Source organism: Lachnospira pectinoschiza (genome assembly GCF_020564355.1).
GTDB lineage: Bacteria > Bacillota > Clostridia > Lachnospirales > Lachnospiraceae > Lachnospira > Lachnospira intestinalis.
Genome location: NZ_JAJCRR010000001.1, coordinates 57,672 through 288,357 on the forward strand (window position 1 = coordinate 57,672; position 230,686 = coordinate 288,357).

Annotated in this window: 215 protein-coding genes, 3 tRNA genes, 2 pseudogenes, 2 riboswitches and 1 other annotated feature (2 of these 223 only partly in view); of the genes and pseudogenes, 195 read left to right on the forward strand and 25 right to left on the reverse strand. The window is 41.5% G+C overall.

Annotated features, from left to right (window positions below):
* From purB to LI288_RS00475, 23 genes and pseudogenes are all read left to right on the forward strand, one after another.
* Positions 1–428 carry the 3' portion of an adenylosuccinate lyase gene (gene purB / locus LI288_RS00365; protein WP_022431478.1) on the forward strand. Its footprint begins 1,003 nt before the window's first position, so 428 of the gene's 1,431 nt are visible here — the last part of the coding sequence; its start codon lies beyond the left edge, outside the window; it ends in the stop codon at positions 426–428.
* A gap of 129 nt (positions 429–557) precedes the next feature.
* Positions 558–1,304 carry a CPBP family intramembrane glutamic endopeptidase gene (locus LI288_RS00370; protein ID WP_227089077.1) on the forward strand — a complete coding sequence of 249 codons (747 nt, stop codon included), beginning with the start codon at positions 558–560 and terminating at the stop codon, positions 1,302–1,304.
* A 44-nt stretch (positions 1,305–1,348) separates the two neighbouring features.
* Complete coding sequence (locus tag LI288_RS00375) at positions 1,349–1,993, forward strand: DUF1287 domain-containing protein (RefSeq protein ID WP_227089078.1); 645 nt, start codon at positions 1,349–1,351, stop codon at positions 1,991–1,993.
* A gap of 184 nt (positions 1,994–2,177) precedes the next feature.
* Positions 2,178–3,437, forward strand: a complete 1,260-nt coding sequence (locus tag LI288_RS00380; protein ID WP_227089079.1) for an ATP-binding protein — start codon at positions 2,178–2,180, stop codon at positions 3,435–3,437.
* A 132-nt stretch (positions 3,438–3,569) separates the two neighbouring features.
* Entirely contained in the window at positions 3,570–4,073 is a 504-nt protein-coding gene (locus tag LI288_RS00385) for an AAA family ATPase (RefSeq protein ID WP_227089080.1), read from the forward strand.
* Positions 4,074–4,348: 275 nt separating this feature from the next.
* The gene (locus LI288_RS00390; protein ID WP_227089081.1) at positions 4,349–5,182 is read left to right on the forward strand and encodes an alpha/beta hydrolase; all 834 of its coding nucleotides are present in this window, start codon (positions 4,349–4,351) and stop codon (positions 5,180–5,182) included.
* Positions 5,183–5,282: 100 nt separating this feature from the next.
* Positions 5,283–5,645, forward strand: coding sequence for a hypothetical protein (locus LI288_RS00395; RefSeq protein WP_227089082.1), 363 nt, complete (start codon positions 5,283–5,285; stop codon positions 5,643–5,645).
* Positions 5,646–6,150: 505 nt separating this feature from the next.
* Positions 6,151–6,318 (forward strand): annotated as a pseudogene (locus tag LI288_RS00400) (TfoX/Sxy family protein); the annotation flags it as partial.
* A gap of 62 nt (positions 6,319–6,380) precedes the next feature.
* Complete coding sequence (locus LI288_RS00405; protein ID WP_227089083.1) at positions 6,381–6,860, forward strand: hypothetical protein; 480 nt, start codon at positions 6,381–6,383, stop codon at positions 6,858–6,860.
* Positions 6,861–7,273: 413 nt separating this feature from the next.
* Complete coding sequence (locus tag LI288_RS00410) at positions 7,274–7,930, forward strand: hypothetical protein (protein ID WP_022433031.1); 657 nt, start codon at positions 7,274–7,276, stop codon at positions 7,928–7,930.
* A gap of 36 nt (positions 7,931–7,966) precedes the next feature.
* A complete protein-coding gene (locus LI288_RS00415; RefSeq protein WP_227089084.1) occupies positions 7,967–8,551 on the forward strand; it encodes a hypothetical protein in 585 nt (194 codons plus the stop codon).
* 104 nt (positions 8,552–8,655) lie between these two features.
* Positions 8,656–8,728 (forward strand) — tRNA-Val (locus LI288_RS00420).
* Positions 8,729–8,744: 16 nt separating this feature from the next.
* Positions 8,745–8,818, forward strand: a tRNA-Met gene (locus tag LI288_RS00425).
* 160 nt (positions 8,819–8,978) lie between these two features.
* Positions 8,979–9,521 carry a 2-C-methyl-D-erythritol 2,4-cyclodiphosphate synthase gene (gene ispF / locus LI288_RS00430; RefSeq protein ID WP_022433029.1) on the forward strand — a complete coding sequence of 181 codons (543 nt, stop codon included), beginning with the start codon at positions 8,979–8,981 and terminating at the stop codon, positions 9,519–9,521.
* 31 nt (positions 9,522–9,552) lie between these two features.
* On the forward strand, positions 9,553–10,215 hold the full coding sequence (epsC, locus tag LI288_RS00435; RefSeq protein WP_022433028.1) for a serine O-acetyltransferase EpsC: 663 nt from the start codon (positions 9,553–9,555) through the stop codon (positions 10,213–10,215).
* Between the two features lie 122 nt (positions 10,216–10,337).
* Positions 10,338–11,744 (forward strand): cysteine--tRNA ligase, encoded by a 1,407-nt coding sequence (gene cysS / locus LI288_RS00440; RefSeq protein ID WP_227089085.1) that lies wholly within the window; start codon positions 10,338–10,340, stop codon positions 11,742–11,744.
* Positions 11,729–12,202, forward strand: a complete 474-nt coding sequence (locus LI288_RS00445) for a Mini-ribonuclease 3 (RefSeq protein WP_022433026.1) — start codon at positions 11,729–11,731, stop codon at positions 12,200–12,202. Before cysS ends, LI288_RS00445 begins: the two co-directional genes overlap by 16 nt.
* Complete coding sequence (gene rlmB, locus LI288_RS00450; RefSeq protein WP_227089086.1) at positions 12,199–12,942, forward strand: 23S rRNA (guanosine(2251)-2'-O)-methyltransferase RlmB; 744 nt, start codon at positions 12,199–12,201, stop codon at positions 12,940–12,942. The genes LI288_RS00445 and rlmB overlap by 4 nt, the downstream gene beginning before the upstream one ends.
* 96 nt (positions 12,943–13,038) lie before the next feature.
* Complete coding sequence (sigH, locus tag LI288_RS00455) at positions 13,039–13,650, forward strand: RNA polymerase sporulation sigma factor SigH (protein ID WP_227089087.1); 612 nt, start codon at positions 13,039–13,041, stop codon at positions 13,648–13,650.
* Between the two features lie 181 nt (positions 13,651–13,831).
* Positions 13,832–15,085: an extracellular solute-binding protein gene (locus tag LI288_RS00460; RefSeq protein WP_227089088.1), complete on the forward strand. Its 1,254-nt coding sequence runs from the start codon at positions 13,832–13,834 to the stop codon at positions 15,083–15,085.
* Positions 15,086–15,133: 48 nt separating this feature from the next.
* Entirely contained in the window at positions 15,134–16,864 is a 1,731-nt protein-coding gene (locus LI288_RS00465; RefSeq protein ID WP_227089089.1) for a methyl-accepting chemotaxis protein, read from the forward strand.
* 116 nt (positions 16,865–16,980) lie between these two features.
* A tRNA-Thr gene (locus LI288_RS00470) sits at positions 16,981–17,052 on the forward strand.
* A 221-nt stretch (positions 17,053–17,273) separates the two neighbouring features.
* Positions 17,274–18,569, forward strand: a complete 1,296-nt coding sequence (locus LI288_RS00475) for an adenylosuccinate synthase (RefSeq protein WP_227089090.1) — start codon at positions 17,274–17,276, stop codon at positions 18,567–18,569.
* Between the two features lie 72 nt (positions 18,570–18,641).
* Here the strand turns inward: LI288_RS00475 and LI288_RS00480 are convergent, their stop codons facing one another.
* Entirely contained in the window at positions 18,642–18,848 is a 207-nt protein-coding gene (locus LI288_RS00480; RefSeq protein ID WP_022433020.1) for a hypothetical protein, read from the reverse strand.
* A gap of 103 nt (positions 18,849–18,951) precedes the next feature.
* On the opposite strand from LI288_RS00480, the gene LI288_RS00485 reads away from it, so the two are divergent.
* The 11 genes from LI288_RS00485 to LI288_RS00535 all read left to right on the forward strand — a co-directional run bounded on the left by LI288_RS00485 (position 18,952) and on the right by LI288_RS00535 (position 28,442).
* On the forward strand, positions 18,952–20,481 hold the full coding sequence (locus tag LI288_RS00485; RefSeq protein WP_227089091.1) for an amino acid adenylation domain-containing protein: 1,530 nt from the start codon (positions 18,952–18,954) through the stop codon (positions 20,479–20,481).
* The gene (locus LI288_RS00490; RefSeq protein WP_022433018.1) at positions 20,474–21,718 is read left to right on the forward strand and encodes an alanine racemase; all 1,245 of its coding nucleotides are present in this window, start codon (positions 20,474–20,476) and stop codon (positions 21,716–21,718) included. Before LI288_RS00485 ends, LI288_RS00490 begins: the two co-directional genes overlap by 8 nt.
* Before the next feature lie 108 nt (positions 21,719–21,826).
* The gene (locus LI288_RS00495) at positions 21,827–22,054 is read left to right on the forward strand and encodes a phosphopantetheine-binding protein (protein ID WP_022433017.1); all 228 of its coding nucleotides are present in this window, start codon (positions 21,827–21,829) and stop codon (positions 22,052–22,054) included.
* An 87-nt stretch (positions 22,055–22,141) separates the two neighbouring features.
* Positions 22,142–22,927 (forward strand): hypothetical protein, encoded by a 786-nt coding sequence (locus LI288_RS00500; RefSeq protein ID WP_022433016.1) that lies wholly within the window; start codon positions 22,142–22,144, stop codon positions 22,925–22,927.
* Between the two features lie 27 nt (positions 22,928–22,954).
* Positions 22,955–23,461: an SEC-C metal-binding domain-containing protein gene (locus tag LI288_RS00505; RefSeq protein WP_022433015.1), complete on the forward strand. Its 507-nt coding sequence runs from the start codon at positions 22,955–22,957 to the stop codon at positions 23,459–23,461.
* An 82-nt stretch (positions 23,462–23,543) separates the two neighbouring features.
* Complete coding sequence (locus tag LI288_RS00510) at positions 23,544–24,314, forward strand: class I SAM-dependent DNA methyltransferase (RefSeq protein ID WP_227089092.1); 771 nt, start codon at positions 23,544–23,546, stop codon at positions 24,312–24,314.
* Between the two features lie 205 nt (positions 24,315–24,519).
* Positions 24,520–25,398 carry an Hsp33 family molecular chaperone HslO gene (hslO, locus tag LI288_RS00515; RefSeq protein ID WP_227089093.1) on the forward strand — a complete coding sequence of 293 codons (879 nt, stop codon included), beginning with the start codon at positions 24,520–24,522 and terminating at the stop codon, positions 25,396–25,398.
* Positions 25,399–25,422: 24 nt separating this feature from the next.
* Positions 25,423–25,950: a shikimate kinase gene (locus LI288_RS00520; protein WP_227089094.1), complete on the forward strand. Its 528-nt coding sequence runs from the start codon at positions 25,423–25,425 to the stop codon at positions 25,948–25,950.
* Positions 25,951–26,144: 194 nt separating this feature from the next.
* Complete coding sequence (locus LI288_RS00525; RefSeq protein WP_022433011.1) at positions 26,145–27,086, forward strand: magnesium transporter CorA family protein; 942 nt, start codon at positions 26,145–26,147, stop codon at positions 27,084–27,086.
* Positions 27,083–27,763: an HAD family hydrolase gene (locus LI288_RS00530; protein ID WP_022433010.1), complete on the forward strand. Its 681-nt coding sequence runs from the start codon at positions 27,083–27,085 to the stop codon at positions 27,761–27,763. The genes LI288_RS00525 and LI288_RS00530 overlap by 4 nt, the downstream gene beginning before the upstream one ends.
* A 25-nt stretch (positions 27,764–27,788) precedes the next feature.
* Positions 27,789–28,442 (forward strand): potassium channel family protein, encoded by a 654-nt coding sequence (locus LI288_RS00535; protein WP_022433009.1) that lies wholly within the window; start codon positions 27,789–27,791, stop codon positions 28,440–28,442.
* Positions 28,443–28,511: 69 nt separating this feature from the next.
* Here LI288_RS00535 and LI288_RS00540 read toward each other — a convergent pair whose 3' ends face one another.
* Positions 28,512–28,673, reverse strand: a complete 162-nt coding sequence (locus LI288_RS00540; RefSeq protein WP_022433008.1) for a hypothetical protein — start codon at positions 28,671–28,673, stop codon at positions 28,512–28,514.
* Between the two features lie 161 nt (positions 28,674–28,834).
* Between LI288_RS00540 and LI288_RS00545 the strand changes: the two genes are divergently transcribed.
* The 6 genes from LI288_RS00545 to thiC all read left to right on the forward strand — a co-directional run bounded on the left by LI288_RS00545 (position 28,835) and on the right by thiC (position 39,429).
* Complete coding sequence (locus tag LI288_RS00545) at positions 28,835–29,968, forward strand: metallophosphoesterase family protein (RefSeq protein WP_227089095.1); 1,134 nt, start codon at positions 28,835–28,837, stop codon at positions 29,966–29,968.
* A 40-nt stretch (positions 29,969–30,008) separates the two neighbouring features.
* Positions 30,009–31,688 (forward strand): ATP-binding protein, encoded by a 1,680-nt coding sequence (locus tag LI288_RS00550; RefSeq protein WP_227089096.1) that lies wholly within the window; start codon positions 30,009–30,011, stop codon positions 31,686–31,688.
* A gap of 106 nt (positions 31,689–31,794) precedes the next feature.
* Positions 31,795–33,600: a sensor domain-containing diguanylate cyclase gene (locus LI288_RS00555; RefSeq protein ID WP_022433005.1), complete on the forward strand. Its 1,806-nt coding sequence runs from the start codon at positions 31,795–31,797 to the stop codon at positions 33,598–33,600.
* Between the two features lie 145 nt (positions 33,601–33,745).
* Complete coding sequence (gene nrdD / locus LI288_RS00560; RefSeq protein WP_022433004.1) at positions 33,746–35,926, forward strand: anaerobic ribonucleoside-triphosphate reductase; 2,181 nt, start codon at positions 33,746–33,748, stop codon at positions 35,924–35,926.
* Between the two features lie 112 nt (positions 35,927–36,038).
* On the forward strand, positions 36,039–37,757 hold the full coding sequence (locus LI288_RS00565; protein WP_227089097.1) for a methyl-accepting chemotaxis protein: 1,719 nt from the start codon (positions 36,039–36,041) through the stop codon (positions 37,755–37,757).
* Between the two features lie 34 nt (positions 37,758–37,791).
* A riboswitch (TPP riboswitch) is annotated at positions 37,792–37,912 on the forward strand.
* Between the two features lie 197 nt (positions 37,913–38,109).
* Complete coding sequence (gene thiC / locus LI288_RS00570) at positions 38,110–39,429, forward strand: phosphomethylpyrimidine synthase ThiC (protein WP_227089098.1); 1,320 nt, start codon at positions 38,110–38,112, stop codon at positions 39,427–39,429.
* Positions 39,430–39,621: 192 nt separating this feature from the next.
* On the opposite strand, the gene LI288_RS00575 is transcribed toward thiC, so the two are convergent.
* Positions 39,622–40,290 (reverse strand): phosphatase PAP2 family protein, encoded by a 669-nt coding sequence (locus tag LI288_RS00575; RefSeq protein WP_227089099.1) that lies wholly within the window; start codon positions 40,288–40,290, stop codon positions 39,622–39,624.
* A gap of 382 nt (positions 40,291–40,672) precedes the next feature.
* Here LI288_RS00575 and LI288_RS00580 point away from each other — a divergent pair, with 382 nt between their 5' ends.
* The 6 genes from LI288_RS00580 (at position 40,673) to LI288_RS00605 (ending at position 49,482) form a co-directional block, all read left to right on the forward strand.
* Positions 40,673–41,350: an ATP-binding cassette domain-containing protein gene (locus LI288_RS00580; protein ID WP_227089100.1), complete on the forward strand. Its 678-nt coding sequence runs from the start codon at positions 40,673–40,675 to the stop codon at positions 41,348–41,350.
* Entirely contained in the window at positions 41,337–42,155 is an 819-nt protein-coding gene (locus LI288_RS00585; protein ID WP_227089101.1) for a hypothetical protein, read from the forward strand. Before LI288_RS00580 ends, LI288_RS00585 begins: the two co-directional genes overlap by 14 nt.
* Before the next feature lie 93 nt (positions 42,156–42,248).
* Positions 42,249–43,721: a WD40/YVTN/BNR-like repeat-containing protein gene (locus LI288_RS00590; protein WP_022432998.1), complete on the forward strand. Its 1,473-nt coding sequence runs from the start codon at positions 42,249–42,251 to the stop codon at positions 43,719–43,721.
* 119 nt (positions 43,722–43,840) lie between these two features.
* Positions 43,841–44,914 (forward strand): carbamoyl phosphate synthase small subunit, encoded by a 1,074-nt coding sequence (locus LI288_RS00595; protein ID WP_022432997.1) that lies wholly within the window; start codon positions 43,841–43,843, stop codon positions 44,912–44,914.
* Between the two features lie 3 nt (positions 44,915–44,917).
* A complete protein-coding gene (gene carB / locus LI288_RS00600) occupies positions 44,918–48,130 on the forward strand; it encodes a carbamoyl-phosphate synthase large subunit (RefSeq protein ID WP_022432996.1) in 3,213 nt (1,070 codons plus the stop codon).
* Positions 48,131–48,447: 317 nt separating this feature from the next.
* Positions 48,448–49,482, forward strand: coding sequence for an SseB family protein (locus tag LI288_RS00605; RefSeq protein ID WP_227089102.1), 1,035 nt, complete (start codon positions 48,448–48,450; stop codon positions 49,480–49,482).
* A gap of 105 nt (positions 49,483–49,587) precedes the next feature.
* On the opposite strand, the gene LI288_RS00610 is transcribed toward LI288_RS00605, so the two are convergent.
* Entirely contained in the window at positions 49,588–49,911 is a 324-nt protein-coding gene (locus LI288_RS00610; protein ID WP_022432994.1) for a cupin domain-containing protein, read from the reverse strand.
* 187 nt (positions 49,912–50,098) lie between these two features.
* Here LI288_RS00610 and LI288_RS00615 point away from each other — a divergent pair, with 187 nt between their 5' ends.
* The gene (locus LI288_RS00615; protein ID WP_022432993.1) at positions 50,099–50,902 is read left to right on the forward strand and encodes a YdcF family protein; all 804 of its coding nucleotides are present in this window, start codon (positions 50,099–50,101) and stop codon (positions 50,900–50,902) included.
* On the opposite strand, the gene LI288_RS00620 is transcribed toward LI288_RS00615, so the two are convergent.
* Positions 50,864–51,715, reverse strand: coding sequence for a patatin-like phospholipase family protein (locus LI288_RS00620; protein WP_227089103.1), 852 nt, complete (start codon positions 51,713–51,715; stop codon positions 50,864–50,866). The two genes, LI288_RS00615 and LI288_RS00620, sit on opposite strands and share 39 nt — an antisense overlap.
* A 162-nt stretch (positions 51,716–51,877) precedes the next feature.
* On the opposite strand from LI288_RS00620, the gene LI288_RS00625 reads away from it, so the two are divergent.
* The 14 genes from LI288_RS00625 to LI288_RS00690 all read left to right on the forward strand — a co-directional run bounded on the left by LI288_RS00625 (position 51,878) and on the right by LI288_RS00690 (position 73,773).
* Positions 51,878–52,696 (forward strand): DNA alkylation repair protein, encoded by an 819-nt coding sequence (locus tag LI288_RS00625; protein ID WP_227089104.1) that lies wholly within the window; start codon positions 51,878–51,880, stop codon positions 52,694–52,696.
* A 12-nt stretch (positions 52,697–52,708) separates the two neighbouring features.
* Positions 52,709–53,362 carry an ECF transporter S component gene (locus LI288_RS00630; RefSeq protein WP_440311439.1) on the forward strand — a complete coding sequence of 218 codons (654 nt, stop codon included), beginning with the start codon at positions 52,709–52,711 and terminating at the stop codon, positions 53,360–53,362.
* Between the two features lie 68 nt (positions 53,363–53,430).
* Positions 53,431–54,219 (forward strand): type III pantothenate kinase, encoded by a 789-nt coding sequence (locus LI288_RS00635; RefSeq protein WP_227089428.1) that lies wholly within the window; start codon positions 53,431–53,433, stop codon positions 54,217–54,219.
* Between the two features lie 9 nt (positions 54,220–54,228).
* Positions 54,229–55,440, forward strand: a complete 1,212-nt coding sequence (coaBC, locus tag LI288_RS00640; RefSeq protein WP_227089106.1) for a bifunctional phosphopantothenoylcysteine decarboxylase/phosphopantothenate--cysteine ligase CoaBC — start codon at positions 54,229–54,231, stop codon at positions 55,438–55,440.
* A 22-nt stretch (positions 55,441–55,462) separates the two neighbouring features.
* The gene (locus LI288_RS00645; protein ID WP_227089107.1) at positions 55,463–57,151 is read left to right on the forward strand and encodes a CvpA family protein; all 1,689 of its coding nucleotides are present in this window, start codon (positions 55,463–55,465) and stop codon (positions 57,149–57,151) included.
* Positions 57,152–57,596: 445 nt separating this feature from the next.
* Positions 57,597–58,604, forward strand: coding sequence for a hypothetical protein (locus LI288_RS00650; RefSeq protein ID WP_227089108.1), 1,008 nt, complete (start codon positions 57,597–57,599; stop codon positions 58,602–58,604).
* Positions 58,605–59,105: 501 nt separating this feature from the next.
* Positions 59,106–66,089: an FMN-binding protein gene (locus LI288_RS00655; protein ID WP_227089109.1), complete on the forward strand. Its 6,984-nt coding sequence runs from the start codon at positions 59,106–59,108 to the stop codon at positions 66,087–66,089.
* Between the two features lie 89 nt (positions 66,090–66,178).
* Complete coding sequence (locus LI288_RS00660; protein WP_227089110.1) at positions 66,179–67,213, forward strand: heme-binding Shp domain-containing protein; 1,035 nt, start codon at positions 66,179–66,181, stop codon at positions 67,211–67,213.
* 12 nt (positions 67,214–67,225) lie between these two features.
* A complete protein-coding gene (isdE, locus tag LI288_RS00665) occupies positions 67,226–68,140 on the forward strand; it encodes a heme ABC transporter substrate-binding protein IsdE (protein ID WP_227089111.1) in 915 nt (304 codons plus the stop codon).
* A 103-nt stretch (positions 68,141–68,243) separates the two neighbouring features.
* Positions 68,244–69,380, forward strand: a complete 1,137-nt coding sequence (locus tag LI288_RS00670) for a glycoside hydrolase family 88/105 protein (RefSeq protein WP_022432983.1) — start codon at positions 68,244–68,246, stop codon at positions 69,378–69,380.
* Positions 69,381–69,572: 192 nt separating this feature from the next.
* Positions 69,573–69,908, forward strand: a complete 336-nt coding sequence (locus LI288_RS00675) for a cupin domain-containing protein (RefSeq protein ID WP_022432982.1) — start codon at positions 69,573–69,575, stop codon at positions 69,906–69,908.
* Positions 69,909–69,941: 33 nt separating this feature from the next.
* Positions 69,942–70,457 carry a hypothetical protein gene (locus LI288_RS00680; RefSeq protein WP_227089112.1) on the forward strand — a complete coding sequence of 172 codons (516 nt, stop codon included), beginning with the start codon at positions 69,942–69,944 and terminating at the stop codon, positions 70,455–70,457.
* Between the two features lie 166 nt (positions 70,458–70,623).
* Positions 70,624–71,838 carry an LL-diaminopimelate aminotransferase gene (locus LI288_RS00685; protein ID WP_022432980.1) on the forward strand — a complete coding sequence of 405 codons (1,215 nt, stop codon included), beginning with the start codon at positions 70,624–70,626 and terminating at the stop codon, positions 71,836–71,838.
* A 306-nt stretch (positions 71,839–72,144) separates the two neighbouring features.
* Entirely contained in the window at positions 72,145–73,773 is a 1,629-nt protein-coding gene (locus LI288_RS00690; RefSeq protein ID WP_227089113.1) for a glycoside hydrolase family 43 protein, read from the forward strand.
* Between the two features lie 95 nt (positions 73,774–73,868).
* Here LI288_RS00690 and LI288_RS00695 read toward each other — a convergent pair whose 3' ends face one another.
* A complete protein-coding gene (locus tag LI288_RS00695) occupies positions 73,869–75,008 on the reverse strand; it encodes a cell wall hydrolase (RefSeq protein ID WP_227089114.1) in 1,140 nt (379 codons plus the stop codon).
* Between the two features lie 370 nt (positions 75,009–75,378).
* Between LI288_RS00695 and LI288_RS00700 the strand changes: the two genes are divergently transcribed.
* From LI288_RS00700 to LI288_RS00715, 4 genes are all read left to right on the forward strand, one after another.
* Positions 75,379–78,033 carry an ABC transporter ATP-binding protein/permease gene (locus LI288_RS00700; RefSeq protein ID WP_227089115.1) on the forward strand — a complete coding sequence of 885 codons (2,655 nt, stop codon included), beginning with the start codon at positions 75,379–75,381 and terminating at the stop codon, positions 78,031–78,033.
* A gap of 49 nt (positions 78,034–78,082) precedes the next feature.
* The gene (locus tag LI288_RS00705; RefSeq protein WP_227089116.1) at positions 78,083–79,129 is read left to right on the forward strand and encodes a transglutaminase domain-containing protein; all 1,047 of its coding nucleotides are present in this window, start codon (positions 78,083–78,085) and stop codon (positions 79,127–79,129) included.
* 166 nt (positions 79,130–79,295) lie between these two features.
* A complete protein-coding gene (locus LI288_RS00710) occupies positions 79,296–80,000 on the forward strand; it encodes a phosphatase (RefSeq protein WP_022432975.1) in 705 nt (234 codons plus the stop codon).
* 86 nt (positions 80,001–80,086) lie between these two features.
* On the forward strand, positions 80,087–80,401 hold the full coding sequence (locus LI288_RS00715; protein WP_227089117.1) for a YerC/YecD family TrpR-related protein: 315 nt from the start codon (positions 80,087–80,089) through the stop codon (positions 80,399–80,401).
* Between the two features lie 181 nt (positions 80,402–80,582).
* Here the strand turns inward: LI288_RS00715 and LI288_RS00720 are convergent, their stop codons facing one another.
* A complete protein-coding gene (locus tag LI288_RS00720; protein WP_227089118.1) occupies positions 80,583–81,275 on the reverse strand; it encodes a DUF1836 domain-containing protein in 693 nt (230 codons plus the stop codon).
* Between the two features lie 241 nt (positions 81,276–81,516).
* On the opposite strand from LI288_RS00720, the gene LI288_RS00725 reads away from it, so the two are divergent.
* The 13 genes from LI288_RS00725 to LI288_RS00785 all read left to right on the forward strand — a co-directional run bounded on the left by LI288_RS00725 (position 81,517) and on the right by LI288_RS00785 (position 96,955).
* Positions 81,517–82,200: a PspA/IM30 family protein gene (locus LI288_RS00725; RefSeq protein WP_022432972.1), complete on the forward strand. Its 684-nt coding sequence runs from the start codon at positions 81,517–81,519 to the stop codon at positions 82,198–82,200.
* 29 nt (positions 82,201–82,229) lie between these two features.
* Positions 82,230–83,192 (forward strand): SPFH domain-containing protein, encoded by a 963-nt coding sequence (locus LI288_RS00730; protein WP_227089119.1) that lies wholly within the window; start codon positions 82,230–82,232, stop codon positions 83,190–83,192.
* Between the two features lie 242 nt (positions 83,193–83,434).
* Positions 83,435–85,957, forward strand: a complete 2,523-nt coding sequence (locus LI288_RS00735; RefSeq protein WP_227089120.1) for an ATP-dependent helicase — start codon at positions 83,435–83,437, stop codon at positions 85,955–85,957.
* A gap of 58 nt (positions 85,958–86,015) precedes the next feature.
* Complete coding sequence (locus LI288_RS00740; protein ID WP_349154825.1) at positions 86,016–86,294, forward strand: DUF4366 domain-containing protein; 279 nt, start codon at positions 86,016–86,018, stop codon at positions 86,292–86,294.
* 125 nt (positions 86,295–86,419) lie between these two features.
* On the forward strand, positions 86,420–87,802 hold the full coding sequence (gene rlmD / locus LI288_RS00745; protein ID WP_227089121.1) for a 23S rRNA (uracil(1939)-C(5))-methyltransferase RlmD: 1,383 nt from the start codon (positions 86,420–86,422) through the stop codon (positions 87,800–87,802).
* A 154-nt stretch (positions 87,803–87,956) separates the two neighbouring features.
* Positions 87,957–88,103, forward strand: a complete 147-nt coding sequence (locus tag LI288_RS00750) for a hypothetical protein (RefSeq protein ID WP_227089122.1) — start codon at positions 87,957–87,959, stop codon at positions 88,101–88,103.
* Between the two features lie 63 nt (positions 88,104–88,166).
* Positions 88,167–89,099, forward strand: coding sequence for a hypothetical protein (locus LI288_RS00755; protein ID WP_227089123.1), 933 nt, complete (start codon positions 88,167–88,169; stop codon positions 89,097–89,099).
* A gap of 431 nt (positions 89,100–89,530) precedes the next feature.
* A complete protein-coding gene (locus LI288_RS00760) occupies positions 89,531–91,642 on the forward strand; it encodes a penicillin-binding transpeptidase domain-containing protein (RefSeq protein WP_227089124.1) in 2,112 nt (703 codons plus the stop codon).
* Positions 91,590–92,831, forward strand: coding sequence for a DUF6070 family protein (locus tag LI288_RS00765; RefSeq protein WP_227089125.1), 1,242 nt, complete (start codon positions 91,590–91,592; stop codon positions 92,829–92,831). The genes LI288_RS00760 and LI288_RS00765 overlap by 53 nt, the downstream gene beginning before the upstream one ends.
* Positions 92,818–92,982 carry a hypothetical protein gene (locus tag LI288_RS00770; RefSeq protein WP_227089126.1) on the forward strand — a complete coding sequence of 55 codons (165 nt, stop codon included), beginning with the start codon at positions 92,818–92,820 and terminating at the stop codon, positions 92,980–92,982. Before LI288_RS00765 ends, LI288_RS00770 begins: the two co-directional genes overlap by 14 nt.
* Positions 92,936–94,099 (forward strand): DUF6070 family protein, encoded by a 1,164-nt coding sequence (locus tag LI288_RS00775; RefSeq protein ID WP_227089127.1) that lies wholly within the window; start codon positions 92,936–92,938, stop codon positions 94,097–94,099. Before LI288_RS00770 ends, LI288_RS00775 begins: the two co-directional genes overlap by 47 nt.
* Before the next feature lie 22 nt (positions 94,100–94,121).
* Positions 94,122–95,387: a DUF6070 family protein gene (locus LI288_RS00780; protein WP_227089128.1), complete on the forward strand. Its 1,266-nt coding sequence runs from the start codon at positions 94,122–94,124 to the stop codon at positions 95,385–95,387.
* Positions 95,388–95,443: 56 nt separating this feature from the next.
* Positions 95,444–96,955 (forward strand): WD40/YVTN/BNR-like repeat-containing protein, encoded by a 1,512-nt coding sequence (locus LI288_RS00785; RefSeq protein ID WP_117514080.1) that lies wholly within the window; start codon positions 95,444–95,446, stop codon positions 96,953–96,955.
* A gap of 43 nt (positions 96,956–96,998) precedes the next feature.
* Here the strand turns inward: LI288_RS00785 and LI288_RS00790 are convergent, their stop codons facing one another.
* The 3 genes from LI288_RS00790 to LI288_RS00800 all read right to left on the reverse strand — a co-directional run bounded on the left by LI288_RS00790 (position 96,999) and on the right by LI288_RS00800 (position 99,743).
* Positions 96,999–98,795: a BlaR1 family beta-lactam sensor/signal transducer gene (locus LI288_RS00790; protein WP_227089129.1), complete on the reverse strand. Its 1,797-nt coding sequence runs from the start codon at positions 98,793–98,795 to the stop codon at positions 96,999–97,001.
* A gap of 1 nt (position 98,796) precedes the next feature.
* Positions 98,797–99,183 carry a BlaI/MecI/CopY family transcriptional regulator gene (locus LI288_RS00795; RefSeq protein ID WP_117567708.1) on the reverse strand — a complete coding sequence of 129 codons (387 nt, stop codon included), beginning with the start codon at positions 99,181–99,183 and terminating at the stop codon, positions 98,797–98,799.
* Between the two features lie 212 nt (positions 99,184–99,395).
* On the reverse strand, positions 99,396–99,743 hold the full coding sequence (locus LI288_RS00800) for a helix-turn-helix transcriptional regulator (RefSeq protein WP_117553309.1): 348 nt from the start codon (positions 99,741–99,743) through the stop codon (positions 99,396–99,398).
* Between the two features lie 202 nt (positions 99,744–99,945).
* Between LI288_RS00800 and LI288_RS00805 the strand changes: the two genes are divergently transcribed.
* The 46 genes and pseudogenes from LI288_RS00805 (at position 99,946) to LI288_RS01035 (ending at position 139,223) form a co-directional block, all read left to right on the forward strand.
* Complete coding sequence (locus LI288_RS00805; RefSeq protein ID WP_330603330.1) at positions 99,946–100,167, forward strand: TnpV protein; 222 nt, start codon at positions 99,946–99,948, stop codon at positions 100,165–100,167.
* A 10-nt stretch (positions 100,168–100,177) separates the two neighbouring features.
* The gene (locus LI288_RS00810; protein ID WP_227089130.1) at positions 100,178–100,468 is read left to right on the forward strand and encodes a hypothetical protein; all 291 of its coding nucleotides are present in this window, start codon (positions 100,178–100,180) and stop codon (positions 100,466–100,468) included.
* 231 nt (positions 100,469–100,699) lie between these two features.
* The gene (locus LI288_RS00815; protein ID WP_227089131.1) at positions 100,700–100,894 is read left to right on the forward strand and encodes a hypothetical protein; all 195 of its coding nucleotides are present in this window, start codon (positions 100,700–100,702) and stop codon (positions 100,892–100,894) included.
* Positions 100,895–101,014: 120 nt separating this feature from the next.
* Entirely contained in the window at positions 101,015–103,888 is a 2,874-nt protein-coding gene (locus LI288_RS00820; RefSeq protein WP_227089132.1) for a hypothetical protein, read from the forward strand.
* Between the two features lie 301 nt (positions 103,889–104,189).
* Positions 104,190–104,489, forward strand: a pseudogene (locus tag LI288_RS00825) (recombinase family protein); the annotation flags it as partial.
* A complete protein-coding gene (locus LI288_RS00830; protein ID WP_227089133.1) occupies positions 104,482–104,880 on the forward strand; it encodes a hypothetical protein in 399 nt (132 codons plus the stop codon). The pseudogene LI288_RS00825 and the gene LI288_RS00830, both read left to right, overlap by 8 nt.
* Before the next feature lie 107 nt (positions 104,881–104,987).
* Positions 104,988–105,182 (forward strand): hypothetical protein, encoded by a 195-nt coding sequence (locus tag LI288_RS00835; RefSeq protein WP_227089134.1) that lies wholly within the window; start codon positions 104,988–104,990, stop codon positions 105,180–105,182.
* Positions 105,183–105,295: 113 nt separating this feature from the next.
* Complete coding sequence (locus tag LI288_RS00840) at positions 105,296–106,885, forward strand: xylulokinase (protein ID WP_022431225.1); 1,590 nt, start codon at positions 105,296–105,298, stop codon at positions 106,883–106,885.
* 100 nt (positions 106,886–106,985) lie between these two features.
* Positions 106,986–107,681: an L-ribulose-5-phosphate 4-epimerase gene (locus LI288_RS00845; RefSeq protein WP_227089135.1), complete on the forward strand. Its 696-nt coding sequence runs from the start codon at positions 106,986–106,988 to the stop codon at positions 107,679–107,681.
* Between the two features lie 231 nt (positions 107,682–107,912).
* Complete coding sequence (locus LI288_RS00855) at positions 107,913–108,419, forward strand: hypothetical protein (protein ID WP_227089136.1); 507 nt, start codon at positions 107,913–107,915, stop codon at positions 108,417–108,419.
* A 27-nt stretch (positions 108,420–108,446) separates the two neighbouring features.
* Positions 108,447–109,187: a LytR/AlgR family response regulator transcription factor gene (locus tag LI288_RS00860; protein WP_022431890.1), complete on the forward strand. Its 741-nt coding sequence runs from the start codon at positions 108,447–108,449 to the stop codon at positions 109,185–109,187.
* Between the two features lie 259 nt (positions 109,188–109,446).
* The gene (locus LI288_RS00865) at positions 109,447–109,614 is read left to right on the forward strand and encodes a hypothetical protein (protein WP_022431889.1); all 168 of its coding nucleotides are present in this window, start codon (positions 109,447–109,449) and stop codon (positions 109,612–109,614) included.
* A 10-nt stretch (positions 109,615–109,624) separates the two neighbouring features.
* Positions 109,625–109,768 carry a hypothetical protein gene (locus LI288_RS00870; protein WP_227089137.1) on the forward strand — a complete coding sequence of 48 codons (144 nt, stop codon included), beginning with the start codon at positions 109,625–109,627 and terminating at the stop codon, positions 109,766–109,768.
* Positions 109,769–109,770: 2 nt separating this feature from the next.
* Entirely contained in the window at positions 109,771–109,944 is a 174-nt protein-coding gene (locus tag LI288_RS00875) for a hypothetical protein (RefSeq protein WP_022431887.1), read from the forward strand.
* An 11-nt stretch (positions 109,945–109,955) separates the two neighbouring features.
* Positions 109,956–111,842 carry a YcaO-like family protein gene (locus tag LI288_RS00880; protein ID WP_022431886.1) on the forward strand — a complete coding sequence of 629 codons (1,887 nt, stop codon included), beginning with the start codon at positions 109,956–109,958 and terminating at the stop codon, positions 111,840–111,842.
* Complete coding sequence (locus LI288_RS00885) at positions 111,823–111,999, forward strand: hypothetical protein (RefSeq protein ID WP_022431885.1); 177 nt, start codon at positions 111,823–111,825, stop codon at positions 111,997–111,999. Before LI288_RS00880 ends, LI288_RS00885 begins: the two co-directional genes overlap by 20 nt.
* A gap of 31 nt (positions 112,000–112,030) precedes the next feature.
* A complete protein-coding gene (locus tag LI288_RS00890) occupies positions 112,031–112,213 on the forward strand; it encodes a hypothetical protein (RefSeq protein WP_022431884.1) in 183 nt (60 codons plus the stop codon).
* A 19-nt stretch (positions 112,214–112,232) separates the two neighbouring features.
* Positions 112,233–112,406, forward strand: coding sequence for a hypothetical protein (locus LI288_RS00895; protein WP_227089138.1), 174 nt, complete (start codon positions 112,233–112,235; stop codon positions 112,404–112,406).
* Between the two features lie 82 nt (positions 112,407–112,488).
* On the forward strand, positions 112,489–114,333 hold the full coding sequence (locus LI288_RS00900) for a YcaO-like family protein (RefSeq protein WP_022431882.1): 1,845 nt from the start codon (positions 112,489–112,491) through the stop codon (positions 114,331–114,333).
* Positions 114,333–115,199, forward strand: coding sequence for an ABC transporter ATP-binding protein (locus tag LI288_RS00905; RefSeq protein ID WP_022431881.1), 867 nt, complete (start codon positions 114,333–114,335; stop codon positions 115,197–115,199). The genes LI288_RS00900 and LI288_RS00905 overlap by 1 nt, the downstream gene beginning before the upstream one ends.
* A complete protein-coding gene (locus tag LI288_RS00910; RefSeq protein ID WP_022431880.1) occupies positions 115,180–115,890 on the forward strand; it encodes an ABC transporter permease in 711 nt (236 codons plus the stop codon). Before LI288_RS00905 ends, LI288_RS00910 begins: the two co-directional genes overlap by 20 nt.
* A 16-nt stretch (positions 115,891–115,906) precedes the next feature.
* Complete coding sequence (locus tag LI288_RS00915) at positions 115,907–116,611, forward strand: site-2 protease family protein (protein ID WP_022431879.1); 705 nt, start codon at positions 115,907–115,909, stop codon at positions 116,609–116,611.
* Between the two features lie 18 nt (positions 116,612–116,629).
* The gene (locus LI288_RS00920) at positions 116,630–116,956 is read left to right on the forward strand and encodes a hypothetical protein (protein ID WP_022431878.1); all 327 of its coding nucleotides are present in this window, start codon (positions 116,630–116,632) and stop codon (positions 116,954–116,956) included.
* An 87-nt stretch (positions 116,957–117,043) separates the two neighbouring features.
* Entirely contained in the window at positions 117,044–120,466 is a 3,423-nt protein-coding gene (locus LI288_RS00925) for a carboxypeptidase-like regulatory domain-containing protein (protein WP_227089139.1), read from the forward strand.
* A gap of 83 nt (positions 120,467–120,549) precedes the next feature.
* The gene (locus LI288_RS00930; protein ID WP_227089140.1) at positions 120,550–120,981 is read left to right on the forward strand and encodes a DUF3592 domain-containing protein; all 432 of its coding nucleotides are present in this window, start codon (positions 120,550–120,552) and stop codon (positions 120,979–120,981) included.
* Positions 120,974–122,227 carry a hypothetical protein gene (locus LI288_RS00935; protein WP_227089141.1) on the forward strand — a complete coding sequence of 418 codons (1,254 nt, stop codon included), beginning with the start codon at positions 120,974–120,976 and terminating at the stop codon, positions 122,225–122,227. Before LI288_RS00930 ends, LI288_RS00935 begins: the two co-directional genes overlap by 8 nt.
* Before the next feature lie 205 nt (positions 122,228–122,432).
* Complete coding sequence (locus LI288_RS00940) at positions 122,433–123,218, forward strand: DUF6033 family protein (RefSeq protein ID WP_320055212.1); 786 nt, start codon at positions 122,433–122,435, stop codon at positions 123,216–123,218.
* A 9-nt stretch (positions 123,219–123,227) separates the two neighbouring features.
* Positions 123,228–124,088, forward strand: coding sequence for a hypothetical protein (locus tag LI288_RS00945; protein ID WP_227089143.1), 861 nt, complete (start codon positions 123,228–123,230; stop codon positions 124,086–124,088).
* Between the two features lie 42 nt (positions 124,089–124,130).
* Positions 124,131–125,117 (forward strand): hypothetical protein, encoded by a 987-nt coding sequence (locus LI288_RS00950; RefSeq protein WP_227089144.1) that lies wholly within the window; start codon positions 124,131–124,133, stop codon positions 125,115–125,117.
* Between the two features lie 254 nt (positions 125,118–125,371).
* The gene (locus tag LI288_RS00955) at positions 125,372–126,304 is read left to right on the forward strand and encodes a beta-ketoacyl-ACP synthase III (protein ID WP_022431872.1); all 933 of its coding nucleotides are present in this window, start codon (positions 125,372–125,374) and stop codon (positions 126,302–126,304) included.
* Between the two features lie 53 nt (positions 126,305–126,357).
* On the forward strand, positions 126,358–126,606 hold the full coding sequence (acpP, locus tag LI288_RS00960; RefSeq protein ID WP_264473889.1) for an acyl carrier protein: 249 nt from the start codon (positions 126,358–126,360) through the stop codon (positions 126,604–126,606).
* A 58-nt stretch (positions 126,607–126,664) separates the two neighbouring features.
* Positions 126,665–127,636 carry an enoyl-[acyl-carrier-protein] reductase FabK gene (gene fabK, locus LI288_RS00965; RefSeq protein ID WP_227089145.1) on the forward strand — a complete coding sequence of 324 codons (972 nt, stop codon included), beginning with the start codon at positions 126,665–126,667 and terminating at the stop codon, positions 127,634–127,636.
* Positions 127,629–128,567: an ACP S-malonyltransferase gene (fabD, locus tag LI288_RS00970; protein ID WP_227089146.1), complete on the forward strand. Its 939-nt coding sequence runs from the start codon at positions 127,629–127,631 to the stop codon at positions 128,565–128,567. Before fabK ends, fabD begins: the two co-directional genes overlap by 8 nt.
* A 13-nt stretch (positions 128,568–128,580) precedes the next feature.
* Entirely contained in the window at positions 128,581–129,324 is a 744-nt protein-coding gene (gene fabG / locus LI288_RS00975; protein WP_227089147.1) for a 3-oxoacyl-[acyl-carrier-protein] reductase, read from the forward strand.
* A 44-nt stretch (positions 129,325–129,368) separates the two neighbouring features.
* Entirely contained in the window at positions 129,369–130,628 is a 1,260-nt protein-coding gene (gene fabF, locus LI288_RS00980) for a beta-ketoacyl-ACP synthase II (RefSeq protein WP_022431867.1), read from the forward strand.
* A 16-nt stretch (positions 130,629–130,644) separates the two neighbouring features.
* A complete protein-coding gene (gene accB, locus LI288_RS00985) occupies positions 130,645–131,202 on the forward strand; it encodes an acetyl-CoA carboxylase biotin carboxyl carrier protein (protein ID WP_227089148.1) in 558 nt (185 codons plus the stop codon).
* A gap of 189 nt (positions 131,203–131,391) precedes the next feature.
* Complete coding sequence (gene fabZ, locus LI288_RS00990; RefSeq protein WP_022431865.1) at positions 131,392–131,814, forward strand: 3-hydroxyacyl-ACP dehydratase FabZ; 423 nt, start codon at positions 131,392–131,394, stop codon at positions 131,812–131,814.
* Between the two features lie 34 nt (positions 131,815–131,848).
* Positions 131,849–133,198 (forward strand): acetyl-CoA carboxylase biotin carboxylase subunit, encoded by a 1,350-nt coding sequence (locus LI288_RS00995; RefSeq protein WP_227089149.1) that lies wholly within the window; start codon positions 131,849–131,851, stop codon positions 133,196–133,198.
* A gap of 38 nt (positions 133,199–133,236) precedes the next feature.
* Positions 133,237–134,976, forward strand: a complete 1,740-nt coding sequence (locus LI288_RS01000) for an acetyl-CoA carboxylase carboxyltransferase subunit alpha (RefSeq protein WP_227089150.1) — start codon at positions 133,237–133,239, stop codon at positions 134,974–134,976.
* A gap of 273 nt (positions 134,977–135,249) precedes the next feature.
* On the forward strand, positions 135,250–135,378 hold the full coding sequence (locus LI288_RS01005; protein ID WP_022431862.1) for an AAA family ATPase: 129 nt from the start codon (positions 135,250–135,252) through the stop codon (positions 135,376–135,378).
* 21 nt (positions 135,379–135,399) lie between these two features.
* Positions 135,400–136,281 (forward strand): AAA family ATPase, encoded by an 882-nt coding sequence (locus LI288_RS01010; protein ID WP_227089151.1) that lies wholly within the window; start codon positions 135,400–135,402, stop codon positions 136,279–136,281.
* A gap of 207 nt (positions 136,282–136,488) precedes the next feature.
* The gene (locus LI288_RS01015; protein WP_022431860.1) at positions 136,489–136,788 is read left to right on the forward strand and encodes a type II toxin-antitoxin system RelB/DinJ family antitoxin; all 300 of its coding nucleotides are present in this window, start codon (positions 136,489–136,491) and stop codon (positions 136,786–136,788) included.
* Positions 136,789–136,791: 3 nt separating this feature from the next.
* On the forward strand, positions 136,792–137,124 hold the full coding sequence (locus LI288_RS01020; RefSeq protein ID WP_022431859.1) for a type II toxin-antitoxin system RelE/ParE family toxin: 333 nt from the start codon (positions 136,792–136,794) through the stop codon (positions 137,122–137,124).
* 207 nt (positions 137,125–137,331) lie between these two features.
* Complete coding sequence (locus LI288_RS01025; RefSeq protein WP_227089152.1) at positions 137,332–137,703, forward strand: GntR family transcriptional regulator; 372 nt, start codon at positions 137,332–137,334, stop codon at positions 137,701–137,703.
* Positions 137,704–137,706: 3 nt separating this feature from the next.
* Entirely contained in the window at positions 137,707–138,561 is an 855-nt protein-coding gene (locus tag LI288_RS01030; RefSeq protein WP_227089153.1) for an ABC transporter ATP-binding protein, read from the forward strand.
* A complete protein-coding gene (locus tag LI288_RS01035) occupies positions 138,555–139,223 on the forward strand; it encodes an ABC-2 transporter permease (RefSeq protein WP_227089154.1) in 669 nt (222 codons plus the stop codon). Before LI288_RS01030 ends, LI288_RS01035 begins: the two co-directional genes overlap by 7 nt.
* Before the next feature lie 67 nt (positions 139,224–139,290).
* On the opposite strand, the gene LI288_RS01040 is transcribed toward LI288_RS01035, so the two are convergent.
* Positions 139,291–140,517, reverse strand: coding sequence for an argininosuccinate synthase (locus LI288_RS01040; RefSeq protein WP_022431855.1), 1,227 nt, complete (start codon positions 140,515–140,517; stop codon positions 139,291–139,293).
* A gap of 226 nt (positions 140,518–140,743) precedes the next feature.
* Here LI288_RS01040 and argC point away from each other — a divergent pair, with 226 nt between their 5' ends.
* The 7 genes from argC (at position 140,744) to LI288_RS01075 (ending at position 148,630) form a co-directional block, all read left to right on the forward strand.
* Positions 140,744–141,790, forward strand: coding sequence for an N-acetyl-gamma-glutamyl-phosphate reductase (gene argC, locus LI288_RS01045; protein WP_022431854.1), 1,047 nt, complete (start codon positions 140,744–140,746; stop codon positions 141,788–141,790).
* A gap of 246 nt (positions 141,791–142,036) precedes the next feature.
* Complete coding sequence (gene argJ, locus LI288_RS01050; protein WP_227089155.1) at positions 142,037–143,260, forward strand: bifunctional ornithine acetyltransferase/N-acetylglutamate synthase; 1,224 nt, start codon at positions 142,037–142,039, stop codon at positions 143,258–143,260.
* A 95-nt stretch (positions 143,261–143,355) separates the two neighbouring features.
* On the forward strand, positions 143,356–144,252 hold the full coding sequence (argB, locus tag LI288_RS01055) for an acetylglutamate kinase (RefSeq protein WP_022431852.1): 897 nt from the start codon (positions 143,356–143,358) through the stop codon (positions 144,250–144,252).
* Positions 144,253–144,272: 20 nt separating this feature from the next.
* Positions 144,273–145,466 (forward strand): aspartate aminotransferase family protein, encoded by a 1,194-nt coding sequence (locus tag LI288_RS01060; protein WP_022431851.1) that lies wholly within the window; start codon positions 144,273–144,275, stop codon positions 145,464–145,466.
* A gap of 122 nt (positions 145,467–145,588) precedes the next feature.
* Positions 145,589–146,806, forward strand: coding sequence for a sugar ABC transporter substrate-binding protein (locus LI288_RS01065; RefSeq protein WP_227089156.1), 1,218 nt, complete (start codon positions 145,589–145,591; stop codon positions 146,804–146,806).
* Positions 146,807–146,874: 68 nt separating this feature from the next.
* Positions 146,875–147,318 carry a DMT family transporter gene (locus LI288_RS01070; protein WP_022431849.1) on the forward strand — a complete coding sequence of 148 codons (444 nt, stop codon included), beginning with the start codon at positions 146,875–146,877 and terminating at the stop codon, positions 147,316–147,318.
* Positions 147,319–147,412: 94 nt separating this feature from the next.
* Positions 147,413–148,630, forward strand: a complete 1,218-nt coding sequence (locus LI288_RS01075) for a class I SAM-dependent rRNA methyltransferase (protein WP_227089157.1) — start codon at positions 147,413–147,415, stop codon at positions 148,628–148,630.
* A gap of 557 nt (positions 148,631–149,187) precedes the next feature.
* Here the strand turns inward: LI288_RS01075 and LI288_RS01080 are convergent.
* Positions 149,188–149,763 carry a helix-turn-helix domain-containing protein gene (locus LI288_RS01080; protein WP_227089158.1) on the reverse strand — a complete coding sequence of 192 codons (576 nt, stop codon included), beginning with the start codon at positions 149,761–149,763 and terminating at the stop codon, positions 149,188–149,190.
* A 110-nt stretch (positions 149,764–149,873) separates the two neighbouring features.
* On the opposite strand from LI288_RS01080, the gene LI288_RS01085 reads away from it, so the two are divergent.
* The 7 genes from LI288_RS01085 (at position 149,874) to LI288_RS01115 (ending at position 153,070) form a co-directional block, all read left to right on the forward strand.
* On the forward strand, positions 149,874–150,071 hold the full coding sequence (locus tag LI288_RS01085) for a hypothetical protein (RefSeq protein ID WP_117715261.1): 198 nt from the start codon (positions 149,874–149,876) through the stop codon (positions 150,069–150,071).
* Between the two features lie 9 nt (positions 150,072–150,080).
* Entirely contained in the window at positions 150,081–150,377 is a 297-nt protein-coding gene (locus LI288_RS01090; protein WP_227089159.1) for a hypothetical protein, read from the forward strand.
* A gap of 38 nt (positions 150,378–150,415) precedes the next feature.
* The gene (locus LI288_RS01095; protein WP_227089160.1) at positions 150,416–150,739 is read left to right on the forward strand and encodes a helix-turn-helix domain-containing protein; all 324 of its coding nucleotides are present in this window, start codon (positions 150,416–150,418) and stop codon (positions 150,737–150,739) included.
* Positions 150,740–150,948: 209 nt separating this feature from the next.
* Complete coding sequence (locus LI288_RS01100) at positions 150,949–151,398, forward strand: helix-turn-helix domain-containing protein (protein ID WP_227089161.1); 450 nt, start codon at positions 150,949–150,951, stop codon at positions 151,396–151,398.
* Positions 151,388–151,600: a hypothetical protein gene (locus LI288_RS01105; RefSeq protein ID WP_227089162.1), complete on the forward strand. Its 213-nt coding sequence runs from the start codon at positions 151,388–151,390 to the stop codon at positions 151,598–151,600. The genes LI288_RS01100 and LI288_RS01105 overlap by 11 nt, the downstream gene beginning before the upstream one ends.
* A 148-nt stretch (positions 151,601–151,748) precedes the next feature.
* Entirely contained in the window at positions 151,749–152,633 is an 885-nt protein-coding gene (locus LI288_RS01110; protein ID WP_227089163.1) for a sigma-70 family RNA polymerase sigma factor, read from the forward strand.
* The gene (locus tag LI288_RS01115; protein WP_227089164.1) at positions 152,630–153,070 is read left to right on the forward strand and encodes a hypothetical protein; all 441 of its coding nucleotides are present in this window, start codon (positions 152,630–152,632) and stop codon (positions 153,068–153,070) included. The genes LI288_RS01110 and LI288_RS01115 overlap by 4 nt, the downstream gene beginning before the upstream one ends.
* Before the next feature lie 186 nt (positions 153,071–153,256).
* Here the strand turns inward: LI288_RS01115 and LI288_RS01120 are convergent, their stop codons facing one another.
* Both LI288_RS01120 and LI288_RS01125 read right to left on the reverse strand, forming a co-directional pair.
* Positions 153,257–153,481: a hypothetical protein gene (locus tag LI288_RS01120; RefSeq protein WP_117715269.1), complete on the reverse strand. Its 225-nt coding sequence runs from the start codon at positions 153,479–153,481 to the stop codon at positions 153,257–153,259.
* A gap of 21 nt (positions 153,482–153,502) precedes the next feature.
* On the reverse strand, positions 153,503–153,751 hold the full coding sequence (locus LI288_RS01125; RefSeq protein ID WP_158554537.1) for a helix-turn-helix domain-containing protein: 249 nt from the start codon (positions 153,749–153,751) through the stop codon (positions 153,503–153,505).
* 178 nt (positions 153,752–153,929) lie between these two features.
* Between LI288_RS01125 and LI288_RS01130 the strand changes: the two genes are divergently transcribed.
* From LI288_RS01130 to LI288_RS01140, 3 genes are all read left to right on the forward strand, one after another.
* Positions 153,930–154,187, forward strand: a complete 258-nt coding sequence (locus tag LI288_RS01130; protein ID WP_227089165.1) for a hypothetical protein — start codon at positions 153,930–153,932, stop codon at positions 154,185–154,187.
* A 48-nt stretch (positions 154,188–154,235) separates the two neighbouring features.
* Positions 154,236–155,387 (forward strand): tyrosine-type recombinase/integrase, encoded by a 1,152-nt coding sequence (locus LI288_RS01135; protein ID WP_227089166.1) that lies wholly within the window; start codon positions 154,236–154,238, stop codon positions 155,385–155,387.
* 257 nt (positions 155,388–155,644) lie between these two features.
* On the forward strand, positions 155,645–156,097 hold the full coding sequence (locus LI288_RS01140) for a hypothetical protein (RefSeq protein ID WP_227089167.1): 453 nt from the start codon (positions 155,645–155,647) through the stop codon (positions 156,095–156,097).
* A gap of 137 nt (positions 156,098–156,234) precedes the next feature.
* Here the strand turns inward: LI288_RS01140 and LI288_RS01145 are convergent, their stop codons facing one another.
* Positions 156,235–157,269, reverse strand: coding sequence for a DUF5050 domain-containing protein (locus tag LI288_RS01145; protein ID WP_227089168.1), 1,035 nt, complete (start codon positions 157,267–157,269; stop codon positions 156,235–156,237).
* A gap of 227 nt (positions 157,270–157,496) precedes the next feature.
* On the opposite strand from LI288_RS01145, the gene pheA reads away from it, so the two are divergent.
* The 9 genes from pheA to LI288_RS01190 all read left to right on the forward strand — a co-directional run bounded on the left by pheA (position 157,497) and on the right by LI288_RS01190 (position 165,245).
* Positions 157,497–158,627: a prephenate dehydratase gene (gene pheA, locus LI288_RS01150; RefSeq protein WP_227089169.1), complete on the forward strand. Its 1,131-nt coding sequence runs from the start codon at positions 157,497–157,499 to the stop codon at positions 158,625–158,627.
* 52 nt (positions 158,628–158,679) lie between these two features.
* A complete protein-coding gene (locus LI288_RS01155) occupies positions 158,680–159,387 on the forward strand; it encodes a LytR/AlgR family response regulator transcription factor (RefSeq protein WP_227089170.1) in 708 nt (235 codons plus the stop codon).
* The gene (locus tag LI288_RS01160; RefSeq protein ID WP_227089171.1) at positions 159,384–160,640 is read left to right on the forward strand and encodes a sensor histidine kinase; all 1,257 of its coding nucleotides are present in this window, start codon (positions 159,384–159,386) and stop codon (positions 160,638–160,640) included. The genes LI288_RS01155 and LI288_RS01160 overlap by 4 nt, the downstream gene beginning before the upstream one ends.
* 113 nt (positions 160,641–160,753) lie before the next feature.
* Positions 160,754–161,161: a hypothetical protein gene (locus LI288_RS01165; protein ID WP_227089172.1), complete on the forward strand. Its 408-nt coding sequence runs from the start codon at positions 160,754–160,756 to the stop codon at positions 161,159–161,161.
* A 30-nt stretch (positions 161,162–161,191) separates the two neighbouring features.
* Positions 161,192–161,635 (forward strand): hypothetical protein, encoded by a 444-nt coding sequence (locus tag LI288_RS01170; RefSeq protein ID WP_227089173.1) that lies wholly within the window; start codon positions 161,192–161,194, stop codon positions 161,633–161,635.
* A 111-nt stretch (positions 161,636–161,746) separates the two neighbouring features.
* On the forward strand, positions 161,747–162,139 hold the full coding sequence (locus LI288_RS01175) for a hypothetical protein (RefSeq protein ID WP_227089174.1): 393 nt from the start codon (positions 161,747–161,749) through the stop codon (positions 162,137–162,139).
* A 65-nt stretch (positions 162,140–162,204) separates the two neighbouring features.
* Positions 162,205–162,321: riboswitch (ZMP/ZTP riboswitch) on the forward strand.
* 118 nt (positions 162,322–162,439) lie between these two features.
* Positions 162,440–163,153 carry an IMP cyclohydrolase gene (locus LI288_RS01180; protein WP_227089175.1) on the forward strand — a complete coding sequence of 238 codons (714 nt, stop codon included), beginning with the start codon at positions 162,440–162,442 and terminating at the stop codon, positions 163,151–163,153.
* A gap of 33 nt (positions 163,154–163,186) precedes the next feature.
* Entirely contained in the window at positions 163,187–164,368 is a 1,182-nt protein-coding gene (locus LI288_RS01185; RefSeq protein ID WP_227089176.1) for a phosphoribosylaminoimidazolecarboxamide formyltransferase, read from the forward strand.
* Positions 164,369–164,411: 43 nt separating this feature from the next.
* The gene (locus LI288_RS01190) at positions 164,412–165,245 is read left to right on the forward strand and encodes a Cof-type HAD-IIB family hydrolase (RefSeq protein WP_022432545.1); all 834 of its coding nucleotides are present in this window, start codon (positions 164,412–164,414) and stop codon (positions 165,243–165,245) included.
* Between the two features lie 94 nt (positions 165,246–165,339).
* On the opposite strand, the gene LI288_RS01195 is transcribed toward LI288_RS01190, so the two are convergent.
* A complete protein-coding gene (locus LI288_RS01195; RefSeq protein ID WP_227089177.1) occupies positions 165,340–166,182 on the reverse strand; it encodes a PHP domain-containing protein in 843 nt (280 codons plus the stop codon).
* Positions 166,183–166,329: 147 nt separating this feature from the next.
* Here LI288_RS01195 and LI288_RS01200 point away from each other — a divergent pair, with 147 nt between their 5' ends.
* The 22 genes from LI288_RS01200 (at position 166,330) to LI288_RS01305 (ending at position 191,414) form a co-directional block, all read left to right on the forward strand.
* On the forward strand, positions 166,330–166,926 hold the full coding sequence (locus LI288_RS01200) for a zinc dependent phospholipase C family protein (protein ID WP_227089178.1): 597 nt from the start codon (positions 166,330–166,332) through the stop codon (positions 166,924–166,926).
* A 44-nt stretch (positions 166,927–166,970) separates the two neighbouring features.
* Complete coding sequence (locus tag LI288_RS01205) at positions 166,971–167,585, forward strand: DUF1653 domain-containing protein (protein WP_227089179.1); 615 nt, start codon at positions 166,971–166,973, stop codon at positions 167,583–167,585.
* 40 nt (positions 167,586–167,625) lie between these two features.
* The gene (locus LI288_RS01210; RefSeq protein WP_440311441.1) at positions 167,626–168,996 is read left to right on the forward strand and encodes a citrate/2-methylcitrate synthase; all 1,371 of its coding nucleotides are present in this window, start codon (positions 167,626–167,628) and stop codon (positions 168,994–168,996) included.
* A 113-nt stretch (positions 168,997–169,109) separates the two neighbouring features.
* Positions 169,110–170,144: a D-alanine--D-alanine ligase family protein gene (locus LI288_RS01215; protein WP_022432540.1), complete on the forward strand. Its 1,035-nt coding sequence runs from the start codon at positions 169,110–169,112 to the stop codon at positions 170,142–170,144.
* Positions 170,145–170,158: 14 nt separating this feature from the next.
* Complete coding sequence (locus LI288_RS01220) at positions 170,159–171,598, forward strand: UDP-N-acetylmuramoyl-tripeptide--D-alanyl-D-alanine ligase (protein WP_227089181.1); 1,440 nt, start codon at positions 170,159–170,161, stop codon at positions 171,596–171,598.
* 110 nt (positions 171,599–171,708) lie between these two features.
* Complete coding sequence (locus tag LI288_RS01225; RefSeq protein WP_022432538.1) at positions 171,709–172,050, forward strand: DUF5640 domain-containing protein; 342 nt, start codon at positions 171,709–171,711, stop codon at positions 172,048–172,050.
* 368 nt (positions 172,051–172,418) lie between these two features.
* Entirely contained in the window at positions 172,419–172,601 is a 183-nt protein-coding gene (locus tag LI288_RS01230) for a hypothetical protein (RefSeq protein WP_022432537.1), read from the forward strand.
* Positions 172,602–172,604: 3 nt separating this feature from the next.
* Positions 172,605–173,639 (forward strand): ATPase, T2SS/T4P/T4SS family, encoded by a 1,035-nt coding sequence (locus LI288_RS01235; protein ID WP_227089182.1) that lies wholly within the window; start codon positions 172,605–172,607, stop codon positions 173,637–173,639.
* Between the two features lie 37 nt (positions 173,640–173,676).
* On the forward strand, positions 173,677–175,161 hold the full coding sequence (locus LI288_RS01240; protein ID WP_227089183.1) for a hypothetical protein: 1,485 nt from the start codon (positions 173,677–173,679) through the stop codon (positions 175,159–175,161).
* A gap of 146 nt (positions 175,162–175,307) precedes the next feature.
* Positions 175,308–175,448, forward strand: coding sequence for a hypothetical protein (locus tag LI288_RS01245; RefSeq protein ID WP_022432534.1), 141 nt, complete (start codon positions 175,308–175,310; stop codon positions 175,446–175,448).
* Positions 175,449–175,556: 108 nt separating this feature from the next.
* Entirely contained in the window at positions 175,557–175,934 is a 378-nt protein-coding gene (locus LI288_RS01250; protein ID WP_227089184.1) for a hypothetical protein, read from the forward strand.
* A 98-nt stretch (positions 175,935–176,032) separates the two neighbouring features.
* Positions 176,033–176,428, forward strand: a complete 396-nt coding sequence (locus LI288_RS01255) for a hypothetical protein (RefSeq protein ID WP_227089185.1) — start codon at positions 176,033–176,035, stop codon at positions 176,426–176,428.
* Positions 176,429–176,581: 153 nt separating this feature from the next.
* Positions 176,582–177,751: a hypothetical protein gene (locus LI288_RS01260; RefSeq protein WP_227089186.1), complete on the forward strand. Its 1,170-nt coding sequence runs from the start codon at positions 176,582–176,584 to the stop codon at positions 177,749–177,751.
* 172 nt (positions 177,752–177,923) lie between these two features.
* Positions 177,924–182,189, forward strand: coding sequence for an InlB B-repeat-containing protein (locus tag LI288_RS01265; RefSeq protein WP_227089187.1), 4,266 nt, complete (start codon positions 177,924–177,926; stop codon positions 182,187–182,189).
* Positions 182,190–182,323: 134 nt separating this feature from the next.
* The gene (locus LI288_RS01270) at positions 182,324–183,022 is read left to right on the forward strand and encodes an Rpn family recombination-promoting nuclease/putative transposase (protein WP_227089188.1); all 699 of its coding nucleotides are present in this window, start codon (positions 182,324–182,326) and stop codon (positions 183,020–183,022) included.
* Positions 183,023–183,162: 140 nt separating this feature from the next.
* Complete coding sequence (locus tag LI288_RS01275) at positions 183,163–184,410, forward strand: HlyC/CorC family transporter (RefSeq protein ID WP_022433503.1); 1,248 nt, start codon at positions 183,163–183,165, stop codon at positions 184,408–184,410.
* Positions 184,411–184,474: 64 nt separating this feature from the next.
* A complete protein-coding gene (locus LI288_RS01280) occupies positions 184,475–184,837 on the forward strand; it encodes a TIGR04086 family membrane protein (protein ID WP_022433502.1) in 363 nt (120 codons plus the stop codon).
* Positions 184,838–185,001: 164 nt separating this feature from the next.
* Complete coding sequence (locus LI288_RS01285; protein WP_227089189.1) at positions 185,002–186,009, forward strand: deoxyguanosinetriphosphate triphosphohydrolase; 1,008 nt, start codon at positions 185,002–185,004, stop codon at positions 186,007–186,009.
* Between the two features lie 31 nt (positions 186,010–186,040).
* Positions 186,041–187,804: a DNA primase gene (dnaG, locus tag LI288_RS01290; protein ID WP_227089190.1), complete on the forward strand. Its 1,764-nt coding sequence runs from the start codon at positions 186,041–186,043 to the stop codon at positions 187,802–187,804.
* 21 nt (positions 187,805–187,825) lie between these two features.
* On the forward strand, positions 187,826–189,031 hold the full coding sequence (gene rpoD, locus LI288_RS01295) for an RNA polymerase sigma factor RpoD (RefSeq protein ID WP_022433499.1): 1,206 nt from the start codon (positions 187,826–187,828) through the stop codon (positions 189,029–189,031).
* 19 nt (positions 189,032–189,050) lie between these two features.
* Positions 189,051–189,776 carry a class I SAM-dependent methyltransferase gene (locus tag LI288_RS01300; protein WP_022433498.1) on the forward strand — a complete coding sequence of 242 codons (726 nt, stop codon included), beginning with the start codon at positions 189,051–189,053 and terminating at the stop codon, positions 189,774–189,776.
* 24 nt (positions 189,777–189,800) lie between these two features.
* Entirely contained in the window at positions 189,801–191,414 is a 1,614-nt protein-coding gene (locus tag LI288_RS01305; protein ID WP_022433497.1) for a nucleoside kinase, read from the forward strand.
* Positions 191,415–191,433: 19 nt separating this feature from the next.
* Here the strand turns inward: LI288_RS01305 and LI288_RS01310 are convergent, their stop codons facing one another.
* Entirely contained in the window at positions 191,434–192,414 is a 981-nt protein-coding gene (locus LI288_RS01310; RefSeq protein WP_022433496.1) for a ComEC/Rec2 family competence protein, read from the reverse strand.
* Between the two features lie 48 nt (positions 192,415–192,462).
* A complete protein-coding gene (locus LI288_RS01315) occupies positions 192,463–193,338 on the reverse strand; it encodes a prephenate dehydrogenase (protein WP_227089191.1) in 876 nt (291 codons plus the stop codon).
* 322 nt (positions 193,339–193,660) lie between these two features.
* On the opposite strand from LI288_RS01315, the gene LI288_RS01320 reads away from it, so the two are divergent.
* Both LI288_RS01320 and leuS read left to right on the forward strand, forming a co-directional pair.
* Positions 193,661–195,739, forward strand: a complete 2,079-nt coding sequence (locus LI288_RS01320) for an elongation factor G (protein WP_022433494.1) — start codon at positions 193,661–193,663, stop codon at positions 195,737–195,739.
* A 73-nt stretch (positions 195,740–195,812) separates the two neighbouring features.
* Positions 195,813–196,045: a binding site (T-box leader), on the forward strand.
* Positions 196,046–196,180: 135 nt separating this feature from the next.
* A complete protein-coding gene (leuS, locus tag LI288_RS01325) occupies positions 196,181–198,595 on the forward strand; it encodes a leucine--tRNA ligase (RefSeq protein WP_022433493.1) in 2,415 nt (804 codons plus the stop codon).
* A gap of 111 nt (positions 198,596–198,706) precedes the next feature.
* On the opposite strand, the gene LI288_RS01330 is transcribed toward leuS, so the two are convergent.
* Positions 198,707–199,597 carry a LysR family transcriptional regulator gene (locus LI288_RS01330; protein WP_022433492.1) on the reverse strand — a complete coding sequence of 297 codons (891 nt, stop codon included), beginning with the start codon at positions 199,595–199,597 and terminating at the stop codon, positions 198,707–198,709.
* Positions 199,598–199,942: 345 nt separating this feature from the next.
* On the opposite strand from LI288_RS01330, the gene LI288_RS01335 reads away from it, so the two are divergent.
* The gene (locus LI288_RS01335; RefSeq protein WP_227089192.1) at positions 199,943–200,287 is read left to right on the forward strand and encodes a HEAT repeat domain-containing protein; all 345 of its coding nucleotides are present in this window, start codon (positions 199,943–199,945) and stop codon (positions 200,285–200,287) included.
* A 92-nt stretch (positions 200,288–200,379) separates the two neighbouring features.
* A complete protein-coding gene (locus tag LI288_RS01340; RefSeq protein ID WP_227089193.1) occupies positions 200,380–201,774 on the forward strand; it encodes a radical SAM protein in 1,395 nt (464 codons plus the stop codon).
* 114 nt (positions 201,775–201,888) lie between these two features.
* On the opposite strand, the gene LI288_RS01345 is transcribed toward LI288_RS01340, so the two are convergent.
* The 3 genes from LI288_RS01345 to LI288_RS01355 form a co-directional block, all read right to left on the reverse strand.
* Entirely contained in the window at positions 201,889–202,569 is a 681-nt protein-coding gene (locus tag LI288_RS01345) for a YoaK family protein (RefSeq protein WP_022433489.1), read from the reverse strand.
* A 159-nt stretch (positions 202,570–202,728) separates the two neighbouring features.
* Positions 202,729–204,090, reverse strand: a complete 1,362-nt coding sequence (locus tag LI288_RS01350) for a threonine/serine ThrE exporter family protein (protein WP_227089194.1) — start codon at positions 204,088–204,090, stop codon at positions 202,729–202,731.
* Positions 204,083–204,838, reverse strand: a complete 756-nt coding sequence (locus LI288_RS01355) for a DUF4866 domain-containing protein (protein ID WP_227089195.1) — start codon at positions 204,836–204,838, stop codon at positions 204,083–204,085. The genes LI288_RS01350 and LI288_RS01355 overlap by 8 nt, the downstream gene beginning before the upstream one ends.
* A gap of 291 nt (positions 204,839–205,129) precedes the next feature.
* Here LI288_RS01355 and LI288_RS01360 point away from each other — a divergent pair, with 291 nt between their 5' ends.
* Together LI288_RS01360 and metE are read left to right on the forward strand one after the other, a co-directional pair.
* Entirely contained in the window at positions 205,130–206,032 is a 903-nt protein-coding gene (locus LI288_RS01360; RefSeq protein ID WP_227089196.1) for a LysR family transcriptional regulator, read from the forward strand.
* A 229-nt stretch (positions 206,033–206,261) separates the two neighbouring features.
* The gene (metE, locus tag LI288_RS01365; RefSeq protein ID WP_227089197.1) at positions 206,262–208,538 is read left to right on the forward strand and encodes a 5-methyltetrahydropteroyltriglutamate--homocysteine S-methyltransferase; all 2,277 of its coding nucleotides are present in this window, start codon (positions 206,262–206,264) and stop codon (positions 208,536–208,538) included.
* Positions 208,539–208,625: 87 nt separating this feature from the next.
* Here the strand turns inward: metE and LI288_RS01370 are convergent, their stop codons facing one another.
* Together LI288_RS01370 and LI288_RS01375 are read right to left on the reverse strand one after the other, a co-directional pair.
* Positions 208,626–208,865, reverse strand: a complete 240-nt coding sequence (locus tag LI288_RS01370; protein ID WP_227089198.1) for a hypothetical protein — start codon at positions 208,863–208,865, stop codon at positions 208,626–208,628.
* 17 nt (positions 208,866–208,882) lie between these two features.
* Positions 208,883–209,575 carry a hypothetical protein gene (locus tag LI288_RS01375; protein ID WP_227089199.1) on the reverse strand — a complete coding sequence of 231 codons (693 nt, stop codon included), beginning with the start codon at positions 209,573–209,575 and terminating at the stop codon, positions 208,883–208,885.
* A gap of 59 nt (positions 209,576–209,634) precedes the next feature.
* Here LI288_RS01375 and LI288_RS01380 point away from each other — a divergent pair, with 59 nt between their 5' ends.
* Positions 209,635–209,883 carry a hypothetical protein gene (locus tag LI288_RS01380; protein WP_022433482.1) on the forward strand — a complete coding sequence of 83 codons (249 nt, stop codon included), beginning with the start codon at positions 209,635–209,637 and terminating at the stop codon, positions 209,881–209,883.
* Between the two features lie 84 nt (positions 209,884–209,967).
* Here LI288_RS01380 and LI288_RS01385 read toward each other — a convergent pair whose 3' ends face one another.
* The gene (locus LI288_RS01385; RefSeq protein ID WP_022433481.1) at positions 209,968–210,213 is read right to left on the reverse strand and encodes a hypothetical protein; all 246 of its coding nucleotides are present in this window, start codon (positions 210,211–210,213) and stop codon (positions 209,968–209,970) included.
* A gap of 150 nt (positions 210,214–210,363) precedes the next feature.
* Between LI288_RS01385 and LI288_RS01390 the strand changes: the two genes are divergently transcribed.
* The 16 genes from LI288_RS01390 to priA all read left to right on the forward strand — a co-directional run.
* Entirely contained in the window at positions 210,364–211,926 is a 1,563-nt protein-coding gene (locus LI288_RS01390) for a putative polysaccharide biosynthesis protein (protein ID WP_022433480.1), read from the forward strand.
* Positions 211,927–211,960: 34 nt separating this feature from the next.
* Positions 211,961–212,344 (forward strand): GntR family transcriptional regulator, encoded by a 384-nt coding sequence (locus tag LI288_RS01395; protein WP_022433479.1) that lies wholly within the window; start codon positions 211,961–211,963, stop codon positions 212,342–212,344.
* Positions 212,345–212,358: 14 nt separating this feature from the next.
* Positions 212,359–212,889 (forward strand): UvrB/UvrC motif-containing protein, encoded by a 531-nt coding sequence (locus LI288_RS01400; RefSeq protein ID WP_022433478.1) that lies wholly within the window; start codon positions 212,359–212,361, stop codon positions 212,887–212,889.
* Entirely contained in the window at positions 212,882–213,913 is a 1,032-nt protein-coding gene (locus tag LI288_RS01405) for a protein arginine kinase (RefSeq protein WP_022433477.1), read from the forward strand. The genes LI288_RS01400 and LI288_RS01405 overlap by 8 nt, the downstream gene beginning before the upstream one ends.
* Before the next feature lie 16 nt (positions 213,914–213,929).
* On the forward strand, positions 213,930–216,386 hold the full coding sequence (locus tag LI288_RS01410) for an ATP-dependent Clp protease ATP-binding subunit (RefSeq protein WP_227089200.1): 2,457 nt from the start codon (positions 213,930–213,932) through the stop codon (positions 216,384–216,386).
* Between the two features lie 93 nt (positions 216,387–216,479).
* A complete protein-coding gene (locus LI288_RS01415) occupies positions 216,480–216,893 on the forward strand; it encodes a hypothetical protein (RefSeq protein WP_022433475.1) in 414 nt (137 codons plus the stop codon).
* Between the two features lie 101 nt (positions 216,894–216,994).
* Entirely contained in the window at positions 216,995–218,371 is a 1,377-nt protein-coding gene (gene radA / locus LI288_RS01420; RefSeq protein ID WP_227089201.1) for a DNA repair protein RadA, read from the forward strand.
* Between the two features lie 90 nt (positions 218,372–218,461).
* Positions 218,462–219,100 carry a methyl-accepting chemotaxis protein gene (locus tag LI288_RS01425; protein ID WP_022433473.1) on the forward strand — a complete coding sequence of 213 codons (639 nt, stop codon included), beginning with the start codon at positions 218,462–218,464 and terminating at the stop codon, positions 219,098–219,100.
* A gap of 192 nt (positions 219,101–219,292) precedes the next feature.
* Complete coding sequence (locus LI288_RS01430) at positions 219,293–219,931, forward strand: bifunctional 4-hydroxy-2-oxoglutarate aldolase/2-dehydro-3-deoxy-phosphogluconate aldolase (RefSeq protein ID WP_022433471.1); 639 nt, start codon at positions 219,293–219,295, stop codon at positions 219,929–219,931.
* A gap of 216 nt (positions 219,932–220,147) precedes the next feature.
* Entirely contained in the window at positions 220,148–220,774 is a 627-nt protein-coding gene (locus LI288_RS01435) for a methylated-DNA--[protein]-cysteine S-methyltransferase (protein ID WP_227089202.1), read from the forward strand.
* A 99-nt stretch (positions 220,775–220,873) separates the two neighbouring features.
* The gene (locus LI288_RS01440; RefSeq protein WP_227089203.1) at positions 220,874–222,376 is read left to right on the forward strand and encodes an LCP family protein; all 1,503 of its coding nucleotides are present in this window, start codon (positions 220,874–220,876) and stop codon (positions 222,374–222,376) included.
* Positions 222,377–222,400: 24 nt separating this feature from the next.
* Complete coding sequence (locus LI288_RS01445; protein WP_022433468.1) at positions 222,401–224,035, forward strand: ABC-F family ATP-binding cassette domain-containing protein; 1,635 nt, start codon at positions 222,401–222,403, stop codon at positions 224,033–224,035.
* Positions 224,036–224,152: 117 nt separating this feature from the next.
* Positions 224,153–226,927 carry a DNA translocase FtsK gene (locus tag LI288_RS01450; RefSeq protein ID WP_227089204.1) on the forward strand — a complete coding sequence of 925 codons (2,775 nt, stop codon included), beginning with the start codon at positions 224,153–224,155 and terminating at the stop codon, positions 226,925–226,927.
* A 33-nt stretch (positions 226,928–226,960) separates the two neighbouring features.
* On the forward strand, positions 226,961–228,640 hold the full coding sequence (locus LI288_RS01455; RefSeq protein ID WP_022433466.1) for a formate--tetrahydrofolate ligase: 1,680 nt from the start codon (positions 226,961–226,963) through the stop codon (positions 228,638–228,640).
* Between the two features lie 287 nt (positions 228,641–228,927).
* On the forward strand, positions 228,928–230,418 hold the full coding sequence (locus LI288_RS01460; RefSeq protein ID WP_227089205.1) for a UDP-N-acetylmuramoyl-L-alanyl-D-glutamate--2,6-diaminopimelate ligase: 1,491 nt from the start codon (positions 228,928–228,930) through the stop codon (positions 230,416–230,418).
* 53 nt (positions 230,419–230,471) lie between these two features.
* Positions 230,472–230,686: the 5' portion of a replication restart helicase PriA gene (gene priA / locus LI288_RS01465; protein WP_227089206.1), read on the forward strand. 1,999 nt of this gene lie beyond the right edge of the window; only the first 215 of its 2,214 coding nucleotides appear in the window; its start codon is at positions 230,472–230,474; the stop codon falls past the right edge of the window.

The following is a 230,686-nucleotide window of genomic DNA, read 5'->3' on the forward strand; positions in this document are numbered from 1 at the left end:
AAGGATTTTTAGCAGTAGACGGTATCTTAGACCTTTACTTAAATGTTGTAGACGGACTGGTTGTATATGATAAGGTTATCAACAGAAGACTGATGTCAGAGCTTCCGTTCATGGCAACCGAAAATATCATGATGGACGCTGTAAAGGCAGGCGGCGACAGACAGGAACTGCACGAAAGAATCCGCGAGCTTTCTATGGAAGCAGGCAAGCGTGTAAAGCAGGAAGGCTTAGACAACAATCTGCTTGAATTAATCGCAGCAGATCCGATGTTTAACGTAACGCTTGAAGAATTACAGGCAAAATTAGACCCGATGAAGTATGTCGGACGTTCTAAGGAGCAGGTTGAAGAATACTTAGCAGAAGTGATTCAGCCGATTCTTGCTGCAAGCAAAGACGAGCTGGGCATGACAGCAGAGATTAACGTATAAAAAGAAAAAAGAAACAGCTGATAACGGCATTGTATATTGGTAGACAGCGATATACAGTGCCGTTATTTTTATGGTATAATGCAAGCGTGGATTTTTTAAATCGTAATTTAATTATTTAAGGGATGAATAATGAATAATAAGTCAATTATCAAAGGTTTTTTATTTCCGACATTGCTTCAGATAACTGTTGTTGCGGCACTGGTTGGGATCCTAAAAGCAAAAGGGTATGAATTGGGATACAATTCGTTTTTGGGAATGGTTTTTATTATATTTGGCGGTGTGTCATCTGCACTTTGGGGTGTATTTTATCAAATCAAATATAATGCTAAAAGACCGTTAAGTATATTAAAAGATTTTTTCGATATAAAGCAATCAATTAAAATCTATGCAGTAGTACTGGTATTTTTATTTATGGATTTTTGTTCTGTGATAGTAAGTAAAGGATTTAAAATAGAAAGTTTACTGATTCTGTTGGTTCTTTTCTTTAAGGCAATAGCATTTGGCGGAATAGAAGAAATAGGCTGGAGATATTCGTTTCAACCTTGCTTAGAGAAAAAGATTCCATATATTGCTGCAACGATTATTACTTTTTTGTGTTGGAGCATATGGCATTTCCTGTTCTTTTATATTGATGGCAGTATAGAAATTGTTAATGTTCCGTATTTCTTATTGGGATTATTAACAAACTGTTTTATTTTTTCGGCGTTGTTTGCATATTCAAATAGTTTGTGGATATGTGTAATGACACATGCCTTAATTAATACATTATCCCAAATTACTGTAAATGATAATGCACTTATAGGTAATATATTCAAAGTAGTATGTATATGTTTTGCGTGTTTTTTATTTCATGTATCAAAGAGGAAAAGAATATAAGTTATTGTATCCCCACAGATCGAAAGTTGTTTAATGGAGAATGTATGAAGAAGAGAATAACGCTTATTGTTTTTTCGGTGCTAATAATTGTTGCTTTATATGTGTTGTATTGTTTTAATTATATTCCACATAAAAAATATACAAATGCAGATTTCAATATAGAAGCTTACAAGAGCAATATTGATAAAGACAATGATGGTATAGATGACCAAACAGATATATTAAATAATGCAAATAATTACATAAAAACTAATCCAAAATATAAAAGCAAATATTACAATACAGGTTATCCAAATGATGAATATGGGGTTTGTACTGATGTAGTAGCTTTTGCTTTAAAAGATGCAGGATATGATTTGATGGAATTAGTAAATGAGGATATAAAAAACAATAAAGAATTATATGATATGGATGCCGTTGATAAAAATATAGATTTTAGAAGAGTTAAAAACTTAAAAGTATATTTCGATAATAATGCAATAAGTCTTACTACAGATATAAATGAAATAGAAGAATGGCAAGGTGGAGATATTGTTGTATTTAAAAAACATATAGGCATTATATCTGACAAGAGAAATCGAAAAGGTATATGTTTTGTTATCCATCATGCAAATCCATATCAAATATATTATGAAGAGGATATACTGGAACATCGTGATGATATCATAGGACATTATAGAATCAGTTAAACAACTTCCGGTTTGCAATGCAAAAGTTTTTAACAGCAATGATTATACAGAATGATTGTAAAACAATTATAAAGCCTTAAATATAACTAAAAACAGTTGTAAATTCAATCGTAAAAAAATACGATTGAATTTATGGCTGTTTTTGCGTATAATAAATATAACAAATTGGAAAGGAATAAATGGTATGCGTGAAACAAGGACAATAGAATTTAAAGAAACAATTACAAATACATTTTTAAAAACAGTAAGTGCCTTTTCAAATTACAATGGAGGGGAGATTTATTTTGGCATTGATGATAATGGGAATGTCAAGGGAATAGCAGATGTAAAACAATCCTGTCTTCATATAGAAAATAAAATTAACGACAGTATTTCGCCGCAACCGGATTATACACTTGAAATACAAAAAGACAGTACGATAAAGCTTACTGTAAAGAGTGGAATTCATAAGCCGTATTTATACAAGTCAAAGGCATATAAGAGAAATGATACTGCAACAATAGAGGTAGATACATTAGAATTTTCACGTCTTATATTGGAGGGCAAAAATATAAGATTTGAAGAATTACCATATAATGAACAGAAATTAACATTTGAAGTTTTGCATCAAAAATTAAAAGAAAGCATTCAGATTGAAACTTTTAATAAGGATACTTTAAAAATACTTAATTTATATGATAATAATAATGGATATAATAATGCAGCAGGACTTTTAGCGGATAGAAATCATTTTCCCGGCATTGATATTGTAAAGTTTGGTCAAAATATCAGTGTTATTCAAAAAAGGGCAACGATTGAAAATATATCCATATTAGAGGTATATGATAAAGCAATAGATATGTTCAGAGATTATTATCAATACGAAATAATAGAGGGGGCAGAGAGGAAAAATGTAGAAAAAATACCGGAAGCAGCTTTTCGTGAAGCGATTGCAAATGCTTTAATTCATAGAGCGTGGGATATAGAATCACAAATAAGAGTTCTGATGTTTGATGACAGAATTGAGGTTATTTCGCCCGGAGGTCTGCCATCAGGAATAACAGAAGATGAATACTTATCAGGTAAAATTTCTGTTTTAAGAAACAGGAATCTTGCAAATGTATTTTATAGGCTTGGGTTTGTTGAGATTTTTGGAACCGGAATTACAAGAATAAAGCAATTATATGAAAGTGCATTAAGAAAACCTGATTTTGAAGTATTAGAAAATACGATTCGGATTATGCTTCCTGTTTTTGAAGAAAATATAAATTTAACGGAAGATGAAAAGCAGGTGTATGCGCTGTTAAGCACGACAATGCTCAAGCCTATCAGTGAAATAGCACCCTATACACCATTTGGTAAATCAAAAACAACACAGTTATTGAAAGAAATGAGCAAAAAGGGAGTGGTAGAGGTTAAAGGAAAGGGCAGAGGCACAAAGTATATAATAAAACGTATGAATTAATACAAATGATTTTTATTTGCTGCAAAATTAGTATCAGAATACCTGTTTTATGTTTTCTGACGGGGACAAAATACAATGAAAATAAGTGAACATATGGATTGTGATATTTGAATTTAGGGAGGATATTGACTGATGAAAATACGTATTATTGGTTGCAGTGGTTCTGGAAAAACCTATTTAGCAAATGCACTTTCAAAGAAGTATAATATTTCTCATTTCGACTTAGACGATATTCAATGGGATAACAACGCCAAAGAATATGGAAAAAAGAGACCGCTTGATGAACGAAAAGCGTTATTACAAGAAATATTATATAATAATGATGAGTGGATAATTGAGGGGGTATATTATGCCTGGGTACAGCAAAGTTTTGATGAAGCTGATAAAATATATGTTTTAGATATGCCTGGTTATTTATATAAAAGTAGAATTATTATGCGCTTTATAAAAAGAAAATTGGGGCTACAAAAAGGGAAAAAAGAAACTTTGAAATCGGTCTATAACCTTTTGAAATGGACTGAAACTTTTCAGAATAAAAATTTGAAAGAAATAAGAAGTATTTTAGATAGATATGACAATAAAGTTGTATGGTTATCAGGAAAAAAGGATGTAGAGAAAATAATAAAGGCGGTATGATAACTCCCAAGTTGGCGCAGTTGAGGCAGAATGTTTTCCGCCTGCGGAAGCAGCAACAGAAAAGGAATTTGTTGAAAGGGTAAAATACTACGGAAAGCATTTTGGACTTATGTATGAAAATGTGGCTATGCACAATGAAAAACGGTGTGTGGCAGATGATTTTTCTGAGAAAGGTACATAAAATGAAAATAATATTGATAATTTTTGCGGTCATTGTATTATTTGTGATAGTATCTTTTGTCCGCCATAAAGTGTGCAGTGCAAAGGAGAGGAACTTGCTGACTCCTTTGGGCGAACTTGTAGAAGTCAACGGTCACAACATGAGTGTATATACGGAGGGCGACGGTGACAAAACATTTGTATTTATGTCAGGAAGCGGAACATGCTCGCCTATATTGGATTTTAAGTCACTGTATTCGCTGTTGAGCAATGAGTACAAAATTGCAGTAGTGGAAAAATTCGGCTATGGTTTCAGTGATGTGGTAGATAAAAACAGGGATATTGATACAATATTGAGCGAAACCAGAATGGCACTTGATAAGGCAGGAATAGAACCGCCGTATGTGCTTTGCCCACATTCAATGTCCGGATTAGAAGCTTTATACTGGGCTCAGAAGTATCCGGAAGAAGTTGAAGCTATTGTCGGTTTGGATATGGCTGTGCCGGACTATTATGATGAAATGAACATCAATATTCCTATAATGAGATTAGGACAGTATTGCGCCGGATTGGGAATTACAAGATGGATACCAAGCCTTGCGGAAAGTAATGCCATCAAATCGGGAACGCTCTCTCAAAAGGAAAAAGAAATTTACAGGGCTATATTTTACCAAAAAACCGCAACTGTAACGATGATTGACGAAGCAAAAGCGGTAAAAAAGAATGCGGGTGTTGTAAAGGAAAAGGGCATCCCACAAGTGCCGATGTTATTGTTTATCTCTGACGGTTCCGGTGGAACAGGTTTTACAAAAGAAAAGTGGAGAAGTATTCCTAAAGAATATATTTCAAACCACAACAACGCAAGTTGTATTGAACTGGACTGTCCTCATTATATTCACGACTACGAATATCAAAGAATAAGTGAAGAAATCAGAAGCTTCATCCGGTGAATTAATAAGGCAATGAGTAAGACCGCTTGTGGTTGATACGGAATGCTCGCAAATTCATTATTTGTCAAATTGGGAAATTAAAAATTAGGGGAAATTGATAATGACAATAGAAGAAATTTTTAGTGATTTATATGATAAATATGATGAAGATTTTAACTGGTATATGATTCCATTAACACAGGCTGACGGAGTATTTGTTACTGAATTGAAAAATGAAATCGGGGAAGACCACTTCTTATATGACAAAAGAATTTGGGCAGCAGCAAAGTGTGAATCTAATGATGATGTGTTATATGTTATTGACAACGGAAGAAATGCGGACAGCTACTATATTTTCCATTTGACTTACTCAAAGCATAATCCTGCCGGATTTCCGCGATATGAAGAATTAAAAGATGTATATGCAGTAAAGGCATTTATTGAGCAGTCCATAAAAACAAAGCAGGAGTTTGCGGATTTATAGTATGTAAAACAATTTTGACACCCGGAAAACACAGATGTCAATACACTTTGATAGCAAAAATATTACTTTGTCTTAAAGATTGAAAAGGTAAAAAAAGATAATGATGTCCAGAGCTATAAAGAAATTGTTGCATTTTCTGAGGGAAAACTTTTGGATGATATTCAAAAGCAATGTGAGATAGGAAAACGTCCATATCAGAAAAATCTTTTAGTTATAGGTAGTATGCTGATAACATTAGCTGTCTGTGTATTAATTGGCTTTCTGATGCACGTCTTTTTGAATTAATAGTGATATTGCGTTTTAAAATTCAGAAGGTCAATTCTAAAATGAGGTTATATACAGCCGCAAATTCAATTGCAAAAAAATACGATTGAATTTACGGCTGTTTTTACATATAATAATTATAATTAATTGGGAAAAATTAAAATTATGTGTGAAACGAGGGGAATAAGTAATAGAATTTGAAGAATTACGATGTGATAAGCAGAAATTAACATTTAATGGTTTAAAATCGGCAATTAGTTATATGCCGACAGCTCCGTATGAATTACCCTGTGAGGGAGCAAAAGAGATGTTGTTGGTAGATGAAGTTGATAATAAGGAATTTTTGACAGGCTTGTTTCATGCAATGTATGATGAACTGCCAGCCCCAAAACCGAAAAAGAAGAAATAGACAACTTAACAATTTGTAAAAGAGCATTTCGTTAGATTTTATAGGGGGGAATATTTATGCTAATGAATTATGATGAAAGCATCCGTGCCTGTCAGCATATTGACGGTTGGAAATTTGTAACGAGTTTTTCTGTTGGAGGTTTTGAATGGCTTGGGTTTTCTAAGAAAATTTCAAATAAAATGATTATCATTTCTTCTCAAAAAACTACTATTCTGGATTGTGACAATGGAAAAATTGAAAATTGTATGATTGATTATGATGAAGAAGAACTTATTGCAATTTGTGATAAATTACCGGACGAACAGATTTTAATAGCAGGAGAATACGGTGGAAACTTACCTGATACAACAAATAAGGGCGAAAGGGTTCTTATTCAGAAAACAAAAGAGTATATTACGACTATAACTTTTATTCCTGGTCAAAGTGATGAAATAAAAGTTTATGAAAATTATGGTGCATACATCTGTGGATTTAGCTACGATGGAAAGTATTTTGTTATTGCAAATGATGGAGGAATTATTGTTATAAAGAGATGCTGCTAACTTTTCAATTAGTATGTTAATATAATTTTGGCACTGCCATTCACGGTAGGCGGTTTAGTCGATACCTTCGAGAGGAGGTGAGACTATGGTGACTTATTCAGATATGTTTACATATACATTAGTATTATGTGCAGTTGCAACGCTTGTTGCTTCCATTTGTAATAAAAAACCAAAAAAATAACCGCCCCCAGCCACGGTAACGGTTATTTTTAATAACTTGTATCCTAAAGGCTAAACCGTCTATCGACAGTGCCTTTTTATATATTCATATTACTCTATTTCCATATTTATGTCAAATTTATATTGAAAATCCGTTTTGCAACTTTTACAGCAAAAACATTTAGACAGCGGCAACACCAAAATGCTATAATAAAAGCACATATTATAATGGTAATAATGGGGAGAAAGAAAACATGGACAGAGAAGTAGACGCAATGGGCTACGGGATTTGTATATTTTCCGCAGATACCGTACAGGACTTTTTGAAACGTGAAAAAATTCGGAAAAGAAAGCTGTTAAGTCTTTTACAAAAGGATAAGGAACTTTATTTGTCTACGCAGAAAGAGGGCATTTTAATCCCGTTAGTAGGAATTAATGCGTATAATTACGCAATCCGGCTCGAAGGACGGGACGAGCCGTTTGACGACCGGTGGACACAAAAGATTGACTATGACGGATTTAATCTGGAAATTAAAGACGGGCTGTGGATTTCCAATATCCGGCAGCTTGAGCCTTTTGAGCCGAAAATATATCATGAAAAGGAAGAAGAATTTTATACCACGCCGGGACAGTTTGAACCGGTGGAGCGGTACCGCTCGCCATGGGAACGGTGGTATAAGGCGGAAACGGGAAAGGGAGAGCTTGTTAAAATTTATACAGATATCAAATATGATGTCCCTGCCGGAAAATATCTGCTGTCTATCAAAGGTTATGTCCGAAAGGAAAAACAGAAGTACCCTGTTCCGAATTGTGGCTTTTATCTTTCGCTGACGAAAGTGGAAGCATTTGAAGGCTTTAAAAATCCACGGGAAGCAGATGAGTACAATTTTAATATAGGAAGCATGGAGTAAGGCGCACATATAATTTGCACAGAGAGAAGGGAAAATATGATATTTAAAACAGCAGGTGACAAATCAAAACCGGTAATATTATTTTTTCATGCAATGGGAGTGACGGGTGACAGCAGTATGCCGGTAGCAGAGTGTCTGGAACAGAAATATTACTGCATTATGCCGACTTCGACAGTATATTGTGCCGGACAAAAATATCGCAGTAAAACAGATGAAATACAGCAGATAATGACATTTTTAAAAGAACAGGGAATCCGTGAGATAGAACTTGTGGTGGCTTCCTCAATCGGCGCAGACCTTGCAATGGCATTTCTAACCAATACACAGATACCCGTAAAACATGTCTTTTTTGACGGCGGGCAGTTTGCACAGATTGGAAAGACATTGAGAAAGATAATGGTTCCGTTCATATATCTGGCAATAAAAAGCATTTACCGGTCAAAAGGAAAAACATTAAAAAAAATTATGTGGTGCGATGATGATACTATAAAACCGTATTTTACAGAAGCAGGCAGGAATATAACATATGGGAATTTAAAAAGACAGCTGCAAAGCCCCCTGTTTCTGCGGGTTTGCAGAAAAAATAAAAAAATCTCAAAAAAAGTTGAAAAAAGTGCTTGACATTTACGCGATTATCGTATTATAATAACCAAGTCAGTTCACGAGAGAACAAAAACAACACAGCGCAAGCGGGTGCAGCGATTGTTCATCATGAATTTGAATATGGGATCTTAGCTCAGCTGGGAGAGCATCTGCCTTACAAGCAGAGGGTCATAGGTTCGAGCCCTATAGGTCCCATACATGAAAAGAATATGGCGAGATAGCTCAGTTGGCTAGAGCACACGGTTCATACCCGTGGTGTCGGGAGTTCGAGTCTCCCTCTCGCTACTACATGGACACCTTGAACAAAGGTGTCTTTTTTGCATATACAGGGAAAAATACTGTAAAACACTGCCGAAGCGGAAATATTTTCACTTGTACAATTCATAGAATAATGGTATTCTTTTACGGGAAAATAAAATGATAGAAGTCAGAAAGGAGAATGAAAATGCGCGTTGGAATGGGGTATGATGTACACAGACTGGTGGAAGACAGAAAGCTGATTATAGGCGGAGTGGAAATTCCGTATGAAAAAGGTCTGCTGGGACATTCTGATGCGGATGTCCTGCTTCATGCGATTATGGATGCACTGCTCGGTGCGGCAGCGCTTGGAGATATTGGAAAGCATTTTCCGGACAACGATGACAGATATAAAGGCATTTCCAGTCTGGAACTGTTAAGACAGGTTGGAAAGCTTTTAGATGAAAAGAATTATGTCATTGAAAATATTGATGCAACGATTATTGCGCAGAAGCCGAAAATGCGTCCGTATATCGATGAAATGCGCAAAAATATTGCAGACACCTTAAAGCTTGACATCGACCGTGTCAATGTAAAGGCAACGACCGAGGAAGGACTTGGTTTTACCGGTACGGGAGAGGGCATTTCTTCCCAGGCGGTTTGCAGCTTAAATGACGTAACCAATTATATCTATGGCGATTCGGATATGACAAATTGTTGTGGCGGATGTGGCGGTTGTTCCGTAAAATAAAGTAACAGCAATCAGACATTGAGGAGTAGACATGGAGTTTTTTAAATATGTAAAACAGGAAATTGCAGTCATAAAGGACAGGGACCCGGCAATAAAATCAACGATGGAAGTGTTTTTATATCCGAGTTTCCATGCAATTTTAAAATATCGCAAGGCACATAAACTGTACCTGAAAAAGCACTATTACCGCGCACGCCGCATTTCGCAGAAAACGGCAAGAAAGACCGGTATCGAGATTCATCCGGGCGCCCAGATTGGTGAAGGTCTGTTTATCGACCACGGACATGGCGTGGTTATCGGTGAAACAGCCATTATCGGGGATAATGTAACACTGTATCAGGGGGTAACGCTTGGCGGAACCGGAAAAGAAAGCGGCAAGCGCCACCCGACAGTGGGGAATAACGTATTAATCGGTGCGGGAGCAAAGGTGCTTGGTTCATTTACAATCGGAGATAACTGTAAAATCGGCGCCGGTTCGGTTGTTCTTGAAAATGTGCCGCCGAATTCAACGGTTGTCGGTGTACCGGGTAAAATCGTCATTCAAAATGATGTACGTGTCAATGACGATTTAGACCAGGTGCATCTGCCGGACCCGGTACAGACGGAAATGGACGATTTAAAGAGTGAAAATGCACGCCTTCGGGTACGTCTTGATAAATTAGAGAAGGCATTGGAAAGTGTGACCAATCCATAAATTTAAGATTGTTCACACAACTATTTGTGCCGTAGACGCCACAAATAGATTTATCGCAGGGTTGAATGGAATTCAGCCCGCGTACCGCCGACACAAAGCGTCTACGGAAAAGAGGAGCAATAATGAAAATTTATAATACACTGACAAGAAAAAAAGAAGAATTTCAGCCGCTTGAAGAAGGCAAGGTAAAGATGTATGTCTGCGGACCGACCGTATACAACCTGATTCATATCGGAAATGCAAGACCGATGATCTGCTTTGATACGGTAAGAAGATATCTGGAATATAAGGGGTATGATGTCAATTACGTATCCAACTTTACGGATGTGGATGATAAGATTATTAAAAAGGCCAATGAAGAAGGTGTATCTGCCGAAGAAATTTCACAGCGTTATATCGCAGAGTGCAAAAAGGATATGGAAGGTATGAATATCAAGCCTGCCACAACACATCCGCTTGCAACACAGGAAATCGGCGGCATGATTGACATGATTCAGACATTGATTGACAAAGGCTATGCCTACAATGTCAACGGTACGGTTTATTACCGCACCAGAAAGTTTGAGGGCTACGGAAAGCTTTCAAAGAAGAATATTGATGATCTGGAAGCCGGACACAGAGATATCAAGGTTGCCGGAGAATCCGAAAAGGAAGACCCGTTAGACTTCGTATTGTGGAAGCCGAAAAAAGAAGGCGAGCCTTACTGGGAATCACCGTGGAGTGAGGGAAGACCGGGCTGGCATATTGAGTGTTCTGTCATGTCTAAGAAGTATCTGGCAGACGAGATTGATATTCATGCGGGCGGTGAGGATTTGATTTTTCCACACCATGAAAATGAAATTGCCCAGTCAGAAGCTGCAAACGGCGTACCATTTGCAAAATACTGGATGCATAACGCATTTTTAAATATTGACAATAAGAAGATGTCCAAATCCCTCGGTAACTTCTTTACCGTAAGAGATATCAGCAAAGAATATGATTTACAGGTACTGCGTTTCTTTATGTTAAGCGCACATTACAGAAATCCGATTAATTTCAGCCATGACCTGATGGAATCTGCAAAGAACGGTCTGGATAGAATCGTGACGGCAGTCGGCAATCTGACACACCTTGTGGAAAATGCACAGGCTGGTGCAATGACAGATGAAGAAAAGGCACTGCTTGAAAAGACTGCGGAAATGACGGCGAAATTTGAAGCAGCAATGGAAGATGATTTTAATACGGCAGATGCGATTGCAGCTGTATTTGAACTTGTTAAATTTGCAAATTCTAATTCATCGGCAGGTAATACCGCAGAATATCTCAATGCGTTAAAGGCAAAGATTACAGCTTTGACAGATGTACTGGGACTTATAACGGAAAAAGAAGCGGAGATGTTAGATGAAGAAATCGAAAATCTGATTGCACAGCGTCAGCAGGCAAGAAAAGACAGAGATTTTGCAAAAGCAGATGAAATCAGGGATACTCTTTTAGCAAAGGGCATTGTGTTAGAAGATACAAGAGAAGGCGTAAGATGGAAAAGAGCTTAAATTTTGAAGAAAATCTGACACGGAATATCTGGCAGAATTTAGAGCTTGCACAGGTAGAACCACGGCAGTTATCACCCCTGGTGCTTGCTTATATCGGCGACAGCATTTACGACCTTGTGATCCGCACCTATTTAATCAGCCTTGGCAACATGCCGGTCAACAAAATCAACCGGCATGCGTGCAGGCTGGTCAAGGCGGAAACGCAGTCTAAACTGATTGGCATCCTTGAAGAACAGCTGACGGAAAATGAATTGTCAGTCTATAAAAGGGGCAGAAATGCAAAGTCGTATACTTCTGCCAAAAACGCGACAATCGGTGATTACAGACGTGCAACCGGTTTTGAAGCCTTAATGGGATATCTGTATCTGGACGGGCAGTACGACCGCCTGACAAAGCTGGTACATACAGGTCTAGAGGCAATTGGGGAATGGGAACACCATAGAATGGAGAAAAAATGAGATATAAAGAATTTATTATAGAGGGCAGAAATGCCGTGCTGGAGGCATTCCGCGCAGGAAAGACCATTGACAAGCTGTTTGTGTTAGACGGCTGTCAGGACGGTCCTGTAAAAAGTATTTTGCGGGAAGCCAAAAAGACGGATACCATTATCAATTTTGTGGATAAAGAACGGCTGGACAGACTGGCAAACAGCGGACATCACCAGGGCGTTGTTGCGCAGGCGGCAGCATATGAATATGCGGAAGTCGAAGATATTTTAAATGCAGCAAAGGAAAAGGGTGAAGCCCCTTTTATTTTTATTCTGGACGAGATTGAAGACCCGCACAATCTGGGGGCAATTATCCGTACTGCAAACCTTTGCGGGGCACACGGTGTTATTATTCCGAAGCGCCGTGCCGTGGGACTTACGGCGACCGTAGCAAAAACCTCTGCCGGAGCGGTTAACTATACACCTGTGGCAAAAGTAACCAACATTGCAAAGACCATTGAAGAACTGAAAAAAGAAGGCATGTGGTTTGTGTGTGCCGATATGGACGGACAGACGATGTATGATTTAAACCTTACAGGACCGATTGGACTGGTTATCGGTAATGAAGGTGCGGGAGTGAGCCGTCTTGTAAAAGAAAAATGTGATTTTACGGCATCAATTCCGATGAAGGGCGATATTGATTCGCTGAATGCTTCCGTAGCGGCAGGTGTGCTGGCATATGAGATTGTGCGCCAGCGTTTAAAGGCATAGGAAAAACAGATACTGGCGGAAAAGGTGTAAGCGGATAAAGTCGGATGCCGCTCTGTGTGAAAACGCTTAAATAAAGCGTATTGGGGAGAATAAAACATGGATTTGAAACAGTGCAGTGATGAAGAATTGATTGTACGGTACCGCGATGGAGATACAGATGCAATGGATTTTATATTTGAACGGTATAAACATCTGGTACGTAAAAAAGCAAAAGCCATGTTTTTAGCCGGCGGTGATAATGACGATTTGATTCAGGAAGGCATGATTGGGCTATATAAGGCAATCCGGGATTATAATACAGACCGGGAGGCTTCTTTTGCGACCTTTGCAAGTATGTGCATCAATCGTCAGATGATTACGGCGGTGGCGGCATCAAACCGTAAAAAAAATATGCCGCTGAATACCTATGTTTCATATGATATGCCGGCCGGCGGTGATGAAGACAGTGATATGCGTCTTGTTGATATTCTGCAGTCGCAGACAGAGCTAAATCCTGAAAAACTGCTGATAGACAAAGAACATAACCGGGACTTAAAGAGCCGTTTAAAAGAAGTACTGAGTACCTTTGAACAGCAGGTGCTGACTTATTATCTGGAAGGAATGGACTATACAGCAATTGCAAAAAAAATGCAGAAGCCGCCGAAGTCAGTTGATAATGCCCTGCAACGGATACGCAGTAAAGCGGCCCGTCTGACTTTAGAAAATTAAGTGATTGATGTTTAGCGGAAAAAGTAATATGCTGTTTATAGATAAAAAGTATTGTATGGCGGTGACGGATTTATAGGGGAATTAAGTGCAATGTGATACGGAATGACTGCGCCGCAGGCATCGCAGCAGTTCAGTCTTAAAGGTTGTTAATCAGGGAAATGTCTGCAGAATGGAGTTTACTATGAAAAAATGTTTGAAAAGGGTTATGGCACTTTTTATGACCTCATCACTACTGTTATCAGGGTGCGGTGCAGCAGAAAGTGCAGACGACCGGAAACAGGAAACAGAAGGTACAGAAACGGTAGAGCTTACGGTATGGGGAGAAAAAGATAATACAGCAACGCTTACAAAGATGATAGACAGTTTTAAAGAACAGTATAAGGGACAGGCGGATTTTAATATCACACTTGAAACACAGGCGGATTCAGGGGTAAGAGATGTGATGCTTACAGATGTCCACGGCGGGGCAGATGTATTTTCGTTCCCGGATGACCAGCTTATATCGCTTGTTGCAGGCGGGGTGCTGGTTCCGGTTCCTAATGCAGAAGAAGTGTCGGCAGAGAATATAAAAGAGTCAGTGGATGCTGCAACTCTTAATGGAAAATTATACGGATATCCAATGACGGCAGACAATGGATATTTTATGTATTATAATAAGGACTATTTTACGGAGGAGGATGTAAAGTCGTTGGATAAAATGCTTTCCGTAGCACAGGCAGCGGGAAAGAAAGTGGCGATGGAATTTAATTCGGGCTGGTATCTGTATTCTTTTTTTGGTAATACGGGTCTGAAACTGTCATTGAATGAAGACGGAGTGACAAATGCCTGTAACTGGAATGATACATCCGGTGATATAAGAGGTGTTGATATAGAAGAGGCGTTAAAAAGGATTACATCAAATGCCGGTTTTTTAAGCTGCCCGAATGGGGAAATTGCGGACAAGATGAAATCGGGAGAAGTAATAGCCGGTATCAGCGGTGTATGGGATGTTATGAATGCAAAAGAAGCGTGGGGAGCTGACTATGGAGCATGTAAACTGCCAGCTTATACATGCGCCGGAAGAGAAGTGCAGATGGCTTCATTTACGGGATATAAAATGATGGGTGTCAATGCCTATTCTAAAAATAAAGACTGGGCATGCAAGCTTGCAGACTGGATGACAAATGAAGAAAATCAGAAAATACGTTTTACAGAGCGTAATCAGGGACCGTCAAATATTAATGCAGCTGCTTCACCGGATATTAAAAAGGTAGCAGCAATACAGGCTGTAATTGACCAGTCAAAGTATGGTACACTCCAGAGGGTTGGAAATAGCTACTGGGATGCCTGTAAATCGTTTGCAGATACGATTCTTAGCGGAAACACAGGTGGTCTTTCGGAACAGGAGCTTATGGATGTGCTTGTAGACGGGATTACGGCGTCAACGGTAAAATAATAACCGGAAAAGCTGTTTTGGGATTACGCATAAGAAAAGAGGGTTTATATGAATAAAAAAAGAACAAGCCTGAAGGCGCTGATACTGGTGCCGGTATTTATATTAGGAATATTATCTGTACTGTCAAATGTTATGGCAGTTAATAATATAAGAAAGGTAAATCGGAATGCTTCACGTATTGCAGATGATTGCATGAACAGCATTTCCGAGCTTTCTGCCATTGAGAACGAAACACAGTCTATACATAAGCTGGGTTTGTCCCATATTATAGCAACGGACCTCAATACAATGATTTCCATTGTTGAAGAAATGCAGACAGAACAGGAAACGTTAGAGCAGGAGCTTGAAGATTACAGAAAATATGTAGAGCCGGAGGATGAAAGCTCCTATGAAACGGTTGTGTCCAATTATGAGACGATGAAGTATGAGCTTGGTAATCTGATGGCATACAGCGCACTTGGGAAAAATACCGAGGCTTATGCACTGGCAAATGGAGTTGTCAGTGAAAGCAGCATGGCAATTCAAAATGAAATTAATGTCATGAAGGAGCATGCGAACACTGCGGCATCTGATGCGCGAGAAAGACTATCGGATGTTTATCTGGGGGCATTGGTAAGCAATGGCATAATTATTGCTATTAGTGTCACGCTTCTTATGGTGGCGTTATACTGTGTAATACGTTTTGTGATTAAACCGATTCTTGCCACGAATAAGGACATTAGGGACATTATCAGCGGAATTGATAAAGGTGAAGGAGATCTGACTAGGAGAGTTGCTGTTTTGTCAAATGATGAAATTGCTGATCTTGGAAATGGTATTAATCTGTTTATGGATAAACTCCAGCAGATACTAAAGATGATTATCGAGAACACGAACCATATGGAGAATGTAGTACGTGAAGTAGGAGAAAGTGTTGCAACGTCAAATGACAGTGCAACAGATTTATCGGCGATGACAGAAGAGCTGTCGGCAACTATGCAGGATGTAGGACATTCAGTCAGCGTTATTAATAATAATACTGAAAATGTACGCGGTGATGTTGAGATGATAGCACACAAGTCCGACGAAATTAACGAATTCTCAAAAGAGATGAAGGCCAATGCGGATAAGATGGAGAGCGATGCAAGAAATAATATGGATAAAACCAATGAAACCATTGGAATTATATTAGAGGGACTTGGAAAGGCGATTGAAGACAGCCATAGTGTAGGACAGGTAACCAGCCTGACGGATGAAATTTTAAATATATCAAGCCAGACCAACCTGCTTGCATTAAATGCGAGCATTGAAGCAGCAAGAGCCGGCGAGGCAGGAAAAGGTTTTGCAGTTGTAGCGGATGAAATCCGCGGTCTGGCGGATTCAAGCCGTGAAACGGCAAACAGAATCCAGCAGATAAATTCCGTTGTTGTAGCAGCTGTCAATAATCTTTCGGATAATGCCAATGAGCTTGTGGGTTATATACAAAATGCCATATTACCGGAATTCGAAGCATTTGTGGAAAGCGGTGTAAAGTATAGGGATAATGCATCCTACATTGAAAATGCAATGCAGGAATTTACGGCAAAGACAGATATGTTAAAGAAAAATATCGATGAAATTGCATTGTCTATCAGTGCCATTACAACAGCAGTGGACGAAGGCGCAGAAGGAATTAATGGAGCTGCAAAAAGCACGCAGAATCTGGTTGAAGATATCGTAAATATCAGTGACAAAATGAATGAAAATAAAGTAATTGCACAGACATTGCAGAAAAGTACACATGTCTTTGCAAACTTCTAAAAAGAGTGTTCTCTGCGGTAATAGTCTTCTACAGGAAGTTTTATCGCAGAGAAAATAAAAAGTTGACTTGACAAATAAAGCGAGGTATAATATTATAGTTCTTGCGTAGAACGCAGGCTGTTGTAGCTCAGTGGCAGAGCACTTCATTGGTAATGAAGAGGTCGGGGGTCCGACTCCCCTCAACAGCTTTATAAAAAGAAAGAAAGACATTGAGCGGATTTTACAAAGTAGTCTGTTCAATGTCTTTTTGTATATTATTTTTGTATTTTATATGAAATAACCGTTGCCTGTACTCCTATAGATGTGGTATTATAACAACGTGTGGTTTTTGGGAAAACAAAAATTTTCCTACAGGCACGATGAATACGTTTTATGCAGGCTGGTAAGAATCAGCGGAATGGAGGAAACTATGGTAAAAGCTATTGTTGGCGCGAACTGGGGTGACGAAGGTAAGGGTAAGATTACAGATATGCTTGCTGAGGAGTCAGATATTGTCGTAAGATTCCAGGGAGGAAGCAACGCAGGACATACAATTATTAACGATTATGGTAAGTTTGCACTGCATTTGCTGCCATCAGGTGTTTTCTATAATCATACAACAAGCATTATCGGTAACGGTGTTGCTTTAAATATACCTTATCTGGTAAACGAATTAAAAAGTCTTACAGACAGAAATGTTCCGATGCCTAAGATTTTAGTGTCAGACAGAGCACAGATTCTTATGCCGTACCATGTGGATTTTGATACCTATGAAGAAGCAAGACTTGCAGGAAAGTCTTTCGGTTCTACAAAATCCGGTATTGCACCATTCTATTCAGATAAATACGCGAAAATCGGTTTTCAGGTGAGCGAGCTTTTTGAAGAAAAAGACAAGCTGATGGAAAAAATTGAAAATGTCGTAACTTTAAAAAATGTGATGTTAGAGCATCTTTATCATAAGCCGTTACTTAACGCGGAAGATATTTACAATACATTAATGGAATATAAAGAAATGATTAAGCCGTATGTAACAGACACTTCCGCATATCTGCATCAGGCATTAAAGGAAGGCAAGAAGGTTTTATTGGAAGGACAGCTTGGTTCTTTAAAAGACCCTGACCACGGTATTTACCCGATGGTTACATCTTCTTCCACATTAGCACCTTACGGCGCAATCGGCGCAGGTATTCCGGCAAGCTCCATTCAGGATGTTGTAACGGTTGTTAAGGCTTATTCATCAGCAGTCGGTGCCGGTGCATTTGTCAGTGAAATCTTCGGAGAAGAAGCGGACGAATTAAGAAAGCGCGGCGGTGATGGCGGTGAATTCGGTGCGACAACAGGACGACCAAGACGTATGGGATGGTTTGATGCCGTTGCAACACGTTATGGTGTCAGAATGCAGGGAACAACAGAAGTTGCATTGACTGTTATTGATGTATTAGGTTATTTAGATGAAATCCCGATGTGTGTCGGCTATGAAATTGACGGTAAGGTGACAAAGGATTTCCCGACAACTGCACAGCTTGAAAAAGCAAAGCCGGTATTAAAGACATTCCCAGGCTGGAAGTCAGACATCAGAGGTATTACAAAGTATGAAGACCTTCCGGAAGCATGTAGAAATTATATCGAAGCCATTGAACAGGAAATTGAAGCACCGATTACAATGGTATCAAACGGACCGGGAAGACATGAAATTATTCACAGAGTAAGCAGTTATTCAAAGTAAAATAAATTGCAAAAAGGGGCTGTCACATGAAGAAATATGAAAATATTTCAACCGTGTGACAGCCGTATCCTTTTAATCGTCGGATTTGTGGGAGAGAATGCGGTATACGAGCATCATGGCATAAATCACGATTGGAAAGATAATATCCGTAAAAATCAGACCGTTAAACAGTGTACGGGCAGAATCTGTATTGATAAAAGCTGTAATCAGTGTTACAAGCAGTAAAAGTCCCCATGCAATGACAGCAGTGAGTGCGGCAATGCGTTTGATTTTTTTCATTGTATCATCCTTTCTAGGTAATTATGATTTATTTAGTGTAACATAAAGTGAAAGAGAAAAAAAGAAGTCATTCAGAATATGAAATGGTGGAATGGAGATTATTATGATAAAAAATGTTTTAGAGTATCTGGAGCAGTCTGCGGCAAAATCGCCGGATAAAACAGCGGTGGCAGATGAACATAATGCCTTTACCTATCAGGAACTGCTGGACAATGCGCAGAGAGTGGGTGCGGTACTGCAAAAGGAAACACAGGTGCGTACCGCAGTTCCGGTTTATATGGAAAAGAGCTGTAATGCATTGGCAGCATTTATGGGAGCGGCAAAGGCAGGTTGCTTTTACTGCCTGTTAGACCCGGCACAGCCTGTAGAACGTATCCAGATGATTCTTGCAACACTGGGTGCAGAAATTATGATTATAGATGAAAAGTCTGCAAAGAAGCAGGAAAAGTTAGGATTTTCCGGCAAAGTATTAAAGATTGAAGAATTACTGGAACATACACCGGACGAAAAAGAAATGAAGCAGCTTGATATCATCCGTGAAAATGCGCTGGATATTGATCCACTGTATTCGATTTTTACTTCCGGCTCAACCGGTGTGCCAAAGGGGGTTATTGTAAACCACCGTTCAGTTATTGACTTTATTGACTGCTTTACAGATACGTTCCACATTACGGAAAATGATGTCATCGGCAATCAGGCGCCGTTTGACTTTGACGTATCGGTAAAGGATATTTATTCAACCTTAAAGACTGGTGCAACGATGCAGATTATTCCAAAGAAGCTGTTTTCATTTCCGATGCCGCTGATGGATTATCTGGACGACAGAAAGGTGACAACCCTGATCTGGGCGGTATCGGCACTCTGTATTGTAACGACCTTAAAAGGCTTTGACTATAAAAGACCGGGGTGCATTAACAAAGTTATTTTCTCCGGAGAGGTTATGCCGGTGAAGCACTTAAATATCTGGCGAGAAACGTATCCGGAAGCCATGTTTGTCAATGTGTACGGTCCGACAGAAATTACCTGTAACTGCACCTATTACATCGTAGACCGTGAGTTTGCACTCGATGAAACACTGCCAATGGGAAAAGCGTTTCCGAATGAACGCGTCTTTTTATTAGATGACAATGACAATCTGATTACGCCGGATATGCCGGATACAACCGGTGAAATTTGTGTATCGGGTACGGCGGTGACACTTGGATATTATAATAACAGGGAAAAGACGGATCAGGCATTTGTACAGAATCCGTTAAATGACAAATACAACGAAATTATTTACCGTACAGGTGATTTGGGCTATTACAGCAAGGCGGGCGAGCTTTATTTTTCATCACGCAAGGATTTTCAGATTAAGCATATGGGACACCGCATTGAGCTGGGTGAAATTGATATGGCAATCAACGCGGTGGAAGGCTGCGTGCGTGCCTGCTGTATCTTTGACAAAGACAACAATAAGATTATCGGATTCTATGAAGGAACACCGGATAAGAAGACGATTACCCATGAGCTGATGAAAAAGCTTCCAAAGTTTATGATTCCGCAGGAATTTGTTCAGGTGGCATCCATGCCGGTTACAAAAAACGGTAAGATTGACAGAAATGCCTTGATGGAGGGAAGAAAAAATGCTTGAGATTGCTAAAATTGTAGAACTGGCAAAGGAACATGCCACGCCGATGTATCTTTTTGATTTGGACGAATTACAGTCCAGAGTACAGGCAATGAAAGAAATTTTAGGAGAAGACATCCGGCTTTGTTATGCGATGAAAGCCAATCCGTTTCTGGTAGACAGCATGAAGCAGGCAGTTCACAAGTTTGAAGTCTGTTCACCCGGAGAATTTGCAATCTGTGAAAGAGAGCAGGTCGCAATGGCTGATATTGTACTTTCGGGTGTCAATAAAGAAAAAGCAGATATTCTTCATGTGATGAAGGACTGCGGCGGCGTGGGTGTGTATACAATCGAATCCCGTACCCAGTTAGAACTGCTTCAGGCATGCGCAAAAGAAACGAATCTGACAATCCGCGCACTGATCCGCGTGACAAGCGGCAACCAGTTCGGTGTTGACGAATCAGAACTGGAAGATATTATTGCAAACCGCACACAGTACCCGAATATTGACTTTTACGGTATCCAGTGTTATACAGGCACGCAGAAGAAAAAGATGAAACAGATTGAAGAAGAACTGACACATTTAGACGGATTGTGCGACAGCCTGAAAGAAAAGTACGGCTGGATGGCAAAGGAATTCGAATACGGACCGGGGCTTTTAGTTTCTTACTTCGGAGAAGAAGCATTAAATGACGGATTTGACGAATTAAAGGAATTCGCGGCGCTTCTTGCACCAATCCGCGGCAAATATGAAATTACGCTTGAAATGGGACGTTTTATCGCAGCTTCCTGTGGTGTGTTTGTTTCATCGGTAGTGGATTTAAAGACGAATAAAGAGCAGAATTACTGTATTATTGACGGCGGAATCAACCATATTAATTACTATGGTCAGACCATGGCAATGAAGATTCCGGCATATACTTATGTAAAGGCAGACGGCAGCATAACGGCAGGCTTTGACATGGCAGCACGCAGGAAGCTTGCACAAGCCGGAGCAACCGAGAAATGGACAATCTGCGGCTCACTGTGTACGGTCGGTGATGTCATTGTAAAAAATCTGCCGGTAGTAAAGCCTGAAATCGGGGATCTGATACTATTCTATAATATCGGTGCATATTCTGTGACAGAGGGAATTTACCTGTTTTTAAGCAGAAGAATGCCAAAGATTGTGGCGTACTCAAAAAAGGAAAAAGCCGTTGTATACAGAGATGTCCTGGCATCGGACACAATAAATTCACGGATGAGCCTGGTACGGAAATAAAAAAGGTACTTGACGAACATAGTGATGTGTTGTATTTTAAATTCGATACAGACAGCAGGTCTGTAAAAAAAGGAATGAATTTGAAAACAGAAAGGTTAGGTTTTACAGATGGATCAGTTAATGGAAATTTTAACAGAGGTTAATGCAGATGTAGATTTTGAAACATGTGATACACTTATTGATGACGGGATTTTAGATTCTTTTGATATTGTATCTATTGTTGGTGAATTAAACGATACATTTGATATCGATATCACACCGGCAGATATTGTTCCGGAAAATTTCAATTCTGCAGAAGCAATGTGGGATATGATTCAGAGACTTCAGGATCTTTAAGATTAATTTTATTTGATATCTTGAAAATGTGTGTTATAATATTGATATAGGAGCAGTTCAAGGGTATTTTTAAGGAAGGTGGTTTGTATGTCATCTATTTCATTTTATAATTCAGAGTCCATTAATATGCTGCTTTCATCCGGTTTAACGACCAGAAAAAGCAACAGTATTTTTGGCAGTCAGGGTTACGCATTTTCAGGGATTGATTTATCCACATTATCATCAATCCGGAATGGCTCTTATCACAAGCTGTTAAAGTCTTATTATGAAAAAGAGGACAATGACGGCACAACGGCGGATAGGACCAATAAGAAAGACACAACGACGGATACGGCATCACAGAAGTTAAACGGCGCAGCAGTCCGTGATAAAGCGGCCGATGTGGTGGATTCCGTATCTGATTTAAAGAAGACGGCACTCTGGGAGAAAAAGAGTGTAACGGATAAAGAAGGCAATACCACAAAGGAATATGATACCGATGCAATTTATAAAGCTGTATCAGACTTTGTTTCCAATTATAATTCGCTGGTAGAAAAGACGGGTAAGTCTGACGATAACAGCGTATTAAGAAATGCATCTTCTATGGTAAGCTATACAAAGGCAAATCAGTCATTGTTGAAGAGTATAGGCATTACAATCGGAAGTGACAATAAGCTGTCTGTAGATGCAGAAAAGTTCAAACAGTCAGATATGGCAGTTGTAAAATCTACATTTACAGGAAGCAGTTCTTTTGGACAGACTGTATCAAGAAGTGCTTCATCGCTTTACTCATCTGCTGTTTCGCAGATTGCAAAGCTGGATTCAGCGACAACATATTCAAGCACGGGTTCATATTCTTATGTAACCAGTGCAACCTATAACAAATACTTATAATACACGAGAGGCAGGAAAAAGATAAGCATGGCATTACTTGAAACATGGCGTAAGTTAGCATATGAAACAGAGATGAATCAGAATCAGGCGACGGAATTCTGGAACAGTTATTTTGTACAGGAAAAGGCAATTTATGAGCAGATTCTTGCAACACCGGATGCACCGGTATCCGGCACAGTAAAAGAACTGGCTGATAAGTTTGGTGTAGAAGTATTAATGATGACAGGATTCCTTGATGGTATCAATGACAGTTTAAAGAATCCGAATCCGATTGAAACAATGGAAGAAGATACGGCGGTCAGTCTTGATTACGATAAGGAAAAGCTTTACTATAACATGGTTGGCTGCAAGGCAGACTGGTTATATGAGCTTCCTGCATGGGACAATCTTCTTTCAGAAGAAGAAAGAAAGGCACTTTACAAGAAGCAGAAGCTTTCAGGAACAGTTGTCAAGGCAAAGAAAATCGGAAGAAATGATCCATGTCCTTGCGGCAGCGGCAAAAAGTACAAGAAGTGCTGTGGAAAGAATGCGTAATAGCAGGTAATACAGAAAAGCGGAATGCGGGATTGTTGTGTGAAAGCATATCAGTTCCGCATTTTTAAAATGGAGGGATACAATGCAGGCATATACAGGATTTGCGTATGTTTATGATGAATATATGGATAATATTCCTTATGAGGAATGGTGTGAATATTTAGTGGAGCGGTTAAAGGAACAGGGCGTTACACCGGATATGGAAATTGCTGATTTAGGCTGCGGAACGGGTACGGTGACACAGCTTTTAGATAAGGCGGGATACAGTTGTGTCGGTATTGACAATGCGCCGGATATGCTTACGATTGCCGCAGAAAAACTCTATGAGAGCGGACAGGAAATCGTCTATAGTTTACAGGATATGCGCGATTTTGAACTGCCGTATGAAGTTGATGCCATGGTGAGCATTGCGGATTCCATGAATTATATTACCAGCAAAGAGGATATTACATCGGTTTTTGAGTGCGTAAAAAAAGGCTTAAAGCCGGGTGGTGTATTTATCTTTGATTTAAAGACGATTCATTTTTTCAGGGATGTCCTTGCGGAAAATACGTATGCGGAAAACCGTGACGATTCTGCCTTTATCTGGGATAACTACTATGATGAGGAAACACGCAATAACGAATATGACCTTGCGGTGTTTATCAAAAATGAAGATGAAAGCTTTATCCGTTACGAGGAAAATCATTTCCAGCATGGATTTTATATGGAAGAAGTACTGGAAGCGGCAGAAACGGCAGGCTTGGAAGTTGAAGCCGTCTATGATGCATTTACAACCGATGCACCGAAGGAAGACAGTGAGAGGTTATACTACATATTAAGACGCCGGTGCGCAGCACGGAGCAATTCGTAGGCGGCTTAGTTGGGGCTTTTGCCTCAACATCAAAAAGTTAATAATAAGAGGAGAATAGTGTGAAAAATAACGCTGATGCGCTTATTTTTCACACGGCTATTTGTTTCTGAGCGAAAACAAATAGCCATGATTGCAGATGAGAAATCGCCTGCGCGAATTTCTCATCGCAACTTCGCGACAAAGTCGCTCAGAAATGAGGATTATAATGAAAGATTATATTGTAAGAGCGATTGCGGCAGACGGACAGATTCGTGCTTTTGCTGCAACGACAAAAAATATGGTAGAAGAAGCGCGTACCCGTCACAATATGAGTCCGATTGCGACAACGGCACTGGGCAGACTGATGACAGGCGGTGCAATGATGGGAACAATGATGAAAAGTGATGCGGACGTGCTTACCATTCAGATTAAGGGTAACGGTCCTATCGGACAGATGACCGTGACTGCCGATGCAAAGGGCAGGGTGAAAGGATTTGTGGCAAATCCTGAGGTCATGCTTCCGTTAAAGGACGGTAAGTTAGATGTAGCAGGAGCAGTTGGAATCGGTGTGTTAAGTGTTATTAAAGACATCGGTTTAAAAGAACCGTATGTCGGTGATACAATTTTAATTACCAGTGAAATTGCAGATGATTTAACATACTATTTTGCAACGAGTGAACAGGTGCCATCTTCTGTCGGACTGGGTGTGCTGATGAATAAGGACAACACTGTGCATGAAGCAGGCGGATTTATTATCCAGCTGATGCCGGATGCAACCGAAGAACTCATTGACAAGCTCGAACAGCGTATTAAGGAAATTACTTCCGTTACGGAAATGTTAGAGCAGGGCATGACACCGGAAGAAATTTTAAATCACATTTTAGGGGATATGAACCTTGAAATTTTAGATACTGTACCGACGGAATTTTACTGCAACTGTTCAAAAGACAGAGTCAGTAAAGCAGTTATGAGTATCGGTGCAGAAGAATTACAGAAGATGATTGATGATGACAAGCCGATTGAAGTCAACTGTCATTTCTGCAACAGCCACTATACCTTTACAGTGGAAGAATTAAAGCAGATGTTAGAAGCGGTGCGCAGATAAAAAGTAATAGAAATGAGGAGAAACTTGAAGAATATTATTTTGATAGGAATGCCCGGAAGCGGTAAAAGTACCATTGGGGTTGTGCTGGCAAAAAAGATGGGATACCAATTTATCGATTCGGATATTGTAATTCAGCAAAAGTACGCAAAGACCTTGGAACAGTTGATTGATGAACACTCAGATGCAGGATTTATTCAGATTGAAAATGATGTGAATAAAGAAATTAAAGCGGAACGTACAGTCATTGCTACCGGTGGCAGCGTGGTGTACGGCAGGGAAGCCATGGAACATTTTAAAAAGACCGGTGTAGTTGTATACTTAAAAGTGCCGGAAGAAGAATTAAAAAAACGTCTTGGCAGCTTAAAAGAACGCGGTGTGGTTTCAAACGGCAAGGCAACGATTGCAGAGATTTTTGAAGATAGAAAGGCATTGTATGAGCAGTATGCGGACATTACCGTGACCTGTGCAAATGAAATGCTTCGTTATTCTGTAGAAGATGTTTATGCAAAAATCAACGCGTATTTTGCTGAAAACTACGTTACAAAAGAATAAAAATATGGTATCATAGTCAGGGACATACGTGAGTAGTGTGAAAAAGCCTTAAATCAAAGCTTTTTCACACAGCATTTGTGCCGCAGGCGTCACAAAGTCGCTTTTTATCGCAGAGCCTGATAAAATCAGGCTCGCGGTTCCTCCGGCATTAAAATGCCTGCGGAATACGTGAGTAGCAGGGAAGGAGACATCCGATGATCAATATTTTTAAGACAGAGCAGTCGGTTATCCGCACAATTGATGCATTTGAAGACGGCGCATGGGTACAGATGGTTGATCCGAGTGTACAGGAATTGAATAAAGTTTCGGAAGCATATGATATTGAAGTCAGTGACCTTGCGACTGCATTGGATGAGGAAGAAAGTTCACGTATCAGTCTGGAAGACGGCTATACCTTGATTTTAGTGGATATTCCGTCCCCGGAAGTCCGCCATGAAAAGAAAATGTATACAACAATTCCACTCGGTATCCTGATTAAGCAGAATGCGATTATTACAATCTGCAAAGAGGATACACCGGTGTTACAGTATTTTATCCGTAACAAAGTACGGGAGTTCAGTACTAAGAAAAAGATGCGTTTTATTTATCAGCTGCTGCTGCGCTCAGCAGCGCTGTATCAGGCGTATCTGCGTGGAATTGATAAGAAACGTATTGAAATAGAAGAACGCATTGACGGCGATACACAGGATGTTGATATCATTGAACTGCATGAACTGGAATCCACACTGGTATACTTTGCAACGTCCCTGCGTTCAAACAGTATCGTACTGGAACGTCTGCGCCGGTACAAAAGACTGGAACAGTACCCGGAAGATATGGAACTGCTTGAAGATGTTATGGTCGAGTACCAGCAGGCGATAGAGATGACCGCTATTTACAGGGATATTATTGATGGTACAAGGGAACTGTTATCATCAGTGGTTGATAACAGGCTGAATAATGTCATGAAATATCTGACATCGATTACGATTGTCATGGCGATACCGACAATTATTTCCGGCATTTACGGAATGAATGTATCGGGCGTTGGTATGCCGCTGGCATCGTCACCGTATGGGTTTGGCATTATTTGCGTGCTGATACTGCTTATCTGTGTAGCGGCGTTGTGGATTTTAAAAAGGAAGAAAATGTTATGAGTCAGGAATTAGAACAGGAAACGGCAAAAAAGAAGATTCAGACGGTTATTTTCGATTTGGACGGTACACTGTTAAATACGATTGAAGATTTAACGGATAGTGTCAATGCAGTCTGTACGCAGTATGGCTATCCGGTATATCCGGTTGAAACAATAAAAAGTTATGTTGGAAACGGTATCAGAAAGCTGATTGAGCGTGCAATTCCGCAGGGGGCAGAGAATCCACAGTACGAAGGAGTTTATGAATCATTCTGTGCATATTATCAGAAGCATTGCCGGGTTAAGACAAGGCCGTATGACGGAATTTTAACCATGCTTGATACGTTAAAGGCGCAGGGGATTGCAGTCGGCATTGTATCCAATAAGAATCACAACGCGGTTGTGGAATTAAGGGATACCTTTTTTAAAGATGTGATACCGGCAGCAATCGGACAGAGTGATACCACAAGAAAAAAGCCTGCACCGGATACGGTGTATGAAGCGATGAAACAGCTTGGCGCGCAAAAGGAAACAACCGTTTATATCGGGGATTCCGAAGTGGATAAGCAGACCGCAGATAATGCGGGGCTGCCGTGTATTCTGGTCAGCTGGGGTTTCAGGGAACGTACAGCATTGGAAAAGCTGGGAGCATGGGGAATTGCAGATACTCCTCAGCAGATTCTTGAAAAAATAGTATAAAGTGAAACAGGTAGTGGAGAAGAAGATGAAATCAATATTAGTGATTGGAGTAGGAAAGTTTGGACATCATCTGGTAAATAAGCTTTTGGAGCTGGATAATGAAGTTATGATTATAGATTCCAATGAAGACCATATCCGGGATATGTTTACAAAAGTAAACAGTGCCAGGGTGGGGGACTGTACCAATGTTGAAGTTTTAAAAAGCCTTGGAATCCGTAATTTCGACGTGATTATTGTCTGTATTGCAGAAGATTTCCAGAATAGTCTGGAAGTGACAAATCTTGTAAAAGAGTTGGGCGGCAGACATGTTATCAGTATGGCAAGCCGCGATATTCAGGCGAAGTTCCTGTTGAAAAACGGTGCGGACGAGGTACTGTATCCGGCACGTGACGTGGCATATAATCTTGCTGAAAAATGCAGCGCAAATCATGTATTTGATTATATCAAAATGACCGATGAGTATTCCATTTATGAAATACCGATTATTGAAAGCTGGGCAGGAAAGACAATCCGTGAAGTAAATGTCAGGGCAGAATATAATGTTAATATTATTGCGATAGTGTCCGGCGGGGAAACACTTATTATGCCGTCTGCCGAATATGAATTTCAAAAAGGAGATCACATTAAAGCGCTTGGCAAAAAAGAATGTATTGATAAAATAGTGAAAGAAATTCATTAAAAAAGCTGTCTGGGAATGCCCATCAACATTCTCAGACAGCTTTTTAGTACACCTTGCGGCACACGTCAATTATTTATAAATTTCCTGCCAGCGGGATACCATCTCTAAAGCATCAGACTCGGAAGAAACTTTTGTTACAATGACACCGTCAAGATAAATTTCATATACTGGAAATTTTTTCTGACTGTCACCATGACAGACCTCTACTTTGTTATACTTTACACGTTCCATCAGGGTAAAAACCTCCTCAAAGTAAATTAATGTAGCTGCTGTGATTCCGGACTTAACAACATCTAGAAGTTTAGCATATTAGAAAACAAAATGAAAGTCACAAAATGCAAATGGTACTAAAGGATTATTTGTGAAAAAATAGAAAGGTAAACGTAAGAAAAATGAAGCTGATTCATTGTGCAGACATTCATCTGGACTCGGCGCTCGCTACCAGTCTTACAAGGCAGGAAGCACGGCGGCGCAACGATGAGCTGTTTGAAACATTTATAAAAATGATGGACTATGCGCAGCGGGAGAAGGTGCGTGCAGTCCTTGTAGCCGGAGATTTATTTGACAGTGAAAATGGGCGGGAAGCCGTCAGAAAAAAGGTACTTGAAGCGGTGGCGGCACATCCGCAGGTGGATTTTTTAGTGCTTTCCGGCAACCATGACGGGGAACAGCTTTTTAATACAGTCCCGGACAGTGGTTTCAATATGACCCTGAATGGAAATTCACTGCCAAAGAATCTTAAATTGTTTCCGGGAGCTGGAAAGGCATACCGTTACGGAAATGTGGTGATTACAGGCTTAAACAGTTTAAAACTGCCGTCAAATCTGCATTTAAAACCGGAAGATACCAATATTGTCATGATGCACGGACAGATTGACCGGTTCGGCAGTTTTGCCGGGAGAAATATAGATTATCTGGCACTGGGGCATATCCACAAATATAAAAAGGGAAGCATTGACAGCCGCGGGGTATACTGTTACAGTGGCTGTCTGGAGGCACGTGGTTTTGATGAATGTGGGGAAAAGGGATTTGTCCTGCTGGATACCGCAGCGGCAGTAAGCGGCAGTGCCGGAAGCGGCACAGAAAACATCGCGGCAGAAAGCCCGAAATGTGGCACGGCGCGTAAGATAGCAGCTCGTTTTGTGCCTTTTGCCAAAAGAAAGGCGTGGGAAATCACAGTGGACTGTACGGATATTGTGACGACACCGCAGTTATATGAAATGGTAAAAACGCAGATTGCAAAGAGGGCATTGGAAGAACAGACAGAGCCGGCAGACAGCCAGGATATGATACGGGTGGTTCTTACCGGTGCAAAGCAGTCACAGGCGGCATATGATATGGATTATATCAAAAAATATCTGGAACAGGAGTATTACCTGGTGCGGCTTAAAGATGAAACCGGCAGTGTGCGGGAAGAGAGCGGATTTGAAGCGTATCTGGAAAAATATATCATGGACAGTGATGAAACAGAGGATATGAAGCAGGAGATACTGGCATGTGTAAAAGCAGCGCTGTCGCAGAACTGAAATAAATTCGGTTCTCGATTCCTCCGGAAAGGCGAAGAAGATGAAGATTCAGGAGTGTTATGTGGAAAATTTTGGCGGGCTGAGTGGGTATCATTTCTGCCCGGAAGAACCGTTGGAGTATCTGTGTGCGCCAAACGGCAGCGGTAAAACGACATTTGCAGCATTTGTGTGCGCCATGTTTTACGGGCTTGGTTCAGCAAGAACCCGTAAAAATTTAGAAGAAGTACCGCGTAAAAAGTATAAGCCGTGGCAGCAGGGAACATGGGGCGGATGGATTCGTTTTGCAGCAGGCACAAAGCAGTACCGGATTGAACGAACCTTTTCGGAAAAGGAGCGGGAGGATACTTTTGCGCTGATTGATTTAGATACCGGAATGGTATCACAGGATTACACGGAAAATATCGGCGAAGAACTGTTTGGCATGACAAAAGCGACGTATCAGGCAACAGCATTTATGAGCTGGAATCATATGCGGGTAGAAGTCAATGAAAATATGCGTATCGGCTTTTTTGACGGTACGCAGGATACGGGATTGTTAAAAAGCAAACAGGCAGCCGCTGCAATTGAAGCGGAGTACAGGGAATACAAAAAAACGGGAAACCGCGGGGAGCTTGCGCAGGTTACGGAAGAATTAAACCGTCTTTCCATGCAGGAGTGGGAGCTTGAAAGGCAGAGGAAGCAGTTGTCAGAGCAGAAAATGCCACTATCTTTACAGACGGAAAATACAGGGGCAGACATACAGGCGGAAATGCCTGGCAGTAGTACAACCGGACTTACGGCGGAGGAAGAAGAACGGCTGGCATTTTTAGACGACTATTTTGCAGCCGGTTTAAACCACACAGACGGATGGGAAGAAAATCTTATAAAACTCCGGGAACAAAAAAGGGAGTGCAGATCAAAAATCCGGCAGGCAAAAAGACTTTCCGTCGCGGCGGTTTTTCTGGCAGCGGCAGGGGTTATACTCGGTATTTTATCAATGGCAGTGCTGCAGAAGCAGCCGGCGGCTGTCTTTGGCGGGCTGGCTGGAATTGCCGGTGTGGCATTGTTTTTTTTGCTGCGAAGGCGCACGGCACAGTATAAAGAGCAGCTTGAAGGATTAAACGGTGCAGAAGAAAAGGAACGCACCGGCGCTGCCTATGCAAAAGAGTATCAGACCCTTTCACAAAAGGAAGAGTTTTATAAGCAGATACATCATGCTTTTCAAGAACAGCAGCGGGAAGAAAAGTGTAAAATGCTGGAGAAGCAGCAGATACAGGTTTTACAGAAAAAACGGCAGACCGGACAACAGAAAAAGCAGATAGAACAGCGTATGGAGGTGCTTGAAAAGAGCATGCAGTATCTTACAGAGGCAAAGCAGGCATATATCAGTCATATGGCAAAAGATTTATCAGAACCTTTTTATGCGTATCTGTCCGCATTTGATGAAGAACTGGGCAGGAAAGTGCAGTTAAACGACACCTATGAAATTGGAATTGTTGACCATGGAATTCTGCGGCAAATGGATTATTACAGCAGCGGAATCAAAGACGTTATCTGGTTTTGTGAGCGTATGGCATTTATACAGAGGCTTTCTGTAAAAGAAAAACCGGTGATTGTTCTTGATGATATCTTTCTGGCACTGGATAATCAAATGCAGAAAAAAGCATTTAATATGATTGGAAGAATTTCACAGGATTTCCAGATAATATATTTATCCTGCCATGAATATGCTGTACTATAAAAAGTAAATGGGAAATATGCTTGTTAAAAATGACGGCATGAAGTATAATTAATTTAGATTTTTTGTGCTTGTTGTCACATGGGGGTTATTAAAGGAGTTCGTAGGTATGCAGGAATCAAAAGATGTTTTAAATTATGAAAAAATGCATAGCATAGATAAAAGACGTGCTGCCATTGACAGCAGATACCGTGCATTTGTTACGAATAAGGCGTTTACGGATTATTTTGAATATGAGCATTTTTATACAATTACTGATTTTGTGCATCCGGATGAGGTCGGACGGTTAAAGAAGTTTATCGATGAATTTGCGGGAGATACGCAGGAACAGGTTTTCCGCTTCCGTTTTAAAGATGGCAGTTACCGTTACAATCTCTTACGGCTGCTTTGCAAAAAGACAGGAATGGACGGCTTGGATAATATTGACATTGAGATGATTGATGTACAGAGCATAGAAGCGGTCATTGAACATTTGACATCGGATGTATCAAGACTGCGCATGTTTCTTGGCATGACACAGGAGTATGCATTTTCCTATAACCGTTCAGACAATATCATCTGTATTTTCCGGTATGAGCAGTATCAGAAGGTTACCATTTATAAGATGGATATTGATGAATGGAAACAGGAGATGATTGATAAATCGTATATTGATCCGGAAGAGTATTCGCTGTTTGTGACGATGGTCAGCGATATTAAATCCTATGTGCAGTCGTTTAAGATTAAGATGAATTCGTGTCTGAGAACGCAGAGTAATATTATGGAACGGCTCTGCTTCTGCGGCAATCTTTTTAACGGTGCAGGTCATGAACGAATGATGGTCGGCAGAATTATACCGGAAGATACCATCGCCCAGCAGAAGGCAATTGAAGTCATTGATGAGTTGCACTATGATTCGCTTACCAAAGTCTATAATAAAAAGACGATTACGGATTATGCCAAAAAGACACTGGCAAAAGCAAAAGAAACCCGGGTGACACTGGTAATTCTGGATATAGACCATTTTAAATCCGTCAATGATACCTATGGACATCTCTACGGTGATAAGGTGCTTTCAAGAGTCGGGTATAAGTTAAAAGAGATTGTCGGGGACGACGGCGTCGTAGGACGTATTGGTGGCGATGAATTTTTAATTGTAATAGATAATATTAATGATGATCAGATTCTGCGGGGAATGCTGCGTGCGATCCGTACCCAGATTAAATGGGAATTTGCAGGGGATTTTGAGGATTTTGCCATTACCTGCTCTATCGGTGCATCAATTGCACCAAATAATGGAAAAGAATTTGAGGATTTGTTCAAAAAAGCGGATTACTGCTTGTATATTGCCAAAGAAAAAGGCAGGGACCGGTATGTATTTTTCCGTGATGAGCTGCACCGTAAGTCATATGAAGAATCAATTACGCGTGTACAGCATGTGGGTACAAATGGCAGAGAAATTCAGGAATTAAAGGCAATTGCGAAATTTATGTCCGATGTGACAGAAAATCAGGCATTGGCATACCGGGAGATTCTGCAGCATATGCTTGAATCGTATCAGCTGGATACCATTAATATTTATTATGGAGAAAATTTATCAAGAGTTTATACAGTGGGGTTTGAACAGAACTATTCGGACAATGCACAGTATGTAAAGACACAAGAATTTAAACAACTGTTAGAGGAAAAGGATTATATGGAAACGAGCTTTGTTGCCGGCATGTTTAACAGTGCACCACAGTTTTGTGCCGCCATGAAGCAGAAAAGAGTTTTTTCAACCATCCAGTGTATTATCGGGACACCGGATGATATCAAGGGGCTTGTCACTTTTGATAAATGCAAAGAATCCGGGACATGGGCAGACTATCAGATTGATTGTGCCCGTATATTTGCATCATTTTTAAGCATGCAGGCAATGGGAATCCGGAAGAAGTAAGGAACAGTTTAACAACTATTTCTTCACTATATGTTGTGTGCTTGCATTGACTTGATATGCTAGATATAGTATAATTCGTCTTGCCCGTGAGAGCGGGCAGGACTTTTTTAACGCAATTTTGTGAGAAAAGGAAAGGATTGGAAAAATGAAAATTATTAAGCGTAGCGGAACAGAAGTTACATTTGATATTGCAAAGATTATGGCAGCTGTTTCAAAGGCAAATAAAGAAGTTGTACACAGTGAAAGACTTTCAGATGAGCAGATCAAAAAAATTTCTGTGAATGTAGAAGAAATCTGTCAGGAGATGAACCGCTCTTTAAGCGTAGAAGAAATTCAGGATCTGGTGGAAAACCAGATTATGAATCTGAGAGCATTTGCAGTGGCAAGAAAATATATTACGTATCGTTATAAAAGAGCGCTGGTACGTAAATCCAATTCAACAGATGAACAGATTTTAAGCCTGTTAGAATGTAATAATGAAGAAGTCAAACAGGAAAATTCCAATAAAAATCCGACTGTTAACAGCGTTCAGAGAGATTATATGGCAGGTGAGGTCAGCAAAGACATAACAAAGCGTCTGCTCCTGCCGCAGGATATTGTAGATGCCCATGAACAGGGACTGATTCATTTCCATGATGCAGATTATTTTGCACAGCATATGCACAACTGTTGTCTGGTAAATCTGGAAGATATGCTGCAAAATGGTACGGTTATCAGTGAAACCATGATTGAAAAGCCACACAGCTTTTCAACGGCATGCAATATTGCAACACAGGCAATTGCACAGATTGCAAGTTCCCAGTACGGCGGACAGAGTATCAGTCTTGCCCATCTTGCACCGTTTGTACAGGTCAGCCGGGAAAAATTTATCAAGCAGGTTCGTGAAGAATTTGACAAAGTGGGTCTGGCATACACCGAAGAAAAGGTGCGTGAGGTTGCGGAATTAAGAGTGCGTGATGAGATTAAACGCGGCGTGCAGATGATTCAGTATCAGGTTATTACACTGATGACAACCAACGGACAGGCACCGTTTGTGACGGTGTTTATGTATCTGGACGAAGTGCCGGAGGGTCAGACAAGAGATGACCTTGCGATGGTTACGGAGGAAGTACTCCGCCAGAGAATCCAGGGGGTTAAAAATGAAAAGGGTGTATGGATTACACCGGCATTTCCAAAGCTTATTTATGTGCTGGAGGAAGATAATATCCATGAGGATTCAAAATACTGGAACCTGACACAGCTGGCGGCGGAATGTACTGCAAAGAGAATGGTTCCGGATTACATTTCCGAAAAGAAGATGAAGGAATTAAAGGTTGATAAAAACGGTGAAGGACACTGCTATCCGTGTATGGGCTGCCGAAGCTTTTTAACACCTTATATTGATGAAGAAACCGGTAAGCCAAAGTATTATGGCAGATTTAATCAGGGTGTTGTAACAATTAATCTGGTTGACGTGGCATGCTCATCAGGCAAAGACATGGACAAGTTCTGGAAGATTTTTGATGACAGACTGGAACTTTGTAAGCGTGCGCTGATGTGCAGACATTACAGATTAAAGGGTACGCCGTCTGATGTTGCACCGATTTTATGGCAGAATGGTGCACTTGCACGTTTAAAGAAGGGTGAAACAATTGATAAGCTGCTCTATGGCGGGTATTCTACCATTTCATTAGGATATGCCGGTCTTTGTGAGTGTACAAAATATATGGTCGGTGTTACCCATACACAGCCGGAAGGTACAGAGTTTGCCTTAAAAGTAATGCGTCATCTGAATGAAATTTGTAAGAAATGGGCAAAAGAAACGAATATTGATTTCAGTCTGTATGGTACACCGCTGGAATCGACAACATATAAATTTGCAAAGAATCTGCAGAAACGATTTGGTAAGATTCCGGGTGTAACCGATAAGAATTATATTACAAACAGCTATCATGTACATGTAACGGAAGATATTAATGCATTTGACAAGCTGAAATTTGAATCACAGTTCCAGGAGCTTTCACCGGGTGGCGCAATCAGCTATGTGGAAGTGCCGGATATGGTTGATAATATCCCGGCGGTATTGTCTGTCATGCAGTATATTTATGAGAATATTATGTATGCGGAATTAAATACCAAGAGCGATTACTGCCAGGTATGCGGCTACAATGGGGAAATCCGGATTGTAACCGATGAAGACGGCAAACTTATCTGGGAATGCCCAAACTGCGGCAACAGAAATCAGGATAAGATGAATGTTGCAAGAAGAACCTGCGGTTATATCGGCACGCAGTTCTGGAATCAGGGACGTACACAGGAAATTAAGGAACGTGTACTGCATCTGTAAGAACAAAAAATATGTTTTTTTTGAGTAAATATGCGATTTATCCGCTTGTACAAAAGAAAAAAATGGTTTATCATATGGTGAATCAAGAGGCAGAAGAAAGGAGTTATCGGATATGAAATCAATTAAAGTAAAGATATTAGGACCGGTTGCGGTGCTTGCCGTACTGGTTCTGGTTACAAGTGCGTTCAGTATTTTAGGTGCAGGCAACATTGAAAAAAAGGGGCGTGTTATTTCTGACGAGTATCTGGCGACAATACAGGATGTATCTGCAATGTCGAAAAATACACAGACACTGATGCGTTTATCGTATAATTATATTCTGGCACAGGGCGATGCAGCAGAGAAAAAGGTGGAAACTTCCATCAGCCAGACTAAGCAGACACTGGAAAATCAGATGGCAGATTTTTCAAATAATCTGACACCGGAAGAAACAGAAGCATTCCAGAAGTTCCAGAGTGATTATCAGGCATACCTTTCCAAGTATAATGCTATGGTAAAATATGTACAGACCAACCAGAATGAAAATGCTTCAATTGTTGCCAACAACGATCTGGTTGAAATGAGCAGCCAGATTGAAACAGATTTGGAAAATATGATTGAACTTGAATCATCACTGGCAGATCAGGCAGTCGCAAATATGGAGAGTGCCTATGCGTCATCAATGGGTGTTGGCATTGTATGTCTGCTGTTAGGCATTGTTGCACTTGTCGCAGCCATAATCATTTCAAACCGCATGGTTGTAAAACCAGTTGTTGCAGCCAATAAAAAGCTGGGAGAAATCGTATCGCTGATCGAAGAGCACAAGGGTGATTTAACAATGCGTGTGGAATCCGGTTATCAGGATGAAATTGGTGCGCTTGCAGATGGGATTAATCTGTTTCTGGATAAGTTACAGAGTACGATGGGTGTGATTGTAAGCGGTACACAGAATCTGACCCGGGTTGTCAATATGGTTACGGAAAATGTGTCGGCGTCAAATGACAATGCACAGGATGTTTCCTCAGCAATGGAAGAACTGTCTGCAACGATGCAGGAGATTGCCGCAACGGTACAGACAGTGACGGAAAATACAGAGTCTATCAGCGGTGAAGTAAATGATATTGCAGACAGAACCGGGCAGATGAATACATACTCTAAAGAAATGCAGGAGCGTGCAGATACGCTTGCAAAGAATGCTAATGAAAATAAAGTACAGACTGATGCAATGGTTGGAAATATCGTCGGTACATTAAAGCAGGCGATAGAAGAAAGCCGCAGTGTAGAAAAGGTCAATGAACTGACAGGTGAGATTTTAAATATTTCAAGCCAGACCAATCTGCTTGCATTAAATGCATCGATTGAAGCTGCAAGGGCAGGCGATGCCGGAAAAGGCTTTGCGGTAGTTGCGGATGAAATTCGTCAATTGGCAGATTCAAGCCGGGATACGGCAAATAATATCCAGGCAATTAATGAACATGTTACAAAGGCGGTTCATGCATTAATCGATAATTCAAATGCGATGATAGCATTTATAGAAGAAACGGTGCTGCCGGATTACGGTACATATGCGGATTCCGGAGAACAGTACAATGAAGATGCAAGCTATGTCAGTGAAGTGATGAATGAATTTACGGAAAAGACAGAAAACTTAAAGAATATTATGAATAATGTCGTAGAGTCCATTGAGGGTATTGCAAAAGCAGTAGAAGAAAGTGCCAATGCGGTTACAAGCTCCGCGATGAGTACCGGTTCACTGGTAGAAGATATGCACACCATCAATGAACAGATGGGCAGCAGTAAGGAAACCGTGGAAAGCTTAAAGGCAGAAGCGGATGTTTTTAAAAAGTTTTAAATTGACTTCTTGTCAGACAATGTTATAATAAAGTTAATATTTTCCGGGGAGCAAAAGGACCGCGGCGAAAGCCGCGGTACTGCTGAGAGGGAATCGTATCCGACCCGTTACCTGATGTGGATAATGCCACCGTAGGGAGTTCTTTTTTAATGACAGAATACCGTATCTTTTAAGATGGAGGATATGCTGTCGGAAAATAGCGCATTCTTTAGGACTATCAGGAAATTTCGGAAAAAAGTTCCCTATTTTTACATAATAGTAAAGTGAAATATTTAAATCATAATAATGATAATATGGATAAACCCGGCGATATATCTCCCACGGAAAAAATCAGCATGTACAAGGTACAGGAATGGAGGCTGTTGTGAGTTATACGACACAGATGGATGCTGCAAGACAGGGGATTGTCACCCCTGAAATGGAAATTGTTGCAGCAAAAGAAAATATGGGCGTTGAAAAATTAAGAGAACTGATTGCAAAGGGACAGGTGATTATTCCTGCCAATAAGAATCATCAGGCATTAAGCCCGAATGGTATCGGTTCTGCCTTAAAGACAAAGATTAATGTCAATCTGGGTACATCAAGGGACTGTGTAGACCTGGATATGGAAATGGAAAAGGTGAACGAAGCCGTAGCCATGGGCGCAGAGGCTATTATGGATTTAAGTTCTTTCGGCGATACACAGAAGTTCAGAAGAAAGCTGACCGCAGAGTGTCCAGCAACAATAGGAACAGTTCCTATTTATGATGCCGTGGTATATTACCACAAACCGTTAAAGGATATTACAACCGAAGAATGGCTTTCAATTGTTGAAATGCACGCAAAAGATGGTGTGGATTTCCTGACAATTCACTGCGGTATCAATAAGAGTACAGCAAAGCGTTTTAAGGATGCAAAGCGTCTTACCAACATTGTATCCAGAGGCGGTTCTATCATTTTTGCATGGATGGAAATGACAGGAAAAGAAAATCCATTTTATGAAAATTATGACTGGGTACTAGACATCTGCCGCAAGTATGATGTTACCATAAGTCTTGGTGATGCATGCAGACCGGGCTGTATCGAAGATGCTTCCGATATTTCACAGATTGAAGAGCTGGTAACACTTGGTGAACTGACAAAACGTGCATGGGAAAAGGATGTACAGGTTATGATTGAAGGACCGGGACATATGCCGCTGAACCAGATTCAGGCAAACATGGAAATCCAGAAGACCATCTGCAAGGGCGCGCCGTTTTACGTATTAGGCCCGCTTGTAACAGATATTGCACCTGGCTATGACCATATTACATCGGCTATCGGTGGTGCGGTTGCGGCAACTTACGGCGCATCCTTTTTATGCTATGTAACACCGGCAGAGCATTTGCGCTTACCGGACTTAAATGATGTAAAGGAAGGGATTATTGCTGCTAAAATCGCAGCCCATGCAGCCGATATTGCCAAAGGTATTCCGGGGGCATCCGACTGGGATAAAAAGATGAGTACGGCAAGAAAGAAGCTGGATTGGGAAGAAATGTTTGATCTGGCAATTGACCCTGAAAAAGCAAGAAGATACAGAGAATCCGCAAGACCGGAAAAGGAAGATACCTGCTCCATGTGCGGTAACTTCTGCGCCGTAAAGAACATGAATAGAATCTTAGACGGCGAAATTGTAAGCATTTTTGACGAATAAGATGAAAAAGCCAAAGTCAAGAAACTTTCCGGTCAAAGGAATTATTGTATAAAAAGAAACAGCCACAAGAAACCTACCGTCTGAGAGGTTTCAATACAGGAAAATAAGCCGAAGTTAAGTAACACGTTGAGGCGTTTTTCCTGTATTGAAACCACCTTCCGATAGTCGGGTTCAAGTGGCTGTTTTTTAAATTTACTGCATTTCAATTTCCTTGTCGCGGCTTTTTTTTAAAAGGCGGCTGTAGTCGGTGGCGTACACGAGGGTGTACATCACTGCCATTAAAATTGAAGCGCCGATAACATCTGTAATAGAGTGCTGTTTTAAAAGCACAGTTGACATGCAGATGGATGCACAAAGAATCAATGAAGCAATGTCAAATGTCTTATGCTTTTGAAACCATTCGTTCCGGTGCAGTGCGATGTGGACGGCAAGGGAGTTGTATACGTGGATACTTGGGAATACATTGGTCGGTGTATCACTGGTATAAATCGCATTCAGCAGCATGCCGAAAAAGTTGTCCGGTACGTCATCCGGGCGCAGTGTCAGACCGCTCGGATAAATCATGCAAATCAGTAAGGATACGGACATGCCGATTGTCAGACATAATGCGAAACGCAAAAATTCCGTATCGGATGCTTTAAACAGCATATAAATACAGGCACCGATGACATAGATAAACCACAGCATATACGGAATGATAAAATACACACAAAATGGAATTATGTCATCAATGGCATTGTTGATAATGTGCAGGTTCGGTGTTTCCATGGTAATCTTTTTTTCAAGGTAGAAAAACCACGGCAGGTATATAAAGATATAACAGCCGAAACACAGCCGCCAGTTTTTTTTCAAAAAATTCATAAGAATCCTCATTTCTGCGCACAAATCCTGCCATATAAAGAGGAGAGGTTTTTGTGCAGACAAAAAGCACATACCGGATCCTAAAACGGCAGAAAACGAAAACGTGTCAGGTGCGCATTGACACAGAATCGTATTTTACTCATCGTGTAGTATTATTTTAATCCATAGATTAATAAATTATACCATGTTGCAGGCAGTAAAACAATTGTAAAATACAAATCTTATCAAAACAAGCAGACAATTCTAAAAAAAATCTTAACAGAAATCTTTGCACGGGCGATTCACAGATTTGCAAATACCAATTTACAAATGCCATAAATATGTAATATAATAAAGTACATATGCCAGACTGTAAAAAAGCTGGCAGGATTGGAGAAATGATATGTTACAGATTCATCATCTGAAAAAATCCTATAATAAAAAAACAGAAGTACTTTCTGATATTGATTATACATTTGAAGAAGGAAAGGTGTATCCGGTCCTGGGTGGTATCGGTTCCGGCAGGACAACATTGTTTGACTGCCTGTCAGGGGATTTGCCGGTCGATGCGGGAGAAATTGCAACAAAGGAAAAGACAACCATTTTCCATGCAGCAAAACAGAGCATCCTGCCGATGTACATAACGGCATATGAATATATTCATTTTTTGTGTGATTTAAAAAATGTGCCCGTTCCGGCAGACGAATTTCTTGATAAAGTCGGAATGGAAGAAAATGCCAAGGATACGCTGATTTGTGAACTGAGTTTTGAAGATAAAAAACGTGTGCAGCTTGCCGCATTTTTAGTGCAGAAGCCCTATGTTATATTATTTGATGAGCCGTTTGACTATTGCAGTGAGAATTATATCCGTACCTTTTTGCAGGTATTGCAGACGGTAAAAGAAAACCATATTATATTAATATCCACGGGACTGCTTGAAATTGCCAAACAGATTTCAAATGAGATTCTGCTGCTGCATAACGGCAGATTTGAGGTTGTGCCGTCAGAAACCTTACAGGTACAGGAACTGCGCAGAGCGGTACTGGATATTATCGGGGAGGCAGATCATGGAAATCTTTAAAAAAATGTTTGCAGAAAAAATTTTGAGTTTTCACGAAGGCACGAACAGAAGTCTGGAAATTCTGACAAAAATGCCGCTGGTGGGAGAATATATCAGCAATCAGGTGATTCATAAGAGAAATTCAAAGATGCGCATGACCATTGGTGTCATGGCAGTGTTTGTGAGAATGATTGTGCAGTTTATTAAGAAATATTTATACGTGGCAGTTTTTATTTATTTGCCGTATCTGTTTATGGCACAGTTTAATCCATTAATCCGTGATCACAAAGAATCTGCGGTATTGTTTATGTTTTTTATGCTGTCTACGATTTGCGGAAGCCTTGCCAACAATACACTGCTTGCCATGGGTGACAGGGATTATCTGATGGTGCGCGTGGTGCTGGTAAGTCCATATATGAATTTCCTTGGCAGGCTGGCAGTTAAAATGGTCACAGATTTTGTGTATTTCACGATTATTTTAAATTTATTTGGTGTATCGTTTGTACACGGCCTGCTGTTAAGCCTTGTGACGATGTGTATCCGTCCGGCAGGTGAGATGATAGCGGTGCTTTGTTTTGACCAGATGCAGTCGATGTATAACAATAGAAATGCTTTTAACGGAACGGTGATTGCACTCAGTGTTTTTGTGGCATACGGTATGCCGCTGTTAAAGCGGCAGATCAGTTCAGACTGGCTGTTTTTCATTCATCCGGTTTTTGTAGTGGCAGCACTGTTTATCGGTGTGTTTTCAGTGTATTATTTATGGGATTATCCATCTTACAGAAAAATTATGCAGGAGGCGCTGCATATTAAAAGAGAAGTATAAGAAAGCCCGGACAAGCGGCAGAGATGGCGTGTATATTGTAAAAATTAAGAAATGTAACGGAGTGAATCAGTAATTAGGATAGGAGTGGACAGGATGAAAATAAAATTTAGTAAATCACCGGTAATGATGCTGGCAAAGCTTGCACTTGCGGGACTGTTGTGTCTTGTTATTGTGTTCATTGTTCATTCCAATTATAAGAGCAGGCAGGGAAGTCGGATTGAGTTAAAATCCCGTTATACATTTTCTGTTCGGATAGACAGTGACGGAAATGTACTGGATGAAGCGTATAATGAAGGTGAGAAAAGCGAATATCAGGAATTTGAAACGCCGCAGTTAAGTAAAATGGCAGACATCTGGCTGACACAGTTTACGGGACAGTTTACCCAGAAGTATCTGCCGTGGTCAAAGGCACTGCGAAAGGTTTCATGTAAGGATTCCAAAGTGCTTGACCGTGAAACCGGCACGGTGCTTATCAGCTTTTCGGCAGTTTTAAAGGATAGTACGTCGGAGTATTTCCAGTCGTGGGACGGTGTGCTTGACAACGGCAGAATGGAATTTGAATGGGTTGTGACATTTGCACTGGACAACCACTATGACGGTACGGCAACGATTTATGTGGAGAATATTGTGACACCGGAAGAATACGGTATTTCACAGTATAATGAAAGCTTAAAAGACAGCGTAACCGGCGGCTCGGAATCGGCAACGGCGGCTTCTTCCAATACGCTTACAAAGTATGAAATTAAAGAAAATACGTTACAGATTACATATGACGGTGGTGCAAAATATGTCAATGTTCCGGTAGACTGTACGAATCTGCCGCTTGTGGAAAATTCATCCACACAGCTTATGGATGGAAGCTGGCAGTTAGACACGAATAAAGCAGCGTTTCTTTACGGCGGCAAAAATGCAGAAAACGGTAGGGTACCCCTGACGTTGTTGTTTTCCAATGATAAAGGCAGTAACTGGGTTACGAGTGAAATTGATACGATTTATGATGCCAATTATTACTATGTAAAGTTTTTTGATGAAATGACAGGCGTAATCGTTATCGGTTACGGTAAGAATGGCAGTCAGCAGGCATCGCGTATTTATACAACAACAAACGGCGGTGAAAGCTGGATAATGATAGGCAGCGGACCGGCATTAAATGTATTAAAGGGCGTGGTCTTTGCAGATGCAGATACAGGATTTTTCTGCTATAACTATGTAGATGGCATGGACAGTAACCTGTATATGACAAAAGACCTCGGAAAGACGTTTTCAAAAGTGACACTGGACCCGCAGGAGTTAGACAGCACGGCGGCAAATGCGCAGACAACGGAAAGTGACAGCACGCAGCAGGAAACAAAAGCCGAGGAAGAAACAACGGCATCAAAGCTTTCGTGGAGTGACGTTTATAAAGAGGCACTGGTGCCGGTGGTAGATGATCAGGGCATGATTACCGTTTATCTGACACAGGGCAGCAACGGTGTGTATAACAGTGGTAAAACAGCGGCGAAATATCAGTCATCGGACGGCGGTGAAACATGGAAATATATCGGGCAACTGGAAATTACCTCTTGAAATAAAGGTTATAGTGTGATAAAATTTATTAAATTTGAGAAAAAAAGACATTTTTGTGTCTTTTTTTTTGCGCAAAAGTAGCAAAATTTAATAATACGAAAGGAAATTAGGTGGCATTCATGAAAGCATTTTTAATTCTTGAAGATGGAACAGTGTTTAATGGAACGAGTATTGGTTCTACCCGCGAAGTAATCAGCGAGATTGTCTTCAACACATCAATGACAGGATATCTGGAGGTACTGACAGACCCTTCTTATGCAGGACAGGCAGTAACCATGACATATCCTTTAATTGGAAACTATGGCGTATGTTATAAAGATATGGAGTCTTTAAAAGCATGGCCGGATGGATATATTGTCCGAGAACTTTCCAGAATGCCGAGTAACTTCCGATGTGAAGACCCTATCCAGAAATTCCTTGCAGACAATGATATACCGGGTATCAGTGGAATCGATACCAGAGCGCTGACAAAGATTTTGCGTGAAAAAGGTACAATGAACGGTATGATTACGACAAATGAGAATTATAATCTTGATGAAGTTCTGCCAAAGATTAAGGCATACTCTGTAAAGGGCGTCGTTGATAAAGTAACATGTAAAGAAAAGAAAGTCCTGCCGGGCAAGGGATATAAGGTTGCGCTGATGGATTTTGGTGCAAAGAACAATATCGCAAAGTCCTTAAATTCAAGAGGCTGCGAAGTTACAATTTATCCGGCACGTACAACGGCAGAGGAAATCTTAAGCACGAATCCGGATGGAATCATGCTTTCTAACGGCCCTGGCGATCCAAAGGAATGTGAATTTGAAATTGCGGAAATTAAAAAACTCTATGACAGCAATGTCCCGATTTTTGCAATCTGTCTGGGACATCAGCTGATGGCACTTGCAACAGGTGCAGATACGCATAAATTAAAATACGGACACAGAGGTGCAAATCATCCGGTAAAGGATTTACAGACAGGAAAGGTTTACATTTCTTCACAGAATCACGGTTATGTCGTAGATGAAACGACACTTAATCCGGCAGTCGCAAAACCGGCTTTTGAAAATGTCAACGATAAGACCAATGAAGGTCTTGAATATATCGGAAAGAATATTTTTACTGTACAGTTCCATCCGGAAGCATGTGCAGGACCACAGGATACAGCGTATCTTTTTGACAGATTTATTGAGATGATGAAGAAGGAGGACTAAAAAATGCCAAAGAATCCGAATATTAAAAAAGTATTGGTAATTGGTTCAGGACCGATTATTATTGGACAGGCAGCTGAATTTGACTACGCAGGTACACAGGCTTGCCGTTCTTTAAAAGAGGAAGGAATCGAGGTTGTTTTAGTAAACTCCAATCCGGCAACCATTATGACAGACAAGGATATTGCTGATGAAGTTTATATCGAACCACTGACTGTTAAAGCGTTAGAGCAGATTATTTTAAAGGAAAAGCCGGACAGCATTCTTCCGACACTGGGCGGACAGGCAGGATTAAATCTTGCCATGGAAATTGCTGAAACGGACTTTTTGGAAGAACACAATGTGAAGTTAATCGGTACAACAGCGCTGACAATTAAGAAAGCGGAAGATCGTTTAATGTTTAAGGAAACCATGGAAAAAATCGGTGAACCTTGTGCGGCTTCCTTAGTTGTTAATAATGTAGAAGACGGTGAAGCATTTGCAGCTAAAATCGGTTATCCGGTTGTACTGCGTCCGGCATATACACTGGGCGGCAGCGGCGGCGGTATCGCACACAACGTTATGGAATTAAGGGAAATCCTTGAAAACGGTTTAAGACTTTCACGTGTCGGTGAAGTTTTAGTAGAACGCTGCATCGCAGGCTGGAAGGAAATCGAATACGAAGTAATGCGCGATGGTAACGGCAACTGCATTACTGTATGTAACATGGAAAATATTGACCCTGTCGGCGTGCATACCGGTGATAGTATCGTAGTTGCACCGTCACAGACACTTTCCGACAAAGAATATCAGATGCTTCGTACATCTGCTTTAAATATTATTGACGAACTGGGTATTACAGGCGGCTGTAACGTACAGTATGCCTTAAATCCGGATAGCTTTGAATACTGTGTAATCGAAGTAAATCCGCGTGTAAGCCGTTCTTCAGCACTGGCTTCCAAGGCAACCGGTTATCCGATTGCAAAGGTAGCAGCTAAGATTGCATTAGGCTACACACTGGATGAAATTAAGAATGCCATTACAGGAAAGACTTATGCAAGCTTTGAGCCGGCACTGGATTACTGTGTTGTAAAGATGCCGCGTCTTCCGTTTGATAAATTTATCTCTGCAAAGAGAACACTGACAACTCAGATGAAGGCAACCGGTGAAGTTATGAGTATTGCCAATAACTTTGAAGGCGGTCTGATGAAGGCAATCCGTTCTCTGGAGCAGCACGTTGACAGCCTGATGTCGTATGACTTTACAAAGCTGACAGACGAAGAACTTTTAGAAGAGCTGGCTGTTGTTGATGACAGAAGAATCTGGAAGATTGCAGAAGGTTTAAGAAGACATATTCCGGCAGCCAAGATGCATGAGATTTCAAAGATTGACTTATGGTTTATTGATAAATTACAGATTATTGTCGATATGGAAAATGCTTTAAAGAGAGGTCCTTTAACAAAAGAACTGCTCACAGAAGCAAAGAGAATCGAATTCCCGGATAACGTTATCGGTGAACTGACAGGAAAGACAGAAGCAGAGGTTAAGGCACTGCGTGACGAATATGGAATTCATGCGGCATTTAAGATGGTTGATACCTGTGCGGCAGAATTTGCGGCAGAAACACCGTATTATTATTCAGTATTCGGCAGTGAAAATGAAGCGGTTGAAACAAAGGATAAGAAGAAGGTACTCGTATTAGGCTCTGGTCCAATCCGTATCGGTCAGGGTATTGAATTTGACTTCTGTTCTGTGCACTGTACATGGTCTTTCAAGAAGGAAGGCTATGAAACGATTATTGTAAACAACAACCCTGAAACAGTTTCAACGGACTTTGATATTGCCGATAAGCTGTATTTTGAACCGCTGACACCGGAAGATGTCCAAAATATTGTTGATTTTGAAAAGCCGGACGGCGCTGTTGTGCAGTTTGGCGGTCAGACAGCAATTAAGCTGACAGAAAGCCTGATGAAGATGGGTGTGCCGATTTTCGGTACAAAGGCTGAAGATGTCGATGCTGCGGAAGACAGAGAGTTATTCGACGAAATCTTAGAGCAGTGCGGTATTCCAAGAGCCAAGGGTCAGACCGTATTTACCGTAGAAGAAGCATTAAAGGCAGCCAATGAATTAGGCTATCCGGTACTTGTAAGACCTTCTTACGTGCTCGGCGGGCAGGGCATGCAGATTGCCGTATCCGATGAAGACGTTGTTGAATTTATGAATATCATCAACAGAATTAAGCAGGATCACCCGATTCTTGTTGATAAGTACCTTATGGGTAAGGAAATTGAAGTTGATGCGGTATGCGATGGTGAAAATATCCTGATTCCGGGTATTATGGAACATATCGAAAGAGCCGGTATTCACTCAGGTGACAGTATTTCCGTATATCCGGCGAAGTCACTGACACCTAGAATTACGGATATGATTGTTGATTATACAGAAAAGCTGGCACGTTCCCTGCATGTAAAGGGTATGATTAACATTCAGTTTATCGTATACAATGATCAGGTTTATGTCATTGAAGTCAATCCGCGTTCAAGCCGTACTGTACCGTATATCAGCAAGGTAACCGGTATTCCGATTGTACAGCTTGCAACAAAGGTTATTACAGGAAGTAAAATTACAGATTTAGGATATGAGCCGGGCTTACAGAAGAAGTCAGATTACTATGCAATCAAGATGCCGGTATTCTCCTTTGAAAAAATCAGAGGCGCAGATATCAGCCTCGGACCGGAAATGAAGTCTACAGGTGAGTGCCTTGGTATTTCAAAAGACTTTGATGAAGCATTGTATAAGGCATTCCAGGGTGCAGGAATCAATCTTCCGAAGCATAAGCAGATTATCATGACACTTTGCGATGCAGATAAGGAAGATGGTGTGGATATTGCACAACGTTTTGAAAAGCTGGGCTATAAGATTTACGCTTCCCGCGGTACAGCCAAAGTATTAAAGGAGCATGGTGTCAATGCAATTCAGGTCAACAAGATTGGTCAGGAAGCACCGACACTCTTAGATTTAATCTTAGAGCATAAGATTGACCTTGTGATCGATACACCGGAAAATGGTATCGAAAGAGCTGGCGACGGTTTCTTAATCAGACGTTATGCGATTGAAACAGGTGTACACTGCCTGACAAGCCTTGATACAGCGCACGCGCTGATTTCAAGCTTAGAGCATGCGTTTAACAATAAAGACCTTACAATTGTCGATATTGCAACGATTGATAACAGAAAGTAAGATACCAGGGGATAAAGGTCTTTCGCCCACATGAGCTTGCTCATAAGTGGGTGAAAAACCTTGAGACCCGCCCTCATATGAGCATAAAAGTGGGACGACAGTCCCACGATATGCGAATATGGAGGTGGATTGTGGGAGTGCGCAGCACGGAACAATCCGCAGGTATCGTAAGTTTGAGGGCAGTTGTCCCAACATCATAAAAAAAATACCCGGCAGAGGAGATTTTAAAAATTTCTTTTGCCGGGTGTTTTTATTTGCGCAGGATATACGTACAAGCAGTCATATGCGTGAAACAGCGTTGCATTTTCAAGGTGAATATGATACAATTTAAACAGTATTTTGTTCCTGTACAGATACAGGAAACGACATTTTGCAGGGAAGGAACAAGGACAATGGATGCAAGACGGGCACAGGATATATTAAGACATATTATTAATGATGAAGATTACGGCGCAGCGATGTTAGATAAGATTTCAGTTACTGAAAGCATTGAAGTGCTGACCAAGATGCTGCCGGATTGTGTGGAAACGGCACAGAATGATAACAATATCAATGATGCGGGATTTTTCAGCCAGATGATTCATAACTACTATCCGCTGATACTGGATAAAATTAAGAATGCAGAGCATTTATGGGTGGTTTACAGTGACAACACCGGCTATCCGTACATGATTGACGGTGATTTGTTCGTATTATATGATTATGCAAATCATGCAGAGTTTGAAAAGAAGCTGAATACAGCAGGGTATCAGGTGGCACTGGAAAGTGTGACACCGACAGATTTCAGAAATGAAGTGGCGCATATGTACCGCAACGGCTATGAAAAAATCCGCTTTACAGATGGAAAGGGCGAACCGTTTGTTGTTGCCAAGGAAGATTTATACAGCTTTGAGGATTTCTTCAATGAAGAATACATGACCAATCCGGGGCTGCAGCGTGCAATGATTGAATTTTTCCAGGAATTCCGTAAAAATACGGCAGCAGATGCAGGGCGTGAGGAGATTTTAAAGAAGCGTGAAGATGCGATGATCCGCACAATGGTACACGCAGAATATATGGTGCCTTGTATCAAAGAGGAAACAGAAGACATGGTTGAGATTTCACATCCGTTTATTGATTTGACAGACCGGATTCAGGATAAGGAAGAAGGCGAGCGTGTGATTGCCATTCCTGCATTCACGGACGGTTTTGAAATGGATAAGTGCTACGAAGGACATCATGAGAATATGCTTTATCAGTATGACGAACTGGTAAATCTCGTGGAAGAACTCGGCGCATCCGGTGTTATCATCAACTGTCTGGGTATCAGCTACTATATGAAGCTGGAACTGATGCACAAAATTAATATGTAAGATACCAGGGGATAAGAAAGCTGCCGCAGGCACATATTTCATTATAAATATGTGCCTGCGGCATTTTTTGTCTGACGGGGGATAAAACAGCCCTGTTTAACCGTCTTATTTTAAAAAGTCCTGACGCATCGGATTAAAGACATCGACCAGCTTGCCGTCTTCAAGGGCAGTAACACCGTGTTCAACGTTGGAAGGCATATAGACACTGTCGCCTTTTTTCACAACCTTGGTCTCACCGCCGATTGTAAATTCAAAGCTGCCTTCTGCCACGTAAGTAATCTGCAAATGTTCATGGTGGTGGAAATTTCCTTTAGAGCCTTTTTTAAATGTAATTTCACACATCATCAGTTCGTCGGAATAACATAAAATTTTTCTGGTAACACCCGGTTCGCAGTCGGTCGGTGTTACATCTGCATTAAAACGAAACATACTTATCTCCATTCTGAGAACGCAAATTTGTCAGTAATCTGCGGCGTTCACGGCACAAATTACTATTACTTCAATGTACTACAAAATAAGTGGTTTGACAAGAGGATTGCGGGGTTATTATAATAAATGGGAAACACAAAAAAGCGATGCTGGCAGGCATTAAAATGCCTGTGGAATGGAGAATAATATGTATAAATTGTATTATATATGGCTGGTGCCTGCGGTATTTTGTCTGGTTTATTATGTCTGCTGTGTGGCATATGCGGGCTTTGCATCATCTTTTATTACGATATGGCCGGTAACGGCAGTCTTTTTTGCAGGGATTTTTGCGGTGCGTTATGCACAGAATAAAGGTATACTCATACTTCCAATGTGGATAAATGTGCTGTCTGCGGCAGGTTTATTAATACTTATCAGCTCATTTTGTCTGGTTCAGGCATTAATAACCGTGCAGATGAAGCAGAAACCGGAACCAGACTGTGAATATCTGCTGATTTTAGGCTGCCGCGTGCGGGGACTCGAAATTACAAAATCACTCCGTTACAGACTTGATGCGGCACTGGCATATCTGGAACAGAATGAAAAACATAGCAAAGATAATACCCAAAACAAAACGATACGTATTATCGTATCGGGCGGTCAGGGACCGGGAGAGGATATATCCGAAGCACAGGCGATGAAAGACTATCTGTGCGCACATGGCATAGAAGCTTCACGGATTTTTATGGAAGCTCAGTCCACGGATACGGAAAAAAACATTGCCTATTCGGCACGTTTTATTCCGGATAAAAATGCGAAAATCGGGGTGGTTTCCAATGACTTTCATCTGTTCCGTGCCGGAATGCTTGTCCGTGCGAAGGGTTTTCACAATGTCAGCACGATTGCGGCGCGGTCAGATGAAGTATTGTTTTTAAATTACAGAGTACGCGAATATTTCGGTGTATTAAAAGATTTATTTGGTGTAAAATTCTTTCACTTTATCGGAGAATAACAGACCCTTTGTGTAGCCGTCATGGTATAAGGCTTTGATTTTCTCCTTGTCTTTTTCCAGACGTGAAAAGCCGTCGGTGTTATCCGGACGGATTACAATGACCTTCTTTTCCTTTTCAAGCTGTTCGAGCTTCTTTAAAGAACGGTTGTAGCAGTCAGCACGGGAAAGGAGGTCTTTTCCGAGTTCCGGATACTTCCAGAAAGCATGCGCCAGAGCCTTTGTGGTGGCGCCGGTTTTCTTTTTGTATCCCTTCTGGCGGGTTAAGACGACAACAACGCGGTCACAGCCGTCTGCGAAAGCCCGCTCATACGGAATCGAATCGCTCAATCCGCCGTCTAAGTACGGAGTATCATTTAAGTAAATATATGGGAAAAGGGCAGGGAGCGCACACGTTGCCTGAAGCAGCTTGTTGGTGCGGTCCTCGGTTGTATAGCGCATATATTCCGGTTTTCCGGTTAAAACATTGGTAACGACTGCGTAAAATTCGCCGTCCCACGCATTAAAGGTATCGTAGTCAAACGGAACCAGTTTATTCGGAATCGTGTCATAGGCAAATTCCAGTCCATAGACACTTCGGTTTGTCTTATCGGTCATATTGTGCATACTCATGTAGCGTTTATCGTCACGGTAATCTAAAAGAATCTGTAAATTTCTTCTTTTTTGTCTGGAAGCGTAGGAAACACCGTAGGCTGCACCGGCAGATACACCAATCATATAATCCGGCATAATATCCCGATCTAAAAATGCATCCATAACACCGCAGGAAAAAATTGTGCGGAATGCGCCGCCCTCAAATACAATTCCAGTTTTCATAATTGTCCTCATTTCTAAATGAATTTATTGTAATGTTTTTTGCCATCAAGCTGTAATTCCTGAAATTACAGTAACATTTTAGTACATTTGATGTGAAATTTCCATATGAAAATACAGATAAATATGATATGATGATGTAAAAGTTGAAAGAATGAGGAAACTATGACACAGGAGATAAGGACACGCCTGCTTTTGATGGCAGATGCACAGTACGGGAGTTTTTCCAAAAGTCTGATTCCCGAATGTAAGCCGCTGTTAGGTGTGCGGCTTCCGGCACTTAGAAAAATGGCGCAGGAATTTGTAAAAAATAAAGAATGGAAAGAACTCGTACAAACAGACGGCGCAGACGATGTTTATTTTGAAGAAGCCATGCTGCGCGGTATGCTGATCGGTTACGGTACGGCAAAAGAGCAGGACAATGAAGAAGCAATGCGGATGTTTGATAAATTTGTGCCGTTTGTTGATAACTGGTCGGTGTGCGACAGCTTTTGTAACAGCATGACAATTGTTTCGGCATACCGGGAAGAATGGTGGGAACATTTACAATCCTTTTTAGCTTCCCAAAAAGAATTTGAAGTGCGCCTGTCTTTGGTCTTATTGCTGTCGCAGTTTTTAAAATGGGACGATGCGGGCAGAAAAATCCCCCGCAGGCGCGTGATTACAGAGGCGGATATTATGCAGAATATTGCATGGAAATCAAAAAAACAGGCACAGAATGACAGCCCGGAGGATTCAGGCAATCCATATCTGGAAAAAATTTTTTCAGTGCTTGACAGACCGTTTACACAGGGGTATTATGCACAAATGGCGGCGGCGTGGCTGACGGCGGAATGTTTTGTCATGTTTCCGGCACAGACCATGCGGTTTCTTATAAAATCCGGCATGGATGATTTTACATATAATAAGGCACTGTCTAAAATATGTGAATCCAGAAATCCGGCGCCGGAAGTAAAGGCACGGATAAAGAGCATGAAAAGATGATGTAAAAAGGAAATGGAGAAAAAGATGAGGACATCAACGACAAAAACAAAAGATATGGTAACAACGGCAATGTTTGTGGCAATTATTCTTGCAATGTCGTTTGTGCCGTATTTAGGCTATATCCCGCTGGGATTTATGAATGCAACAATTATTCACGTTCCGGTTATTATCGGAGCGATACTGTTAGGACCAGCGCGCGGTGCATTTTTAGGCGGTATTTTCGGACTAACCAGCATGATTAACAACACATTTAACCCGAACCTGACTTCTTTCGTATTTTCACCGTTTTACAGCCTTGGAAATGTGCATGGAAATTTTAAGAGTCTGATGATCTGCTTTGTGCCGAGAATTCTGATTGGCGTTGTGGCATATTATGTATATACAGGGATTGTAAAGCTTGTAAAGAAGAAGAAAAACGACGGAAAAGGCAGTGCTGCTGCACTGGCGGCAGCCGGTGCGGCAGGAGCGCTTACGAATACACTGCTTGTTATGAACGGCATTTACTTTTTGTTTGGAAGCAGTTATGCCAATGCAAAGGGAATTGCGACAGATGCCCTGTACGGTGTGATTCTTGGTGTGATCGGAACACAGGGCGTACCGGAAGCGATTGTGGCGGCGGTGCTGACTGCGGCAATCGGAAAAGCACTGCTTCATATCAGACGGTAATAGAAATGTTGATATTTTAAGAAATAAAACAAAAGGAAAAGAAAATGAAAAGACAAAATCAAAAAGGCATGATTCTTGCGATTGATATGGGGAATACTAATATTGTAATCGGCTGTGTAGATGATGAAAAGATTTATTTTGAAGAACGGCTCTGTACGGATTATTCAAAGACGGAATTAGAATATGCAATCGGTTTTAAGACCGTTTTGGAGTTATATAATATTGAAAGTGAACAGATTCACGGTGCAATCATTTCATCGGTCGTACCGCAGCTTGTAAACGTTATCAAGTCGGCAGTTGAAAAAATCATCGGCATTACGCCGCTAATTGTAGGACCGGGTGTGAAGACGGGATTGAATCTGTTAATGGATCAGCCAAAGCAGGTCGGTACGGATATGGTTGTAGATGCAGTTGCGGCTATTCACGAATATGGTGCACCGGTGCTGATTATTGATGTGGGAACGGCAACGACCATCAGTGCGGTTGACGACAAGAAAAATTATGTGGGAGGTGCGATTCTTCCGGGTATCCGCGTATCGGTGGATTCACTGGTATCCCGGACAGCACAGCTTCCGCGAATCAGTCTGGAAGCTCCAAAATCCGTGATTGGAAAGAATACGATTGCGTGTATGCAGAGCGGTGCAGTTTACGGGAATGCAAGCTGTATCGACGGCATGGTTGACAGAATCCGTGAAGAACTGTGCAAAATGACGGGTGCAGAACAGGAACAGGTCAAAGTCATTGCAACCGGCGGACTGGCAAGGGTGATCGTGCCATACTGCCACAATGAAATTATATTAGATGATAAACTGCTTTTAAAAGGTTTAAAAATCATTTACGATAAAAATGTGGAATAGGAGAGGACTATGTTAAAAGGGAAAAACGTACTGCTTGGCGTAACCGGCAGTATTGCAGCGTATAAAATTGCGACACTTGCCAGCAGCTTAAAAAAGCTGGAATGTAATGTAGATGTCATGATGACACAGAATGCGACCAATTTTATCAATCCGATTACATTTGAATCTTTAACCGGTAATAAATGTGTTGTCGATACATTTGACAGAAATTTCCAGTTTCAGGTAGAGCATGTATCCCTTGCAAAAAAGGCGGATATTGTGATGATTGCACCGGCGAGTGCCAACGTGATTGGCAAGCTGGCATCGGGAATTGCAGATGATATGCTGACAACGACATTTATGGCGTGTACATGCAAAAAAATTGTCGTTCCGGCAATGAATACCAACATGTATTACAATCCGATTCTACAGGATAATATTGCAAAGTTAAAAAGGTTTGGCATCGAAGTGTTAGAACCGGCAAGCGGGTATCTTGCGTGCGGTGATACAGGTGCGGGAAAAATGCCGGAGCCGTCTGAACTGCTTGAATACATTTTACGCGATATTGCCCTGACAAAGGATATGAAAGGATACCGCGTGTGCATTACCGCAGGTCCGACACAGGAAGCGATTGACCCGGTGCGCTACATTTCCAACCATTCAACAGGAAAAATGGGATATGCGCTGGCGAAAAATGCGATGCTGCGCGGGGCAGAGGTGACACTGATTGCAGGTCCGACCAACCTTCCTGACGTGCCGTTTGTTAAAATGGTGCATATTACATCGGCACAGGATATGTATGAAGCGGTTACAGAGGCGGCAAAGGAATCAGACATTATTGTAAAAGCGGCAGCAGTTGCGGATTACAGGCCGGCATCAGTCAGTGATGAAAAAATCAAGAAAAGCGACGGAGAGATGAGCATTGCCTTGGAGCGGACAAAGGATATTATCGGAACGCTCGGAGCGATGGAAAACAAACCGTTTTTGTGCGGATTTTCAATGGAAACACAGAATGTACTGGAAAATTCCAGAAAGAAGCTGGAAAAGAAAAATCTGGATATGGTGATTGCCAACAATCTGAAAGTAGACGGTGCAGGATTTGGAACGGATACAAACGTGATTACGATGATTACAAAGACGGATTGTACGGAATTTCCGAAAATGAGTAAATTTGAAGTGGCAGGCTGTATTTTTGATGCGATTATAAAGAATATGAAAGCACGGAGAACAGACGAAAAATAAAATATCAGGAAAAGAGGAATTTATGAGCAAAAAAGCAAAATTACTTACAGGGATGTTATCAGTGGCGGCAGTGCTGCTGGTTGCATTTGCCTATTATTATGTGGTGCTTCCGCCAATCAATATCCATGCACCGGGCTTCTGGATATTTGTCATTGTGCTGGCGGCGGTATTTACGGGTGTTGTCGGGCTTTGCAGTATGACAATGACAGAATACTACAAGGAATGGGCAGGCAGACAGTGGAAGCAGTCAAAGCCTGAATTTAAGAGCAAAAAGGCAGAACGTTTTTTCTATTTATGTGCGGTACTTACAGCGGCACTGGTTGTTATTTTTCTAATAGGCGGACTGCTGTCATCTGAAATTGTCAATGCTTCGGCTTACCAGAAACTGTTAAATGTGGAAACCAGAAGCTTTACCGATGATATTCATGAGGTGTCCTATGACCAGATTCCGGTGCTGGATAAAGATTCGGCAACGACCATAGGCAACCGTGTTATGGGAACAATGGTGGATATGGTTTCCCAGTTTGAAGTCAGCGATATGTATACACAGATTAACTATCAGAATAAGCCGGTGCGTGTGACACCGCTTCAGTACGGCAGCCTGATTAAATGGTTTACCAATCACAGTGATGGAATTCCTGCGTATATCCGTATTGATATGACGACACAGGAAGCGGAGTGCGTGCGTCTGGAGCAGAAAATCCGTTATTCGATGAGCGACCATTTTGGCAGAAACATTTACAGACATCTGAGGTTTGCGTATCCGACCTATATGTTTGATGACATCAGCTTTGAAATTGATGAGAGCGGTACACCTTATTGGATTTGTCCGGTGAAAAAATATAATATCGGACTGTTTGGCGGTGTGACGATTGGCAGGGTGGTGCTTTGTAATGCAGTCACCGGGGAAATGACGGATTATGCCGTGGAAGATGTTCCGCAGTGGGTAGACCGTGTGTATTCGGCAGATATGCTTATTTCGCTGTATGATTACCACGGTACGTTAAAGCACGGTTATTTTAACAGTGTGTTAAGCCAGAAGGATTGTCTGGTAACGACAGACGGCTATAATTATATTGCACTGGACGATGATGTGTGGGTGTATACAGGAATTACCTCAGTCGGACAGGATAAATCCAATGTGGGCTTTGTGCTGATGAACCAGCGGACAATGGAAACGCGCTATTATGTGATTTCCGGTGCAGAGGAAAATTCGGCGATGTCTTCGGCAGAGGGAAAGGTCCAGCATTTAGGATACAAGGCGACATTTCCACTGCTTATTAATGTGGGCGGACAGCCGACATATTTTATGGCATTAAAGGACAGCTCGGGACTGGTAAAATCTTATGCCATGCTTAATATTGAAAAATATCAGACGGTGGCAATCGGCGATTCAGTCAATGAGTGTGAGAAAAATTACCGTCAGCTGATGGTAGACAGCGGCATTGTAGATGAAGCTGAATCAGAAATGAAAAAGGAAAGCAGGCAGATAACCGGTAGAATCGATAAAATGGTGCAGACGGTATTGGACGGCAATTCGCATTTTTATATACTCTTAGAGGGTCAGTCGCGTATCTTTGATGTGCCGTTATCGGATAATGCGGATATTGTACGGTACAATACAGGCGATACTGTTACATTTTCATATCATGAAAACGAGTCATTAAATGAAGTGACGAAGGTGGAAGCCGCACAGCAGACCGTGCAGTAAAGAGGAAAAATCAAAAAAATAGTGGAAAAGTGTCTTTTGTATACAGGAGAGTGTGTATAAAAGGCACTTTTTTAAAACAACTTAGAATTAAGGAGTAGTATATAAAGAATAAATAACACATATTTTAAATAATTAAACAAAATTTATAATAATAATTGCAATCTGAATAGAATTGTGATATTCTTCTAATAGAATATATTCTAAAAATAAAACCGCAAACAACGGTTGATTTCTAAAACTTGAAATTTTGATTAAGGTTTTATCTGCGTTTTAGGGATGAAATTTTGATTAGAACGGATAGTTTATCCCAAGTAGTATTTTCTATTGACATTTTTATGGGTTCATCTGTTTAATATCCCTTAAAATCCAAAAAGATTTAGAAAATTCATGAAAATCCTTGCCGGCAGTTCAAGTAGTCTATTATAATAAAAGAAAGGAAGAAAGCATGGTAAATACACCTTACGATGATGTGTTCCGTACCCTGTTAACGGATTGTACGGCACTGATTATACCGGTTGTAAATGAACTGTTTCACACAAGTTACACCGGAAAAGAAACAATACATCTGCTTCAAAACGAGCACTTTATAAAGCTGCCGGACGGCAGTGAACAGGAGCGCATTACGGATTCCAGCTTTGAAATCCTCGGTAGAGAAAGAAAGCGTTATCATGTTGAGTGCCAGAGCACGGAAGACGGAAGCATGATAGTACGTATGTTTGAGTATGATACACAGCTTGCACTGGAAAACAGAGAAGTTACAGCGGGTGCACTGGTAGTTCATTTTCCTGATTCCGCAATCGTAGCCCTGCGCCATACGAAAAATACGCCGGAGGTGATGACGGTAATGATACGCACACCGGGCGGGGAAGTATCGTATGCTGTTCCGGTATTAAAAGTCAGACAGTATACAGTAGAAGAAATCTTTGAGAAAAAGCTGTACTTTCTGATACCGTTTCATATTTTTGTTTATGAAAAGAGTTTTAAAGAACTGGAAGAAAACAGCGAAAAATTAGCGAAGCTGGAAGAGGAATATACAGCAATAGTAAACCGTCTGGAAGAAGACCGTAAGAACGGTGATTTAAACGAATACGAAAAGGTTACAATTCTTGAAATGTCAGATACAGTAATAAAACATCTGGCGGCAAAATATGAAAAGGTCAGGAAAGGAGTTGGAGAGAGTATGGGTGGAAAAGTATTAGAGTATGAAGCAAAGGATATATTAAACCGCGGTCGTGCCGAAGGATATCTGGAGGGAGAAGCCTGTGGACGCCGCGAGGGGCGTGATGAAGGACGTGCCGAAGGCGAAATCACTGGAATGAAAAAAGCCAAAATACAGTTAGCCGCAAAATTATTGCAGGCAGGGAACAGCGTTGCATATGTGGCAGACCTGACGGAACTGCCGGAAGAAACGGTGCAAAAGTTGTCGCAGGCAGTCGAGCGTGAAGATGAATAGGAAAAATAAAGCATTTTATCAAAGTAACAGGCGGCTTATCTGAAACAAAAAAGCCGCCCAACTCTTAAATCTCTATTTTCCTAGTATCAAAGTAGGGATTTTGCAAAAACAGTCTGGAAAAATCTCATTTTAAACAATAAAATTTATCAATAAGACTTTTTTGTTGCACTTGCGCAACAAATTGGGAAAGCAGGAAATCAAAGGGATTGTTAAAGAAAACAGGTAAAAAATACCGTTGTTTGTTGCAGGTTTGCAACAAAAATGTCTGCTTGCCAAAAACAAATGTCTGTGGTACACTGCCACTGCAAACGAAAGATAGGCTTTGAAGCCTATTTTTTTAAGTGCCACGGTTAGATAAGACTAATGGAAGTTACCAAAACGAAACTATGCCATAAAACAAAAAACAAGACAAAAAATAAAACAAAAACATTAGTACATTCGTAAAATCAACAGGGCACGATAGAAACAAGTAAACAGGGACAAAGCAGAAAGGAAAGAAAAATGAGAAAGACCAGCTTTAAGTTATTATCTGCTTCATTAGCAGTCGCAATGACAATGAGCAGTATGCCGTACAATGTATTGGCGGCAAGCCCGGAGCAGACATTTGCACAGGCAGTACAGCAGGCACAGACCACAGAAGCGGACGGCTTTGAAACAGCCGCACCGTCAGAGGAAAATCTCGTAACAGCAGATGCAGAAAGTACAGAAAAAGTAACCTACACAGTTACACCGGGTGTTTCATACGGAAAGGGAAGTATCAAATTAATCTCAGGTGTGACAGAAAGCACCGGTGATGACGGTGAAAAAGTATACACGGCTGAAAAAGACAGCACAATTACATTTGAAGCTGTACCGGAGGACGGCTGGGCATTAGATTCTGTTATGTACATGTCAGCAAGCTTTACAACACCGGACTTAAAGATTACAAAGGTAGACGGCAAAGATAACCAGTATACATGCACAATTCCTGACGATGCATATGCTTACGGCTCAGTAGGAACATTTATGATATATGTGCAGTTTGCACCGGTTCTGGAAGAAGGACAGTATGAGATAAAATCAACAGGTGAATATTTAAGTGTAGATAAGTATGGTGCAAAGCCGGGTGAAACCGTAAAGATTACATCAACAAGTGACAGTTCAACAAGAAATTATGTGCCGACTGTTGCAGATGAAGACGGAACCGGTATTGATACAACACTTGAAAGTACAGTGATTGATGAAGACGAAAATAAGATTGTACAGGTATACACCTTTGTAATGCCGGAGAAAAAGGTTACAATCACAGAAAAGAGTAATCGTTATTGTGCAATTACATTAGAAACCAATGACGACAGTAAATTTGCAAGCCATGTAAGTTACAGCAGCCGACAGATGATGAGTGGTAATATGAATGTTGTAGCAGACAGCATTATCGACGGCAAGTATTATAAGCATACAGTAACCGTAACCGGTACACAGGGAAATACAACAGTAAAGCCGGGAGAATTATCATCACTTGCAAGCGGAAAAGCAACATATACCGTAGCAAAGAAATTCCCGGTAGCCGTTACTTTAAGAGTAGACTTCGTTGAAACAGATGCGTATAACATTACAAACCAGTCTGCAAATATTGAAGGTGCCGATTTTACCGTATCAAACGGTGAACTTGCGGCAGAAGGCGATACCGTAACATTACTGCTTTCCACAAATACAGCAGACGGATATTACTATGACGGTACAACACTGCCAAAGGTAACAGACGCAGACGGCAACGAAGTAACCGTAACAGCAGATGCAGGAAACACAACATCTTCTGCAAAATTTACATTCACAATGCCTGAAAAGGGTGTCACAACAAGCTTTGACAGTTCTGCAATTACACAGAAAGAATTAAAGGCTGTTACCGTTGCAGATGAAGCAAAGTCTTATATTGCACTGGATAAAACAGAGGCAAGAGAAGGTGAGAATGTCACAATTACTTTGACAGACGAAGCAAAAAAGGTTTTATTTATCAAAGTGATTAAGGAAGACGGCAGTGTCGAATATATAAGAAACTCTGCAACGAGCTTTACAATGCCGGCAGGCGCAGTGACAGTATCGGTAATTGCACCGGACAACTGGTTTGAAGAAGGACGTTATGATACAGATGTATATGCGGCAACATCAAGCACACTGATTGTATCCGATGCGGCAGACCTTGCGGCTGTCGGTAAATTAATGCGTGATAATCCAAGCGCACTTACGGATAAAACCATTAATATTGTAAAAGATATTGATATGAGCGCATATACATGGGTGCCGATGACATATACAAATTACAATAATACAGTAACCTTTAACGGAAACGGACATACCATTAAGGGACTGAATGTAGAAGGCATGACAGGAACAACATCAAGTTCATGGGTATATTCAAGTGCATTTATCGCACAGATAGGCAGTTTCACAGATGTCACTATCAACGACCTGACATTTGAAGGAACACAAAAAGTCCATACCGTTGCAGGCACATTCTGCTATTTAGGCGGTATTGCTTATGGCGGCGGTTCTTACAACAAGGTCGTAAACAATATGAATGTGACCATTGACGGTGCGACAGGCGGTACGGTATTGCATTACCCTATTACAAATAGTGCAACACAAATTGTAAACAGTGCGGTAACCGGCAAGACAACACTGGAAAATGTAAATTTAACCGGATATTATTCATATTATGGACTTTCAGACAGAGCAGTCAACAGCTATGATATTTCAGAGATTACCATGGGTGAAAATGCAAATCCGGCAAATGTATCTTATTACGGTGTGGACGCTACTTTACAGGCAAAAGATAAGACTGCAAACTGCTACACAGGTACAACATTAAATAATTTCCCTGAAAATGCACAAATTTACGGAATTGCAAAGACTGTTACAGGAGAGAATCTGGATTCTCTTAATCAGAACTTTACATACATCACACCGGTAACAGCCGAGGGTTATGAAAATGACAACTTAATGTCTGTTGACAGCACAACCAACAAGGTCGGCAGGATTGCACTGGTTACATACTTAAACAGCTGGGTTGATGAGAACCAGACAGAGGATAACAAGTATTGCAAGTGGGAAACAGACAAGACAACAGGCAGACCGGTATTAAAGGCAGCCGAAGAAACGGTTGTTTCACAGAAATATGCAATCACTTCAAACGTAACAGGCAGTGAATACGGCGAAACAACAGTTGACGAAGAAGCCGCAGAAGGCAGTAAGGTAACTGTATACACAGCACCGAAGTCATTCTGCAAAGTAAAGAGCATTTCCGTAGAAACAGCAGACGGAAAGAAAGTTGACGTAACAGACAACGGTGACGGAAGCTACAGCTTTACAATGCCGAAGTCCGCAGTAACCGTAAGCACAGAGTATGCACAAGACTCTTATGCAATTACGGCAGAAACCAACGGCGAAGGTACAGTCAGCGTATTAACGGCTGAAACAAAGTCTTCCGATAAGGCAAAATCAGGCGAAACCGTAACCGTTACCGTAACACCGGACCGCTTAAAGTATTACACAATGGACAGCGTAACCGTGACAACGGCAAGCGGCAAGACGGTTGAAGCCACAACAACAGAGGCAATTAACGGAACAAATGCCCATGAGTATACATTTACCATGCCGGAAGAAGCTGTAACAGTTATGGCAAACTTCAAGGATGTCAGCAGCTATTACAACGAAGACGGTTCTTTAAAAGAGGGTACATATAAAATGCAGGCAGTATTCGGCAGTACCTATTACATTGACACCGACAAAATCGAAGGTGCAATGGGCTATGAAGAACAGTACACAGACATTACCGTAAGCGTTGATGCAGAAGGCAATGTAACCGTAGACGATTATGAAATGCCGGGTGTAAAAAGCCCGATTGGATACGCAGGCGGCGGTGAACTCTGGATTAAGTCCACACCGACACCGGATGCCAACGACAACGGAAAGATTAAGGGCGCAGATGATGCAGGCGTTGTAGAATCCAGCGATTATGCCGAAAAGTATGAAAACTATACAAAGGTATACACCATTTCACCAACCGTTACAAAGACCGGTAAGATTAATCCGTCAACCAACGTAAAGACAGAAAACACAGGCGATTTCTACTTTACAAAGGTTATGCAGGGAAGTAAGCAGGTCGGCGGCTTCTATAACAGTGAAAATGTAGAATCCGTTACATTGGATAAGCTTGCTTCATCAACAAGCAGTAAGGTAGCACCGTTTAACCTGACATTCTCCGGTATCAATTACATTAAAAACGATGCGGATTATGCAAACCAGAACGTGTTATTTACAACATACATTACAGAAATGGCTTACATTTCAGAAGTATTGTTCCGTATGGACTTCTCAACGATTGAAAAAGTCGGTGATACAGACCAGGGCGAAGAAACAACACAGGCATTAGATGTATCTGTTTATACAGCGTGCGAACCGGGTGCCACAAAGACACCGCCTGCAAACATTGATGCAATCAAGAGTGCAACACTGGTAACAAAGGCAGACGGAAGCAGACAGCTCGTATTTGACTTAGGCGAAACAATCGTATTCGGCTTACACGGACATATGGGAAGCCTTCGTGTATACAATGCAGACAGCATGGAAAATGCATTTAAGGCAATCTCAAAGAATGATACAAGCGGCTTAAAGTCAGCAATTTACAGCAACTGGTATACAGACAAGATTAATTCCGAAGCAGACAGCGTGGCATATGATAAGACACCTGTAGAAGTAACAGACAGCAGAGGATATGTATACTACACAACAGACGGAACAGAATTTAGCGCAACGTCCACAACAACAGACCTTGAAAATGCACTCGTATATCCGGGTAAGGCAGTTGTAGATGTACCGGACTATTTCGACCTGACAGACAACAATGAAATTTATCTGACAGGCTTTATCGACGGTATGTCAAAGGATACGAACTTAAAGTTAAAGCTGACAGCAAAAAATGAAGACAACACACCGGTTGTAAAGACAGGTACAGCCCATATTTCACAGTTCGGTGAATATGATGTTACTGTCAATGTAACAGTTACAGATGATGTTATCACAGACATTGAAGTAACAGGTGCAAATTTTGCGGGAACTTATGCTGAAACCAATAAGATGATGCTTGAAAAGGCAGTCAACGGCTTAAAGGGCAGCTACATCAATAAGTCCGCAACCGATGTAAAGGAAATCACAGGTGTTGATGCGGTTTCAGGCGCAACGTATTCATCCAATGCAATCCGCGATGCGATTTTAAATGCACTCGAATTAAAGCAGGAAGAAGAAGTCATTAACCTTCCGACAGAAAAGCTTGCAGAAGGCGAATACAGCGTAGACATTGCATACTACACAGACAAAGTAAAGCACAGTCTTGTGGAAAATGACAAGACAAAGGCAAAGATTGTTGTTGACAAAGATGGCAACATGACACTCGTAACAGACATTATTAACGGAACGTCAAAAGAACCGTTATATATCTATGGCTTCAACGGCTACTATGAAGGCAATGATACTTCTAAGAGCTTAAAGGAAGCTGCGGTCGAAATGAATGACATTCAGTACAGCGATGATGTATTCGGTGAAGATGAAAAGGTTGTAACAAAGGTTTCCTTCCCGTTAGAAGGTGATTTTGCGGCAATCTACAACACCAATGCAGATATCTATGTACCGGCAATGAAGAATTTAAACGGCTTCGTTTCAGGCATTGACTTCAAGCAGGGACGTTTCAGCGCAGACTGCTTCGTAAAGGTTTACTGGGACAGCTTAACAAAGACATCATCTGATAATAATAAGTCCGATGATACAACAAAGGAAACAACTTTCGGTTCAGCAAAGACCACTCTGACAGCAGGTACTTATTCAATCCCTGCAAGCTTAAAGAATGCCGGAAATGTTTCACAGGATTCTATGGCGGCAGGCTGCATTAAGAGTGCACAGATGACTGTTGCGGCAGACGGAACAGCAGCTGTAACCGTAGATTTACAGTCCGTATCCTTTGCGGGACTGACAGCTTACGCAAGCAACTGGAAGATTTATCAGGGAACGTCAGCAGATGGTAAGACTGTAGATGCACAGTACACAACAAACGAAGAAGGCAGAGTGACACAGATTACATTTACACTGCCGGACAACAGCTATGACGGTGTTTATGTCAACATGTTTGTCGATGCGATGAATTACAGCCCGGATGCTTATCTGGCACTGGATTATGCAAATGCGGTAAAGACAGCAGAACCGGACCCGGCACCAACACCGGACCCAGCCCCGACACCGGAACCGACTCCGACTCCTGACCCGACACCGGATCCGGAACCGACACCAACTCCGACACCGGACCCTTCTGACAATAAAATTGCTGACGGTAACTACTATGTACCGATTGCATTGTGGAATGCGGTATCCGATAAGGCTTCTATGGGTAATGCGGCATTTGAAAAGAACAGCAGTGCTTTAATCACCGTAAAGGATGGCAAGGTTGTAAAAGTTCAGATTGCCATGAATCCGGTAACCGTAACATCAATCTACAGCGCCGTTACGGCATTTGAGGTAGAGGGCGTAACCGTTACAATCGACAAGACAGAAAAGATTACAACTTCCGCAGGAAATGAAGTCGATGCAATCAGACTGGTAACATTTGAACTTCCTGAAGGTGCACAGCCTTCCGTTGCAGATATTACTTATGCAGATGTAAGCTTTAAAGTACCGGATACACCAATGGGCGACACCATGATGAGTGCGAGATTAAGATTCGACTGGTCAGCACTGACAGCAACAAGCGATACTTCTCTTGTACCGGCAGAAGACCAGACAGAAGAAAAGTCACCGGCAGTTGATGTGACGGATGAAAAGACAGGCGTTCATGTATCAGCCGCAGAAGGTGTCCTTCCGGTAGGCTCTGAGTTAAAGGTAACAAAGGTCAGTGCAGGAACAGAATATACAAAGGCGGCAAATGCACTTGTAGATGTCGGCAGCAGCTTTGAACTGTATGAAGTTCATTTTGAAAAGGACGGACAGGAAGTTGAGCCAGACGGCAGTGTTGTTGTGAAGTATCTCATTCCGGCAGGCATGAATGCAGACAACGTTGTTTTATACCGTATCAATGATGACGGTTCAAAGACCCTCATTAAGGGCAGTGTGGAAAACGGCTATTATGTTGTGACAACAAAGGGCTTCAGTTATTACGCACTTGTTGAAAAGGCATCAACAGATAACGGCAATAAAAATAATAACAACATTGATAACAATGGTAACAACAGTGGTAATAATAACAGCGGCAATGCAGGCACAACCGACAACGGTTCGGCAGCAGGCGGTAATTCAAATACGGCAGGCGGCTCAGCCAATACGGCAGACAACAGCAACAGCGGCGTAAAGACAGCGGATTCTTCCGCAATGGGCATGTGGGCAGCAGCATTCTTTGCTTCCTTAAGTGCCGCAGGTCTTGCAATCTTTAAAAGAAAGAAAAGACCGGAAGAAAAAGAAGACTAAGCTGTAAAAAAGACAAAACAACGGCATCCGTTCCGAAAAGGGGCGGGTGCCTGTTTGTCACATATAAAAATGAAAGCAGGAGTACAGACATGGAACAGAAATTTAAAATGCAGATTCAGCGGCTTGCAAAGCATGCAGCGGCAGTATTGACGGCAGTCACCGTGGGCATTTTATCGGCGGCGGCAGTATTTTCACAAAACAGTAATCCGGTATATGGAGCAGAAAACGGCATTTATCTTGCCGGTGCAAATCCAAGCTATCGTAATCCGTCCACCGGTGCGATTGAAGATTCCGGCGGGGAAGGTTCGGCGGTTCTGGGACAGTCCATGACAGAGAGCGCGACTTACGGCAGGGCACTTATCGAAGCAGACCCGGCGGGAAACACTTATGCCACAATCCGTATGCAGTTAATGGACAATATCGAAAATCCGCAGTTTCAGGTAGATGGAAGTCCGGTATCCGCAACGTTAATGCAGGAGGATTACTCAAGCAATACCGCGGATTACAGATTCCGCGTCAACAGTGAAAATTCGGTTGTACGTGTGAATATGTATGTAACTGCCATGGGACGTGATATTATTTACTATATTACATTTTCGGGACTGAGTGAAGGCGCAGGCGACTTTATTACCAGTGTGACCGTTGAAGAAAAGGGCGGCAGTGCCGGTCCGGACAGCGCAGAGGGTGGCAGTGAAGAAAGCAACCCGGGAGAAAGCAGTTCAGGAGAGCGCGGTGTAAGTGCGCAGGCTGAAAATACCGCATCAGGCACGGGCAGCTTATCGGGTGAAACCGGTGCGTCAGCCGGAACAGACGGCAGTCAGGAAAATGCCGGAACACAGAGCATAGAGCAGGCAGAAGGTGAAAGTGCAGAAAGTACGACAGAAGCCGGACAGACTACATCAGCAGAAGCAAATGCCGTACAGGCAAAGACCGCAGAAAACACACAGACGAAAAATGCCGGAATTCAGGAATATGATGCGGCAGGGAAACAGGTCAATGCAGAAGCGCAGGAGAGCAAAAAAAACAGCAGCACCGGCATTTTTATCGGAATGGGTGTTGTAATTGCCATTGTTGTGACAGGTGCGGCATGGTACATGCTTATGTATCGTAAAAAGAAAAACTAAAGGAGCAGACAAATGAAACGACAGGTAAAAAAGACTGTTCAAAAAGGACTTTGTATGCTGTTAGCGGGCGTTGCTGTTCTTACGGCATCGCTTCCGCTGACAGCCTGTGTAGACCAGCACCCGGATTCCACAGAGGGACAATCACAGGCAGACAGTGTGCGTCTTGTGGCAACGTCACCGGCAGCTGCACAGATTTGTGACAAACTGGAATTAGATTTAGTGGGCGTATGCCGGACCTCCGGTACACTGCCAGAGCGGTATAAGGATGTTACGCAGGTTGGAACGGCAATGTCGCCGGATATGGAGATTTTAAAATCCTTATCGCCGGATTATGTGCTGTCCCCGAACAGCCTGCAAAGCGATTTACAGCCGAAATATGCGTCAATCCAGGTGAAATCCCTGTTTTTAAATTTAAAAAGTGTATCCGGCATGTATGCTTCGATTGCAGACCTCGGTGAAAAATTTAACAGGCAGCAGCAGGCACAGGCAATGGTGGACGAATTTAACACATTTATGCAGGAATACAAAAATAAAAATGCAGGAAAAGAAGCCCCGAAGGTTCTGATTCTGATGGGACTGCCGGGGTCTTATATCGTGGCAACCGAAAACAGCTATGTCGGCAGCCTTGTGGAAATGGCAGGCGGACAGAATGTATACGCGGGTACTGATGAAGAATTTTTAAGTGCTAACACAGAGGATATCAAAACGAAAGAACCCGATGTGATTTTACGGGCATCCCATGCAATGCCCGAGCAGGTACAGCAGATGTTTGCCGATGAATTTGAAAAAAACGACATCTGGAAGCATTTTGCGGCAGTACAAAACGGCAGGGTGTACGATCTGGATTCGTCCCTGTTCGGCATGAGTGCAAATTTTTCATATCAGCAGGCACTCGAAGCATTACAGCCGATGTTGTATAACAACTAAAATTCTGTAGTTTTTCATAAAATAAAAAATAATCGGTTGCTTATCTTTTTTTTGTAGTGTACAATAATAAAGACACAGTACATATTTAATAAGGAGAAAAGCCGTGGATATTATAGTAAAGTATATTGATGAATTGTTGGAAAAAAGCACGCCGGAAGCGCCGATGTGGAATATTGAAAAGCTCAAGCAGGGCTTAAAGTCTAAGTGGAATTACATTGACGGTTGTATGATTAAAGCCGTACTTGAGATGTATGCCATTTCAAAGGACGAGAAATATTTAAAGTTTGCAGACGATTTCATTGATTATCGTGTAGCAGAAGACGGAACAATTGACGGATACAGCATTGGTGAAAAGAATATTGACAATGTCAATGCCGGCAAGACTTTATTTGAATTATATGATATCACCGGAAAAGAAAAATATAGAAAGGCAATCGACCTTGTATATTCTCAGATTGCTATTATGCCTCGCTGTGAATCCGGCAACTTCTGGCACAAGGATATTTATCCGAATCAGGTATGGCTGGACGGAATGTATATGGGACAGCCGTTTTACATGGAGTATGAAACAAGATTTAACGACCGAAAGAATTATGATGATATTTTCTCACAGTTTAAATTCGTTATTGAAAACATGAAAAATCCGCTCAACGGTCTGTACTATCATGCAATCGACACATCAAAGCAGATGTTCTGGTGTGACAAGGTCACAGGTCTTTCACAGAATATCTGGCTGAGAGCAATCGGCTGGTACTCTATGGCACTGTTAGATACACTTGATAAGGTGGACAACTCTGACCACAAGTATGACAAAGAGTGCAGGATGTTACAGGATGCATATGTAGATTTAATGAATGCGATGATCCGTTATCAGGACGAAAGCGGTATGTGGTATCAGGTTGTCAACTTCGGCGGCATGGAACGCAACTATCTTGAAACAAGCGGAAGTTCTATCATGGCATATTCCCTGTTAAAGGGTGTACGTCTTGGCTTCCTGCCTGAAAGCTACCGTGCATACGGTGAGAAAGCCATTGACGGTATTTGCAAGCGCTATTTAAAAGAAAAGAACGGAGAAATGTCACTTGGTGGTATTTGTCTGGTTGCCGGACTTGGCGGTAAAGACAATCGTCCGGGTACATATGATTATTATATGTCAGAACCGGTTGTAGAAGATGATGCAAAGGGTGTCGGACCATTTTTACTTGCCTATACAGAATTATTACGTTACAAGAAAAATTAGTAAAAAGATACGAGGGAGTCTGACAAAAGCAGGCTTCCTTGTTTTTTCATGCCGCAGAGCCAAATCTGACATTTGGCTCGCGAATGTTTGCTTTGGAGCGAAAGCAAACATCTATGATAGCGGATGAGAAATCGCCTGCGCGAATTTCTCATCGCCGCTTCGCAACAAAGTCGCTCAGAAACGAGGATTAAGATGAAACCGTATATTACGAAAAAAGAAGTAGAAGAAACACAAGGGAAGGATGCACGGACACAGCGCTTTTTGACGGCAGAAAACGGCTGCCTTGGCGGTTGTACTTCCGGGACAACGGTTTATGCCGGCTATGAGTTTAGTGCGCATCCGGGCGTGCATGAAGACCAGGAGGGCTTTTATGTGCTTGAGGGTGAGGGCTATGCCAGACTTGGTGATCTGGAGTTTCCAATTGAAGCAGGTGATTCATTTATTGCACTTCCGGGTGTGCCGCATACGATTAAGACAAAACCGGGCTGTCAGCCTGTCAAGGTATTTTGGTTTCACAGTGCAGTCTGATGCGGACTGCTGCTGATAAAGGAGTGTGTTTGTTTGAACAATGAGGAATTGGAAGAAAAAAAGAAATGGTTTTTTAAAGAAAATATCCGACTGGAAGAACTACGGAAAAATCTGGAGCAGCAGCAGGGAAAGCTAGAGAAAGAAGAGCAGGTTGTGGAGATTCAGAAGCAGATGCTGGAAAAGCAGAAACGCAGTCTGGATTTGCTAAGAAAGCAGTTAGATAATCAGAAGCATCTGTTTGACCAGCAGTGGCAGATTCTGGAACGGGAAACCAGACAGCTTGCTATTGACCGCGAAAAATTTAAGCGCGACAAGCTGATGTACCGCGATGAGGTGTACCGTGAGGCCAGAAGAAAGTTTGCCATGGTACAGAATATCAGTCATAGCGGTGTAAATCTCTTCTTTAAAGGTGTTGACAGCAGTGCAGCATTAAAAAAGCGCTATAAGGCATTGTTAAAAATTTATCACCCGGACAATGCGGGCGGTGATAAAGAAGTGTTACAGGCAATCAGCGCAGAATATGAAACATTAAGCAGGAATATTGAATAAGATAAGAAAATAAAGCAATTCATGCAAAAAAAGCCGGATATATTGATAAAAATACTCATATTTATAAGTTGTTGTCTGTACGAATATGGTGTATAATTCAGACATAACGGCTTGTCGGACGAACAGGCAGCTACGTTTAGAAGTACACGAAATGAAGGAGAATGAGATGTTTAAGATTAATGACAATTATTTAAAGCTTCCGGGAAGTTATCTGTTTTCCACGATAGCCAAAAAGGTTCAAGCCTTTCAGGCTGCTAATCCGGACAAGGAAATTATAAGACTGGGTATCGGTGATGTAACGCTGCCGCTTGCGCCGGTTGTAATTGATACATTACACGGTGCAGTTGATGAAATGAGCAAGGCAGAAACATTTCACGGTTATGCACCGGATTTAGGGTATGATTTTTTAAGAAATGCAATTGTAGATTTTGATTATAAAAGACGTGGTGCCGACATCAGTGCCGATGAAATTTTCGTCAGTGACGGTGCAAAGTCTGATTCAGGAAACATTGGCGACATTTTTTCAGTAGACAATAAAATTGCAGTATGTGACCCTGTATACCCGGTATATGTAGATACCAATGCAATGGCAGGAAGAACCGGGGATTATTTACCGGATCAGCAGAAGTGGAGCAATGTAATCTACATGCCGTGTACGGCAGAAACGAATTTTGCGCCGGAGCTGCCAAAGGAAACACCGGATATTATCTATCTTTGCTTCCCAAACAACCCAACCGGTTCTACGATTACAAAGGACGAATTACAGAAGTGGGTTGATTATGCAAATAAAGTAGGTGCGGTTATCATCTATGATGCAGCTTATGAAGCATACATTTCAGAGGAAAATGTACCGCATACGATTTTTGAATGTGAAGGTGCAAGAACCTGTGCCATCGAACTGCGCAGCTTCTCAAAGAATGCCGGATTTACGGGAACAAGACTTGGATTTACCGTTATTCCAAAAGATTTAAAGAGTGGTGATGTGACATTACACAGTCTCTGGGCAAGACGTCACGGCACAAAGTTTAACGGTGCGCCATATATTATCCAGAAGGCGGGTGCAGCTGTTTACACAGAAGAAGGACAGAAGCAGACCGGTGAGCAGATTGCATACTACATGAACAATGCAAAGACAATTCTGGAAGGCTTAAAGTCCGCAGGCTATACCGTGTCAGGCGGTGTCAATGCACCGTACATCTGGTTAAAGACACCGGATAACATGACATCTTGGGAATTCTTTGATTTCCTGCTTGAAAAGGCAAATGTTGTCGGTACACCGGGTTCAGGTTTTGGTCCAAGTGGTGAAGGCTACTTCAGACTGACCGCTTTCGGTTCTTATGAAAATACCGTAAAGGCACTTGAAAGAATTAAGGCAATCTAATTGTTATCATAATATTAAATACACACACCCGCGGGAACAGGCTGAAAAGCCGGACATTTCCGCGGGTATTTTTATAAATTTTTATAATCCTGATTTGTGGATTTTTATGTATGAAGCGGGATACAGTACGGCATAAAACATTAAAAACAAAATAGTGAAAAAACTTTTATAAAATAATTTTGTAAAATGAATAGCAATTTCCGGGGAAATAGTGTATGATAAGGACAGTGCAGAAATGCAGAACATAAAATAAAGCATGTAATAATGAAAAGCAGTAAATCAAACAGTAAAAATGGAGGTTTCAATATGTGGCAGGCAGATTTAGGAAATGGAAAGTACCGCAACCCGATTCTATACGCAGATTATTCAGACCCGGATGCAATCCGTGTCGGCGAAGATTATTTTATGATTGCATCAAGCTTTTGCAATGCACCGGGGCTGCCGATTTTACATTCAAAAGATTTAGTCAACTGGAAAGTAGTCAATTATGCATTGGACGAGTTACCGGAATTCCGTTACCGCAATCCGATTCATGGCTGCGGGGTATGGGCACCGGCAATCCGGTATCATGAAGGAACCTATTATATATGTTTTCCGATGCCGGATGAGGGCATTTACATGACAACAACAAAAGACCCGTTTGGCAAATGGAGCAAGCCGGTGAATATCCGTCCGGGAGCAGGCTGGATTGATCCGTGTCCGTTCTGGGATGATGACGGAAAGGCGTATCTGGTAGCAGGTGTTGCAAAGAGCCGTATCGGATACAAGAGTGTACTGCATATGGTAGAAATGCAGCCGGACGGTATGGGATTAATCGGCGAAGAAGTCAAGATTTTTGACGGCAATGAAAATGATCAGGTAACAATTGAAGGTCCGAAAATGTACAAGCGCAACGGCTGGTATTATATATTTGCTCCGGCAGGCGGTGTAAAGACCGGCTGGCAGACAGTGCTCCGTTCTAAAAATCCTTTTGGACCGTATGAATATAAGGTCGTAATGCGTCAGGGTGATTCACCGGTCAACGGTCCTCATCAGGGTGCATGGGTGGACACGGTGACAGGTCAGGACTGGTTCTTACATTTTCAGGATGTCTATGCAGGCGGAAGAATTGTTCATTTACAGCCAATGCACTGGGAAAATGATTGGCCAATAATCGGTATCAATAAGCCGGGCAATGATTACGGCGAACCGGTTATGGAGTACACAAAGCCGGATATCGGAAAGAGTAATTCATATCCGGTTTGCGAGCCGGATACGAGTGATGACTTTACATCGGATAAACTCGGTATGCAGTGGCAGTGGAATGCCAATCCCCAGAAGGACTGGTATGAGCTTACCGGATCAAAGTTAAAGTTAAATGCACTGGATACTGTGCCGCTCCGACCGGTTAGTGATTACCGCAATCTGCTGTTACAGAAATGGCCGGCACCGGAATTTACCTGTGTGACGAAAATGCAGCTTTCCGGCATGGAAAACGGCGATGTGGCAGGCGTTGTATCACTGGGAACGGAATACGGCGCGCTGGCGGTTGAAAAGCGGGATAACAAATATACGGTCAGACAGATTTTGGGAACACAGTATTTTGACTGTGATATGCCGTATACAACACAAAACAGCAATGATTTTGAACTGTCCGAAAGTGATTTTAAGGATACCGGGAAAACAGTGACATTCCGTTACACGGTAAAATGCACCGGTCATATTGACCACATGGAGTTAAATCTTCCTGTAAAAGCAGCACCGGTCGAGGAATTAACACTGGAATTAAGTTTTGACGGCAAAAACTATGAAAAAGCCTTTTCATTTGCTTCCAAAGCAGGCAGATGGGTCGGTGTGAAAAACGGCATTTTCTGTGCCCATGACAACACCGTAAAAAATGACAAGACAGGATATGTACTTGTAGATTCTGTGGAATATATGCCAAAAGAAGATTAGTAGAGCGATATTTTATAAAGCGGTCCTTTGCAAAAGAATGAGCCAAAGTCAGATGATAATGGAGCATTTCTTTTACAAAGGACTTTTTTATTCAATCAGTAGAAAATATGGTCGCCAATCACCGTGCCATAGGTGTCGATACCGCTGCGGTATACGTGGAAATACAGCGCATTAATCGTAACATTTCCGTTTAAAACCTCCTGCGCCGCCTGAACGCACGAAGCGGAAGCACCGCGGGAGAGCACAATCGTAAAACGACCGCTGGCAACCGGTGTAAATTGTCCGGAAGCATAGATGACACCGGAAATGGAGTTGGCAAAACGTGGGCTGTTGACACGGTTTACAACAACACTTCCGACAGCTAACTTACCCTCGTAAGACTGGTTGCCCGCTTCACATTCGATAATTGCGGCAAGCATGGCAAGGTCAGAGGTGTCATATGAAATCGGTGTTTTATTAATATTAGAAGTAATGTCACCGCTGCCGGAATTATTATTCCCTGCGGCGGCAGCCGCGCGGCTTGCGGCCTCGGCTTCTGCGCGTTCCTGTGCCAGCTTTTCTTCTTCAAGCTTTTTTTCATAGGCAAGTGCGGCAGCTTCGGCCTCGGATACGTTGTTGGAAGACGTATCAAAATCCTGCTGGGTTTTTGCAAGCAGTGTCTTTAAATTTTCCTGTTCATTTAAAGCAGCTTCCCGTAAGGACGACAGTTCGGAAACCTCGGTATCCAGCTGTTCTTTTGCTGCCTGCTGGCGTTCATAATTGGCTTCCATCTCATCTAACATATCACGGTCATACTGTGATAACTGGTAAATGTATTCGCTTTTTAACAAAAGTTCACTCATACTTTGGGAAGTTAACAGCAGTTCAATCACATCCGAGCTGCTGCGTTCATACATATACCGGATACGCAGTTTCATGGAATCGTACTGTTCGTCCATTGTCTGGGACAGCGACAGCAGTTCTTCATTTAAGGCATCAACATCTGCCTGTTTGTCATCAATCTGTTCTTCTAAGGAAGATAAACGGCTTCCGGCGCTCTGGAGCTGACTGTCAATTTCGGATAAATCCGCAGACAGACTCTGCTGTTGTGCCTTTAAGCTTTCCAGTTCCCGGTTGGCATTGTCTAAATCGTCCTGCGTGGTTGCATAGGACAGATAAGGAATGGTCAATGCGGTACTGCAAAATACACAGCACAGACAAATCATGAATTGTTTTAACTTTTTCTTATTATTCAATGCAAATCTCCTGTTACAATCTAATCGTTATTCCAATCATTTATGCTGGTATCAGTATAAAATGCAGACCACAAAAATGCAAGCGTCAAACCACTTTTATGCTTTATGGGGCGGGGTTCGATTTTTTTTTCACCGGCGGACAGGCACATGTGGGTTTGGAACTTTTAAACATGGTATTATTTATATCACGATACATAATAAAATATTACAGTAAAATATCTCCTGTTTTAAGAGGAAATTCATAAAAAATAATAAAATTAAGCATTATTCAGGCAGAGGCATAGACATTTCAGCAGAAACGTGAAATAATGAAGAAGTAAGTTGTTAGAAAATCAAAATAAACCGAAAAAACGTAAAGAGAGGAAAAAAGATGCTTGAATTAAACAACATCGTAAAGGATTATATTTCCGGAGATACCAGGGTAACGGCATTGAAGGGAATTAATCTGCGTTTCCGCGACAGCGAATTTGTATCAATTCTGGGACAGTCCGGCTGCGGAAAAACAACTATGTTAAATATCATCGGGGGGCTTGACCAGTATACAAGCGGTGATTTAAAGATTAACGGACGTTCTACGAAGAAATTCAAGGACCGTGACTGGGATGCATACCGCAATAATTCGATTGGATTTGTCTTCCAGAGTTATAACCTGATACCGCACCAGACCGTGCTTGCCAATGTCGAACTGGCACTGACTTTATCCGGTGTATCCAAGTCAGAGCGCAGAAAGCGCGCAATAGAAGCACTGGAAAAAGTAGGCTTAAAGGAACAGATTCACAAGAAACCCAATCAGATGTCCGGTGGACAGATGCAGCGTGTTGCGATTGCAAGAGCATTGGTAAATGACCCGGATATTTTACTGGCAGACGAGCCGACAGGCGCATTGGATACAGAAACCAGCGTACAGATTATGGAGATTTTAAAAGAAATTGCCAAAGACCGTCTGATTATTATGGTTACGCATAATCCTGAACTGGCAGAGCAGTATTCAACAAGAATTATCCGCCTTTTAGACGGACAGATTACAGACGATACCGATGCTTACAGTGAAGAACAGATGAAAGCGGATATACAGGAAAAGGAGCAAAAGCTTTCAGATGCACAGACAGGAAAGAAGAAAAAGAAAGCAAAGACATCGATGTCCTTTTTTACAGCGCTTTCTCTTAGTATGAATAACCTGATGACCAAAAAGACCCGTACCCTGCTTACCGCATTTGCCGGAAGTATCGGTATTATCGGCATTGCGTTGATTCTTTCCATTTCAAACGGTATTCAGGACTATATTGACAGGGTACAGCGCGATACACTGTCGAGTTATCCGGTCCAGTTACAGTCCCAGACCATGGATATCAGCAGCATGATTGAAATGATGACCGGGTCTGATAAGGATTCTGTTGACCATGACAAGGATAAAGTGTACAGTAATATGATTATGTCGGAAATGATGAATACCATGATTTCCGATGTGAAAAATAATAATTTAAAATCCTTTAAAAAGTATATAGATGATAATAAAGATGAGATTTCAACATATGCAAGTGATATCCGGTACAGCTACAATGTTGATATCAATATTTACGATACAGACACAAGCGACGGTGTGACACAGCTAAATCCAAGCACTATTATGAATACGATTTACGGTACGAACACTTCACAGGGCAGCATGAGTGCGATGTATACCAATGCAGATGTATGGAACCAGCTGCCGGGCAATCAGGATTTACTGGATTCCCAGTATGATATGGTAGCGGGAAGATGGCCGCAGCAGTACAACGAAGTGGTGTTAGTTGTTGATGAGAACAACGAAATTGATGATTATACCCTGTATTCACTGGGCTTTAAAGACCCTGACGAGGTAACGGCGATGTATAAGCGCATGATGACAGGCGAAACCTATGACACCGAGGAAACAGAGTATACTTATGATGAAATTTTAGATAAGAAATTCCAGATGATTCTGCCAACCGATTATTACCGGTACAACGCAGAAAAAGACATCTGGGAAGATATGCGTGAAGATGAAACGTATATGAAAAATGTAGTAGACAACGGCACACAGATTCAGGTGTGCGGTATTATCCGTCAGAAAGAAGATGCGGTCAACACGGCAATCCGGAGCGGTGTAGGTTATACAAAGGAACTGATGCAGTATCTGATGCAGGGTGTCAACGACAGTGAAGTGGCAAAAGCTCAGCTTGCCGATGAAACAACCGATATTTTTACGGGAATCCCGTTTGACAATGACAAGGATACACCGATTACAATGGATGATGTCAATGCATATGTTGCAACGCTTTCAGAGCAGGAACAGGCACAGATGCAGGCTTACATGAGCCAGATGACAGAAGAACAGATTTTGCAGCAGTTTTCGCAGTCTTTAAAGGCACAGACAACAGAAGCCACATTTGAGGGCAACAAAGAAAAGTTAGGCATTACAAACGAAGACAACCCGTCAGAAATTGATTTATATGCTGCGAGCTTTGAGGCCAAGGAAAAACTGGAAGATATTATCAGCGATTATAATAAGAAAGCAACTGATGAGGGCAGAGATGAAGATGTGATTAATTATACCGATTATGTTGGCATTATGATGTCTTCCGTAAGCACGATTATTACGGCGATTTCAGCGGTACTGATTGCGTTTGTTGCGATTTCACTCGTTGTTTCTTCTATTATGATAGGTATTATTACGTATATTTCCGTACTTGAAAGAACAAAGGAAATCGGTATTTTAAGAAGTATCGGTGCATCAAAGAAGGATGTTTCCCGTGTATTTAATGCCGAAACACTGATTGAAGGCTTTGTATCCGGTGCACTGGGTATTGTGATTACACTGATTTTGTGTATTCCGGCGAACCGGATTATTGAAAATGTGACAACAATTGCAGGAGTTGCAAAACTTCCTGTTGCAGGTGCCGTAATCCTTGTTATAATAAGTATGGTGCTGACACTGATTGCCGGATTTGTTCCGGCGAAGATGGCAGCGAAAAAAGATCCGGTAGTAGCACTGCGTACAGAATAATAAAGCATTTGCGATACGCACGGAATTATTAGGAATAAAGGAAGCAGTCATGAGGAACGTTTACAAATTTTTAAGAGCCTCAATACTCATTTTAATACTGGTTGGCGGGACATATTTTATTGCGCAGGAATATTCAGCCGGTATTGAAAATGCAGTCAATACATCAGCAGGCGGTCAGAGTCTTACAAAGGAAACCATAACCAATCTCGGAGATGTTTTAGCGACAGTAGAAGCAGACATCGCCGGCGGAGCCGGAAGTGAAAAAACGAATGATACGGTAAAGTCTGATTATCAGCCGGTACAGGGAACCGGACAGCTTGTGGAAGACAGCAAATCCCAGCAGACGGATACGACACCGGCGGCATCTTATGATTTTCCTGAAAATATGTATCCGTACAGAGCCATGCTTTCGGATACACAGAAGGAAGTTTATGACCAGGTGTACGGGGCAGCACTGGAATTAAAGGAAAGTGTGACACTGTGCCGTCAGCTTGATCAGAGCAGTATTAAAAATGTCATGAATGCGGTCTTTAACGATCACCCGGAGCTGTTCTGGCTGGATACCGGCTACAGCTACGGGTACACCAGCAAGGGAGCGGTCATTTCCGTGATGTTAAAATACAATGAAACGGCACAGACACTGCAGTCTGCCAGACAGAAGTTTTTAAATGCGGCGGCGAAGGTGATTAACGGCGCCAGTTCGCTTACGACCGACCTTGACAAGGAACAGTATGTTTATAAAGCCCTTCAGAATATGTGTGTCTATGATGAAAATTCAGACATGAACCAGAGTGCATACAGCGTATTCATTAACGGAAGCTCGGTGTGTGCCGGATATTCGAGGGCATTTCAGTATATTATGCAGCAGTTAAATATTCCGTGTTATTTCTGCACCGGATATGCTAACGGCGGTTATCACGCATGGAATATTGTCTATATTGACGGAAAGTATTATAATGTGGATTTGTCGTGGGACGACTCTCTTGGAGATGTATCCAATACATATTCCTTTGCGTACTTTAATCTTTCAGATAAAGCAATTTCTGTAGACCATACGCGCAGGGAACTGTCGGTGAATCTGCCGGAGTGCAAATAAAATGTCTGTGGAACGGAGATTAGTGTAAAAAATCACACTGATGTGCTGATTTTTTACACAGCACTTTGTGCCGCAGGCATCACAAAGTTGCTATTTATCGCAGAGCCAAATAAGATTTGGCTCGCGATTCCTCCGGCATTAAAATGCCTGCGGAATGGGGATTAAAATGAAATATTTAATTGATACACATACGCATACGATTGCAAGCGGACACGCTTATAACACAATAGATGAAATGACAAGAAAGGCAGCACAAATCGGGCTGCCTGCTATTGCGTTTACGGAGCATACGCCGAAAATGCCGGGCAGCTGCGGCAAACTGTATTTCAGCAACTTTAAGGTCCTGCCGCGGGAAAAATTCGGCGTGCGCCGTCTGTTTGGCTGTGAAGCCAATATTATGGACTATGACGGAACACTGGATATGCCGGACACACTGCTTGAAAAAATGGACATTGTTATTGCAAGCTTTCATATTCCATGTATCTGCCCCGGTACAAAGGAGCAGAATACGCAGGCACTGGTGCAGGTTCTTGAAAATCCGCTGGTTGACATCATAGGGCACCCGGATGACAGCCGGTATCCGGTGGACTTTGAAACGGTGGTGCGTGCGGCAAAGCAAAACAACAAGTTTCTCGAATTAAACAATACATCATTAAAACCTGACGGACCGCGCAGCGGCGCACGGGAAAATGACCTCTGTATGTTAAAGCTGTGTATGGAACACGGTGTCATGATAACACTTGGCAGTGATGCCCATGTCGAAGAGGATATCTGCAATTTTTCGTATGCGGAAGAGCTGTTAAAAGAAGTGCATTTTCCGGATCAACTGATTGCAAATTTGGATTTGGACAGATTTACTGCTTTACTATAACGTGCTAATGTGTTAAAATATCGGTATTGTTTGGAACTTTTGAAAAAATGCTGATGCGAGTTTATCAGCACAGAAAAGGGGCAGTTATGAATAGTAAATTAAAAACACCTGCGGTAGAGCAGTTATTTGATGCAATTTTAAGTCTTGAGAATAAAGAGGAGTGTGCTGCATTTTTTGAAGACCTCTGTACAATTAATGAATTGCTGTCACTTTCACAGCGTTTTGAGGTGGCAAAGATGCTGCGTGAAAAAAAGACTTATCTGGACATTGCGGAAAAGACAGGCGCTTCTACAGCAACCATCAGCCGTGTAAACCGCTCGTTAAATTACGGCAGCGACGGTTATGAAAAGGTATTTGAACGGTTACAGATTCCGGAAGGCGAAGAAAGACAGCAGGAATAAAAACATTACGGAACAGGTACATATTTTGCCCGGAGAAGGGATTGAACGTCAATCTCCGGCAAGGCTATAAAAAACGGAATGTGAAGAAGCACAAAGCTGATCACATTCCGTTTTTGGTTACTTCGTAAAAATTCTGCATGATTAAAAGCAGCTTTCTTTCCATGCTTTATATTTTTAAATTTTATTTTTCATTTTTGCGGCTTTTCTGCTCGGCTTTTTCGGCTTTGCGTTCCGCCTTTTCCGCCTTGCGCTCAGACTTTGTGTGCGGCACTTCCTGCTGGCTGCGCGAAGCAAAGTCGTCAATCAGACTTTCAATAATATTTTTCTTCATATAAACATCAAAACTCAGTAAAGATACCAAAGAAAAGAACTGTAAAAATTCGCGGCTGTCTGTATCTTCAACGGTAGAAAAGGCTTCCTCCGAAAGATGCGCTTTTTCAAGGACATCTTTTGAAATGCCGGAAATCTCTCCCTTGCACAGATTATAAATCTGCTTGTAGATGTCGTCTAAGCTGCCGGTATCATTTCCTTCAAAAAACTGTTCGGTCAGCGGATTTAACAGGGCCTGTATATCACTGATAGAGAGCAGATTTTTAAAGTAATAAATAAATGTCAGGACATATAAATGCTCCTTGGAATATTTCTTTTTTACCGGCGGCGGTAAAAGATTATTCTTCGTGTAATTGTTAATCATCGTCTTTGTCAGAATCTTATCGTCCTCACGGCGTTTGCAGTCGCTTAAATGCTCGTCCATAAAAGTTGTGACCTGATCCATATAGAGGTCGATATTCGGCACCTCGCCCGGCTTGATATAATTTAACTTCGCCAGTCGCTTTAACAGCGTAGCAACAAATTGTGTATATTCAGTATTCATAACTTGTCATCTCCATTCACATAACAGTAGCTATATGACATTATATAGTATTTAAAACTAGATAGCAAGGGGCGGATATAAAACACCTGTAATTGTTTGAAAAATTGTTATAAAATTAATGAAATTTATGCAATATTGCGTGACAAAATAGGGGAAATATAATATACTGTAATTCATGGGGCAGATAGATAAGTGCCCGGTAATAATTGTGTACCAATGGGTAGAATGGAGGATATTTACTATGGGAATTTTAACAAGATTTAAGGATATTATGTCTGCGAACATCAATGCTTTACTGGACAAATGCGAAGATCCGGAAAAGATGATTGACCAGTACATGCGCAACCTTGAAAGTGATCTGGGTAAGGTAAAGGCAGAAACAGCTTCTGTTATGGCAGAGGAAACAAGAGCCAAGAGAGAACTTGACGAATGTACAGAGCAGGTTAATAAAATGCAGTCATATGCTGAAAAGGCACTGACAGCAGGGAATGAAGCAGATGCACGTAAGTTCCTTGAAAAGAAGCAGCAGCTGGTATCTACACAGACAGCATTACAGCAGTCTTATGAAGCGGCAGCAGCCAATGCGGCAAAGATGCGCCAGATGCATGATAAGCTTGTAAAGGATATTGAATCCTTAGAATCAAGAAAGGCAGCAATCAAGGCAAAAGTTGCGACAGCTAAGGCACAGGAACGTTTAAACAGCATCGGTTCAAGTGTGACAGGTGCAAACAACAGTATGGCAGCTTTTAGCAAGATGGAAGCAAAAGCCAATAAGATGTTAGATGAAGCCAATGCAATGGCAGAGTTAAACCAGTCACAGGAAGATTCTGATATTGACAATCTTGCAGCAAAGTATGATTCAGCACCACAGGATGCAGCAGTAGATGATGAACTGGCAGCATTAAAGGCAAAGATGGGCTTATAATATAAATAACAGCAGAATGGAGAAAAGTCATGGGGTTATTTGGAAAACAGCTTGCAAATGTTGTAGAATGGGAAGAATACAGAGATGACTGTATTTTCTGGAAATGGACGAACCGTGAGATTAAAAAAGGAAGCCGCCTGATTATCCGTGCAGGACAGGATGCCATTTTTATGTACAATGGTAAGATAGAAGGTATTTTTAAGGATGAAGGAAGCTTTGATATTGAATCCGATATCATTCCGTTTCTGTCAACTTTAAAAGGCTTTAAGTTCGGATTTAACAGCGGTGTGCGTGCAGAAGTTCTTTTTGTGAATACAAAGGAATTTACCGTAAAATGGGGCACAAAAAATCCGATAGCCATTCCGGCACCGTCACTTCCGGGCGGTATGCCAATCCGTGCGTTTGGTACATTTAACATTAAGGTCGATGACTATCTTGCATTAATTGATAAAGTGGCGGGTGTGAAGCAGATGTACACGGTTGACGATGTCAGGGAACGTGTTGTTGCTGTTTTAGACCAGCTTCTGATGAAGTGGATTTCTAAAGAAGGCAAGGATATGTTTAATCTTCAAGCCAATGCGTATGATATCTCAGCAGGGATTAAAGAAGACCTTGATATGCAGATGATTAAGATTGGACTGACCATTACCGACTTTAACATTTCAAGCTTTTCGTATCCGGAAGAAGTACAGAAGATGCAGAACAAAGCCGCTTCCCAGTCTATGGTGGGCGACATGAATAAGTATGCACAGATGGCAATGGCGGACAACATGAGCAATGGTAAGTCCTCTAACATCGGTGTGGATATGATGAATATGCAGATGGGATTACAGATGGGCAGACAGATGATGGACAGCATGAGCAGCGCGCCACAGAGTACAGGTGCGGCACAAAGCAGTACGTCAGGCAGTGCACCGAAGTTCTGTCCGGAGTGTGGTTCACCGACAAACGGTGCAAAATTCTGTTCCAACTGCGGACATAAATTAGTATAAAAATCCGGCGGCGGCTGTTTTATTTTCGCGAAAGCGGACAAATGTGCAGTCAAGCGGGGAAAGCTCTTGATAAGGGTGATATAAAAAGAGCTGTTATGCATAAAAGTATTTTTGGAATACTTGCATGACAGCTCTTTTTTGTTTATAATGACACATACTTGAAACAGTGCGTATGCAGTGTGTACATCTTTGGGCAGGATAGTCATAAAGAAACTGTATACACGCAGGAATGGAGGAACGGTTTGAATTTAGATGGATTAAATGACTGCCAGAAAAGGGCGGTAAAACAGACAGAGGGGCCAGTGTTAATTATTGCCGGGGCAGGTTCGGGAAAAACACGTGTTTTGACAAACCGCATTGCATATCTGATTGATGAATGTGGAATCAGCCCATATAATATTTTAGCAATTACATTTACCAACAAAGCCGCCGCAGAAATGCGTGAACGTGTGGAAAAGGTAACGGACTGCGGCAGTCAGGTGTGGGTAAGTACCTTTCATTCGACCTGTGTGCGGATTCTTCGCCGTTACATAGACAGAATCGGGTATCAGACCAATTTTACGATTTATGATACGGACGACCAGAAAAGCGTAATCCGGGATGCCTGTAAAAAATTAAACATCGATACAAAAATGCTGAAAGAGCGCACAATTATGAGTGCGATTTCATCTGCCAAAGATGAAATGATTTCGCCGGATGAAATGGAAGTGAATGCCGGGGGCGATTACAATGCCAAAAGAATTGCCGGTGTATACAGAGAGTATCAGAAGACACTTAAAGCAAATAATGCGCTGGATTTTGACGATTTGATATTTAAGACGGTTGAACTGTTAAACCGTGATGAGGAAGTGTTGGAAGCGTATCAGGAGCGTTTCCGTTATATCATGGTCGATGAGTATCAGGATACGAATACATCACAGTTCCGTCTGATTAGCAAGCTGGCACAAAAATACGGCAATTTGTGTGTGGTCGGTGATGATGACCAGTCCATTTACAAATTCAGAGGGGCGAATATCGGCAATATTTTAAATTTTGAAAATACATTTCCAGGTGCAAAGGTGATTAAACTGGAACAGAACTACCGTTCGACACAGACCATTCTTTCTGCGGCAAATGAGGTGATTGCGCATAATATCGGAAGAAAGTCTAAAAAGCTGTGGACGGAAAACGGCAAAGGGGACAAGATTCATTTCCGCATTTATGAAGATGCTTATAAAGAAGCGGAAGGTGTGGTGGAAAATATCTGTGCCTGTGTGCGGGACGGCTGGAATTATAATGATATTGCGGTTCTTTACCGTACCAATGCGCAGTCCCGTCTGCTGGAAGAAAAACTGATAGTCAGAAATGTGCCATACCGCATTTACGGCGGTATTAATTTCTATCAGCGAAAAGAAATCAAAGATATTCTTGCGTATTTAAAGACGATAGATAACGGTATGGACGGGCAGGCGGTGAAAAGAATTATCAATGTACCGCGGCGCGGAATCGGTGCGACAACACTGGAACGTGTACAGGAGTTTGCCGATGCCAACGATATGACGTTCTGGGATGCCTTGTGCAATGCCGCAGAAATTCCGAATATCGGCAGGGGACTTTCAAAGATTGAATCCTTTGTGACACTGATTCTGGGATTTCAGGCAAAGAAGCAGTTTTTGTCTATCCGCGAACTGACAGAAACAATTCTTGAAGATACGAGGTATATGGAAGCACTTGCGGAAAACGAAACCAAGGAAGAAGTTGAAGCAAGACAGGAAAATATCGATGAATTTATGAATAAAATCATCAGCTATGAGGAACAGACGGAAGGCGATTTTTCAGAAATGCAGACAGATGGAGAAAATCCGCAGGCAGCTCCGACACTCAGTGGATTCCTTGAGGAGGTGGCACTGATTGCAGATATTGATAATCTGGATCAGGACGGCAATCAGGTCATGTTAATGACACTGCATAGCGCAAAGGGTCTGGAATTTCCGATTGTATACATGACAGGACTGGAAGACGGACTGTTCCCAAGCTACATGACGATTATGTCCGATGACCCGACAGAAGTCGAGGAAGAACGCCGTTTGTGTTATGTCGGCATTACAAGAGCACAGAAGGAACTCAATATCAGTGCGGCAAAGACGCGTATGATTCACGGCGAAACACAGATGAATAAGGTGTCGCGTTTTGTAAAGGAGATTCCTGAAAATCTTTTAGAGGTTGAAAATCACAGTTACGGCAGTAAGAAAAGTGCCCTTTCCTTTGGCGGAGAAGACAGCGGGGAATCACAGGGACGGTTTGACTTCCGTGCCAATGCCAAAGCGGCACTGTCCCGCTACGGAAGCGGAACAACCACTTACGGTCAGGGTAATAAAAAGGTTGCAATCAGCGGACAAAAAGGCATCGGCAGTACCTATGCCACAAATTACGGCAGGACACCGACTAATTACGGTACAGGAAACTTTGCACAGCCGAATAAAAAAGTCGGTTTTGGGAAAGAATTTCCGATGGACATATTTGATTTAAAAAAGCCGGCAAAAACCGCAACGTCCTATAGCATGCCATCAAAGAAAGCGGCGGGGGCAGTCAAGCCGTCAGGACAGGCAGCAGGCGGGACAGGGCTTGGCTATCAGGTCGGCGATACCGTTTCCCATGTCAAATTCGGAACCGGACAGGTGCTTGCTATCGAAGACGGTATGCGTGATTATATGGTGACAGTCCAGTTTGAAGAATTTGGCACAAAAAAAATGCTTGCAGGGTTTGCAAAATTAAAAAAACAGTAGTAAATCGGGCAGGCATATGCTATAATGACAATAGAATATACGTGAAAAGAAAGGGGCTATGATGATGATGAGCAGAGATAAGATTGAGGATAAATTAGAAGAACTTATTGCAGCAAGCAGACTCAATGAGCTTTTAAACAAAAAAGAAGCCGAGGAAGAAAAGAAAAAGAGCAACTGCGTGATTGCAGTGCTTGCAGTCATCGGTGCAGTTGCGGCAGTCGCAGCGATTGCTTATGCGGTTTACAGATATTTCACACCGGATTATCTGGAAGACTTTGACGATGATGATTTTGAAGACGACGATTTTGAGGAAGATGACTTCGAGGATGAAGACTAATCCAATCGTAAGTGAAAAAGTTTACAAGGATGCCACTGGCTGGAGTATCAGTCAGTGGTATTTTTTAAGAAAATTTATGATTATGGCAGAACAGGAAAATAAAAAAAAGCAAGAGCGAGGTATTCATGAAAAAAGGCGAAACATATACAGGACGCGTACAGCATGTGGATTTTCCCAATAAGGCGGTGGTATTTACAGAGTCGGAAAATCCTGAAGATAACGGACAAAAGGTTATTGTAAAAAATTCAATTCCGGGACAGAAGGTCCGGTTTATGGTCAATAAAAAGCGCGGCGGCAAATGTGAAGGCAGACTGCTTCAGGTGCTTGAAAATGCACCGTCAGAAACAGCAGACAGATGTAAGCATTTCGGAACATGCGGCGGCTGTGTCTACCAGAGTGTGCAGTATGAAGAACAGTTAAAGATGAAAGAAGCACAGGTTCATAAACTGCTGTCGGAAGCGGTTGACGGGGAATTAAACTTTGAAGGCATTATCGGAAGCCCGTGTCAGGAAGCGTACCGCAATAAAATGGAATTTTCATTCGGTGATGAAGTAAAGGGCGGCGAACTGGCATTAGGTCTGCATAAGCGCAACAGCATGTATGACATTGTGACGGTGGACGGCTGTAAAATCGTTGATGAAGATTATCATAAAATTTTAACGGCGGTGCTTGAATACTGCCGGAAAAAGGAACTTCCGTATTACCATAAAATGACCCATGAAGGCTATCTGCGCCACCTGCTGGTGCGCAAAGCCGTAAAGACACAGCAGATTTTAGTGGATGTTGTGACAACGACACAGATAGAGTTTGATATGGCAGAACTGGCGGGGATTTTACGGGAACTGCCGCTTTCCGGTACACTGACGGGATTTTTACATACACGCAATGACAGTGTCGCCGATGTTGTCAAAAATGAGGGTACAACGGTACTTTACGGCAGGGATTACATTGAAGAAGAACTGCTCGGACTGACTTTTAAAATTACGGCATTTTCATTTTTCCAGACCAATTCACTGGGAGCAGAGGTGCTGTATTCCAAGGCACGTGAGTATGTCGGTACGACAAAGGACAAGGTGGTCTTTGACTTATACAGCGGCACGGGAACAATTGCACAGATTCTTGCGCCGGTTGCCAAAAAGGTTATCGGTGTTGAAATTGTGGAAGAAGCTGTGGCAGCAGCCGCAGAAAATGCAGAAAGAAACGGACTGGACAACTGTGAATTTATCGCAGATGATGTGTTAAAAGCACTCGATAATATCACAGATCGCCCGGACTTTATCATGTTAGACCCGCCGCGTGACGGCATCCATCCGAAAGCACTGGAGAAGATTATTGATTACGGTGTGGACAGCATGGTCTACATTTCCTGCAAACCGACTTCACTGGCAAGAGATTTGGCGGTGTTACAGCAGAGAGGATATAAGGTTATAAAAAGCTGCTGTGTGGATATGTTTCCGAATACGGTGCATGTGGAGACGGTCTGCCTTCTGTCGAGAAAAGCTCAATAAATCAAAGGTTTCTGCGATTTGGGCAGAAAAATAGATGTGTGTTTCTGTTTCTGCAGAGTGGCTATGAGGAAACTGATTTACCCCATGGGATAGGCTTTGTGGAACGGATGATATATAATTTGGCGAAAGGATACTTTTTGGCAAAAGTAAATTTGTGATAGAAGGAATATTAGCAGGAGATGATTTAGAAACAACGGAATTTAATGATATTATGAATTTTTTGTATATGGGAAGAAAAGAAAAAATTAGAGAATTATCAAATGAAAGTAATCCATATATGATCTTGAATTTTATTCTTTAAGAGAAATATTAAAGAGCAGGCAACTATAGATAAAAAGATTCGGAATGTTGTGAGGTATGACGTATGGGAATTAAGATGAATAAGGTAAGATGCAATGGGCAAGAACTTAAAATTAATGAATATGATGTTAATAAAAAATATGGTGATTTGAAATGCTATTATTGCGATGCAAATGTAAGTTTTGTGAATTCTCATGAAAGAGATTTAGGTGAAAGAAAAATTATAGTACAAAAATATTTTCGCTTAAAAGGTGGGGAAGAACATAGACAGGGATGCAAATATACTGTTGATGGAGCAATACTAAACATACATGCAGATTGTGCAGATGATGAATTAATGTCGGTGCAAGATAACAAATATGTGGTAAGATTGATGATTGTATCACAAGGTGAAGATAAAAAGGAAAGCAAGAATTTATCAGATGAATCAGGACATGGAAAAAGAAGGCATAATTATATTCCAAGAGGAAAGAAAACAGCTTATTTATCTACAATGAATCAGATAATGAAACTAAGAGCATTGGTTGAGTGTAATTCAGATTTAGAGGATAAAATTAATTTGCAATATTATGATTGGAAAGATAACCCCTATTTAGTTCCATGGAAAAATTTCTATTTTGATTCGGAAAATGAAAATGACTTCAGTAGATTGCGGAGATATTTGACAAATAAGAAAGTATATCACCCAATTTGCGTAGTAGGATATATAAAATCAATTTCTGAGTACCAGACTGGGAGATTTTGTATCAAATATGAAACGGTTTCAGATGAAGAAAATAAACGTGTTGCAATAGCAGTTTATTTTGAAAATAATCAAATTTATGAGCAATTCAGAGATAAAAGTGATTGTAAAATTATTACATATGCAAACTTTAGATTTTATCAAGAGAAAGAATGGACTGCACCAGATGAGAGAAAATTTATTTATTATAATATAACAGGCAATGTATATGACATAAGGCAAATGTTACTTTTAGATGATGAAACTACAGTATAAGCGGTTTGATTTTAAGCGTATAAAAGAGGATAAAGCCATTACCCCACTTTGAAAACCTATTGCATACTTTCGCTATGCAGTATAAAATCAAAGTTCAGGGGAATATTGAAACCGTTTGTCTGCTTTCAAAGAAACCTTGATTTTCTGCGGTTTGTGGGAGATTAAGGAAAGAAAATGGATGTGTGTTTTCGGGTCTTTTGAATGAAACATTTGAATATTGAAGCAGTGGGGTGTTTTGAAACTCTGCTAAATAATAGGCTTTTGCTAAATGGTATCGCTTTTGCGAAAATGTATGATACTTCCCGGCAGAAGCCTTTTTATATAAAGATAACTTGACTTCTAAATCTTACTGATGTAATATTTAAGAGTGGATACGAACATTGAAAATAGAATATGACCATATCAGCAAAGCAAAATGAATGGAGGTCAATATGAAGAAAGGAAAAAACAGAGACAAGCGAAAGAAAACAAGAAGCAGACTCCTATGGATTGCGATTGCTGTTATAGGAATATCTGCAGTATGCGTGGCAGGAATGTTGGTAACAAAGAAGAATGCATGGAGGACACCGGAAGAACTTCTGGTGGAGTACATACGTCATATTCCAAAACAGGAGTATGAAGAAATGTATGCGATGCTTCACATTGAGGCATCGGGAAATATCAGTCAGGAGGCTTTCATAAAACGCAATTCAGCTATTTATGAGGGTATAGAAGCCCGGAATATGGTAGTAGAGATTATTTCATATGATGAGGAGCAAATGTCGGTAACCTACCAGACTGCTTTCGATACAGTTGCAGGAACTATCAGCTTCGAGAATGAAGCACTTTTCCTAAAGGGCGAAGACGGATACAAGTTGGTTTGGGATGATTCTATGATTTTTCCAAATCTGACTTGTACAGATAAAGTAAGGGTTTCTACTATTCAGGCAGAACGAGGAGAAATTCTGGATAGGAACGGACGTGTTCTTGCGGGAGAAGGTACAGCATCTTCCGTTGGTATTGTTCCGAGAAAGTTGGAAAACAAAGAGGAAGCTATTGCAAAGATTGCAGAACTATTGGAAATTGCACCAGAAGTGATAGAAAAGAAACTGTCCGCGAAGTGGGTAAAGGATGATTCTTTTGTACCAATTAAAACAATACCGAAGGTTGAAAAAATCGAATTAATGAAGTATAAACCGGACCCAAAGGTACTGAAAGAAAATGAAAGACATGAAACATTGCTGGAGATTCCCGGAGTGATGATATCTGATGTTGAAGTGCGTGAATATCCATTAGGGGAAACGGCTGCACATTTGGTGGGATATGTTCAAAGCGTTACAGCAGAAGATTTAGAGGAACATGCAGGAGAAGGATATACAGCCAATAGTGTAATTGGCAAAAGTGGAATGGAAGGTCTGTTTGAGAAAGAACTGAAAGGGAAAAACGGTTGCCGAGTTTGTATTGTAAATTCGGAAGGTAAAGAGAAAGAAGAACTTGCTTATATTTTAGTACAGGATGGTCATGATATTAAGCTGACGATAGATGCTAATTTGCAGAGTTCTTTATATGAGCAGTTTAAGGAAGATAAAAGTTGCTCGATTGCTATGAATCCGTATAGCGGAGAGATATTGGCTTTGGTCAGCACTCCATCCTATGATAATAACGATTTTATTATGGGACTTTCCAGTGAGCAGTGGACTGCACTTAACGAAGATGAAGATAAACCTATGTATAATCGTTTTCGTCAAGTATGGTGTCCGGGATCTACATTCAAACCAATTATAGCTGCGATTGGTTTACAATCAGGAGCAATCAATCCAACAGAAGATTACGGGAATGTAGGATTAAGCTGGCAAAAGGATGCATCGTGGGGGTCTTATTATGTAACAACACTTCATGCGTATGAGCCAGTTATTTTAGAGAATGCCCTGATTTATTCTGACAATATCTATTTTGCAAAAGCAGCATTAAAGATTGGTTCCGAGGAGATGGAGAGTTCTTTGACTGGACTTGGTTTTAATGAGGAACTGCCATTTGAGATTAAGATGGCAGAGTCGCAGTTTTCCAATACAGATGGCATTAAAACGGAAATACAGTTAGCTGACAGTGGTTACGGTCAGGGGCAGATTTTAGTGAATCCATTACACATGGCATGTATCTATTCTGCTTTTTGTAATGAGGGAAATATCATAAAGCCTTATCTGGTATATCAGAATGAAGCGGAAATTGAGTATTGGATTCCAGGAGCATTTTCTAATGAGACAGCAAGCCGGGTGTTAGAAGGAACAAAGAAAGTTGTGAATGATTCTACTGGAACCGGATATGCAGCCCATCGAGATGACATTGTATTGGCAGGAAAGACAGGAACAGCAGAAATCAAGGCATCAAAAGAGGATACGTCCGGTACGGAATTAGGATGGTTTGCTATTTACACAGCAGAGAAAGATATAGAATGTCCGATATTGATTATCAGCATGGTAGAAGATGTGAAAGGAAGAGGAGGAAGCGGATATGTTGTTAAGAAAGACAGCCTGGTTCTGGAAGAGTGGTTTAGCAGTCATTAGTTTTGTACTGATATTTAGTATTTCGGGGTGTAGCGATACACCCCCGGAAGAAGATACAGTTTCGGAAACAGTAATTGATGTTCAAGCTGTTCCAGATGAATCTCAGGAGGATGCAGAAAAAATTATAAACATCTGTATCAATATTTATGATAAGGCTGCAGAGGAAAATAAGTTGGCTGATTTGGAAACAATTCGAGGTATTGTAAATCGTCTTGGAGAAAATGGATATCCGGCTGTTGACAACAGAAATCAAGTGAATATGACGGAAGCGGAGCAGGTATTGGAATTTTGCAAAAAAGTGGATGCACAGGAAGAAGCAGAATTAACAATTCTTGAAATCAGTTATTTGGACGGATTTGTAAAATATGATTTGCATACAAAAGACGGAAATGTAGATGTGGTCAGAAGCTATTACAAGTATGAAGACGGGGGATTGCAAAGAGAAGTTACTGGAAGCTATCAGGCGGAGTATTGGAATTATACAGAAGAGGGTTACCTGATGTTTTCCGGTGTCTGGTTTTCAGAAAAATTGTACATTCTTACATTGAGTGGAGTAGAGGAGCATACCGCATTACGAGTACAGCCATTGGATGAAACATATAGGGAACTGAGCCGGAAATATCTCAACTCTATCAGCTTTGAACAGAATAATATGTTCATTGTGGATTGGAGCGAAGACGATTTTGGAGATTTGGATTTTTATGATATGTATGACATTCTTTATCAAAAAGAAAATGGAGAGTGTGTTCCCTATGCTGCAAATGACAACCTGACAGTCGGTGCAGTTTATCGGATTCCAAAAGAGGAATTTGAAGGCGTTATTATGAAATATTTCAATATTGACAGTGAAACGCTGCAATCAAAAACGGTCTATTATTCGGAGGATTCGACCTATGAATACAAGCCGAGGGGGTTTGAAGAAGTAGAGTACCCGGAATACCCATATTCAGAAGTAATCGGGTATACGGAGAACAGTGATGGAACAATTACACTTACTGCTAATGTGGTATTTCCATATTCGGGAAATTCCAAAGTATATGCTCACGAGATTGTGATTCGTCCTTTGGAGGATGGCAGAGTACAATATGTATCTAATCGGATCATACCTTCCGAGGATAATAGTGAGGAAACATGGCACACCCCCCGTTTGACAGCAGAGGAATGGGAAGAACTGTATGGAGGCGAATGATGGAAGATGTAAAATGGTTGTTGAAGAAATGGGGATTTTTGATTTTGATGTTGCTAATTGCAGGAGTGATCTGTTGGGGAAAGCTGCACACGGAAAAACGGAAGGTGGCAGAGGAAGTATGGGAGCCTCCGGCGGAAATCGGGGACAGTGAAATGATAACGGAAGAAGAAAATGATACGGAAACTTTTACAGATTCAGCATATTGGTTTATTCCACAAGCTGGTGATTGTCTTATTTCGGAAGAGGAAAAAGAGCAGCTGCAAAGTACAGTTTTGTCGGCGGCAGAATCGGTTAAAGAAATCTATAAAAATGTGATAATTAAAGATGCTGCGAATTATTCCTCCGGTGTTAGTGAATTTACAAGCGAACAACGGAAAACGGTTGTGGAGCAGTTAGGAGCGGCCGGTTTGGTAAGTGTTGAAGAAGATACTAATATGCAGAACCCTGAAAAGATAGAAATATTTTACGCAGATTATCTGAATAGGCAGGATTCAATGGTTACCGTATTCCAAGTGCAGCGGGACGGACTGATTGGAGCATTTACTTTTATCTATCGGAAAGGTGAGTTACAGACCTATTACATAGGAATCCGGTGGAAAGAAGGAGGTATGCCGGAGATACAGGGAACTTCGGTAAATAATGTGGCTGAAATTAAACTTACGGAAAAAGGGTATTTTATCTATGCGTATGAATATGTGATTGCACATGCAAGTTTGAGACAGTATTGGAGAATAGAACCACTTTCGGAAGAATGCCGGAAATTGACGCAAGAATACATATCAGGACTAAGCTATGTGAATTACAATGTGCTTGTTACCAACTGGGATAGAAGCAATGTGGAGGACATACTGATGCCTTGTATGTATGAAGATATCTATCGGATTTATACAGGCGAAAATCTCAAAACTAAAGATTGGAAGATTCCGGCAGAGGAATATGAAAGGATAATGACCACTTATTTTCCGGTATCTGTGGAACAATTGAGAGAAAAGTGTGGGTATGATGAGGGCAGCAACAGTTATGAATATGAAATGATTTATGCCAGACCATATCCGCCTTTCGGAGAAGTAGTTGATTATACGAAAAATGCGGATGGAACGCTCACACTTATTGTGGATGGTGTATGGCCGGATTATAATTCTGACCTCGCTTTTCGGAATACGGTTGTAGTTCAGCCGTTTGAAGACGGAACTTTCAGGTATCTTTCTAATTCTATAGAGCAAATAGAATTGGAATTGCCGTCAATAGCAAAAACACAGCAAAGGTGATTTCGAAGGAAAGGATAATTTTATGGTATTAAAGAAAAAAAGTTTTTTACTGATCATGGTATTTCTGATTGGGTGTTGCGTGTGTGCCTGTGGGAAGGAAGATAGTATTACAAGCGAAACTCTTGAGGAAGAAACAGAAGAGGTATCTTCCACGAAGGAAACAAAAAGTGCAGAGGAAGAGGCAGCAGAACAGTGGAAAAAGGGCTACAATCTTTCCGTGGGCGAACAGGAAGCGGTGGAAGCTGAAAATTACTGTATAGAAATGATGGAACTCATTTCTGACATTTATGGAGATGCAGATAAAGGAGCAGCTTCTAATGTTGTTTTGGAAGATGAAACAATTTTTAAAATGCAGAGGAAAATAATGGAAACAGGATGCCCGGTTGCTACATTGGTTTTGTATTCTAATATGGGAAATTATGAAAATGTAGATAATTTTCTCAATGAATGCATGGATGGGAAAAGCGGCGCTGTAGTAATTTACGAGATATATGATGATGGTGGCGTAGGAAGAATGAAATTTATTTTCGATGGAACAGATATGTACATCGTAAGTACAAGAGGCGTTTGGAATAATAATAATACACCAGGAACATCATACATTTCTTACACCAGAATCAAAGAGTGGAAATATACGGATAAAGGGTGGTTTTGTTATGAACTATGTGTACCAGAGTATCCGGAAGTAACTGAGATGGTGGATGGGAGCTGTCTGATCAGAGTAAAGCCAATGACAGAGGAACAGCGTGAAATGTCTGAAAAATGCGTGCGTGGTCTGGGGTATCAGGGAAATAACCTCTTATGTTCCAATTGGGATACAGAGCATATGGAAGAACTGGATTATAATGGGATGTATGAATATCTGTATGCAATGAAATACCAGGAAAAGTTTAATTCTGAGAATTACCCAAATGGAATACCAAAAGAGGAATTTGAAAATTTAATTATGGAGTATCTTCCGGTGACGGCAGAGCAGATACGGGAATATGCAGTATTTGATGAGGAAAACCAGACTTACGCTTGGGTGCATCTTGGATGCCTTAATTATGCACCAACGTTCTTTGGTACTTCTTTGCCAGAAGTAATTGATATAAGAGAAAATGGAGATGGAACAATTACACTAATCGTTGATGCAGTTTGTGATATGGTTATATGTGATGATGCAGTTATAACTCATGAACTTACGGTAAGGTTTGCAGAGGATGGCAGTTTTCAGTATTTGGGGAATGAAATCCTAAATGACGGAATTATGCATATACCAGATTACCAATACCGTATTAAAGAATGATTTGATAATACTGGTGTTTTATGGTATTTTTACAGATATGAAGAAAGGAGACTTACATGAAATATATTTATAAAATCACGGGAAAAGTAAGTTTAATACTATATATATTTATGTTGTATCAATTCTGGCATCTATGTCAATATGGTGGCTTGAGAAGGCATATACCGATGTTGGCGTTAGGTATAATAGGATTGGTTGGCACAGTGGTTCTCTGGCTGATTTCGAAAAGGCATAATCAAGAAGTTAATTCAGGAGATAATGGAAATAAGAAACTTTTCTATACGGAAATGATACTCCTTATAGCAGCAACTTTATTCTTTGGTGGACGTATCGTTTATTCTGCAGTTCCGTATCACGGGGCACTGTCTTGGAAACTTGATGAGTGGATGCGTAAAAAAGAAGTAGAACTGGAGCATAATAATCTTTTTGAGGATGGTGTAGAAGGGATTCTGATGGATTTGGATGAAGCATTGCAACTGCCGGAAGAACTCTATATTGCAAATAAATATCAGGTGTCATTTGATGAAAACGGAACGATTCAAAGGATTTATGCATTCATATATGGAAAAAATGAGGCTGGAGAGAAAAAAACGTATCTTATTGATTATGACGCAGACAGCAGTAATGATATGACTGTTTGGATAGATGGTAATGTGAATGGAGAATATAGTGACGATATGCGTTTGTCTCCAATGATTGAAATTTTGAACAATTCAGACTGGACGAGTCAGGTAGAGGCGTGGGCTGAAACATTTGAAGAGCAGCAGATTTATGAAATACTCTATATGGGGCGAAGATCTTTTAGTTCAGAGGAAGGCTTACAATATATTTCGGGAGATGCAGATGGTGATGGAACTGAAACAGGAACCGGCAATTTTACTCAGCTTAGAAGCGGTGGAGAAATCGTTGGGTTTGAGGTATCTTTGCATATTCCTGATTTAAATAGTGTCACACCTGTTCGATATATTATGGAGCCTGAGTACGTCAGTCAACAAGAATTGAAGCAGGAGAATACGATGCAGCAGGTGGAGGATGCTAAAGATACAGAAAGTTGGACTGTGGATCAAAGTGATGGAACTATGTATTTCTTTTTAGATGAAAATAATGGATGGCGTTTGGTGATAACGGATGCAGCTGCCGGAAGCAGATTTTATGTAATGGAAAAGACAATGGATGGTGGTTCTACTTGGGAATGCATAAATGATGATCCGTTCAGTGGACAATTGGGAGTTGCAGAAGGTTTAATATTTTATGATGAGAACTTTGGGGTTGCAGGAATTACAGGCGCATCCCAGTCCTATTCCCGCTTATATGTCACTCGCGATGGCGGAAGGACCTTTGAAGAAATGAAACTTCCAATGGATCTTGTTTCAGAATTACCACAAATCGCTATCGATTGCGGATTTACGGTGGAGGATTTTGATTACCTGAATATGCCTGAAAAAGAGGACGACACATTGACGATAACGGTTACCACAGATGCAGCGGAGAAAGATGGGATTGTATTTCAGTCAACTGATTATGGAGCGACATGGGAATACAAAGGGCTTGTTCAGATAGCGAATTAAGAAAAATCGGGTAAAAGTCAGAGATTGACCTTTACCCGATTCTTTATTTCCAGATATTCATGTCAGACAAGATAGACATGGTTATTTCAGTTGCGTTGCCTCCGGTAGCATCGCTGTCTGCACCAATGTTGGTAGCAAAAAAGTATGTATTATCTGCAGTTTCGATATAACCGATAAACCATCCGTTCACATCCTGGCCATCCACACGTCCGGTTCCGGTCTTTCCGTAGAATGTTCCGGCATCGGAAGAAGAAAGGCAGATGGAATCTTTTACTGCATTGATGTTTTCAGGAGCAAATCCAAAGTTGTTATTCTGCAGCTGGGTTAAAAGTTCGACTTGCTCTATTGGAGAAATTTTCAAGGAAGACTCCATCCAATAGGTGGAGAAATCACCGCTCATGTTCTTATTTCCATATCCGATTTCCTTGATATAATCGTAAACGGAAGTAGTACCAAGTTGTTCGTCCACTGATTGGAAGTACCAGTTCACAGATGAAGCCATAGCAGACTGCAAGGTCTGATCAGCGTTCCATGCTTCAAACGGATAGTTTTCTCCATTCCATGCAATAAAAGAATCCTGTGGTGTAATGACACCTTCTTCCAATCCAAATAAAGCATCATATATCTTGTAAGTGGAATCCGGTGCAACTCGTAGCGTAGCATGTTTTATATCATGTATGCTCCAGACATCATTTCTAAGATCGTATAAAACAAAGCTTCCTTCGTATTTTCCAAAGTATTTAGAAAAATCTACATATGAAATATTTTCTGAGGAAGATTTCCATTGGTAGCGACTTTCGTCCGCTGCATATGTAGAAATAAAAGGTGTAAGTCCCATTATTAGAACTGTGGTCAGTATAAAAGCAGTCATGCCTTTTAATTTCTTGCAAAACGTTGGTTTCTCATAAGAGGCAATGTTGATAATGCGACGCTTCATTTGTTTCATGTTTCCGCTAAGGTTGGCGGCAAAAGGAAAAGGAGAAAAGGAGACCTTTTCTATAAAGTTAATCAGCGTATTTCCGTAATCCTCATAATCGTCCTCTTCAAGCATTTTTAGAACAGAAGTGTCACAGGCAACTTCTCTGTCGTTACGCATTTCTCTTAGTGCAAACCAGACAAAGGGGTTAAACCAATAAAGCACTCCGGCAAAGTTCATAAGATAATTGGCAATGGCATCCTTATGTCTGTAGTGTTGCAGTTCATGCAATAGCATATATCTCATATCAGATTCATGATAATCTGAGATTAAATGAATTGGCAGATAAATACATGGCTTCAAAAATCCTACAATAATAGGGGATTTCAAAAAAGCGGTACTGTACACAGGAATATTCCTTATTATTTTCATCTCATTCAAACATCTGTTATACAGTCTGCGAACTTTCGGATTCTGAAGGGGAAGTGCAGATCTCTTTATAGTGCGTAAACGAAGAGAAGATTTGATTACCAATATCATCATCACAAGCATTCCCACAATCCAAATACTCAATAAAATGTACCCGGTAACGGATGATGTGTCATGGTTTACAGAAAGGGCAAAGTCATTCATCCAATTTGTAGTACCAGATAAATCGGTATTCATAACATTATTTGTACCAACATCGGCATGAGAAGTGGTGGAGTTTTGTACGCTACTGAGCCATGAGAAAATTTGCGGGAAACTAACTAGACGGAAGGGCATAAAAGGTACTGCTAAAAGTCCGAGTAACAGCAACCACAGATTATACTGCATCCGGCTGGACAAGTTGTTTCTGAATACCCATTTGGCTATCAAAAGAATTCCGATGATACCGCTGATCAATACATTGCATAATAAAAAGCGTATCATGAAATTAGCCATGTTAATCGCCTCCTTTTTTTCCTCTCTTGGATAGAAGAGAGCGAAGCGTTTCTATTTCTGGTTCTGTCAGTTTGTCATTTTCTATGTATGCAGATAACATAGCTGTAATATCCCCGTCATAATAACGATTAAGAAAGGAATTACTTTCTTGGCAAATATATTCACTTTCTTTTACTAATGGAGTATAAACGAAAACACGACTTTGTTTTTCATAAGTGAGTACACCTTTAGTAACAAGACGTTTAATAAGTGTTTGTATCGTTTTAGGACTCCAGCTTGTGGACTGCAGTAATTTTTCTGTTATTTCATTGGTGTTAATTGGAGCATGTTTCCATACGATTTTCATAACTTCATATTCAGCTTCGGAAATCTGCGGCAAGTCACTCATTTAAAATCCCTCCTAAAATCTTACGGTTGTAATAAAAATATTATAAGTTCTAATTTTTCTGCTGTCAATTCAAACAAACAGGTTGATTTAAAATCTTACTTGTGTAATAATTAAAATATTACACAAGTAAGATTTTAGAGAGGAGAAAAAATATAAGCAAAAATAATTGAAAATAAGAAAATCAATAGTGTCAAATAGATTCTATTGGTTTATCAAAGAGTAGGGTTATCTTGTTTTCGCAGTAATTCAAGCAAATAACGAACCATAGGTAACAAATCATTTGCTTCCTGTTCCGTGCAATCATTTATTAAGGTAAGGAGCTTCTGAAGATTTGGCTTCTGGTCGTTGCTATCCGGATAGAAAATCTTATCTGCTGGTATCTTAAGATATGTAATCAATGGATACAGTTTCTCAAATTTCGGATTACCACGTCCGGCTTCGATGTTCAATATAGTGCGTTGATCTAGATTAAGAATTTCTGCCAGCTTTTCCTGTGAAAGACCGAGTTCTGTACGGGCTTCACGTACTGCGTTGGCAAGATTTTGTTTTATATCCTGCATTGTAATTCACCTCGATAGTAGTTTACATTACACATCGACAGGAGTGAATTGCGTTAGAATACAGAGCGAATATGGAGTACAGTACATGTGGAGACTGTAGTTTTGATGTCAAAGGTGAACCCTAAGAAGTAAAAAATATGTAGTAAATAAAAGGCTTTTCAGAGAGCTATCGTTAAAGAGTACGATTGGCTGCTGGAAAGCCTTGTATGCCGAGCTGCTGACTACCGGCAAGCTGAACGATTACCTTGCAGACCTCAACGAGCAGGCAGAAGCAATGTTTTCTCGGCTGGTAAAGCAGCTTTCCGAAAAAGAGGGCATAACGGAAGCCCTCAAAGCGGAAAATCAAATGCTGTGGGTGCAGAGGATGAACAACATACGTAGTGCTGCTATGGAAAGCGTTGCAAACGATTTGATTTACTGTTAGGAGGACGGCTATGAAGGTCAAGCTGGACGATTATGAGGTGAGGGTGCTGATAAACGGCTTAATACAGCAGCACAGGAGCTATGACGCAGAAACCAACGGTCAGATTGACGCCCTCGCCCTTCGCCTGTGCGACATTGCAGAAGCAATGAAGCCGGGACGGAAGAAGAAAATCTCTTTTGAGCCGGTAGAAATCAGAGTAATTCGACATTGCCTTATAGAGTGGCGAAACCGAGAGATACAGGCAGAAAGACACGGTGCGGTGGATGCCTTAAACGAACTGCTGATATGGTTTACCCGCTAAAGAGAAAAGTCGTTGTCACAGACGGCGGCTTTTCCTTTTCGGGTAGTATTCAAGAAGTCATAAAGTTCCGTGAGTAATGGAAGAAGGCAATGCTTTGAGAAAAAGATGAGAGCAATATTCTGAAAACTACTTGAGATTTTGGGGAAAATCTGCTAAAATACTTTTGTATATCTATGGGGTGGGGGAATTCATATCCTTTTGCCTTAGAAATTATGGAAGGAGGACTTGACTATGGCAAACGGAAATGCGACAATTATTGTCGGCTTGGATCGGCTTGGATCGGCTTGGATCGGCAGGAGCATAGCGCCGTTTTTTCAGCGTGTCAAGTCTTATTTCATACAATTTATAACGAACCAGTTGCCGGAGACAGGGCGCATTATGCCTTGGCTTCGGCTTTTTGCGTTTGCCGGAAGGATGGTGGTTTGATATTGAAGTCCTAACCACGACCGGCAAATCGAGCTTTTCCGGTTAAACCTTCTATCTTCTTCGGCGTGTCCGCTGTCGGAGGAAGAAAATAGCGGATAGAATTATTTTGGAGGAATGAAAATGAAGAAGAAACTTCTAAGCCTTTTGCTTGCGTTGTGCCTTGTGATGGCACTTGTTCCGATGACAGCGTTTGCTGAAGGAACTTCAGTAGATAATTGGGACGGCTCGGCAGACACGAGCTGGTATACGAGTGCGCCTGACGCTTCGGAATATCATATTTCAACGGCAGAACAGCTTGCAGGTTTGGCACAGCTGGTGAATACTGACCCCGGAACTACAAATTTTGCAGGGAAAACTTTCTATTTGGAAAATGACCTTGATTTATCCGGACATGAATGGATTTCGATTGGTACTGTCCTCGGCGGGGATTACCCTGAATACAGTTTTTGCGGCGTGTTTGATGGACAGGGCCATGTAATCTCAAATCTCTACTCTCATGAATCATACATTGAGGGCGCGGATGAGTCCCATAATTTACTTAGAAATGCTCTGTTCGGCAGTGTTTACAACGGAGAAGTTAAAAACCTTGGTGTTGCAAACGCTGAAATCTGGATTGATCCTAAAGATAACAGTGCCGCAGGTAAAGGTATTTTAGTTGACTGGATGGGTAAGTCCAAAATCACGAACTGCTGGACATCCGGCAGTATTTACAGCGGCACCAAAATAGAAAAGAATATTGGCGGTATCGTTGGTGTTACCGTGCAGGGCTGCACCATTTCCGGTTGCTATTCTACTGCAACGCTTACAGGCAATTTCACGAATTCCGAGGGGTATTATACAGATCCGCAGTATTTACCACCGGATACCATTGGTGGTATTGTTGGTGCAAGATTTGATGGCAATTTAACAGTCACAGATTGCTGGTTCGGCGGCAAAATTGTTGTCAATTCTATTCTGGCTGCCGTTGGCGGAATTGTTGGATATGCCGACACTGCAACTGTCAAGAATTGCATGGTCGTTACTAAGGATATTGGCAGAGATTCCGTAACAGAAGAAGTTAACACCTGCTGGGTAGCTTATGCCCTCGGCGGCACAGTAGAAAATTGCTATTGGCCGAATGACGAGAAAGCATATGACCCGTCTCCGCTTGCGTATGTAGGAGGACAAAGTAACGAAGAACAAGGTACTGCCATCACAGACTTTACCTCCGCAGATGTTCTCACTGGCCTTCAGACTAATGCCGGTGCGGGCGTTGAATGGGTTGCCAGAATCGGTCATCCAACTTTTGTGTGGGATGACAATAACATCCCCGCTGATTACACAGCTGTCGATGCAGCCATCGCAAGGGCAACGGCTCTTGATAGCAGCCTTTATACAAATTATTCTGCGGTAGAAGATTCCATTAACTCTGTTGACCGAGCAAAAAGCAAAGCCCAGCAAACAGAGGTTGATGCAATGGCAAAGGCTATTGAAGATGCCATTGCTGCCCTGCAATACAAGGATGCTGATTACACAAAGGTTGATGCAGCCATTGCCAAAGCAAATGCGCTAAACAAGAATGACTACAAGGATTTCTCCGGTGTGGAAGCTGCTGTCAATGCTGTTGTCCGTGACAAGAACATCACTGAACAGAGCGAAGTGGATGCAATGGCGAAGGCTATTGAAGATGCCATTGCCGCCCTGCAATACAAGGATGCTGATTACACAAAGGTTGATGCAGCCATTGCCAAAGCAAATGCACTAAACAAGAATGACTACAAGGATTTCTCCGGTGTGGAAGCTGCCGTCAATGCTGTTGTCCGTGACAAGAATATCACTGAACAGAGCGAAGTTGATGCAATGGCGAAGACTATTGAAGATGCCATTGCTGCCCTGCAATACAAGGATGCTGATTACACAAAGGTTGATGCAGCCATTGCCAAGGCAAATGCACTGAACAAGGACAACTACAAGGACTTCTCTGCTGTAGAAACTGCTGTCAATGCTGTTGTCCGTGACAAGAATATCACTGAACAGAGCGAAGTTGATGCAATGGCGAAGGCTATTGAAGATGCCATTGCTGCCCTGCAATACAAGGATGCCGATTACACAAAGGTAGATGCAGCCATTGCCAAAGCAAATGCACTGAACAAGGATAACTACAAGGACTTCACCGGCGTGGAAGCCGCTGTGAATGCAGTGACCCGTGGTAAGAACCTTACGGAGCAGACCGAAGTGGATGCAATGGCGAAAGCTATTGAAGATGCCATTGCTGCCCTGCAATACAAGGATGCTGATTACACAAAGGTTGATGCAGCCATTGCCAAAGCAAATGCGCTAAACAAGAATGACTACAAGGATTTCTCCGGTGTGGAAGCTGCTGTCAATGCTGTTGTCCGTGACAAGAACATCACTGAACAGAGCGAAGTGGATGCAATGGCGAAGGCTATTGAAGATGCCATTGCTGCCCTGCAATACAAGGATGCCGATTACACAAAGGTAGATGCAGCCATTGCCAAAGCAAATGCACTGAACAAGGATAACTACAAGGACTTCACCGGCGTGCAAGCCGCTGTGAATGCAGTGACCCGTGGTAAGAACCTTACGGAGCAGACCGAAGTTGATGCAATGGCGAAGGCTATTGAAGATGCCATTGCTGCCCTGCAATACAAGGATGCTGATTACACAAAGGTTGATGCAGCCATTGCCAAAGCAAATGCACTAAACAAGAATGACTACAAGGATTTCTCCGGTGTGGAAGCTGCTGTCAAGGCTGTTGTCCGTGGTAAAAATATTACGGAGCAATCCGAAGTAGACAAGATGGCAAAGACTATCGAAGATGCGATTGCTGCTCTTGAGAAAAAAACTGCCAGTACCAAACCGGGAACATCCGATAAGAGTCCGCAGACCGGCGATACAAGCAACCTTGCACTGTGGATTGCCCTGTTGTTCATCAGCGGCGGTGCAGCCATTGGCACAACGGTTGTAAGCAGGAAGAAAAAGTACAACAGATAATTGAATAGCGTTCCCTTGCTCCAGCTTCCGAGCAAGACAAAAGCGTCGTAGAAATACGGCGCTTTTTTGTTACCCGGAAGCGACAAACAGCGACTTGTGAATGACGGACGGTAAGGATACCGCCGCTAAAACAAAGCCGCTCATATCGAAAGAAAACGCCCAAAATCGCCCCGAAACCATACAGCGGGGTCAGGTTTTGGGCGTTTCTGCGTTTCGGGAGCAAATCGGCAATTAGGCAGCGATAAGGAGGTGTCCGTTATGCCCCGTATGCCGAAATACCTCAAGAGAGAATGGGCGTTCCTTCTTGATGAGCGTGGCAGGAAGAAATACAACGAGCGTTGTGCAATCTTATGGAATAAATCTTATTTGTATTGAAGAAGGAATTGACTCGTCACAGACAAGTGGAAAACTTTTAATCTCTGTTTTGTCTGCGGTTGCAGAAATTGAAAGAGAGAATATCATCGAGCAGACAATGAATGGACGGAGGGAAAAGGCACGGCAAGGTGGTTGGAATGGCGGATTTGCACCATACGGATATTATCTGAAAGATAATCAGCTTTTGATAGAAGAAACGGAAGCTGAAGCAATCAGAATTGTCTATTATTGGTGTTCATCCACATAATGCGAATGAATTACTTAAGTGGTTACAGAAAAGTGGATTCTCTGATATTATGTTAGGAGATTTTAATGCGGGAGATTATAAGAAAAGATGCGAGGATAGTAAGTTTAAAGATAATAGAAATAATTATAGGAAACTGATATTGGAATATACGGATATATGTAACGGGCAAAAGACAAGACGAATGGTTTTTCCTAACGGCTTTGTGTATGAAACGCCAATTGACCATGTATTAATTAAGGATAGTAGTGAACTTAAAAAAAAGTATCAATGCAAAATTGTTAAGATAGAAAGAAATGAGGATAATGTGTCAGACCATTATCCGATATATTTTAAATTATCATGTTTAGATGAGGCAGATAAATTACATTAAACTTGGAGACAAATTGGTGCTAGAATATAAATAGTACAAGCCAAAATGAGAAATTCCAAATACACATAAGCATGGTACAATAGAGATATGCTGAAGGAGGATCTCATATGGCAACGCAACATGACAAACAATTTAAACTTGATGCAATCCAGTATTATCAAGATCATAAAGATCTCGGTGTACGTGGATGTGCTGAAAATCTTGGCATCGGATACAGCACACTAACAAACGAGTATATGAAAGAACACACACTGAGGCTGAGCTTCTGGCGGGTTAAAATGGGGAAAAATTTCTCATTTTAACTTGTACTAAATCTTGACATAGAACCATGGCGAGGTATTCTATAAGTAAGCGCTAAGAAAAACAAGCGACTGCGAAGCAGGCATTTGTGTCAAAATTACAAGGAGGTATTACAATGGACGCAGCACAATTAATTATTGAGGGAAAGGGTTACTTAGGTATTGAGTTTGGGTCTACCAGAATTAAAGCCGTTCTGGTGGATAAGTCAGGAAATGTATTGGCATCCGGTGGACACAGCTGGGAAAACCGTTATGAAGATGGTGTCTGGACCTATTCTCTGAACGATATTTGGGATGGCTTACAGGATTGTTACAAGGATCTTAAGGAGAATGTGAAGAAGGAGTACGGTGTTACCTTAAAGCACTTAGATGCCATCGGATTCTCTGCGATGATGCATGGTTATCTGGCGTTTGATGAGAATGATACCATTCTGGTTCCGTTCCGTACCTGGAGAAATACGATTACAGAGGAAGCAGCTTCAAAGCTTACTGCAGAATTTAACTATAACATTCCGCAGAGATGGAGCATTGCACATCTTTATCAGGCAATCCTGAACGGGGAAGAGCATGTTCCCTATGTGGATTTCTTTACAACACTGGCAGGCTATGTTCATTGGAGACTGACCGGAAGAAAGGTACTTGGAGTCGGTGATGCATCGGGAATGTTCCCGATTGACATTCACACCGGGGATTATGATCAGGCGATGATTCAGAAGTTTGATAAGCTGGTTGCGGATCAGAATTATCGTTGGAATCTCCGTGATATTCTTCCGAGGGTGTTAGCAGCAGGAGAGGAAGCAGGTGTGCTGACCGAAGAAGGAGCTTCCCTTCTTGATCCGAGTGGGGATCTGCAGGCAGGCATTCCGCTCTGTCCCCCGGAGGGTGATGCAGGAACCGGTATGGTCGCAACGAACAGCGTTGCGAAACGAACCGGTAATATCTCTGCAGGAACCTCCATATTTGCCATGGTAGTTCTGGAAAAGGAGCTTTCCAAGGTATATCCGCAGATCGACCTTGTAACTACGCCGGATGGCGCGCTGGTTGGTATGGTACACTGTAATAATTGTACTTCAGATATCAATGCGTGGGTGAATCTGTTCAGGGAATTCGGTGAAATGTATGGTTTAACCTTTGATATGAATGATCTGTTTACAAAGCTTTACAGTGTTGCATTAAAGGGTGATCCGGACTGTGGCGGAATGATTTCCTATAATTACTTTTCCGGAGAGCCGGTTACCGGTTTTGATGCCGGTGCACCGTTGTTTGTACGTGATGCCGAGAGTAAGTTTACACTGGCGAATACCATGAGAATGCATCTGTATTCTGCACTTGCAGCTTTAAAATCCGGTATGGATCTGATGCTGAAGGAAGAGGGTGTCCAGGTAGACCAGTTATTTGGACATGGCGGCTATTTCAAAACAAAAGGTGTCGGACAGAGAATTGCGGCAGCAGCTATGAATGCACCGGTATCGGTTATGGAAACAGCCGGTGAGGGCGGTGCCTGGGGTATTGCTGTTCTGGCTGCATTCCTTGCTAAGAAGAAGGACGGCCAGAGCCTTGGCGAGTTCTTGAATGAGGAGATTTTTGCCGGAAACAAGGGTGTTAAGATGGATCCTATGGCAGAGGATGTCGAGGGCTTTGAGAAGTTCATGGAGAAGTATATGAAGAATCTCCCGGCTGAGAAGGCTGCTGTTGAGGCACTGTAGACATATTTTAAAAACATGTAAATGTTGATAAAGATTTAAGAATAACTATAAGATAAACATCTTAAAGTAAGAGATAAATATTTGGAAGGAAGGTTCTGTCATGTTAGAAGAATTAAAAAAGAAGGTATACGAAGCAAATATGCTTCTTCCGAAATATGGTCTGGTAACATTTACCTGGGGTAATGTGAGTGCTATTGACCGTGAAACCGGATATTTTGTGATTAAGCCAAGTGGTGTGGATTATGAAATTATGAAGCCGGAAGATATGGTGGTTATGGATCTTGAAGGAAACCGTGTGGAAGGAAGGTATAAGCCATCCTCCGATACACCGACCCATCTGGAGCTGTATAAGGCGTTTCCGGAAATAGGTGGAATTGTACATACCCATTCTTCCTATGCAACGAGCTGGGCACAGACCGGAAGAAGTATTCCCTGTTATGGTACGACTCATGCGGATTATTTCTACGGAGAAATCCCCTGTGTGAGATGTCTGACGAAGGAAGAGATTAACTCTGCTTACGAAGAAAATACCGGACACCTGATTGTTTCGGAATTTAAACGCATGAAGAAGGATGTAATGGCAGTTCCTGCAGTGTTGTGCAAGAATCATGGTCCTTTTTCCTGGGGCAAGGATGCAAAGGAGGCCGTCCACAATGCGGTGGTTCTTGAAGAGGTTGCTAAGATGGCATATCGAACCGAGCTGATTCATCCGCAGGTAGCACCTGCCCCGCAGGAATTACAGGATAAGCATTATTTCCGTAAGCATGGTGCAAATGCATATTACGGACAGAATTAACAGGATATCGAGAGGGTATAAAACAGATGAAGATGAAAACAGCACCTATGGGGTAGAACAGCTGGGATTGTTATGGAGCGGCTGTTACAGAAGATATCGTACGACGGAACGCTGAATTTATGGCTGAGCATCTGAAGGAGTACGGTTGGGAATATATTGTGGTGGATATCCAATGGTATGTGCCTTATGCTGCAACCAATGAGTATCATCCTTGCAAAGCTGATTACAGCAATGACAAAAGAAGGAAAATTTAAGGATGCCATTCAGGATAAGATTGGAGCGACTGTTGACACAACGGACCTGAAAAAACAGTTATCTGTATTAAATGCAAGTCTTCATCAGGCAGAGACTATTAAAACCCGCCTTGAACAGCAGATGGATAATCTGGATGTTACGGACACTCATTACGATAAAAAAATATCAGATTTACAGAGACGATTGGATGCTCAATATGATAGAATAGATGAAGCGTATTCAGAATGTACGGATGCTGAAAAGAAACAGTTCATGCAGGCTTTTATTGAACGCATTGATATATTCCCGGAAAGACGGGAAGATGGAAATTGGATTCAGAATATTAAGTTTCAGTTTCCAGTACCGATTATTAAAGAAGGCAAGGAAGTAGCACAAATCAAGGGAATTTCTTTGGACAAGGAGAAATCAAATGAGCATATGGTTTCCTTGGAAAAGTTATCAACACTTGAGACAATAGTATCACTAAATAAAACTGCAATATAATTAAATATATGGGGGGGGGAAAAAAATATGTTTAAGATAGCAATATGTGATGATGAACGTCATTTCAGGGAGCTGATTCATAGAATTCTGGAGGAATATATGGGTCAGACGGGAATGGTTTATCAGATTGATGAGTTTCAATCCGGAGAGGAATTGCTTTGTCAGGGAATAGAACTTGTTAAATATCAAGTTGTTTTTCTTGATGTCAATATGACGGGGTTAAATGGCATTGAAACAGCCCGGAAAATCCGGAAAATCAGTGAGGATATATATATTGCATTTATAACGGCATTTATGACATATACGCTGGAAGGGTACAGAGTAAATGCTGTCAGATACATTCTTAAAAATACTGTCAATATGCCACAGATGATTTTTGAATGTATGGATACAATTATTTCTAAGCTGAATTACGTTGTGAAAAAGAAAATCTTCCGTTTTAATGAAGGAATGAAAAATGTATCGTTAGAGCGTCTGTTATATATTGAAAGCAGACTGCATAAACTGATGTTTTATATTATGGAAGATGAGCTTAATATGTACACACTGTATGATACGCTCAATGATATAGAGAAAGAACTGGCAGGAAACGATTTTATCCGGATTCATCAGAGTTATTTAGTTAATATGAAACATATTGTAAAGATGAGCAGAAATAAAAACGGAAGGCATGATGCAGTATTAAGCAATGGAATAAAACTGGGAATTCCCAAAGCCAGATACAAAAAAGTGGATGAAACATTTATTGCGTATAAGGGGGTGTGGTAGATGTTGAATTTTATTTTACGATAATGATTCCTGTATAAATAATAAAACGGTACATCAAAAAAGGGTGATTTGTTATATGCAAATCACCCTTTTACTGTCATTTTCTGCAATACAAGGACACTTTCTGCAACATGAATTGTTTTTTAATCCGCAGATGCTATTATAAATGCACGGAGGTGATAGAGTGTGAAGCATCAGCACAAAAGACCGGTGAATTCTAAGAAAAAGTAAATAATTTGTAAGCAGAAAGGAGTTTGTAATGACAGAAGTGGAGAATACTTATGGTTTAATTACCGCAGATGATATGGACACGATTGAGTTAAAGGAAATCAAGACAACGGATTTGACGGAAGTTCACGGATTAGGCACAGGATTAAAAGCAGCAAAGGCGGGATCATATGCAGGCTCGGCGGCAGCAAATTTTTAGGAGAATGAAAATGACAGAGAAGGATAAACAAAAAAATAAAATCAAATTGTGTATTGATTTTATCTGCATGTTTGCAGCAGCGGTTATTGCAGGCTGCTTAGTGAAAGAAGGGGTAGCCGCAGCAGCATCATATTTTTTTAATGGAGGCTGGTGAAAATGGGAGACAGGAAATATGGTCTGATTACAGAAGAAGATATACAAAATATTCATGTTATGTCTGAGTACAATTTTGATAATGCCACTGAGTCACGTTCTGCAGCAGCGGGCGCGGCAGGTGGAGCAGCGGGAGCAGCAGGGGGAGCCGCCGGAGGAGCGGCAGCATCAAAATAAATGGGGGAAAAATGAGCAGACAACAGCAAATGCATTATAAAGAAATAACACCAGCGGAAACGGTAAAAAGGTTAAAGAAGATTCTGTCGGATATTCATATTGAAACAGAGGAGCAGTGGCAGAAGGAAAGCAGCATAGGTACATGGGCGTTACGTGTTGTACTAAAAGGAACGAATATAGGAACGAATGGAAAAGGCGTATCAAAAGAATTTTCATTAGCAAGTGCTTATGCAGAACTGTTTGAACGGTATCAAAATGACTTATTAGGAAATGTCAGTGATATGGGAAATAAAACACAGTATGCATTTTTTAGTAATTATGATGAGAAATTTATGAGTGCGGCAGAACTTATAGATGAAAACAGTGAGTATATAAAACACTATTTTAAAGTGAGAAATATGCAGGATAGTACCAGAAAAGAACGTATAGCAGCATTTAAAAAGGTTCAAAAAGTAGATTACTATGCCTTTCAAAAAGAGGATTCTTATCTGTGTGTTCCATTTTACAGTGCAAAAAATAAAAAAGTTTATTATTTGCCTAAAAATATATACAGATTATCATACGGAAGCAATGGCATGAGTGCCGGGAACACGATAGAAGAAGCAGTTGTACAGGGGTTATCGGAAATTATTGAAAGATATATTCAGAGAAGACTTTTTATTGAAAAACCGGTGCTGCCGACAATACCGGATGATTACATAAAAAAATACCCATATATATATGAAATGTATTCTAAGCTAAAAGAAAATGACCGCTACGAGTACATATTAAAGGATTGTTCCTTTGGCGGTAAGTATCCTGTGGCAGCTTTGATTATTCTGGAAAAAAATACGGGAAAGTATGGAATCAAGCTGGGCTGCCATCCTGATTTTGGTGTTGCTATGGAAAGAACATTTACAGAAGCGGCACAAGGACAGGATATTTATCAATACTCCGGAAGAAGTATCATTGATTTTTATAATTGTGGTGTAGAGGAAGAAACTAATATGTACAATACGTATAAAGTTGGAAAAGGACAGTTTCCGTATCAGGTTTTTGGGACAGATTCGGATTATCCTTTTACACCTGTAAGGGATGTTTCTGAATTGGACAATGCCACACTTATGAAACAATGGTGTGCGGAAATTTTAGAGGAGGGCTACGATATATTGATTAGGGATGTATCGTATCTGGGCTTTCCATCAGTGCACATTATTATTCCGGGATTATCCGAGATGACAGAGGCAATGGATATTAATTACCGCACATACAATACCAGACATTATGTGTGCGGTCTGTTGATGAATCCGGAAAAGATAACGCATGAAAACACAAAGTACATTATTGCAACAATGGAATATTTTATGCCGAGTATTCTGGAAAATTCGATAGAAACGTACTATCCATGGTATAACAAAGGTGATCTGCCATTTGCAAAATCGGGAATGGGAAGTTTATACATGATTGCCATGTGTTATGTAATTGAGAAAAACTATTGTGAGGCTGCAAAGACGATTTCTAATCTTCTTAATATTTTAGAAGATGAAAATAACGATTGCAGAGAGGATTTAGAAACAGTTCATTTTTGCAAAGGGGTTTATTACTATCTGAGTGCTATGGATGTATTTCATGATACAGAAAAAGTGAAGTGCTATCTGGAACTTATTATGGACAAAGCATTGACAGAGAAAATTTTTGATATTTTTGAAATACCTGAAAAGGTTATTGTAAAACAATATCCGGCGTTTCAAAAGGTTATCAGTGAAATACAGAGTATGGAAGCTGACAGTGCTTATTTCCGTGCGCAGGAAAGTCTGAAAAAAGCACAGGTCGAAAATCCGATTAATCAAATGTCACTCGCCAATATTTTGGACAATGATGCAGAATGGAGGGAGAAAAATGGGAAACAAAGTGCATGAACTGGGCTTGCTTTTGGATGAAGAGGTTGAAATGTTGATGCAAGAAGCAGATTGTAAGAGCGTTTCTGGTGAAAGTAAAAGTGCAGCGGCTGGAGGTGCAGCAGCAGGTGCGGGTGCAGGAGCCGGAGGAGCAGCAGGAGCTGCGGCATCAAAGTAACCGGTAGTAAAGATATGCAGGAGGTATGCACATGGAAAATAGAAATGAATTAGATTTAGGTCTGATGACAACTGAAGATATGAAAAGCGTAGAAAAAGTGTTTGAAGAACAAAATGATACCGAAATGCGTTCAGCATCAGCAGTGGCAGCAGGAGCTGGAGGAGCGGCCGGAGGAGCTGGAGGGGCATCGGGAGCAACGGCAGCCAAAGCATAAAAACAGAAAGGGAAGAATGATGATGGAAAATGAAGGTCTGATTACGCAAGAGGATATAGACATGATTTCAAAAAATTCTGCAGCTGGAGATTTTGAAAAGAAAGAGGAAATGAAATCCTTGTCAGGAGGGGCAGCGGCCGGGGGAGCAGCCGGGGCCGCAGGAGGAGGAGCAGCAGGAGCTGCCGCAAAATAACGTCAGAAAAGATAAAAGGTATTGCAGGGAGTGTACAGCAATACCTTTTAAAAGTTGTTAAAGAATGAGGGGGATATTTAACATGAGTAAGTTATCTGACAGACATTATAAAGAAAAACAACCGGAAGAAACGGTTGGACAGATTCAGAAAATTCTTAAAAATCTGGAGATTAATGTTACTGAAAAATGGCAGAAAAAAAGCAGCATTGGAACTTATGCACTGCGGTTAAAGATAGAAAATATGGATATAGGTGTGAACGGAAAGGGAATCAATAAAATCTATGCACAGGCAAGTGCATATGCAGAACTGATAGAAAGATTGCAGAATGATTTATTGGGAGATTTAAATGTAACTGCATTACCGTCAAAGTATCCTTTTCAATTGTATTATGATGAGGTGTTTCAATCATCGAAAGAACTTGTAACAAACCACAATTCATACATTGATATGTATTTTAGTGGAAGAAAAATGAATGGGGCTGCTGCAGACAATAAAATAAAGCATTTCCAACAATTACAAAAATTAGACGAAATGTATTATGGAATTCATGACAGGTATCTTACAATTCCTTATTACAGCTGCAGGGAAAAAAGATTGGTGTATCTGCCTAGAAATGTTTACAGATTATCCTATGGCAGTAATGGAATGAGCGCAGGGAATTCTTTTGAAGAAGCAATGGTTCAAGGAATGTCTGAAATTATAGAGCGGTACGTACAGAAAAAGATTATAAAAGAAAGAATTTCGCTGCCGGATATTCCTGTGGAATATATAAAGAAATATCCGCATATATATGAAATGTTCCGGAAGTTAGAACAGAAGCAGGAATATAAATGCTGGCTGAAGGATTGCTCATTGGGAGGAATATATCCCGTTGCTGCATTCATTATTCTGGAAAAAAACACAGGAAGGTATGGAATTAAGCTCGGATGCCATCCGGACTATGGGATTGCAATGGAAAGAGCGCTGACAGAAGCAGCGCAGGGACAGGATATTTTATTATATTCACAGCGTAGTCCGTTTGACTTGTACAATAAAAATGTATTTGATGGTATGAATATATATAATACATACAAAACAGGTGCAGGAAAGTATCCGTATCATATTTTTTCACCGGAGCCTGCATATGAGTTTCATGAAACGCAGTCTGTAGAGCATATGACAAACCGTGATATCATGAATGACTGGTGTAATAAGTTTATTGAAAAGGGATATGATATATTTATCAGAGACGTTTCATATTTAGGATTTCCATCAGTACATATTATCATTCCCAAGATATCAGAAATGTTTGAAGCAGATGATATAAGATACCGTGTTTATAATACAAGATTCTATGTTTGTGAATTATTAAAACAACCTCAGAATATTAATAAAGAAAATGTAAAATATATAATTGCTGTGCTGGAATATTTTTTGCCAAGTGTGCTTGAAAATACAATTGACACATATTATGGCTGGTGTAATAAAGATGCCATTCCATGTGAAAAATATGGAATGGGTGTAATTTATCTGATTTCTATGTGCTATGTAGTGGAAGAAAATTATAAACAGGCAGCGGATTATATGAAAATGATACTTTCCCAATTAGAAAATGAGTCTGGTACGTATCAGGTGGATAAACAGGATATTGCATTTTATAAGGCAGTATACTATTATCTGAGTGGCTTAGATGCAGGTTTGGAAAAAGAAGAAATTCAGTATTATATTTCAAGCTTTTTTTATGAAGAACTCAGTACAAAGGTATGCCGTTTGTTTGTAAATACTGAAAAAATAATTGCGTGTCAATATCCGGAGAAAAAAGCTTCTGATACAGAATATGACACAGAGAAATTGTTGGGTGAAATCAGGGACAAGCTTAAGAAGGCACAGTTAAGCAGTAAAATAAACCAGCTGGATATTCAAAAAAAGTTGGAGGAGAAAAAATAGTGGAGCATTCAATTATCACAGAGTGTCTGTGCAAAAGTTTTGGTGAAAAACAAGTTTTAAACAGTATCAGCCTGAAGGTAAAAAAGGGAGAAATATTTGGATTGCTGGGACCGTCAGGCGCCGGTAAAACGACATTTTTAAATATTTTAACGGGACAGATTCAAGCGGATTCCGGAAAAGGACTGATATTTGGACAGAATATCAGGGAGTTTACGGCTCAGATGTATACACGGATAGGGATGCTATTGGATAACTGTGGTTTATATGCAAGATTATCCGGTTATCAGAACCTTAAAATCATGTCAATTATATACGGATTGTCTGACGATGAAATTATTGAGGTGCTCAAAGAAGTTGAATTACTGGCGGATAAAGATAAAGCAGTGTTTAGAATGTCAAAAGGAATGCAGCAAAGACTTGCATTTGCAAAGGCGATTCTAAATAAACCTGAGATTTTGTTTTTGGATGAACCGACAACAGGACTGGACCCAGTAACCACCGGATATATACACAACATGATAAAGAAACTGGCAGAGAAAGGGACAACCATTATATTGACAACACATAATATGGATGAAGCTGCAAAATTGTGTGATAATGTGGGAATGCTGTATGAAGGCAAAATTGTCGAATACGGTAATCCACAGGAATTATGTTACAGGTACCGGGTTGAAAATTTATTCAGAGTAATATCAAATGATGATGAAGAAATTTACATTGAAAATAATGAATCAGGCAGGAAAAAAGCCGCGGAAATGCTGGTTCATAATGAAATAAAGAGTATTCATACCGTAGAAACAACACTTCAGACAATATTTGTAAAATTAACGGGAAAGGAGCTGGAAAATGAATCGTCATCATATTAAGGCTGTTATGTATAAACAATTTTGTGATACATTAAAAAATAAATTATTACTGCTTCTGATTTTTATGTATCCTGTGCTGGCTTATATCTTTTACTTTTTGCTCAAGGATACGCAGGAAGCAGTGAATATAGTGATTCCTATTTTTATAACCATGCATATTATTATGGCACCGATTGTATGTATGTCGAGCATTATTTCTGAGGAAAAGGAAAAAAATACGATAAAAGTTCTTCTTTTTTCGGGCATAAGAAGCTATGAATATTTATTGGGAGTAGCAGGTGTATTAATGGGAATTCTGATTGTCAGTGTAATACCGTATTTATTTATCTTAAAATTTGATACAGAACAGACACTGTTGTTTTTCTATTTTATAATTTTAGGATTTGTATGTTCCATGCTGCTGGGGAGTGTGATAGGCATTATGTCAAAAAACCAGATGAGTGTGGGAACAATTTCTTCCCCATTATCAATGTTCATAGGCCTTTTGCCGATGGCATCTATATTCAATGATTCTGTAGATAAAGCGTCCAAGATATTATATTCAAAAAGAATTTATGATGTGGTGTATTCATTTATGGGTGAAATGAAAACGGACATCGGAATAGATACAGGTGTGTGTGTTGCCAATATGGCCGTGTTAATTTTAGTATTTTGTTTTGTATATACAAAAAGCGGGAAAATGAGTCAGTAGAAAGAGCAGGTGTGTGATGATATGTGTAGTGAAATCAAAGAAATTTTGGGGAATCTCTCTTTTTGAAGTAGAAAAGCTCTTTAAAAATAAAAGATTTACAAAAGTGTCTGACCGGATACTTGTACATATGACAGTACCGTTGTTTTTGGCAGGTGTTTATTGTAATGCGGATGAAATAAAAAAAATGATTGTTCATCCGCCGGGAATATCAAAGCAGTATGCCGGTTTTGTGGTTTTTTTCAGTATAGCTGTTTTTATAATGAGTTTAATGATGCATGAATTAGGGCATACAATGATTGCAATATCCAGAGGGGTATGTGTGTCTGAAATTGGAATTGGTATAAAGGAAGGAATATTTCTGGCATATACCAAAATGCTGCAGCTGGAAAAGCTGGAAAAAAAGAAAGATAAAATATGTATCTGCTTCGGCGGCATATTGATGAATGTGTTTTTGTTATCAGTGGCATTAATAATAAATGGATTATGGTGGGAGAGTATCATTTTAAAAATAGTTATTTGTGTGAATCTGTTGGTAACACTGTTTAATTTTTCAATCTATTTTCATAGTGATGGTGCTGATGTGCTTAAATGTCTTTTGGCATCAAAAGCGGACAGTAATGAGTCGTCTAATGTAAAGTATATTGTGGCTTTTTCAGCGGTGCTTTATAATCTGATACTCCCGGTGACTGTAATCGTTTGTTTTGTTTTACGCAACATGTGAATATGTAAGGAGGGGCGGATGGATATTATATTTATCATTTTATGCAGTATTATTTTTTTAAGTCCGTATGCTTTGGTGTCTAAAGTTCTGGCAGGGATGATTCTGGTGGCTTTATTTGAAATTATTTCTAAAAATACAAATACAATAAAGCTGTTTGGAAGAATTATTATTGCTGCGTGCTTTACGGCAGCACATTTTGTATATACATATGTAACAGGTGATTATGTAAGTTTGAGAAATAGTATTATGATTGCATTGTTAATAAATTCTGTTATGAGTGTATATATTCTAACGCTGCTGATGATTGTTGAACTGTTAAAAAAGCTTACTTTTCACAATGTATAAAATTTTGTACATATATTAAATTGATATTAATAATTTATTATGATATTCTAAAATAGTAATAAAATTTATAAACTATTAGGAGGAAAGATGAAAAAGGTACTAAAAGAAGCGAAAGCATTAAGGCTTTTGTTACTGTCTGTATTCCTGGTTTCTTTTTTTGCAATGCCTGTTTTTGCGGTCAGCCAGAACCAGCAGGGTGTTGTTGCGAATTTAGTGACGGATAAAACCAGCTATGAAGCAGACGAAACCATTACAACAACAGTTACAGTAACAAATAATGGAACAAATGTTTTGAAAAATGTTCATATTCAATACGATATTCCGGAAAAATATGAACTGGCAAACGGTTCAAAAAATGAAGATACATTTGAATCCGTTGCACACGGTGATACGGTGAAATTAACCGGTCAGATTAAGAAGTCAAATGTTGTAACAGTGACTCCGGCTCCGGACAATTCCCAGCCGGCCCAGAATACGGAAACAGTTGAAAATGTAGATGTGACACAGGATAATGGCACAGCAGCCAATACATTTGACAGCCATATGTATGTATTATTCATGGTGTTATTTATACTGAGCGGTTCTGTCCTGGCAGCTGGTGCTGTAAAGAATAAAAAGCTCAGAAAAGTATTATCTGTTTTCTTCTGCTTTTTCATGGTATTCTCAATGCTGGATTTATCAGCGGTAAACGCCAAAGCAGACACCGTTGCAGAATCCACGATGAATCTTAACCGGACGATTACAGTTGATGGCAATGAACTGGAATTAAATGCACAGATTCGTTTTAATGCAGTTAATGAGGACACAAATACTGTATTTGATGAAAGCAAGACCTATACAAGAGGTGAATGGGTTACACTTCTTCTGGATAAATTAAATGCTCCGCTGATGTCAGCAGATCAGATTGATTATTACTATTTAGACAGCTTAAACTCAGCAACAGGAACAGCAGTAGAAACAGCGAATGCATACGGATTTTTACCGGTTCCTGATGTTGAAGATTTAGAGCAGGATATTCCTCTGTTTTACCCGGATGAACCGTGTACAAGAGAATTTGCAGCTTACACGGCGGTTCATGCAATGGGCTTTAACGGCGAGAATACAATTGCAATGGATGACTGGTCTGATGCAAATCAGGTGAAGTATAAAGATGAAATTAAAATTGCACTTGTAAATAACTTCTTATACTTAACAGATAACACATTCTATCCGCAGAAAACCATTACCGGGGCGGATGTAAAGAGTATTTTCTATGCAATTGATGATTTGAATGATTCCATTAAGCTGAGCAAAGACCAGACTTATGACCATTCAGAAATTCTGGATTCTGTTGTAAATGTGGCAGCAGATCAGGCAGCGGATTATTCCGTTGTAAAAAATGGTGATGTTTACGAAGTAACACTGCCAAACAAGAAGACAACAGACGGCATAAAAGTCGATGATGTCATCCGTTTACCGGAGAGTACTGAATATGCAACCGGTTTAATGTTAAAAGTTGCACAAATCAGCCAGTCCGGCGATTCAGTAAAATTAGTCTGCACAGTTCCTGAACTGGCAGAGATTTATTCAAAATTAGACCTTGCAGAGCTTGGTTTGCCGTCAGTTGACAGTTTTGTAGCAGCAGAAGGCGTAACCTGCGAATATAACAGCAATGGTTCAATTACAGCAGATGATTCCGGCTTGTATCCGCTTTCTATCAATGCAGGCGGAAGTACACAGATACCGGGAACACTGGAGTTTACAATTGCAGAAAAGGAAATTACAGATAATCTGAAGGTTTCCGGTTCTGTTGAAGTTGAAATTCCGGACATAACCTGTATCGCAAAGGCAAATGTCGGCTGGAGAGGTGTTGATGTTGATGAATTTACATTATCAATATCAGAAAAGATTAAGATTGCGAGTCAGTTAGAACTGACACTTGCAGAATCTGGTTATGAATTAACCAACAGCAACGGTGCAACCCGTTTTGAATCAGGTAGAATCGAAATCGGACGTCTGCCAATCCGTATCGGTGCGACAGGACTTTCATTTGATATTGTATTCTTCTGCAATGTATCAGCAAAGGGTACAGCAAGCATTACATACACCATTAACAGCACACAGGGATACCAGTATAAGAACGGGGCTTCCCGCGCAATCTTTGATTTTTATGATTCATTAGATTTCATGGAAATTAAGGCTAGCGGAACAGCCGGTCTTGGTTTGTCAGGTGTTCTTTGTGCATTCAACCTGATTGATTTAGCAGGATATGCAGGAGAAGCCGGTATCGGTTTTAACGGTTCATTTACACCGCACATTCTTGCAACAGATACTTTATACTGTGGGGATATGACCTTATATGCATATGCAAAATCGGGAATTGATCAGGAAACAGTCGTTGGTAAATTCTTAAATGATGTATGCCATTACACATTAGAATTCCAACACTTAGATAATGATTCAAGTAATCCGTTTAAAGCAAAATTCCATGTGGAAAACGGCCGTGTTGTACCGGAATGTACATTTGGAACAGGAGAACTGAAAGGTCTTATTGCATCAGCTGATGAAAATGAACCGATAGCAGGTGCCAGAATCCGTATATACAGCGGTGAAACACTTGGTGAGAACTTAGTCAGAACAATTTATACGGATGAAACAGGTAATTATTCAGTTGATAATTTAACAGCAGGAACATACAGTATTGAAATCGCTGCAACAGGTTATAAGAAGTACGATATGCAGGTAGAAATCACTGAAAATGCAACGGCATACAATGAAACCCTGTTAATGATTGGCAGAAACGGTGAAGACGGTGTCGGAACAGTTACCGGTGAATTAAAAGATGCGCTTACCGGTTTACCGATTCAGGATATGACATACAATATCCGCGAGGACTGGAACAATACAACCGGAGCAGTTCTTGAAACAGGTACATTTGATGCTTCAACTTACGAATTGTCTTTAAACCCTGGTAACTATACATTAGAGATTATCAAGGAAAACTACATCACAAACCACATTAATATTGCGGTTGTTTTAGATGAAACAAAGACATATAATGTGACATTGTCACCGGAGAACAGTTCAATTGATACCGACAATTTAAGAATTGTATTAACATGGGGCGAATACCCATGGGATCTGGATTCACACTTATATGGAAAAGATAAGCTGACAGATTCCGATGTATTCCATACCTGTTACTGGGCAAAGAATTATTATCAAGGTTCAACAGCAATTGCAAAACTGGATGTTGATGATACAACAAGCTACGGTCCGGAAACAACAACGATTTATGAATTAAATGATAACATGAAATATAGTTATTATGTTCATGATTTTACCAACGGATATTCATCAAGCAGTACGGCAATGGCTGCATCCGGCGCAAAGGTTCAGGTGTATGCAGGAAATGTATGCTACTTTACATTTAATGTACCAAATGAAGGCGGTACATGGTGGCATGTATTTGACTATGATCCGGCAACGGATGCATTAACACCGGTTAATGCAATGAGCTATTCAAACTAGTTCGTAGTTACTTGCAGGAAAAATGGGCTGTAACGGCTCATTTTTCCTGATTGTTTTTTAAAATATAATTGGAGGGAGTATGCATGACAGTATCGGTAGATAAAAAAACACTTAAAATAATATTTTCAATCTGCGTGCTGGCGGTTGCAATCTGTATCGCAGACTGCGTATCGGAAATTCGTGCCACAGCAGATTATTCCAAGGCAGATGGAACACTGGTATCAATTGACAGGAGTATAGACTGGGGAACAGAAAGCAATACTCAGGTAAGCATAATCAGGAATAAAGTGTATCAATATCAGGTCAATCAGCAGGAATACACATGTCAATATAGAACGTACATCTTATTTCAACCTAAAATCGGAAGCCATAAAACCATCTATTATTCTTCTTCAAATCCCAACCAAGTCAGAGATGAATTTAAAATACAAACTGCAAAAGCGGGTGCTGTTTTCTTTGCTTTTTTTGGAATTATGATGCTGGTATTTATGAAAAAGGTGGGCGAAAATGAATAAGCGGTCAAAACTCATTGTATGCGGTATTGCAGTAATTGCGGTTTTATGTATGGCTTTACCGGTCTTTTTTCATGGTACATCGAATGAATGTAAAATAACCGGTGTTTTAGCAGCAGACAGCAGAAATCATTCTGTGGATACGTATACGGTTGAACAGGATAAGAAAAAATGTAGTGTTTCATTTTCAGATACGGCGGTCATAGATACAGCGTTTACCGCAGAGGTGCCTACAGATGAACCCTATATCATAGAATTGACAGTCCGTGATTCACAGCTGCCGGAATACAGGGAAATTAAAGATGAGAATGTGGCAATGAATACAGCGCAGACGGCGGCAAAATATAACGCGGACGATTCGGTAATGAAAAGGGTCGTGTATCCGCAGAACCGGCAGCTTCATTTTTCGGTGACAATGCAGTATAAAGAAAATGTCAGCGGTTTTATCGGATATTCTTCCATAAAAGTCATCCCGGTCAGTAAGTCAAAAGAATATAAGCTTGTGACAAGCCCGGATAAAACGGTTGAATTTATTATAAAATCAGATGATTTTTCCAAAGAAGAAACAGACAAACTTTCTGAGTGGTCAGAGGACTTACAGCTTTACAGGCAGCAGCTGTATCAATTAACCGGTGAACGGCAGCCGTATGACGGAAAGACAATTTTTGATTTTACAGAACAAATAGACTATTATGGTCTGGCAGGCAATCCGATTTTTATGAACAGCACCAATCTTACAAAAGATTTGTCTACAGATAAAAGTGTATGTATATGGAAATATATCCATGAAATGAGCCATACATTTGACGGGATTGAAGGTTCACACATCGGGAATACATGGAATTTTGATTCTGAGCTTTTTGCAAATTTAAAAATGCTTTATGTAATGGAGAACAACGGATTATCCTTTCAGGATAGCAGTGAAAAAGGAGCAGATGCATATTTAAAATATTCGGCCGGCAATACCTTAAAAAACGGCATTTACAGTTCAGACGGTTTCTTATACCTTTTGATATGCAGACTGCGGGAGGTACAGCCGGATTACTGGAACAGTTTACAGGCTGTTTTTTCAAATGCACACGATTCTTTCAATGAAACAGAAAGCAGTACGGCTCCAGAACGGTTTATAAATTTCTTTTCCCTTTTGCATCAGGAGCTGGGGGTGAATATACTCTCTGCATTTTCAGATGCAGAAAAAAAGGCAGTCATTAATAAATATGGTAATGAGATCACATATTTATTTGATTAAAGTTATTGCTAAGTTAAAAAGTCAGATAGGGCAGATGTAAAAATGGGATAAAGGGAAGAAGGAGCAGTCGTGACAGAAGACAGAAAAGAGAACTAAAAAATTAAATCATTTACAATTTCTTCCGATATATCTATTAAACAAAGGGAAAAACGGTCGAAACGGATTTTGACCGGTGTATTTAGCAGTAGTCAGGGAGGAAATGAATATGATATCAAGTTATACCGGCGTAGTAGAAAACGCAGCATCTACAAGTGCTGCCGCAGTGGAAGCAAAAAAGAAGACAGAGCAGACACAAAATGAAAAGAGCGGCAGTGTTTCAGGAAAAACCATAGGCAGTCCGAAGCTCAGTAAAAAAGCGGCGGATTATTATGAATCTTTAAAGAAAAAATATTCCAACATGGATTTTATTCTTGTCAGTGAAGACAAGAAGGAGCAGGCAAAGGCGCAGGCTTCCAGTTATGCCAATGCCAGCAAAATGGTTGTCTTAATTGACGAAGACAAAGTAGAGCGGATGGCAGAAGATGAGAATTACCGCAAGCAGTATGAAGCCATTATTGCAAATGCGGCAAGCGGTATTTCCCAGTTAAAGAGCAGTCTGCAATCCAGCGGTGCCAACGTCAAAGGCTTCGGTATGCAGGTTAATGACGGCGGAACGGCAACTTATTTTGCGGTATTGGAAGAATCCTCTGCGGCACAGCGGGAACGCATAGAAAAGAAAGCAGCAGAGAAAAAGGCAGAGAAAAAAGCTGCCGAAAAGAAAGCCGAGAAAAAGCACCAGAAAGAAAAGCTTGAAGAAGCAAGAAGCGAAAAGACGGAAAAAACAGATGTGTCAGATAAGACGGATACAGACAGCGGTACAGTGACGATTACGGCATCTTCTGTGGAAGAATTGCTGCAAAAGATACAGGATTATATGCAGCTGGCAAAAAGCGATACGGTTCTTACGGAATCCGAAAAGAAGGTTGGACAGAACATCGACTTCTGCGGTTAGGAGCGGCATATGGGAACAGGTACAATTCAAAGCATGGTGGCGCTGTCGGCAATGCAGAACCAGTGGCAGAAAAAGAAAAATGACATCAATGCCGGAAAGACAAGCGAGCTGACCTCTGAACAACGTGAATTGCAGATGTATCAGTCGCAGGCAGACGATATCCGTGAAGGTCAGAAACCGGCGGCAATCGACATTAAGCTGGCTTCGGGCAGCAGATTAAACGCTGAGGAAATCGAATATTTAAAAAAGCATAATCCGCAGGCTTTAAAGGATTACGAGGAAGAACAAAGAGAGCGCGAAAACTATAAAAGGCAGCTTAGAAACTGCCGCTCAAAGGAAGAAGTGGAACGTGTTAAGACAGCCAAAATGGGCGAGTTTTTGTCTTCTTGCAAAAGCATTGCCTCCAGTCCTTATATTCCAAAAGACCAGAAATGTGCAATGTTAAAAAAGCTGCTGCGGGAAGTAATGGGCATACAGGAAGAACATCAGGAATTTGTGGAATCAGCCCAGTATGCAATTCTGCCGGATGAAGATGAAGATACAAAGTCCAAAAAGACCGATAACGGCACCGATACCGTATCCTCAGAGGATAACAGCAGGACAAAGGGAGAGGTAACGACAGACGATGAAGACCCGTTAGAAACAATCCGTCAGGCAATCGCGGCAAACGGAACCGTACTTGAAGCACCAAAGCAGAACGCGGCAGACAGTACGGATACCGAAAGCACGGCAGAAGCACAGCCGGAAAAAACAAAAGCCGGAACAGTCACGGTGATTGCAGACAGCGGTAACAGCGGTCATACAGGCACGGTAAAGATGGCAGGAAAAACAGCGGCTTTTGCAGGTGTGAGTGTCGATATCAGTATTTAACATTTAAACAAAAGCTAAGGGGAAAGTAAAAGGAGTTGAAAAATGTCTATAACGATTAAGATGAATCAGGACAATACCGGAATCCAGATGAGCGGTACAACAGCGGGACGAAACAAAACGCAGGATACCAAGACGAGAAGCACTGTATTTGCTGGCGATTTAATGCTCGGACAGGGAAATCAGATTGAGCAGAAAAAGCAGACCGCAAGACGTCAGGCAATGAAACTGATTACAGATGCGTGGGGCAGGGATGAATTGGCTTCCCAGAGCATAAAAGATATGGAACAGCAGAAAGCAGACTATGTAGAGCAGATGCAGGAAGCCAAAGAGCAAGAGAAAACCTTTGAAAAGAGCAAAAAGGAGCTTCAGGAGCAATACGGTGTAGCTGATGATTCACAGGAGCAGAAGGATTTGGAATTACTCGAAAAATTCCAGAATTATAAGAACGGCTCACATGATGAAAGCTTTACAAAGGAAGACGTTGACCGGTTAAAGGAATTGCAGAATCTTCCGCGTACAGAATATCAGGAAAAGGCACTCCGGTTAAACCAGATTGCCGGTTCAATGAAAGTAACTGCTTCCAATGCGAATGATAAGCTGATTGAGCTGACAGATACAATCGCAAAGGCAAAGACCGATCAGGCAAAGTCACAGGATATGTTAAAAGCGGGCAGTGCAGCAGATGATATTTTGGAAGCTTCCAACAAAGAAATCATGGGGCTGCTCATTCAGGACGGAAAAGAGCATATCGACAAAGAGCAGGAAGAAGCGCAGAAGAAAGCCGAGGAGCAGAAAGAGAAGCGTGACGAACAGCAGGAGCGCATTGATGAGGCAAAGCAGGAGAGGAAAGAGCAGGAAGAACTCATCAAGGGTCAGGCGGAGGCAGACAGTGTCCAGCAGGATTTATCCCTCCAGCGCAAGACAACAAACAATGTCGAAGCTGCACAACAGAATATCCGCAATATTCTTAAGGATAATAATCTGCTGGCAGAAGACTTAAAGGGAATTAAAATTGATTTTAATTTCTAAAAAATAATTTGAATATCAAAATACTATTGACAAAGGAAAAGTTTTCCTGTATAGTAACAACTAGTTTGAGAGTCAAACAAAAAGCTTTTACGGATTTCGTTTGACTCTTAAATTTTTAGATTAATATTTTGATTATCAAAAAGTAAGACATTCAAAACGAAAATCTGAAGAAACGAAACAGAATTTTAAAGAAGGAAAATGTCAAAGCTGCGGGACATTTTCCGGGAAAAAGAAAACGCGGCACAGAGGCAGATATGAATACGAAAATAATAGGAACGGGAAGTGCTGTTCCGTCAAGGGTGCTTGACAATGCAGAACTTTCAACATTTTTGGATACCAGTGATGAGTGGATTCGCACCAGAACCGGAATCCGAAGCCGTCATATCGCACAGGAAGGTCAGACTGCATCAGCGCTTGCGGCACAAGCCGCGAAAAAGGCGATAGCAGATGCCGGGATAGCGGCAGAGCAGATAGAAGCCATTATCGTTGCGACTTCAACGCCTGATTACATATTTCCGAGTACGGCAAATCTTGTCCAACAGGAGATTGGGGCAGAGCGCGCGGCATGTTTTGATTTAAGCGCCGCCTGTACAGGATTTTTGTATGCAATGAGTGTGGCAGATGCCTATATTAAAGCGGGCATGTACAAAAAGGTACTCGTTATCGGTGCGGAAGTGATGTCGCAGGTGGTGGACTGGAAAGACAGAAGTGTCTGTGTGCTGTTTGGTGACGGCGCAGGTGCGGTTGTTTTAGGTGAAGACAGCAGCGGAAAAAGCATTTTCAGACTGCACAGCGACAGCGGTAGTGCACAGGCTTTGACACTGGGAAAAGAAAATGCGGTGCATATGAACGGACGGGAAATTTTCTCTTTTGCAGTTCGGAAAGTACCGGAGTCTGTTAAAGAAGTGCTAGAAGAATCGGAAACGGCAAAGGAACAGGTAAAATATTTTATTTTACATCAGGCAAATGCAAGAATGATTGAAAGTATTGCAAAGCGGCTGGATGTACCGGTTGAAAAATTTCCGATGAATCTGGAAACCCACGGAAATACTTCAGCGGCAAGCATACCGGTTCTTTTAGACGAATTAAACAGACAAAACCGCCTGATACCGGGCGATGTGTTGATCCTGTCTGGCTTTGGCGGCGGATTAAGCTGGGGCAGTGCATTGCTGGAATGGCACAAATGACAGGCAGAATATGCGTAGATTACAAGAGAATATCAAAAATATATTGTAGTAGAATGGAGATTAAAAAGATGTTAGAAAAAATGAAAGAAATTATCGCAGGACAGTTAAATGTAAACGCAGAGGATGTAAAGCCGGAATCACGCTTCAAGGAAGACTTAAATGCAGATTCACTGGATTTATTTGAACTGGTAATGGCACTGGAAGACGAATATTCCGTAGAAATTCCGTCAGAAGAACTTGAAAAGTTATTAACGGTACAGGATGTCTGTGATTATTTAAAAAATCACGGTGTAGAAGCTTAAAAAGCAGTGAGGTAAAAAGGCAGACAACGTTTATAAAGATGTTCGGAGATGAGAAAATATGCAGACAAGAATTACAAAACTGCTTGAAATTGAATACCCGGTCATTCAGGGTGGTATGGCATGGGTCGCAAATGCGGCGCTTGCGGCAAATGTTTCAAAAGCGGGCGGCATCGGATTTATCGGGGCGGCAAATGCACCGGCAGAATGGGTACGGAGTGAAATCCGCAGGGCAAAAGAGATTACAGATAAGCCAATCGGCGTGAATGTTATGCTGTTAAGTGAGCATGTAGACGAAGTGGCACAGGTTGTAGCCGAAGAAGGTGTAAAAGCCGTAACGACAGGAGCCGGTAATCCTGCAAAATACATGAAACAGTGGAAAGAAGCGCGAATTCGTGTGATTCCTGTGGTTGCTTCTGTTGCAATGGCAAGAATGATGGAACGTGCGGGCGCAGATGCGATTGTTGCAGAGGGCATGGAGTCCGGCGGTCATATCGGTGAGCAGACAACAATGTCCCTGCTCCCACAGGTTGTCGATGCGGTATCGGTTCCGGTTATCGGTGCAGGCGGCATTGGTGACGGCAGAGGCATGGCAGCGGCATTGATGCTGGGTGCGGAAGCGGTGCAGCTAGGAACGCGTTTTATCGTTGCAAAGGAATCCACCGTCAGTCAGGCGTACAAAGACCGTGTGATTGGCGCAAAGGATATTGATTCCGTTGTTACGGGAAGAAGCACGGGACATCCGGTGCGCTCCCTTAGAAATACAATGACACGCCAGTATCTTGAAATGGAAAAAAACAATGTATCCTTTGAAGAATTGGAACACCTGACACTGGGTGCACTGCGCAAAGCTGTTGTAGACGGTGATGTTGCCATGGGAACGGTCATGGCTGGTCAGATTGCAGGCATGATAAAAAAAGAACAGACCTGTGCAGAAATTATTCAGGAAATTGTGCAGGAAGCAAAAGAAACGATAAAAAAATGCAGTATCTTTGCGGAAGATTCGTGCGGAAATGAGGCAGAACATGCGTAAAACAGCATTTCTCTTTCCGGGACAGGGCGCACAGAATGTCGGAATGGGACGTTCTTTTTATGAAAAATATGATGCCGTCAGACAATATTTTAAAACGGCACAGGAAGTGACAGGCATTGATGTTGCGTCACTTTGTTTTGAAGAAAATGAAGCTTTAAATCAGACCGAATACACGCAGATTGCCATGTATACAACAGAATGTGCGATACTGAACGTTTTACAGGAAAAAGGGATTCCGTACGAAGCGGCGGCAGGACTTTCACTGGGAGAATATGCGGCACTGACGGCAGCAGGAGCTTTGTCTTTTAAGGACGGCTGTTACGTAATCCGCAGACGCGGCATTTATATGGAACAGGCAGTACCGGAAGGTCAGGGCAGTATGGCGGCAGTGTTGGCACTTAGTGCCAAACAGACGGAAGAAGTATTAAAAACATCACTGGACACTGCAAAAATCGGCATTGCCAATTATAATTGTCCGGGGCAGATTGTCATTTCCGGCGAAAAAGGCGAAGTGGAACGGGCGGCAGAAGTTTTAAAGCAGGCAGGCGCAAAAAGAGTGGTGACGTTAAGGGTCAGCGGACCGTTTCATTCCCCGTTGCTTTACGGCGCGGGAGAACAGCTTCAAAAAGAACTCGAAAAGATTTCATTTAACAAAATCAGGATACCTTATATTGCCAATCTGACGGCGGAATATGTAACGGACAGCAAAGAAATTCCGGAACTGTTAAGAAAGCAGGTTTATTCACCGGTACGCTTTGAACAGACGTTACGTAAGTTAATCACGGACGGCTTTGACACATTTATAGAAATCGGACCGGGAAGAACACTAACCGGATTTGTAAAAAAGACGGCAAAGGAAATGCAGTGTGAAGGAATCACCTGTATCAATATTGAAAAGGAAGAAGATTTATCACAGCTTATCACAGAATAGTCAGGAGGGCATCATGCAGGAAATGAACGGACAAATTGCGCTGGTAACGGGCGCAGGCAGGGGAATCGGCAGTGCGATTGCGAAAAGCCTTGCCAAAGAAGGTGCAACTGTGATTGTAAATTATGCAGGAAATGCACAGGCGGCACAGGACACGGTAGACAGTATCTTAAAGGATGGCGGCAGTGCAGAAAAATATCAGTGTGATGTATCAGACTTCGCAGCGGTCGAGGAAATGATAAAATATATCGTACAAAAATATGAAAAAATCGACATTTTAGTAAATAATGCAGGAATAACAAAGGATGGACTGCTTCTTAGAATGTCAGAACAGGATTTTGAACAGGTGCTTGCAGTCAATCTTGGAGGAACATTTCACTGTATCCGCCATGCGGCAAAATATATGATAAAGCAGAGAAGCGGCAGGATTATCAATCTGGCATCGGTTGTCGGTCTGACAGGAAATGCAGGACAGGCAAATTACGCGGCATCCAAAGCCGGTGTTATCGGGCTTACAAAATCTGCGGCAAAAGAACTGGCATCCAGACAGATTACAGTCAACGCGATTGCACCGGGTTATATTGACACAGATATGACAGCTGTGCTTTCTGACAGTGTAAAGGAAAGTGTACAGTCATCAATTCCTTTAAAACGCATGGGAACGGCGCAGGATATAGCACAGGCAGCGGTATTTCTGGCTTCGGATAAGGCATCGTATATTACCGGACAGGTGCTGTCAGTCAACGGCGGCATGGTATAGACGATATTGTTTCTAAACGAAGGTAAAGCAGTTTTGAGGGGCAGATGAGCAGATTGGAGGAAGAAATGCAGAAAAGCAGAGTAGTTGTGACGGGAATGGGTGCAATTACACCGATTGGTTTGACCGTAGAGGAATTCTGGGAAAACGTAAAAGCACAAAAAGTCGGTATCGGTGCAATTACAAAATTTGATACAACGGATTTTAAGGTAAAGCTTGCAGCAGAAGTAAAAGGCTTTGATGCACAGGCATATATGGATTTTAAACAGGCAAAACGTATGGAATTGTTTAGTCAGTATGCGGTAGCGGCGGCAGGACAGGCAATTAAAGATGCCGGACTGGATATGGAAAAAGAAGACGCATACCGCGTCGGAACGTCTATCGGTTCCGGAATCGGTAGCTTAGATGCCATGGAGCGTGAGCATAAAAAGCTGCTGGAGCGTGGACCGGGAAGGATTAATCCACTGTTAGTTCCGCTTATGATTACCAATATGGCGGCAGGAAATGTATCCATTGCATACGGATTAAAAGGAAAAAACATCAATGTGGTAACAGCCTGTGCGACAGGAACAAATTCTATCGGGGAGGCATACCGCTCTATCCAGTGCGGTGATGCAGATGTTATGGTCTGCGGTGGTACGGAAAGCAGTATTACACCGATTGGAATCGGAGGATTTACGGCACTTACGGCACTTTCTACAAGCACAGACCCGCTTAGGGCATCCCTGCCGTTTGATAAGAACAGAAACGGATTTGTTATGGGAGAAGGTGCGGGTGTTCTGGTACTGGAATCCTTAGAACATGCCAAGAAGCGCGGCGCGCATATATATGCGGAAATTGCCGGATACGGCTGTTCAAGTGATGCGTATCATATCACCTCTCCGGCGGAAGACGGAAGCGGCGCGGCACGTGCCATGACAAATGCCATGCAGGAAGCAGGCGTATTACCGCAGGAAGTGGATTATATCAATGCACACGGAACCGGTACACATCACAACGATTTGTTTGAAACGAGGGCAATTAAGCTGGCATTTGGCGAAGCGGCAGAAAATGTACCGGTCAGCTCCACCAAATCCATGGTCGGACACCTTCTGGGTGCGGCAGGTGCGGTAGAGCTGATTGCCTGTATCAAGTCGGTAACAGATGGGTATCTGCATCCGAACGTGGGGCTTACGGAAACAGAAGACGAAATGGATTTGCAGTATATTAAAGGAAAAGGCATTGAAACAGAGGTGAAGACGGTGCTGTCCAATTCCCTTGGATTTGGCGGACACAATGCAACGCTTCTTGTGAAAAAGTTTTCATAAAAGAAATGAGGCAGTTATGGAATTAGAGCAGATTTTAAAACTGATAGATGCCGTGTCGAAAAGCGCGCTGACAGGTTTTTCACTGGAAGAAGGAGAAACGAAGCTTACGCTTACCGCAGAACGCGTAAAAGAATTCAATCAGGTACAGCAGACAGGCGAGCCGGGTATACAGTCCGGCTGTATGCAGGCATCACAGGCAGGAAACCGGTCCGGTGTTTCCGAGGAAAGAACGCAGAGCATGACGACAGGGAATCCGGCAGCCATGGACGGATACAGCTTTACGGCGGCGGGCGGTGAATATCAGACCGATACGCAAAAAAATGAAAAGCAGGCAGAGGGTACAGTTGTTGCTTCGCCGCTGGTCGGCATTTTCTACAGTGCGCCGTCCCCGGAAGACCAACCATTTGTTACAGTGGGCGATACCGTAAAAAAAGGACAGACACTCGGTGTTATCGAAGCAATGAAGCTGATGAATGAAATTGAAAGCGAGTGTGACGGAATTGTCAAAGAAGTGCTGGTTGAAAACGGTGAAATGGTCGAGTTTGGACAGCCGCTGTTTATTGTAGGAGTGTGAAAATGCCATAAATCAAAGCATTTTCACACGGCACTTTGTGATGCAGACATCACAAAGATGCCCTGAGAAATCATCTGTGGAATGTGAAAATGCCATAAATTAAAGTATTTTCACATGGTTGTTTGCTTCCGGGTGAAAGCAAACAACCCGAATAGTAGATGAGAAATCATCTGTGGAATGGAGAAAAATATGCTTACAACAAAGGAAATTATGGAGATTATTCCACACAGACATCCGTTTCTGCTGGTGGATACGGTGACGGAGTGTGAGCCGGGACAGCGGGCAGTCGGATATAAGTGTGTGACATACGATGAACCGTATTTTGCGGGACATTTTCCGGGAGAACCGGTGATGCCCGGTGTCTTACAGATAGAAGCCTGCGCACAGGTCGGAGCGGTGGCAATTCTGTCACTGGAAAAGAATAAAGGAAAGACAGCATACTTTGGCGCAGTAAATAACGCACGTTTTAAAAGAAAGGTTGTGCCGGGCGACAAGCTGAAAATGGAATGTGAAATTATTAAAAGCAAAGGTCCTGTCGGAATCGGAAAAGTGACGGCAAGCGTAGATGGAGAAACTGCACTTACCGCGGAATTGACCTTTATGATTGGCTAAACATGTAAAAATGTCTGCGGAAAGGAAAGAAGAAATGTTTCAGAAGTTATTGATTGCAAACAGAGGGGAGATTGCGGTGCGCATTATCCGGGCATGCCGTGAAATGGGCATCAAAACGGTTGCCGTGTATTCACAGGCGGATGCCGACGCACTGCATACCCAGCTTGCCGATGAAAGCATTTGTATCGGAAAGGCAGAAGCAAAGGACAGTTATCTGAATATGGAACGCATTTTAAGCGCAACGATTGCATCGGGGGCTGATGCCATTCATCCGGGTTTTGGTTTTTTATCTGAAAACAGCAAATTTGCTGCACTTTGTGAAAAATGTAACATTGCATTTATCGGTCCGTCTGCAAGGACAATCGAAGAAACCGGAAATAAATCGGAAGCCAGAAATGCAATGGTGCGGGCGGGTGTTCCAGTCATTCCGGGTACGAAAGAACCCATTTTTACGGCGGAAGCAGGCAGGAAATTTGCAGATGAAATCGGTTATCCGGTCATGATAAAAGCGGCACTTGGCGGTGGTGGAAAAGGCATGCGTGTGGTGCGAAACAGCGAAGAATTTGAGAAAAATTTTCAAAATGCACAGCGTGAAGCCGAAAATGGTTTTGGCGACAATTCCATGTATATTGAAAAATATATTGAACATCCAAAACATATTGAGTTTCAGATACTGGCGGATAATGAGGGTAATACGATTCATTTGGGTGAACGCGACTGCTCAGTACAACGCAGACATCAGAAAATGATTGAAGAATCCCCGTGTACAGCGCTGGACGAGGATTTGCGGGAACAAATGGGAGCAATGGCGGTTCGGGCGGCAAAAGCGGTCGGATACCGTAATGCCGGGACGGTGGAATTTCTTTTAGACAGCCACAGACAGTTTTATTTTATGGAAATCAACACGCGGATTCAGGTGGAGCATGGGGTGACAGAGCTTGTCACAGGCATTGATCTTGTAAAAGAGCAGATTCGCATTGCTGCGGGAGAGAAACTCGGACTGCGCCAGAGTGATATTCATCTGACGGGTCATGCGATGGAAGTGCGTATTAATGCCGAAAATCCGGATAAAAATTTTGCGCCGTGTCCGGGCACGATTCAGGAACTGCATATTCCCGGCGGAAACGGTGTGCGGATTGATACGGCAGTTTATCCGGGCTATATAATACCACCATATTATGATTCGATGATTATGAAAGTAATGGTATATGACAAAGACCGTGAATCAGCATTGAAAAAGATGAGAAGTACTTTAGGGGAAGTTATTATTGAAGGTGTAACGACCAATCTGGACTTTCAGTATGAGATTTTAAAAAATAAGGAATTTGAAAGCGGTGCGGTTCATACAGATTTTATTGAGAAAAATTTTGAAGAAACCGCTTAAAACGGGATTAATTTTAAAATAAAAGGCAGGGATAGAGTGTGCATTTAAAAGGATTATTTAAAAAGGAAAATCAGCCGGTGCGGCATCAGAATCAGGCGGAAGCGCCGAATGTCCCGGACGGATTGTATACAAAATGCGAAAGCTGTCATGAAATGATTCTGACGGAAGATTTTACGCAGAATGCTTATGTCTGCCCGAAATGCGGACATTATATGAAAATAGGCGCGTATGAGCGGATAAAAATGGTGTTTGATGCACAGACATTTGAAGAATGGGACGAAGAATTTACCGGCGGCAATCCCTGTCATTTTAAAGGATATGAAGAAAAACTTGGGGATTTACAGAGAGACACCGGTTTAAATGAAGCAGTGATTACCGGAAAAGGAAAAATAGACGGCATGGAAGCGGCAGTCGGAGTGTGCGATACACGATTTCTTATGGGAAGCATGGGATATGCCGTGGGGGAGAAGCTGACAAGGGCAATTGAGCGGGCAACGGTAGAAAAGCTTCCGCTGATAATATTTACCTGTTCCGGGGGCGCGAGAATGCAGGAGGGCATTGTATCACTCATGCAAATGGAAAAGACGGCGGCTGCGCTGAAAAAATTTGATGCGGCAGGCGGACTTTATATTACCGTGCTTACCAATCCGACAACCGGCGGCGTGACGGCAAGCTTTGCCATGCTGGGTGATATTATTCTTGCAGAACCGCAGGCGCTGGTCGGATTTGCAGGACCGCGTGTTATCAGACAGACCATAGGGGAAGAACTGCCGGAAGGATTTCAGCGGGCGGAATTTTTACTGGAACATGGATTGATTGATAATATCGTGGAACGCAGATTTTTAAAGCAGACCTTATCGACACTGCTGCGGCTGCATAAAAAGCCACAGGCAGAAACAATGAGCCGCTATCAGCAGTATTTAGATGACATATATGCAAAAAAAATTGATATTAAAAAAGAAGAAGCACTGTTGGCGGCAAAAAATGAAAAGAAGCAGTTGTCGGCATGGGAAAAGGTGCAGATTGCAAGAAGCAGCAAACGTCCGTCGGCGCTTGACTATATCGGCTATCTCACCAAAGATTTTTATGAACTGCATGGTGACAGGGCGTACCGTGATGACGGCGCGGTTGTAGGTGGTATCGCGTTTTTTGGAAAACAGCCGGTGACGGTGATTGGACAGCAGAAAGGTGCAACGACAAAGGAAAATATTGTGCGTAATTTCGGAATGCCGTACCCGGAAGGATACCGTAAAGCACTGCGCCTGATGAAACAGGCAGAAAAGTTTCATCGTCCGGTATTGTGCCTTGTGGATACACCGGGGGCATACTGCGGTATCGGTGCGGAAGAACGTGGACAGGGTGAAGCGATTGCAAAGAATCTGTTTGAAATGGCAGATTTAAAAGTGCCTGTGCTTTCGATTGTCATTGGAGAAGGCGGAAGCGGCGGTGCGCTGGCACTTGCGGCGGGAAATGAAGTCTGGATGCTGGAAAATTCGGTGTATTCAATTCTCTCACCGGAGGGCTTTGCATCAATTTTGTGGAAGGACGCATCCAAAGCAGAAAAAGCGGCGCAGGTAATGAAACTGACGGCACAGGATTTAAAGGAACTGGGCATTATCGAACAGATTCTGCCGGAATTTCCGGTTGTCAGCAGTGACAATATGAATCGTGTTACTTTATATATGAAGCGTAAAATTGCAGGATTTCTGGTGAAATATCAGCAGATGGGCGGTGAAGAACTGGCAGAACAGCGGTATCAGCGCTTCCGGGGAATGTAACAGGAAAGAAATTTATAAAAGGTATTAGCTATCTTCCTTAAAGTGGATTTGAGGAGGGTAGCTTTTTTATTGCAAAAGTAGATATATGAGGTGAGAATTAATTTAAGATGCATATTGGCTATTATTATGGATATATGGTTATTTTATAATAATAATAAATATGATATAAGTACAAAAAGTACATAATAAAAGTACAAACAGTACTTGACAAAAGTATAAAAGTACGTAACTTATAATTTGAGTAAATTTATAAATGCTATTTGGAGGTTGAAAATGGAAAGAGTTATATTTTGGAATAATAAAGGCGGAACTGGCAAAACTACATTAACATTTCAGATAATTAATGAATATGCTTTTCAAAATCCTGAAAAGAAAATATTAGCTATAGATGTTTGTCCTTAAGCAAATTTATCTGAACTTTTATTGGGAGGGTTAAATCAAGGAGGTAGTGAAGTTTTATTAATGAGGCAAGGTACAATCCAAAGAGCAACAATTGGTGGATATTTTCAATTGCGTTTGCCATCTCCTTATAGTGTGCCTTTGTTTAATCCTAGAGATTATTTAACAAAACCGCATGAATATAATCAGTATATACAAGATAATATCGATTTGCTTTGTGGAGATGCTATGTTGGAATTACAATCAAATGCTATTTCCACATTAGCGAATAATCAAATACCAGGAACTAATACATGGGTTGCAATTATAAATTGGTTAAACGATTTCATACAGCCAATCGAGAAAGATTACGATATGGTATTTTTAGACGCAAATCCAAGTTTTTCAATGTATACGCAAATAGCAATTGCGACTTCAACAAAAATGGTGTTACCAGTGATGGCTGATGATTCATCACGTAGAGCCATTCAAAATGCTTTTTCGTTGGTTTATGGATTAAAATTACCTTCTGAAATATATAGTAAATATGCTTTTGCAGAAAAATTAAAAGAAGTAGATATGCCATTACCAAAAGTTTATATGATATTAAAGAATAGATTAACTCAATATATGGGAGCGGCTTCTGCATATGCGACAGTGTTACAGGAAATTGATAAAGATGTTTTATCTCTATTGAAGACGTATACAGATATGTTTGCATTTAAAACATTAGATATGGGAATTATTGATGTAAGAGACTTTCAGACAACGGGAGTTGTTTCGGCTGCAAGAGGTTGTCCTTTACGAAAATTGAAATCAGGACGTTTGGGATTAATGGGAAAGAGAGTTATGGTAAGAGAAGAATATAGACAGAATTGTATTGATAATGTTGAAACAATTGTAACAAGGATGAGTAAAGAGTTATAGCGAAGTTGAAGAAAGTTATGGAAATATTTTAAAGTGAAAAATATTCCTATACAATAAAAATTAATTGACCAATATTGAAAATGAGCTTTTATAAATTTTAGGTACTTTTCCCTTAACCTTATTAATAGCTTTTTGGAATAGAAATATATTTGTGTTGTAAAAAGCTATACATGGTGGTACACTATAAAAAACAAGGAGGTGCATACTATGGCAGTAAAAACAGCAAATGTAACAGCACGTATTCAACCGAATATAAAAGAGCAGGCAGAAGCTATTCTTGACAGACTTGGAATTCCTGTATCTGTATTTATAGATATGACTTACAGACAGGTTATTATGCGTGACGGTGTACCATTTTCATTAGATATTCCCGATAAGTTTGCTACAAGAGATTCTATAACAAAAGCTGAATTTGATACCATGATGCAGACGGGACTTTCGCAGGCAAAAAGAAATGATTCTGTATCTGTCGATGAGGCTTTCGAGCAATTAAAAGCGGAGATGTAAGGTATGGACGAGTATGAGGTAAGGGTAACAAGACAGGCGTTAGAGCAAATGAAAGAAATTGTTCATTATATTTCATATGATCTGATGTCACCGGCTGCAGCGGATAATCTGCTTGATAGGTTTAAAGCAGAGATTTTGAAACTGTCAAGTTTACCGAAGAAGTATGCGCTGATAGAGGAAGAACCTTGGAGAACTGAAGGAATACGCAAGATGGTAGTTCAGAATTTCCTGATTTATTATTGGGTAGATGATGATAACAGCAGAGTTCAGGTGACAGCGGTTATCTATGGCAGGCGTGATCAAATCCGGCAGCTTGCCAATATGGATATGGAGTAGCGACAGCGGGTCTGGTCAGAAAAAACGTTGAATATAAAAATAAATCTCCTAAAGGCAGGGCAAAATGTGTCCTGGCATTTAGGAGATTTTTTTGCGTTATAGGGAATTGTGAATTTTTTTAAAGAAAAATAGAAATAAACAGTATATAACACTTGACAACAGCTATATGCTGTTATACACTGTTTATACGGAAAGGAGGAAGTGAGATTGAATATTATTATCAATCATTCATCTATGGTGCCGATTTATGAGCAAATTGTAGATGTGGTGAAGACACAGATTCGCAAAGGAGAACTTAAAGAAGATGAGAATCTTCCTTCTGTGCGTATGCTGGCAAAAGAACTTAAAATCAGTGCGTTGACGGTAAAAAAAGCATATGATGCTCTGGAAGAAGAAGGATTTGCAATTACAATACATGGAAAAGGAACATACATCACGGCTGCAAATACAGAGCTTTTGCTTGAAGAACAGAAAAAAGAAATTGAAGCGGATTTAGAAAAAGCAGTTTTTAAAGCCAGAAGATGCGGCATCAGTGATGAAGAACTAAAGAATTTATTAGAATTAATATTGGAGGGATAGCCGATGTTAAAAATTGACCATCTAGTGAAAAATTATAATACATTTTCCCTTGATTGTTCGTTGGAAGTTCTGCCGGGACAGATTACAGGGCTTGTGGGGAAAAACGGAGCAGGCAAAAGTACAATTTTCCATGCAGTACTGGGACTGATTAGACCGGATAGCGGGAAAATTACTGTATTAGGAAAAGACAGTCAGGAAATAACAGCGAAGGATAAACAAAAACTGGGGGCTGCATTATCCGATTCCGGGTTTAGTGGAAATCTGACGATTCAGGATATTATTTCTGTACTGGAAAAACTGTATGATGATTTTAATAAGAATTTTTTTATGAAACAGGTGGAAATTTTCGGTCTGCCTTATAAAAAGAAATTGAAGGATTTTTCAACAGGCATGAAAGCGAAATTAAAGGTTTTGATTGCAATTTCACATCAGGCAAAACTGTTGCTGCTTGACGAACCGACAGCCGGGCTGGACGTGGTTGCAAGAAATGAGGTACTGGATTTAATACGGGATTATATGGCAGAAGATGAAGAACGTGCTGTTCTTATCAGTTCTCATATTTCAAGTGATTTAGAATCATTGTGTGATGATTTTTATATGTTAAAGGACGGAAAAATCATTTTTCATGAAGAAACAGATGTCCTGCTTGACCAATATGTTGTTTTAAAAGTAGATGAAGCACAGTATGAGAAGCTGGATAAAAGTTTTATTTTAAAAGTGCAGAAAGAAAATTACGGATATGCCTGTCTTACAAATGAAAATGCGTTTTATATAGAAAACTATCCGCAGATAATCATAGAAAAAGCTGCGATTGATGAGATTGTGACAATGCTTAGCGGAGGTGATGAACAATGTTAGGACTTTTTATTAAAGATTTAAAGCTGTTAAAAGCACAGAAGAAGCTGTTTATGCTTGTTGGTATAGTGACAGCAGTTGTACTGTTTAATATACAGGACGGTACAGAAATGATTGGATTTATGGCAGGATATATGGTATTTGTTGTAACAATGGCGGCAACAAGCACTATCGGTTGTGATGAAGCAGACCATGGAACGGTATTCTTATTTACACTGCCGGTCAGCAGAAAGGAATATGTTTTAGAAAAATATGGTCTGGCGGTGGCAGGAAGTGCGGCAGCAGTATGTATCGTAACGGTACTTGTCTATCTTGTAAGTGTTGTAAGAGGCAGTCAGCTTATGGCAGAGCAGCTTTTTATCATTCTCATTATGATGCCGCTGGCACTTATTTTATTTTCTTTGATGGTGCCGTTTCAGTTACGGTTTGGCGCAGAAAAGGGCAGAATGATGCTGCTGGGAGCTTATGGCGCAGTATTTGGCGGATTGTATATTCTTAAAAATTTCACAGAAAAGTGGAATGTGGATTTGTCGTGGATTGGACAGAAAATAGAGCGGTATTCGCAGGGTACATGGACGATAGTGGCAGTCGTAGCAGCGCTGGCAGTTATGCTGGTATCTTACTTTGCCAGTGTACGGATTTTAAATAAAAAGGAAATTGACTGATGGCATAAAAATGGGACAGTCCGGTTTAAATGTTTTACCGGCTGTCCCTTTTTTTATGTTATATAAATTACTTATTATTCTTCTTGCTTAATTCCTGTTCCTTCATTGCACGAACCTTTAATGAAAGACCAAACAGATTAATAAAACCGTCTGCATCATGGTGGTCATAAAGGTCACCGGTCTTAAAGGAAGCGATAGATTCGTTGTAGAGTGAATATGGAGAAGTTGTACCGGCTTTGATGATGTTGCCTTTGTACAGCTTAAACTTAACTTCGCCTGTTACATTTTCCTGTGTCTTTTCAATAAATGCCTGAACAGCTTCACGAAGCGGTGTAAACCATTTTCCTTCGTAAATAATCTGGGCAAACTTATTTGCCATATTCATTTTAACTGTTGTTGTATCACGGTCAAGAATCAGTTCCTCTAACTGCTGATGTGCTTCGTAAAGAATGGTTCCGCCAGGAGTTTCATAAACACCACGGGACTTCATGCCGACAACGCGGTTTTCAACGATATCAACGATACCGATACCATGCTTGCCGCCTAATCTGTTTAATTCGCGGATGATATCAGAAACCTTCATTTCCTTACCGTTTACAGACTTTGGTACACCATGTTCAAATGTCATAGTTACATATTCACCTTCTTCAGGAGCTTCTTCCGGAGAGTTTCCTAAAACAAGCAGATGCTTGTAGTTCGGTTCATTTGCAGGGTCTTCCAGCTCAAGGCCTTCATGGCTGATGTGCCATAAGTTACGGTCACGGCTGTAGCTGGTATCTGCAGAGAATGGAAGATGGATACCGTGCTGTTTGCAGTATTCGATTTCTGCTTCTCTTGAATCCAGTGTCCATTTTTCATTTCTCCAAGGAGCAATGATGTTGATGTCCGGAGCTAAAGCCTTGATTGCCAGTTCAAAACGAATCTGGTCATTACCTTTACCGGTAGCACCGTGGCAGATTGCTGTAGCGCCTTCTTTTCTTGCAATTTCAACCAGTCTTTTTGCGATAACAGGTCTTGCCATGGAAGTACCTAAAAGATACTTATTTTCATATACGGCGTGAGCCTGTACACAAGGTACGATGTAATCGTCACAGAATTCATCTGTTAAATCTTCAATATATAATTTAGAAGCACCGCATGAGAGCGCTCTTTCCTGTAAACCGTCTAACTCCTCGCCCTGTCCGCAGTCTGCGCATACACAGATTACTTCATAGTCAAAATTCTCCTTTAACCACGGGATAATAGCTGTGGTATCAAGTCCGCCTGAGTAGGCAAGAATTACTTTTTCTTTCATAATTGATATCCTCCGAATTGATTGAATTTGTATGGTTGCAATTGGCAACGAACTTGTGTCTTATGATAAACCACATAAGGTAAAAATGCAATAGGTAAAAATGAATAATATGCAAAAATATACAAAAATCATGTATATTTATAAAAAAATTCAAATTAACACTTTACAGGACAAAAAAAATTGCTATAATGAAACATAACGAATATTTTACAGCGAGGTAAAAGATATGATTAAGGTAGGAATTATTGGTGCAACAGGATATGCCGGAAATGAGCTGGTAAGACTGTTACTGGGACATAAGGATGCAGAAATTGTGTGGTATGGTTCAAGAAGCTATATTGACCAGAAATATGCAGATGTATACAGAAATATGTTTCAGCTTGTTGATGCGGTCTGCATGGATGATAACATGGACGAACTTGCAAAGCAGGTTGATGTCATTTTCACAGCGACACCGCAGGGCTTATGTGCTTCTTTAGTAAATGAAGAAATTTTATCCAATACAAAGATTGTTGATCTGAGTGCGGATTTCCGTTTAAAAGATGTGAGTATTTATGAACAGTGGTATAAGCTGGAGCATAAAGCACCGCAGTACATTGATGAAGCGGTTTACGGCTTATGCGAAATCAACAGAAACCAGATTACCGAAAAAACAAGAATTGTAGCAAATCCCGGCTGCTATACAACAACCTCGATTCTTACCTTATATCCAATGGTAAAAGAAGGGCTGATTGACCCGGATACCATTATTATTGATGCAAAGAGCGGTACTTCAGGCGCAGGACGCGGCGCAAAGGTTGCCAATCTTTTCTGCGAAGTCAATGAAAGCATGAAAGCATACGGTGTCGGCACACACAGACATACACCGGAGATTGAAGAACAGTTAGGTTATGCCTGCGGTAGAAATGATTTGAAACTCATTTTCACACCACACCTTGTTCCGATGAACCGCGGTATTTTAGTAACGGCATATGCAAATCTGGCAAAGGACGTTACATACGAAGAAGTAAAAGCAGTTTATGATAAATATTATAAGGAAGAAACATTTGTCAGAGTGCTGGAAAGGGACGTCTGCCCGGAAACACGCTGGGTAGAAGGCAGTAATTTTGTGGACATCGGATTTAAGATTGAGCCGAGAACCCACCGTCTGATTATGATGGGTGCACTTGATAACCTTGTAAAGGGTGCGGCAGGTCAGGCTGTACAGAACATGAACTTATTATTTGGATTACCGGAAACAGAAGGGCTTATGGCAGCACCGATGTTCCCGTAGAAGTGTGAACAAGATTCCATTACAGGGAAAATGCCTCAACGTGTTACTTAACTTGGGCTTATTTCCCTGTAACGGAATCAGGTTACAATATTTGCAGAATGAGGAGAAATGCGAAAATCCTTAAATTGAAGATTTTCGCATAGCACTTTGTGCCGCAGGCGTCACAAAGCTGCTCTTATCGCAGAACTGAATTAATTCAGTTCGCGATTCCTCCGGCATTAGAATGCCTGCGGAATGGAGTGTAATATGGAAATCATTAAAGGCGGCGTGACTGCGGCAAAGGGATTTTGTGCGGCAGGTTTAAACGCAGGAATAAAAAATAACGAAAAAAAAGATATGGCGATGGTTTACAGTGAAAAGCCATGTGTAACAGCAGGAACATTTACAACAAATAAGGTTTTTGCAGCGCCGGTAAAGTGGGATAAGGACATTGTGGCAAATTCACCATTTGCACAGGCAGTTGTTGTCAACAGCGGTGTTGCTAATGCCTGTACCGGAAAAGAGGGCGATGACGCGTGTGCGGCAGAAGCAAAGGCTGTATCCGAAGCATTACAGGTTCCGGAAAGTGCAGTATTGGTTGCCTCTACCGGTGTTATCGGCGCACAGCTTCCAATGGATAAAATCTGTGCAGGAATTAAAGAACTTCCAAAGAAGCTTGGCAGTTCATTAGAGCATGGCACATTGGCGGCAGAAGCCATTATGACGACAGATACCGTGGATAAGCAGGTTGCTGTACAGATTGAGGTTGGCGGAAAGACGGTTACAGTCGGCGGTATGTGTAAGGGAGCCGGCATGATTCATCCGAACATGGCAACCATGCTGTGTTTTGTGACAACCGATGCGTGCATTAAAAAAGATGCTTTGCAGAAAATGACAAAAGCGATTGTCAGCGATACTTTTAATATGATTTCCGTGGACGGCGATACTTCAACAAATGATACCGTTCTGGTGCTTGCAAACGGCATGGCGGAAAATGATATTATTACCGAAGACAGCAAGGATTATCAGACATTTTATGATGCACTGTTTTATGTACTGCGTGAGCTTTCTAAAAAGATTGCAGGTGACGGTGAGGGCTGTACCTGTCTGTTTGAAGTGCAGGTAAAAAATGCGTCAACAAAAGAACAGGCAAAGGTGCTTGCAAAGTCGATTGTGACTTCAAGTCTTACAAAAGCGGCAATTTTCGGTCACGATGCGAACTGGGGCAGAATCCTCTGTGCAATGGGCTATTCCGGTGCGGACTTAGAACCGGAAAAAGTAGATATTTACTTTGAAAGTGAAGCCGGAAAGTTAAAAATTGTGGAAAACGGAAAAGCAACCGATTACAGTGAAGAAAAAGCAACAGAAATCTTATCAAAGAATCCGGTTATTGCTATTGCAGATGTAAAAATGGGAAATGAAGAAGCAACCGCATGGGGCTGTGATTTGACATTTGACTATGTAAAAATTAACGCGGATTACCGCTCATAATGAAGTTTCGTATTAAAGATACGGCAACGGAAATATTTTGCGGCGGCAGGTAAAAATACTGTTAAAAGTGTATATTAAAAATGGAGAGAACAGACATGGAAATGAATGAAGAATTGAAAAAAGCGCAGGTTCTGGTGGAAGCGCTTCCATATATCCAGAAATTTAACAGAAAGATTATCGTTGTCAAATACGGCGGCAGTGCAATGGTTGACGAAGAATTAAAGAGAAAAGTCATTCAGGACGTTGTACTGTTAAAGCTGGTAGGCTTTAAGCCGATTATCGTACACGGCGGTGGCAAGGAAATCAGCAAATGGGTTGAAAAATCCGGCATGGAACCGCATTTCTTAAACGGACTGCGCGTAACCGATGAGCCGACAATGGAAATCGCCGAAATGGTTTTAAATAAGGTCAATAAAAGCCTTGTATCCATGATTGAAGAACTCGGCGTCAAGGCATGCGGTATCAGTGGTAAAGACGGTGGCATGTTAAAGGTGGATAAAAAGCTTTCCGGCGGCGAAGACATCGGCTATGTAGGTGAAGTCAAGGAAGTGGATACAACACTGCTTCATACACTGTTAAAGGACGATTTCCTTCCGGTTATCTGCCCGATTGGATATGATGATAATTTCCATGCTTACAATATTAATGCCGATGATGCGGCATGTGCCATTGCAAGAGCAGTTAACGCAGAAAAGCTGGCATTCCTTACGGATATTGAGGGCGTTTACAGAGATTACAACGACAAGTCTTCCCTGATTTCAGAGCTTTCAACAGATGAAGCCAGAGAACTGCTTGCGGGCGGTACAATCGGCGGCGGAATGCTTCCGAAGCTGAACAACTGCATTGATGCGATTGAACACGGCGTATCCCGTGTCCATATCTTAGACGGCAGAATTCCGCACTGTCTGTTACTTGAAATCTTTACAAACAAAGGTATCGGTACAGCGATTTTAAGCAACGAAGCAGAACGTTTTTATGATACAAACATTTAACGAAAATTTCGGAGGAAAAAATGGATACAAAGACAATTATTGAAACAGCCGAGGAGCATTTGATTCATACCTACAACCGTTACCAGATTGTACTGGATAAAGGGGACGGTGTGCATTTATACGACACAGACGGCAAGGAATATCTGGATTTCGGTGCCGGTATTGCCGTATTTGCATTAGGATATAACAATAAAGAATATAATGATGCCTTAAAGGCACAGATTGACAAGCTGGTACATACATCGAACTACTTTTACAACGAACCGGCGGCAAAGGCAGCAAAAATGCTGACCAAAGCGACCGGAATGGACAGAGTATTTTTTACCAACAGCGGTACGGAAGCTGTTGAAGGTGCGATTAAGCTTGCAAAGAAATATGCGTATTTAAAGGATGGCTCAACCGACCATGAAATTATTGCAATGGAACATTCTTTCCACGGCAGAAGCATGGGTGCGCTTGCCGTAACAGGCAACAAGCACTATCAGGAAGCCTTTGGACCGATGATTCCGGGAATCCGTTTTGCACAATACAACAATCTGGAAAGCGTAAAGGAACTTGTAAATGAAAAGACCTGCGCGATTATTTTTGAAACCGTTCAGGGAGAGGGCGGCGTTTATCCGGCAAAGAAGGAATTTATCGAAGGTGTCAGAAAGCTTTGTGACGAAAAGGGTATCCTTTTAATTTTAGATGAAATTCAGTGCGGCATGGGCAGAACCGGTTCGATGTTTGCTTATCAGCAGTACGGTGTGAAGCCGGATATTGTAACGGTTGCCAAGGCTTTAGGCTGTGGTGTGCCGGTCGGAGCATTTGCGGCAAAGGATGAAGTAGCAAAAGCCCTGGTTCCAGGTGATCACGGCACTACCTACGGCGGAAATCCGCTGGCTTGTGCGGCGGCAGTCAAGGTATTTGAACTGTTTGACAGCTTAAAGGTGTTAGACAATGTAAAAGAAGTCGGCGCATATTTAGCTTCCGAGCTGGATAAAATTGTGGCTGAATACGATATTGCGACAGAGCGCAGGGGAATGGGTCTGATTCAGGGCTTACAGCTTAGTGTCAATCCAAAAGACGTGATTGCAAATGCACTCGATAACGGACTGATTTTATTCTCAGCCGGAACAAATGTCATTCGTTTTGTACCACCGCTTGTTATTACAAAGGCAGATGTGGACGAGATGATTGTCAGACTGAAAAAATCTTTGGATTCTTGCAGATAAGACTTTTTAAAAGAGAAAATACATGCTATAATTAATCGTTATATTAAGACTTGTACCCGCGGTGCAGGTCTTAATATTTGCTTATAAACCCCGTGAAATCATGGAAAGGTAAATTAATTGGTATGAAGATTTTAAAAAGAGTAACAGCAGTTTTGCTCACAGCAGTTGTTGCCGTTTCGTTTACGGCATGCGGCGGACGCAGTGAACATGCAAAAAAGCTGAATATAGATACAGCCGTTTCGATTAATATCTGGTATCAGGACGATGCATATACATCGTATCTGGACTATATCGCACAGCAGTTTCATAAGGCAAATGAATTTATTACGGTCAATCCGGTGAAAGTAGAGGAAAATAACCTGCTGGATGCCGTTTATAACGGCAGCATTGCGCAGAATAATGTGGCAGATGTATATCTTATGGAAGCATCGGATATGCAACGCGCATATTTAATGGGGCTGACGGCGGAAAATGATGCGTATACACAGTACTATTCACAGAAGCATTTTCCGGTGACGGCAGTTAATGCGGCGTGCTATGAAGGAAAACTTTACGGCTATCCGGTCACATTTCATACGGCAGTCATGGTGTATAATAAAAAATATGCCACAGCGCCGGAAAATTTTGAGCAGATTGAAGCATTTTTAAATTCATATCAGGTCACAGATGAAAATAAAGATGTCAACATGATTGTGGGCTGGGATTCACAGGATTTGTGGACAAATTACGCATTTGGCGGAAGTTATGTGGATAACGGCGGCGCGCAGGGCGAGGACGCTGAAAGCGATGTCCAGACAGAAGCGTTAAAGGCGGCGATGACAGAGTATGCGGCGCTTCAGAATACTTTTGGAATTGTAGATAAAACACAGGAAGAATATAAGCAGATGTTTATGAACAATCAGCTTATTTATACAATACTGGATTCCACGCAGTTAGCGGACTTAAATGCTTCCAGTGTGGATTACGGCATCTGTGCCGTGCCGGGGGCAAAGACGGGATTTGGTACGCAGAGCCTTTCGGATACGACACTTGCCATGGTCAATCCGTATTCGGAAAACACGGACACTGCCAAGGCAGTAGCGCAGGCAATCAGTTACGATTATGCGGATTTGCTTGAAAAGGATACCGGCTACATCAGTGCGAGAACCGATGTGGCGGACAAGAATAAAAAGGTGCTGTACCAGCCGTTGTATGAAGTATATGCGAAGTCTGACAGCTATGCAAAGTATATCGGGGCAGATGAATTTTATGTCAGATATTCCATTTTACTGCACAATATCTGGAAAGGCGAAGATTTAAATGAGTCGGTAGATGCTTTTATAAAGGCAGTCAGCCGTTAAAAAGATGAATAGAAAACCTGTCATTTACTCATATTAGATAGAGAAATTTTATCAATATGGAGGAAGAAATGGCAGGTTTTTTGATTGCAATTATTTCGGGGGCGCTTATGAGTGTCCAGGGGGTATTTAATACAACGGCGACAAAGAGCAGCAGTATCTGGGTGGCGGCATCTTTTGTGCAGATTACGGCATTTGCAACATGCGTGCTGATGTGGTTTTATGACGGACGTCCGCCGGTTAGCGGGCTGTTTCAGGTACAGCCGAAATACGCACTGCTTGGCGGTGTTATCGGTGCATTTATTACGTATACGGTTGTGCGGGCAATGGGAAGCCTCGGAACGGCAAAGGCGGAGATTACGATTGTCATTTCGCAGATTGCCGTGGCATATATCATTGAATTATTCGGCATGTTTGGCAGTAAGCGGGCAGATTTTTCGTGGTTAAAGCTTTTAGGGCTGGCACTGGCAATCGGCGGTGTGGTGCTGTTTAATGTCTGTGGGAATCAGGAATAGCCCCGTAAAAAACAACAAGTGGAAATCTGTGTGCGGGAATGGTATAATAGGCGCAGGTTTTTAGAAATTAGGAGAGAAAGCACGGAGGTACTTTGTGGAAGATTTATTTAAAATACACGGAATTGTAAATTTGAAAAAAGGCGAGGGAAGAACGTTAAAAGCCGGAGGAATGTGGGTTTACGACAATGAAATTGCAAGCACCATGGGAGAAATCGTTGACGGCGGACTCGTAGAAGTACATGATTTTGACGGCTATTTTATGGGTATCGGATATATCAACCGCCGCTCTAAAATTACGGTCAGAATGATGAGCCGCAGAACGAGGGAGATTGACAGGGCATTTATTGAACAGCGCGTGCGCGCCTGTGTGGATTATAGAAAACATACGGTGGATATGTCTTCCTGCCGTCTGATATTCGGTGAAGCGGATTTCCTGCCGGGCATTGTGATTGATAAATTTTCTGATGTGCTGGTTGTCGAATCGCTGGCACTCGGAATTGACCGTTTTAAGCCGCTGATTGTAGAACTGTTAAAGCAGGTTTTAAAAGAAGAAGGCATGCCAATCCGCGGTGTTTATGAAAGAAGCGATGCCAAGGTGCGTCTGCAGGAGGGCATGGAGCGTTTCAAGGGCTTTATCGGAGAAGAATTTGACACCAAGGTATCTATCGTGGAAAACGGCGTGAAATATATGGTCGATGTAAAAGACGGTCAGAAGACAGGATTTTTCTTAGACCAGAAATACAACCGTGCCGCAATCCGTCCGATGTGTAAGGATGCAAAGGTGTTAGACTGCTTTACGCATACCGGTTCATTTGCATTAAATGCGGGCATGGCGGGCGCAAAGAGCGTGCTGGGTGTGGACGCATCGGAACTCGGCGTTGCACAGGCAACGGAAAATGCCGCATTAAACGGACTGTCAGACCGCGTATCCTTTATCTGTGAAGATGTATTTGAACTGCTTCCAAGATTGGAAAAAGAGGGCGAATTGTTTGATGTGGTCATCTTAGACCCGCCGGCATTCACGAAGTCGCGTAATTCTATTAAAAATGCAGTAAAAGGATATAGAGAAATTAATCTGCGTGCAATGAAGCTTGTTAAAAACGGCGGCTATCTTGCAACATGCTCCTGCTCGCATTTTATGAATCCGGAGCTGTTTGCAAAGACGATTGGCGAAGCTGCCGCCAATGTGCATAAGCGCCTGCGCCAGATTGAATATAAAACCCAGTCCCCGGACCATCCGATTTTATGGTCGAGAGATGAGGAGTCGCTGTATCTGAAGTTTTATATTTTCCAGGTGGTGGATGAGAAATAATCCTAAGAATGCTTATTTTATAGGGGTTCCGGAACAATTCTCTGACATGAAATAAAAGACTGACACACTTTTATAGAAAAATATCTCGAAATAAGCAAATCCTCTTAGAGTAATCTAAGGGGATTTTGTCGATTTATCGTTGTCTGATTTAATAAGTTATGATATACTTCGCACATGGGAAACTAGAGAGCCAGGCGGCTTACCCTCTTTTTCGGAGGGGCTAACCCTCCAGACGAAAGAAAGGAGGGCGTTGCCAATGTATGTTACATACTCTGACTTAATTCAGATTGGAATATTCATTTGCACCCTTGTTGGATTGTGCTACACGATTTTCAAGGGAAAACGAAAATAGCCGCCATTACTGCGAATAATGACGGCTGTTGATAAAACAGTTATTTAATTCATTCGGGTAAGCCGCTTCTCTAGCTTTCCCTCTTTCTACGCATAATATAACATATCTTATGAGCTGACGCAAGGAAAAGTGTAAAACGGTTCATAATTTATAACATGTCATGTTTTCAGATGAAATTAGGCGAAGTAAAAACAGACATCTGAAATTATCTCTCTTTAGACGTCGGAAGACCATATTTCTTGCGTAAATTATCAACAAATTCCTGCAGGTTATTAAATAAATCCATAGAATCAGCCTGGCGCACTTTTTGAGGAGTGACAAACATTGAGCGCTTCCCTTTTGGCTGAAATGGATCAGATACATCAATGAATGTGCCGACACTACCATAATTTGCTGTCGAGCATGAGTATATATTTTCGAGCAGTGAATAGTTTTCTATAAGTTCTGAAAGTACTTCTGTAATAGGATCGCTTTGTTCTTTCGCATTAACAAGCAAAGCAGCAGCTCGCTCTGAAATTCCTATCATATCAGCAATGTGAGAAAACTCCTTATTAGGCATTGACTGCTGCCCTATCAAATAATCTAAATCACATTTGAAATATTCTGAAATCGATACAAGCATGTCTATAGATGGATAATTATATCCTTGCTCCCAGTTCTTAACAGTATCGAGGGAGATATTCATTTCATCAGCAAATTTATCTTGTGTTAATCCACATTTAGTTCTGATCCTTTTTAATTTTTCTCCGAAACTACGTAATTTAACACGCTCTCTTTTCAATAATATCGCTCCTTTGTACTCGAAAAGTACGTCTTATATTACATATAATATCATGTTACGCTATGTAAAGCAACACGAAAAACAGATAAAGACAAGAAAGGGGTAGAATGATGAACGCGACAAAACAGATCGGAACATTAGAAGATAGAAAAATGGTTGATACCAACGGACTGCAGGCGATGCTTAGCTCTGGAAGAAAGACCGCCGTAGAAATTGGCACTGCTGCACAAGCAAGGGTGCAGGTAGGGCGTAGGGTTTTATGGAATGTCGGAAAAATCCAGAAATATCTTGATGCAATCAGTGAATAGGAGGACGGCATGGATGATTTAAGAAATATACTTCCTACAGGGAAGAGCAATGCAATCTCCGCACGTGAGTTAGCTGCAAAAATTGGCGTGAGTGATCGGGTATTGAGGGACATTGTTACAGAAGATAGAGTAAAGGGCATTGTAATATGTTCATCTTCTGCCGGTTATTATCTCCCGGCGAATAAAGATGAAATCAGAGAGTTTTGTAATTTTATGGAAAAAAGAGCAAAACATTCATTTATTGCAATACAGAGCGCACGCCGGGCATTGGGAGAAGTTGAGGGGCAGCAGACATTCATGCCCTAACCCCCCAAGATTAGCAAGCAAAAGGAGGCAAACACATAATGAAAGGAGGCTATGGAAAAGTGGATAGAGCCATTATAGAAGATCCGACACTTACACCGGAGTCACGGCTAATATATGCGTGTTTAGCTTGCTATGCAGATAAAAAGCGAAGCTGCTATCCAAGCATTGAAACGCTTATAAATGTGTCTGGAATGGGAAAAAACCGATTTTATAAACACATGAATGCGCTTATAGAACGTGGCATTGTGGAAAAGGTTAAATTAAAAAAAGGCAATCTCTATTGTAACAATATTTATAAATTGAAGGACTTTCGATTTCTTCAAAATAGAGAAGTCGAGAATCGAACTACCGAAAATCAGTAGGTCGAAAATGAGGACTATAACAATACCAGAATAAACAATACCAAGATAAAACAGTACCAGGATAAACACATGAATATTATTTCTACGAAATAATATGGTCATTTGGCAAAATGACCGTGTTTTTCCGTCGTGGTGAAATGCTATAGTAATTGATCGGAAACAATGTTTTATGAATGTGATACGTGCACCAACAGGAAGGAGGGGCAACGATGGCGAAGGGAAAAGCAAGCGAGTGGCTGGATGATGATAAATTGTTGCTCCTTCAAGGCTGGGCCAGGGATGGCTTATCTGATGAGCAGATAGCCGAAAACATGGGAATAAGTGTAAGAACACTTTACCGGTGGAAAAATGAATATTGGCAGATATGTCATGCCTTAAAAAAGGGTAAGGATGCAGCCGACAGAGAAATTGAGAATGCTCTGTTTAAGAGAGCAAAAGGTTATGATTATGAGGAAATACGAGAAGAAACCAAAGACGGAAAAGTTGTAAAAAGGATCGTAACAAAGAAACATATTCCAGGAGATACCACAGCACAAATATTCTGGTTAAAAAACCGAAAACCAGAATATTGGAATGGTGGTACTGGTTTTAGTGACGAAGGGACCGAAGTCAATATTTATATTCCGGACAATGAAAGAGGTGTAGGCGATGAAGAATAATAAACAGAATTATATTATTTTTGTGGATGTTCTCTCGGATGAAGTTAGATATTTATGCCGGCGAGCAGATGGCAGTTTGTACACCTGCATTGTGGCAACAGATGCAAACGGATTTTATGAGAAAGATGCAACGGATGTTTCGGAGATAGAAGCTCGGATATTTATATCTACAGCCTTTAATCGGGCAATGAACATAATTTGATATATGGCTACAGAGGGATATGAGCATATATATTATTCTATCTCTATTATCTAATCTCTAATATCTAGTAAAGAATCCTTGTAGAAACCCTAGAAGAAATTATGTAAGAAATCTTACACTGTATCAATATTGGAAGGAGGGAATATAGGTGGATTCAGTCGGAAGAAATGAACAAATTGTAAGCCAGATACAAAGCGTTGTCGGAGATCGACAAGAGCTATTAACAGAGTTATGGGTTTCAAACATGGGACTTGTTCAGAAAATTATACATCAGGCCACTGGCTTACAGCGGAATGTACATCGACAAGATTTTGAGGATCTGGAACAACAGGCATTTATAGGAATAATGGAAGCTGTGAGAAGATATGATCCTGCTGCCGGTGTAAAGTTTTTCACCTATGCCGAAAGCTATATCAGAAAATCGATATATAAATATTATGATAAAAATGGCCAGGCGTTGCGTCTTCCTGCATATATGCGAAAACGCATAAAAGAATATACGCAGGCAAAAGAAAATCTGAGAAGCAAAGGGCAATCGGCAACGATTGAAAACATTCAGAAAATATTATCGTGGTCTGATAATGCTATACGCTCTGTAGTTGAGACTATCCGGAAAATGGAAATGCAGAGTCTTGACAGTTATTTGAACGAAAGCGATAAGGATTCCGGAACTGTAATGGATATGATTGCAAGCTCGGAATGCGTATCGGATGATGCACTTGCAAATTCATATGCGGAAGAGTTGCACATAGAACTGCAGAAAGCACTTGCAGAGTTGTCAGAGCGTGAACAATTAGTTTTGAAGGCTCTATATTACCAGGGGTATAGTGAAAAAACGATTGCGGAATATATGGGATGTACAAGACAAAATATTTCACGGATTAAAACCGAAGCATTTAAGCAAATAAGAATTGGAAAATACAGAAATGCTCTCTTGTCGTTTTTATCAGTGTCTGCAGCTGAACGCGCAAGAAAGAAGATTGTGCAAGATTTCAATGAATTATCAGAGGATGAAAGGAATTTGTTGCTATGACAGCAGAAGAATTTGAACAGGTAAAAGAATGCGCCAGGTGTGCAGCAGTGGAACAAATACATGATTTTATAATTTTAATGGTTAAGGAAGGGAAAGAAGATTCACAGGACCAGGAACATGGATTTGCTGCGGAAGTAATAAGGGAAGCGTTAAACCGGTATAGGTTTGAATCAGCAGAAAGCACAATAAGAAAATATGTGGATTGGCTTGTTAGACGTCACGCGGAATTAAATCATGTGATGCAGCAGGATAATACATATAGTATTAGGCATAATGCAATGGTATTTGAATATATTGTGAAAAAGCCTATGTCTCATGTTCAGATAGAAAAGAAACTGGGGATAAGTGATGGAACATTTAAAAGATATATCGATACTTGTATTCGTGAGCTGGCAGATATTTTGTTTTTGAATTATATAAGCGATAACAGCGTGTAAAAGGTAAAAACAATAATTTCCCCATATAGTGCGAGATAAACGCTCCCTGCGGTCATATCGACGTTATATATAGATAATATAGATGGTAAGAAGTGGCGCAATTGATATTATGCATATAGAATTACCAAATGGTAAGAAAAACACTCGGACAAAACGAATCATCCGAGTGTATACCACTAAAGCAACTTATATTTTATTTGTTACGTTGGACACTTTTTCTAATACTCCAGGTTTGTCGTTTTCAATTAAATCAAGAAGAGTGGAAATATCTTCTCGAAGATGTTGAGCCATAGTAGCACAGGACGGAGTTCCTGGTGTTTGGGTAAGTTCATATATACGTCCTCGTTCAAGATCCGTCAGATGATTATTGATTTTGTTTAACTCTACACTGTAACGTTTTGATATATCCATAGCGAGCCTCCTATGTTTAGATTATTTTTCGGTATTAGTAACAGGATTTCTCAAATCTTCTATTGTTAAAATGACTTTTTGATCAGCATCAATATTAAAAGCAAGTTGGCAATTCACAAAGTCAGCAATTCTAATTAGTTCATCTGCTGAGAAACTGCCTCTAGCAAATTTATTTCGCATAGCCTGCTCGCTTATTCCAAATAACTGAGCAAGTTCTTTGTATTTTTTACCTTTTATATTCAATAGAGCCTTAATTTTGTCACTTACCACTGGTTGCACCTCCTTCTATGGATTGATGTTTATATTATAATCTTGATTAGAAATATTTGCAATTGAAAAAATATAGAATGTAATCAAAAAAGTGTAAAAATATTTGACAGCATAACAAGAATAGTGTAATATGTAATCATAAACGAAATGTTATAAATAAAAGCAAAGGAGTACGAACATGAAAGCAATCGAACAAATTTATGAGAATTATAAAGCAAGCCAAAATGAGGAAACCCCATATAGTGAAGAACAGAAAAGGGAATTTGATAAACTGTCTGTAACCCTTGATAAAGTATTTACGGGAGAAATCCAGGAAGATTATAGAAAGCAACAGCAGATTTTTGACAATAGTGTTGCTTTTGCCAGATCCTCAGAGAAAGCCGGGTTTATTTTAGGTTTCAAGCTGGCAATGGAGATTATGCAAGAATGCAAATAATTATCTGGGTGGGGCACACTGCCTCATCTGTTTGGAGGATGTGATTATATGGCGAAGCAAAAAGATAAAGGGCTGCCTACTGGCATAACATTGCGGAAAGACGGGCGGTATATGTGGCGTTTCAAGTATTCGGGTGTGACATATTCCGGATATAGCCGAAAACTTCCAGATGCAAAAAAAGCATTGAGAGATAAAAGATACGAGGTTGAGCACGGATTATACAGCAAAGAAAAGGCTATTTTGTTTGATGCATGGTTTGTGGAATGGCTGGATGTATACAAAAAAGCAGATTGCAAGGAATCAACTATAAATCTTTACAAGAATGTCTACAATCGGTATATAAAAAAGATATTCGGGAAAAAGCAGGTAAAAAATTTGAGAGCGGATATGATACAAAAATTTATTAACAAAGCAGCTACAGAACGATCAAAAACAGTTGCATCAACCATAAATTTTTTATTGTATGATTCTTTGAGGCAGGCGGCAAGAAATGGGATTATATCAAAGAACCCTATGGAAAATACCACACCGCCGAAATTCAAAGATAGTAAAAAGGGAAAAGCATTATCTGCAGATATAGAAAAGCAATTCCTGGAAGTTGCCAAAGAGAGTTATTATTATCCATTGTATCGTATGGCGAGCCTTACTGGTATGAGAATAGGGGAAGTCTTGGGGTTGCAATGGCAAGACGTGGATTTTGAGCATGGAGAAATCCATATTACACATACACTTTGCTATGTCCCTGGTAAGGGACAATACTTAGATACTCCAAAATCAAAGGCCAGCCGCCGAATCATACCAATGGAAAAAGGCAGTGAATTGTATGTACTTCTGAAAGAATGGAGAAGTAAACAACGTCTGCAGAAATTTAAAACTGGTAAGTATTGGCAACCACTGGAAGGAATGGAGAATATTGTATTTACGTCAAATCATGGAACACCACATTTTGATATGAACGTGAGAACGGATCAGAGAAAAATAGTTGCGGATATGAAGGAAGCAGGAGTTAAGATAGATACCTGCACTTTTCACACATTACGTCACTGTTTTGCTACCAGGTGCATAGAGAATGGCATGGACCCGAAAGTTTTACAAGCAATTCTCGGACACAGCACGTTTGCAATGACAATGGATCTTTATTGCGATGTGATGGAAGATACAAAGAGGAAAGAGCTTAATAAGATAATGGCGGTGTTGTGATAGAGAGAGGCAGCAGGTACATGAGGTGCTTGTGTGACCTCTCTTTTTATTTCTTGGATCATAAATATATGTTATACTATGAACGTGACACACCTTTTGACACACTTTTCAATAACATATGATGTAATGTGATGAAATATAAAATAGAGAAAAATGTGTATTTGGCACAACCAGAAATAAAGACAAAACAAGATGAAAAACAATTATTAAGTTTTATATTTTCCAGGTGTGTGATGAATTGTAGGAATAGTATTAATGTGTTTGAATATGATACGCAGATAGCATTGGAAAACAGGAAACTTTCATCGGACACGCTGACGGTTAATTTCCCTAATTCTGCGATTGTTTCTTTGCGGCATACTAAAAATACGCCGAAGGTTATGACAATAAGGGTGAATACGCCGGGAGGAGCGGTATCGTATATTGTACCGGGATTTCTTGATATGTCACGTAAAGTCATAGAAAATCTTGCCGTAAAATATGAAAATGTTGCGAAGGAAGTGTGCAGACAAATGGGTGGAAAAGTATTAAATTATGAAGCAAAAGATATTTTAAATCGTGGACGTGCAGAGGGCGAAGCAGAAGGAATTGCCCGGATGCAGCGTGCGGCGAAACTTTTGCGAATGGGAAAAAGTATTTCAGATGTAGCAGAACTAACGGAACTATCCGAAGAAACGGTTACGGAACTGGCACAGACTGTAGAAGGTTGATTATACGGCAGATAAAAATGATAGAAGACAAAAGGACCCGCCGGGTTGCGCATTCTTACAAAAGTAAGACTAGGCTTGGCGGGTTCTGTTACAAATCATATACGATTAATAAAGATATTTGTCAATCTTTTTTGAAATTAACTTTCCTTCTGAATCCGGATTTCTTCCGGGTAGCTAATCGCGCCCATGGTCGGCACGCGGTATAAAACTCCCTGATTGTCAAAATACTGGAAAAACGTATACTGTGAGGTGCAGTGGATATTGGTCAAATCGCCGTTCGCAATATATTCCACCTGCGTACCGTCGGCATTCATGCGGTATAGACCCGGATTATCATCGCCCTCCAGCTGGAAGAAAATTTTACTGCCATACAGGTTATAATTAATCACCTTGCAGTTTTCTTTTCCGTAAAGCAGTTCAACCGTCTTTGTATTCTTATTGACACGCACCAGTGAATATCCCTTGGAAATATCAATGTAGTAAACATAATTCCCCTCGGAATCCGGTAAATATGAATTCGCATCGTAATACAGGGAAATGGAATCGTCCTTCGGGTCGAGCGTGCTGATAACATTTTTCTTATCTGTATTGGAAAAATAAATTTTACCCTCACTGACACAGGAAGGATTGTAAGGCGTGTTTGAAACCAGTTTATCATTTTCGCCGTCAATGTCCATGCGGTGTAAGGTAATGCCGACATCGCTTTCGTAGTGCTGGTAATACAGATAATTGCCGCACAGACTGACAGAGCCGGTCAGATGATTGTAAAGCATTGTCGAATTCTGCCCTTCCAAATCCGTCTGATAAATGCCGAATAACTGACCGCGCAGAATCGTACCAATCATTTCTTTGGAAAAATTGTTCTTTACATAATAAATTTTATCATTGTAAATGTTTAACGATGCCACGCTGTCGGAGTTGAGCATACGGGCATTACTGCAATCGGAATCCATGACGTAGAGATAATTGTGGTCGTATGGATTGGCAAAATAAATTTTATTGTTGTACTCGCAAAATAATCCGCCGTTCATTAAATTTCCGGCAGTATTTCCGGCGGCATCGGCGCTGTTCGTCTGCTTTTTCTTTGGCATTGCGTGAACAACCACTGCCACAAGAATCAGGACAATAACAACAGCCGGAATGATAAATTTCACACTACGTTTCAGTTTCATAAAAAGCCTCATTTCCTAAAATCATAATTATAAAGAATTATATCACAAATCATAGTGCGATACAAAAGAAATTATGGTATAATGTGCGTAAGCAATGAGCCGTGCCGGACGGAAGGATAGAAAAGAACTGTGCTTGCACAGAGTTCTTTTCTGGACTTTCGGACGATAGGGCGAATGCCCGACAGTGAGTGAAAAAGTGTCAGAGCAAAGCGGAAATGAGGATTAAAATGTTAGATTTAGGTGAAATCAGGGGAAAAATAGACGGAATTGATAAACAGCTTGTATCATTATTTGAAGAACGAATGGCACTTTGTCATTCAGTAGCGGAATATAAAATTTCTACCGGCAAGAAAGTGCTGGATACGGAAAGAGAAAATGCAAAACTGGCGGCAATCACAAAAATGGTTCAGAACCCGGAAAATGTCCATGCAATCAATGATTTATTTTCACAGATTATGGCAAATTCCAGAAAAATGCAGTACCGTTTATTAGAAGAAAACGGTCAGACATTACGAGAGCCGTACGAAGCTGTGGACGAAGTGGACAAGGCCAACTGCAAGGTCGTTTATCAGGGTGTTCCGGGGGCATACAGCTATATTGCCATGAAGCGTTACTTTGGTGAAAATGTAGAAAATTTTCATGTGCCGACATGGCGCGATGCCATGGAAGCAGTTAAAATGGGCAAGGCAGATTATGCGGTGCTTCCGATTGAAAATTCAACAGCCGGTATCGTAGCAGGTGTTTATGATTTATTGCAGGAATATAATAACTATATTATTGCAGAAACTTATATCAAGGTAGAACATGCACTGCTTGGTCTTCCGGGTACGGATTTGGACAAAGTAACAACTGTTTATTCCCACCCGCAGGGCTTAATGCAGTGTGAGGGATTTTTGGAACAGCACAAGGACTGGAATCAGATTAGTCAGGCAAATACAGCGCAGAGCGCCCAGAAGGTGCTTTTGGAAAAGAATCCGTCCCATGTTGCCATTGCAAGTGAAGAAGCGGCACAGGTATACGGACTGGAAGTGTTAAAGCATAAAATTAATGATTTGGACAACAATACGACCCGTTTTGTCATTGTTACGAATACAAGAAAATTTGTAAAAAATGCGAAGAAGATGAGCATTGTATTTGAAACGGCAAACGAAGCCGGAACACTCTACAACCTGTTAAGCCACATCATTTACAACGGACTTAACATGAACAAAATTGAATCACGCCCGATTGAAGGCAGAGAGTGGGAGTTCCGCTTTTTCGTAGACTTTGAAGGCAATATTGATGACCCGCGGGTTATTAACGCACTGCGTGGCATTGAGGAGGAATCCAAAAAGATAAAGCTGCTGGGAAATTACTAATTTCCCGGCGGGATATCCGTATAGAATGTGATTTTAAAGAGGGGGAAAGTCTATGAATATAGCTATATGTGATGATGATATAGAATTTTGCACCACATTAAAGCGACAGTTGACAGACTGTCTTCAATATAACGATATTATTGATATTTATTATAGTGGGGAAATGTTTCTTGCAGGCTGTAAAAAATGTAATTATGATGCCGTTTTTCTGGATTTGTATATGGGTGGAATGACGGGATTTGAAACAGCAGAAAAGCTGGCTCATTGTGGAAAGGAAACGAATATTATTTTTCTTACCTCAAATGATTTAATGGTATATGACAGCTTTGAATATCAGCCGTTCTATTTTTTAAGGAAGGCACAGTATCAACAGGTACTTCCGAAGGTAATCAGTAAATTAAAAGGAAAATTAAAACAAAATGGAATCGTACAATTTGATATATATGGCAGTAGTGAAAGTATAGCAGTTTCCAGTATCATATATATTCAAAGCGATAATCACTATATTATAATCCACACAAACAAATATGATTATGAAATCAGAAATACGCTGTCCCAAATGGAAAAACAGCTTTTGTCATATGATTTTGTAAAAATACATAAAAAATATATTGTAAACTTAAAGTATATAAAAAGAATTCATATAGCGGAAGAAAAAATACTTTTAGATAATGGAGTAGAATTGGAAATTAGCAGAAGGAATAAGACTAATGTATTGAAAAAATATAAGGAATATAAAAGAACGATGGTGAAGGTATGATATGGGGATATGGAAGTGATAAATTTTTAGTAAATGGACTAGGAAGTATTTTTATCAGTTTGTTAATGTTAGAACAGATGCATACACTTTTAGCAGTTCCGTCACAAAAAGACAGAGAAAACAGATATATAGCAATGGGGGTTGCTGTGATAGGAATTACGGTATTTATGCAGTTTTTCTGGATAAATGAGTATTCTGTGTGGTGGAATATTCCGGCACAATGGGTTATGTTAAGTATATATGGAATTATTGGAGAAAAAGCAAAAGGGTATGTGGCAGTTAGCAAAGCGACAGTTGTAATAACGTTTTTTAGTATTGCCGTTATATTAACAAATGGAATAGTATCTACGATATTAATAAAAATATATATGGTGAATTTGTCAGTTATATATTTTTTTGTAGCATTGTTAAGTATGTGGGGAATAAAAAAAATATCCGGATTATCTAATACAGCAGAGAAGGTATTGCTTGTAGTTGTTGTCATTATATCAGTAGGAATAGTGTATTTGCTGCTGTTTACGACAGCAAGCAGAATGTATAGTGTAGTAGGCATTGTATTAATTGATAGTATACTAATTTATCTTTTTTTGCGGACAAAAGAAGAACAACAAAGAGAACAATACTATATGCAGCAGGAACGAAAACGGCAGCAGCAGGAATTATATATGCGCGGTATTCATGAAATTGATGAGCAGATAAAAAAAACAAGGCATGATTTAAAAAAGCACTTGCAGAGCCTGAATGGGTATCTTTACAGTGAAATACCGGATATTGAGGGAATGCGTCGTTATTTAGCAGAATATACGCAAAGAACACTTATATTGGGAGATATGGTTTATACAGATAGTATTGTTGTCAATACTATCCTAAATGCAAAATTGATGTTTTGCAGGGAAAAAGGAATACAGACAGAGGTATATGTATGCCGGAAGTTAAAACAGATATCCGAAGTAGATATGTGTAGTATATTGGGAAATGCACTGGACAACGCTATAGAAGCGCAGCTTAAACTTCCTGTAAATGACAGGATTATTGGAATCAGCATTCAAAGTGATGAAGATGTACTGGATATCGTGATTAAAAATGCGATTGCAGAATCAGTCCTGCAACATCAGGGATTGGAATACACAAGTAAAAAAAGCAGTAGGCACGGATATGGCATAAAAATTATAAAGGAAACGGTACAGCAGCTGGATGGAACACTAGATTTTTATGAAAAAGACAGTTTTTTTTATTGTGAGATTATATTGTAAAAAAATGACCGCTTACGTCAAAATAACGACCGTTTACGACAGAGGGGATTGTAATACATATTTAGATTATGTATGATTGACAAGAAGTATTTGATTAATAATAGGAGCAAGACATGAAGAAAAAAATTATGGTTATAGTAATTGTTGTTATTATTGTAATAATACTGTTTTATTTTAAATCTAGGAAACTGAATTCGCTGTATGCAGGAAATATTTCGGATATTGAGCAAGTGAGTATTGTATCCGGCGGAACGGGAGATATTGCGGTAGTTAGAAATGCTGAGGATATAGAAAGGCTTGTACAATATTTTGGGGAGTACAAATTACAACCGGATTATTTTTATAGTGATTCTAAAACGGGCTGGAGTTACGGGATAAAATTTGAATGGGAAAATAAACAAACATTCATTACCTGCATAGACACCAACCGGGTTAAGGTAGATAACAAAGTCTATAAAGTGAAAAACGGTGACTCAATGGAAAATTCATTAAAAGAATTATTTGATGAATTGAGTGAGTAGTTATTGAATTTCTGAATGGAGGGAAAGCATATGAAAACAATGAAACGAATCATTCCGTTCACCATACTCATTTTGGCAGCAGTCATATTGTTTGTGGTGTGGTTCCGGGCATATGTTCCGGTAAAAAGCGAAGCATTTCACACAGACGGAAGCAAAATCGAATTTGGAGAAAATACCGCATATGAAATCGGTGCAAATTCATATGGACGTCCGGTATTCAAAAATCCGTCAAAAGCCATGAAACAGTTCAAAAAGGATTATGCTTTGGGACTGGATTATATGGAAAATGTAAGGGGCTTACCTCAATTTAGCAGTAAATATAAAGTATTAACATGGTATGCATGGCACTGCTGGCAGGTAGAAGTTGTCGAAGACATTGAGAATAAAGAGGAAGTAAAAGAGCAGTTAAGAGCGATTTCGGAGTTTGCCAATTTTTATATCAACAGTAAAATGCAGCACTATAATCCGTTTTAGACAAGATGTTTGCTTCCGGGCGAAAGCAAACATCTATGATGGCAGATGAGAAATTGCCTGTGCGATTTCTCATCGCCTCTTCGCAACAAGCTGCTCAGAATAGGGAAGAATATGAAAAAAATCAGTTGCATCATCGTTACGGTAATATTGCTTCTGTGTGTAACCGCCGGGTGCAGTAAGCCGGAAGGTACGAGAAAACTTTCGGATATTGTCAGTGAAAAAGTGCAGGATATCGCAGTTGTGAATATTATCAGCGGGAACACCGGTGAAATAAAAAGTTATAAAGAAGCCGATGATATTGATAAGATTACAGCGTATATGCAGAATGTGATGTGTACGAAAAGTTCACCGGCATCTGCGAGCGGCTGGAGTTACGCATTTGAAATCACGGGAACGGACGGTACATCGGTAAAGGTTATTTTTGCAGGCACGAACAGCAGCATTGACAAAGAAAAGTATGCACTGCAATATTCGGATTTGAATGAATTTATAGCAGGTTTGTAAAAATATAAGACAAAGTATAAAATAAAAAACATTGCATTTCCGAAAAAAATAGTGTATCTTAATAGTAGCTGCTGTACGACTGGCGGAAAATGCAGGAAGATGTAAGAACCATTTTCCTGTATGTGGGATTACCCACAGGGAGTACAGATTTTGTAGATAAGCCGACCGCCTGGGCGACCATTAAAGCTTGGTTACTCAGGGGCCGGCTTATATTATTTTTACGAAGATTTATGCCATAGAGGTGCAAATCTTCAATCGAAAAACTACAGTGCTGCATAGGCAGTGGAAAGAGAGGATTGTATGGAAATGCAGATGTTGGAAAAGGAACTGTCAGGCTGTGATTATCCGGGCAGAGGAATTGTGATTGGTAAGTCAGAGGACGGAAAGAAAGCGGTAACAGCTTACTTTATCATGGGCAGAAGCGAAAACAGCCGCAACCGTGTATTTGTAGAAGACGGTGAAGGAATCCGCACACAGGCATTTGACCCGTCAAAATTAAGTGACCCAAGTCTGATTATCTATGCGCCGGTACGTGTTTTAGGAAATGATACGATTGTAACAAACGGCGACCAGACCGATACGGTATATGACTTAATGAAACAGGGAAAGACATTTGAAGAAGCATTAAGAACAAGAGAATTTGAACCGGACGGACCAAACTACACACCGAGAATTTCAGGCATTATGCACATTGAAAATGGTACATTTGACTATGCAATGTCGATTTTAAAGAGCAACAACGGTAATCCGGCAGCCTGCAACCGCTATACATTTGATTATAGAAATCCTGTAGCGGGCGAAGGACGTTTTATCCATACTTATATGAAAGATGCCAATCCGCTTCCGAGTTTTGAAGGCGAGCCGACATGGGTTCGGATTTCAGGTGATATTGACACATTTACAAATATGATCTGGAACAACTTAAATGAAGACAACAAGGTATCTTTATTCGTCCGTTTCATCGACATTGAAACCGGAAAGTACGAAACAAGAATTATCAATAAAAATAAATAAGTCAGATTCCGCAGAAGCGGCAAGGAGGAAAAAATGAACGAATTTCAGTTAAAATACGGCTGTAACCCAAATCAGAAGCCGTCTAGAATCTTTATGGCAGACGGCAGTGAACTTCCGGTAGAAATCTTAAACGGCAGACCGGGATATATCAATTTCTTAGATGCTTTCAACGGCTGGCAGCTTGTAAAGGAATTAAAAGAAGCAACAGGACTGCCTGCGGCAACCTCTTTTAAGCATGTATCTCCGGCTGGTGCGGCAGTAGGCATTGCTTTAACAGAAGTTGAAAAGAAGATTTACTGGGTAGATGAAGCAATTGGAGAACTTTCACCGCTTGCATGCGCATATGCAAGAGCAAGAGGTGCAGACAGAATGTCCTCTTTCGGCGATTTCATTTCTCTTTCAGACGTGTGTGACGTGACAACCGCGAAGCTGATTCAGCACGAAGTTTCAGACGGTATCATCGCACCGGGTTATGATGAAGAAGCACTGGCGATTTTAAAAGCAAAGAAAAAGGGCAACTATAACATTATCAAGATTAATGCGGATTACAAGCCGGAACCAATCGAGAGAAAGCAGGTATTCGGTGTTACATTTGAACAGGGCAGAAATGAATTTAAGATTAACAAGGAACTGCTTGAAAATATTGTAACAGACAATAAGGAAATTCCTGAATTCGCAAAGATTGATCTGATGATTGCACTTATCACGTTAAAGTATACACAGTCCAATTCTGTATGCTATGCAAAAGGCGGACAGGCAATCGGTATCGGTGCGGGACAGCAGTCCAGAATCCATTGTACACGTCTTGCAGGCTCTAAGGCAGACAACTGGTTCTTACGTCAGAATCCAAAGGTATTAAACCTTCCGTTTAAGGAAAATGTAGGACGTGCCGACAGAGATAATGCGATTGATTTATATATTGGCGAAGATTACATGGATATTTTGGCAGATGGCGAATGGGAAAGAGTATTTACAGAAAAGCCGGAAGTATTTACAAAGGAAGAAAAGCGCGCATGGCTTGATAAGAATACAGATGTGGCATTAGGCTCAGATGCATTCTTCCCATTTGGCGATAACATTGAAAGAGCATACAAGAGCGGTGTAAAATATATTGCACAGCCGGGCGGTTCAATCCGTGATGACAATGTAATTGAAGCCTGCAACAAGCACAACATTGCAATGTGCTTTACAGGCATGAGATTATTCCATCACTAAGAACAGCACCCGGAAAGGGCAGTGGAATGGAGATGAACGGAAAATGGATATTAAATGTATAGCATTAGACCTCGACAGGACAACGTTAAATGCACAAGGGAAGCTTTCAAAGGCAAATGAAGAAGCAATCCGTAAGGCGGTTGCAAAGGGAATTCATGTGTGTATTGCCAGCGGAAGGGCATTTGACACACTGCCGCAGGACGTTGTTTCCATTCCGGGCATTGAATATGCGATAACGAGTAACGGAGCTGCTGTATACAGAATACAGGACAAGCAGTGTCTGCGTTCCTATGTGCTGACGGAGCAGTCTGTAAAAAAGATTCTGGAACTGACAAAGGATTTTCCTGTTACGTATGAGGGATTTATCCGCGGCACTGCATATGCGGCAAAAGAATATATTGAAGACCCGGTAAAATTCGGAGCAACAGAGCATGCCGTGGCATATGTGCAGTCTACCAGACATTTGCAGGACGATATTGTTTCATTTTTAAAGCAGCATGATGATGAACTTGACAGCATGGACATTGTGGTAAAAGATGAAGCACAGAAGCAAAAGGTCATCGAAGTTTTAAAGGCAGAGGTGGAGGATATTTATATCACCAGTTCAATCAGCCAGCTTGTGGAAATTTCATATAAGGATGCAGGAAAACGTTCCGGTGTGAAATTTATTACAGAATATCTGGGATTAAATCCAAAGCAGGTTGCGGCATTCGGCGATGCAGACAATGATATTGATATGCTGGAATATGCAGGCTGCGGCATTGCTATGGAAAATGCGTCCAATGGACTGCTTGCGGTGGCAGACGTGGTGACACTGCACCATGACAGGGACGGCGTTGCCTATGCTTTGAAAAATATTTTGAAGTGTATAGATTAAAGATAAGGGATAAAAGAACAGCACCGGAGAGAAAAGCGGCAGATGCAGATATGCGCTAAGGAGTTTCCGGTGCTGTTTTTGAATTAAAAAAGTGTTATCTGCGGTGCTTTTTGATTTCATCCAATAAAGAGTATGGCACGAATAAATGTCCCCTGCCAATACCCAGTTCAATGTGCGGTTTGTTGGCACCGTGATAGTCCGAACCACCGGAAAGAATGAGTCCGCGTTCACCGGCAAGTTTTTTCATCTGGATTTCCTCACCGGCAGTATAGGTGGAATAGATGGCTTCCAGTCCGATAATGCCCGAATCGCAGAGGTAGTCCATAAGCTTATTCATCGGTTCTTTTCCGAGGTGGTATAAAACAGGGTGTGCAAGGATTGGAACACCGCCCGCATTTTTTATCAGGCGGATAGCTTCGGCGCAGGGCATTTTTTTACGCGGCACATAGCACGGACCGTTTGAACCGATATAACGGTCAAAGGCTTCGTTACGGCTTTTTATATAGCCTTTTTTAAGCAGGTAATCCGCAAAATGCGCCCGCGTAATGACGGCATCGGCATATTCCTTTTCCATATCACTGTAATCAATCGGAATGCCAAGCTGTGTGAATTTTTCACACATGGTAATGTTGCGGTTACGGCGGACATCACGCAGACTTTCCAGTTCTTTTTGGAAGGTTTTGTCCGTATAATCAATAAAAAGGCCGACAATGTGGATTTCCTTTTCGTCCCAGAACGTACTTAATTCAACACCGGGAACAAGCTCTAGGTTTTGTTCGCTGGCAGCCTGTACGGCTTCGGGAATCCCTTCAATGGTATCGTGGTCGGTCAGCGCCATGGCGGCAAGGTGAAACTGCTTTGCACGGCTGACAAGTTCAGAAGGTGTCAGCGTTCCGTCCGAAAAGGTTGAGTGTACATGTAAATCTATCGCGTCCATAAAAGTCCTCCTTTAAGTGCAATTTTGCACAATTTTATAATTTTTTCATTGTAATTATATTATTTTTAGTTTAAAATGTAAATTAATTGCAGAAAAAAATTTAATGTAATTTAAAAAGCTGTTTTATCCAGCGGAATGCGAGGCAAAATGAGAAAGAAATCCCATGTTTCATTGTCAAGATATTTATTGAACAATATTGACAGCGAGTTACTTGAAAATCACAGAAAGGCATTTATTGTCGGAAGTGTGCTTCCGGACTGCAAGCCTTCGTTTGTAACTACGAAACATAATATGGAAGAAACCTTTGATATGGTGTGTGAATTTATCAGAAAGCTCACCGTGAATTCAGATGATTATAAAAAAATATCGACAGCCTATTGCCGGAAGCTGGGGGAGGTGACCCACTATCTGGCAGATTATTTTACATTTCCACATAATTGTGTATTTACAGGTTCTATCAGGGAGCATTGTATCTATGAAAAAAAGCTGAAATTTGCATTAAGAAATTACATACGCAGTGGAGAAATTAATGTAAACAGCACGGTTGTGAAGCGTTTTACAACGCCGCAGCAGCTGTGTGACTATGTAATCCAGATTCACCAGCAGTATTTAAAGTGCAATAAAACGGTGGAATCGGATTGCAGATATATCGTGGCACTGTGCCATGTTGCAGTTGCAGGAATTTTAAATCTGCTAGAACACTACAGAAATTCGAATCCGGTGTCTGCGGTAGCAGCGGCTTAAAGTCATCAATACTGAAAACCTTTCAGAGAGGAGCGGAGATTGTTATGGAAGACAGACAGATTGTAATCGGCGGATTTTACAGGCATTTTAAGGATAAATTATATCAGGTCAGATGTATTGCGTATCACTCCGAAACCAAAGAAAAAATGGTTGTGTATCAGGCGTTGTACGGCGATTATGCGGTATATGTAAGACCTTATGAGATGTTTATGAGTGAAGTTGACCACGAAAAATATCCGGAAGTTACACAGAAATACCGGTTTGAACAGGTAAATCCGGTGGAAGAACCGGCACAGCGGGAAGTGGCAAAAGCTTTAGAGAAAGCACAGGAAGTACAGCCACAAACTGCCGGTGCGGAAAAACTGCCGGATACGCAGGAAAATTCAGAACTGGAACCTGTAGAATCAATAGAATTGGAAGAACTGTCACAGGAGGGAGGCGTAAATCCGTATCTGTTGCTGTTTCTGGACGCGGAAAGCTACACGGAAAAATTAAATGTGCTTTCGCTGTGCAAGGACAAATTAGACGATTCGGTGATTAACGCAATGGCAGCTTCTATGGAGATTGAGGTCCCGGACGGACCGATTGAAAAACGGTATGCATCACTTCGGGACTGTATCAGGACACATGTCCGTTACGAGGGAACGAGGTTAAGATAGCATTATGCCTTTATGACAATGGCGGAAAAGGAGGTTACACATATTGGAGGCAAAGGACTTTTCAGCAGTAACGCCGGAGATTGAAGCTCTGGCAGCAAAATCAAGGGAGAATAACAGAATTGATATTTCCCTGTATGACAAATACGAGGTAAAGAGGGGACTTCGCGATCTGAACGGTAAGGGCGTATTAACCGGACTGACAGAGATTTCGGAAGTCAAGGCATCGGAAGTGGACGAAAACGGTGTGTCCCACCCATGCGACGGTAAGCTTTATTACAGAGGACACGATGTAGAAAAGCTGATTGAAGGATTTACAAAGGATAAGCGTTTTGGATTTGAAGAAGTAACGTATCTGCTGCTTTTCGGTGAACTGCCGGATAAGAAGCAGCTGGCGGATTTTAATGAACTTTTAGGAAATTACAGATGTATTCCGCCGAATTTTGTACGGGATATTATTATGAAAAAGCCAAGCCGCGATATTATGAATGCGGTGGCACGAAGCGTGCTTATGCTTTATGCATATGACGACAAGGCAGACGATACCAGTGTGCCGAATGTTGTCAGACAGTCATTACAGCTGATTTCAGAACTGCCGCTTCTGGCAGTATACAGCTATCAGGCATACCGGCATTTTCATGTGGGTGGCAGTCTGATTATCCACGAACCGGACCCGAAGCTTTCAACTGCGGAAAATATTCTGCATTTATTAAGGGCGGACGGCAAATATACATCGTTAGAAGCAGAGATTCTGGATATTGCACTGGTACTGCATGCAGAACACGGCGGCGGTAATAACTCTACATTTACAAACCACGTTGTAACATCATCCGGAACAGATACGTATTCAACGGTTGTATCTTCACTGGCATCCTTAAAAGGTCCTCGTCACGGCGGTGCAAATATCAAGGTCAGCCAGATGTTTGAAGATATCAAAGCCCATGTAAAAGACTGGGATAATGAAGAAGAACTCACCGCATATTTAGATGACATTCTTCATAAAAAAGCATTTGACCATACCGGACTGGTATATGGAATGGGACATGCGGTTTATTCTTTATCCGACCCTAGAGCGAGAGTGTTCAAGGGCTTCGTAGAAGAACTTTCTGTAGCAAAGAACAGAGAGAAAGAGTTTAAACTCATGTCTGATGTTGAACGGATTGCGGCAGAATTAATTGCAAAGGAACGCAAAATCTATAAGGGCGTCAGCGCCAATGTCGATTTTTACAGCGGTTTTGTATACAGTATGCTGGGACTTCCGCAGGAACTTTTTACACCGATATTTGCAGTGGCAAGAATTTCAGGATGGAGTGCGCACAGAATTGAAGAATTAATCAATTGTGGCAAGATTATCCGTCCGGCATACCGCAATGTCTGTGACCATAAAGAATATGTACCGTTAGACCAGCGGTAGTAAAAAGCACGTTATCTCCTTTAAAATGCAGATTGCATACAGGCAGGTAACGTGCTATATTTATATAGATAAAGACTTAGAAGCTGCCTTTTTTGGCAGATAGGAGGATTGTTGTGAATATTGTAGTATTAGCTGGCGGAACCAGTACGGAAAGAGATGTTTCCATTATGACAAGTATGATGGTGTGCGGTTCGTTAAGAAGAAACGGACATCATGCCAATATGATAGATGTATTTACAGGTTCGGGGAAATATAAGCACAGCAGTGAATTTTTCCAGGAAGACAATGATTTAAAAAAGCTGGCAGACAGCATGAAAGAGCAGTCAGCCGGTATTGCAAAGCTGGTTGAAGAAAGAGAACGCATCGGCGGCGGATTTTTCGGACCGGGTGTACTCGAACTGTGTCAGGCAGCAGATATCGTTTATATCGGACTGCACGGTGCGAACGGCGAAGACGGTAAGATTCAGGCTGCGTTTGATTTGATGGGTATTAAATATACAGGAACAGGATACTTAAGCAGCGCCATTTCCATGAGCAAGGAACTGACTAAAAAGGTACTGGTATCCGAAGGTGTTCCGATGCCAAAGGGCATTTCTTTAAAGAAAGGACATAAGATAGAATATGTTCCGTATCCGTGTGTTGTAAAGCCGTGCTGCGGCGGTTCAAGTGTAGGTGTATCCATTGCAAATAACGAAGAAGAATTCCGTGCCGCAGTGGAAGAAGCTTTCCGCTATGAAGATAACATTTTGGTTGAAGAATATGTAAAGGGCAGGGAATTTTCAGTAGCGGTTCTTGACGGAGAAGCACTGCCGGTTATTGAAATTGAACCGTTAGAAGGCTTTTATGACTACAAGAATAAGTACAATGGCGCAACAAAGGAAACGTGTCCGGCAAATCTTCCGGCAGATGTAGCGCAGAAAATGCAGCGCTGGGCAGTTAAAGCGTGTCAGGCAGTCGGTATTGAAACATGCGGCAGAGTGGATATGTTGTTAAATGAAGACGAAGACATTTTCTGTCTGGAAATCAACACGCTTCCGGGCATGACAGAAACCAGTCTGATTCCGCAGGAAGCGGCAGCAGTCGGCATGTCTTATGACCAGCTGACACAAAAAATTGTAGAAATCTCTATGAATAAATATAATAAATAGTGCAGGAGAGTACCATGAAGGGAATGACTTTGGAAGCTGTTGCAAAAGCCTGTGATGGAATATATCATGGCAGTGACGGCGACAAAATAAAAGAAGTTTCAGCTATTACAACAGACAGCAGGCAGATACAGCCACAGGGAATGTTTATTGCGATTAAGGGTGCAAGAAGTGACGGGCATGCTTATATTGATTCCTGTTATGAAAAAGGAGCGCTCTGCTGTATTTCCGAGCAGGAGCTTCCGGGAGAGAAAAGACCGTACATTCAGGTAGAATCCTCACTTCAGGCATTAAAAGACATTGCGCAGTTATACCGCGCCAATCTGGATATCAAAGTGGTCGGTATTACGGGAAGTGTCGGAAAGACCAGTACAAAGGAAACGATTGCAGCAGTTCTTTCACAGAAGTACAAAGTATTAAAGACACAGGGCAACTTCAATAATGAAATCGGACTGCCGCTTACCATTTTCAGACTGACGGAGGAAGATGAAATCGCTGTTTTGGAAATGGGTATCAGTGATTTCGGTGAAATGACCCGTCTGACAAAGATTGCACAGCCGGACATTTGTGTCATTACCAATATCGGCTTGTGTCATTTGGAAAATTTAAAGAGCCGTGACGGCATTTTAAAGGCAAAAACAGAGATTTTTAAATCCATGAATCCGGATGGCACGGTTATTTTAAACGGAGATGACGATAAGCTCATTACAATCTCAGAAGTTTACGGCAAAAAGCCGGTATTTTTCGGTATTAAAAATACAGCGGGAATCTATGCGGATCATATTGAAAATTTAGGACTGGAAGGCGTCCGCTGCCGGATTCATATGGCAGCAGATAATGCTGTTCAGACGGAGAATCAGACTGAAAATGCGGCAGAAGATTTTACTGTGCAGATTCCGGTTGCGGGAGAGCATATGGTGTATAATGCCATGGCAGCAGCGGCAGTCGGTGAGGCACTCGGACTGACCGCAGAGCAGATAAAAACAGGCATTGAGGGCATGGAAACGATTGCCGGACGAAATCATATTATCCGGGAAAACGGATTTCTGATTTTAGATGACTGCTATAATGCAAATCCGGTTTCTATGAAAGCGTCTGTTGATGTGCTGGATACGGCAAAGGGGCGCAAGGTCTGCATTTTAGGTGATATGTTTGAACTGGGTGAAAATGAAAAGCAGCTCCACTACGAAGTCGGCAGTTATCTGGCACAAAAGCAGATGGATGTTTTGCTGACGGTAGGTGCGCTGTCAACGTCGATTGCGCAGGGTGCCAAAGATTACCGGAAGAATCATGCCGGTGCGTATCCATGCAGTGTGCATACATTTACAACAAAAGAGGAACTTATTGCACAATTGCCTGCACTTTTAAAGCAGGGGGACAATATTTTGGTAAAAGCATCCCATGCAATGGAGTTTCCAAAGGTGATTGAAGCAATTACAGAAATGACACAGGAATAATTGATTATTTGTGTTGCGGGCATGACAAAAAACTCTTATCGCAGAAGGAAATTAAATTCAATCTGAGATTCTTTTGATATTGTAATGCCTGCGGATTGGAGGAAGAACACATGAAAAAAATGAAAAAATTAAGCGCGCTGATGCTCGTATTGGTATTATCTTTATCCTTTGTGGCATGCGGCGGCAGCAAATCCATTACAGGTACATGGACTGTAGACGGAACGGATGCCGATATTTCAAAGCTTGAATTAAAGGACGACGGAACGGGAAGTATCAGCCTTGGTGACAGCATTTCTTTAAATATTACGTATACGACAGAAAAAGATAAGCTGACAATTACCATGTCTTATCTGGGACAGACAGAATCCGATGAGTATACATATACGTTAAAGAAGGGCAAGCTGACATTAACAGACAGCAGCCAGACACAGATTACATTTGTAAAGCAGTAAATAAAAAAGATACCGGGTATATCACACAGATGTTTACTTTCGAGTAAAAGCAAACATCTGTGATGGCAGATGAGAAATCGCATGCGCGAATTTCTCATCGCCTCTTCGCAACAAGTTGCTCAGAAATGAGAAGCAGCAGGATTTTATATACCGGGTATCTTTTTAGTTATTGGAATTTTTAAATATTTTTTATATTAGGGGTTTACAAAATCTATTTTATATGGTATTCTTAATTACGTAATAGATATCTATTATATTTATTTTATTTTATTCGGATAAATTCTAGTTTTAAGTCATTCCAAAGGGATACATTCCCAGTCGGAAAATTATCACATTTTAACAACTCAGAAGAAAGAGAGGTATTTTAGATGCACGATATTATTGAACATTACGGGAAGGTCATTGTGGCGCTTGCAGGAGTTCTTGCGGCTGTTTTGCTGACGGTTGCGGTTGTAAAGATTGTGAATACCAAGACGACAACGGCGGTAGATAACATTTCTTATGAACAGCAGATTCAGGATGCCATCAGCGGAGAGGGGAGTAAAGAATAGGGATTGGAAAAAGAACAGGGATTAAAAGGATACATCCGGCAGAATCGTGCAGAACTGTTTCGGGAAATAGAAGACCTGATACAGAATGAAGATGTTACGGATATTGAGTGGGACGGTTATTATCTGTGGGTTACAGATTTAAAGAAAGGCTGTTACTGCCATAATATCCGGTTAAATGAGGAATATGTGGATAATCTTGCAATCCGGCTTGCCAACATTATGAAAGTGCCGTTTAACAGGGCATATCCGATATTGGAGGCCAATACGGAAGATTTGCGCATATCCATCTGGCATGAATCCCGCTGTACCAAAAAGAGTATGGCAATCCGTAAAATCCCGACAAGGCTGAGATTCCGCCATCAGGATATTGTACAGGCTGGTTATGCGCCGGAGACGCTGATTAATCTGCTTGAAAATTGTGTGACTGCACACTGCAATATTGTGATTGGCGGGCAGCCGCACGCCGGAAAGACGGAATTGCTCAAATATTTGTCCACATTTATTCCGGCAAATGAAAAGGTCGGTGTGTATGAAGACAATCAGGAAATCCATTATCGTAAAATTAATCCGGGGAAAAAATGTGCGGAGTTTTTTGTGGATGAGAAGTTTTCATATTCACAGATTATCAGAGCGGGACTGCGGCATAATATTGACTGGACACTTTTGTCGGAGTCGAGAGGACCGGAGGTGCTGGATTTGTTAAACAGCCTGTCAACGGGGGCAAGCTGTATGACAACGATACATCTGGACGATGTGCGGGGGCTGCCGGACAGAATGTATAATATGCTGGGCTCGTGTGATATTACAGAACGCTTCATCAATAACATTTACAAATATATTGATGTCGGGGTGCTGGTTGAGTGCGATGCAAAGGAAAGGCGGCGGATTACACAGATGGCATTTTACGACAATGAGGGCGGCAGGAATACCTGTACGGTGTTATATGACAGAGAAGGGAAAACACCGCAGCAGATACCGGAAGCCTATCAGCGCCGTTTTCTGCGGTATGGGATTGAGAATCCGTATCAGACAGCATGAGTTTTTGTGCAAGAGGGGAATAATCAGGGGAGGAAGCATGAAAAAAATTAAATATAGAAATGTAAGGCAGTATTTTTCTTATCGGAGAATACAGCAGAAAGCAGGGGAGAGCGGAGCTACCTGTACACCACAGGGGTATGCAGGCATATTTGGGGCAGTAATGGTCATAACCGTCCTTACAGGGTGGTTTTACAGATTACAGCCGATATGGATTTTTATGGTGATGGCAGCGGGAATACTTTGTATTCCCGCGGTGACCGCCGCGTATTTTTCAGGGAAAGAAAAGAAAAAGAAATTTCACGATGTAGATGTATATATTCATCAGATGATTTATTCATTTGAACGACAGCCCAAAATTCTTACGGCACTTGAAGATACGCTGAAAGTCACGGATCATAAAATGAAAAATTGTATCATTGCGGCAATACAGGAAATGCAGTATGGGACAACAAAAGATGTGTATCGCATGGCACTTAAAAACATTGAAAAAGAATATGCGTGTTCAAGAATTACAACACTGCATACTTTTTTAACACAGGTGGAAGAAAAAGGCGGGGAGTATAAAAGTTCACTGGAAATACTGCGGTGCGATGCAGACCACTGGGTAAAACGGGTATATCAGTTTCAGGAGGAAATAAGACGCATAAAACAGATAACGGCAATCGGAGTAGTACTGAGTTTTCTGATGGCATCGGTATCTGTGCTGGTTACATATATCTGTGAAAATACATCTGAAATCAGGCTGGATATTACACATGAACCGCTATATCAGGTGGTATCCTGTACATTTTTAATTTTATGTATGATGTATTACACTTATATGCAGATCCGGCATGACTGTGACTGGCTGGTTAAACAGCGCAGTGATAAGGCGGCAGAAAGAGATTATCAAATGGCATTTCATACCGACTTAAAGAAACTTCACCGCAGTCTGATACCGATTCTTGTTATAATGGCAGGCATAAGCGGCATTCTGGCATATTACGGATGGTATCTGTGGTGTGCCGTGGCGGCGGTATGCGGTATTTATTTGTGGATTGTGCCACAAATTAACCGGCAGGCGGCATTGAAGCGTTTGAAGAAAGATTTGTATTATTCATTTGCAGACTGGCTCAGGGACGTAGCACTCAACCTTTCGGAGGAATCACTTGCAATGGCAATTGAAGATACGTATGATACAGCACCGGTGATTATGAAAGAGTCGCTGGAACAGTTTATTTATGCGATTGAAGAAAATCCTTCAGATGTAACACCGTATTATTCTTTTTTAAATCAGTTTGAGGTAACGGATATCTCATCTTCGGTACGTATTTTATACTCGCTCAGCGAAAATGATGCGCAGAGTATTGATACAACCATCAAAACGCTTCTCACAAGAAATTATGAATTGATGAATCAGTATGAAACGGCAGACAATGCAGACCATATCAGTATAATGCGTTTTTCAGAATATATTCCGACTTTTTTTGTAGCAGTGAAGGTGGCAGCAGATATGCTGCTAGTTATTACAAATTATTTGTAATCGTTGGGCGTGTACGCAGAAAGGGGAAAACAATGGATACAATAGTAGATTTATATGGAGATGCGGTTACTTCATTTATTTTTATGGGCGCAGTTATTGCGGTTTTCATAAAGATTTTACTCAAGGTGTGTGTATAGGAGGACGGTATGGGCGACTTGATTGCAATGGTAAAGGATGCCGTTGTGCCGCTGGCAGGATTTATGGCAGTAACGGCAATGCTGGGTGTGGTTATTGTAATGTATAAACAGACCATTATGGCAGTGATTAATACACTGCTGTACAGATAAGGTACGGGTATGAAAAATCCTTAAATGTAAGATTTTTATAAAGCTGTCTGTGCCGCAGATGTCACGGACAGCTGTTTGGGACAAAGCATTTGCGGAATGGAGATGAGTATGAAATCAATAATAGAAAGTTCGGCATATTGTATAATCCTTGTTATCATGTGTTATATGGCGATAGGGTTTATACAGATGAACATGGACGTAAACAAGGTAAATGAAGTTTCCAAATACGTGCAGGATTACATGGAAGTGCATGGAAAAAGCACCGGTGATGATGCGGCCGGGTATACACTGGATGCAGCTACATTAGACCACATTAATTCTCACGTAAGCAGATACGGCATGACGGCGGCGGTAACGTATGATACTGCAACTTCCGGGAACGTGTATTACAAGCTGGAGCTGAAATACGCATTAAAAATGCCGTTTCTGAACCTGAATGCAAATCATACATACGATGCGATTGCAAGAACGCCAAAGACGGCATAGGGAAGTGATTGGGGAAAACGTGATTTAGAAAAAGCTGAGCCGGAAAGTGTTCGTGTTTAGGGGAAAATAATGTAAGAAAACAGGAAGGGGAGAACTTCATGAGAACGGTCATAACCGGAGGAGGTTTTTTGGTTGTCACAGCGCTGTGTGTGCTGATCCACTGTTCCATCATCAGTACCAACATGAGGGACAATGAGGTAAGCAACAGCCTTGACAAGGCATCGGATTATGCAGTGGATGTCATGGGTGACATTTATCTGCGCCTTGATTACAGTCAGGGAAATACAGCAGCCTATATGCAGGAGCTGATACAGGGTTTCTGCAGGGCGGTGAATGAAAAAATCGGCACGGATGGGGAGCTGTCAGTGCAGGTTGTAAAGGCGGATATCGAAAACGGTAATTTTGACATTATCGTGACGGAAGATTACGACTATCCGTTAAGGGGCAAAAAGGGAAGCTGTTCGTATGAAAAGGCATTTTCCTTTGAGCCGTAATAACCAAAGAAGCAGATCACAATGAAGCGGTTAAGAAGCGGCATACCATAAATGTACCTTGAAAATTTAATACTGCACGGTAATTTACCCATGGACAGGCGGCGCCTGTTCCATTATAATAAAGTATAACGCTAAAGAAGGGGAGAAAATTTTATGACAAGATTAAAAGCATTATTAAAGAAAGCAGACAAGGCGGCAGTCATCGGAATGACAGCTGCGGCAGTAGCAATGGCGACACTGGGTGCAGGAGGGGTAAAGACTTACGCATCCGATTATTCCGTACAGAAGTATGTGGACAGCTCCGATGAAAGCCTTGTGCTTGACGGGGATACATGGCACTGCTACAAAAACGGACAGATTGACTATGATTATGACGGCATTGCCTTAAACGAATACGGCTGGTGGAAGGTTAATAACGGTGAAGTTGATTTTTCCTATTCAGGAATGGTGTTAAACCAGTACGGCTGGTGGTATGTCAATAACGGCGGACTGGACGGCAGCTACAGCGGCATGGGTGTAAATGAGTACGGCTGGTGGAAGTATGACAACGGAACGGTTGACTTTAACTACAGCGGCATTGCCTTAAATGACTATGGCTGGTGGAAGTTTGTAAACGGCAGCATTGATTTTGGTGCCAACGGACTGGACTTTGATGAAGCAACCAATACATGGTGGTATTTTAACGGCGGTGCGATTGATTTCGCATTTGACGGTATGGCATTAAATGACTACGGCTGGTGGAAAGTCAACAACGGTTCGGTAAACTTCGGCTTTAACGGCTTATGCAGCAACGAGTATGGCACATGGAAGTTTAATAACGGAACGGTTGACTTTGGCTACAACGGATTTGCCGCAGACGGCGAGAATACATGGTACGTCGTAAACGGCAGGGTAGCGACAGAATACTCCGGCACGGTAGACGGAAAGGAAGTCAGAAACGGTCAGGTCATTGATACGGTTGTGATTGAGGTCAGACATCATGGCAGAACACCGGAACTGGCAAATACAACAGGAAATATTACGGTACAGCCGGATTTGACAGGACCTGTTGAATATATTGAGTATGTTACAGTACAGGTGGACAAGGATGGAAATATTGTAGAGCCGGTGTATGCAGAAAATGAATGGTATCCGGATGATTATGGAATAAATTCAACTGAATTTCCTGATTATGTGATTAATTCGATTGTGCTTGAAGACGGTAAATTTTTCTGTACAAAAGAAGAAACAAATCTTAATGAGTTTTGCGCACAGGATTTGCGTTCATATGTTCATGATGGTGTAGTTGATGTTTATTTAAACTGGTTCAGATATGTAGGATAACAGTAAAACAATTAAATATAAAATATATGAGATACCGCTTGTGAAATTTCCGCAGGCGGTATTTTGTTTATCTGTTTTAAAGTTTTTGTCTAGTATATTTATATTGTAACTATTAATCAGGTTTATTTGTAACTCATTTACAACAGATTCTATTTAAACGGAGGAATAAAGTATGCGATTTATAAAAAAGCATAAGAAACTTATTACAGCTCTTACGGCGGTGTTACTCATTGCAGTAAGTTTAGGCACATATGTCAGACAGACATGGGCTGCCTATGACACATGGAACAGTCTTGAAGAACTGGAGTTTAGAACAGGAGTGGGTGAAGGACAGCACTCTATGACTGATGTTAAGATATATGGTGATAATTATACGAATGATGTGGGGGAAATCTACTCTGACAGAAGCCATTTTTTTGATGACATCAAGCTGAAGGCTTCATCAAGAGTTACTTATGGAAGAAAGATAAGGGTTAATTTCGGTCAGCGTTTTGCGATTGTAGCGGCAAAAGAGGATACTGCCGATGCAGGCGGTTCAACTGAAAATGCAGGATTACAGTTTTACTGGTCTGTAGGTGAGTATGATGAAAACGGAAATATTGTATTTGACGGTGGCTGGCGTAGCTCAAGCGGCACATGGACGGTCGGAGTCACGGAAAATGGTGATACAGGATATGGTAAGAGTGGATATCCAAATGGCGAAGATATAAGTACCAGACAGAATAAGATAAGATATGTTGTGCCAATTTTTAGGTGGAATAATGGAGATGAAACAGTGGGAAGCGGAAGTGATTTAACATTACGCCCAACACAAATAGCGAGTATGTTTTCTGTCTTCACCATGATAACAGACCCATTTACCTATACCTTTAACTTAAACGGCGGACAGGTCAATGGTTCAGGCAATGCAGTTACCATGCAGCGGTTAGGAATTGAAAACGTTTCAGTTCCGGCAACACCGACAAGACCGGGTTATGTGTTCACCGGCTGGAAGATTACATCCACAGGCGGCAAGCAGGCAGGAAAGGTATACGATGCCGGACAGCTGGGAGAAATGTTCACTGATGGAAAATACTGGTCATCCCTGTTTGCGGATGCCACCTTTGAAGCCCAGTGGGTACAGGCAGACTGCTTTGTAAGCTACATGGGAAACGGCGCCGACAACATGTCTGATTTTTACCGTTCCTATAATGCGGCATATGACGGAAACACTGCGGAAAACTTCTTATTTAAGAGAACAGGTTACACATCGGTATCCGGAAGCACATGGGAAATAAAAGACCAGTTCTTAAATCTTACCGGAGGCTGTGACGGCGGCGGTACGCTTCCGTCTTCCGGCACGCTTACCAGTATCCGTACAAAATGCGGCGGCAGGTATCAGTGCGTTGACATCAGCGCGGCAAGCTATGCGGACGGCGCAAATGCACAGATATGGGACTGTGTAAACGGCAATGCACAGATGTATGCCTTTGTGTTTACGGGCTTTGAAGACGGACTGCCGTACTGGGTCATACGGAACAATGCAACGGGAAAGGTACTGGATGCCGCCATTGGCACAGGCATAGATGGCGGAAATAACGGCGCAAACATCCAGCAGTGGGCATACCACGGCGGTGACAACCAAAAGTGGACGTTCCAGATGGCGGGGGACGGATACTTCTATATCCGCTCAAAGCTTGACCCAAACCTTGTGCTAGACCTTCTCTACGGAAGCACGGACAACGGCACAAACCTCCAGCTGTGTAACTACTACGGCAGCGAAAACCAGCAGTGGTATCTGTGGGACAACACCATCAACTTATCAGCAGAGTGGACAAACAGTAATTATAAGGTGGACTACAACGCAGACGGCGGTACGCTTCTTGATGAAAACGGAAATGAAACAACAGATACGGTAAGAACATACGAATACGACAAAATCTACAATTTCCTCAAAGCCCAAAGAGCCTACACCGTAAGCTATGAAACCAACGGTGGCACGGCAGCAATTAACAGTTCAAACACCGATGCGCCGGGAACATTTAATGGCTGGAATGAACAGCTTACCGAACAGACAAGCCACGGTGAGGTGCAGAGCTCATATGACTGGACGACAGGGACATTAAACTGGGCGGCATATTATAACGGCAATCCCGACATTTTAAATGCTGCGGGAAATGTCTATGATACCATCCGTGCAATCATGCATTACCGGGCATTTGGCATATCAGAAAACAGACAGTTTACCGGCGCTTCCTACTGGCTGCCGTCCGTGAGATTCAGAAACCTTACCGCAAATGGCGGCACGGTAAATGTAAAAGCAGATTATACCAACGGCACAGTTACACTTCCAAATGCAGAAAAAGCTTCCGTTGAGATTGACGGAAAGAATGTAAGCTATACTTTCGACGGCTGGTATCTGGATGCCGCTCTTACAAATCGTGTCGGCGGCGCAGGAGATACATACACACCGGCAGGAAATACAACGCTGTATGCAAAATATACAACACAGTCTGAAAACCTTATTTTTAACCAGAAGATACGTGTGCGTTACGAAAATGCAGACGGCACATGGATTTCATACACCACCGTTCTTGATCAGGATTTCAGGACCGGTGATACGGTCGATTATGATTTTGGCAGCCTTGATACAGATAAGTGGGTAAGACCGGCGGCAGTAAAGTATACAGTCAGCGGACAGTACCAGACAGAGGGCTATACAACAAGCGTTGATATTTACAGACAGACTTACAATGTAACAGTAACATACGACAATGCCGATGCTTTCAGTGCAAAAAGCGGGGAGGGTACATACCGCTGGGGAGAAAATGTAACGGCATCCGTTACGCTCAGTGAAAAGACCGCGCAGTATACCTACCGTTTTGCAGGATTTGAAACGGAGTCACGCCTTACCTTCAGAAACGGCACATCAAAGACATCAAATCCGGTAACATTTGTCATGCCGGAAGAAAATGTCACGTTAAAGGCATGCTCTGCATCACAGACCAATGAATATACCGTCACCGTGGAACACTACTACATGGATACGGCAGGAAACTATCCGGACAAACCGTCCGTTACAGAAGATTTAAAGCCGTACTACGGCGAAACACTGGTGCATAAAGACCTTGCCCGTGAAATAAAGGGACTTTCCTTCAACGAAAACAAAACACTTCAGGAAAACGGAAACCGCACGCAGACGGAAGTTAAGGGAAATACCACGGTCAGACTTTATTATGACAGGACGGTATGCACCGTTACCTATGACTACAGAACAAACGGCGGTACGTCGGCGGATAAGGAAACCGTAAAGACCTACTACGGTGCGGATGCCGACCTTTCCGTTGCAGCATACAAAAACGGCTGGGAACATGCCGGATGGAATACGAAAAGTGATTCAGAAACAGGACTTACCCGGTACACCGTCACCGGAAACGTCACACTCTATGCCGTGTACCGAAAGGACATCACTGTGACATTCGTGGACTTTGCACAGACCTATAAGAGGGAAGGCTCCATGTACAACAACGACACCTATGCCCTTATCGATGCGCCACAGTGCAGTACCTATGGCGGATGGGAAAACGTATCGGATGTTACGGCAGTGGGATTTAACAGCCGGGCAGATATCACTGCGGAAGGTGCTGAAAAGATGGAGGTAAAGTCCGGGGAGGAACATTTAAAAATCCCGGACAGCATTACCTACTATACCGTGTGCCGGGCAGACGTAACACTGACCTATGAATTAAACGGCGGAACGGAAAATGACACCACAAAGCCGGTAACGAAAACTGTGTACTGCAATGCGGCTGCCCCGCAGGAAGTAAGGGGCTTTAAATTACAGCTTGGCGAAAGTGTAAAGGAATCCGTTGACCTTGACGGCTATACCCATTCCTATGCATTTGCGACATGGGCCGAAAACAGCCCGGAGAGCGAAACACGCTTCCCATGCAATGCAGATTATGTCTTAAAGGAAAATACGACTATGTATGCCCTGTGGGATGAAACGGTGACACCGATTACCTACTATATCGAATTTGACGGCAATGCAGGCACAGCCGCAAGAAACATTCCTGATAAAATGGAGGTGCAGTATGGAGAGGAAGTCGTTCTTCCGGAGCAGAAGCCGGAAAGGACGGGATTTACCTTTATGGGATGGAATACAAGAACGGACGGACAGGGAACGGAATACCAGCCGCAGGATACGGTAAAGAACCTTACAACCGTAAACCACGCCACGGTAAAACTGTATGCCCGGTGGAAACAGCGCCGCATTATCCTTGTAAAGGCGGCATCGACCGTTTATAACGACACCATCATCAAAAGAATCCCCGGTGATGAGGAATGGTATGATTCGGTAGGGCATTTAACCATCGATGAACTGAAAAACTACCCGGATGAACTCTGCGAGCAGGTATGGCATATCGACAAGCAGGGTAATATCACACGGGTGAAATAACACCTAAACAGTGTATTTTTCTTGCAGTAAATGAAGAACAGGGTGTATGATTAAACTAAATATAAAGTTAAAGAATATCCCCTGTTATGTATATATGAATATTTGTTATTTTAAGGAAGAAAATGGAGAGGTATATGGGGATAAAAGATTTAACAGAAAAGATACTGGAAGATTATAATGACATTTTTGCTGATATTGTCAATGTACTGGTATTCAAAGGAAAACAGCGCATAAAGCCGGAGACACTTGTAAATACCGGTGTGCATTCCCAGTATAAAAATGACAAAAACGGTGTCTTACACGAGCAGGAGCGGGATGTCGCAAAATACTGGATGAACGGAAAAGTACGGATAGCCCTGTGCGGACTGGAAAATCAGACTGCCGTTGAGCCGAAAATGCCGCTGAGGGTGTTTGGCTATGAGGGTGCATCTTACCGTGGACAGTTGGAAGAAAAAAGTGCCGTGCCGGTGATAACACTGGTACTGTACTTCGGAAATGAACACTGGAGGGCAGAAAAGCATTTAAAAGACCTGCTTGACATTCCGGAGGGCATGGAAGAATATGTTAATGACTTAAAGATTAACGTATTTGAAATTGCATGGCTCACAGATGAGCAGATATCCATGTTTAAGAGTGATATGTGCGAAGTAGCTGAAAGACTTGAACAAATGGGTATTGAAAAAGGCAGACTTGAAGGTGAGCAGATGACAGTGTACAGTTTTGTGCAGGACAAAACCATAACACCGGAACAGGGCGCTCATAAGCTGAATATCAGTGTCGCAGAACTTGAAAAAAAGATGAAAGAAGCAGGATATACTTATCCGGTATTCTAAAAAAATTCTAAAAATTTCTTGTGAAGATTTTTTAACTTTTAAAATCTTGTCAAGCATTTTTGAAAATCCCCAAAATCTTTGACATCTCCTTTATTATTTGATATGATGTAGAGAAAAATATTTTTAAAGGAGTTGATTTTTTGGATACGGACAGTATCACGCAGTTGATTTTAATTATTATTCTGCTTGCGTTATCTGCTTTTTTTTCATCAGCAGAAACAGCATTTACAACTGTAAACCACATTCGCATCAGAACCCTGATTGACGAGGGGAACAAGAGGGCGGTCATTGTGTCAGACATTATTGCACATTCACAGAAGATGTTAAGTGCGATTCTGATTGGAAATAACATTGTCAATATTTCAGCATCGGCGCTGGCAACATCGCTGACAATTAAAATCTGGGGCAATTATGCCACGGGTATTACAACAGGTGTGTTAACGATTGTTGTATTAATTTTCGGTGAAATTACACCTAAAACGACAGCAACCGTTTATTCAGAAAAGTTTGCGCTGGTATATGCACCGGTTATTAAAGTACTGATGACCGTGCTGACACCGGTTATTTATGTGGTAGATGTTCTGGCAGGATTCTTTTTACGATTGTTCCATATTGATACGAAGAATCATAAAAAGACAATTACAGAAACAGAACTGAGAACATTTGTTAATGTCAGCCATGAAGAAGGTGTCATTGAATCAGATGAAAGACAGATTATTAACAATCTGTTCGATTTTGGTGATGCAGAAGCTAAAGATGTTATGATACCGAGAATTGATATGGTTGCCGCAGATATTACAACGGGATACGATGAGATTCTGGCACTGTTTAGGGAAACGATGTATTCGAGGATTCCGGTGTATGAGGAAGAACAGGATAATGTTGTCGGCATTTTAAATATAAAAGATTTAATTGTTGCGCCGCATGGCACACAGTTTGAAATCAGAAAAATCATGCGCAAGCCTTATTATGTTTATGAACATAAAAATATTTCCGAACTGTTTAAGGAAATGCAGAAACAGTCACAGGGGATTGCAATCGTATTAGACGAATATGGTTCTACGGCAGGCATGATTACAACAGAGGATTTATTGGAAGAAATCGTCGGGGAAATCCGTGATGAGTATGATAATGATGAAACAGAACCATTTGTTAAAATCGATGATTATACATATCATATTGACGGAACGTATAAATTAGATGATGTCAATGAAAAATTGTCAACAGCCCTGACATCTGAAGATAATGATTCAATCGGTGGTTATATTATTGAAAAGCTGGACAGGATTCCGGCGGCAGGAGAAAAACTGCGCGTGGATAATCTGGAATTTACAGTAGAAAAAGTAGAATCCAACAGAGTTGTATCTGTGATTTTAAAAGTTTTTTAGTATAACCGGGCTTTTCCTTTCATAGGATAGATTAAGAAAAATGAATCTTGAATCTGGAGGGGAAATGGCAGTAAAAGGATTTCAACTTGTAAAAACATTGATTATAGCATATGTAATAACGGCAGTTTTGCTTCTGTTAACGGCCTTCGGGCTGTATCGTCTGCATTTGTCAGACTGGCAGGTAATGGCAGCTGTCGTTATTATTTATGCTCTTTCATGCTTTGCCGGCGGCTATATTTTAGCAAAAGCACAGAAAAGCAGAAGAATGTTGTGGGGCATGGGCTTTGGTATTTTATATTTTACCGTGCTGACGGCTGCCGCCTTTATTCTTACAAAAGGGGCAGATATGGATATGACAGCACTTGTAAAGGCACTGATTGTCTGCCTTTTGGCAGGTGGAGCTGGAGCATTTGCAACGCCTGAATAAAATAACAGAAATGTCAGGATTAAAGCTGTACTGTAAGATGTCCGGATTGCATCAGTGCTGAAATTTTATTAAGAAAAATTAAAGGAAAATCAGATTCTTTGCAGAATATATAAAGTATAGGCGCTTTTAACAGGATGGACTGTTTACCGGATAGGAGGCTTTGAATGAATATCAGGGAAGAACAGGAAAAATACGAGCATGAGCATTTAAGCAGATTTGCCAGATTTAGTGATGAATCGCAGGGGCGGGACAGACCGGAAGAACCCTGTACGGTGCGCCCTGCATATCAGCGGGACAGGGACAGAATTTTACACTGTAAGTCGTTTCGGCGCTTAAAGCATAAGACGCAGGTTTTTCTGTCGCCGCAGGGGGATCATTACAGAACGCGGCTTACGCACACACTGGAGGTGTCCCAGATTGCAAGAACAATCAGCAGGGCGCTGCGGTTAAATGAAGATTTGACAGAGGCAGCTGCACTGGGACATGATTTAGGACATACGCCGTTTGGACATGCCGGAGAACGGACATTAAACAGAATCTGTCCGATGGGGTTTGTCCATTCAGAACAGAGTATCCGCATTGTGGAAAAACTGGAAAAAGACGGACAGGGGTTAAATCTTACAAAAGAAGTGCGTGATGGTATTTTAAACCATCAGACATCGTCCATGCCGTCCACACTGGAAGGAAAAGTCGTCCGGCTTTCCGATAAAATAGCTTATATTAACCATGATATTGACGATGCAATCCGGGCAAAAATATTCAGTGAAACGGATATTCCAAAAGCCTTTACAGAAGTGCTTGGAGATACTACAAAATCAAGGCTGAATACGATGATACAGGATATTATTCATAACAGTATCGGGAAGAATGAAATCTGTATGTCTGATGAAGTGCATCAGGCAATGATGGAGCTGCGCAAATTTATGTTTGGCAGTCTTTATCAGAATCCACTTGCAAAAAGTGAAGAAGCAAAGGCAGACAAGCTGATTACGGAATTGTATGGATATTATATGGATAATATAGAAGCGCTGCCGGACAATTACAGAAGATTTATTACAGAGTGCGGCGAAACGCCGGAACGTGTCGTGTGCGATTATATAGCAGGCATGAGCGACCAGTATTCGGTTGCCAAATTTGAAGAAATATTTGTTCCGACATCGTGGAAAGTATAAGAGGAAGGATGAATCAGGTTGGTGAAAACAGATGTACGCAAGTGAAGTAATTGATGAAGTTGTATCGCGAAGCGACATAGTGGATATTATTTCCGGATATATCAAACTGAAGAAAAACGGCAGTTCGTATGTCGGGCTGTGTCCGTTCCATAATGAAAAATCTCCGTCTTTTTCCGTATCACCGGGAAAGCAGCTGTATCACTGTTTCGGCTGCGGGGTGGGCGGCAATGTCATTACATTTGTTATGGAATACGAAAATTATACGTTTCTTGAAGCTGTAAAATACTTAGCAGACAAAGCAGGCATGCAGCTTCCCGAAACGAGTTATTCGGAAGAAGAAAAGAAAAACAGGGACTTAAAGGCAAAGCTTTTAGAGATTAATAAAATAGCGGCAACGTATTATTACCATCAGCTTAAAGCTGAAAACGGTAAAATCGGACTGTCCTATCTTCAAAAAAGAGGGTTAAGCGATACTACGATAAACCGCTTCGGATTAGGATATGCCGGACAGACCGGCAATGCGCTATATCAGTATTTAAAAAGCAAAGGTTATGATGATGCGTTGTTAAAAGAAACAGGACTGTTTACATATGAGCGGGGAATCCATGACAAGTTCTGGAACCGCGTGATGTTTCCGATTATGGATATTAACAACAAGGTTATCGGTTTCGGCGGCCGTGTCATGGGTGATGCAAAACCGAAATATCTCAATTCACCGGAAACCAAATTATTTGATAAAAGCAGGAATTTATATGGGCTGAATGCGGCGCGCATATCCAGAAAGTCCAATATGATTATCTGTGAAGGATATATGGATGTGATTTCACTGCATCAGGCTGGCTTTACGCAGGCAGTGGCGTCCCTCGGAACAGCGCTGACGCCGGGACAGGCGGCACTTATGAAGCGGTATACGGATAATGTCCTGATTACCTATGACAGTGATGCGGCGGGTGTAAAGGCAGCGCTTAGGGCAATTCCGATATTAAAAGAAGCTGGGCTTACCACGAAGGTTATTAATATGCAGCCGTATAAAGACCCCGATGAATTTATCAAGGCACTGGGGGCGGAAGCGTTTCAGGAGCGGATAGACAAGGCGGAAAACAGTTTCATGTATGAAATCGGTGTTCTTGAGAAAGAATATGACAGAACTGACCCGGCAGAGTCTACGAAGTTTGAGCGGGAAGCGGCGGCAAAGCTGGTGACGTTCCGGGAAAAGCTGGAGCGGGAAAACTATATGCGTGCGGTCTGCGACCGTTTCCACATTGAATTGCAGGGCATGCGGGAGCTGGTCGCATCTCTTGGCAGTAAGGAAGGCATTTTAAGAAGAAATGATTATCCGGCGGCACCGGGACAGCAGCGTGCTGCGGCACCCAAGAAGAAAAAAGAAGACGGTGTCCGTCAGGCAGAGAAAATTCTGCTGACATGGATGATTGAAGATGCCGGAATTTTTGAAAAGGTGAAAGAATACATTTCACCGCAGGATTTTGTAAACCCGCTGTTTAAGGATGTGGCGGACAAGCTGTATGCACAGTATGAAAGCGGCAGTTTAAATCCCGCGGCAATTATCAGTACATACGATGCCGAGGAAACGCACAGTGAAGTTGCGGCGATGTTTAGCATGGAACTGGATAACCGGCTGAATCACAATGAGCGCGAAAAAGCACTTAATGATACCGTACTTAAGGTAAAAAACAACAGCATACAGTATCAGATTGACCAGGCGGCAGACCCTGCACAAATCCAGCAGCTTTATACAATGAAAAACAAATTATCAGCAATTCATATTACATTATAAGAGAATAGAAAGGTGACAATCATGGCTAAGAAAAATGAGAATATCGCAGAAGAAACAGTAAAAAAGACAACCAAAAAGGCAAAGACCGAAGGAGAAGCAGTAGAAAAAACAGAAGAAGAAATTGCTGCTGAAATCGCTGCGAAGTTTGATGAAAAATGTAAGGGACTGCTTCAGATTGCCAAAAAGAAGAAAAATGTACTTGATTATCAGGAAATTATGAATTATTTCCTCGATACCGATTTTGAAGCCGATAAGATGGAAAAAGTCTTTGAATTCCTTGAAAATAATAATGTCGATGTTAAGATGGCGGATGATGATACAGACGATGATGAAATTATTTTAGATGATGAAGATGATATTGATATTGAAAAAATTGATTTATCCGTACCGGATGGTGTAGGACTTGAAGACCCTGTCAGAATGTATTTAAAGGAAATCGGTAAAGTGCCGCTGTTAAGCGCAGAAGAAGAAATCGAATATGCAAAGCGCATGGAACAGGGTGATGAAGAAGCAAAGAAGCGTCTTGCCGAGGCAAACCTTCGTCTGGTAGTCAGCATTGCCAAAAGATATGTAGGTCGTGGCATGCTGTTTTTGGATTTAATTCAGGAAGGTAATTTAGGTTTAATTAAAGCGGTAGAAAAATTTGATTACCGCAAAGGTTATAAATTCAGTACGTATGCGACATGGTGGATTCGTCAGGCGATTACAAGAGCCATTGCAGACCAGGCAAGAACAATCCGTATCCCGGTGCATATGGTAGAAACGATTAACAAGCTGGTGCGTGTGTCCAGACAGTTATTACAGGAATTAGGCAGAGAGCCGTCCCCGGAAGAAATTGCAGAGGCAATGGATATTCCGGTAGAAAGAGTACGTGAAATCCAGAAGATTTCACAGGAACCGGTTTCACTTGAAACACCAATCGGTGAAGAAGAAGACAGCCATTTAGGAGATTTCATTCAGGATGATAACGTACCGGTTCCGGCAGAGGCAGCGGCTTCAACACTGTTAAAGGAACAGCTGGTAGAAGTCCTTGGAACGCTGACAGAAAGAGAACAGAAGGTGTTAAGGCTGCGTTTCGGCATGGATGACGGCAGAGCAAGAACCCTTGAAGAAGTCGGTAGAGAGTTTAATGTTACCAGAGAACGTATCCGTCAGATTGAGGCAAAGGCACTTAGAAAGTTAAGACATCCAAGCAGAAGCCGCAAATTGAAAGATTACTTAGACTAATATTAATATAGGAACAATTATGGAAGAACTGAATTTATCAGATAGACTGCGTCTGATTGCCGGTTTGATAAAAAAAGGAAGTAAAGTGGCAGATATCGGTACCGATCACGGATATCTGCCAATCTTTCTTGTAAAGAGTGGAATTACAGACCGTGTGATAGCAATGGACGTCAGGAAAGGACCTCTAAAAAAAGCAGAAGACAATACACGGGCATTTTGTGTGTTCGATCAGATTGAATTAAGACTTTCGGACGGACTGGCAGCACTTGAAAAGGGTGAGGCAGATACCGTTACCATTTCCGGCATGGGTGGAAGACTGATACAGTCGATTCTTACAAACGGTATGGAAAAGCTGGACAAATCAACACGGCTGATTGTATCGCCGCAGTCTGAACTGCGGGAATTCCGGATATTTTTAAAGGAAAAGGGATTTCTTGTTTTAGAAGAACATATGATGACAGAAGATGGTCAGTTTTATGTCATTATGGAATGTGTATACATGGGTGCGGATTATGCACCGCAGACGATCGAGGAAGCAAAGCTTCGGTACGGAGAATCGCTTTTGCGTGAAAAAAACGAGAGCCTGAAAGCATATTTATATAAAGAAAAGCGGATAGCAGAAGGAATTTACACACAGTTATCAGCACGAAACGGACAGGAAGCGGCAGTACAGGAGCGGTTAGGGCAGTTACGGAAGGATTTGGATTGCATTGATTTTGCATTAGAATATTATAATTTTGCGTAAAATACGCAGGATGGGAGAAAAAATATGGGTAAGACATTATTTGAACTGGCAAAGCAGGCACAGCCGGATTATCCGCATCAGATTATTCTGGCAAAGGTTGATGGAAAACTTCATGAATTAAAAGATATGGAAATTGAAAATGAAAAGGTAGAATATATTACAACGGCAGCTGCCGTTGGCAACGAAACCTATCGGAGAAGTGTAGTGCTTTTAATGCTGCATGCAATTTATCAGACGGCACCGGAACATTCAATTGATCGTGTGACAATTGAATATTCTATCAGCAAAGGCTTATATTGCAGTTTAAAGGCAGATTTTCAGGTTACAGAAGAGTTCCTTGCAAGGGTAAAGACAAAGATGCAGGAAATTGTTGCGGCAGATATTCCGATTACAAAGCGCATGATTCAGACGAGCGAAGCAGTAAAGCTGTTTGAAAAATACGGCATGGAGGATAAGACCAAGCTGTTTAAATACCGCAGAAGCTCTTATGTAAACATTTATAACCTGGACGGATTTGAAGATTATTTTTACGGATATATGGCACCATCTACCGGAATGTTAGGTGTTTTTGATTTGTTTGTGTATGATGAAGGCTTTGTATTACAGCTGCCGGTTAAGGAAGCACCGGAAATTGTACCGGAATTTGCACCGCAGCAAAAACTGTTTCAGGTATTAAAAGAATCAACCCAGTGGGCAAATATGCTGGGAATTGATACTGTGGGCGCATTAAATGAGCATATTACAAATAATGATATGAACTCATTAATTCTTGTACAGGAAGCTCTTCAGGAACAGAAAATTGTTGAAATTGTCAACTCTATTAAAAAAAGAAAAAGTACAAAATTTGTAATGATTGCAGGACCGTCATCTTCCGGAAAGACGACCTTTGCAAACCGCCTGTCCATTCAGCTTCGAGCAAACGGATACAAGCCGCATCCAATCAGTGTGGATAACTATTTTGTAGAGCGTGAGCAGACACCGCTTGACGAAGACGGCAATTATAACTTTGAAGACCTGCATGCGATTGACATCGAGTTGTTTAACCGGCACATGGAGCAGCTTCTGGAAGGAAAGCGTGTCTGTATGCCGACCTTTAACTTTAAGACGGGTAAAAAAGAATACGGAAATGATTATTTACAGCTTGGAGCGGAAGACATTCTTGTTATCGAAGGAATTCACTGCTTAAACGATGAAATGTCCTATATGCTCCCAAAAGAAAGTAAATATAAAATTTACATCAGTGCGCTGACACAGTTAAATGTGGATGAACATAACCGTGTGGCAACAACCGACGGCAGATTAATCCGCCGTCTGGTGCGTGACAGCAGAACCCGTGGTGCGAGTGCTGCACGTACTCTCGGCATGTGGGAATCTGTGCGCAAGGGCGAAGAAAAAAATATTTTCCCGTTTCAGGAGCATGCAGATGCGATGTTTAATTCGGCAATGCCGTATGAACTGTCCGTATTAAAGCCGTATGTAGAACCGCTGTTATTCTCAGTCGGAGAGGACGAACCGGAATATCAGGAAGCAAAGCGCCTGTTAAAGTTCCTTGCGTACTTCCTGCCGTATACCAGTGAAAACATACCGATTAATTCGATTGTAAGGGAATTTGTTGGCGGGGGATGTTTTAAGGTTTGAGTTTTATCAGGCCGCACCCTCACCGTCCGGTACTCCAGGTGAGGGTGTCGGGGGTGCTGTAAGCTGTGATTGTTCCGCTTAAATCGGTACGCAGGATTTGAATATCCTGTGCTTCCAAGCGGGAAAGTGTTTTTTGTGCGGGGTGTCCGTAATCGTTGTCTGCGCCGACACTGATAACGGCAAAAGCAGGGTGTACGGCACGTAGAAATTTTTCGGTGGAAGAAGATGCACTTCCGTGGTGGCTTACCATATAGACGTCCGCAGAAAGATCTAAATTCTCATTTAACATGGCGGATTCGCTTTTTGACTGGGCATCGCCAAGGATTAAAAAGCTGTGTGAAGAATCCGTCAGCCGGATACCGAGAGAGCGGTTGTTTTCTTCTTCATAGTCATAGCGGTCGGGGCAGACCACGGTAAAAGAGGCATTTCCTAAAATATAGGTGTCACCGACCTGTGGGTGTACCGGAGTGATATTCTGCTTTTTAAGACAATTTACATAGGACTGGTAAATTTTTGTATCAGCACTGTAATCCGGTGAAAGAACATTGCCAACGTCAAATTGATATAAAGCACCGATAATGCCGCTTACATGGTCGGCATCATAGTGTGAAATCAGTACATAGTCAAGTGCAGTAATACCCGCCTGCTGTAAGTAGCTGACTACAAAAGAGGAGTGGGAACGGTCACCGCCGTCAATCAGCATATAATGTCCGTCCGATTCCGCAAGCACACAGTTTCCCTGCCCGACATCTAAAAAGGTGACAGAAAGCGTTGTATTTTCGGGACGGCTTTCTGAATAGAAAAGTGCGGTGTCCTGTTTAGAAGAATTTGTAAATAAACCTTTCAGTGTATCCTGAAAAGAAGTCTTTACGGAAGCTGTCAGGTCAGGATTTAAAAGTCCGATATGACAGATAAAAACAATAATAAAAACGAAAAGCATCATAAAAGCAGAGAATTTTGTACGGATTCTCTGCTTGTTTTTACGTTGTCTGTGATACATATGAATCTCCATTCTCAAGCAGATTTACTGCAAATACGGTGGCTGCCGTCAGGAACGGTCCGGTCCGAAAAATGTATTCCGGTAAATGCCTGCTTCTTCAAATAACTTGTAAATGTAGTGACTGTCGCCGGAATCAATATGTTCTTTGACTGCAGTAAGAGAGTTGATATATTCCCCTAAAAGCTGCGAAATAGCCGTCGGATTTGCAGCACAAATCTGTTCCCACATTTCCGGAGAAGAAGCAGCGATCCGGGTGGTGTCCTTAAAACCGCCTGCGGCAAGCAGGTGCATGTAATCTTTATAGTCACCGGTGTCGGCATCTTTAACCAGCTTTGCCAGTGCGGCAGAGACAAGGTGCGGCACATGGCTGATGGCAGCAGCACAGTAATCATGTGTTGCCGGGTCCATGACAATTGGCACGGCCTTGATATCTTTTACAAGTTCGACATAAGCATCTAAATGTTCTTTTGAAGTGTGTGCAGACGGTGTGATAACGTATTTTGCACCACACAGCAAATCGGCATGGGCGCTTGTATAACCAGACTGTTCAGAGCCTGCCATCGGATGTCCGCCGATAAAATTATTTTCCAGACCGGCATTTTTAGCTGCAGTGTAAATGCTTTCTTTTACACTGCCTACATCGGTTAAAATGCAGGAAGACTTGATAAGTGGCTTTAACAGTTCAAAATATTTTGTAATCGTTACGACCGGCGTGCAGATAAAAATGATATCGCAGCCGGAAAACTGTTCATTTACGCAGTCCGTTACTTCATCCAATACACCGTCTTTTTGTGCCTGATAAAGGGGAGAAAGAGAACGGCTGGTAGCAATCATGTGGCACTGCGGGCGGTACGCACGGAGTGCCTTTGCAATCGAACCGCCAATTAATCCAAAACCTATAAAACCAATCTGTAAAATCTCCATACTAATCTCCATTTCTGAGCGACTATGTCGCAAAGATGCGATGAGAAATTCGCGCAGGCGATTTCTCATCTGTATTTTAATGTATAATAACACAAGTAACCTGTTAAAACAAAGTATCACAAAATTAAAAGTATAACTGTATACACTTTAACACTTCAACGTAAAAAATAAAATGCTTATTGACAATGTACTTGAAAAAATACAAAAAATGTAGTAAAATAAATCATAACATTTAGAACGTAAACAAATTAACAGGGGTGAGATACAAGGCGTGGTATTTTATACGCATTTGTGAATATTTCATGCCGGAATGGAGTGCATTATGAATAATTACAGAACAGGTGACATCAGAAATATTGCAGTCTTAGGAGGCAGTGGAAGCGGTAAGACAACACTGGTTGAGGCAGCAGCGTTTGCAGGGGAGAATAAGAACTATTTAGGAAGCATTGCGCAGGGCAATACGGTCAGTGATTACGACAGCGAGGAACGCAGCCGTGGATTTTCAATTCATTTATCGGTTGTTCCGGTGGAATGGAACGGTTATAAGATTAATTTCTTAGATGCACCGGGGGCATTGGATTTTGAAGGAGAACGCGAGTCTGCTACAAGTGCTGCAGATGCAGCGGTCATCGTGATTAATGCCCGCAAAGGCATTGATGCCGGAACATGTGCCGCATGGAAATTATGTGACCGTTATAAACTGCCGAGAGTGATTTTTGTAACAGGCATGGATGATGATACTGCCAGCTACAGAGAGATTGTGGAAGAACTCACAAAGCTGTACGGCGGAAAGATTGCGCCGTTTCATATGCCAATCCGCCAGGATCAGCGTCTGATTGGTTATGCGGATATTACCAAGATGAGCGCCAGAAAATTTACTGGTATCGGAAAATATGAAGATTTCGAGATTCCGGACTACTGTATGGAAAACCTCAATAAATTTAAAGGGATTTTAGATGAGGCAGTGGCTTCGGTTGACGAAGATAATATGGAAAAATATTTTTCGGGTGAAGAATTTACACAGCAGGAAAAGGACAGCGCCCTGCGTGCCGACTGTACGGACGGAAGCATTGTTCCGGTAACGATGGGTTCGGGACTGCATGTACATGGTGTCTATATGCTTTTAGATGTCATTACAAAATATTTTCCGTCACCGTTTTTTACAAAGACCGGTATTAATGTTTATGACAATGAGCTGTTTGACTGCATTTATGATGAAAAAGATTTTCTGGCGGCGCGGGTATTTAAGACGGTATCCGACCCATATCTTGGCAAGTATTCCTTTGTAAAGGTTTATTCCGGTACATTAAAAGCGGACAGCATGATTTTTAATCCGTCTTACGATATGGAAACAAAGATTGGCAGAATTTATAAGGTATGCGGAAAAGAATATACACCGGTGGACAGCATTGTGGCAGGCGATATCGGAGCCATTCCGAAGCTGAACGGATTTTCAACCGGAGATACCATTTCCACAAAGGTGAAGCCGATTAAGCTCGATACGATTGAATTTGCAGTGCCGTATACGGTAAAGCGTATTGTTGTTGATAACAAGCAGAATGAAGAAAAGCTTTCACAGGCACTGGCAAAGATTATGGAAGAAGACAGAACCGTGCTTTGTGAAAATGATACAGAAAACGGTCAGCGTCTGATAAAAGGAATCGGCGAACAGCAATTGGAGATTATTGTGGCAAGACTTGAAAATCAGTATAAGATTCCGCAGGTTCAGCTGACAGCGCCAAAGGTCGGTTATAAAGAAACGATTTGTGCGGAAGCGACAGCAAGATGCCGTTACAAAAAGCAGAGCGGTGGTCACGGACAGTTTGCGGAAGTGCAGATTACATTTTCACCGTCCGGCAACCGTGAAAAAGATTACGTATTTGAAACAGCCGTAGTCGGCGGCGCAGTTTCTAAAAATTATTTCCCGGCAGTGGAAAAGGGAATTGCAGAAAGTGTCAAGACAGGACTGCTTGCAGGGTATCCGGTGGTCGGCTTAAAGGCAGTGCTGACAGACGGCGCGGAGCATCCGGTGGATTCGAGTGAAAATGCATTTAAAATGGCAGCTGTCATGGCATATAAGGAAGCTTATTTAAAGGCATCACCGATTATCTTAGAGCCGATTGCACAGGTAAAAATCTTTGCACCGTCCGTTTATGCGGGAGACATTTCAAATGATTTAAAGACCCGCAGGGCAAGAGTACTTGGCATGATGCCGGCAGAAGACGGAACTTCTTATATAGAAGCTGATGTTCCGGTTGCCGAGCTGGAAGGCTATATGGCAAAGCTTCGCTCCATTACGGAAGGCTATGGTACATTTGCCTACGAATTTGCAAGATACGGACATGCGCCGCAGAATGTAGTGGAGAAGCTGTCCGCAGAATATCAGAAAAACAACGGATAAAAGTAGAATCGGTACTTGACAAAGCGGTTGAATATGATAAAATATTCCTGTTTCGTAGTAAATATTTGAATATATAAAGACTGTGAAAAGGAATAGTAGATTATCGCCGGAATTTTACAGAGAGCTGCCGGAAGGTGCAAGACAGCAGATTCGGATAATTGAACTCGCCTTGGAGTTTCTTTTCTGAAAGGATAAACAGATAGGAAAAGACGATTCATTTCCGTTACCAAATGACTGAGTGCATATGTAGGGCAGCTTACATATGAATTAGAGTGGTACCGCGATTGTAGCCCTTTCGTCTCTAAGTGAGATGAAAGGGCTTTTTATGTGTTTGAAAAAAGGAAGCAAAACAAGGAGGAAAATCCTCTGCTCCTGCTTAGGGCAGAAATGCGAGTAAACTCGCATACGATTTTGCTTCGCAAAACAAGGAGGATTAACAAAATGGCAACAACGTATAACCATAAGGCTGTTGAAAAGAAATGGCGTGGAAACTGGGAAGCACACCCAATTAATGTCAATGATGGCAAAAAACCGAAATATTACTGTCTGGATATGTTCCCGTATCCGTCAGGAAGCGGTCTTCATGTCGGTCACTGGAGAGGTTATGTAATCAGTGATGTATGGAGCAGATATAAGATGTTACACGGATACTATGTTATCCATCCAATGGGCTGGGATGCATTCGGTCTTCCGGCAGAAAACTATGCAATTAAGATGGGTGTTCATCCGAAAAAGTCTACGGCACAGAATGTAGCCAATATTAAAAGACAGATTCAGGAAATCGCCGCTGTTTATGACTGGGATATGGAAGTCAACACAACAGACCCGAATTTCTATAAGTGGACACAGTGGATTTTTGTAAAAATGTTTAAAGCAGGTCTTGCTTACGAAAAGGAAATGCCGATTAACTGGTGTCCGTCCTGCAAGACAGGTCTTTCAAATGAAGAAGTTGTAAACGGCTGCTGCGAACGCTGCGGTACAGAAGTAACCAAGAAGAACTTAAAGCAGTGGATGTTAAAGATTACAGCCTATGCAGACAGATTACTCGAAGACCTTGATAAGCTTGACTGGCCGGAAAAGGTTAAGAAGATGCAGTCTGACTGGATTGGACGTTCTTACGGTGCAGAGGTAGATTTTAAGGTAGACGGAACGGATAAGTCTATTACTGTTTATACTACAAGACCGGATACATTACACGGTGCAACCTTTATGGTACTGGCTCCGGAACATGCAATGGCAAGAGAACTGGCAACGGAAGAAACAAAGCAGGCAGTGGAAGATTACATTTACAGAGCTTCTACCCGTTCTAACATCGACAGAATGGCAGACAAGGAAAAGACCGGTGTATTTACAGGTTCTTATGCAATCAATCCTTTAAATGGAAAGAAAGTGCCAATCTGGCTGTCTGATTATGTACTGGCTGATTACGGTACAGGTGCGATTATGTGTGTACCGGCACATGATGACCGTGACTTTGAATTTGCAAAGAAATTTGATATTCCGATTATTCAGGTTATTGCAAAAGACGGAAAAGAAATCGAAAATATGACAGAGGCTTATACAGATGCTGTCGGAACAATGATTAATTCCGGTGACTGGAACGGTATGGAATCTTCTGTATTAAAGAAAGAAGCACCGGAAATGATTGAAAAAATGGGCTTCGGACGTAAAAAGAAGAACTACAAGTTACGTGACTGGGTATTCTCACGCCAGAGATACTGGGGCGAACCAATTCCGATTGTTCACTGCCCGGACTGCGGCTGTGTACCGGTTCCGGAAGACCAGCTTCCGTTACTGCTTCCAGAAGTAGAAAAGTATGAGCCGACCGGAACAGGTGAATCACCGCTTGCAGGAATTGAAGAATGGGTCAACACAACCTGCCCATGCTGCGGAAAGCCTGCTAAGAGAGAAACCAATACTATGCCACAGTGGGCTGGTTCTTCATGGTACTTCTTAAGATATGTGGATAATAAGAATGACAAAGAACTTGTAAGCAAGGAAAAGGCAGATAAGTATCTTCCGGTTGATATGTATATCGGCGGTGTGGAACATGCGGTACTGCACTTACTGTATTCAAGATTTTATACAAAATTCTTACATGATATCGGTGTGGTTGATTTTGATGAACCGTTCAAGAAGCTGTTCAATCAGGGTATGATTGGCAAGAACGGCGCAAAGATGAGTAAGTCCAAAGGAAACGTTGTATCACCGGATGATTTAGTAAGAGATTACGGCTGTGATTCATTAAGAATGTATGAACTGTTTGTCGGACCACCGGAACTGGATGCAGAATGGGATGACAGAGGAATTGACGGTGTACACAGATTCCTGTCAAGATTCTGGACACTTGTAGAAGATAACGCAGATAAGAATTTCAATGAAACAGATGAAATGGTGAAGTTAAGACATAAGATGGTTTATGACATTACAAACCGTCTGGAAAACTTCAGTCTGAACACAGTTGTCAGCGGTTTCATGGAATACACCAACAAGCTGGTTGACCTGACAAAGAAGCAGGGCGGCATTGATAAAGAAACAATGGAAACGATTGTTACGCTCTTATCTCCGTTTGCACCGCATGTTGCAGAAGAACTTTGGGAAGTATTAGGACATAACCAGAGCATTTTTGAAAGCACACAGTGGCCTTCATTTGATGAAGAAAAGATGAAGGATAACGAGATTGAAATGGCAGTTCAGGTAAATGGTAAAGTAAAGGCAAAGGTAACACTTTCTGTTGACGAAACCAAAGAATCTGCACTGGCTAAGGCAAAAGAAGCACTCGGTGATAAGCTTCCTGCAAATGTTGTAAAGGAAATTTACGTACCGGGTAAGATTATTAACATTGTCGGTAAGTAATTAAAAAGAAAATATTTTAAAATATAAGCTGCCCCACGGAATTCAGACCGTGGGACAGCTTATATTTATTAAATGTGTTATATTGCGTTGGAAATGCTGAAAGGAAAACGGTTATTTACGGTTTTCCAGTAAAAACTCCAGAAATCTGCGGGCAGCAGAATTAATTGGTGTGTGGTTGTTGGTGATTACGACAACATCACGATTAGGGAGTGGTTCTGTCAGCTCAATCGGAAAGACAAGTTCCTTTTCAATGGCTTCCAAAGCAAGCGATTTTGGATAAAAACCAATACCGAGATTATGGGTAATCATCGGAAGTACCTGGTCGGTCATGGCAGCTTCCATATCCGGCTCAAAAGGAAGGTCGTGTTCCATAAAGAAACGGCTGTAATGCGTGTGTGTGGAACTTCCCTCACAAAGTCCGATTAAAGGCATTTCGGAAATATCCTCCAAATAGTGAACCTGCTGTGCAAACTGCTTATATTTCGTGCCGCCCAGCAGTATTTCATCATAAGAAACCAGCTTTTCCTGATGCATGTGCTTATGTACCAGAACCGGTGTTGAAACAATCGCAAAGTCGATAATGTTATTTTCCAGTGCTTTTACTGCCTGCGGTGCGGAATAATTTAAAAGACGGATACGCACATGCGGATAGCGGGCGCAGAAATGTTCCAGTTCGGAAAGCAGTATCAGGCGCAGTGCATTTTCACTGGCACCGATTGAAATCAGACCGTTTTCTAAATCCCGGTTACGGATAATTGCTTCTTCACCAAGCGCAAGCTGTTCAAAAGCAATGGCAACGTGTTCATAAAGCTTGTGGCCTTCCGGTGTCAGCAGTACACCTTTATTGGAACGCAGAAAAAGCTTGCAGTCCAGTTCTGCTTCGAGATTGTTCATACAGCGCGTAATGTTGGGCTGGTTATTGCCCAAAGCAGCAGCGGCTTTGGTAAAACTTTTATACTGTGCAACGTAGTAAAAAATACGGTAATAATCGTAAGTAATCATGATACTCCTTTTTGTAAAACTGCCATGCAGCGGAAAATATTTAACAGATGCCGGGGCAAACGTATTACATAAGTATAACAAATAAATGCGGTTTTGGCTATGTCAAAAAGATATAATCAAGATATTAATAATACTTTTTACATTTTACAAATCTTTTTCTATAATACGGTTGTGTTAAGAAATAAGAAAAGAAATGGACAGCAGTGTGAAAAATCCATAAATTTAAGATTTTTTCACACGACAGATTTGTGACGCAGGCATCACAAATCTGTTTTTATCGCAGAATTGAATGAATTCAGTCCGCGATTCCTCCGGCATTAAAATGCCTGCGGAATGGAGAGCAGTATGTTATTTTCAAAGAAAACACCCGAAGAAAAAATGGAAAAGCTTGTGCATAGAAAGGCATGGGGTGAGCTTTCAGAGTATATGTTTAAGGATAAGGAACATAAAATCGCACTGGCTCAGGCACTGGGAACTTCCGAAACAGAGGAAGCCATTGATCTGTTGATGGAGCTGGTTGAAAGCAAAGACCAGGATATATTGGAGGCGGCATGCGAGTCCTTAAAGAAAGTGGGCGATGACCATAACACAACGGAGCTGCTGCGTATTTTGCAGACCATACCGGAAGAAAATGAGCCGTTGCGCAAAAAAATCAGTGAAACAATTCAGGCTTTACATAAGAGAGGATAATGATTTTAGCGGTTTGTGCATATGCTGATATATAACACAAAATATTTAAGACGTATAATATCATTAAGATAAGAAAATCAGGAGAAAAGAAAATGGGAAATTTAACACATGCAGCGGGAAGATTGGCTGTTAGCAAAGTGTCTGACGTCGTTTTAAAGAATCTGGATAAAGACAGAGAAAAGGAAATTGTAAAGCTTGTCGATTTCATGGAAAAATACATGGATGGAGAAAAGCTGGATATTAATTATGAGAAAGCAAGAACCATGATTACCGATAAAAACGGCGCGTTGAATCATTACATAAACAGGCTTCTGGATGAAGTCGACCCACATGTGCTAAAAACAATGGTTTTAAACCTTGGTTTTGAAGCATTTTTAAATGGTACAAAAACGATTCGTAAAATGCGTGAAAAGTACAAATGCAATGTACCATGGCTGATTTTAATGGATCCGACAAGTGCCTGCAACCTGCATTGTACGGGCTGCTGGGCGGCAGAATACGGAAACCGCCTGAATCTGACATTTGATGAAATGGATAACCTGATTTGTCAGGGTAAAGAAATGGGCATTTATTTTTACATGTTTACAGGCGGTGAGCCGCTTGTAAGAAAGGCAGATTTAATCCGCCTTGCAGAAAAGCATTATGACTGCGCATTTCTTTCATTTACAAACGGAACACTCGTAGATGAAACGTTCTGTGCGGATTTGAAAAGAGTCGGAAATCTTTATCTTGCAATCAGTCTGGAAGGATTTGCAGAGGTAAATGACCTACGCCGTGGAGAAGGTGTCTACGGAAAGGTTATGCACGCAATGGATTTATTAAAGCAGAACGGTCTTGTATTTGGTACTTCTATCTGTTATACATCTAAAAATATTGAAACAGTTACAAGCGATGAATTCGTTGATTTAATGATTGAAAAAGGTTGCCGTTATGCGCTGTATTTTCACTATATGCCGGTCGGAAACGATGCGTCTGTTGATCTGCTTCCGGCACCGGAGCAGAGAATTTACATGCGTTCCCGTGTCCGTGAAATCCGTAATATGACGACGGGAAAAGGACTGTTTACCATGGATTTCCAGAATGACGGTGAATTTGTGGGCGGCTGTATCGCAGGCGGAAGAAATTACTTCCATATTAATGCAAACGGTGATGCGGAGCCTTGTGTATTTATTCACTATTCAGGGTCCAATATCCGTAAAAATACGCTGCTTGAGATTTTAAAACAGCCGTTATTTATGGCATATTATAATAACCAGCCGTTTAATGAAAATCATCTGCGTCCGTGTCCGATGCTTGAAAATCCTGAAATTCTTCAACGGATTGTAAAGGAGAGTGGCGCAAAATCCACGGATTTACAGTCACCGGAATCTGCGGAGCATTTGTGTGAGAAGTGTAAGGCTTATGCTAAGAACTGGAAGCCGTGTGCCGACAAGCTCTGGGCAGAAACCAAAATGCCACAGCACAGCTATGAAAATTATAAAAAGTAATTTTAAACCGGAAAAATAAGAATATTTGAAAAAAACGGATATTGTACCGGACTCCAAAAGCCAGATTTAAAATCTGACGATTGGAGTCCGGTATTTTTATGGAACGGTTCTGCATTAATGACGTTCTTTTTCTTCTTCTTTAATAAACATGATTAAAAAGCTGATCAACAGCAAAAGGCAGGAAAACCAGATGGTGCGCATCCCAAAAAGGGCAATACAGTGTCCACCGACACCGGCTCCGACAGCAAACATCAGGATAATGCCAAGGTAGCAGGCGGATTTGTGCAAAACGTGTTTATCGCGCGTTCTGGCATAAACGCACAGAGATTCCATACAGCTTCGGAGATTGCCGATACACATGGTGCTGGCAAAGGCATATCCGTTGACCTTGCGGAATGTCTGAACCTGCATGGCGCATGAAAAGGATACTAAGGCATTGGCAAACAGATTCAGCCGTACCGGGAAAAATCCTACCGCAAAAAGCAGAATAATTTCGGATAAAACAACAAGCTGGCGCCAGTGCAGACGCTCAATCCGCTGATATTTCAGCCGTACCCATTCGGCGGCGGCAATTCCCAGTGCGAAAAAGAGCAGCGGAATCAGATAGTGTGCCGCCTGATACCAGTTTCTGTCAACAACACAGGCACTTAAAAGTACAATGTTGCCGGTCTGTGCATTGGCAAAAACTTTGCCGCGGAAGAGGTATGTATAGGCATCCTGCAAACCTCCGGATATAGATAAAAAGGCAGCCGTCAGAAAAGATTCTGACATTTGCCGGTGTGATAAGTGATTCATTTTAATCCCCATTTCCGAGCAATTTTATGATAAAGCAGTGATGAGAAATCCGCGAATGAGACGGCTCATCTGCTACTATGTACAATTGTTTTCGCTCTAAATAAATATTTAATACCGAATATTGTTAAAATGTTGCTGTTTGTATAAAAAATATAAAAATTATGTGCAATACCGGAATGTGCGGTCGGTAAGGATTCGTGCAAATATCAGTCCCAGCGGCAGTGCGATAATAATCATAATCGCTGCGCTAAACCACGAAACAGCTTCATAGAGGGACATAATGCCGAAGTTGTAAATTGCCCGGTACAGGTACAGTCCCGGAACCATAATGACAATGGAAGGTACGGTTAAAGAAATCCGAGGATACCCGTGGCTCTTCTTAATGAGGGAGGCTAGCAGTCCTGCGGTTAAAGCACCGATAAATGCGGCGGCGGCAGCAGGCATTCCTGTAAAATCCACAAGTTCAAGCCGGAGCGTATTGGCAGCCGCACCGATGAAAGCAGCAGTCGATGCCATAGAAACAGAGCTGTTAAACATTATGGAAAAGCCGAAAACCCCGCAGAAGCTGGCGATAATCCGCAGTACAAGGTGAAACAGGGGATTCATGTGAAGGACTGCAAAATCCTGTGGCTGTAATTTTAAAAGCAGTGCCATAATCCATGCAAACATCGTAGCGACGAGTATAATGATGATGGAATAAGTAAGCCGTTCAAGTCCTGAACGCAAATCCAGTTTCGCAAGGTCGATGCCGCTTGTAATAAACGGAAATCCCGGTATGATAAACAGCATGGAACAAATGTATCCCGCTTCATGCAATGCCGGAATATGAAAAATAATTTCCGCAAGGCGGAAACAGATGTCATAAACAAGACAGGCCGCCGAGATGGATACGGCAATATTTAAAAACAGTGTATAATGGTGTTTAATCAGTTTGGTACGGACAACATTTCCGACACCGGCGGCGATAAATGCCAGAATCATTTCCACAGGACCGCCGCCTAAAAGAAAAGTGAAGGCACAACAGGCGAGTGCGGCGGCAAATCCCAGTTTTGCAGGCGAATACAGCGTGTGGATTTTTTCAATGGTGTCCAGTTTTTTGTGAATCTGTTCACCGGTCATATGCGTTTTTTCTTCCGGAAAACGTTCAACAAACTGTTCCATGCGGTACAGCTTTGACGTATTGACCCCGGTATTGGCAATGCTTAAAGACTGGGAAACACAATCCGTTCCGTCAAAGCAGTTAAATTCAATGGACATCAGTCCGACATCCACCGTGCAGGTAACACCAAGTTCCTTTGACAGGCGGTTCATGGAAGTGCGCACACGCCATGCCCCGGTGCCGCAGGAGAGCATCATAAGTCCTACTCTGCCGATAACAGAAGCTTTTTCGATTAATCCTGCATTTTCAATCAGGACGTTGCTGTCTGCTTTTGCATAGTCATGCCAGGGGATTTCCATGTGGTTTTTTTCCATAATATCAACATAAGAAGCCGGTCCGGCTGTATCTTTTGTGCTATCCATAAATAATCGCCTCCGCTTTGGCGGCATGCCGCTCCAGATTTTTCAAAAAATGAGAATTTGGCAGGAAAATCCCAAGTTCATCATATCGGTTATTCTGCTCGACAAGGGAATCCTGACCGTAAAATACAAAAGCCATTGGCAGTTCTTTTTCAAGCTGGATCATTAAATCCCAGACGGCACAGTAAGCTTCTGATTCTGTTTCTTTTAATTTAATGGTATCGGGAAGCTCACGGATCAGCAGTACACCGGTATTTTTCTCTAAAACCTGCTGTTTAATATTCATATCGTCATCGCGGTAGGAATGACTGTAACGGTAAGCCTGTGCAAGATACATCTTTTTCTTTCCGTCAAAATGGTTATAAACTTCACGAAAATGTTGATACTCCTTTTCATGGATGCAATTTTTAAATTCAGGCAGAAGTAAACCGTTCTCATCTGTCATAATGACAGGATTGGTCTTTCCGTCAGCATTAAAACGATAGGGAATCAGATAAGAATTTCGTATCAGGTCAAAAAGGGTATTTTTGCTGATTGCCATAAGAAAAGCGGATAAATCCCTGTTGCGGTAAGCGCGAAACAGTGCTTGACAGAATTCATCGGCAGAAAGGGAATCCTCCAGTTCATCATTACTGAATAAATCATTGCAAAAAGTTTCAAAAAGCTTGTCGCATGCCCATGGGTCAGCCAGAATTTTCTGGAACAGGACATCTGCATGTTCTTCTCTTGGGAAAATAGTTTGCTCTTTCATCGTTCTCTCCATTCCGCAGGCATTTTAATGTAGGAGAAACCGCAGACGGAATGTATTGAATTCTGCGATAGGAGCAGTTTTGTGATACCTGCGGCACAATACTGCCAATGTCAGGGTATGCCTGATGATACATATTCTCCGGATTTTCAGCAATTTTATCGCAAGCGGTGGCGATTGCTTTTTTTATTCCGCTCGATTATACTATGGAAATAAGGATAAGTAAAAACTATAATTGATATGATATAAATATCAAATTGATATGACAGAAATGAGTATGGGACGGGTAAAAAAATGACACTTCAACAGTTAAAATATGTAATTACAGTTGCAAATACAGGGACGATTACAGAAGCCGCGAACCGGCTGTTTATTTCCCAGCCGAGTCTGACGAATGCGATTCACGAGCTGGAAAAAGAAATGAATATCACGATATTTAACCGGACGAATAAGGGAATCAGCATATCCAAAGAGGGGGAGGATTTTCTGGGATATGCAAGACAGGTTTTGGAACAGGCGGCGATACTGGAGGATAAATACAAAGGCGGAAGCGGCGGAAAGAAACAGTTTTGTGTATCAACACAGCACTATTCGTTTGCGGTGAATGCATTTGTGGATTTGATTAAGGAATACGGACAGGACGAATATGATTTCAGTCTGCGGGAAACGCAGACCTATGAAATTATCGAAGATGTGGCAAGAATGAGAAGTGAGATAGGAATTTTGTTTCTGAATGATTTTAACGAAACGGTTCTTGGTAAGATTTTAAAGTCACACGAGCTGGAATTTCATCCGCTGTTTGTTGCAAGACCGCATGTTTTTATCAGCCGCAAGCACCCGCTGGCGGGAAATGCAGTGATTACCAATGAGGAACTGGAGCAGTATCCGTATCTGTCCTTCGAGCAGGGAGAGCATAATTCGTTTTATTTTTCGGAAGAAATTTTTTCGGCGGTTGAGCGTAAGAAAAATATCCGTGTGCGTGACAGGGCAACGTTGTTTAATCTCTTAATCGGATTAAATGGTTATACAGTGTGCAGTGGTGTCATTGACAAAAAATTAAACGGCAAAGACATCATTGCTGTGCCGCTTGCCGATGAAAGCGAAATGCGGGTTGGCTACATCACGCATAAAAAGGGAATGATGAGCCGGCTGGCAGCGACCTATCTGGAAGCGTTGAAAAAATACGTGGAATCGTAAAGTTTCATATTTAAAGCCTGAAATCATGAGGTGTATAGGCACAAGTGGTTTCAGATTTTTTGATATAGTTTAAAGCTATGAACAAATAACATTTATAGGTATTATACAAATGATACCGACATTCTTATAATAAAATCCATAAATACGACATTTGTGGATAAAGTCCGTAAATGAAAGAAAAACGGCGGATAAAGCTGCCCGCAGGGATTTTAGAATAAGGAGAGAAAGAATGAAGACATCGGTTATCGGATTCCCAAGAGTGGGAACATTAAGAGAGTTAAAGTTTGCATCGGAAAAATATTTCAGAAAAGAAACCGGAGCAGAGGAGCTTTTAAAAGAAGCACGCAGACTGCGAAAAACACACTGGACGGTACAAAAAGAGGCAGGAATTGATTACATTCCATGTAATGACTTTTCGTTTTATGATACAGTGCTGGATACGGCCGTTTTGTTAGGCATTGTGCCAAAGCGGTATCAGGAATTAAATTTATCCGCACTGGATACATACTTTGCAATGGCACGCGGTTATCAGGGAGAATCCGGTGACGTAAAGGCGCTGGCAATGAAAAAATGGTTTAATACAAACTATCATTATATTGTGCCGGAAGCAGAGGACGATACAAAGATTGCGCTTGTGGGAGAGAAGCTGTGGGAAGAATATGAGGAAGCAAAGGCACTCGGCATTGAAACAAAGCCGGTTCTTACAGGACCGTATACGCTGTTAAAGCTGTGCCGTTATACAGGCAGCAAAACAGCAGAAGATTTTACAGATGCGGTGATCGCGGCATATCAGCAGGTGCTTGAAAAATGTGCGGCACACAGGATAATGTGGCTTCAGCTTGATGAACCGGCACTGGTGCGTGATTTATCAAAAGAAGATATTGCACTGTTTCATAAAATTTATGAAAATGTACTGCCTTGCAAAAAGACAGTCCGGATTCTGTTACAGACGTACTTCGGCGATGTGCGTGACAATTATAAGGATTTGACAGAACTGCCGTTTGACGGTATCGGACTGGATTTTATTGAAGGAAAAGAAACAGTTCATTTAATTGAAAAGTACGGATTCCCGAAGGACAAACTGCTTTTTGCCGGTCTTGTAAACGGTAAGAATATCTGGAGAAATCATTATGACCGGACATTAAATCAGTTACAGCAGCTTACAGGAAAGGGCATACAGACTGTATTATCAACATCGTGTTCATTATTGCACGTTCCATATACGGTAAAACATGAAACAAAACTTTCAGAAAAGTATCTGGACTATTTTGCATTTGCAGAAGAAAAGCTTTCAGAGTTAAGGGAATTAAGCGGATTTGCCGAAAATCCGTCTTATACGCAGGAGAGCGCATATAAAAAGAACAGCGCACTTTTTGCGGCAGACAGAGATTGTAAAAATGCGGCGGTGAAGAAGCGTCTGTCAGAGGTGACTGAGAAAGATTATGTCAGACTGCCAAAGCGCAGTGAACGCCAGCAGTTACAGAAAGAAACGTTTCATTTACCGCAGTTTCCGACAACAACGATTGGTTCATTTCCACAGACCAAAGATGTCAAGCAGAACCGTGCGGCATTTCGTAAGGGAGAAATCACCGAGCAGGAATATACTGCATTTAATAAGAAAAAAATTGCGGAATGTATAAAGAAGCAGGAAGAAATCGGACTGGATGTACTGGTACACGGTGAATATGAAAGAAATGATATGGTAGAATATTTCGGTGAAGCACTGGGCGGCTTTCTTTTCACGGAAAAAGCATGGGTTCAGTCTTACGGAACACGCTGTGTCAAGCCACCGGTCATCTGGGGTGACGTATACCGCGAAAAACCGATGACAGTGGCATGGTCAGTTTATGCACAGTCCTTGACGGATAAGGTGATGAAGGGAATGCTTACAGGCCCTGTTACGATTTTAAACTGGTCTTTCCCAAGAGAAGACATTTCCATTAAAGAATCCATTTCACAGATTGCACTGGCAATCCGCGATGAAGTGCTGGATTTAGAGGCAAACGGTATCCGCATGATTCAGATTGATGAAGCTGCATTAAGGGAAAAACTGCCGCTTCGCCGCTCGGACTGGGATACGGAGTATCTGGATTTTGCAATTCCGGCATTCCGACTGACACACAGCGGTGTCAGACCGGAAACACAGATTCACACCCATATGTGCTACAGTGAATTTACAGATATTATTCCGGCGATTGATGCCATGGATGCCGATGTAATCACATTTGAGGCGTCACGTTCGGATTTACAGATTCTTTCTGCCCTGCGTGAAAATCATTTTGAAACAGAGGTCGGACCGGGCGTTTACGATATTCATTCACCGCGTGTTCCTTCTGTAGAAGAAATCGTGCAGGTACTTGAAAAAATGCTGACACAGATTGAACCGGATAAGCTGTGGGTCAATCCGGACTGCGGCTTAAAGACGAGAGGAATTCCCGAAACACAAGCAAGCCTTATCAATATGGTGCAGGCGGCAAAACAAATCCGGGTGGCACACAGTAAATAAAAGTGTGATACTGTCTTTCAAATAAAAAGTGAAACAAGCCGGGAGCAGAACCGGGAGAAAATCCCGGTCTGTTTCCGGCTTGTTGTATCAGCGCTGTTCCAGAAGCATTAAAAGCTGCGGCAGAAGCTGCTGTTCTTTTGGTGTTAAACCGTCTTTGACCTGGTTGATAATCAGGTAAATGTCATCTTTAGAAAATGAAATGCCGGACTGCTGTGCCTTGCGGCTTAATGCAAGAATCAGCGGCAGAATTTCATCATTGCTTTTTCCTTTTGAAAGCGTTTTAAATTCATTGATTAAAAGCTGCTTTTTAAAATCCAGTTCAGACATCGTTTATTTCCTTTCTTTTACAAATTAAAATCAGACAGCGTTTTCATGTAGGTATCGTATTGTTTCTGCTGCTCCGGGGTCAGAAGCATATTTAAAAGACCTGTGGGAGGGGCAGAGGATTTTGTGCCGGAAGTATGCTGGCTTTTTGGCATGCCGGTAGTGTCGGCAGAAACATTTGGCTCATTTTGTGCACCGTCTGCCGGAGTTTTTTTTGGCGGTGGGGCTTTGACGTCAGTTTTGCCGGGGGTATTGCCGTCTTTGGAATTTTTGGAATTTGCGGTATTATTTGTAGTATTGACAGTCTGATTCATCATATTCAGAATAATGGGATTGTTGAATAAATCGGCGCCGTCATCAAAGGACTGAAACAGATTCATCATTTCGGACACCTTTGAAAAGCTGCGGAACTGTTCAATCATTGCGGCATATTTTTCAGGACAGTAAGGCATTACCGTATTTAAAAAGTCGTCATTGGTAAAAATGTCATTGATGGAATTTATGTAGGCATGGCTGCTCTGCCCCCGGATTGCAGGGTTTCCCGGAGAACGGTTATAAAAACGCAGTGTCTGTGAAAATTCATTCATGCGGATTATTAAAGAAAGGGGCTTTTGCAGCTGATAATCCAGAAAAGGAATCATTGCTTTAAACATTTGTGTGGATTCATCGACGGTGCGCAGGTCAAATTCGGTGATAGGTAATTCTTTTGCCATGTTTCCTCCATTCTGCCGTCACTCAATATAGTAATAGTATATGCAATGGAGAAAAATGTATGAATATAATAATAGCAGATTTATATGTGGAGGAAAAAGATATGGACAGACCGTGGAATTCATTGCAGAAAAATCCGGTACAGACAGCCAAAATGCAAAGAGGAAAAGCACAGCGCGGGCAGGTGCAGGAAAGTAAAATACAGACAGATAAAATAAAGAAAGAAAAACCACAGCGCATGATTGTAACGGATGAAACCAGTGTTTACGGCATTGATATGGCGTGTTTCCATGAAAAACAGGAAGAGTGACTGTTTTAGTAAAAAGAAAACCCTGCGGCTGATGCCGCAGGGAAAACTGTTTATAAACGTCAGTTCAGACAGTTTTTAACCGGATTAGCAGCCGCAGCCACATCCGCCGTTGTTAAATGAACCGTTGTTGCCGCATCCGCCGCAGAAGAACAGTAAGAGGATAATCCACAGGCAGCTGTTGTCGCCACAGCCGCAGCCACCGTTGTTGTTTAATCCGTTGCCACAGCTGCTGCAAAGAAGGAGCAGGATAATAATCCAATAGCATGAGCTGCCTCCAAATCCATTGCAATCTCCACATCCGCCACAGTTTGTTGCTGCTAAATCACTCATTTTGATTCCTCCAAAATTCATTTACAATACAATTTTATGTATAGAGGCTTGTTTGTGTTCCACAATATTTAAGGATTATTTCATTGCATTCTTTTTTTCTTTGTTATATTATCTAGTAATAATACGGAAGATTGAAGAAAGGTAGAAAAAATGTCTGAAAATAAAAGAAACTTTCTGGTGCATGGGGGGATTCTTGCCATGGCGGGTATTCTGGTAAGAATTATAGGAATGTTTTACCGGATACCACTGGTAAATATTATCGGAAGTGACGGAAACGGAATCTATGGTGCGGCGTATAATGTATACAATATTATGCTGGTACTGTCGGCATATGGGCTGCCAATGGCAGTGTCAAAGCTGGTTTCGGCAAAATTTGTTGCAAAGCAGTTTAAAAATGCAGCTTCTATTTTTAAGTGTGCGCTGATTTTTGCGACCTGTACAGGCGGTATCGCAGCTCTTTTATTATTCTTTGGAGCGGATTTTATCGAAAATGTATTTTATAAAGGTGTTCCGGGCATGGCAATTCCGCTTAGGATTCTTGCACCGACCATCTTTTTTGTGGCGATTTTAGGCGTTATGAGAGGTTTTTATCAGGGACAGGGAACAATGATTCCGACTGCGGTTTCACAGATTGCAGAACAGATTGTCAATGCGGCAGTCAGCCTTCTTGCGGGATATTTCCTCATTCAGGCATATCAGTCATCAGCCAATACGGCGGCTTACGGTGCGGCAGGGGCAACACTTGGTACAGCAATGGGGGCATTGACAGCATTAATCTTTTTAATTGTGCTGTATCTGATATACCGTCCGACCTTTGCACGCATGGTGGCAAAGGACAGAGTCAGTAAAAGACAGTATGACAGGGATATTTACAGAACCATTGCACTTACAATGATTCCGATTATTTTAGGACAGACGTTTTACCAGATTAGTGCGGTCATTGATGATATGATGTTTAGTAATATGATGATTGGCACCGATATTACAAAGAGCATTACGACCGATATGGGTAATTTTAATTCCAGTTACAGCTTATTAATCGGTATTCCGCAGGGTGTCGCTTCCGCGATGTCGGCTTCAATGTTACCGAGTATTGTGGCATCGTACACACAGGGCGAAATCGGTGCAGTGCGCAAAAAGATAAAAGAAACGTTAAAGACCAATATGTTTATTGCAATTCCGTCTTTTGTCGGATTGTTTGTTCTCGGCAAACCGATTATCCAACTGCTGTTTGCACGATATGACAGCACGCAGGGCGGCATGATGTTAAAAATCGGTGCGATAGCCGTAGTATTTTATACATTGTCTACCGTAACCAGTTCGGCTTTGCAGGGCATTGACGAGATGAGTACGCCGGTAAAGCACTCCTGCATTTCACTGGTTGTGCATATTATTCTGGTATTTGTGCTGTTAAAGTTTTCAAGACTGGGAATTTATGCTATAGTAATAGGTAACGCAAGTTTTCCGATTATTATTTTCATATTAAATATAATTTCATTATATAGACATATCGGATACCGGATGGAATACCGTCAGACCTTTATTGTTCCGGCTGTGTGTGCTCTGATTATGGGCGTGGCAGCAGGACTTGTCTATGACGGAATGATAAAATTAACAGCTTCTAATATCCTTTCTTTAATGGCAGCATTTATCGCGGCGGGAATCTTTTATTTCGGACCGCTGTTTGTGGCAAAAAAGAAGAAGTGGTATTAAATAGGCATTAAAATGCCTGCGGAATGAGGAGTATATGTGGATAACGGTTGATTTTGACAGCAGCGAGGCAATTTATATGCAGCTGTGTAATCAGATTGTGGAGGCGATTGCCGTGTCAAAGCTGCAAGAGGGCGAGTCCCTGCCGTCCGTGCGTCAGATGGCAGAATATGCAGGGATTAATATGCATACAGTCAATAAGGCGTATGCACTGCTTCGTCAGGAAGGCTATATTACACTGGATAAAAGGCGGGGCGCAGTGGTCAATCTTGGACTGGATAAGAGAAAAGCAATCGAGTCCATGACAAAGGATTTGCGCCAGATTATTGCACGCGCAAAATGTAATGGCATGAGCGCGGAAGAAATTCATGGAATTGTAGACGGTGTCATATCAGAAATGGAAGACAGTGGCAGACTATAGAAATGGAGAAGCATATGTTGTGTGAGAACTGTAAAGAAAGAGAAGCAACCGTACATTTTACAGAGATTATGAATGGGAGAGTGCAGAAACACCATTTATGTAAAGAATGTGCGGCACAGATGGAAATGATGGGATATGCTTCCAATGAAGTTCCATTTGTGAAATTGTTGACAGGTATGCTTGCGGCGGGACAGACGCAGGAACAGGGAGAAAATCCATTGCAGTATGTACGCTGTCCGAAATGCGGCATGACGTATGAAGAATTTACGAGGGTGGGAAAGTTTGGCTGTGCAGAGTGTATCGATGTATTCGGTCCGCTGATTGGCGACCATATGAAAAAGCTTCACGGCAGTGATACCCATACCGGCAAGACTTACACAAAAGAAAAAATGCAGCCTGAAACAAAACAGGAGCAGGAACAGCAGGATATAGAAGCTTTGAAGCTCCGGTTAAAAGAAGCCGTCATGCTGGAAAATTTTGAAGCGGCGGCAAAATACCGTGACGAAATTAAGGCATTACAGGCAAAGGAGGAGCATAATGCTTAGATGGTTTGAGCAGAACGGACCGGAGGGTGATGTGGTCATTTCCAGCCGGGTGCGCCTTGCAAGAAATTTAAAGGATTATAATTTTTCATTAAAACTGGATACACCGGATGCGCATAAAATGATTGGCGAGGCGGCACAAAAGCTGCGTGTTCTGCCGGAATTCAAAGATTTTCACGAGTATCATTTTGAGAATCTGGAAGAAGTCCAGCGCGAAGCAATGAAAGAACGTCATGTCATCAGTCCGTTTTTATTAAGTCAGAGCGTCGCAGGCGGATTTGTATCATCGAATGAAGATTTGTCCATTATGTTAAATGAGGAAGACCATATCCGCATACAGGCATACCGTGCAGGAATGGATATGGAGCGCGCCTATGAGGCGGCAGACCATATAGATGACTGTATTGGTGCGGTGCTTCCGTATGCGTATGATACGCAGTACGGATATCTGACAACCTGTCCGTCCAATGTCGGAACAGGCATGAGAGTGTCTTATATGTGTCACCTTCCGGCGCTTGCATGGAATAATAAAATACAGGGTATTGCGGCGGAAATTGGCAGATTCGGACTGGTCATGCACAGCGTTTATTCGGACGGCAATAAGTCTGCGGGGGATATTTATCAGATATCCAATCAGATTACGCTGGGCGTTACGGAAAAAGAACTGATTGAGAATATTACCAACATTGTGCAGCAGATTGTCACACAGGAGCGGATTTTAAGAAACCGTTTAAAAGAAAAACAAAAGATTTCCGTGCTGGACGGCATTTACCGTTCTTACGGCATTTTAAAATATGCAAGGAAGGTATCATTAAAAGACGGGCTGGTACTGCTTTCACAGTTACGGCTCGGTCTGGCGGAGGGGCTTGTAAAAACGCCGGATGAGAGAGATTATGCGATTTACCAGCTGATGATAGGGATTCAGCCGGGCAATCTTGAAATGCTTGCATCACAGGAACTTACAGAGGAAGAAACCGATGTGATGCGGGCGCAGTTTATCAGGGAAAATTTACCTTCAATTGAATAAAGTGAGGAGAAAAAATATGCAGAGCAGATTTACAAAAAAGGCGCAGGAAGCGCTTGACCATGCGGCAGAAACAGCAGCAATGCTGGGGCATGGCTATATCGGTTCGGAACATTTGTTAATCGGACTGATTCAGGCAGAAGACAGCCTGGCATCAACCGTGTTGTTAAATAACGATGTCACAGCGGAAAAAATTATCAACCTCGTCTATCAGCTGATTGCACCGGATAATCAGGTCGGCGTAAAAGAACCGTCAGGCTATACGCCGCGTGTACGCCGCATTTTGGAAAATTCAGCAAAGGAGGCAGCACGTTTTCATGCGGAAAGTATCGGAACGGAGCATTTGCTAATTGCGATTATTAAAGAAACAGAGAGTGTTGCGGCAAGACTGTTAAATACACTCGGCGTTGCGATAAAGAAGCTGTATGTGGATACGCTTGCGGCAATGGGCGAGGATGCCAATTCCTACCGTGAAGATTTCCAGAATGGCAGACCGCGCGGAAAGAAATCCACACAGACCTTAGATCAGTATAGCAGGGATTTGACAGAACTTGCAAGAAACGGCAAATTAGACCCGGTTATCGGCAGAAGTGAAGAAATCCAGCGTGTGATTCAGATTTTAAGCAGACGTACCAAAAATAATCCGTGTCTGATTGGTGAGCCGGGTGTCGGTAAAACGGCGATTGCGGAAGGACTTGCGGCACGGATTGTCGAAGGCGATGTACCGGAAACAATTAAGGGAAAAAGACTTCTTACACTGGATTTATCGGGAATGGTTGCCGGTTCAAAATACCGCGGCGAGTTTGAAGAACGTATTAAGCGCGTGATCAATGAAGTCAAGGCAGACGGAAATGTCCTGCTGTTCTTAGATGAACTGCATACGATTATCGGTGCGGGCGGTGCGGAAGGTGCGATTGATGCTTCCAACATTTTAAAGCCGTCCCTTGCAAGAGGAGAAATCCAGTTAATCGGTGCGACAACACTGGAAGAATACCGTAAATATATTGAAAAAGATGCCGCACTGGAACGAAGATTCCAGCCGGTAAAGGTTGAAGAGCCGACAGAGGAAGAAGCTGTTTTGATTTTACGCGGTCTGCGCCCGAAGTACGAAGAACATCATCATGTAACAATTACAGATGAAGCTGTTGAAGCGGCAGTCAAACTTTCCAAAAGATATATCAATGACCGTTTCCTGCCGGATAAGGCGATTGATTTAATTGATGAAGCATCGTCTAAGGCGCGTTTGAAGGTTTATGTCATGCCGGACGGCATTAAAAAAGCAGAAGAAGAAATCAAGGCATTAGAAGCGGAAAAAGAAGAAGCGATTAAGCGTGAAGCTTATGAAGAAGCCGGAGAGATTAAGAAAAAGCAGCTTCGTAAAAAAGAAAGAATTGAAAAGTTAAAAGAAAAATGGGAAACACAGCGTACGGGTTCTGAGATTGTTGTCGGAGAAGAAGAAATTGCCGATGTCGTTGCAATGTGGACAAAGATTCCGGTCACAAAGATCGCACAGGCAGAGTCAGAACGTTTAATGCAGCTTGAAGAAACACTGCACCACCGCGTTGTCGGACAGGAAGAAGCAGTGGCTTCTGTTGCAAAGGCAATCCGCAGGGGCAGAGTCGGTTTAAAAGACCCGAACCGTCCGATTGGTTCGTTCTTATTCTTAGGACCGACCGGTGTCGGAAAAACAGAACTTTCAAAGGCGCTTGCCGATGCGATGTTTGGCAGTGAAAATGCGTTAATCCGTGTTGATATGTCCGAATTTATGGAAAAGCATACCGTATCAAAGCTTATCGGTTCACCTCCGGGATATGTCGGCTATGACGAAGGCGGACAGTTAAGTGAAAAGGTACGCAGAAATCCGTATTCCGTTGTTTTATTTGACGAGGTGGAAAAGGCACATCCGGATGTATTTAATGTGCTGTTACAGGTATTAGATGACGGACATATTACAGATTCTACAGGCCGCGTTGTTGATTTTAAAAATACAGTTATTATTATGACATCCAATGCCGGTGCGGAAAATATCGTTACACCAAAGACACTCGGTTTCCTTTCCGTCAATGATGAAGCACACAGCCATGAAGACATGAAGGGTAAAGTTATGGACGAGGTAAAACGCATTTTTAAACCGGAGTTTATCAACCGTATTGATGAAATTATCGTCTTCCATACATTGGGAAAAGAGCAGATTGGTCAGATTGTAGATATTATGATGCAGACCGTCAACAAGAGGACACTCGAACAGATGAAGCTGTCCATTGAGCTAGATGAGCAAGCAAAGAATTATCTCGTGGAAAAAGGATATGACTCCAAGTACGGGGCAAGACCGCTGCGCCGGGCTATCCAGAATGAGATTGAAGACCCGCTCGCAGAACAGATTTTACAGGGAAAAGCAGGACAGGGCAGCCGTGTAAAAGTAACGGTAAAAGACGGAAAGCTGCATTTTGGATTAAAACGTGGACTGAATAAGTAGAAAAATTGCCAAAACTACTAGCATAATTTGTCGGATTATTGTATAATGTAAACACCAAAAAGATTTACGGAACATATGATAGGAGGACAGAACATGCCAGTAGTAAAAGAACTGATTCGTTCAGAACAGGACGGAAGTTTAAGTTTTGGTAATTATCAGTTAGATACAAAGTCAAAGGTATCTGATTTTGAACATTGTGGAGATTCTTATAAGGTAAAGACTTATAATGAGATTACAAAGCTGGAGAAGAACGGCTCTTTTGTATATGAATCAGTGCCGGGAACAGCAGTGAATCATTTTAAAGCAACCGATGACAGTGTAAGCTTTAAAGTAGAGGGTACAGAAGATGCCCAGATTACACTGGAACTGGAAGAAGGTTCAGAATATGAGATTACCATTGATGGGGAATCTGCTGGAAAGATGGCTACGAACATGGGCGGAAAGCTTGTGTTATCTGTAGAGTTTGAAGCCGGAAAAGAAGTTTCAGTCAATGTTGTAAAAGCATAATTTGAATAAAACTGTAGCGCATACGAATTTTAGGCTGCTGTACCAAGCGGGTAATGAAAGGCTTGGTGCGGCAGCTTTTTTAAAGAAGGTGAGAAGGGAAAATGGCAAAGGCAAGGGATACCGCATTTTTTTGTAAAGAATGCGGGTATGAATCAGCAAAGTGGTTCGGACAGTGTCCGGCATGCCGTGAGTGGAATACGGCATCGGAAGAACCGGTAGCAAAGACAAAGACGGCAAAAGGCAAAGGTGCGCCGGTGCATATTGTATCAGATGGGAAAAATGAGCCGTCAAAGCTTGCGGATATTAATACCAAGGAAACAGACCGGATGTCAACCGGTATTAAAGAGCTGGATAGAGTACTGGGCGGCGGCATTGTAGCCGGTTCACTGGTGCTTGTAGGCGGTGACCCCGGTATCGGAAAGTCGACACTGCTGTTACAGATGTGTAAAAATCTTTCCCACATGGATAAAAATGTATTGTACATTTCAGGCGAGGAATCTTTAAAACAGATAAAAATGCGTGCGGAGCGTATCGGCACGTTTACGGATAAGCTGCTGCTTTTATGTGAAACCAATCTGGACATCATAGAAGAAACGATGAAAAAGACGATGCCGGATGTGGTAATTATTGACTCCATTCAGACAATGTACCGTGAGGACGTCAGTTCTGCGCCGGGCAGTGTCAGTCAGGTGAGGGAATCCACGGCAGTTCTTATGCAGCTTGCAAAGGGACTTGGCATTTCCATTTTTATTGTCGGTCATGTGACAAAGGAAGGTGTTGTTGCAGGTCCGCGCATGCTTGAACACATGGTGGATACCGTGCTGTATTTTGAAGGCGATAAAAATGCCTCTTACCGCCTGCTGCGCGGTGTGAAAAACCGCTTTGGCTCGACCAATGAAATCGGCGTGTTTGAAATGCAGGAGCAGGGACTTGTGGAAGTGGAGAATCCTTCGGAATATATGCTGAGCGGAAAGCCGGAAAATGCGTCCGGTTCGGTGGTAGTATGCCTGATGGAAGGTACGCGTCCGATGCTGGTGGAGGTACAGGCACTGGTCTGTGATTCTAATTTCGGACTGCCACGAAGAACGGCGGCGGGAACGGATTATAACCGTGTCAACCTTTTAATGGCGGTGCTGGAAAAGCGCGCCGGAGTGCATTTATCGGGAAGCGATGCCTATGTCAATGTTGCGGGAGGTATTAAGGTCAATGAACCGGCACTGGATTTAGGCATTGTAATGGCACTGGTGAGCAGCTTTAAGAACAGAAGCGTAGATGATAAAACTATTATTTTCGGGGAAGTCGGACTGGCAGGAGAGGTGCGTGCGGTCAGCCAGCCGCAGCTGCGTGTAAACGAGGCAGTCAAACTGGGCTTTGAAACGTGTATACTTCCACAAGTATGCTTGAAAAGTATCAGAAAAACTGATAAAATAAATATTATTGGTGTTCGTAATGTAAGTGAAGCGATGAAACTGATATAAAATAGTAACACGGAGCAGGAAAAAACAAACCGGCAGCAGCAGTGGCAGAAACCGTACTGCCGTGCCGGATAAAAAGGAGAAGTGGGAAATATGGAAAATACAGCATTGGTAAATAATTTGACAAATATTTTAAACGGTCTGGATGATTCACAGGAGAAGCTGGAAAAAGATGCGTTTGATGTGATTAATTCATCGGATACCTCTTTGAATCTGGTGCGTGAAAGTATCGGCAGTGTGGAAGAAATCTTAAAGATGATTGATACGCTGAATGCAGTTGTGGAAGAATCATCCGAAAAGATTCAGAAGCTTGAGAAGCTGTCTGCGGATATTGAGCAGTTTGCATCGGTCATTGCTTCCATTGCCAACAGAACGAATATCTTATCCCTCAATGCTTCTATTGAAGCTGCAAGAGCGGGGGAACACGGCAGAGGATTTGCGGTAGTTGCAAGCGAAGTGCGTAATCTTGCATCTCAGTCCGCAAAGTCTTCTAAGGAAATTACAGATACGATTAATCAGGTACAGCACTCTGTAAAAGAAACCGTTTCTTCCATGCATGAAGTATATGACAATGCTTCCGCACAGAAGGGCAAGGCAGACAGTGTCGGCAATCTGTTAAAGCAGGTTGTAGATGCCGCATATGCTGCCAACGAAGTCGCAAGAAACATTGAAAACGAAATTGCTTATCAGAGAGAAATCACGGATGAAGCAAAGAATGCGCTGAAGGCGTAAAAAGAGTTAAATAAATAATAAAAAAGTGCTGATTGGGGTGTGAAAATATGCATGAAAACGTATTAATTAAAGCACAATCGCAAAAAATGAAAATTTAGACTTCCAATTTTCTAAAAAATGTATATAATAGTGATAAGAGGAAAGAGGCTGTCCACAAAAATCAGCCCACATAAGAAAGGAGCTTGTATTATTATGAGTACAATGGCAGACAAATTTGAAGAACTTGGAGTAATTCCTGTAGTCGTATTAAATGATGTAAAGGATGCACTTCCACTTGCAAAGGCATTATATGAAGGAGGACTTCCATGTGCAGAAGTAACATTCCGTACAGCAGCAGCAGAGGAATCTATCCGTGTTATGCATGAAGCTTATCCTGATATGGTACTTGCAGCCGGTACAGTTCTTACAACAGAACAGGTTGACCGTGCAGTTGCAGCAGGTGCTTCTTTAATCGTAAGCCCAGGATTCGACCCTGAAATCGTTGATTACTGTATTTCTAAGAACATCGAAGTTGTTCCGGGTATCGTTACACCTTCAGAACTGGCTCAGGCAGTTAAGCGTGGTCTTACAAGAGTGAAGTTCTTCCCTGCAGAAGCAGCTGGCGGCTTAAAGATGATCAAGGCTATGTGTGCAGCTTACACAAATGTAAGAATCATGCCTACAGGCGGAATCAACGCAAAGAACATCTCAGAATATCTTGAATGTGACAAGATCTTCTGCTGCGGCGGAAGCTGGATGGTTAAGGGCGATATGATTAAGGCTGGCGAATTTGACAAGATTAAGGATATGACAGCAGAAGCTGTTTCTCTTGTTAAGAAGATTCGTGGCTAATCAGCAGTCTTGAAAACAGATAATACATGACTATAATCCCTTCAAAGGAACGGCTTTTGGCAGTTTTTTTGAAGGGATTTTTAAATGGCGGCGGGATACGGACAACAGCAGGAAGCACACCGCTGTATCGTAAAGTTTTTTTGAACCTGCTGGTAAAGGTAAGGGTATGGGTTTAAAACCAGATAAAACCGAATAAAGTCAGATAAAGGGGAAATTATGAAGACACGGAAAGAAGTATTGGAATATGGGCTGTCGTTTCCGGATACGTATCAGGAAGCACCGTTTCATGATACGAATTGGCAGCTGGTCCGGGTAAAGGGCAGTAAAAAAGCATTTTTGTGGACATATGAGCGGAACGGCTTTATCAATTTAAATGTCAAGGCAGACCCGGAATGGCGGGATTTCTGGCGGCAGACATATACGGCGGTGATTCCGGGGTGGCATCAGAATAAGGAACACTGGAATACCGTGATTTTAGACGGAAGCATACCGGATAAGGACGTACGGCGCATGATTGCCGAAAGCTATGATCTGGTGACTGCCAGCCCGACAAAGCGCATTTATGAAGCCGTCCAAAAGATACCGAAAGGGACGGTTGCAACCTACGGACAGATTGCGGAACTGGCGGGAGATAAGAAAATGGCACGTGCGGTCGGAAATGCACTGCATAAAAATCCCGATCCGGAAAAAATTCCGTGTTACCGTGTAGTCAATGCAAAGGGAGAACTATCCGGGGCATTTGCATTCGGCGGCGCAGATGAACAGGCAAAGCGGCTGGAAGCAGACGGCATTGAAGTGATAAACGGCAGAGTGGACCTTGGAAAGTATCGCTGGAAAAATTAGGATTATTATTGATTTTTAAAATAGTATCATGTATAATATACTCTATGTTTTTTTGTCTTTTGAAAAACAAAAATCAATAAAAATCGAAGGAGTAAAACGATGGCAGATACAGAAGTAAAACAGGAAGCCGCATGGTTAAAGTGGACAGGCATTATTGTATCGGTAATACAGATTATATTAGCGGTATCGTTTGTGGGAATGGTGTTCTGGATTAACATTTTTCCTGTAAAGATTGAAGTGATTATTATTGTAGTGCTGATTCTTTTATCAGCGTTGGCATTATATTTACAGTTTTTAAAATACGGCTGGGTAAAATGGACCGCAAGAGTCATAGCACTGTTGCTGGCAGTAATACTGGCAATCGGTGATTTATACATTTATCAGGCAAAAGAGGCAATGAATTATGTCAGCAACAACGAGCAGACAGAAGTTATTTCCGTTTATGTATTAAAAGATGATGAAGCAAAGACGATTGCAGATGCAAAGGATTACATTTTTGGATACCATGAAATCTTAGACAGAGAAAATACAGATAAATATGTACAGAGTATTAACACTTCTTTGAATAAGACGATTACATCAAAGACCTATAATGATCTGCCAAAGATGGTCGAGGCACTGTACAATAAGCAGATTGGGGCAATGATTTTAAATGAGTCTTATGTAAAGACACTGGAAGAAGAATTCCCTGATTTCGAGGAAAAGACAAAAGTTATTGCAAATGAGTATTACAGAACAACACTGGATAAGCCGGTGATTACAAAGAATACACTGACAGATACATTTACCATTTATCTTTCAGGAAATGATGAATGTGGTGAATTAAATCAGTCCGGACGAAGCGATGTGAATATTCTGATTGTTGTCAATCCGAAGACAAAGCAGATTTTACTGATTAATACACCGAGAGATTACTATGTCAATGTCAATTCCTTAAAGTCGGGAATCGGCAAGGATAAGCTGACACATGCCGGAAACTTTGGCGTGGAAGCATCCATGAAGACATTGAGCACCTTATATGATAACTGGGATATTGATTTTTATGTCCGTCTGAATTTTACAAGTGTGGAAGAAATTGTAGACGCACTGGGCGGTATTACGGTAAATTCAGAAATTGAATTTTATACAAGCCCGGATACCAGTGACGAGAAATTCCATTTTGTAGAAGGTCCGAATAAGTTAAACGGTAAGGCAGCACTGGCATTCTGTCGTGAAAGACAGTCTGTGGCAGCAGGTGATAACCAGCGTGGACAGGATCAGATGCTTGTAATTGAAGCACTGATTGACAAAGTAACATCACCTTCTATTTTATATAATTACAGCAATGTTCTTGAAACAGTCCGCAACCTGTTCCAGACGAGCTTAGACGATGATGATATCGCAAGTATGGTAAAACTGACAATGGAAGGCGCAAATGGCTGGAATGTACAGTCTTATGCAGCAGAAGGAACTAGCTCACATGGTTCGTCATATTTCTTTGGTTACAGCTCAATGTGGGTTATGGAACCGGATATGTCTACGGTTAAGACTGCGGTTGAACTGATGAATAAGATTAAAGACGGTGAAGTCTTTGATATGGATGAATATTTAGAGTCAAAATAAAAGATTTTTTGGAGGATTTATTACATGATTAGTGCAAATAACGTAACACTTCGTATTGGTAAGAAGGCGCTGTTTGAAGATGTAAATATCAAGTTTACGGAAGGAAACTGCTATGGCTTAATCGGTGCAAACGGTGCCGGAAAGTCTACATTTTTAAAGATTCTGACAGGTCAGATTGAGCCAAGCAAGGGTGATGTAAGCATCACACCGGGGCAAAGACTTTCATTCTTAGAGCAGGACCACTTCAAGTATGATGAGTATACTGCTCTGGATACGGTTATCATGGGTAATGAAAGACTCTATGAAATCATGAAAGAAAAAGAAGCAATTTATGCCAAGGAAGATTTTACGGAAGAAGACGGGAATAAGGCAAGTGAACTCGAAGCGGAATTTGCCGATATGAACGGCTGGGAAGCGGAATCCGATGCGGCACAGCTGTTAAACGGACTGGGTATTACAACAGATTTACACTATAAGCAGATGGCAGAATTAAACGGTAGTGAAAAGGTGAAAGTCCTGCTTGCAAAGGCATTATTTGGCAACCCGGATATCCTGCTGCTTGATGAACCGACAAACCATTTGGATCTGGATGCGATTGCATGGCTGGAAGAATTCTTAATTAACTTTGAAAATACAGTCATTGTTGTATCCCATGACCGTTATTTCTTAAATAAAGTATGTACACACATTGCGGATATTGACTATGCGAAGATTCAGTTATACGCCGGAAACTACGACTTCTGGTATGAATCCAGCCAGCTCTTAATCAAGCAGATGAAGGAAGCCAACAAGAAAAAGGAAGAAAAAATCAAAGAATTACAGGACTTTATCCAGCGCTTCTCTGCAAATGCTTCTAAGTCGAAGCAGGCAACCTCAAGAAAGAGAGCATTGGAAAAAATTGAACTGGATGAAATCAGACCGTCCAGCAGAAAGTATCCGTATATTGATTTCAGACCATCCAGGGAAATCGGAAATGAAGTGCTTCAGGTTGAAAATCTTTCAAAGACGATTGACGGTGTAAAGGTACTGGACAACATTTCATTTATCGTAAACCACGATGATAAGATTGCATTTGTCGGTTCAAACGAACTGGCAACAACGACACTGTTTAGAATTTTAACCGGTGAACTTGAACCGGACGAGGGTTCATTTAAGTGGGGAATTACAACGAACACCGCTTATTTCCCGAAGGACAGCGCGGCAGAATTTAACCGTGAAGATACGATTGTTGAGTGGCTGACACAGTATTCACCGGATCCGGATCCGACTTATGTCAGAGGATTCTTAGGCAGAATGTTATTCGCAGGCGATGACGGTGTTAAGAAGGTAAAGGTACTTTCCGGTGGTGAAAAGGTGCGTTGTCTGATTTCTAAGATGATGATTACAGGTGCAAATGTACTTATTTTTGATGACCCGACAAACCACTTGGATATGGAATCTATTACGGCATTAAATAACGGACTGATTAAGTTCTCAGGCGTAGCACTGTTTACTTCACATGACCATCAGTTTATCCAGACAACGGCTAACCGTATTATGGAAATTGTTCCGAGCGGTCAGCTGATTGATAAGATAACAACGTATGACGAATATCTTGAAAATGACGAAATGGCAAGAAAACGTCAGGGATATGCGGAAGCAGCAGAAGATGACAATTAGAAATATACAATAAGAATAGCCCCGGCAGGAATTTTACAACATTTCTGCCGGGGGTTTCTTGTCTAAAAGAGGGATAGATGATATAATATTCTAATATGCGAAATGGAGGAGTTTTAAATGGCATCAGGTGGACGCAGTAGTACAGCTAAGTCTTCAAAAAACAAGGCAAAGACAACGGCTGTAAAGAAAAATACTTCCTCTGCCGGAAAGAGAAAGCGGACAACCAAAGCAAAACAGCAGGCGGCAAACCAGCTGCGGGATGAAGTGCTGGTGTTGCTATCGTTTGCGGTGGCTGTTATCCTGCTTTTGAGTAATTTTAATCTGGCAGGCAGCGTAGGCGTGCAGATCAAATGGTTTATGTTTGGACTGTTTGGTGTAATGGAATACATTTTCCCGATTGTCGTGGCGGCTTCGCTGATTTTTTTGATTTCAAACAGAGAATATATTGCAGTTGCAAGAGTAAAAACAGCAGCTGTTTACATACTGATGGTTCTGCTTTCGGCAATGGCATTGCGGATTGGCAACCGGCCGGATATTGCGGAAAGCACATTAATGGAAATATTTCACTACAGTGCGGTGCATAATACCGGAGGTGGTTTCTTTGGTGGCATGTTATGCAAGCTGTTAAAGCCGCTCGGTATGTTTGGCAGTATGGTGGTACTGCTGTTACTTATTATCATCTGTCTGATTGTGATTACGGAAAAATCATTTATCAGCGGTGTGATGAAAATGCAGAAAAGCGGAAGCAGAATGGTGCATGCCGCAAAGCAGGATTACGATTTGTACCGGGAACATTCGGCAGACAGACAGAGAAGAAAGCCGGATGAGGAACTGTCGGAGGAAGAATATCTTGCCAGACGGCGGGAAGAAAAGTTAAAAAAGATACAGGAAAAAGAAGAAAAAGCACAGGCGCGCATGAATAAAAAGGCGCGCGGCATTACAAGTGCAACAACACTGCCGAAAGAAACGGCGGCAGAACCGGATAATCCGATTGATATTCATGAAATTGTTGTGGATACACAGAGGGAAGATGAATACAGTGGAGATATTTACAGTCCGGTCCAGCAGCAGGAACAGGCATATGATTATGAGCTGGAGAGCATTTTAACCGAAGAACCGGAAGAAGAAATGATTAATCCGGTGGAAACGGAAAGCATGCCGGATGAAACAATTCATGGTCTGTCTGAGCGTCTGGAGCAGATGACAGGACAATATCAGGAGCCGGAAATGTATCCTGACGCATATGCAGAGAATGGCAGTGAACCGTCTGCCTATGAGGCATACGAACAGGCACTGCCCGAGGAAACGGTTGAGCAGGATATGGAGCAGGACGGCTACGAAGCGGAAAATGCAGAATATCCGGAGCCAGAGGTTATGGGACATGCAGAAGAAACAGCCGGGGTATCAGGACAGCCGCACACGAAAGTCCAACGGTATCAGTTTCCACCACTGTCCTTATTAAATCAGGCTTCATCAAAGCAGGGCGGCTCACAGGATAGGGAAAACAAGGCAACGGCGCTGCGCCTGCAGCAGACCTTACAGAATTTTGGGGTCAAGGTAACGATTACAGACATCAGCTGCGGTCCGGCGGTTACACGTTACGAATTACAGCCGGAACAGGGTGTGAAGGTCAGTAAGATTGTATCGCTTTCCGATGATATTAAGTTAAATCTTGCGGCGGCGGATATCCGTATTGAAGCACCGATACCGGGAAAAGCTGCGATTGGTATTGAAGTTCCGAACAAAGTCGCCGGCAGTGTTTCTATCCGGGAACTGTTAGAATCGGAAGCCTTTGAAAAGAGTGCTTCGCCGATTACATTTGCAGTCGGAAAGGATATTGCGGGAAAGACGATTGTAGCGGATATTGCGAAAATGCCGCATTTGCTGATTGCGGGTGCGACAGGCTCCGGTAAATCGGTGTGCATTAATACGATTATCATGAGTATTATATACAAAGCAGACCCGGAAGAAGTCAAGATGATTATGATTGACCCGAAGATGGTTGAGTTAAGGGTATATGACGGCATCCCGCATCTGATGATACCGGTAGTCATTGACCCGAAGAAAGCTTCGGGTGCATTAAACTGGGCAGTCAATGAAATGACGGACCGCTATAAAAAGTTTGCGCAGATGGGTGTGCGTAACCTAAAGGGATACAATGACGAGATTGCGAAAATGGAAGTACCGGAAGGTGAAGAACCGCCACAGAAAATGCCACAGCTTGTCATTATTATCGACGAGCTTGCGGATTTGATGATGGTAGCGCCGGGCGAGGTAGAAGATGCAATCTGCCGTCTGGCACAGCTTGCCAGAGCGGCGGGAATCCATTTAGTAATTGCAACGCAAAGACCATCCGTCAACGTCATTACGGGACTGATTAAGGCAAATGTGCCGTCACGAATCGCATTTGCGGTATCATCAGGTGTCGATTCACGAACCATTATTGATATGAACGGTGCGGAAAAGCTTTTAGGAAAGGGCGATATGCTCTTTTTCCCGTCCGGTTATCCAAAGCCGGTGCGTGTACAGGGCGCGTTTGTATCGGATGATGAAGTATCAAGAGTTGTAGACTTTTTAAAGGAAAATTCACAGGAAGTTGTCTATGATGAGGCGGTGAGTGAAAGCATTACATCGACCCAGTCACAGAATGCACATAATACAGCAAGTGAGAAGGATTCTTATTTTGCAGAAGCGGGACGGTTTATCATCGAAAAAGAAAAAGGCTCGATTGGCATGTTACAGCGTTATTATAAAATTGGCTTTAACCGCGCGGCACGAATTATGGATCAGCTTGCAGATGCAGGTGTTGTAGGACCGGAGGTTGGTACAAAACCGAGAAAAGTCCTGATGACACCGGAAGAATTTGAAACATATTTAAAACAAAATACATAAATGCTATAAATTTATAGCAGGCAGGAGGAAAAAATGGCAGTAAAAACAGATATTGAAATCGCACAGGAAGCAAAAATGCTTGACATCAGAAAGGTAGCTGCAAAGGCAGGCATTACCAATGAAGACGACCTGGAGCTTTACGGAAAGTATAAAGCAAAGATTTCCGATGAAGCAGCAAAAGCACTTGAAAAAAATGAAGACGGCAAGTTGATTCTTGTTACGGCAATCAACCCGACACCGGCAGGCGAAGGAAAGACAACAATCAGTATCGGACTGACAGAAGCCCTCTGTCATATGGGTAAAAATGCAGTGGCAGCGTTAAGAGAGCCATCCTTAGGACCGTGCTTTGGTATCAAAGGCGGTGCGGCAGGCGGCGGATATGCCCAGGTTGTGCCGATGGAAGATTTAAATCTGCATTTTACGGGAGATTTCCACGCAATTACATCTGCAAACAATCTGCTTGCGGCAATGTTAGACAATCATATTCATCAGGGCAATGCACTCCGCATTGATACAAAGCGTGTTGTTTGGAAACGCTGTGTGGATATGAATGACAGAGAGTTGAGAAATATTATTATCGGTATGGGCGGCAAGGCAGACGGCATTATGAGAGAAGACCATTTTATTATTACGGTGGCTTCTGAAATCATGGGTGTTTTATGTCTTGCAAACGATATGAAGGATTTAAAGGCACGTCTCGGAAAAATGATTGTGGCGTACAACGTAGACGGAGACCCGGTTACGGCAGATGATATCCAGGCAACCGGCTCAATGGCAGTTTTATTAAAGGACGCATTAAAGCCAAATATGGTACAGACGTTGGAAAATACACCGGTACTTGTACACGGCGGTCCGTTTGCCAATATTGCACACGGCTGTAATTCTGTACGTGCAACAAAGCTGGCATTAAAGATTGCGGATTATGCAGTTACGGAAGCTGGATTCGGTGCAGATTTAGGCGCTGAAAAATTCTTTGACATAAAGTGCAGATTATCCGGCCTAAAACCGGCTGCGGCTGTCATTGTAGCGACCGTGCGTGCATTAAAGTATAACGGCGGTGTGCCAAAGGACGAACTCGGACAGGAAAATATGGAAGCCTTAAAGAAGGGTATTGCAAACCTTGATAAGCACATTGAAAATATTAAGAAGTATGGTGTGCCGGTTGTTGTAACCTTAAATGCATTTATTACCGATACACAGGAAGAATATGAGTTTATTAAAAAACACTGTGAAGAACAGGGCTGTGAATTTGCACTGGCAAAGGTGTGGGAAAAAGGCGGCGAAGGCGGCGTAGAACTGGCTGAAAAGGTATTAAAGGCTGTGGAAAAACCGTCTGAATTTAAACCGCTTTATAAAGATGAAGCTTCTCTGGAAGAAAAGATTGAAACCGTGGCAAAAGAAATCTACGGTGCAGACGGCGTAACGTATTCCGATGCCGCGAAGAAAGAATTAAAGCACATTGAAGAAATGGGCTTTGGAAATCTTCCGGTCTGCATGGCAAAGACACAGTATTCACTTTCAGATAATCCGAAACTGCTCGGTCGTCCGGAAAATTTCACGATTAATGTCCGCGAAGTTTATATCAATGCAGGCGCAGGCTTTGTGGTTGTCCTGACAGGCAAGGTACTCACCATGCCGGGACTTCCAAAGAAACCGGCGGCGTACGGTATTGATTTTGATGAAGAAAATAATAAAATTGTGGGATTATTTTAGAGGGAAATGCGAAAATCCTTAAATCAAAGATTTTCGCATAGCACTTTGTGCCGCAGGCGTCACAAAGTGTATTATCGCAGAGCCAAATCTAACATTTGGCTCGCGATTCCTCCGGCATTAAAATGCCTGCGGAATTGGAGTAGTGTGAACAAGCCATAAATGAAAGCTTGTTCACACAGCTATTTGTTTCTGAGCAAAAACAAATAGCTATGATGGCAGATGAGAAATCGCTTGTGCGAATTTCTCATCGCCTCTTCGCAACAAGTTGCTCAGAAACGAGGATTAGTATGAATTTATCAAAGTTGCTGGAGAAGCTTTCTTATACACTGGTTTCGGGGAGTGTGGAAACGCAGGTGGAAAGTCTGACTTCAGATTCCAGAAAAGTCAGGGAAAATACGGCATTTGTCTGCATCGTGGGTGCGGTCAGTGACGGACACACATATATTCAGGCGGCAGTAGAACAGAAGGCTTCCGTGATTGTGGTACAGCAGGGCTGCAAGGAAGAATATCTGGCGCAGATTCCAGATACGGTAACGGTGGTTTCGGTTGAAAATACAAGATATGCACTGGCATTCATGTCAGCCGCATATTTTGACAATCCGGCAGAAAAGCTGTTTACAATCGGCATTACGGGGACAAAGGGAAAGACAACGACAACCTATATGATCCGCAACGTGCTGGAAGCCTGCGGTATTAAAACCGGTTTAATCGGTACAATCGAAACGATTATCGGTGATGAAAGCTGGGCATCCTGCAATACAACACCGGAGTCTTATCAGATTCATGAATCGTTTGCCAAAATGGTAAAGGCAGGCTGTAAGGCAGTTGTCATGGAGGTTTCCTCACAGGGCTTAAAGCTTGACAGAACCGCCGGTATTTTATTTGACATCGGTGTATTTACCAATCTTGAACCGGATCATATCGGACCGAATGAACACGCTTCTTTTGAAGAATATCTGGCATGCAAGGCAAAGCTTTTCAGCCAGTGTAAAACAGGCATTGTCAATGCAGACGACAAGCATACAGCAGAAGTCATTAAAAATGCGACCTGTGAAATCGAAACTTACGGTTTATCGGAAAAAGCACAGCTTAGAGCCTGCGATATCTGCTTAAAGCATGAAAGAGGCACGGTGGGACTTACATACCGTTGTACCGGTGCGCTGGACATGGACGTGGCACTCAATCTTCCGGGAAAGTTCTCGGTTTATAATTCACTGTGTGCGATTGCGGTTACAAGACATTTTCAGGTGCCGCAGGAAACGTTAAAAAAGACACTGGCAGAAGTCAAAGTCAAGGGCAGGATCGAGCTGGTAAAGGTATCTGATGAATTTTCACTGATGATTGATTATGCCCATAATGCCATGTCTTTAAAAAGTATACTTGAAACATTAAAAGAATATAACCCGCACCGTCTGGTGTGCGTATTCGGCTGTGGCGGCAACCGCTCTAAGGAAAGACGTTTTGAAATGGGTGAGGTTTCGGGAAAACTGGCTGATTTTACGATTATTACATCGGATAATCCGAGATTTGAAGATCCGGAAGCCATTATTGAAGATATTAAAACCGGCATTTCAAAGACAGACGGAAAATATATCAGCATTACAGACAGAAAAGAAGCAATCCGCTATGCGATTGAACACGGCGAACCGGGCGATATTATTGTTCTTGCCGGAAAAGGTCACGAAGACTATCAGGAAATCAAGGGCGTGAAGCATCCGATGGATGAAAGAGTGCTGATTGCCGAAGTTTTAAAAGAACTGGCGGAAAAAAATGTTTAAAATGCCGGGATTAATATACGGATAATGTCCGTCCAATCAAAAAAGGAGGCACCATGTACGCAGATATTATTGTGGATATTTCACAGGAACAACTGGATAAAACCTTTCAGTACAGGATTCCTCCCGAATTGGAAAATGAAGTGCAGATTGGGGTTATGGTGCAGATTCCGTTTGGCAGGGGAAACCGTCTGCTGACAGGATATGTCATCGGTATCGGCAGTACCCCCAAGATTCCGGCTGAGAAAATAAAAGACATCGACAGCGTATC

Excerpts from the sequence above, each read along its gene's own strand:
- rpoD (WP_022433499.1), top strand. The coding sequence starts at position 187,826 with ATGGCTAAGAAAAATGAGAATATCGCAGAAGAAACAGTAAAAAAGACA.
- LI288_RS00635 (WP_227089428.1), top strand. The coding sequence starts at position 53,431 with ATGATTCTTGCGATTGATATGGGGAATACTAATATTGTAATCGGCTGT.
- LI288_RS00900 (WP_022431882.1), top strand. The coding sequence starts at position 112,489 with ATGAGTAAGTTATCTGACAGACATTATAAAGAAAAACAACCGGAAGAA.
- LI288_RS00700 (WP_227089115.1), top strand. The coding sequence starts at position 75,379 with ATGCTTGAATTAAACAACATCGTAAAGGATTATATTTCCGGAGATACC.
- LI288_RS00630 (WP_440311439.1), top strand. The coding sequence starts at position 52,709 with ATGGAGAAAAAGATGAGGACATCAACGACAAAAACAAAAGATATGGTA.
- LI288_RS00545 (WP_227089095.1), top strand. The coding sequence starts at position 28,835 with ATGAAGCTGATTCATTGTGCAGACATTCATCTGGACTCGGCGCTCGCT.
- LI288_RS01345 (WP_022433489.1), bottom strand. The coding sequence starts at position 202,569 with ATGAATCACTTATCACACCGGCAAATGTCAGAATCTTTTCTGACGGCT.
- LI288_RS01175 (WP_227089174.1), top strand. The coding sequence starts at position 161,747 with ATGAAAAAAATCAGTTGCATCATCGTTACGGTAATATTGCTTCTGTGT.
- LI288_RS00480 (WP_022433020.1), bottom strand. The coding sequence starts at position 18,848 with ATGAAAAAAATCAAACGCATTGCCGCACTCACTGCTGTCATTGCATGG.
- LI288_RS00925 (WP_227089139.1), top strand. The coding sequence starts at position 117,044 with ATGAAAAAGGTACTAAAAGAAGCGAAAGCATTAAGGCTTTTGTTACTG.
- LI288_RS01100 (WP_227089161.1), top strand. The coding sequence starts at position 150,949 with ATGGCGAAGGGAAAAGCAAGCGAGTGGCTGGATGATGATAAATTGTTG.
- LI288_RS00690 (WP_227089113.1), top strand. The coding sequence starts at position 72,145 with ATGTGGCAGGCAGATTTAGGAAATGGAAAGTACCGCAACCCGATTCTA.
- LI288_RS01285 (WP_227089189.1), top strand. The coding sequence starts at position 185,002 with ATGAATATCAGGGAAGAACAGGAAAAATACGAGCATGAGCATTTAAGC.
- LI288_RS01225 (WP_022432538.1), top strand. The coding sequence starts at position 171,709 with ATGAAAAAAATGAAAAAATTAAGCGCGCTGATGCTCGTATTGGTATTA.
- LI288_RS01350 (WP_227089194.1), bottom strand. The coding sequence starts at position 204,090 with ATGGATAGCACAAAAGATACAGCCGGACCGGCTTCTTATGTTGATATT.
- LI288_RS00715 (WP_227089117.1), top strand. The coding sequence starts at position 80,087 with ATGAATAGTAAATTAAAAACACCTGCGGTAGAGCAGTTATTTGATGCA.
- LI288_RS00710 (WP_022432975.1), top strand. The coding sequence starts at position 79,296 with ATGAAATATTTAATTGATACACATACGCATACGATTGCAAGCGGACAC.
- LI288_RS01195 (WP_227089177.1), bottom strand. The coding sequence starts at position 166,182 with ATGGACGCGATAGATTTACATGTACACTCAACCTTTTCGGACGGAACG.
- LI288_RS00800 (WP_117553309.1), bottom strand. The coding sequence starts at position 99,743 with ATGCAGGATATAAAACAAAATCTTGCCAACGCAGTACGTGAAGCCCGT.
- fabG (WP_227089147.1), top strand. The coding sequence starts at position 128,581 with ATGCAGGAAATGAACGGACAAATTGCGCTGGTAACGGGCGCAGGCAGG.
- LI288_RS01155 (WP_227089170.1), top strand. The coding sequence starts at position 158,680 with ATGAATATAGCTATATGTGATGATGATATAGAATTTTGCACCACATTA.
- hslO (WP_227089093.1), top strand. The coding sequence starts at position 24,520 with ATGAAAGATTATATTGTAAGAGCGATTGCGGCAGACGGACAGATTCGT.
- LI288_RS01355 (WP_227089195.1), bottom strand. The coding sequence starts at position 204,838 with ATGAAAGAGCAAACTATTTTCCCAAGAGAAGAACATGCAGATGTCCTG.
- LI288_RS01040 (WP_022431855.1), bottom strand. The coding sequence starts at position 140,517 with ATGAAAGAAAAAGTAATTCTTGCCTACTCAGGCGGACTTGATACCACA.
- LI288_RS00525 (WP_022433011.1), top strand. The coding sequence starts at position 26,145 with ATGATCAATATTTTTAAGACAGAGCAGTCGGTTATCCGCACAATTGAT.
- LI288_RS00780 (WP_227089128.1), top strand. The coding sequence starts at position 94,122 with ATGGTATTAAAGAAAAAAAGTTTTTTACTGATCATGGTATTTCTGATT.
- LI288_RS00880 (WP_022431886.1), top strand. The coding sequence starts at position 109,956 with ATGAGCAGACAACAGCAAATGCATTATAAAGAAATAACACCAGCGGAA.
- LI288_RS01395 (WP_022433479.1), top strand. The coding sequence starts at position 211,961 with ATGTGGATAACGGTTGATTTTGACAGCAGCGAGGCAATTTATATGCAG.
- LI288_RS01190 (WP_022432545.1), top strand. The coding sequence starts at position 164,412 with ATGGATATTAAATGTATAGCATTAGACCTCGACAGGACAACGTTAAAT.
- LI288_RS01135 (WP_227089166.1), top strand. The coding sequence starts at position 154,236 with ATGGCGAAGCAAAAAGATAAAGGGCTGCCTACTGGCATAACATTGCGG.
- LI288_RS00530 (WP_022433010.1), top strand. The coding sequence starts at position 27,083 with ATGAGTCAGGAATTAGAACAGGAAACGGCAAAAAAGAAGATTCAGACG.
- fabK (WP_227089145.1), top strand. The coding sequence starts at position 126,665 with ATGCAGACAAGAATTACAAAACTGCTTGAAATTGAATACCCGGTCATT.
- LI288_RS00460 (WP_227089088.1), top strand. The coding sequence starts at position 13,832 with ATGAAAAAATGTTTGAAAAGGGTTATGGCACTTTTTATGACCTCATCA.
- LI288_RS00785 (WP_117514080.1), top strand. The coding sequence starts at position 95,444 with ATGAAATATATTTATAAAATCACGGGAAAAGTAAGTTTAATACTATAT.
- radA (WP_227089201.1), top strand. The coding sequence starts at position 216,995 with ATGGCAAAGGCAAGGGATACCGCATTTTTTTGTAAAGAATGCGGGTAT.
- leuS (WP_022433493.1), top strand. The coding sequence starts at position 196,181 with ATGGCAACAACGTATAACCATAAGGCTGTTGAAAAGAAATGGCGTGGA.
- LI288_RS01340 (WP_227089193.1), top strand. The coding sequence starts at position 200,380 with ATGGGAAATTTAACACATGCAGCGGGAAGATTGGCTGTTAGCAAAGTG.
- LI288_RS00910 (WP_022431880.1), top strand. The coding sequence starts at position 115,180 with ATGAATCGTCATCATATTAAGGCTGTTATGTATAAACAATTTTGTGAT.
- LI288_RS01065 (WP_227089156.1), top strand. The coding sequence starts at position 145,589 with ATGAAGATTTTAAAAAGAGTAACAGCAGTTTTGCTCACAGCAGTTGTT.
- LI288_RS01305 (WP_022433497.1), top strand. The coding sequence starts at position 189,801 with ATGGGTAAGACATTATTTGAACTGGCAAAGCAGGCACAGCCGGATTAT.
- LI288_RS01145 (WP_227089168.1), bottom strand. The coding sequence starts at position 157,269 with ATGAAACTGAAACGTAGTGTGAAATTTATCATTCCGGCTGTTGTTATT.
- LI288_RS00375 (WP_227089078.1), top strand. The coding sequence starts at position 1,349 with ATGAAGAAGAGAATAACGCTTATTGTTTTTTCGGTGCTAATAATTGTT.
- acpP (WP_264473889.1), top strand. The coding sequence starts at position 126,358 with ATGGAGATTAAAAAGATGTTAGAAAAAATGAAAGAAATTATCGCAGGA.
- LI288_RS01280 (WP_022433502.1), top strand. The coding sequence starts at position 184,475 with ATGGCAGTAAAAGGATTTCAACTTGTAAAAACATTGATTATAGCATAT.
- LI288_RS00790 (WP_227089129.1), bottom strand. The coding sequence starts at position 98,795 with ATGGCTAATTTCATGATACGCTTTTTATTATGCAATGTATTGATCAGC.
- LI288_RS00895 (WP_227089138.1), top strand. The coding sequence starts at position 112,233 with ATGATGGAAAATGAAGGTCTGATTACGCAAGAGGATATAGACATGATT.
- LI288_RS00620 (WP_227089103.1), bottom strand. The coding sequence starts at position 51,715 with ATGAAAACTGGAATTGTATTTGAGGGCGGCGCATTCCGCACAATTTTT.
- LI288_RS00720 (WP_227089118.1), bottom strand. The coding sequence starts at position 81,275 with ATGAATACTGAATATACACAATTTGTTGCTACGCTGTTAAAGCGACTG.
- LI288_RS00875 (WP_022431887.1), top strand. The coding sequence starts at position 109,771 with ATGGGAGACAGGAAATATGGTCTGATTACAGAAGAAGATATACAAAAT.
- LI288_RS00955 (WP_022431872.1), top strand. The coding sequence starts at position 125,372 with ATGAATACGAAAATAATAGGAACGGGAAGTGCTGTTCCGTCAAGGGTG.
- LI288_RS01035 (WP_227089154.1), top strand. The coding sequence starts at position 138,555 with ATGTTAGGACTTTTTATTAAAGATTTAAAGCTGTTAAAAGCACAGAAG.
- LI288_RS00395 (WP_227089082.1), top strand. The coding sequence starts at position 5,283 with ATGACAATAGAAGAAATTTTTAGTGATTTATATGATAAATATGATGAA.
- dnaG (WP_227089190.1), top strand. The coding sequence starts at position 186,041 with ATGTACGCAAGTGAAGTAATTGATGAAGTTGTATCGCGAAGCGACATA.
- rlmD (WP_227089121.1), top strand. The coding sequence starts at position 86,420 with ATGAAAAAAGGCGAAACATATACAGGACGCGTACAGCATGTGGATTTT.
- LI288_RS00510 (WP_227089092.1), top strand. The coding sequence starts at position 23,544 with ATGCAGGCATATACAGGATTTGCGTATGTTTATGATGAATATATGGAT.
- LI288_RS01205 (WP_227089179.1), top strand. The coding sequence starts at position 166,971 with ATGGAAGACAGACAGATTGTAATCGGCGGATTTTACAGGCATTTTAAG.
- LI288_RS00755 (WP_227089123.1), top strand. The coding sequence starts at position 88,167 with ATGGGAATTAAGATGAATAAGGTAAGATGCAATGGGCAAGAACTTAAA.
- LI288_RS00870 (WP_227089137.1), top strand. The coding sequence starts at position 109,625 with ATGACAGAGAAGGATAAACAAAAAAATAAAATCAAATTGTGTATTGAT.
- ispF (WP_022433029.1), top strand. The coding sequence starts at position 8,979 with ATGCGCGTTGGAATGGGGTATGATGTACACAGACTGGTGGAAGACAGA.
- LI288_RS00810 (WP_227089130.1), top strand. The coding sequence starts at position 100,178 with ATGAAGGTCAAGCTGGACGATTATGAGGTGAGGGTGCTGATAAACGGC.
- pheA (WP_227089169.1), top strand. The coding sequence starts at position 157,497 with ATGTTAGATTTAGGTGAAATCAGGGGAAAAATAGACGGAATTGATAAA.
- LI288_RS00685 (WP_022432980.1), top strand. The coding sequence starts at position 70,624 with ATGTTTAAGATTAATGACAATTATTTAAAGCTTCCGGGAAGTTATCTG.
- LI288_RS00405 (WP_227089083.1), top strand. The coding sequence starts at position 6,381 with ATGAATTATGATGAAAGCATCCGTGCCTGTCAGCATATTGACGGTTGG.
- LI288_RS01005 (WP_022431862.1), top strand. The coding sequence starts at position 135,250 with ATGGAAAGAGTTATATTTTGGAATAATAAAGGCGGAACTGGCAAAACT.
- LI288_RS01260 (WP_227089186.1), top strand. The coding sequence starts at position 176,582 with ATGACAAGATTAAAAGCATTATTAAAGAAAGCAGACAAGGCGGCAGTC.
- LI288_RS00915 (WP_022431879.1), top strand. The coding sequence starts at position 115,907 with ATGATATGTGTAGTGAAATCAAAGAAATTTTGGGGAATCTCTCTTTTT.
- LI288_RS01165 (WP_227089172.1), top strand. The coding sequence starts at position 160,754 with ATGAAGAAAAAAATTATGGTTATAGTAATTGTTGTTATTATTGTAATA.
- metE (WP_227089197.1), top strand. The coding sequence starts at position 206,262 with ATGAAGACATCGGTTATCGGATTCCCAAGAGTGGGAACATTAAGAGAG.
- LI288_RS00585 (WP_227089101.1), top strand. The coding sequence starts at position 41,337 with ATGGAAATCTTTAAAAAAATGTTTGCAGAAAAAATTTTGAGTTTTCAC.
- fabD (WP_227089146.1), top strand. The coding sequence starts at position 127,629 with ATGCGTAAAACAGCATTTCTCTTTCCGGGACAGGGCGCACAGAATGTC.
- LI288_RS00550 (WP_227089096.1), top strand. The coding sequence starts at position 30,009 with ATGAAGATTCAGGAGTGTTATGTGGAAAATTTTGGCGGGCTGAGTGGG.
- LI288_RS00380 (WP_227089079.1), top strand. The coding sequence starts at position 2,178 with ATGCGTGAAACAAGGACAATAGAATTTAAAGAAACAATTACAAATACA.
- LI288_RS00615 (WP_022432993.1), top strand. The coding sequence starts at position 50,099 with ATGTATAAATTGTATTATATATGGCTGGTGCCTGCGGTATTTTGTCTG.
- LI288_RS00945 (WP_227089143.1), top strand. The coding sequence starts at position 123,228 with ATGGGAACAGGTACAATTCAAAGCATGGTGGCGCTGTCGGCAATGCAG.
- argJ (WP_227089155.1), top strand. The coding sequence starts at position 142,037 with ATGGAAATCATTAAAGGCGGCGTGACTGCGGCAAAGGGATTTTGTGCG.
- LI288_RS00590 (WP_022432998.1), top strand. The coding sequence starts at position 42,249 with ATGAAAATAAAATTTAGTAAATCACCGGTAATGATGCTGGCAAAGCTT.
- LI288_RS00730 (WP_227089119.1), top strand. The coding sequence starts at position 82,230 with ATGGGGTTATTTGGAAAACAGCTTGCAAATGTTGTAGAATGGGAAGAA.
- LI288_RS01130 (WP_227089165.1), top strand. The coding sequence starts at position 153,930 with ATGAAAGCAATCGAACAAATTTATGAGAATTATAAAGCAAGCCAAAAT.
- LI288_RS00770 (WP_227089126.1), top strand. The coding sequence starts at position 92,818 with ATGGAGGCGAATGATGGAAGATGTAAAATGGTTGTTGAAGAAATGGGG.
- LI288_RS01220 (WP_227089181.1), top strand. The coding sequence starts at position 170,159 with ATGAAGGGAATGACTTTGGAAGCTGTTGCAAAAGCCTGTGATGGAATA.
- LI288_RS01450 (WP_227089204.1), top strand. The coding sequence starts at position 224,153 with ATGGCATCAGGTGGACGCAGTAGTACAGCTAAGTCTTCAAAAAACAAG.
- LI288_RS00885 (WP_022431885.1), top strand. The coding sequence starts at position 111,823 with ATGGGAAACAAAGTGCATGAACTGGGCTTGCTTTTGGATGAAGAGGTT.
- accB (WP_227089148.1), top strand. The coding sequence starts at position 130,645 with ATGGAATTAGAGCAGATTTTAAAACTGATAGATGCCGTGTCGAAAAGC.
- sigH (WP_227089087.1), top strand. The coding sequence starts at position 13,039 with ATGGATTTGAAACAGTGCAGTGATGAAGAATTGATTGTACGGTACCGC.
- LI288_RS00580 (WP_227089100.1), top strand. The coding sequence starts at position 40,673 with ATGTTACAGATTCATCATCTGAAAAAATCCTATAATAAAAAAACAGAA.
- LI288_RS00505 (WP_022433015.1), top strand. The coding sequence starts at position 22,955 with ATGGCATTACTTGAAACATGGCGTAAGTTAGCATATGAAACAGAGATG.
- LI288_RS01090 (WP_227089159.1), top strand. The coding sequence starts at position 150,081 with ATGGATGATTTAAGAAATATACTTCCTACAGGGAAGAGCAATGCAATC.
- LI288_RS01265 (WP_227089187.1), top strand. The coding sequence starts at position 177,924 with ATGCGATTTATAAAAAAGCATAAGAAACTTATTACAGCTCTTACGGCG.
- LI288_RS01330 (WP_022433492.1), bottom strand. The coding sequence starts at position 199,597 with ATGATTACTTACGATTATTACCGTATTTTTTACTACGTTGCACAGTAT.
- LI288_RS00815 (WP_227089131.1), top strand. The coding sequence starts at position 100,700 with ATGGCAAACGGAAATGCGACAATTATTGTCGGCTTGGATCGGCTTGGA.
- LI288_RS00370 (WP_227089077.1), top strand. The coding sequence starts at position 558 with ATGAATAATAAGTCAATTATCAAAGGTTTTTTATTTCCGACATTGCTT.
- LI288_RS00840 (WP_022431225.1), top strand. The coding sequence starts at position 105,296 with ATGGACGCAGCACAATTAATTATTGAGGGAAAGGGTTACTTAGGTATT.
- LI288_RS01410 (WP_227089200.1), top strand. The coding sequence starts at position 213,930 with ATGCAGAGCAGATTTACAAAAAAGGCGCAGGAAGCGCTTGACCATGCG.
- LI288_RS00565 (WP_227089097.1), top strand. The coding sequence starts at position 36,039 with ATGAAATCAATTAAAGTAAAGATATTAGGACCGGTTGCGGTGCTTGCC.
- LI288_RS00475 (WP_227089090.1), top strand. The coding sequence starts at position 17,274 with ATGGTAAAAGCTATTGTTGGCGCGAACTGGGGTGACGAAGGTAAGGGT.
- LI288_RS01300 (WP_022433498.1), top strand. The coding sequence starts at position 189,051 with ATGGAAGAACTGAATTTATCAGATAGACTGCGTCTGATTGCCGGTTTG.
- LI288_RS00950 (WP_227089144.1), top strand. The coding sequence starts at position 124,131 with ATGTCTATAACGATTAAGATGAATCAGGACAATACCGGAATCCAGATG.
- LI288_RS01160 (WP_227089171.1), top strand. The coding sequence starts at position 159,384 with ATGATATGGGGATATGGAAGTGATAAATTTTTAGTAAATGGACTAGGA.
- LI288_RS00860 (WP_022431890.1), top strand. The coding sequence starts at position 108,447 with ATGTTTAAGATAGCAATATGTGATGATGAACGTCATTTCAGGGAGCTG.
- LI288_RS01385 (WP_022433481.1), bottom strand. The coding sequence starts at position 210,213 with ATGAGTGATTTAGCAGCAACAAACTGTGGCGGATGTGGAGATTGCAAT.
- LI288_RS01245 (WP_022432534.1), top strand. The coding sequence starts at position 175,308 with ATGGGCGACTTGATTGCAATGGTAAAGGATGCCGTTGTGCCGCTGGCA.
- LI288_RS01085 (WP_117715261.1), top strand. The coding sequence starts at position 149,874 with ATGAACGCGACAAAACAGATCGGAACATTAGAAGATAGAAAAATGGTT.
- LI288_RS00760 (WP_227089124.1), top strand. The coding sequence starts at position 89,531 with ATGAAGAAAGGAAAAAACAGAGACAAGCGAAAGAAAACAAGAAGCAGA.
- LI288_RS00485 (WP_227089091.1), top strand. The coding sequence starts at position 18,952 with ATGATAAAAAATGTTTTAGAGTATCTGGAGCAGTCTGCGGCAAAATCG.
- LI288_RS00865 (WP_022431889.1), top strand. The coding sequence starts at position 109,447 with ATGACAGAAGTGGAGAATACTTATGGTTTAATTACCGCAGATGATATG.
- LI288_RS00605 (WP_227089102.1), top strand. The coding sequence starts at position 48,448 with ATGATACAATTTAAACAGTATTTTGTTCCTGTACAGATACAGGAAACG.
- LI288_RS01200 (WP_227089178.1), top strand. The coding sequence starts at position 166,330 with ATGAGAAAGAAATCCCATGTTTCATTGTCAAGATATTTATTGAACAAT.
- LI288_RS01095 (WP_227089160.1), top strand. The coding sequence starts at position 150,416 with ATGAAAGGAGGCTATGGAAAAGTGGATAGAGCCATTATAGAAGATCCG.
- LI288_RS01380 (WP_022433482.1), top strand. The coding sequence starts at position 209,635 with ATGAATATAATAATAGCAGATTTATATGTGGAGGAAAAAGATATGGAC.
- LI288_RS01270 (WP_227089188.1), top strand. The coding sequence starts at position 182,324 with ATGGGGATAAAAGATTTAACAGAAAAGATACTGGAAGATTATAATGAC.
- LI288_RS00535 (WP_022433009.1), top strand. The coding sequence starts at position 27,789 with ATGAAATCAATATTAGTGATTGGAGTAGGAAAGTTTGGACATCATCTG.
- LI288_RS00725 (WP_022432972.1), top strand. The coding sequence starts at position 81,517 with ATGGGAATTTTAACAAGATTTAAGGATATTATGTCTGCGAACATCAAT.
- LI288_RS01240 (WP_227089183.1), top strand. The coding sequence starts at position 173,677 with ATGAAAAAAATTAAATATAGAAATGTAAGGCAGTATTTTTCTTATCGG.
- LI288_RS00740 (WP_349154825.1), top strand. The coding sequence starts at position 86,016 with ATGATGATGATGAGCAGAGATAAGATTGAGGATAAATTAGAAGAACTT.
- LI288_RS01335 (WP_227089192.1), top strand. The coding sequence starts at position 199,943 with ATGTTATTTTCAAAGAAAACACCCGAAGAAAAAATGGAAAAGCTTGTG.
- LI288_RS01030 (WP_227089153.1), top strand. The coding sequence starts at position 137,707 with ATGTTAAAAATTGACCATCTAGTGAAAAATTATAATACATTTTCCCTT.
- LI288_RS01250 (WP_227089184.1), top strand. The coding sequence starts at position 175,557 with ATGAAATCAATAATAGAAAGTTCGGCATATTGTATAATCCTTGTTATC.
- LI288_RS01170 (WP_227089173.1), top strand. The coding sequence starts at position 161,192 with ATGAAAACAATGAAACGAATCATTCCGTTCACCATACTCATTTTGGCA.
- nrdD (WP_022433004.1), top strand. The coding sequence starts at position 33,746 with ATGAAAATTATTAAGCGTAGCGGAACAGAAGTTACATTTGATATTGCA.
- argB (WP_022431852.1), top strand. The coding sequence starts at position 143,356 with ATGGAAATGAATGAAGAATTGAAAAAAGCGCAGGTTCTGGTGGAAGCG.
- LI288_RS00940 (WP_320055212.1), top strand. The coding sequence starts at position 122,433 with ATGATATCAAGTTATACCGGCGTAGTAGAAAACGCAGCATCTACAAGT.
- LI288_RS00465 (WP_227089089.1), top strand. The coding sequence starts at position 15,134 with ATGAATAAAAAAAGAACAAGCCTGAAGGCGCTGATACTGGTGCCGGTA.
- LI288_RS01405 (WP_022433477.1), top strand. The coding sequence starts at position 212,882 with ATGCTTAGATGGTTTGAGCAGAACGGACCGGAGGGTGATGTGGTCATT.
- LI288_RS00625 (WP_227089104.1), top strand. The coding sequence starts at position 51,878 with ATGACACAGGAGATAAGGACACGCCTGCTTTTGATGGCAGATGCACAG.
- argC (WP_022431854.1), top strand. The coding sequence starts at position 140,744 with ATGATTAAGGTAGGAATTATTGGTGCAACAGGATATGCCGGAAATGAG.
- LI288_RS00995 (WP_227089149.1), top strand. The coding sequence starts at position 131,849 with ATGTTTCAGAAGTTATTGATTGCAAACAGAGGGGAGATTGCGGTGCGC.
- LI288_RS01020 (WP_022431859.1), top strand. The coding sequence starts at position 136,792 with ATGGACGAGTATGAGGTAAGGGTAACAAGACAGGCGTTAGAGCAAATG.
- LI288_RS00855 (WP_227089136.1), top strand. The coding sequence starts at position 107,913 with ATGACAAAAGAAGGAAAATTTAAGGATGCCATTCAGGATAAGATTGGA.
- LI288_RS01320 (WP_022433494.1), top strand. The coding sequence starts at position 193,661 with ATGAATAATTACAGAACAGGTGACATCAGAAATATTGCAGTCTTAGGA.
- LI288_RS00935 (WP_227089141.1), top strand. The coding sequence starts at position 120,974 with ATGAATAAGCGGTCAAAACTCATTGTATGCGGTATTGCAGTAATTGCG.
- LI288_RS01445 (WP_022433468.1), top strand. The coding sequence starts at position 222,401 with ATGATTAGTGCAAATAACGTAACACTTCGTATTGGTAAGAAGGCGCTG.
- LI288_RS00415 (WP_227089084.1), top strand. The coding sequence starts at position 7,967 with ATGATATTTAAAACAGCAGGTGACAAATCAAAACCGGTAATATTATTT.
- LI288_RS01185 (WP_227089176.1), top strand. The coding sequence starts at position 163,187 with ATGAACGAATTTCAGTTAAAATACGGCTGTAACCCAAATCAGAAGCCG.
- LI288_RS01460 (WP_227089205.1), top strand. The coding sequence starts at position 228,928 with ATGAATTTATCAAAGTTGCTGGAGAAGCTTTCTTATACACTGGTTTCG.
- LI288_RS00765 (WP_227089125.1), top strand. The coding sequence starts at position 91,590 with ATGTTGTTAAGAAAGACAGCCTGGTTCTGGAAGAGTGGTTTAGCAGTC.
- LI288_RS00595 (WP_022432997.1), top strand. The coding sequence starts at position 43,841 with ATGAAAGCATTTTTAATTCTTGAAGATGGAACAGTGTTTAATGGAACG.
- LI288_RS00675 (WP_022432982.1), top strand. The coding sequence starts at position 69,573 with ATGAAACCGTATATTACGAAAAAAGAAGTAGAAGAAACACAAGGGAAG.
- fabZ (WP_022431865.1), top strand. The coding sequence starts at position 131,392 with ATGCTTACAACAAAGGAAATTATGGAGATTATTCCACACAGACATCCG.
- LI288_RS00660 (WP_227089110.1), top strand. The coding sequence starts at position 66,179 with ATGGAACAGAAATTTAAAATGCAGATTCAGCGGCTTGCAAAGCATGCA.
- LI288_RS01375 (WP_227089199.1), bottom strand. The coding sequence starts at position 209,575 with ATGGCAAAAGAATTACCTATCACCGAATTTGACCTGCGCACCGTCGAT.
- LI288_RS01430 (WP_022433471.1), top strand. The coding sequence starts at position 219,293 with ATGAGTACAATGGCAGACAAATTTGAAGAACTTGGAGTAATTCCTGTA.
- LI288_RS00410 (WP_022433031.1), top strand. The coding sequence starts at position 7,274 with ATGGACAGAGAAGTAGACGCAATGGGCTACGGGATTTGTATATTTTCC.
- LI288_RS01230 (WP_022432537.1), top strand. The coding sequence starts at position 172,419 with ATGCACGATATTATTGAACATTACGGGAAGGTCATTGTGGCGCTTGCA.
- LI288_RS01015 (WP_022431860.1), top strand. The coding sequence starts at position 136,489 with ATGGCAGTAAAAACAGCAAATGTAACAGCACGTATTCAACCGAATATA.
- LI288_RS00835 (WP_227089134.1), top strand. The coding sequence starts at position 104,988 with ATGGCAACGCAACATGACAAACAATTTAAACTTGATGCAATCCAGTAT.
- LI288_RS00445 (WP_022433026.1), top strand. The coding sequence starts at position 11,729 with ATGGAAAAGAGCTTAAATTTTGAAGAAAATCTGACACGGAATATCTGG.
- LI288_RS00930 (WP_227089140.1), top strand. The coding sequence starts at position 120,550 with ATGACAGTATCGGTAGATAAAAAAACACTTAAAATAATATTTTCAATC.
- epsC (WP_022433028.1), top strand. The coding sequence starts at position 9,553 with ATGGAGTTTTTTAAATATGTAAAACAGGAAATTGCAGTCATAAAGGAC.
- LI288_RS00575 (WP_227089099.1), bottom strand. The coding sequence starts at position 40,290 with ATGAATTTTTTGAAAAAAAACTGGCGGCTGTGTTTCGGCTGTTATATC.
- LI288_RS00920 (WP_022431878.1), top strand. The coding sequence starts at position 116,630 with ATGGATATTATATTTATCATTTTATGCAGTATTATTTTTTTAAGTCCG.
- LI288_RS00795 (WP_117567708.1), bottom strand. The coding sequence starts at position 99,183 with ATGAGTGACTTGCCGCAGATTTCCGAAGCTGAATATGAAGTTATGAAA.
- carB (WP_022432996.1), top strand. The coding sequence starts at position 44,918 with ATGCCAAAGAATCCGAATATTAAAAAAGTATTGGTAATTGGTTCAGGA.
- LI288_RS00845 (WP_227089135.1), top strand. The coding sequence starts at position 106,986 with ATGTTAGAAGAATTAAAAAAGAAGGTATACGAAGCAAATATGCTTCTT.
- LI288_RS01180 (WP_227089175.1), top strand. The coding sequence starts at position 162,440 with ATGGAAATGCAGATGTTGGAAAAGGAACTGTCAGGCTGTGATTATCCG.
- LI288_RS00500 (WP_022433016.1), top strand. The coding sequence starts at position 22,142 with ATGTCATCTATTTCATTTTATAATTCAGAGTCCATTAATATGCTGCTT.
- LI288_RS01310 (WP_022433496.1), bottom strand. The coding sequence starts at position 192,414 with ATGTATCACAGACAACGTAAAAACAAGCAGAGAATCCGTACAAAATTC.
- LI288_RS01105 (WP_227089162.1), top strand. The coding sequence starts at position 151,388 with ATGAAGAATAATAAACAGAATTATATTATTTTTGTGGATGTTCTCTCG.
- fabF (WP_022431867.1), top strand. The coding sequence starts at position 129,369 with ATGAGCAGATTGGAGGAAGAAATGCAGAAAAGCAGAGTAGTTGTGACG.
- LI288_RS00490 (WP_022433018.1), top strand. The coding sequence starts at position 20,474 with ATGCTTGAGATTGCTAAAATTGTAGAACTGGCAAAGGAACATGCCACG.
- LI288_RS00820 (WP_227089132.1), top strand. The coding sequence starts at position 101,015 with ATGAAGAAGAAACTTCTAAGCCTTTTGCTTGCGTTGTGCCTTGTGATG.
- LI288_RS01415 (WP_022433475.1), top strand. The coding sequence starts at position 216,480 with ATGCCAGTAGTAAAAGAACTGATTCGTTCAGAACAGGACGGAAGTTTA.
- LI288_RS00645 (WP_227089107.1), top strand. The coding sequence starts at position 55,463 with ATGAGCAAAAAAGCAAAATTACTTACAGGGATGTTATCAGTGGCGGCA.
- LI288_RS01120 (WP_117715269.1), bottom strand. The coding sequence starts at position 153,481 with ATGGATATATCAAAACGTTACAGTGTAGAGTTAAACAAAATCAATAAT.
- LI288_RS00555 (WP_022433005.1), top strand. The coding sequence starts at position 31,795 with ATGCAGGAATCAAAAGATGTTTTAAATTATGAAAAAATGCATAGCATA.
- LI288_RS01060 (WP_022431851.1), top strand. The coding sequence starts at position 144,273 with ATGGATACAAAGACAATTATTGAAACAGCCGAGGAGCATTTGATTCAT.
- cysS (WP_227089085.1), top strand. The coding sequence starts at position 10,338 with ATGAAAATTTATAATACACTGACAAGAAAAAAAGAAGAATTTCAGCCG.
- LI288_RS01360 (WP_227089196.1), top strand. The coding sequence starts at position 205,130 with ATGACACTTCAACAGTTAAAATATGTAATTACAGTTGCAAATACAGGG.
- LI288_RS00495 (WP_022433017.1), top strand. The coding sequence starts at position 21,827 with ATGGATCAGTTAATGGAAATTTTAACAGAGGTTAATGCAGATGTAGAT.
- LI288_RS01455 (WP_022433466.1), top strand. The coding sequence starts at position 226,961 with ATGGCAGTAAAAACAGATATTGAAATCGCACAGGAAGCAAAAATGCTT.
- LI288_RS01070 (WP_022431849.1), top strand. The coding sequence starts at position 146,875 with ATGGCAGGTTTTTTGATTGCAATTATTTCGGGGGCGCTTATGAGTGTC.
- LI288_RS01255 (WP_227089185.1), top strand. The coding sequence starts at position 176,033 with ATGAGAACGGTCATAACCGGAGGAGGTTTTTTGGTTGTCACAGCGCTG.
- LI288_RS01435 (WP_227089202.1), top strand. The coding sequence starts at position 220,148 with ATGAAGACACGGAAAGAAGTATTGGAATATGGGCTGTCGTTTCCGGAT.
- LI288_RS00705 (WP_227089116.1), top strand. The coding sequence starts at position 78,083 with ATGAGGAACGTTTACAAATTTTTAAGAGCCTCAATACTCATTTTAATA.
- LI288_RS00385 (WP_227089080.1), top strand. The coding sequence starts at position 3,570 with ATGAAAATACGTATTATTGGTTGCAGTGGTTCTGGAAAAACCTATTTA.
- LI288_RS01390 (WP_022433480.1), top strand. The coding sequence starts at position 210,364 with ATGTCTGAAAATAAAAGAAACTTTCTGGTGCATGGGGGGATTCTTGCC.
- LI288_RS00650 (WP_227089108.1), top strand. The coding sequence starts at position 57,597 with ATGGTAAATACACCTTACGATGATGTGTTCCGTACCCTGTTAACGGAT.
- LI288_RS01440 (WP_227089203.1), top strand. The coding sequence starts at position 220,874 with ATGGCAGATACAGAAGTAAAACAGGAAGCCGCATGGTTAAAGTGGACA.
- LI288_RS00890 (WP_022431884.1), top strand. The coding sequence starts at position 112,031 with ATGGAAAATAGAAATGAATTAGATTTAGGTCTGATGACAACTGAAGAT.
- LI288_RS00540 (WP_022433008.1), bottom strand. The coding sequence starts at position 28,673 with ATGGAACGTGTAAAGTATAACAAAGTAGAGGTCTGTCATGGTGACAGT.
- coaBC (WP_227089106.1), top strand. The coding sequence starts at position 54,229 with ATGTTAAAAGGGAAAAACGTACTGCTTGGCGTAACCGGCAGTATTGCA.
- LI288_RS01315 (WP_227089191.1), bottom strand. The coding sequence starts at position 193,338 with ATGGAGATTTTACAGATTGGTTTTATAGGTTTTGGATTAATTGGCGGT.
- LI288_RS01370 (WP_227089198.1), bottom strand. The coding sequence starts at position 208,865 with ATGTCTGAACTGGATTTTAAAAAGCAGCTTTTAATCAATGAATTTAAA.
- rlmB (WP_227089086.1), top strand. The coding sequence starts at position 12,199 with ATGAGATATAAAGAATTTATTATAGAGGGCAGAAATGCCGTGCTGGAG.
- LI288_RS00610 (WP_022432994.1), bottom strand. The coding sequence starts at position 49,911 with ATGTTTCGTTTTAATGCAGATGTAACACCGACCGACTGCGAACCGGGT.
- LI288_RS01400 (WP_022433478.1), top strand. The coding sequence starts at position 212,359 with ATGTTGTGTGAGAACTGTAAAGAAAGAGAAGCAACCGTACATTTTACA.
- thiC (WP_227089098.1), top strand. The coding sequence starts at position 38,110 with ATGGAGGCTGTTGTGAGTTATACGACACAGATGGATGCTGCAAGACAG.
- isdE (WP_227089111.1), top strand. The coding sequence starts at position 67,226 with ATGAAACGACAGGTAAAAAAGACTGTTCAAAAAGGACTTTGTATGCTG.
- LI288_RS01115 (WP_227089164.1), top strand. The coding sequence starts at position 152,630 with ATGACAGCAGAAGAATTTGAACAGGTAAAAGAATGCGCCAGGTGTGCA.
- LI288_RS01425 (WP_022433473.1), top strand. The coding sequence starts at position 218,462 with ATGGAAAATACAGCATTGGTAAATAATTTGACAAATATTTTAAACGGT.
- LI288_RS00655 (WP_227089109.1), top strand. The coding sequence starts at position 59,106 with ATGAGAAAGACCAGCTTTAAGTTATTATCTGCTTCATTAGCAGTCGCA.